Annotated in this window: 161 protein-coding genes, 1 tRNA gene, 1 pseudogene and 1 riboswitch; of the genes and pseudogenes, 96 read left to right on the top strand and 67 right to left on the bottom strand. The window is 54.8% G+C overall.

Features of this window, described 5'->3' with window-relative positions; translation table 11 throughout:
- The 3 genes from BEN30_RS07900 to BEN30_RS07890 all read right to left on the bottom strand — a co-directional run.
- A partial coding sequence (locus tag BEN30_RS07900) for a hypothetical protein (RefSeq protein WP_139134916.1) occupies positions 1-364 on the bottom strand: 364 nt, incomplete at its 3' end.
- A 49-nt stretch (positions 365-413) separates the two neighbouring features.
- Positions 414-743: a hypothetical protein gene (locus tag BEN30_RS07895; RefSeq protein WP_139134915.1), complete on the bottom strand. Its 330-nt coding sequence runs from the start codon at positions 741-743 to the stop codon at positions 414-416.
- Positions 744-868: 125 nt separating this feature from the next.
- Entirely contained in the window at positions 869-1,168 is a 300-nt protein-coding gene (locus BEN30_RS07890) for a DUF6626 family protein (RefSeq protein ID WP_069957781.1), read from the bottom strand.
- A gap of 80 nt (positions 1,169-1,248) precedes the next feature.
- On the opposite strand from BEN30_RS07890, the gene BEN30_RS07885 reads away from it, so the two are divergent.
- The 5 genes from BEN30_RS07885 to BEN30_RS18605 all read left to right on the top strand — a co-directional run bounded on the left by BEN30_RS07885 (position 1,249) and on the right by BEN30_RS18605 (position 6,541).
- Positions 1,249-3,702, top strand: coding sequence for a DEAD/DEAH box helicase (locus tag BEN30_RS07885; RefSeq protein WP_069957780.1), 2,454 nt, complete (start codon positions 1,249-1,251; stop codon positions 3,700-3,702).
- Between the two features lie 124 nt (positions 3,703-3,826).
- Complete coding sequence (locus tag BEN30_RS07880) at positions 3,827-4,102, top strand: HU family DNA-binding protein (protein WP_069957779.1); 276 nt, start codon at positions 3,827-3,829, stop codon at positions 4,100-4,102.
- 234 nt (positions 4,103-4,336) lie between these two features.
- Positions 4,337-4,990 carry a HEPN domain-containing protein gene (locus BEN30_RS07875; RefSeq protein ID WP_069957778.1) on the top strand — a complete coding sequence of 218 codons (654 nt, stop codon included), beginning with the start codon at positions 4,337-4,339 and terminating at the stop codon, positions 4,988-4,990.
- Between the two features lie 289 nt (positions 4,991-5,279).
- The gene (locus BEN30_RS07870; protein ID WP_069957777.1) at positions 5,280-6,209 is read left to right on the top strand and encodes a hypothetical protein; all 930 of its coding nucleotides are present in this window, start codon (positions 5,280-5,282) and stop codon (positions 6,207-6,209) included.
- Positions 6,209-6,541, top strand: coding sequence for a hypothetical protein (locus BEN30_RS18605; RefSeq protein WP_069957776.1), 333 nt, complete (start codon positions 6,209-6,211; stop codon positions 6,539-6,541). The genes BEN30_RS07870 and BEN30_RS18605 overlap by 1 nt, the downstream gene beginning before the upstream one ends.
- Positions 6,542-6,700: 159 nt before the next feature.
- Here the strand turns inward: BEN30_RS18605 and BEN30_RS18300 are convergent, their stop codons facing one another.
- From BEN30_RS18300 to BEN30_RS19200, 3 genes are all read right to left on the bottom strand, one after another.
- Positions 6,701-7,138, bottom strand: coding sequence for a hypothetical protein (locus BEN30_RS18300; RefSeq protein ID WP_139134913.1), 438 nt, complete (start codon positions 7,136-7,138; stop codon positions 6,701-6,703).
- 352 nt (positions 7,139-7,490) lie between these two features.
- Complete coding sequence (locus BEN30_RS07850) at positions 7,491-7,694, bottom strand: hypothetical protein (RefSeq protein ID WP_069957773.1); 204 nt, start codon at positions 7,692-7,694, stop codon at positions 7,491-7,493.
- Between the two features lie 273 nt (positions 7,695-7,967).
- Positions 7,968-8,276: a recombinase family protein gene (locus BEN30_RS19200; protein ID WP_407655966.1), complete on the bottom strand. Its 309-nt coding sequence runs from the start codon at positions 8,274-8,276 to the stop codon at positions 7,968-7,970.
- A 70-nt stretch (positions 8,277-8,346) separates the two neighbouring features.
- On the opposite strand from BEN30_RS19200, the gene BEN30_RS07845 reads away from it, so the two are divergent.
- Entirely contained in the window at positions 8,347-8,625 is a 279-nt protein-coding gene (locus tag BEN30_RS07845) for a GIY-YIG nuclease family protein (protein WP_069957772.1), read from the top strand.
- A gap of 160 nt (positions 8,626-8,785) precedes the next feature.
- Here the strand turns inward: BEN30_RS07845 and BEN30_RS07840 are convergent, their stop codons facing one another.
- Both BEN30_RS07840 and BEN30_RS07835 read right to left on the bottom strand, forming a co-directional pair.
- The gene (locus BEN30_RS07840) at positions 8,786-9,229 is read right to left on the bottom strand and encodes a c-type cytochrome (protein ID WP_069957771.1); all 444 of its coding nucleotides are present in this window, start codon (positions 9,227-9,229) and stop codon (positions 8,786-8,788) included.
- Between the two features lie 21 nt (positions 9,230-9,250).
- A complete protein-coding gene (locus BEN30_RS07835; RefSeq protein WP_069957770.1) occupies positions 9,251-10,696 on the bottom strand; it encodes a multicopper oxidase family protein in 1,446 nt (481 codons plus the stop codon).
- A gap of 147 nt (positions 10,697-10,843) precedes the next feature.
- Here BEN30_RS07835 and gabD point away from each other — a divergent pair, with 147 nt between their 5' ends.
- The 3 genes from gabD (at position 10,844) to BEN30_RS07820 (ending at position 15,263) form a co-directional block, all read left to right on the top strand.
- Positions 10,844-12,295: an NADP-dependent succinate-semialdehyde dehydrogenase gene (gabD, locus tag BEN30_RS07830; RefSeq protein ID WP_069957769.1), complete on the top strand. Its 1,452-nt coding sequence runs from the start codon at positions 10,844-10,846 to the stop codon at positions 12,293-12,295.
- Between the two features lie 59 nt (positions 12,296-12,354).
- Positions 12,355-13,722: a glutathione-disulfide reductase gene (gene gor, locus BEN30_RS07825; RefSeq protein ID WP_069957768.1), complete on the top strand. Its 1,368-nt coding sequence runs from the start codon at positions 12,355-12,357 to the stop codon at positions 13,720-13,722.
- A gap of 164 nt (positions 13,723-13,886) precedes the next feature.
- Positions 13,887-15,263 (top strand): class II 3-deoxy-7-phosphoheptulonate synthase, encoded by a 1,377-nt coding sequence (locus BEN30_RS07820; protein ID WP_069957767.1) that lies wholly within the window; start codon positions 13,887-13,889, stop codon positions 15,261-15,263.
- Positions 15,264-15,269: 6 nt separating this feature from the next.
- Here BEN30_RS07820 and BEN30_RS07815 read toward each other — a convergent pair whose 3' ends face one another.
- Both BEN30_RS07815 and BEN30_RS07810 read right to left on the bottom strand, forming a co-directional pair.
- The gene (locus BEN30_RS07815) at positions 15,270-16,070 is read right to left on the bottom strand and encodes a hypothetical protein (protein ID WP_069957766.1); all 801 of its coding nucleotides are present in this window, start codon (positions 16,068-16,070) and stop codon (positions 15,270-15,272) included.
- A gap of 132 nt (positions 16,071-16,202) precedes the next feature.
- A complete protein-coding gene (locus tag BEN30_RS07810) occupies positions 16,203-17,039 on the bottom strand; it encodes a hypothetical protein (protein WP_139134912.1) in 837 nt (278 codons plus the stop codon).
- A gap of 233 nt (positions 17,040-17,272) precedes the next feature.
- Here BEN30_RS07810 and BEN30_RS07805 point away from each other — a divergent pair, with 233 nt between their 5' ends.
- From BEN30_RS07805 to BEN30_RS07790, 4 genes are all read left to right on the top strand, one after another.
- Positions 17,273-18,928, top strand: a complete 1,656-nt coding sequence (locus tag BEN30_RS07805) for an NAD+ synthase (protein WP_069957764.1) — start codon at positions 17,273-17,275, stop codon at positions 18,926-18,928.
- Between the two features lie 5 nt (positions 18,929-18,933).
- Positions 18,934-20,253, top strand: coding sequence for a glutamate--tRNA ligase (gene gltX / locus BEN30_RS07800; protein ID WP_069957763.1), 1,320 nt, complete (start codon positions 18,934-18,936; stop codon positions 20,251-20,253).
- Positions 20,254-20,257: 4 nt separating this feature from the next.
- Positions 20,258-21,643, top strand: a complete 1,386-nt coding sequence (gene cysS / locus BEN30_RS07795; RefSeq protein WP_069957762.1) for a cysteine--tRNA ligase — start codon at positions 20,258-20,260, stop codon at positions 21,641-21,643.
- Positions 21,644-21,897: 254 nt separating this feature from the next.
- A complete protein-coding gene (locus BEN30_RS07790) occupies positions 21,898-24,267 on the top strand; it encodes an EAL domain-containing protein (protein ID WP_069957761.1) in 2,370 nt (789 codons plus the stop codon).
- A gap of 49 nt (positions 24,268-24,316) precedes the next feature.
- Here BEN30_RS07790 and BEN30_RS07785 read toward each other — a convergent pair whose 3' ends face one another.
- Positions 24,317-24,889, bottom strand: coding sequence for a hypothetical protein (locus BEN30_RS07785; protein ID WP_069957760.1), 573 nt, complete (start codon positions 24,887-24,889; stop codon positions 24,317-24,319).
- 258 nt (positions 24,890-25,147) lie between these two features.
- Between BEN30_RS07785 and cimA the strand changes: the two genes are divergently transcribed.
- Together cimA and BEN30_RS07775 are read left to right on the top strand one after the other, a co-directional pair.
- The gene (gene cimA / locus BEN30_RS07780) at positions 25,148-26,767 is read left to right on the top strand and encodes a citramalate synthase (RefSeq protein ID WP_069957759.1); all 1,620 of its coding nucleotides are present in this window, start codon (positions 25,148-25,150) and stop codon (positions 26,765-26,767) included.
- A 3-nt stretch (positions 26,768-26,770) separates the two neighbouring features.
- Positions 26,771-27,568: an RNA methyltransferase gene (locus BEN30_RS07775; RefSeq protein WP_084005223.1), complete on the top strand. Its 798-nt coding sequence runs from the start codon at positions 26,771-26,773 to the stop codon at positions 27,566-27,568.
- A gap of 55 nt (positions 27,569-27,623) precedes the next feature.
- On the opposite strand, the gene BEN30_RS07770 is transcribed toward BEN30_RS07775, so the two are convergent.
- The 5 genes from BEN30_RS07770 to BEN30_RS07750 form a co-directional block, all read right to left on the bottom strand.
- Positions 27,624-27,992: a glutaredoxin family protein gene (locus BEN30_RS07770; RefSeq protein WP_069957758.1), complete on the bottom strand. Its 369-nt coding sequence runs from the start codon at positions 27,990-27,992 to the stop codon at positions 27,624-27,626.
- 94 nt (positions 27,993-28,086) lie between these two features.
- Entirely contained in the window at positions 28,087-29,247 is a 1,161-nt protein-coding gene (locus tag BEN30_RS07765) for an alpha-D-ribose 1-methylphosphonate 5-triphosphate diphosphatase (RefSeq protein ID WP_211563330.1), read from the bottom strand.
- A 132-nt stretch (positions 29,248-29,379) separates the two neighbouring features.
- Entirely contained in the window at positions 29,380-29,955 is a 576-nt protein-coding gene (locus tag BEN30_RS07760; protein ID WP_084005221.1) for a demethoxyubiquinone hydroxylase family protein, read from the bottom strand.
- The gene (locus BEN30_RS07755) at positions 29,952-30,443 is read right to left on the bottom strand and encodes a disulfide bond formation protein B (RefSeq protein WP_069957757.1); all 492 of its coding nucleotides are present in this window, start codon (positions 30,441-30,443) and stop codon (positions 29,952-29,954) included. Before BEN30_RS07755 ends, BEN30_RS07760 begins: the two co-directional genes overlap by 4 nt.
- Positions 30,444-30,453: 10 nt before the next feature.
- Entirely contained in the window at positions 30,454-31,008 is a 555-nt protein-coding gene (locus BEN30_RS07750) for a YqaA family protein (RefSeq protein ID WP_245649016.1), read from the bottom strand.
- Positions 31,009-31,260: 252 nt separating this feature from the next.
- Here BEN30_RS07750 and BEN30_RS07745 point away from each other — a divergent pair.
- Positions 31,261-31,347 (top strand) — tRNA-Leu (locus BEN30_RS07745).
- Positions 31,348-31,473: 126 nt separating this feature from the next.
- On the opposite strand, the gene BEN30_RS07740 is transcribed toward BEN30_RS07745, so the two are convergent.
- On the bottom strand, positions 31,474-31,875 hold the full coding sequence (locus tag BEN30_RS07740) for a bacteriohemerythrin (protein ID WP_069957755.1): 402 nt from the start codon (positions 31,873-31,875) through the stop codon (positions 31,474-31,476).
- Between the two features lie 468 nt (positions 31,876-32,343).
- On the opposite strand from BEN30_RS07740, the gene napF reads away from it, so the two are divergent.
- The 10 genes from napF to hypF all read left to right on the top strand — a co-directional run bounded on the left by napF (position 32,344) and on the right by hypF (position 42,224).
- Entirely contained in the window at positions 32,344-32,892 is a 549-nt protein-coding gene (napF, locus tag BEN30_RS07735) for a ferredoxin-type protein NapF (RefSeq protein WP_211563328.1), read from the top strand.
- On the top strand, positions 32,889-33,146 hold the full coding sequence (locus BEN30_RS07730; RefSeq protein ID WP_170826993.1) for a chaperone NapD: 258 nt from the start codon (positions 32,889-32,891) through the stop codon (positions 33,144-33,146). The genes napF and BEN30_RS07730 overlap by 4 nt, the downstream gene beginning before the upstream one ends.
- The gene (gene napA / locus BEN30_RS07725; RefSeq protein WP_069957753.1) at positions 33,143-35,653 is read left to right on the top strand and encodes a nitrate reductase catalytic subunit NapA; all 2,511 of its coding nucleotides are present in this window, start codon (positions 33,143-33,145) and stop codon (positions 35,651-35,653) included. Before BEN30_RS07730 ends, napA begins: the two co-directional genes overlap by 4 nt.
- Positions 35,654-35,699: 46 nt before the next feature.
- Positions 35,700-36,497, top strand: a complete 798-nt coding sequence (gene napG, locus BEN30_RS07720; protein ID WP_069957752.1) for a ferredoxin-type protein NapG — start codon at positions 35,700-35,702, stop codon at positions 36,495-36,497.
- Positions 36,494-37,423, top strand: coding sequence for a quinol dehydrogenase ferredoxin subunit NapH (gene napH / locus BEN30_RS07715; protein WP_069957751.1), 930 nt, complete (start codon positions 36,494-36,496; stop codon positions 37,421-37,423). Before napG ends, napH begins: the two co-directional genes overlap by 4 nt.
- A 49-nt stretch (positions 37,424-37,472) precedes the next feature.
- Positions 37,473-37,928 (top strand): nitrate reductase cytochrome c-type subunit, encoded by a 456-nt coding sequence (locus BEN30_RS07710; RefSeq protein ID WP_069957750.1) that lies wholly within the window; start codon positions 37,473-37,475, stop codon positions 37,926-37,928.
- 74 nt (positions 37,929-38,002) lie between these two features.
- Positions 38,003-38,653: a NapC/NirT family cytochrome c gene (locus BEN30_RS07705; RefSeq protein ID WP_084005219.1), complete on the top strand. Its 651-nt coding sequence runs from the start codon at positions 38,003-38,005 to the stop codon at positions 38,651-38,653.
- 123 nt (positions 38,654-38,776) lie between these two features.
- Positions 38,777-39,550: a glycerophosphoryl diester phosphodiesterase gene (locus tag BEN30_RS07700; protein ID WP_069957748.1), complete on the top strand. Its 774-nt coding sequence runs from the start codon at positions 38,777-38,779 to the stop codon at positions 39,548-39,550.
- Positions 39,540-39,914: a hypothetical protein gene (locus BEN30_RS07695; protein WP_069957747.1), complete on the top strand. Its 375-nt coding sequence runs from the start codon at positions 39,540-39,542 to the stop codon at positions 39,912-39,914. Before BEN30_RS07700 ends, BEN30_RS07695 begins: the two co-directional genes overlap by 11 nt.
- A 24-nt stretch (positions 39,915-39,938) precedes the next feature.
- A complete protein-coding gene (gene hypF / locus BEN30_RS07690) occupies positions 39,939-42,224 on the top strand; it encodes a carbamoyltransferase HypF (protein ID WP_069957746.1) in 2,286 nt (761 codons plus the stop codon).
- A gap of 9 nt (positions 42,225-42,233) precedes the next feature.
- Here the strand turns inward: hypF and BEN30_RS07685 are convergent, their stop codons facing one another.
- Positions 42,234-43,853, bottom strand: a complete 1,620-nt coding sequence (locus BEN30_RS07685; RefSeq protein WP_069957745.1) for a helix-turn-helix domain-containing protein — start codon at positions 43,851-43,853, stop codon at positions 42,234-42,236.
- Positions 43,854-44,117: 264 nt separating this feature from the next.
- Between BEN30_RS07685 and BEN30_RS07680 the strand changes: the two genes are divergently transcribed.
- From BEN30_RS07680 to BEN30_RS07645, 8 genes are all read left to right on the top strand, one after another.
- Positions 44,118-45,479: a substrate-binding protein gene (locus BEN30_RS07680; protein ID WP_170826992.1), complete on the top strand. Its 1,362-nt coding sequence runs from the start codon at positions 44,118-44,120 to the stop codon at positions 45,477-45,479.
- Positions 45,480-45,611: 132 nt separating this feature from the next.
- Entirely contained in the window at positions 45,612-46,628 is a 1,017-nt protein-coding gene (locus BEN30_RS07675) for a branched-chain amino acid ABC transporter permease (protein WP_069957743.1), read from the top strand.
- A 4-nt stretch (positions 46,629-46,632) separates the two neighbouring features.
- The gene (locus BEN30_RS07670) at positions 46,633-47,781 is read left to right on the top strand and encodes a branched-chain amino acid ABC transporter permease (protein WP_069957742.1); all 1,149 of its coding nucleotides are present in this window, start codon (positions 46,633-46,635) and stop codon (positions 47,779-47,781) included.
- 4 nt (positions 47,782-47,785) lie between these two features.
- Entirely contained in the window at positions 47,786-48,556 is a 771-nt protein-coding gene (locus tag BEN30_RS07665) for an ABC transporter ATP-binding protein (RefSeq protein WP_069957741.1), read from the top strand.
- A complete protein-coding gene (locus tag BEN30_RS07660) occupies positions 48,553-49,341 on the top strand; it encodes an ABC transporter ATP-binding protein (RefSeq protein ID WP_084005217.1) in 789 nt (262 codons plus the stop codon). Before BEN30_RS07665 ends, BEN30_RS07660 begins: the two co-directional genes overlap by 4 nt.
- Before the next feature lie 238 nt (positions 49,342-49,579).
- Positions 49,580-49,987: a response regulator transcription factor gene (locus BEN30_RS07655; protein ID WP_069957740.1), complete on the top strand. Its 408-nt coding sequence runs from the start codon at positions 49,580-49,582 to the stop codon at positions 49,985-49,987.
- Positions 49,988-50,046: 59 nt separating this feature from the next.
- Positions 50,047-50,388, top strand: a complete 342-nt coding sequence (locus tag BEN30_RS07650) for a hypothetical protein (RefSeq protein ID WP_069957739.1) — start codon at positions 50,047-50,049, stop codon at positions 50,386-50,388.
- 3 nt (positions 50,389-50,391) lie between these two features.
- The gene (locus tag BEN30_RS07645) at positions 50,392-53,178 is read left to right on the top strand and encodes a sensor histidine kinase (protein WP_069957738.1); all 2,787 of its coding nucleotides are present in this window, start codon (positions 50,392-50,394) and stop codon (positions 53,176-53,178) included.
- A gap of 6 nt (positions 53,179-53,184) precedes the next feature.
- Here the strand turns inward: BEN30_RS07645 and BEN30_RS07640 are convergent, their stop codons facing one another.
- Complete coding sequence (locus BEN30_RS07640) at positions 53,185-54,222, bottom strand: hypothetical protein (protein WP_069957737.1); 1,038 nt, start codon at positions 54,220-54,222, stop codon at positions 53,185-53,187.
- A gap of 146 nt (positions 54,223-54,368) precedes the next feature.
- Between BEN30_RS07640 and BEN30_RS07635 the strand changes: the two genes are divergently transcribed.
- A complete protein-coding gene (locus tag BEN30_RS07635; RefSeq protein WP_069957802.1) occupies positions 54,369-55,337 on the top strand; it encodes an SPFH domain-containing protein in 969 nt (322 codons plus the stop codon).
- The gene (locus tag BEN30_RS07630) at positions 55,318-55,839 is read left to right on the top strand and encodes an NfeD family protein (protein ID WP_211563322.1); all 522 of its coding nucleotides are present in this window, start codon (positions 55,318-55,320) and stop codon (positions 55,837-55,839) included. Before BEN30_RS07635 ends, BEN30_RS07630 begins: the two co-directional genes overlap by 20 nt.
- A gap of 1 nt (position 55,840) precedes the next feature.
- Here the strand turns inward: BEN30_RS07630 and BEN30_RS07625 are convergent, their stop codons facing one another.
- Positions 55,841-57,451 carry an MBL fold metallo-hydrolase gene (locus BEN30_RS07625; RefSeq protein ID WP_069957736.1) on the bottom strand — a complete coding sequence of 537 codons (1,611 nt, stop codon included), beginning with the start codon at positions 57,449-57,451 and terminating at the stop codon, positions 55,841-55,843.
- A gap of 649 nt (positions 57,452-58,100) precedes the next feature.
- On the opposite strand from BEN30_RS07625, the gene sat reads away from it, so the two are divergent.
- The gene (gene sat, locus BEN30_RS07620; RefSeq protein ID WP_069957735.1) at positions 58,101-59,282 is read left to right on the top strand and encodes a sulfate adenylyltransferase; all 1,182 of its coding nucleotides are present in this window, start codon (positions 58,101-58,103) and stop codon (positions 59,280-59,282) included.
- Between the two features lie 65 nt (positions 59,283-59,347).
- Here the strand turns inward: sat and BEN30_RS07615 are convergent, their stop codons facing one another.
- Entirely contained in the window at positions 59,348-59,704 is a 357-nt protein-coding gene (locus BEN30_RS07615) for a nucleotide pyrophosphohydrolase (RefSeq protein ID WP_069957734.1), read from the bottom strand.
- A gap of 333 nt (positions 59,705-60,037) precedes the next feature.
- Between BEN30_RS07615 and BEN30_RS07610 the strand changes: the two genes are divergently transcribed.
- Together BEN30_RS07610 and BEN30_RS07605 are read left to right on the top strand one after the other, a co-directional pair.
- Positions 60,038-60,838 (top strand): metallophosphoesterase, encoded by an 801-nt coding sequence (locus BEN30_RS07610; protein ID WP_069957733.1) that lies wholly within the window; start codon positions 60,038-60,040, stop codon positions 60,836-60,838.
- Between the two features lie 105 nt (positions 60,839-60,943).
- On the top strand, positions 60,944-61,573 hold the full coding sequence (locus tag BEN30_RS07605; protein ID WP_084005213.1) for a transglutaminase-like domain-containing protein: 630 nt from the start codon (positions 60,944-60,946) through the stop codon (positions 61,571-61,573).
- 26 nt (positions 61,574-61,599) lie between these two features.
- On the opposite strand, the gene BEN30_RS07600 is transcribed toward BEN30_RS07605, so the two are convergent.
- Together BEN30_RS07600 and BEN30_RS07595 are read right to left on the bottom strand one after the other, a co-directional pair.
- Entirely contained in the window at positions 61,600-62,241 is a 642-nt protein-coding gene (locus tag BEN30_RS07600) for a phosphoadenosine phosphosulfate reductase domain-containing protein (protein ID WP_069957732.1), read from the bottom strand.
- Between the two features lie 293 nt (positions 62,242-62,534).
- Complete coding sequence (locus BEN30_RS07595) at positions 62,535-62,987, bottom strand: hypothetical protein (protein WP_069957731.1); 453 nt, start codon at positions 62,985-62,987, stop codon at positions 62,535-62,537.
- A 241-nt stretch (positions 62,988-63,228) separates the two neighbouring features.
- On the opposite strand from BEN30_RS07595, the gene BEN30_RS07590 reads away from it, so the two are divergent.
- From BEN30_RS07590 to BEN30_RS07550, 9 genes and pseudogenes are all read left to right on the top strand, one after another.
- Entirely contained in the window at positions 63,229-64,479 is a 1,251-nt protein-coding gene (locus BEN30_RS07590) for an ATP-binding protein (RefSeq protein ID WP_084005211.1), read from the top strand.
- A 180-nt stretch (positions 64,480-64,659) separates the two neighbouring features.
- Positions 64,660-65,703, top strand: a complete 1,044-nt coding sequence (locus BEN30_RS07585; protein WP_069957730.1) for a PstS family phosphate ABC transporter substrate-binding protein — start codon at positions 64,660-64,662, stop codon at positions 65,701-65,703.
- A 142-nt stretch (positions 65,704-65,845) separates the two neighbouring features.
- Positions 65,846-66,775: pseudogene (pstC, locus tag BEN30_RS07580) on the top strand (phosphate ABC transporter permease subunit PstC); the annotation flags it as partial.
- Complete coding sequence (gene pstA / locus BEN30_RS07575; RefSeq protein ID WP_069957728.1) at positions 66,768-68,021, top strand: phosphate ABC transporter permease PstA; 1,254 nt, start codon at positions 66,768-66,770, stop codon at positions 68,019-68,021. The pseudogene pstC and the gene pstA, both read left to right, overlap by 8 nt.
- A 13-nt stretch (positions 68,022-68,034) precedes the next feature.
- Entirely contained in the window at positions 68,035-68,859 is an 825-nt protein-coding gene (gene pstB / locus BEN30_RS07570; protein WP_084005209.1) for a phosphate ABC transporter ATP-binding protein PstB, read from the top strand.
- 16 nt (positions 68,860-68,875) lie between these two features.
- Positions 68,876-69,583, top strand: a complete 708-nt coding sequence (phoU, locus tag BEN30_RS07565) for a phosphate signaling complex protein PhoU (protein WP_069957797.1) — start codon at positions 68,876-68,878, stop codon at positions 69,581-69,583.
- A gap of 16 nt (positions 69,584-69,599) precedes the next feature.
- Positions 69,600-70,295, top strand: a complete 696-nt coding sequence (phoB, locus tag BEN30_RS07560; RefSeq protein WP_069957727.1) for a phosphate regulon transcriptional regulator PhoB — start codon at positions 69,600-69,602, stop codon at positions 70,293-70,295.
- Between the two features lie 256 nt (positions 70,296-70,551).
- Positions 70,552-70,812: a hypothetical protein gene (locus BEN30_RS07555; protein WP_069957726.1), complete on the top strand. Its 261-nt coding sequence runs from the start codon at positions 70,552-70,554 to the stop codon at positions 70,810-70,812.
- A 238-nt stretch (positions 70,813-71,050) separates the two neighbouring features.
- The gene (locus BEN30_RS07550; RefSeq protein ID WP_069957725.1) at positions 71,051-74,482 is read left to right on the top strand and encodes an acyl-[ACP]--phospholipid O-acyltransferase; all 3,432 of its coding nucleotides are present in this window, start codon (positions 71,051-71,053) and stop codon (positions 74,480-74,482) included.
- A gap of 27 nt (positions 74,483-74,509) precedes the next feature.
- Here BEN30_RS07550 and ccoS read toward each other — a convergent pair whose 3' ends face one another.
- From ccoS to ccoN, 8 genes are all read right to left on the bottom strand, one after another.
- Positions 74,510-74,704, bottom strand: a complete 195-nt coding sequence (gene ccoS / locus BEN30_RS07545) for a cbb3-type cytochrome oxidase assembly protein CcoS (protein ID WP_069957724.1) — start codon at positions 74,702-74,704, stop codon at positions 74,510-74,512.
- A gap of 26 nt (positions 74,705-74,730) precedes the next feature.
- A complete protein-coding gene (locus BEN30_RS07540; RefSeq protein ID WP_245649015.1) occupies positions 74,731-77,181 on the bottom strand; it encodes a heavy metal translocating P-type ATPase in 2,451 nt (816 codons plus the stop codon).
- Between the two features lie 11 nt (positions 77,182-77,192).
- Positions 77,193-77,690 carry a FixH family protein gene (locus tag BEN30_RS07535; protein ID WP_170826991.1) on the bottom strand — a complete coding sequence of 166 codons (498 nt, stop codon included), beginning with the start codon at positions 77,688-77,690 and terminating at the stop codon, positions 77,193-77,195.
- A 15-nt stretch (positions 77,691-77,705) separates the two neighbouring features.
- The gene (gene ccoG / locus BEN30_RS07530; RefSeq protein ID WP_069957721.1) at positions 77,706-79,142 is read right to left on the bottom strand and encodes a cytochrome c oxidase accessory protein CcoG; all 1,437 of its coding nucleotides are present in this window, start codon (positions 79,140-79,142) and stop codon (positions 77,706-77,708) included.
- 141 nt (positions 79,143-79,283) lie between these two features.
- Positions 79,284-80,153 carry a cytochrome-c oxidase, cbb3-type subunit III gene (ccoP, locus tag BEN30_RS07525; protein ID WP_069957720.1) on the bottom strand — a complete coding sequence of 290 codons (870 nt, stop codon included), beginning with the start codon at positions 80,151-80,153 and terminating at the stop codon, positions 79,284-79,286.
- Complete coding sequence (locus BEN30_RS07520; protein WP_069957719.1) at positions 80,146-80,325, bottom strand: cbb3-type cytochrome oxidase subunit 3; 180 nt, start codon at positions 80,323-80,325, stop codon at positions 80,146-80,148. Before BEN30_RS07520 ends, ccoP begins: the two co-directional genes overlap by 8 nt.
- Positions 80,326-80,327: 2 nt before the next feature.
- Positions 80,328-81,047, bottom strand: coding sequence for a cytochrome-c oxidase, cbb3-type subunit II (gene ccoO, locus BEN30_RS07515; protein WP_211563320.1), 720 nt, complete (start codon positions 81,045-81,047; stop codon positions 80,328-80,330).
- A gap of 15 nt (positions 81,048-81,062) precedes the next feature.
- Positions 81,063-82,547 (bottom strand): cytochrome-c oxidase, cbb3-type subunit I, encoded by a 1,485-nt coding sequence (ccoN, locus tag BEN30_RS07510; protein ID WP_069957717.1) that lies wholly within the window; start codon positions 82,545-82,547, stop codon positions 81,063-81,065.
- Between the two features lie 313 nt (positions 82,548-82,860).
- Here ccoN and BEN30_RS07505 point away from each other — a divergent pair, with 313 nt between their 5' ends.
- The 8 genes from BEN30_RS07505 to BEN30_RS18295 all read left to right on the top strand — a co-directional run bounded on the left by BEN30_RS07505 (position 82,861) and on the right by BEN30_RS18295 (position 90,364).
- Complete coding sequence (locus tag BEN30_RS07505; protein WP_069957716.1) at positions 82,861-83,643, top strand: sulfite exporter TauE/SafE family protein; 783 nt, start codon at positions 82,861-82,863, stop codon at positions 83,641-83,643.
- Positions 83,644-83,674: 31 nt separating this feature from the next.
- The gene (locus BEN30_RS07500) at positions 83,675-84,088 is read left to right on the top strand and encodes a hypothetical protein (protein WP_139134911.1); all 414 of its coding nucleotides are present in this window, start codon (positions 83,675-83,677) and stop codon (positions 84,086-84,088) included.
- A gap of 165 nt (positions 84,089-84,253) precedes the next feature.
- Entirely contained in the window at positions 84,254-84,715 is a 462-nt protein-coding gene (locus BEN30_RS07495; RefSeq protein ID WP_069957796.1) for a MaoC family dehydratase, read from the top strand.
- Positions 84,716-84,794: 79 nt separating this feature from the next.
- The gene (locus BEN30_RS07490) at positions 84,795-85,763 is read left to right on the top strand and encodes a bifunctional riboflavin kinase/FAD synthetase (RefSeq protein ID WP_322091069.1); all 969 of its coding nucleotides are present in this window, start codon (positions 84,795-84,797) and stop codon (positions 85,761-85,763) included.
- Positions 85,764-85,814: 51 nt separating this feature from the next.
- A complete protein-coding gene (gene ileS / locus BEN30_RS07485; protein WP_069957714.1) occupies positions 85,815-88,667 on the top strand; it encodes an isoleucine--tRNA ligase in 2,853 nt (950 codons plus the stop codon).
- Positions 88,664-89,227 carry a signal peptidase II gene (gene lspA / locus BEN30_RS07480; RefSeq protein ID WP_069957713.1) on the top strand — a complete coding sequence of 188 codons (564 nt, stop codon included), beginning with the start codon at positions 88,664-88,666 and terminating at the stop codon, positions 89,225-89,227. Before ileS ends, lspA begins: the two co-directional genes overlap by 4 nt.
- Complete coding sequence (locus BEN30_RS07475) at positions 89,220-89,798, top strand: DUF3035 domain-containing protein (protein WP_069957794.1); 579 nt, start codon at positions 89,220-89,222, stop codon at positions 89,796-89,798. Before lspA ends, BEN30_RS07475 begins: the two co-directional genes overlap by 8 nt.
- 101 nt (positions 89,799-89,899) lie before the next feature.
- On the top strand, positions 89,900-90,364 hold the full coding sequence (locus BEN30_RS18295) for a hypothetical protein (RefSeq protein ID WP_139134910.1): 465 nt from the start codon (positions 89,900-89,902) through the stop codon (positions 90,362-90,364).
- Here the strand turns inward: BEN30_RS18295 and BEN30_RS07470 are convergent.
- Positions 90,257-91,945 (bottom strand): glycoside hydrolase family 17 protein, encoded by a 1,689-nt coding sequence (locus BEN30_RS07470; protein ID WP_069957712.1) that lies wholly within the window; start codon positions 91,943-91,945, stop codon positions 90,257-90,259. The two genes, BEN30_RS18295 and BEN30_RS07470, sit on opposite strands and share 108 nt — an antisense overlap.
- Positions 91,946-92,122: 177 nt before the next feature.
- Here BEN30_RS07470 and BEN30_RS07460 point away from each other — a divergent pair, with 177 nt between their 5' ends.
- Genes BEN30_RS07460 through mutL form a run of 3 tightly spaced genes read left to right on the top strand, consistent with a single transcriptional unit; the run spans position 92,123 to position 96,698 of the window.
- The gene (locus BEN30_RS07460; RefSeq protein WP_170826990.1) at positions 92,123-93,478 is read left to right on the top strand and encodes a M16 family metallopeptidase; all 1,356 of its coding nucleotides are present in this window, start codon (positions 92,123-92,125) and stop codon (positions 93,476-93,478) included.
- Positions 93,475-94,812, top strand: a complete 1,338-nt coding sequence (locus BEN30_RS07455) for a M16 family metallopeptidase (protein WP_084005203.1) — start codon at positions 93,475-93,477, stop codon at positions 94,810-94,812. Before BEN30_RS07460 ends, BEN30_RS07455 begins: the two co-directional genes overlap by 4 nt.
- A gap of 59 nt (positions 94,813-94,871) precedes the next feature.
- Positions 94,872-96,698 carry a DNA mismatch repair endonuclease MutL gene (gene mutL / locus BEN30_RS07450; protein ID WP_069957709.1) on the top strand — a complete coding sequence of 609 codons (1,827 nt, stop codon included), beginning with the start codon at positions 94,872-94,874 and terminating at the stop codon, positions 96,696-96,698.
- 33 nt (positions 96,699-96,731) lie between these two features.
- On the opposite strand, the gene BEN30_RS07445 is transcribed toward mutL, so the two are convergent.
- From BEN30_RS07445 to BEN30_RS07410, 8 genes are all read right to left on the bottom strand, one after another.
- Positions 96,732-99,314 (bottom strand): glycosyltransferase, encoded by a 2,583-nt coding sequence (locus BEN30_RS07445; RefSeq protein ID WP_170826989.1) that lies wholly within the window; start codon positions 99,312-99,314, stop codon positions 96,732-96,734.
- A 211-nt stretch (positions 99,315-99,525) separates the two neighbouring features.
- Positions 99,526-100,047, bottom strand: a complete 522-nt coding sequence (locus tag BEN30_RS07440) for a hypothetical protein (RefSeq protein ID WP_069957707.1) — start codon at positions 100,045-100,047, stop codon at positions 99,526-99,528.
- Positions 100,048-100,060: 13 nt separating this feature from the next.
- The gene (locus BEN30_RS07435; protein WP_069957706.1) at positions 100,061-101,200 is read right to left on the bottom strand and encodes an NAD(P)/FAD-dependent oxidoreductase; all 1,140 of its coding nucleotides are present in this window, start codon (positions 101,198-101,200) and stop codon (positions 100,061-100,063) included.
- Between the two features lie 63 nt (positions 101,201-101,263).
- Complete coding sequence (locus tag BEN30_RS07430; RefSeq protein WP_069957705.1) at positions 101,264-101,494, bottom strand: sulfurtransferase TusA family protein; 231 nt, start codon at positions 101,492-101,494, stop codon at positions 101,264-101,266.
- Positions 101,495-101,576: 82 nt separating this feature from the next.
- On the bottom strand, positions 101,577-101,975 hold the full coding sequence (locus BEN30_RS07425; protein WP_069957704.1) for a DsrE family protein: 399 nt from the start codon (positions 101,973-101,975) through the stop codon (positions 101,577-101,579).
- A gap of 161 nt (positions 101,976-102,136) precedes the next feature.
- Entirely contained in the window at positions 102,137-102,691 is a 555-nt protein-coding gene (rsmD, locus tag BEN30_RS07420; RefSeq protein ID WP_069957703.1) for a 16S rRNA (guanine(966)-N(2))-methyltransferase RsmD, read from the bottom strand.
- 7 nt (positions 102,692-102,698) lie between these two features.
- Positions 102,699-103,721 (bottom strand): pseudouridine synthase, encoded by a 1,023-nt coding sequence (locus BEN30_RS07415; RefSeq protein WP_084005197.1) that lies wholly within the window; start codon positions 103,719-103,721, stop codon positions 102,699-102,701.
- Positions 103,714-104,487, bottom strand: coding sequence for a gamma-glutamyl-gamma-aminobutyrate hydrolase family protein (locus BEN30_RS07410; protein WP_069957702.1), 774 nt, complete (start codon positions 104,485-104,487; stop codon positions 103,714-103,716). Before BEN30_RS07410 ends, BEN30_RS07415 begins: the two co-directional genes overlap by 8 nt.
- Before the next feature lie 77 nt (positions 104,488-104,564).
- Between BEN30_RS07410 and BEN30_RS07405 the strand changes: the two genes are divergently transcribed.
- On the top strand, positions 104,565-105,023 hold the full coding sequence (locus tag BEN30_RS07405) for a nucleoside deaminase (protein ID WP_069957701.1): 459 nt from the start codon (positions 104,565-104,567) through the stop codon (positions 105,021-105,023).
- A 336-nt stretch (positions 105,024-105,359) separates the two neighbouring features.
- Here BEN30_RS07405 and BEN30_RS07395 read toward each other — a convergent pair whose 3' ends face one another.
- Both BEN30_RS07395 and purD read right to left on the bottom strand, forming a co-directional pair.
- A complete protein-coding gene (locus BEN30_RS07395) occupies positions 105,360-105,677 on the bottom strand; it encodes a DUF1244 domain-containing protein (protein WP_069957699.1) in 318 nt (105 codons plus the stop codon).
- 8 nt (positions 105,678-105,685) lie between these two features.
- Positions 105,686-106,960 carry a phosphoribosylamine--glycine ligase gene (gene purD, locus BEN30_RS07390; RefSeq protein WP_069957698.1) on the bottom strand — a complete coding sequence of 425 codons (1,275 nt, stop codon included), beginning with the start codon at positions 106,958-106,960 and terminating at the stop codon, positions 105,686-105,688.
- A gap of 137 nt (positions 106,961-107,097) precedes the next feature.
- On the opposite strand from purD, the gene xseA reads away from it, so the two are divergent.
- Both xseA and BEN30_RS07380 read left to right on the top strand, forming a co-directional pair.
- Positions 107,098-108,516, top strand: a complete 1,419-nt coding sequence (gene xseA / locus BEN30_RS07385) for an exodeoxyribonuclease VII large subunit (protein WP_245649014.1) — start codon at positions 107,098-107,100, stop codon at positions 108,514-108,516.
- A complete protein-coding gene (locus tag BEN30_RS07380; RefSeq protein WP_069957696.1) occupies positions 108,513-109,319 on the top strand; it encodes a M23 family metallopeptidase in 807 nt (268 codons plus the stop codon). Before xseA ends, BEN30_RS07380 begins: the two co-directional genes overlap by 4 nt.
- Before the next feature lie 21 nt (positions 109,320-109,340).
- Here the strand turns inward: BEN30_RS07380 and BEN30_RS07375 are convergent, their stop codons facing one another.
- The 7 genes from BEN30_RS07375 to metZ all read right to left on the bottom strand — a co-directional run bounded on the left by BEN30_RS07375 (position 109,341) and on the right by metZ (position 117,273).
- Complete coding sequence (locus tag BEN30_RS07375; protein ID WP_069957695.1) at positions 109,341-110,459, bottom strand: OmpA family protein; 1,119 nt, start codon at positions 110,457-110,459, stop codon at positions 109,341-109,343.
- Between the two features lie 133 nt (positions 110,460-110,592).
- A complete protein-coding gene (locus tag BEN30_RS07370; RefSeq protein WP_069957694.1) occupies positions 110,593-111,492 on the bottom strand; it encodes a lysophospholipid acyltransferase family protein in 900 nt (299 codons plus the stop codon).
- Positions 111,485-112,519, bottom strand: coding sequence for a tetraacyldisaccharide 4'-kinase (gene lpxK, locus BEN30_RS07365; RefSeq protein WP_069957693.1), 1,035 nt, complete (start codon positions 112,517-112,519; stop codon positions 111,485-111,487). The genes BEN30_RS07370 and lpxK overlap by 8 nt, the downstream gene beginning before the upstream one ends.
- Entirely contained in the window at positions 112,506-113,852 is a 1,347-nt protein-coding gene (locus tag BEN30_RS07360) for a 3-deoxy-D-manno-octulosonic acid transferase (RefSeq protein WP_245649013.1), read from the bottom strand. Before BEN30_RS07360 ends, lpxK begins: the two co-directional genes overlap by 14 nt.
- Positions 113,849-114,595 (bottom strand): lysophospholipid acyltransferase family protein, encoded by a 747-nt coding sequence (locus BEN30_RS07355; RefSeq protein WP_069957692.1) that lies wholly within the window; start codon positions 114,593-114,595, stop codon positions 113,849-113,851. The genes BEN30_RS07360 and BEN30_RS07355 overlap by 4 nt, the downstream gene beginning before the upstream one ends.
- 56 nt (positions 114,596-114,651) lie before the next feature.
- On the bottom strand, positions 114,652-115,998 hold the full coding sequence (locus BEN30_RS07350) for a TldD/PmbA family protein (RefSeq protein WP_069957691.1): 1,347 nt from the start codon (positions 115,996-115,998) through the stop codon (positions 114,652-114,654).
- An 81-nt stretch (positions 115,999-116,079) separates the two neighbouring features.
- Complete coding sequence (metZ, locus tag BEN30_RS07345; protein WP_069957690.1) at positions 116,080-117,273, bottom strand: O-succinylhomoserine sulfhydrylase; 1,194 nt, start codon at positions 117,271-117,273, stop codon at positions 116,080-116,082.
- A gap of 77 nt (positions 117,274-117,350) precedes the next feature.
- Positions 117,351-117,428: riboswitch (SAM riboswitch) on the bottom strand.
- A 192-nt stretch (positions 117,429-117,620) separates the two neighbouring features.
- On the opposite strand from metZ, the gene tldD reads away from it, so the two are divergent.
- Entirely contained in the window at positions 117,621-119,051 is a 1,431-nt protein-coding gene (tldD, locus tag BEN30_RS07340; RefSeq protein ID WP_069957689.1) for a metalloprotease TldD, read from the top strand.
- 24 nt (positions 119,052-119,075) lie between these two features.
- On the opposite strand, the gene BEN30_RS07335 is transcribed toward tldD, so the two are convergent.
- The 3 genes from BEN30_RS07335 to BEN30_RS07325 all read right to left on the bottom strand — a co-directional run bounded on the left by BEN30_RS07335 (position 119,076) and on the right by BEN30_RS07325 (position 122,539).
- Positions 119,076-120,299, bottom strand: coding sequence for an EAL domain-containing protein (locus tag BEN30_RS07335; RefSeq protein WP_139134907.1), 1,224 nt, complete (start codon positions 120,297-120,299; stop codon positions 119,076-119,078).
- Between the two features lie 111 nt (positions 120,300-120,410).
- Positions 120,411-121,784 (bottom strand): glutamate--cysteine ligase, encoded by a 1,374-nt coding sequence (locus tag BEN30_RS07330; protein ID WP_069957687.1) that lies wholly within the window; start codon positions 121,782-121,784, stop codon positions 120,411-120,413.
- Between the two features lie 26 nt (positions 121,785-121,810).
- A complete protein-coding gene (locus BEN30_RS07325; RefSeq protein ID WP_069957686.1) occupies positions 121,811-122,539 on the bottom strand; it encodes a 16S rRNA (uracil(1498)-N(3))-methyltransferase in 729 nt (242 codons plus the stop codon).
- A 56-nt stretch (positions 122,540-122,595) separates the two neighbouring features.
- Here BEN30_RS07325 and ubiA point away from each other — a divergent pair, with 56 nt between their 5' ends.
- Positions 122,596-123,540, top strand: coding sequence for a 4-hydroxybenzoate octaprenyltransferase (gene ubiA / locus BEN30_RS07320; protein WP_170826988.1), 945 nt, complete (start codon positions 122,596-122,598; stop codon positions 123,538-123,540).
- 2 nt (positions 123,541-123,542) lie between these two features.
- Here ubiA and BEN30_RS07315 read toward each other — a convergent pair whose 3' ends face one another.
- Both BEN30_RS07315 and BEN30_RS07310 read right to left on the bottom strand, forming a co-directional pair.
- Positions 123,543-124,277 (bottom strand): hypothetical protein, encoded by a 735-nt coding sequence (locus tag BEN30_RS07315; RefSeq protein ID WP_139134906.1) that lies wholly within the window; start codon positions 124,275-124,277, stop codon positions 123,543-123,545.
- A gap of 48 nt (positions 124,278-124,325) precedes the next feature.
- Positions 124,326-126,167 (bottom strand): HD family phosphohydrolase, encoded by a 1,842-nt coding sequence (locus BEN30_RS07310; protein WP_069957789.1) that lies wholly within the window; start codon positions 126,165-126,167, stop codon positions 124,326-124,328.
- A 171-nt stretch (positions 126,168-126,338) separates the two neighbouring features.
- On the opposite strand from BEN30_RS07310, the gene BEN30_RS07305 reads away from it, so the two are divergent.
- Positions 126,339-127,853: a UbiD family decarboxylase gene (locus BEN30_RS07305; RefSeq protein ID WP_069957788.1), complete on the top strand. Its 1,515-nt coding sequence runs from the start codon at positions 126,339-126,341 to the stop codon at positions 127,851-127,853.
- 8 nt (positions 127,854-127,861) lie between these two features.
- Here the strand turns inward: BEN30_RS07305 and BEN30_RS07300 are convergent, their stop codons facing one another.
- Positions 127,862-128,299: a rhodanese-like domain-containing protein gene (locus BEN30_RS07300; RefSeq protein WP_069957684.1), complete on the bottom strand. Its 438-nt coding sequence runs from the start codon at positions 128,297-128,299 to the stop codon at positions 127,862-127,864.
- 180 nt (positions 128,300-128,479) lie between these two features.
- Here BEN30_RS07300 and BEN30_RS07295 point away from each other — a divergent pair, with 180 nt between their 5' ends.
- Positions 128,480-131,965, top strand: a complete 3,486-nt coding sequence (locus tag BEN30_RS07295; protein WP_069957683.1) for an FAD-dependent oxidoreductase — start codon at positions 128,480-128,482, stop codon at positions 131,963-131,965.
- A gap of 64 nt (positions 131,966-132,029) precedes the next feature.
- Complete coding sequence (locus BEN30_RS07290) at positions 132,030-133,640, top strand: lysine--tRNA ligase (RefSeq protein WP_069957787.1); 1,611 nt, start codon at positions 132,030-132,032, stop codon at positions 133,638-133,640.
- A gap of 46 nt (positions 133,641-133,686) precedes the next feature.
- On the opposite strand, the gene BEN30_RS07285 is transcribed toward BEN30_RS07290, so the two are convergent.
- Entirely contained in the window at positions 133,687-134,316 is a 630-nt protein-coding gene (locus BEN30_RS07285; RefSeq protein ID WP_069957682.1) for a S24 family peptidase, read from the bottom strand.
- Between the two features lie 136 nt (positions 134,317-134,452).
- Between BEN30_RS07285 and BEN30_RS07280 the strand changes: the two genes are divergently transcribed.
- The 3 genes from BEN30_RS07280 (at position 134,453) to BEN30_RS07270 (ending at position 135,630) form a co-directional block, all read left to right on the top strand.
- Entirely contained in the window at positions 134,453-134,860 is a 408-nt protein-coding gene (locus BEN30_RS07280) for a hypothetical protein (RefSeq protein WP_069957681.1), read from the top strand.
- Positions 134,847-135,272 (top strand): hypothetical protein, encoded by a 426-nt coding sequence (locus BEN30_RS07275; RefSeq protein ID WP_245649012.1) that lies wholly within the window; start codon positions 134,847-134,849, stop codon positions 135,270-135,272. Before BEN30_RS07280 ends, BEN30_RS07275 begins: the two co-directional genes overlap by 14 nt.
- Positions 135,273-135,417: 145 nt before the next feature.
- Positions 135,418-135,630 carry a hypothetical protein gene (locus BEN30_RS07270; protein WP_069957679.1) on the top strand — a complete coding sequence of 71 codons (213 nt, stop codon included), beginning with the start codon at positions 135,418-135,420 and terminating at the stop codon, positions 135,628-135,630.
- 398 nt (positions 135,631-136,028) lie between these two features.
- Here BEN30_RS07270 and scpA read toward each other — a convergent pair whose 3' ends face one another.
- Positions 136,029-138,173, bottom strand: coding sequence for a methylmalonyl-CoA mutase (gene scpA, locus BEN30_RS07260; RefSeq protein WP_069957677.1), 2,145 nt, complete (start codon positions 138,171-138,173; stop codon positions 136,029-136,031).
- A 335-nt stretch (positions 138,174-138,508) separates the two neighbouring features.
- Between scpA and BEN30_RS07255 the strand changes: the two genes are divergently transcribed.
- Positions 138,509-138,991 carry a GcrA family cell cycle regulator gene (locus BEN30_RS07255; protein ID WP_069957676.1) on the top strand — a complete coding sequence of 161 codons (483 nt, stop codon included), beginning with the start codon at positions 138,509-138,511 and terminating at the stop codon, positions 138,989-138,991.
- A gap of 135 nt (positions 138,992-139,126) precedes the next feature.
- Here the strand turns inward: BEN30_RS07255 and BEN30_RS07250 are convergent, their stop codons facing one another.
- The 5 genes from BEN30_RS07250 to gluQRS form a co-directional block, all read right to left on the bottom strand.
- Positions 139,127-139,582 (bottom strand): FliG C-terminal domain-containing protein, encoded by a 456-nt coding sequence (locus BEN30_RS07250; RefSeq protein WP_069957675.1) that lies wholly within the window; start codon positions 139,580-139,582, stop codon positions 139,127-139,129.
- A gap of 146 nt (positions 139,583-139,728) precedes the next feature.
- On the bottom strand, positions 139,729-140,658 hold the full coding sequence (locus BEN30_RS07245) for a DHH family phosphoesterase (protein WP_069957674.1): 930 nt from the start codon (positions 140,656-140,658) through the stop codon (positions 139,729-139,731).
- Between the two features lie 66 nt (positions 140,659-140,724).
- Positions 140,725-141,534, bottom strand: a complete 810-nt coding sequence (locus tag BEN30_RS07240) for a CheR family methyltransferase (RefSeq protein WP_069957673.1) — start codon at positions 141,532-141,534, stop codon at positions 140,725-140,727.
- Positions 141,535-141,572: 38 nt separating this feature from the next.
- The gene (locus BEN30_RS07235) at positions 141,573-141,938 is read right to left on the bottom strand and encodes a response regulator (RefSeq protein WP_069957672.1); all 366 of its coding nucleotides are present in this window, start codon (positions 141,936-141,938) and stop codon (positions 141,573-141,575) included.
- Positions 141,939-142,147: 209 nt separating this feature from the next.
- Complete coding sequence (gluQRS, locus tag BEN30_RS07230) at positions 142,148-143,032, bottom strand: tRNA glutamyl-Q(34) synthetase GluQRS (RefSeq protein WP_069957786.1); 885 nt, start codon at positions 143,030-143,032, stop codon at positions 142,148-142,150.
- Between the two features lie 201 nt (positions 143,033-143,233).
- Here gluQRS and BEN30_RS07225 point away from each other — a divergent pair, with 201 nt between their 5' ends.
- On the top strand, positions 143,234-143,773 hold the full coding sequence (locus tag BEN30_RS07225; protein WP_170826987.1) for an HPP family protein: 540 nt from the start codon (positions 143,234-143,236) through the stop codon (positions 143,771-143,773).
- 63 nt (positions 143,774-143,836) lie between these two features.
- Here the strand turns inward: BEN30_RS07225 and BEN30_RS19105 are convergent, their stop codons facing one another.
- Entirely contained in the window at positions 143,837-143,965 is a 129-nt protein-coding gene (locus BEN30_RS19105) for a hypothetical protein (RefSeq protein WP_281201830.1), read from the bottom strand.
- A 121-nt stretch (positions 143,966-144,086) separates the two neighbouring features.
- Between BEN30_RS19105 and BEN30_RS07220 the strand changes: the two genes are divergently transcribed.
- The 7 genes from BEN30_RS07220 (at position 144,087) to BEN30_RS07185 (ending at position 149,172) form a co-directional block, all read left to right on the top strand.
- Positions 144,087-144,635 carry an HNH endonuclease gene (locus tag BEN30_RS07220; RefSeq protein ID WP_069957671.1) on the top strand — a complete coding sequence of 183 codons (549 nt, stop codon included), beginning with the start codon at positions 144,087-144,089 and terminating at the stop codon, positions 144,633-144,635.
- A gap of 221 nt (positions 144,636-144,856) precedes the next feature.
- Positions 144,857-145,471: a 30S ribosomal protein S4 gene (gene rpsD / locus BEN30_RS07215; protein WP_069957670.1), complete on the top strand. Its 615-nt coding sequence runs from the start codon at positions 144,857-144,859 to the stop codon at positions 145,469-145,471.
- Positions 145,472-146,057: 586 nt separating this feature from the next.
- Positions 146,058-147,128, top strand: coding sequence for a tyrosine-type recombinase/integrase (locus BEN30_RS07205; protein ID WP_245649011.1), 1,071 nt, complete (start codon positions 146,058-146,060; stop codon positions 147,126-147,128).
- A gap of 168 nt (positions 147,129-147,296) precedes the next feature.
- The gene (locus BEN30_RS07200) at positions 147,297-147,653 is read left to right on the top strand and encodes a hypothetical protein (RefSeq protein WP_069957667.1); all 357 of its coding nucleotides are present in this window, start codon (positions 147,297-147,299) and stop codon (positions 147,651-147,653) included.
- Between the two features lie 57 nt (positions 147,654-147,710).
- Complete coding sequence (locus BEN30_RS19305) at positions 147,711-148,169, top strand: rolling circle replication-associated protein (RefSeq protein ID WP_069957666.1); 459 nt, start codon at positions 147,711-147,713, stop codon at positions 148,167-148,169.
- Between the two features lie 176 nt (positions 148,170-148,345).
- On the top strand, positions 148,346-148,654 hold the full coding sequence (locus BEN30_RS07190; protein ID WP_069957665.1) for a DUF6626 family protein: 309 nt from the start codon (positions 148,346-148,348) through the stop codon (positions 148,652-148,654).
- A 74-nt stretch (positions 148,655-148,728) separates the two neighbouring features.
- Positions 148,729-149,172: a hypothetical protein gene (locus BEN30_RS07185; protein ID WP_069957664.1), complete on the top strand. Its 444-nt coding sequence runs from the start codon at positions 148,729-148,731 to the stop codon at positions 149,170-149,172.
- Between the two features lie 231 nt (positions 149,173-149,403).
- On the opposite strand, the gene BEN30_RS07180 is transcribed toward BEN30_RS07185, so the two are convergent.
- Positions 149,404-149,754 (bottom strand): DUF1476 domain-containing protein, encoded by a 351-nt coding sequence (locus BEN30_RS07180; RefSeq protein WP_069957663.1) that lies wholly within the window; start codon positions 149,752-149,754, stop codon positions 149,404-149,406.
- 222 nt (positions 149,755-149,976) lie between these two features.
- Between BEN30_RS07180 and BEN30_RS07175 the strand changes: the two genes are divergently transcribed.
- From BEN30_RS07175 to greB, 11 genes are all read left to right on the top strand, one after another.
- Positions 149,977-150,732 (top strand): NRDE family protein, encoded by a 756-nt coding sequence (locus BEN30_RS07175; protein ID WP_069957662.1) that lies wholly within the window; start codon positions 149,977-149,979, stop codon positions 150,730-150,732.
- 189 nt (positions 150,733-150,921) lie between these two features.
- A complete protein-coding gene (gene purC / locus BEN30_RS07170; RefSeq protein ID WP_069957661.1) occupies positions 150,922-151,686 on the top strand; it encodes a phosphoribosylaminoimidazolesuccinocarboxamide synthase in 765 nt (254 codons plus the stop codon).
- Positions 151,687-151,767: 81 nt separating this feature from the next.
- Entirely contained in the window at positions 151,768-152,010 is a 243-nt protein-coding gene (purS, locus tag BEN30_RS07165; RefSeq protein ID WP_069957660.1) for a phosphoribosylformylglycinamidine synthase subunit PurS, read from the top strand.
- A 5-nt stretch (positions 152,011-152,015) separates the two neighbouring features.
- Positions 152,016-152,681: a phosphoribosylformylglycinamidine synthase subunit PurQ gene (gene purQ, locus BEN30_RS07160; protein WP_069957659.1), complete on the top strand. Its 666-nt coding sequence runs from the start codon at positions 152,016-152,018 to the stop codon at positions 152,679-152,681.
- 13 nt (positions 152,682-152,694) lie between these two features.
- Positions 152,695-154,905 carry a phosphoribosylformylglycinamidine synthase subunit PurL gene (gene purL / locus BEN30_RS07155; protein ID WP_069957658.1) on the top strand — a complete coding sequence of 737 codons (2,211 nt, stop codon included), beginning with the start codon at positions 152,695-152,697 and terminating at the stop codon, positions 154,903-154,905.
- 28 nt (positions 154,906-154,933) lie between these two features.
- Positions 154,934-155,173, top strand: a complete 240-nt coding sequence (locus tag BEN30_RS07150) for a BolA family protein (protein WP_069957657.1) — start codon at positions 154,934-154,936, stop codon at positions 155,171-155,173.
- Positions 155,174-155,197: 24 nt separating this feature from the next.
- A complete protein-coding gene (grxD, locus tag BEN30_RS07145) occupies positions 155,198-155,536 on the top strand; it encodes a Grx4 family monothiol glutaredoxin (protein WP_069957656.1) in 339 nt (112 codons plus the stop codon).
- A 179-nt stretch (positions 155,537-155,715) separates the two neighbouring features.
- Positions 155,716-157,203, top strand: a complete 1,488-nt coding sequence (locus BEN30_RS07140; protein WP_069957655.1) for an FAD-linked oxidase C-terminal domain-containing protein — start codon at positions 155,716-155,718, stop codon at positions 157,201-157,203.
- 7 nt (positions 157,204-157,210) lie between these two features.
- A complete protein-coding gene (locus BEN30_RS07135; protein WP_069957654.1) occupies positions 157,211-158,362 on the top strand; it encodes an FAD-binding protein in 1,152 nt (383 codons plus the stop codon).
- 11 nt (positions 158,363-158,373) lie between these two features.
- Entirely contained in the window at positions 158,374-159,645 is a 1,272-nt protein-coding gene (glcF, locus tag BEN30_RS07130; RefSeq protein ID WP_069957653.1) for a glycolate oxidase subunit GlcF, read from the top strand.
- Positions 159,646-159,650: 5 nt separating this feature from the next.
- The gene (gene greB / locus BEN30_RS07125; protein ID WP_084005191.1) at positions 159,651-160,148 is read left to right on the top strand and encodes a transcription elongation factor GreB; all 498 of its coding nucleotides are present in this window, start codon (positions 159,651-159,653) and stop codon (positions 160,146-160,148) included.
- A gap of 164 nt (positions 160,149-160,312) precedes the next feature.
- Here greB and BEN30_RS07120 read toward each other — a convergent pair whose 3' ends face one another.
- Positions 160,313-161,560 (bottom strand): TIGR03862 family flavoprotein, encoded by a 1,248-nt coding sequence (locus tag BEN30_RS07120; RefSeq protein WP_069957652.1) that lies wholly within the window; start codon positions 161,558-161,560, stop codon positions 160,313-160,315.
- 62 nt (positions 161,561-161,622) lie between these two features.
- Here BEN30_RS07120 and BEN30_RS07115 point away from each other — a divergent pair, with 62 nt between their 5' ends.
- Both BEN30_RS07115 and BEN30_RS07110 read left to right on the top strand, forming a co-directional pair.
- Positions 161,623-163,827 (top strand): YgiQ family radical SAM protein, encoded by a 2,205-nt coding sequence (locus tag BEN30_RS07115; RefSeq protein ID WP_245649010.1) that lies wholly within the window; start codon positions 161,623-161,625, stop codon positions 163,825-163,827.
- Positions 163,828-163,910: 83 nt separating this feature from the next.
- Positions 163,911-164,432: a hypothetical protein gene (locus tag BEN30_RS07110; RefSeq protein ID WP_139134905.1), complete on the top strand. Its 522-nt coding sequence runs from the start codon at positions 163,911-163,913 to the stop codon at positions 164,430-164,432.
- Between the two features lie 21 nt (positions 164,433-164,453).
- Here the strand turns inward: BEN30_RS07110 and ggt are convergent, their stop codons facing one another.
- A complete protein-coding gene (ggt, locus tag BEN30_RS07105) occupies positions 164,454-166,187 on the bottom strand; it encodes a gamma-glutamyltransferase (RefSeq protein WP_069957783.1) in 1,734 nt (577 codons plus the stop codon).
- Between the two features lie 137 nt (positions 166,188-166,324).
- Here ggt and BEN30_RS07100 point away from each other — a divergent pair, with 137 nt between their 5' ends.
- Positions 166,325-167,245 carry an MBL fold metallo-hydrolase gene (locus BEN30_RS07100; RefSeq protein WP_069957650.1) on the top strand — a complete coding sequence of 307 codons (921 nt, stop codon included), beginning with the start codon at positions 166,325-166,327 and terminating at the stop codon, positions 167,243-167,245.
- Positions 167,246-167,306: 61 nt separating this feature from the next.
- The gene (gene arsJ / locus BEN30_RS07095) at positions 167,307-168,521 is read left to right on the top strand and encodes an organoarsenical effux MFS transporter ArsJ (protein ID WP_069957649.1); all 1,215 of its coding nucleotides are present in this window, start codon (positions 167,307-167,309) and stop codon (positions 168,519-168,521) included.
- On the opposite strand, the gene BEN30_RS07090 is transcribed toward arsJ, so the two are convergent.
- Positions 168,518-169,708, bottom strand: coding sequence for a BaiN/RdsA family NAD(P)/FAD-dependent oxidoreductase (locus BEN30_RS07090; protein ID WP_069957648.1), 1,191 nt, complete (start codon positions 169,706-169,708; stop codon positions 168,518-168,520). The genes arsJ and BEN30_RS07090 overlap by 4 nt on opposite strands.
- 91 nt (positions 169,709-169,799) lie before the next feature.
- On the opposite strand from BEN30_RS07090, the gene BEN30_RS07085 reads away from it, so the two are divergent.
- On the top strand, positions 169,800-173,237 hold the full coding sequence (locus BEN30_RS07085) for a hybrid sensor histidine kinase/response regulator (RefSeq protein ID WP_069957647.1): 3,438 nt from the start codon (positions 169,800-169,802) through the stop codon (positions 173,235-173,237).
- 140 nt (positions 173,238-173,377) lie between these two features.
- Positions 173,378-178,131 (top strand): tandem-95 repeat protein (locus tag BEN30_RS07080; protein WP_139134904.1); only part of this gene is annotated, 4,754 nt, incomplete at its 3' end.

Here is a 178,131-nt window from a genome sequence, read left to right as displayed (position 1 = left end):
TCCATTCATAAAATCTCTTCACTGGACCTTCCACTGGAAACACAATCACTTGGTCCCACAAAAACAATACGCGGTGTCTATCTGTGAAATTACCACTTCCTTGTTTGATATGTGGTTCAAATATTTCTGAATAACGCAGCCGCATCATGGTGAGCCATGCATCTATGTGCTTTCCATCATCCAAACCTTTCCATACAAGATATGGTAACTCAGGGTCATCTTGCTTAATGAGGGAAATGCAAATCCCTTTGTCCATAAACATATCGTCTACACAAACGAGTTCATCTAGATCATCAGAATCGTAAAGTGTGACCAGACAACTTCCAAGCTTTAGGTGCTGAACCTTCCATCTCCCAATATGCATGTACAGTCTCCAAAGCAATATCTCCCGCACGGATGATAATTTTAGATCATCATGCATTCTGGCACCGCTCTTCAATTTCTCCCCAAAGTAATTCTGTGATGTTTTTAAGATCTGCAGCAGCGACAAGATAGCTTTCAGCATCTTCTTGATCTGCTACAGAAATTGCATATTCTTTCGTATCGAACAGGATATCCGAAATATTCACATACAAATGTGTCAACGCATCAATCGATGGATTTCTATTTCTTGCCAGCGTAGAACTGGTCCAGCTTAGTTGCTTTCCTGCGAGCGATGATAGCTCGGACTGGGTTGAGATGATGCTCAATTCGATAAGAGTTTCAGCAAGCCCTCTCAGGTCGATGTTTGGTTTGTGTTTCATCAACGTATTTATCATCGATAGCTTCACGAGCAGTTTTATCACTTAAAAATGAAAGTTTTTTGAGTACGCCACGATATATACAGTCCCGCAGGGCTGACTTGTAAATTAGCTCCTCACACGTGGGATCAGGATGCCGTTTCATTCTTGTTTAGCCGTTTGTCGATTTCGTAAATAAATTTCTCAATTTCTGATTTAGTCTCTTCCTGATATGGACCAGCAATAATTTCCTCCAATTTCCATTTGAGGTTTCTGTATGCCTTTCTGGATGGCTCCGCGTTGGTGTTTAGCAAGACATTTAGGTAGCCCCGACTCATGTCCATATAGTCGGTGCTATAAATGGCACCATTTTTAACAATCCCATTTCCTCTTAAGAACTCAAACACCCTTCTGTGCAATAACTCATTCGTAATTTCGTATAATCTCATCTAATTACTCCAATTATTCAATGTTACATGTTTATTTATCATTAAATAATGACAAACGCTAAATACATATGTCAATTTTAATGAAACATATATTGGAGATATTCATGATATTTAATTGTAGTGCCTTGGCAGGGGCAGGAAAAACATATTCGGCGGCAAGATGGGCAATTACCAAGTCGATCAATGAAGGGATGAAAATTGCATTCATTCAATCCAGCAAACGCCTTATTGACCAAACTTTTGAGGACATCGACGGCGTGATGGGAAAAGATGGTGCCTATGTCCCCGTTCGGCGTTTTTATGGTCGTGACGGTATTGGGATCGGTCAAAGCGTCCGTAAGGAAATAATGAAACATCTCAACGACACACACGATGATGGTGAAATTATTTTAATGACGCATGCTGCATTTTTGGGATTACCATATTGGCACAAACAGCAGTTGTGGACCTTGGTGATCGACGAAATACCTCAAGTCGATAAAATGTGGGACTTCAAACTTTCTCAGACACACTATTTGATAACCGACCATGTTGCGGTTAATGAATTTGACCCCATACATTATCAAGTCTCTCCCCTGTCTGAGAAGGTATTAACCGATTACCGACGCAATCTGCACAATGATGAAATTTATGAAAAGTTCAAAGACCTTTCGGCCTGTTTATTATCACCGCATTGGTCAGTGCATGTGCGGAAAGAGCAGTGGCATCGTCATATTAATGGTGAAACAGAGCATGGCCGCCATACTCTTTCTTTTTTCTCAATGTTGGAACCAACGATTTTTGAAGGTTATAGAGATGTTATTGTGATGGGGGCGATGTTCGAGGATTCACTTATGAATTTGTACTGGAGTAACCAGGGGGTGAAATTTCTTACACACAAGGAAATATCGTCAGGTGTTCGCTATCAACAGCATGACAACGGTGAATTGGTTTCGTTCATATATCTACTTGAAGATGATTGGTCCAAGCGTGTCAGAAACCTAGAATTAGACGGCAAGAGTTTATTCGACTGGTCGGTCGAGGCGATTAAACGAGAGCTACGGGACAAGCCTTTCCTGTGGGTCGCAAATAATGACATTACCGATAATGAGCTATTTGGATCTAATCAGCGTCTACCGGGTGTTCCGAACGGGCTGAATGAATATCAGCATATTGACCATATGGTATTTTTGTCCGCGTTAAACCGCAACCCTGCTCACATCGCCTATCTTGAAGCCAAGGGGCTTGACCCAGAACAAGTGAAATTTGCCACAGGCTGTCAGACCGCATACCAAGCGTTCATGCGTGGCTCGATCCGAGATCCCGGAAATCAAAAAGCAAAGACCTGTATTGTCCCTGATCAACGAACGGCAGAATATCTCGCACGTCATTTCCGTGGTGCGAAGATTGGCCCATTAAGTGGGAATATGAAGGTAACGAAGAAACAGCCAGGGCGAAAGCCAAAGGCTGACGCCCTCACTAATGCCCAAAAACAAGCACGTAAGCGAGCCAACAAAACGAGCGAGATATTAGGTAAATTACTTCATATGAAAGAGCGGCAAAAAAGCGACACCAAAAATACTATAGATATAGGGAATTCAGGGTTTGTTTTTAACCCTACTCAGTTACGTCATTCATGGAATAGCTATGTCGTAAATTTATTTGATTCGATATACTCAGCGGTGCCATCTTTTCGTATGCGGATGACTAATGAAGAAGTCATAGCAGAGATCAAGGCGACGCACAAAACATGTACCGATAAGAAGACCAATAATTTGCTCCTCAGTGCGGCTGATTTTAATCCTGATAAGTCACCGGAGACGAAACGGGGGATGGCAAATATCGAGTATGTGAACGGCATCTGGTTGGATAATGATGGTGGTGATCTAACACCTGATGAATTCCATAGATTTTTTCCCGACCTCCGCATGGTCGCATTTAATACCTACTCAGGAGGCAACAGGTGGCGTGGGTTTATCCCTTGCACCCAAATAATGACCGTAGAGGCACACCAGATCATCATACGGTCATTGGAACGGGTGGTAAATCAGCGAGGTTATTGGTCCGACCGGCAAGCCGACGAAGCTAACAGGCAAGGACGAACCTTGCTCAGACATGGCTTTGACACATCAAAATTTGTTCCTAGCAGTCTGTTCTATCTGCCCGTGCAGGCTAAAGATGGGGATAGTTTTCTCCGTGAGTGGTCGGGTCGTGAGATTGATCCAATTCTGTGGGTCGAGCGATCAATTATCCATGAGAAATCAGAAGAGGCTCAGACATTAGAATTCGAAGACGATGAAACAACCACCAAAGAGGTCAACTCTTTTGATTTAGATACGGTGTTGGGGCAAATCTCTGTGAAAGGGCGACCGATATATCAAGATTGGATCCGGATCACTTGGGCTGCGATCAAAGTCGCTGGTAAAAATGATGGAATTGCAGCAATGGAGAAAAATTTCCCTCAAGAGAAAGGCCGTGAATACCCGGTACTGGCATCTGGGTGGCAGGAACACAAAAGTCCCGGCAAGGATTTCCTTATTAATATGGCGAGTTAACTCCTCAACACCCACTCCGAAAATGGCAGGTATGGACAAGATAAATATGAATAACAAAACTATCGATCTTTCTTTAAAAACAGGTACAGTGCCGTCGATATTGAAACACCATTAGGAGAATAAAATGAATAAATCAGAACTCGTAGCTGCTGTCGCAACAGCAACCAACATTTCAAAATCTGATGCCGCCAATGCGGTTGATGCCGTTTTTGAAGCAATCACCAACACGTTAATTGATGGCGATGTCATTCAGGTAACAGGTTTTGGCAGCTTCAGTGTTACGGATCGTGCCGCCCGTGAGGGGCGTAACCCCGCAACAGGAGAAACCATTCAGATCGCAGCTTCCAAGCAACCAAAATTCAAGGCTGGAAAATCGTTAAAGGATTCGGTTAACCGTTGAAGGGGGTGATATTGCTGAATTTTAATGCATTGCTCGAAGAGGCTGAACTTGACCACAAAAAGGTCAAGATGGCTCGCCATAAAGACAATCGATATAAGGTTATAGGTGACAACCTTATATGTAGTGCCTGCCCGTCTTAACCGGACAAGAATGAATCATTCTTAGTGACTTTTGGTTGTGCTGGGTGTTCTATACTATCCTTTCAGGACACTTCATCGGCTGGGGGGTAATTTGATGGAACACGAACGTCTCAAAGCCTTTTACGAAGACCATAAAGAGGATATGCCCGAGAATGAGAGGTTGCGTATACATCGTGCTTTAAGCTGGTACGGTCGGGCTGAACGTTCAGAGGATGACAAAGATGCCGCCATTCTCTTTTTTTGGATCGCTTTCAATTCTGCATATGGTTTTGAGCAAGATTTTGGTGGAAAGTCGGGTGAAAAGGCTGTTTTCAATGAGTTCTTTGAAAAGATCATTGGCTACGACCGCAGTGACATTATCTACAATGCCATTTGGGATAAATTTTCAGATTCCATCCGAATGTTGATGCGGAATAAGTACATTTTCCAGCCATTTTGGCATTTTCATAATGGCATAGTAGGCTTTGAAAACTGGGAAGAACGTTTCCAAAAAGATATTGCACGTGCAAACCAATATTTGGTCTCAAAGAATGCCAAAAAGATATTGTCACTGTTATTTGACCGACTTTATGTGCTTCGAAATCAGTTAGTTCATGGCGGAGCTACGTGGAATAGTTCTGTGAATCGGCAGCAAATAAATGATGGGCATAAGATACTGTCCTTTATGTTGCCAAAATTCGTCGAAATCATCATTTTGAATCCTAATGAAGATTGGGGAAAGCCAATTTTTCCGGTGGTGAAAGACTGAGTTCAACTGGCTCGGAGAGAGTTTAGGTTTCTCCGCTCCTGCCAGTGTTACTCTAAAAATTGTTTATTATGAGGAACATCAACCCTCAGTCATAAGAATCCCATTCTCATTCCATTTGGCTATTTTTTGAATATCGGGTGTTCTTAAAAAATAAACTGTAAAGATTCCGCAGACTTTAGGATGATATCCAAATATGACCAATTTGGGCATAACAAGATGCAATCATAATCACGCCCTGATTTGCTTTATGGCAATTGTTTAGAATTTTCAGCTTCGATGAAGAGATAGCATGACATCACCATCAAACCATTTCAGCCTTCTACTTGTCCCAGATGCTTCCGCAGGGCGACGTACACGTACGATTATTGCGGAACGAAAATTGGGACTCGGAGTGAAGGTTGTCACTTGGATTGAACTTATTGAAGAGGCACGATTAGCCTACCTGCTGTCTCCGCTTGTAGATAACTGGAATGATTCCGTTAAGCTGGCCATTGAAGAGACAGAAGAGGGATACTGGCGACGGAGTTTCAACGTTGACCCCAGCGGCACAGCAACGGCTGTAGCAGTAGCTTTAGACGAAGCAATCCGGTACGGAACTAGTGAAAATTGGTCTGCACCATTGCTCTCAAAGCGTACCAATTCCACTCTTTCTGATCTATGGCGACTTTGGGAGCATATGGATTTTATGCTCCCACCTGAACTGATGCTCATAGATGAAGTGCGGAGTGGCTCTGAACGAGCAATCTCTAAATTTTCCGTTCACAAAATTGATGGCTGGCCCCGACTGGACCGCTTTCAATCTGAACTTCTAGACCTATTGAGCGAACGAGGGGCAGAACCCAACCAGAATTTACTGGGCATTCTTCAGGAAATTTACTCCCTTCCAACACCATCTGCGACCACTTCCGCACCCCAGAAACTTGCCCACCTTTGCTTCACCGGGAGCAAGGGTGAAATACCAGTTTCTGACGATATCGGCTTTTTGGTAGCTCGTGATCCTTTGCAGGAAGTCGAATGTGCAACGGGCATAATCCAATCTTTAACTGATAAAGGTGTTTTGCCTGAGGAAATAGGTGTCTTACTGCCAGATGCACCCTATTACGCTCAAGCCTTCGCCGATGCTCTAACCGTGATAGGGCAACCAATAGCAGGGCTAACAATTAAAATTCCTTTGCGGGACTTACCCTTGATAAAAATTGGCGAACACAGCCGTCGTTGATGCCATTCATTAACGCAGTAGGTGGTGCGTTGTTTGGTGATGGGTATGCAGAACTTACGGCACAATCCGATCCCGGCTTTCAAGTCCCGCTGGAGGTGCTAGAGCAGCCCAAACCCCCTCAGGGTGGCGTTTTAAGGAAAACTCAGACATCCCGAATGGCCGAACGAATTAAGTCTTTGCTGGATGATCCCCATGATGTAATCAAACAGATCATCACCACAGCGTTCTTCGATTGTAAAATAGACGTAGGGGAGGCGTTGCCGATCAAGCACCTCGACGAGCGATTCTGTAACATCCCAAAGGGCTTCGAACGCATCTGGTCGCCCCATTGAGGTGGCTGTGTGCATAAAATGAATTTCTCGTGTAAAATTTTGCATCATATTTCCTTTTCTTATTATTTTCAGTGAGGAGGTATCTGGGTGACCATGATCTGATTATTTCCGGTGTGATTGCTGACCATTGATGCTCAAGCATCATGGCTTGATTCAATGTCATCGAACAAATCGGTCCCCGGCTGGAAAAACCAAATCGCATTTTTCTCGGAGAAAACTGACAAATTTCACATGTTGGTCCATAGCCACCACCGGGTGAGGTGGACAGGGATAAAACTGTTTTTCCATTTCTTCAAAGATTGATGGATCATCGAGCAACCGACTGTCAGGTCCGCAGACGCTACGCACATGATCACTAAACCGTCGCAGGAACACATCCAGTTCAATTCGAGAGCATTCGAAAACAAGATTTGTATGCCAGCAGGAATCATAAGTGGCTTGTATCTCGCCAAATGCCCATACATGACCATTACCTACTTTCCCATCTTCCCAAGGGTTGTAGATGAGCATCTCCGGGGGGATGAGTGATTTCAAATCAACGTCATCAATCCATCCCATTTCTACGCTTACTAACCATCTTCGTGTTATGTTATTCATCTAGAACGTCATCCTTAAATCGCAGGAAACCCCCATCTTCCAGCGTGTTTTGTAAATTTAAAAAGGGGGGTGAGACGAAGGCAATAGCCCCCCCTCTGGGTGACCAAGTTAATGCAACGGTCCCGTTTTCATCCCGGCACGCAAATTTTTCCATTTCTTCTTTGCACGGTTGATGGCGTTCAGCCGACACTGTGTCCACGTCATCACAAACTGACCCCGACCCTCATACCATCTGCGAGCTTGTCTAATTTCTGCTGCTTCGAATTTCTCGTAAGCAGTTTTTCGGGGCGTGTAATGACGGCTTTTGAACCATTTTCTTTTGCCCGAGTGCGGGTCAGTGAGATAACTCATCTCACGATCTCACCCCAAAAGCATTTTGCTCTTTGATGAGATCAATCATGTGAGCCAGATATCCATCAATAATAATATCTGCATGTTGATCGAGAAAATCTTGGCACCGTTGATCAGACCAATTCGGGCTAACCATTTTTACTTCATCGCGGTTGATTACAATCTGACCGATCTGACTAATAACGGCGGGGGTGGTGTGTTTCATTTTCAAATCCTCTTCTCTGTAATAGGTTATGTCGCCCCCCAGGCTGCTCCCCTCGACGTAACCAACATCTCAGAGTCGATTCTTTTTCGTCATTATTTTTCTTCACCTTAAGTGCGTGAAAACCCAATTATTTTTACTACCCTTTATAATTCAACGATTTAGCTCGCCCTCATTGGGTGATGCAATAAATTGTGCCGTTTACTATTGAGGGAAGTTGGGGATTCGCAGAGGGGCTGAGATTCGTAAAAGCCGCACCCGAGAGGTTATTTGGGATCATCCGTGATCGTAGTGGAGGTCAATATTCATGACATCAACAACTGGATCATGGCCTACGCGGTCTGCATGAATGAGGCCTTTCTTCAAGATTGACCACACATGACGATCACTAAACCGTTTACCACGAGGGGTAAGATGGTTGCGTTCTATCAACCAGTCTGAAATACCTTTATATGTCCAGCCCTGCTCTCGCCGGTCAGTGATCGTCTGAAATAAGAATTGTTGGTACCTACTATAAGGAGGAGACCAAAAAGATGTGCTCGTTGCTTCAGCGTCGTATTCGAGGTGAACTTGGGTCGGCTGCAATTCCAGCCCATCCCCCCGTTGGTCGCCTCGCGACGACGGTTGAATAACGCTTGGGCGTTAAGCTCACCCGATGAGCAGCTTTGTCTACATCCTGGGAAGTCAGGGGGAGGGCGGTCCACGCACGTATGTGGGCTGGACCACCGACTTGGACGCCCGCCTTCAAACCCACAATTCGGGCAAAGGCGCAAAATCCACCCGCGGCCGTGCCTGGGTGTTGCTTTACGCCGAACGCTATAAATTGCGCGGCGAAGCCATGAGCCGCGAATGGCACTTGAAGCGAGACCGCAAGCTGCGCAAGGCGCTCTTGGGGGTGTTGGATCATGAATTGACGGGTTCAGGGGGCAACTGAAAAAAAAGACGCGTCGGATCACCGACGCGTCGAAGTTTGCAAGGGGGGCAAGGTCCTATCAGGGGCCTTGCCGATGAACCTTTGGAAAAAAGCTCAAGAATAAGTTTACGGGTTCCAGCAGGGGGAGGGTCAAGGCTTCTTCCCCTTGTTTTGGTGCGATTTATGGCTGTTTGTTCAGTTGAGCTTGGCGGGCTTGGGCTTGGGGGCTCCAGCGGCTTTTGATGTAGCTGAGCACGGCCCAGATATCTGAGTCCGACAGGTCTGCACCAAAGGCCGGCATGGCGCTTTTGAAGCTTGGCGGGGCAATCCCAGCCCCCCCCAGTTTGGTGTATTTGAACAGCAATTGATCATCGTGATGCCAGGTGTGGCCACTGTCGTCGTGGGGTGGTGCAGGCAAGGTGCCGTCTTCTTTGAGAGAGCGCCATTCGGGCTGGCCTTCAAGATTTTTGCCATGGCATTCGGCACACTTTGCGGCGTAGAGCTTTTCGCCCAGTGCCACGGCCTTGGCATTGTTAGCATCGGCAGAATTCAAGCTGTCACCACAAGCGCTGAGAACGCTTACCATCGCGAAGGTTATGAAAAGTGGACGGACGGTGAATTTCATCGAGGATTCCTTTTCTGCGGCTTATGCGACGCGAATGACGGATGTCATGCCGCCTTGAACGTGGGCCAGCACGTGGCAATGAAACAACCAGTCGCCAAGATTGTCCGCGACCAGGGCGATTTGGGCCGTGCCATGCCCACCCAACAATACGGTGTCGGCCCAAGGTGTGTGCAAAACGGGTTCATCGTCGATGGTGAGAATGCGAAACGAATGGCCGTGCAAATGCATGGGATGGGGAAACATGCTTTCGTTTTTGATGGTCACGATGTGGCTTTTGTTTTTGGCGAAGGTGAGCATGGGGAGCATCGCGGCGGTGTGGGCAGCAACACCGTTCAGCGCCCAGATGCGCATGTCTTTGACCAGTTCGCCAATGGGGCGGTATTCGCCTTTGTAGACGGCCCCTTGCATGCGGCTCATGGCGCCGCCGCTGATGATGATTTCATGATTTTCGGCGGTGTCTAAGTCCGGTTCCGCCAAGCCGTTGGGGGCGAGGCTGGGTACCGGGCCGGGCGGTGACGCGTGCAGGGGGGCACCGGCTTCGTAGATCAGCTCGTTAAACACCGTGGTATCGTTTTCATACACGATGTCGAGAATGCGGTGTGTGGAACCGGCATCTTGGGTGCAATCCAAAATCACATCGGCGCGCTGACCCGGCGCTAACAAGACCATGTCGTATTTTGGGCGGTGGGGGGGGACGGGCTGACCGTCCAGGGCAAGGATGTGAACGTCGTGGTTTTCAAAGTTCAGTCCGAACAAGCGGGCATTGGCGACGTTGATCAAGCGTAGGCGAATGCGTTCGTTTTTACGCACCTTTAAGGGCTCGGACGCACGGCCGTTCAGGGTCACAAAATTTCCGGTACGTCCGCCGTGGCTGATGTCCATACCGCGTGTGAAGTCGTCGCTGATGGTGCCGTCTTGGGTCAAGCGCCAATCGTCCAATACCCACACCAAATCGCGGTCGACCTGGGGCGGATTGTGTTCTTCGACAATCAATGCGCCGTGTAGGCCCCGGCCAATTTGTTCGGAACTGTTGACATGAGGGTGATACCAAAAGGTGCCCGCGTCGGGAACTTTGAAATCGTACAGGAACGTCTCGCCGGGTTGCACCGGGGCTTGGGTGACATCCGGTACGCCGTCCATGGCGTGGGGAATGCGCAAGCCATGCCAGTGCACGGTGGTCGGCTGGTCCAATTCGTTTTGCAGCAACACCTGCAAACGTTCCCCTTGTTTGACCCGCAGCACAGGCACCGGGTGGGTGTCGGCATATGACCAAATCGGCGTCTTGGGCCAGTCTGACGGCAAAATCTGCGCATCCAGATTTTGCGCTTTGAGAACGTGCTTAGGGATGGCCGCAGCTGAGCCAAAACGGGGAGCGATCCCTGATAGCGCAAGCGCACCTGCAAGCGTACTGGCCCCCATCAGCAGCTGACGGCGCGAAAGGCGATTGGGGGCGATTTGTGTGTTCATAGGAAAAAGCCTATACGTTCCAGTGACGGGAAGCTCAAGTGGCTTTGACGTGAATTGTCGAGGAGCAGTTAACACAGCCCTTGCGCCCGGCTATACTGCGCCCAAATCTAGGATTCCATATGAACGCCGCAGCCCGGAGATGCCCCCATGGATTTAAACGACGCCAGCCTTTTTCGCCAGCAAGCCTACATCGGGGGTGCCTGGGTCGATGCGGACAACGCCAAGACCTTTAATGTCACCAACCCTGCCACGGGGGCTCAACTGGGCACGGTGCCGCAAATGGGGAGGGGGGAAACCGCCCGCGCCATCCAAGCGGCGAACGAAGCCTTGCCCGCGTGGCGCGCCAAAACGGCCAAGGAACGCTGTGCGATTTTAAAGCGCTGGTTTGATTTGGTGATGGCCAATCAAAAGGACTTGGCCGCTTTGATGACGGCAGAACAAGGCAAGCCGCTGACGGAGGCCATGGGGGAAATCGTCTACGGGGCTTCGTTCATCGAATGGTTTGCCGAAGAAGGCAAACGCTTGTACGGCGAAACCATTCCCACCAATGCACCGGACCGTCGCATTCAGGTGATCAAACAGCCCATCGGCGTGGTGGCGTCGATCACGCCGTGGAATTTCCCCAACGCCATGATCACGCGCAAATGCGCCCCGGCGCTGGCGGCGGGGTGCACGGTTGTCGCCAAGCCTGCCGAAGACACGCCCTATTCAGCCCTGGCGCTGGCGGAGCTGGCGGAACGGGCGGGCATTCCCAAAGGCGTGTTCAATGTGGTTACGGGCATTGCCCAAGAAATCGGCGCGGAAATCACCTCCAACCCCACCGTGCGAAAAGTGTCGTTCACGGGCTCGACGGCGGTGGGCAAGTTGCTGATGAAGCAATGTGCCGACACGGTGAAAAAGGTCTCGTTAGAACTGGGCGGCAACGCGCCGTTTATCGTTTTTGATGACGCCGATTTGGACGCGGCGATCCTGGGCGTGATGGCGTCCAAATATCGCAACGCCGGACAAACCTGCGTGTGTGCCAACCGCATCTATGTGCAAGACGGCGTTTATGAGGCTTTTGCGGCCAAGATGGCGGTGGCCGTGGGTGCGTTGAAAGTCGGCGACGGCAGCGAAGGTGGCGTCTCCCAAGGTCCGTTGATCAACCAAGCCGCCATCGACAAGGTCGAACGCCTGGTTGCCGACGCGGTGGCGAAGGGGGCCAAGGTGGTCGTCGGCGGCACCCGTCACGAACTGGGCGGCACGTTCTACACCCCCACCATCTTGACCGATGTCACCAGCGACATGGCGTGTTCCAGCGAAGAAATTTTTGGCCCGGTGGCGCCGTTGTATCGGTTCAGCGACGAAGCCGACGTGATCCAAAAAGCCAACGACACGCCCTTTGGCCTGGCGGCGTATTTTTACGCCCGCGATGTGGGACGCGTTTTCCGTGTCGCCGAAGCCCTGGAATACGGCATCGTCGGCATCAACGAAGGCATCATTTCCACCGAAGTCGCGCCCTTTGGCGGGGTCAAGGAATCCGGCCTCGGCCGCGAAGGCGGCAAGTACGGCATCGAAGAATTTGTCGAAGTGAAGTACCTGTGTTTGGGCGGGATTTAACCCTATATATCGCCTCAGCATAACCATTTGAGCCAAGCTTTTAGAGAACGAGAATTTACATGTCTCAATATGATTACAATTTGATCACCATCGGCGCCGGGTCCGGCGGTGTGCGCGCCTCGCGGATGGCGGCGCGTACCGGGGCGCGTGTTGCCATTGTGGAAGAAAGCCGTGTCGGCGGCACCTGTGTGATGCGCGGCTGTGTTCCAAAAAAGCTGCTGGTGTTCGGCTCAAACTTCGCCACCAGTTTTGCCGACGCGCGGGGCTACGGCTGGGACGTGGGCGAGCCGACCTTTGATTGGGGCATATTGATCAATAACAAAAACACCGAGCTCAACCGCTTGGAAGGCATCTATCAACGCATCTTGCGCGAAAACAATGTCACCCTGCTGGACGGGCGCGGCACCGTCACGGGACCACATTCGGTGGAAGTGGCAGGCAAAACCTACACCGCTGAGCGGATTTTGATTTCCACCGGCGGATGGCCGCACTTGCCCGACGTACCGGGGATTGAGCACGCCATCACGTCTAACGAAGCGTTGGACTTGGCGGAGTTTCCCAAGCGCATCGTCATCGTCGGCGGCGGCTACATCGCAGTTGAGTTTGCGGGCCTGTTCAATGCTCTGGGCGCGGACGTCAGCCTCGTCATTCGCGCGGGCAACATTTTGCGCGGCTTTGACGAAGACATTCGCACCACCTTGGCCGATGAAATGGAAAAGCAAGGCATCACCATTCATCGCGAGTGCGTGGTACGTTCCATCGAAAAAGAGGATGACGGCTATTCGGTGCGTTTGCACGGCACCGAAACCATTTCTTCCGACCAAGTTTTTTATGCCACCGGGCGCACCCCCAACACCAAAGGCTTGGGCCTTGAAGAGGTGGGGGTGGAGCTGACTGACAACGGTTCGGTCAAAGTGGATGAGTATTTCCAGACCGCCGTGCCGTCGATTTTTGCCCTTGGTGATGTTATATCGCGTATCGAACTGACGCCGGTCGCCATCAACGAAGGCATGGCGTTTGTCGCCACCCAGTTCCAAGGCCGCCCGACACCGATGAACTACGAAAACGTCCCTGCTGCCGTATTCAGTCAGCCCCCCGTCGGCACCGTGGGTTTGATGGAAGCCCAAGCCCGCGAACGCGGCCCGGTGGACATCTATATGTCGCGCTTTCGCCCCATGAAGCACACCCTGACCGGGCGCGACGCCCACGCCATGATGAAGCTGATTGTCAAACGCGACAGCCAGCGCGTGGTGGGCTGTCACATGGTTGGGGACGATGCGCCGGAAATCATCCAGGGTTTTGCCGTGGCGCTGAAATGCGGGGCGACCAAAGCCCAATTCGACGCCACGGTGGGCATCCATCCGACCGCGGCGGAAGAGTTTGTGACCATGCGCGACAAGCTGCCCGATCACGATCAAGATGCATGAGGCTTATAATTTTAAGGGCAAACGATTATTTTGTGCGTCCTTGTACCGGAAAAAGCCTGGAAAAAGAGCGTGATTCAGCGTATCACGCTGACCCTAAGCCTTAGGATCTCCCCGGTTCATCTAAGGCACACGCTGAGAGATGAACGAACATAAGGAATTTTGCCATGTCCGAACCCTGGACACCTGCGAGCTGGAGAAGCAAAAAAGCCATCCAGATGCCGACTTACCCCGATCAAGCGGTGTTGGACGACGCTGAGGCGCGTATTGCGAAATATCCGCCGTTGGTCTTTGCCGGCGAAGCGCGCAATTTGAAAGCCAAGCTGGCTGAAGTCGCCAAGGGCGAAGCCTTTTTGCTGCAAGGCGGCGACTGCGCCGAAAGCTTTGCCGAATTCCACGCCGACAACATTCGCGACACCTTTCGGGTGCTGTTGCAGATGGCGATTGTGCTGACGTTCGGTGCGGCGTGCCCGGTGGTGAAAGTTGGTCGTATGGCGGGGCAATTCGCCAAACCGCGCTCCGAAGACATGGAAACCATCAATGGCGTGAGCTTGCCGTCTTACCGTGGCGACATGGTCAACGGCATGGAATTCACACCAGAAGCGCGTATTCCCGACCCGCAACGCCTGATCCAGGCCTACAACCAGTCGGCCTCGACGTTGAACTTGTTGCGCGCCTTTGCCCAGGGTGGTTTTGCTGATTTGCATAAGGTGCAGCGCTGGAACTTAAGCTTTGTGGAAGACAGCCCCTTGGGCGAGCGCTATCGCGATATGTCGGTGCGCATTCAAGAAGCCTTGGATTTCATGGCCGCGTGTGGAATGACGTCCAAAACCACCGCACAAATTCGTGAAACCTCGTTCTTCACGTCGCACGAAGCGTTGTTACTGAACTACGAACAATCCATGACCCGGGTCGATTCCTTGACCGGCAATTGGTACGACACATCTGCGCACATGCTATGGATTGGCGAACGCACCCGTCAGTTGGACGGCGCACACATTGAATATCTGAAAGGTGTCGGCAACCCGGTCGGCTGTAAAGTCGGACCGAGCATCGAACCCGATGAACTGATCCGCTTGATTGATGCGCTGAACCCCAAAAATGAAGCTGGGCGTTTGACCCTGATCACACGTATGGGGGCGGAAAAAATCGGCAACGTGTTGCCCGGTTTGATCCGCGCCGTCGAACGCGAAGGCCGCAAAGTGGTGTGGTCGTGCGATCCGATGCATTCCAATACGGTGAAAAGTTCGGTAGGTATTAAAACCCGTCACGTCGATGCGATTTTGGCGGAGGTGAAAGCGTTCTTCCAAGTGCACAAGGCCGAAGGCAGTCATGCTGGCGGGGTGCACTTTGAAATGACCGGACAAGACGTGACCGAATGCGTTGGCGGTGGCCAAGATATTGGGGAATCGAACCTCTCAGAGCGCTATCATACCCATTGCGACCCGCGTCTCAACGCCACCCAGGCCTTGGAATTGGCGTTTTTGTTGGCTGAACAGCTCAAAGAAGAGCGCTTGGCCGATCAAGCCAACGGGTCGGATTAAGAGGATCTAGTCGAACCGTTCCAAGATGACGGCGATGCTGGTGCGATCCGCTTCGGGATGGCGATCTTTGAAATGACGCCACGCCAAGTCATCTGAGACGGCTTTGTGCAGATCGCTCATGAGGCCGTTCAGCAACATGTGCAGGGCTCGGTGCGAGAGCTCCCAATTGGCGTCCGCAGCATGGTCGTGGGTTGGTGGAGCCAGATGTGAATTGACAATCTGGGTGAACCAGGTGCTGCGCCGGGCGGTGTCTTCAAAATGCACGGCGATGGCGTATTGTGCATCCAAAATGATTTCAAGGATCTCGGCGTCTTTGTCCACAAAATCCCAATCTACGGGCAATTTCCCTTTCATGATGCGATCAACGGCAAGATCGCAGCGGTTGTGAAATTTACGAAGATCATCTGGTCCCAGCATCATATTGAGAGCCAAGAAGAACCCGGGCAGCAAACGTCGCGATACGGAGCCATGGGGGATGCCGTCCGCACCGCGGTGTACGAACAGGTGCTCAAAACGCTTCACAATCAGGCGGTCGAAGGCGGGGCGCTTGATTGCGCTCCATTTCAGCTCTTCTTGCTCGCGGGCAGCGTCTTGAAAGGCTTGTTCGAAAACATTCGTCAACTGATCAGCTTTGGCCTGAAATTCAATGTCGAGCTGTTTGATGTGGGCTTGCGACAGATAGCCACCTTGTTTAACGGCTTCTTCTTGCAAACGTTCCGTGAAGGCGGAAACCACCGCCTGGGCCATCGCGCTGGAACGTTTGCGCCGGAGTTGCAGGGCAATCTCTTTGGCCGAAATGCGCGTCATGTATCCAGTGATCCTTCCCTGGTTAATCGGTACGGTAAACCATGATAAGCCATGGGCAAAGCTTACGGGGGAAAGGTACCGACAAGCGGCGCGCAAATCCATCTGAAATTATGTGAGGAACCGAATTAAACTTTAAACTTCAGTGTAATTCTCAGTGTGATCCAACTCGTTGATCAACGCCAGAAGAGCGTGGGCCGCGGGCATGCCATACTTTGTGGCGACTTTTTTGGCCAGCTCGGGGATGGTCATTTGGTGTTTTAAATGGCGAAACAAGTGGCGCAAGATTTCGATCATGCCGTCTTCATCCAATACCCAATCTTGGAATGTGGCGCCTTCAAAATAATACTCTTTTGGGCTGGCCAAATCGGCATTGATGATACGGACCATCCACGTTACGCGTTTCATTGGATCGCTAAAATGCGGTACCAGAGCCATTAACAGGTCATCGACAGCGTCTTGAGCTTGCTCACTTGTGTAGAGGTCTTCCCACAAAAAGAACTGATCACGACGCTTTAATTCTTCCGCAAGGTCGGTGCATATGCGATCGCCATCGGAGAAAAAGTCCCCGCCAACCATTTTTTCCAGGGCTGCAAACAGTCCAGGCAGCATCCGTCGGGAAACAGATCCGCCTTTTTTGTCTGCTTCGGGGGAGGTTGGAAACAAGTCGGCAATACGCGCCGAAATGACTCGTTTGAACGGTTCTCGACGGGTGGCGGGGTCAAAAACTTCTTGCTCGCAACGGGTTAAGCATTGCTGGTACTGAGATCGGATGACGGGGTTGAGGGTGTCTGTGTGGCTGGTCTTATAGGATTTTAAAAAAGTACGGATGTCGTTGACCTGAACCACTTGCTCAGCGTTTTCAATCATCTCAATTAATTTTTCGGTGTAGTCGTCCAAAAAATCCTGTGCAACACCCGAGCAAGGTACTGCTTTGGTTGAACCTGCATCGGGAGGTTTCTGATTATTCATATTGTTTCCTGACTCTTATGCTTCTTCCTCATACGATTCTAAGGAGAACAGCCCACATTTGTTCACAAGAGTGGGTGAATAATAGAACAAATTACGTATACGGGCGACAAAAAAGGTTCAATTTTGCAGAGTTTGCTGCGTTGACAGGGGGTAGGACGGGGCCTACCCTCCGCCCAACCGGATGCCATATTGAATGGATATCTCCACCCTTAAAAAAATATTGAACGAAATTTATGATTGAAAAATTCACCATCGCCCTTGCTCAGGTCAATCCCACGGTGGGCGATATCGCCGCCAATGTTAAATTGGTGCGCCGCATGCGCGCCCAAGCGCAGGAACTGGGGTGCGACTTGCTGATGACCGGTGAGTTGGTGATCTCGGGCTATCCGCCAGAAGATTTGGTGCTGAAAAGCAGCTTTCAAAACACCGTTAAACAGGCCGTTTTGGCGCTGGCGAAGCTGACCACCGACGGTGGGCCGGGATTGTTGATCAGCGCCCCTTGGGTGGATGACGCGCACCTCTACAATGCGGCTTTGTTGCTCGACGGCGGCATGATTAAGGCTGTGGTGCCCAAACATGCCTTGCCCAATTATGGCGTATTTGATGAAAAACGTTTGTTTACGCCCGGTGGAAAACCCGGTGCTGTGACCTTTCGCGGCATCAAGTTGGGCTTGATGACGTGTGAGGATATGTGGGTTCCGGACGTTGCCAACAATTTGATGAAAGATGGCGCGGAAGTTCTTTTGGTGTTGAACGGCTCCCCGTTTGAGATGGACAAACCTCATATTCGCCTTGATCTGGCGCGCGAACGGGTGCGGGAAAATGGTTTGGCGCTGGTTTATGTCAATCAGGTCGGCGGCCAGGATGAGCTGGTGTTTGATGGTTCATCGTTTGTCTTGGATGCGTCGGGTGACGTTAAGATTCAACTGCCTGCGTTTGAAAGCTGTATCGAAGCGGTGACGTTCCGTTGGGACAACGACACCTTGACCCCGGCTGTGGGTTTGAATGTCGGTGCGCTGGACGAAAATGAAGCCATCTACAAGGCCCTGGTTTTGGGGCTCAAGGATTATGTCGGCAAAAACAACTTTCCGGGCGTTATGATCGGCCTGTCGGGTGGTGTCGACAGCGCCATAACTGCCGCCGTGGCGGTTGATGCGTTGGGGCCGGAACGCGTGCATTGCGTGATAATGCCGTCTCCCTATACCTCGCCAGAAAGCCTGGAAGATGCTCAGGATGTCGCCAAGCTGCTGGGCGTGCGGCTCGATACCATTCCCATCCAACCGGCGATGGAGGTGTTCGATGCGTTGCTCAAAGACCAATTTGCCGCCCACGGCACGGATACCACGGAAGAAAATATCCAAGCTCGGTCCCGCGGCATGATCTTGATGGCAATGTCCAACAAGTTTGGCTACATGGTGGTTTCGACCGGCAACAAGTCCGAAATGTCTGTGGGCTACGCAACTTTGTACGGGGACATGTGCGGTGGTTATAACGTCTTGAAAGACGTCTATAAAACCCGTGTTTACCAGCTGTGTGCATGGCGTAATGCAAACCATGCGATCGGCTTGCTGGGGCCGCAAGGCCTGGCGGTGCCGGATCGCATTCTCACCAAGGCCCCCAGTGCGGAGCTGAAACCCAACCAAACAGACCAAGACACCTTGCCGCCTTATGACGCCTTGGATGATATTTTGTACTGCTTGATTGAAAAAGAAATGTCGGTGCAAGACATCGCCCATCGGGGGCATAATGTAAAAATCGTCGAAAAAGTCTGGCGTATGCTGGACCGGGCGGAGTACAAACGCCGTCAGGCACCACCCGGCGTCAAGATTTCCTCGCGGGCTTTTGGCCGCGACCGACGCTACCCGCTCACCAACGGCTATACGGCTTAAATTTCATGACCACATTTCGTTTTGCTCCCAGTCCTACGGGTTATCTCCATGTCGGCAATGCTCGTTTGGCGTTGATCAACTGGCTCGCCGCCAAGCACACGGGCGGACGCTTGATCTTGCGCCTGGACGACACCGATGAAGAGCGTTCAAAGCCCGAATTTGCTGACGCCATTCGCGAAGACTTGACGTGGCTTGGGGTCAGTTGGGACGCGGAAGAAAAGCAATCAGATCGTTTGGCGGCTTATGAAGCTGCCTTTGCGCAATTGCAAAGCGAAGGCAGGGTGTACCCGTGTTATGAAACCCCCGAAGAGCTGGATTTCATGCGCAAGCGCTTGCGCAGCCGGGGCTTGCCGCCGATTTACACGCCGCCCACAGCGGAAAAATTACAAAAATATATCGCCGAAGACCGCCCTGTGCATTGGCGATTTAAGCTGATGCCCGGGGTCATTGAGTTTGACGACTTGGTGCGCGGCCCGGTTCATTTTGAAGCGGATAAGCTGTCCGATCCGGTGGTTCGCCGCCATGATGGAAGCTGGCTGTATATGCTGCCCAGCGCCGTGGATGATCGCGATATGGGCATGAGCCACATTATCCGCGGCGAAGACCATGTCGCCAACACGGCCCTTCAAGTGCAAATGTTTGAAGCCATGAATGCGCCCGTTCCGGCGTTTGCCCATTTGCCGCTGATGACCGATATCGAAGGCGGGGGATTGTCCAAGCGGTTGGGTTCCTTGGCCTTGCGCGATTTGCGCGATGATGGGGTGGAGGCGCTGGCGTTGGCCAGCTACCTGGCGCACTTGGGCACATCCGACGATATCAAAGCGGAAGACAGCCTGGAGAAACTTGTTGGGCTGTTTGATTTCAACCACTTTTCCCGCGCGTCGCCCAAGTTCGATCCGGCCCAGCTGTCGCGGGTTAACGCCCAAGTGCTGCACGGTACCGCCTATGGGGACGTGATGGATCGTCTGCCTTTGGGCGTTGACGAGCCGCTGTGGAACGCCGTCAGGGCCAACCTGGAACGGGTGGCGGACGTGCACATCTGGCAAAAAATCGCCACGGCGGAGATCGATCCCGTTGTTGGTGACGAAGATGCTGATTTTCTCAAACAAGCCGCCGACTTCCTGCCTCAAGAACCGTGGGACGAAACCACCTGGGGAACCTGGACGGCAGCGATCAAAACCGCCACCGGGCGCAAGGGCAAAGATTTGTTCATGCCGCTCCGCCAAGCCTTGACCGGGCTGGACCATGGGCCGGAGCTGAAGGTGTTTTTGCCTCTGATCGGTTTCGCCCGCGCCGAAGCCAGACTCAAGGGTCAAAGAGGGTAAGTTCGTGACCATCCAGCTTTTCAATACGCTCAAACGCACCAAAGAAGACTTCGTTCCCATCGATGCTAAGCGCGTGCGCATGTACGTGTGTGGGCCAACGGTTTACGATTACGCTCACATCGGCAACGCCCGCCCGGTGGTGGTGTTTGACGTCTTGTATCGGTTGCTGCGCGAGATTTATGGTGAAGACCACGTCATCTATGCGCGCAACATTACCGACGTTGATGACAAGATCATCAAGCGCGCCTTAGATAGCGGGGAAAGCATTTCGGACATCACCAAACGTACCGAACAGGCGTTTTTGGATGACATGAGCGCGCTGGGGGCCTTGCGTCCCGATGTCCAGCCGCGCGCCACGGAACACATCGCCAACATGATTACGATGATCGGAAAGCTGGTCGCCGCAGGTCATGCCTATGTGGTCGAGGGGCACGTGCTGTTTGGGGTGTCCAGCTATAAAGATTATGGTCATCTGTCTGGGCGCAACAGAGATGAAATGATTGCCGGTTCGCGCGTTGAAGTGGCGCCGTACAAAAAAGACCCGGCTGATTTTGTGTTGTGGAAACCCAGCACGGATGATCAACCCGGTTGGGAAAGCCCGTGGGGGCGGGGGCGTCCCGGCTGGCACATCGAATGTTCGGCCATGAGCGAAAAACACTTAGGCCCCACCTTCGATATCCACGGCGGCGGCCAAGATTTGATCTTTCCCCACCATGAAAACGAAATTGCGCAGTCTACATGTGCCCATGGCGGTTCTAAATTCGTCAATTATTGGATGCACAACGGGTATTTGATGGCTGAGGGGGAAAAGATGTCCAAATCCTTGGGCAATTTTTACACCGTTCATGATTTGCGCGATGAATTCCCCGGCGAAGCTGTGCGCCTGACCTTGCTCAAAACCCACTACCGCCAACCCCTTGATTTTCGTAAAGACGGCATCCGTGAAGCGAAGAAGGAATTGGATGATTTTTATCTGGCGTTGCGCAATGCCGGCGTGAAGGCCGACGTGCCGGATACCGTCGCCGGGCCCGTGATGGCGGCGTTGGGCGATGATCTCAACACGCCAAAAGCCATTGCCCATTTGTTTGAACTTAAAACCAAGTTGAATGCAGCTACGGACGCGTCCCAAAAGGCGCGCTTGAAAGGGGAGCTATTGTTGGCCGGGGATCTTGTCGGTCTGCTGGGTCAAGACCCCGAAACGTGGCTGCGTGGAGATGACAAGTCCGCAAGCGGGCTATCGGACAGTGACATCGACGCCATGATCGAAAAGCGCAAACAAGCTCGGGCAAATAAAGATTTTGCGACCTCTGACCGGGTTCGCGATGAGCTGGCTGAGCAGGGTATTCTTCTCGAAGACGGCGCGACGGGGACAACCTGGCGGCGGCAATAAATCACCTCACATTTATTTGTTTTGCGAATTTGCTCAGTTTTTTTCATATAAAAACGAAGACATATGCCCCTATAGACGAACAACTTTGGTAGTCTAATTATATTATTCTTTCGTTTGTTTGGATGATTGTGTGTAAAATGGCCTTTACGCCTTTTGTTCTGTGGAAATATGGGGCAGACTTAATGTTCGGTTTGTCGATTGGGCAAACTTTGCAATGGTAGAGATTAAGTCATTTTTGGATATATGCTGAGGCTATGAGCCAAGATAAAGACAAGAGCTCAAATGCGGTTGCCGCCCCGTTCGGTGATGCAGATGCGCAAGAAGGCCGCGGCATTCTGCGCACCCTTTCGCATGAAATGCGCACACCACTGAACAACATTATCGGCTTTGCCGAAATGATGAGCGGCGAAATGCTCGGCCCCATGTCGCCTCCTCAGTATCGAGAATATGCCGAAGATATCCGCAAATCCGGGCAAAGCGTGCTCGATCTGTTGAACGAATTGTTGGAAGATCGACGCTACGAAACGTTGGCCAGAAGCGATGACCATCATGCCAGCTTGATTGACTTGGCCCCCGATCTGATCGCCATCTGTTCCGCTGATGGCGCTATTCAAGTGCTCAATCCGGCCGGTTGCGCCTTGTTGTCGGTGGATCAAGAAAAGGCCCAGTTGCACGCTCTGAATGATTTTATTCATCCCGATTTCGCCAGTCTTTTGGACAATCACTTCGCGGATATCCTTAAAGAAAAACGCCGCACCACCATGAAGATGATGGCTGACGACGGGCGTGAAGTGGATGTGGAACTTGCGGCGTCGGTTTATGAAGAAGTCGATGGTGCAATCCGCCGGGTCATGTTGGTGGCCCGTGACGTCACCGAGAAAAATCGCCGCCTTCGGGAAATCATGGAGCGTGAAGAATATTTGCGCACCATTATGGAAACGACCGTTGACGGTTTGATCACCCTGAATGAAATGGGCATCATTGAAACAGCCAACCCGGCGGCAGAAGCGATCTTCGGTTTTGATCTTGGCGGTTTGACAGGGGTGGGCATTACAAACCTCATTCCCGATACCCGTGGTCGCCGTCAGGCGGATGCGGCAACGGTGCTGAAAACCCTGCAAATGGATTTATCCGATTCCAAAAGCGGGCGGGAAGTATCCGGTGTACGCAGTGACGGTGCCGGGTTCCCGTTGGAAGTCAGCCTCAGCGATTTTAATTTACGTGGACGACGCCACTATATCGCGGTTGTGCGTGACATCACGGAACGTAAAAAAGCGGAAGACAAGCTGATGTTCTTGGCGACGCGCGATCCGCTGACTCACCTGCCCAATCGCTATTTGTTTACTGAACGTTTGAGCGAAAGCACCGTCAATGCCGATCAATCCGGGTTGAAGACGGCCTTGTTGTTTATCGATCTGGATAACTTCAAACACATCAATGACGCTATGGGGCATGCTGCGGGCGACGTGGTGTTGCAATTGGCAGGCAAGCGCCTTGAATCGTGCGTTCGCGGTCAAGACACGGTGGCGCGCCTTTCCGGCGATGAGTTTACGGTTATCTTGGAAAGTGTTTGTGAAAACCAAGAGGTTGAAGCCGTCGCGACGCGTATGCTCCGCGCCCTCAGCCAGCCATTCCATGTGGACGGAAAAGAACTCTATAGCTCTGGGTCCATCGGTATCGTGATCTATCCCGACAGCTGCGATAATGTCGATGATTTGCTGAAAAACGTGTACACCGCGTCCCATCATGCCAAAAAACAAGGGCGCAACAATTACCAGTTTTATTCGTCAACGCTCAGCGCCAATGCGTTGCGCCGCATGGCTGTTGAACACGGCTTGCGCCATGCCCTGGAAAATGACGAATTCCAAATCGCCTACCAAGCAAAGGTCAATTTGAGCACCGGGCGCATTGTCGGGGCGGAAGCTTTGGCGCGTTGGACCAACCCCGACCTGGGCTCGGTTTCGCCGGTGGAATTTGTGCCGGTCAGTGAAGAAACCGGGTTGATCGTGCCTATAGGCGACTGGATTTTGGTCAATTCCTGCCGTCAGGCCAAAGAATGGATGGACCGGGGGCTCGACAATGTCAGCGTGTCGGTGAATTTATCGGTTCGCCAATTCCGTCAGGGAAATCTGGCCCAGCGGGTGCAAGAAGTTCTCGAAGAAACGGGATTGCCGAGCGAGATGCTTGATCTTGAATTGACCGAAAGCATGTTGGTCGAAAACGCCGAAGAAACCGTACGTGTCCTTGAAGAGCTTAAGGCGCTGGGCGTGTCGCTCAGTATTGATGATTTCGGCACTGGGTATTCGTCGCTCAGCTATCTGACCAAATTCCCTCTGGATTCCTTGAAGGTTGACCGTTCATTTGTGACCGGTCTGCCCGACAACCCGGACGCCGTCACAATGGCCAAGGCCATCATCAACATGGCGCAAAACTTAGGCCTTAAGATTATTGCAGAAGGTGTGGAGACGGAACGCCAAAGCACGTTCTTGCATGCGCTGGGCAGTGATATTGGCCAGGGATATTTGTTCAGCCGCCCGATCCCGTTTGAAGATTTTATCCGTCTTGCGGGTGGAAATGTCACGCCGTTCCCCATTGATCAAGCGCGCAAGCCGTATGTCGTGTGAGAATTTGGGAAGCCGGTTTTAAGCGCCCCTCTGGCTTGAATCGAAAACACTAATCGAAAAGCGCGTCGATATCGGCCTGAGCACTCGCTTGGTCGTCTTTTGCGCCATCATCGTGGGGGCTGGAGCCGATGATGTTGTCGATTTCCGATTGATCCATGGTGGTTTCAGAGCCGTGAATGTTGGCGCTGCACATATCCATCAGGCGCTGGATCACTTGGCTTAACGCTTTGGCGTTGAGACGCACCAATTCCATCTCGCCCGATTGAATGTCGGAGCTGAGTCGTTCAACGGATGTGGTGATCAGGTGGTTGATCTTGTTGATGTTTTGTTCAAACGGTACTTTGAACTTCGGCGGAGCGTGGTCATAGGCTTCGACGGCCAGCTCTTTGTCGGCAATGGTGCTGTCACGGAAGTGATCTTTGTAGTCTTTGGGCTGCCACATCTGCGCTTCTTCAAGAAGTTCCGGCATGTCGGCCAGCATTTCCAATGTCATGACGACTTCGTTGAAGTGGTTTAGGTAGTCTGTAGCCAGCAAAGTCTGCTCGTTGACGTTGGTCCCCATGCACCGTTCGCGATACGCCGGGTATTCGTCATCATGCTCGAAGTCAAATTCGCCAGTCATAAAATGTACTCGAAGCCTTTGCTGTTGTGCCGATTCCTCAGGCGGGCCCGGACATAAAACCTTTGGCAGGGGCGAATCATTACACTTAAAGAATATACGCTAGCTCATTTATAGCCAAGCTCAGCGTTATTTTGCAAGGAATGGCTCCTGATCTAAATCACCTAAGGCGCAGAAATTCTTGTGTGCAGGCGCGAAATTGGGCATGCTCCGCACTTCATCTGACCTCCAAGGCCCAAATTCAAAGGATACGCCCACTCCATGAGCGCCCCCCGCGTCTACATCTATGACACCACGCTCCGCGACGGCGCACAGACCTCTGGCGTTGATTTCGGTCCCGCAGACAAAGACGCCATCGCGCGCGAGCTGGACGCGTTGGGCGTTGATTACATCGAAGGCGGTTGGCCTGGAGCAAATCCGACGGACGACAGCTTTTTCGACAATCTGCCGCCGGTGAGCCGGGCGCGCATCACGGCCTTTGGCATGACCCGGCGTGCCGGGCGCAGCGCCGACAACGATCCGGGCCTGAATGCGTTGTTGTCCACGGATGCGCGGGTGGTGTGCATGGTGGGCAAAACCTGGGATTACCATGTGGACGTGGCGCTGGGGATTGAACGCACGGAAAACATCGCCATGATCAAAGACAGCATCGCCTATGCCGTCACCCGTGTGGATGAAGTTCTGTTTGACGCCGAACACTTTTTTGATGGTTACAAAGCCAATCCAGAATTCGCCATGAGCTGTCTAAAGGCCGCCATCGATGGGGGCGCGCGGTGGGTGGTGTTGTGCGATACCAACGGCGGCACCATGCCGTTTGAGATTGATGACATCGTCACCCAAGTTTGCAAAACCATACCCGGTGATAAAATCGGCATTCACTGCCATGACGACACCGGCAATGCGGTGGCCAATTCCCTGTCGGCGGTCCGCGCCGGGGCACGCATGGTGCAGGGCACCATCAATGGCCTGGGCGAACGTTGCGGCAACGCCAATTTGGTCAGCGTCATTCCCAGTTTGATGCTCAAAATGGGCTATGACACCAATGTGGGTGAGGCTGGTTTGAAGCGCTTGCGCCATGTCTCCAACGGTTTGGATGAGCGGCTCAATCGCGCCCCTGATCGCCACCGCCCTTATGTCGGTGAATCGGCCTTTGCCCATAAGGGTGGATTGCACGTCTCGGCGGTGGAAAAAGACCCCCGATGTTATGAACATGTCCCTCCCGCAAGCGTCGGCAATCATCGCCAAATTCTGATTTCCGATCAGGCCGGACGGTCCAACATCTTGGCGCGGTTTCGCGAAATCGGGATTGATATTGATGACAAAGACCCACGCATCATGACGCTGTTGGACAAGGTCAAAGAAAAGGAAAAGCAGGGCTTTTCCTATGACGGTGCGGGAGCCAGTTTTGAGCTGTTGGCGCGCCGCATCTTGGGCGATGTGCCGGACTATTTTCACTGTTCCAGTTTCCGCGTCATCGATGAACGGCGCTGGAATGCCAAAGATGAGCGGGTGACCCTGTCGGAAGCCACCGTCAAGCTGGCTTTGCACGGTGATGCCGCCAATGCCAAGGATGGCGCTCAGCGCATGGCCGTGGCGGAAGGCAACGGCCCGGTTAACGCCTTGGACGCGGCCATGCGCAAGGTGTTGCTGCCGCTTTATCCCACCCTAAAAGACTTGCGTTTGGTGGATTATAAGGTGCGTATTCTCACTCCCGGCGACGCCACCGCGGCGGTGACCCGGGTGATGATTGAAAGCACCGATGCCAGTGGCCGGACCTGGGCCACGGTGGGCGTGTCGGCCAACGTCATCGATGCGTCTTACAATGCGTTGCGCGATTCCATCGTGTTCAAGTTGCTTCAAGACGGCGTTGCGGCGGCTTAATTGATGAAGAGCGCGCCGTCATCGACCAAACATCGTCGTCCCGCCAAGCAAACCGCGTCTGCCGCCGCAGCGGGTGGGCCCGCCGTGATTTTGGTGCAGCCGCAACTGGGGGAAAACATCGGCATGGTGGCGCGCGCCATGCTCAATTGTGCGCTGTTGGATTTGCGTCTGGTGGCCCCGCGGGACGGCTGGCCCAACCCGCTGGCCTATAAAACCGCATCCGGTGCCGACGTGGTGTTGGAAAACGCCCGGGTGTTTGACACCACCGCCGAAGCCATCGCTGATTTAGGCCACGTCTTCGCCACCACGGCGCGCGCCCGCGATATGTCCAAGGACGTGCTGACGCCGCGCGGGGCGGCTAAAGAAATGCGCGATTTGCGCGCCCAGGACGTGCAGTGCGGGGTGTTGTTTGGCCGCGAGGCCGTAGGCCTGCACAATGACGACATCGCGCTCGCCGACAGCATCTTGATGGTGCCGCTGAACCCCGGCTTCACGTCGTTGAACTTGGCCCAGGCGGTGTTGCTGATGGGCTACGAATGGTTTCAAGTCGCCGCCGACCAACCGGACGAAATTTTTGAGGTGCGTTTGGATACCCGGCGCGCCACCAAAGAAGAACTGGTGGCCATGTTCGAACACTTGGAAACGGAACTCACCGACTGCGGTTTTTTGGGCGTCGCCGCCAAAAAACCCGGCATGATTCGTAATCTCCGCAACCTCTTCCAACGCGCCCGCATGACCGAACAAGAAGTCCGCACCATGCGCGGCGTGATTTCGGGATTGGTGAAAAAGCGCAAAAGCTGAAAACGCCCTGATGATATGCGTGCGATAGCCTAAGTCCGGAGCCTAAGCCCTGGGCCTAAGTTAGGCCGAGTTCGGTGTGCAAATAGGTGATGATGTCTTTTGATTCATAGAGCCATTTGACGTTTTTCTGCTCGTCTTCGATGCGCAGGCAGGGCACTTGGTGTTTGCCGCCTTTTTGCGTCAGCTCATCTTTAAAGACGGCGTTGTTTTTGGCATCTCTCACTTCGATGTTGAGGGCTTGGCGTTTGAAATGGCGTCTCACCTTGACGCAAAAAGGGCAAGCTTCAAATTGGTAGAGAGACATCTTGGCCGTTTTGGCATCAATGGCCTTTTGGGTGCCCGGGTCACGCTCAACGGCGCGCGGCGGGGTAAGGAAATTAATCGTCAGAATCAGACGACCTAAGAACCAGCGTATAAATTTCATATGACGTTTCACTTTTTTCTTGGTGTTGTTGTGAGCAGTCTAGAGTCTTTCCAGATAAATAGATAGCCAGACAAAATCGCAATAATCTTGCCCCTCAAGCGCACATGCGATAGCCCGCATCAAACATGTAGACCGGCTTGCCTGCGACAAAGGTGGCGATCACGCGCACGCAATTGGGATTGGAATCATCGATCACGACGATATCCGCGCGTTGACCCTTGCTGAGGGTGCCGCGGTCTTCAAGACCGGCAGCATGTGCGGGGTTTTTTGAAACCATGTGCCACGCCGTTGCGAAGTCGGTCACGCCGTCCGCAGCCAATTTGAACGGTGCGCGTAGCAAGGCCGGATAATAATAGTCCGAGGTCAAGATGGAGCAGAGACCTTCACGCGCCGCCGTTGCTGCGCACAAACGATTGCAGTGACTGCCGCCGCGCAGCACGTTGGGAGCGCCCATGATAACCGGATCGCCGTTGGCGATGGAAAAACGGGCCGTTTCTGCGTTGACCGGGAACTCACAAATCGAGACGCCAAGTTTGTGATACTGCCCGCGCATTTCCGGGGATTCGTCGTCGTGAGACGCACACGGAATATCGTAGCGCTCGGCAATTTTGGCCAGACGCGCCGTGTGGGCATCGACCTCGTTTTTGCGGGCGGCAACATCGCCGACCAATTGGATGAAGGCATCCGTGGACAGCCCCGAACGGCTGGCATATTTGGCGAGTTTCTGCGGGTTGGTCAGGGCATTTTGGATCATGTCCAAGTGATCGTTGAACGCCAACAAATCGATGCGTCCGGTTTCTATCCACTCCGCAACATCATCCGCGCCGGGGGTGTTGTAGGTTTCCCAGCGCAAGTGAACACGGGTGTCGCAGACCAAGTGGGGGCGGATGGTGTCGAGCGCATCCAACAGTTCAACCGCTGTGTCGCGTCCGCGCAAGCCCGGTTCCCATGAATATGTGATGCCATAAAATGCTGTGGAAATGCCGTTGGAGATCATTTGACTGTCGGTTTCTTGCAAAGCAAGATCAAGGGGGAAGTGGACCCCGGGACGCGGCATGATTTGGCGTTCAAACGCATCCCCGTGCAGGTCAATGACAGCAGGCAGCACCAGATAACCGCGCACGTTCCATGCGGATTTCCCATTTGAACGGGTGTCGTCAATGCCGCTGATCAGCCCCCCTTCGATGTGAATGTCAGTTTCGCCTATTGTTCCGTCTTCAAGCAGCACGCGGCCACCAACGAGGGAGAGCATCATCACTCAATCCATTTCATGTCAATTTTGAAACGGAGATCATATGGGGCAGGGGATGATTTGTGTGTGACGCTACGGTAACGCGTATATGACAATGTGGTGTTGTTTTTGGATTGGTAAAGTTTGGAGGCGAATTCAGATTTTTTCCGACAAATTGATCGCCAGTTTGGTGCCGAATTTGATGGCGCGGCTGAGCAGCGGATAGGCGACGGCGTTTTTGGCGCCGTTGGCGTAGCCGATGTCGCGGTGCTCCAGTTCTTCGTCGCGGAATTTTGCGCAGGTCTCGCGCAGGTCTTTTTCGTCATCGCCCAGTTTTGCGATCTGCGCTTGATAATGTTCGTCGATGGTTTCTTCGACCGCCACCGTGCACGCCATGGCGGCTTTTTCGCCCAGCAGTGCGGTGCCTGCACCCAGGGCAAACCCGGCTAGGTGCCAGAGCGGCATCAGCGCCGTGGGGCGCACGCGGCGCTCGGATACCATCTTGCTGAAGGTCTCTAAGTGCACGTCTTCTTGGGCTTTCATGTGGCGGATCATGTCGCCTTTGGGGCCTTTGCCCAAAACCGCCAATTGCCCGGCATAAATGCGCACCGCACCATATTCCCCGGCTTGATCGACGCGGATGATGCGTTCGATCAGTTCATCCTTGGTGGGATCGCCGGGCATGCGCCCGCCCACGGGGGTGCTTGAAAGGGGTGCCGATTTTGAGCTCATGATGGGGTCTCCCACTTGCGGGTGCGCAACACATATAGGGACGCGGCCGCCAGTGCGCCAGAGAATACGATATTCCACCCGGCTATGGAAATGCCGAACATCGTCCAGTCCACGGTATCGCACGATTTTGCCGGTTTGGTGCTGAGGCTGGCCATCAAGTCTTGGGCGGACACCTGGGTCACCAATTTGCCGCCACACCCCACCGCCGACGCCCACCAATGCTGCTCAACGCCGACATGGTAAACCGCGACGCCCGCATTGGCCGCAAAGATGATCGTCGCCAGGGTGAAAACGCCCACCAGCCAGGCGGGTCGCCACAAACCGACCAAGCCCAACACAATCGACAAGGCAAACGGCACACGCTGATACAGGCACAGAATGCACGGCTCCAATCCAAAACCGAACTGCGCGGTGTAGGCCGTGGCCAAAGCCGACACGCCGACCAAAATCAGCAGGGCAGGATAGAGGCGGGTGGGGCTTAGGGGCATGGTTAAACTCTTATACCAAATACTTGAGGGCAATAAAGCCGCCCAGCAGGACGATAAACCCTCCGGTGACGAGGATGCCGAGATACTTTTCGATAAACTCGCGGATGGGGTCGCCAAAATACCACAAAAGCCAGGCTTCTATGAAAAAACGTGCACCCCTGGACAGCACCGAAGCGATCACGAAGGTGCCGATGTTCAGCGCCGTCACCCCACTGGCAATGGTGATGACCTTATAGGGAAACGGTGTTAAGCCAGCCATACCCACGACCCAGGCCCCCCAGGCGTTGTACATTTCCTGGAATTCAGCGAATTTATCGGCTTTGCCGTAAAATTCCAGCAGCGGTCGGCCCACTTGTTCAAACAAGAAGTAGCCGATGCCGTAACCCGCCATGCCGCCCAACACACTGCCGATGGTACACACGGCGGCAATTTTCCAGGCCTTTTCGCGGTTGGCGAGGATCATGGGGATCAGCAAAATATCAGGGGGAATCGGGAAAACCGAACTTTCGATGAAAGAAATCACGAACAGCGCCCACATGGCGTTGTGATGGGCGGAAAAAGTCATGGTCCAATCATAGGCGCGACGCAACAAACCGGAAACTCCCCCAACGGACGAGATAAAAACAAGTGACGTTCATCGGCGCGCGCAGACGCAGGTGTTTGTGTGGGCGCAGACCAAGGCTAGGCATAGGTCATAGCAGTCCCGAAGCCATTGAGCAATCGGGCGAATTTAAGGAAATGCAAATGTTTATCTATATGTGTTGACCGCGCGAATTTGCTGAGTATTATGACGCCCGTTCACCTCAATACCCACAGTGCCCCTGTGGCGGAACTGGTAGACGCGCGGGATTCAAAATCCCGTTCTCGCAAGGGAGTGCCGGTTCGATTCCGGCTGGGGGCACCATTTCTTTAAAATCACGGCGTTGACATGAGTTTGGCCAAACGCTTTCGGGGCCTTGGGCGTGGTATTGCCGCGCGTCGCCTTGACGTTTTGCGTTGAACGGCCGCTCAAATAAAGGGGCGATTGGCCCTAGCAGCCCTTTATTTTTTCTAAATACACCTTAAAACTCATGTCTGACTTGATGAACAAGCCCAGCATCAGCCCTGCGATATCGCGAAGCAACGTTTCAAAGTCGTGTTCGTCGAGGTGGCGCTCAACCAAATCATCCAAGCACGCTAAGGCATTGAGGTGTTCCGCTTTTTCACACTCTAGATCCGTAAACCCATGCCGACTCATAATGACTTCTTCATTGGTGATGTGCTCGGAGAGTTTGGTGCGAAAATCGTCCAAGACATCCCACACGGCCTCGACTTGTGGGGATGTTGCCAACAGATCCAAGCCGTGGTTTAGCACATCCACCAATGCCTGATGTTCCGCGTCGATTTGTTCATGACCGATCAGCATGGATTCGCATAACTGAAAATGATCCATTTCTCATCTCGCCCTTTGCCCGTAGACCATTGAGAAACTGTTGCCATCATATTGAGATGGGGCTCATTTATGCGCTTTTCGACAAAAAACTATGACGCAGAAGTCATTTTTTCGCTCAACTCGGGGTTTTTCCCCGGAGAAGTCACCTAGATCGCGCTTGTGAGAATTTTTGCAATCCATCTCACAAAACTTCAGGGGCGTCATTTGATAACTTCTAGATATTGCGCGCTGCTTTTGGGAAAGCGGTGCACGATCTTGCAACTTGGTATTAGGGCGTGAAGTCTCTGATAACATACGCTCTAATAGTGAAGAAAACTAGTCAGGTATTTGATTTTATTGCCTTATTTCGCATGGCTTGACGCTGGTCAAGGCCCGATGCGAATTGGACTAGCAAAATGCGTACAATTCACACGAACCATTTGGCTCGCATAAGGGAGCTACGTTCCGGGGGGGACGAGGTTCGAGTGAATGGAACTGGGAAAACATTTTATGCAGGTGTCCTTATCACGGCGGGCGTTTTTTTCTGGGCGAGGTGCGCAACCTGTTGTTGCACCGTTTAGACCGCCCTGGTCCCGAGCTGAGCAGCACTTTGTCGATTTGTGCACACACTGTAATGAGTGCCGCGACGTTTGTGCCGAGCAGATCATTGTGCTCGGCGGTGGTGGATATCCCGAAGTTGACTTTCAAAATGGTGAATGCAGCTTCTGTGGTGATTGCGCCCAGGTGTGCGAGCCCGGCGCGATTGTCGCCGCCCATGTCTTTGAAGCTCTACCGTGGAATTTGGGCGTTGAACTCAGCGCCAATTGCCTGTCGCAAAACGGGGTGATGTGCCGGGTATGTGGGGAGCGCTGCGATGCGCGCGCAATCCGGTTTCAGCTGGCCGTCGGCGGAAATGCCTTGCCCGTTATCGATCAATCTTCGTGCACCGGGTGTGGGGCGTGTATCGCACCGTGCCCGGTTGGCGCGCTTGAAATTAAACGTTTTGAAAATGAAGATCAATTGGAGGAACTGTCGTGAGTATTACGGGTTTGATTATCCATACCGCGCCGAAAAATGCGGCCTCTGTCCAGCAAGCCGTAGAAGCGCTGGAAGGTACTGAGGTGCACAAAGTGACGCACGACGGTCGCATGATCGTCACCGTCGATAACGAAGACGACGGCAAAGCCACCCAAACTTTTGATGCCTTTAGATCCATCGCAGGGGTGCTCAGCACCTCTCTTGTTTACACCCATTTCGAAGACGACTACGGCGTAGGGGAGCACCAATCATGAGCATTTCCAGACGGGACTTTATCAAGACCCAAGCCGCCATTGCTGCAGCGACTGCGGCGGGCACCACCCTTTCAGGGGCGAAAATCGCCGAAGCGCAAGCGCACGATGACACCATCCGCTGGGACAAAGGCGCGTGCCGTTTTTGTGGCACCGGTTGCGGTGTTTTGGTTGGCACCAAACAGGGCCGTATCGTCGCGACCCAAGGTGATCCCGACGCACCGGTCAACAAAGGCCTCAACTGTATCAAGGGCTATTTCCTGTCGAAGATTATGTACGGCAAAGATCGCCTGACCAAGCCTTTGTTGCGCAAAACCAAGGGTGTATACGACAAAGAAGGTCAGTTCGAGGAAGTGTCCTGGGATGAAGCCTTTGATGTCATGGCTGACAAATGGAAAGAAGCCATCAAGAAAAAAGGTCCGACCTCAGTCGGCATGTTCGGTTCCGGTCAGTGGACCATTTGGGAAGGCTATGCTGCATCTAAGTTCATGAAGGGCGGGATGCGGTCCAACAACATCGATCCCAACGCGCGTCATTGCATGGCGTCCGCCGTTGGTGCGTTCATGCGTGCGTTCGGTATCGATGAACCGATGGGCTGTTATGATGATCTTGAGCACGCCGATGTGTTCGTTCTGTGGGGCGCCAATATGGCGGAAATGCACCCCATTTTGTGGTCGCGTTTGACCGACACGCGTCTGACCAGAGAGGGCTGCGAAGTTCACGTCATGTCGACGTTTGAGCACAGGTCTTTTGAGCTGGCCGACAACGGTATGGTGTTTACGCCGCAAACCGATTTGGCGATTGCCAACTACATCGCCAACTACATCATTCAAAACAAAGCCTATAACCAAGACTTCATCGACAAGCACGTGAACTTCAACGCCACCACAACCGATATCGGTTATGGCTTGCGTCCGGAACATCCGTTGCAAAAAGCCGCAAAAAACCCGGACAAGGGCAAATTCGACAAAGTCACGTTTGACGAATACGCCGCGATGGTCGCTGAATATACGTTGGAAAAAACCAGCGAAATGTCCGGCGTTCCTGCGGAACAATTGGAACGTCTGGCTAAAGCCTACGCGGACCCGAACAAAAAGGTCACGTCGTTTTGGACCATGGGCTTCAACCAGCACACCCGCGGTGTGTGGGTCAACGGCTTGGTCTACAACATCCATTTGTTGATGGGCAAAATTTCCGAGCCGGGCAACAGCCCATTCTCGCTCACCGGTCAGCCGTCTGCGTGCGGCACCGCGCGTGAAGTCGGTACCTTTGCACACCGCTTGCCGGCCGACTTGGTGGTGATGAACGAAAAGCATCGCGACTTTGCGGAAAAAGTCTGGGAACTGCCCAAAGGCACCATTCCCGAGAAACCGGGTTATCACGCCGTCTTGCAAAACCGCATGCTGAAAGACGGCAAATTGAATGCGTACTGGGTTCAGTGCAACAACAACATGCAAGCCGCCGCCAACATGAACGAAGAAACCTATCCCGGTTATCGCAACCCGGAAAACTTCATCACGGTTTCCGATCCTTATCCGACCGTCACCGCCATGGCTGCCGATTTGATTTTGCCCACCGCCATGTGGATGGAAAAAGAAGGTGCTTACGGCAATGCGGAACGTCGCACTCAATTTTGGCGTCAGCAAGTCGATGCGCCAGGCGAAGCAAAGTCCGACATGTGGCAAGTGATTGAATTTTCCAAGCGCTTCAAAGTCGAAGAGGTATGGCCTGCTGACCTGATCGCGCTGAAGCCGGAACTGAGTGGCAAGACGCTGTACGAAGTTCTGTTCAGGAACGGTCACACGGATAAGTTTCCACTGCAAGAGATCACCGATAATGCGGGTAACGTCTACAACAACTCGGAATCCAAAGACTTCGGCTTCTATGTGCAAAAAGGCATCTTTGAAGAATATCGGGAGTTCCAGTGGAATGGACCGAAAAAGGGCCACGAAATGGCGCCGTTCGAAGCTTATCACAACGCCCGCGGTTTGCGCTGGCCGGTGTTGGATGGTCAAGAGACCTTGTGGCGTTTCCGCGAAGGCTACGACAAACACGTTAAGTCAGGCGAAGGTATTAACTTCTATGGCAAACCTGATGGCCGTGCGGCGATTATCTTTGCACCGTTTGAGCCTGCTGCCGAAAGCCCGGATAAAGAATTTGATCTGTGGTTGAGCACGGGGCGTGTGCTGGAACATTGGCATTCCGGCTCCATGACGCGTCGCGTTCCGGAACTGTATCGCGCCTATCCTGATGCGAAGATTTATATGCACCCGGAAGACGCCAAGGAACGGAAACTCAAACGCGGTCAGGAAGTTAAAATTCAGACACGTCGTGGTGAAGTGACCTCCCGTGTTGAAACGCGCGGGCGTAACAAGCCGCCTCGGGGTTTGGTGTTCATGCCGTGGTTTGATGCCGGGCAGTTGGTCAACAAGTTGACCTTGGACGCGACCGATCCGCTTTCCAAAGAAACGGATTACAAAAAGTGTGCGTGCCGCGTGGTGCGGGCTTAACGGTCGCTTGATGGTAAGCGGATAGAAAAGGGTCAGGAACGTCACGATGGGCGAACCGTCTACATCCCCTGCAAGTGCGCAATCGCGCCGTCGGTTCCTGGCCAATATGGCCAGGGCTGCCGGTGGGGTTGGTGCGCTGAGCTTGGTGGTGGGGCTGTTTGCCCGTCAGGCGCAATCCCTTCCGGCGCAAGCGTTGCGTCCACCAGGCGCGGGGCCTGAGGCTGATTTTCTGGCGTCGTGCATACGGTGCGGGTTGTGCGTGCGGGACTGCCCTTATCCGACCTTGAGTCTTGCCGACATCGGTCAAGACGTTCCGGTGGGGACACCTTATTTTGTCGCCCGTCGTGCGCCGTGCGAAATGTGCGACGATATTCCGTGCGTCAAAGCCTGTCCGACGGGGGCGCTTGATCCGAACTTGACCAAAATCGACGACGCCGATATGGGCTTGGCGGTTTTGGTGGATGAAGAAACGTGTCTCAATTTATTAGGGTTGCGGTGTGACGTTTGCTATCGCGTGTGCCCGGTGATTGACGAAGCCATCACGCTGGAACGCCATCACAATGAACGCACCGGCAAACATGCCATGTTCATTCCCACGGTGCATTCTGACAAATGCACAGGGTGTGGAAAGTGTGAACGCTCTTGCGTTTTGGAAACCGCCGCCATTCGGGTGTTCCCGCGTCACTTGGCCAAGGGGCGCATCGGTGAACACTATCGTTTGGGCTGGGTGGAAAAAGAAAACAATGGACAATCCCTGATTCAGGGCATTGTCGATCTTCCCGATAGAATGCCGCAAAATTTACCCTTCAATCCAGGGGCGACTTTAGGGGGGAAAGGTAAATGAGCGCAAAAACCTATCCCGGATTTGATGCCGTGAAAGCCCGTGGTTGGCTGGCGGCCCACAAGTGGCTGTTGGTGCGCCGTGCCGTGCAATTGAGCATCTTGGCGTTGTTTTTGGCCAGTCCGCTGTTGGTCCCTTATACGGGCGCATGGATTTTGAAGGGCAACCTGACATCCAGTTTGATTTTGGGCACCGTGCCCTTGTCCGATCCGTTCATCGTCTTGCAAAGTTTGCTGGCGGGGCACTTGGCGGCGGGAACGGCCCTGATCGGTGCGGCCATCGTCTTGGTGTTTTATGCACTGGTGGGCGGTCGTGCGTATTGTTCGTTTGTCTGCCCGATGAACATCGTTACCGACGCGTCTTTGTGGTTGGTCAGACGGTTCGATTTATCCAAAGGTTGGCAGCCTGGGCGTGAAACACGGTTGTGGATTTTAGCTTCGGTTATGGTGACGGCGTTGATCACCGGCATAATGGCGTGGGAGCTTTTGAACCCGGTCACGATTTTGCATCGGGGATTGGTCTACGGCGTTGGCTATGTCTGGACGGTGGCGCTGGCGGTATTCTTGTATGATTTGGTGGTCAGTCGGCGTGGCTGGTGCGGGCATTTGTGTCCCATGGGCGCGTTTTACGGACTGCTCGGTAAGGTGAGTTTGGTGCGTGTTTCCGCCGCCAAGCGTCAAGCCTGTAACGACTGCATGGACTGTTACGCCATATGTCCTGAGCCCCACGTGATCACGCCCGCGTTGCGCGGTGCAGACGGGGGGGTAGGTCCTATTATTCTGTCGGGCGATTGCACCAACTGTGGGCGTTGCATCGATGTGTGTTCCAAAGATGTTTTTGCCTTTGATGTTCGGTTCAACAATGCATCAACGGATGACAAGTTTAACGATAAAGACAAAATGATTTCAACGGATCGGCACGCGGCCTGAGCGCTGCGTAGATGGTTATGCCCATCAGGGCTAGAAAGGGAGACTGGTCATGAAGACTTGGATCAAGATAACGACCTTAACAGTGGTCGTTTGGGCATTTGCGGCGTTCGTGAACGTAAGCGGTGCATATGCGGGGGAAACTGTGCTGTCGTTACGCGGTGTTGCGGCTATTGATGAAGATGTGGCTGCGGCCGATCTCAATCGGCAAGATACCGGTAAGCGGTTTACCCGCAACTACCGTCAGCAACCGCCGTTAATTCCGCACAATATCGATAAATACGAAATCGATCTGAAAGCAAATCAGTGCCTAGGCTGCCACGATTGGCCGCAGAACGTAGAGGCGAATGCGCCTAAAATCAGTGAAACGCATTACGTCAGTCCTACCGGTGTGCGCCTGAACAAAGTGTCTGGCAGTCGTTGGTTCTGTAATCAGTGTCACGTTCCGCAGGCCCAAGCTCAAGCGCTTGTGCCCAACACGTTCACTTCGTCGAATGAGATGAAGTGATGTCGATCGTGTCCCAAATAGAGACGACTCCCTCAGATGGGGTCAGCACACACATGCGAGAGGGGGGATAAGCTATGAGCGCCTCGAACGAAGACAGCAATTCATTCCTGGGCCGGATGTGGAAAGGGTTTCGTCGCCCCACCGCGCGTTACGCCATGGGGACACTTCTGGTGGTTGGATTTTTTAGCGGCATCCTGTTTTGGGGTGGCTTCAACTGGTCCTTGGAAATGACCAATACGGAATCATTCTGTATTACGTGTCATGAAATGGAAACCAACGTTTACCGCGAATACAAGCAAACGGTTCACTATTCAAACCGCACCGGGGTGCGCGCAACGTGTCCGGATTGCCACGTGCCAAAAACCTGGGTGCATAAAATGGCCCGTAAAATTCAGGCGTCGAACGAATTGTTGCATCATTTCCTGGGCACCATCGACACCCGCGAAAAATATGAGGGCAAACGCCTGGAACTGGCGAAGAATGTCTGGAAAGTGATGAAAGAAACGGATTCACGTGAATGCCGTAACTGCCATAACTTTGAATTCATGGATTTTGTCGTGCAGGAAAAACGCTCCCGCGGCCGTCATGAAGAAGCCATTGATAATGGCATGACCTGTATCGACTGCCATAAAGGCATCGCGCATGAATTGCCCGCTGGGATCCAGAACGTTGAGGGTATCCCCAACGTTGGAAGTTCCAACGTCGGAAAACCGAATAGTCAATAAACGGCAACGTTGTCATAACCATCTCCTGACCCCGCCGGGTGCACATGCATCCGGCGGGGTTGTTTTTTGGAGTGCTTGTCCGTCATACTCCAGAAACGTCAACCGTTTGCCTTGAGGCTTTAAATGTCGGTCTGTTCACCAAGTTATGCGCCCAACAGAGGATGTCTGGGTAAAATCATCGCCCATCGCGGTGCCAGTGGTTTGGCCCCGGAAAACACCTTGGCGGCCTTCGAAAAGGCTTTTGCTTTGGGTGCGCGGGCGGTTGAATTTGACGTCACCGTCAGTTCGGATGGGGTCGCTGTGTTGATGCACGATGATGATCTTGCCCGGTGCAGCGACGGCGTCGGCCCGGTGATCTTAAAATCTTTGACCCAGCTGCAAGCCCTCGACGTTGGCAGTTGGTTTGGTCCTGAATTTGCGGGGGAGCGCATCCCGACCCTCAGCGCGGTGCTGGATTGGGCGCTGGAGCAGGGCGTCAAGGTGAACCTGGAAATCAAACCCACGGCGGGTTGGGAACAGCCGACGGTGGCGGCCATCGTTGACGTTTTGCAAAACAAAACCCCTAGTATCGATGCCCTGGTGGTGACGTCCTTCAATGCCTTGGCCATGGATCTATTCGCCGGACGGATGCCAGATGTGGCAAAAGGATATCTCACCGATGCGGTGCCCACCGATTGGCGGCAGCGCATGGCACAGTGGGGTTGCGTTGCGTTGCATTGTCACGATCCGTTTGTGAGCTCCCAATTGGTCCAAAGTGTTCATGACGCGGGCCACCGTGTGCACGTCTTCACCGTCAACGATCCCGCTCGGGCAAAGATGCTGTTTTCGTGGGGAGTGGATGGTGTGTTTACCGACCGACCGGATGTGCTGTTAAAGGAATGCGCCGATGATCTTTAAGAGCTTTGTCCCATTTATGACGGCCCTGATGATTTTGGCCTCTTTAGCGCATGCGGGGCAAGCAGACGTGATGAATGTTGACGTCCAGATTTCCGCCGATGGAACCTATCGTTTCGACGTCACCGTTCAACATGCAGATACGGGCTGGGATCATTATGCCGATGCTTTTGAAATTGTGAGTCCGAAGGGTGATGTACTGGGCACCCGCGTGTTGCTCCATCCTCATGAAACCGAGCAGCCCTTTACCCGTTCGCTGAGTGGTGTGAACATCCCCGAAGACGTGAAGGATGTTGATGTGCGCGCCCATGACAAGGTTCATGGTGTGGGTGGAAAAGTGGTTCGGGTCGGCCTTCCCGGACGCTAAAGCAAGATTTGGAAATCGATAGAGATGACTTCACCCAAGCTTCAAAGACGTGTTCATGTGCGGGTGCGCGGCATCGTTCAAGGGGTCGGCTTTCGCCCCTTTGTCAACGGCTTGGCGACCCGCTTTATGCTGGGGGGGTGGGTGCTGAACGACGGCGACGGCGTGTTGCTGGAGGTCGAGGGCAACCCCGCCAGCGTGGCCTCGTTTTTGAAAGCGTTGGGCGAAGAGGCTCCGCCGCTGGCGCACATCGACGACGTCTTGGTTGAGGATGTGGACGTTGTTGGCAAAAACGGTTTTGAAATTCGCCACAGCCAAAAGGGTCTGGTGGGGACATCTGTGCCACCCGACGCCACCGTGTGCGATGCCTGCCTTGAGGAATTGTTCGACCCCAACGATCGCCATTATGGCTATCCCTTTATCAACTGTACCCACTGTGGCCCGCGTTTTACCATCACCCGTCGGTTGCCCTATGACCGGCCCTCGACGTCCATGGCCGCTTTTGAGATGTGTGCCGCGTGTGCCGCTGAATACTCAGATCCAAATGATCGCCGTTTTCATGCCCAGCCGGTGGCCTGTCCGCTGTGTGGGCCAATATTATCCATGGAACCTGCCGAGATTGTACGGCGCCTAAAAGCCGGTGAAATTCTCGCCATTAAGGGACTGGGCGGTTTTCACATTGTCTGTGATGCGCACAATGAAGACGTCGTGGTGCGCCTGCGCGAACGTAAGAACCGCGAAGAAAAGCCGTTCGCGATCATGGCGGTGAACAGCGCGTCGCTGCAAAAATACGCCAAACTGGATGTGGTGGCCGAAGCGCAGTTGTGTTCAACCGCACGCCCCATCGTGATCGTGCCCAAATGCCATTCTTCAGATTTGGCACCGTCCATCGCGCCGGGTCTGGCTGAGATTGGCGTGATGCTGCCCTATACGCCCATTCATTATTTGTTGTTTCATGCCTACGCCGGGCAGCCGCCGGGGACGGCGTGGTTGGATGATCTCCAAGACTTTGCCTTGGTGATGACCAGTGCAAATCCGGGCGGTGAGCCTTTGGTGATCGGCAATGAAGAAGCCGAGCGGCGTTTGGACGGTATTGTCGACGCCATTGTGTCGCATGACCGTGATATTTTGCTGCGTACCGATGACAGCGTGGTGCGCATGATCGGGGCCGCGCCGACGTTTATCCGCCGCGCCCGGGGCTATGTGCCAATGGCGCTGAAACTGCCCCACTCGGTGCCGTCGGGGCTGGCCTTAGGCGGTCATCTGAAATCCACCATTTGCGTGACCCGGGGCGATCAGGCTTTTGTTTCTCAGCACATCGGCGATTTGGACACCCCCCAAGGGCTGATTTTTTTTGAAGAAACCGTCCACCATATGCTGTCGATCACCGAGGTGCGGCCCCAGTGGCTGGCGCATGACCTGCATCCCGATTTTTACGCGACCCGCTTTGCCCAAGGGCTCGGCGATGAGCTGTCCATCCCGGCCCTTGGCGTGCAACACCACCACGCCCACGTGGCGGCGGTGGTGGCGGAGCATGGTCTTGAAGGTCCCGTGTTGGGGCTGGCGTTGGATGGGTTTGGTTTGGGTGAGGGCGGGGGCGAGGGGGAAGGTCCGCTCAATTGGGGCGGTGAAGCCTTGTTGGTGAACGGTGCCGAGTACACGCGCCTCGGCCATTTGGCTCCGTTGCCGCTGCCGGGGGGCGAAAGCGCCTTCCGTGCGCCGTGGCGCATTGGCGCGGCCGTTTTGTATCAACTGGGGCGCGGTGATGAAATCGAAGCGCGCTATGGTCATTTGGGCGATATGGGCGCTAGCGGGCTGCTCAAGCAAATGCTGGAGCGCAACGTTAATGTTGTGCCGTCGACCAGTTGTGGGCGCTTGTTTGATGCGGCGGCGGGGCTCTTGAACGTGCAGCCCATCGCCAGTTTTGACGGCCAAGCACCGATGAAATTGGAAGCCTTGGTGACGGAGGTTCAAGTACTGAAAAACGGCTGGCAGATCAACGGCACAACATTGGACCTGTCACCGTTGTTGGCCGTTCTTGCGGATTTAGACCCCATTGTTGGGGCCAACCTTTTTCATGGCACGCTGATTGAAGCACTCGCGGATTGGGCCGCACGTTTGGCGGAAACCTCAGGGGTGAAGCAAATTGCCTTGTCCGGCGGGTGCCTACAAAACAGGGTCTTGGCCGAAGGGTTGGAACGGCGCCTGTTGAGCAAAGGGCTGTCCGTTCGCAAGCCCCAAGCCTTGCCGCCGGGCGATGGCGGGCTGAGCTTTGGCCAAGCGTGGGTGGCGTGTTGTTCCGTGTTGTCTTAAAGGGCCGTCTTAACTTTCGCCAATGCCCGGTGAAATGTTTCGTCCTCGCCGGGTTTGCGACGCTATGGCTTGCGGCGGCGGCGGTGCAGCGCGCTGGGCGCAGTCTAGGCGATCACACAGGCGACAGGCGACCCCCACCAACACAGGCGTTTTGGCGTGGTCTAAATCAAGACCGTCGGAATAAATCATCCGCCTGGCATCGTTAATTTCACAGCCAATCGATACCGCGTAATGGCTTTGCGGCTGGCGGTAATTGAGCACGGGTTTACTGACGGTGCGCGCAACATTGAAATAGCGTGAACCGTCGGACATACGGTCCATCTGGGTGCAAATGCGCCCCGGCGTCATGAAGGCATGGTGTACAACCCAACGCGGACAGGCGCTGCCGTATTTGGGGATGCGCAAGCCCGATGCGCTGAAGCGCTTGGAAATATTGCCCGCCACGTCAACCCGGATCAAATGCAAGGGAATGCCCGAAGCGCTTGGATTGCGCAGTGTGGTGAGGCGGTGACAAACCTGTTCAAAGGTGACGGAAAAGTGCTGACGCAATTGGCCGATGTCATATCGCGTTTCTTCTGCGGCGCTGAGCATGTCGGCGTAGGGCATTAAGCAGGCCCCGGCAAAATAGTTCGCCAGCGCCGCGATGCCGCGTTTGCGGGCGGCCTCGTTGGGAAGCTCCGGAACATTGACGAGACGTTCCAGCTGTGGACCATACGACAGCTTTCCGGCAAAGAGGGCCAAGTGAAAATTAACGCTGGGTTGGGGCAGTGCGCGCGATATGATCAGCAGCCGATTTTCTTCATCATACACCGTGGCGGCGGTTTCGTGCTGTTCAGGGCCAGCGGTTTCGACGCGGACGCCGTGGCGTTCTTGCAAAAATCCAGCAAGGCGCAGGTACGGGGCACGGCCATCCAAGCCGGCTTGTTGGCGCAATTCCGTTGCGGCCTCTTCCAACTCCAGAAAGTGATTGTTGTTGGCTTGCATAAAGTCCGTGACCGCTTCGGTGGGCGACAGTCCGCCCGCAACGTTCATCAGCCCATCACCAGTAATGAGGCCTAACATGTCGGTGACAGCTTCGGAAAGGTTCTCCGTTTCGTTCATGACAATTTTGGAAAAATCTTGGCGTTCGTTGTCGCTCAAATCATCGGTGTCGTGGAGAATTTCCGAAAACGACAAGATCGACGTCAACAACATGCGCAAGCGATACCCGGCGTTGGAAATCACAGGATCTTGGGCCAGGCGCTCACTGACCATTTGTAAATCGTCATGGGCTTTGCGGTAGGCCCCATAGGCTTTTTGCACGGCCTGGCACAATTGCGGCGTATCTGCGACCAGGGCGCCGATATCTACGTCACTTAAATGTAAATCGGCAAACATTGGGTCGTGCAGCGTTTCCACAACCTGCGCGCTGAGGATGTTTTCTTGCTGGGGGGAGAAAACCTGGGGATCAACTTCGAGAATTTGGCTGAGGCGCAGCAACAGCGGCACGGTGAGCGTTCGCCGATTGTGCTCGATAAGATTGAGGTAACTGGCGGAAATACCAAGCTGATCTGCGAGTTTAACTTGTGAAAGGCCACGATCGTTGCGCAATCGGCGCAAACGGGTGCCCAACATGATATTTTTTACCATCTACACAAACCTTGAAAATTTACACCGTTTACACATTTACAACATTGTTGTTTTCAAAGTTAACATGAAAACGTAAGAAAAAGCAAAATGTTGTCGACTTAGGCGCGTGAATCGTGAAAATTGTTGACTGTCACTGTGAACGAGGGATTACAGGCAAAAAATAATAAACGCGGACCTCCCCAAGGCCTCCCCTCTTAAGAACACAGCCGTATTCCCCGGATTGAGCCGGGGGGCGGGGACTTATAACAATCAGGGAGTTAAAACATGTCTGATATTTCTCGGGGTAAATCCGGAGGCGTTTCGCGTCGTAGTGTTTTGAAGGCGGGCGCTGCGTCCGGCTTGGTTCTTGCTACACCGACCATTTTCTCCAGCAAAGCACATGCTGCTGGTTTCCGTAACGATCCAGGTGCCGCAAAAAGCGTAACCTTCGGTTTCAACGTGCCGCAGACCGGCGCGTATGCGGACGAAGGCGCTGACGAACTGCGTGCCTACAAGCTTGCCGTCAAGCACATCAACGGTGAAGGTGACGGCGGCATGCTGAACACCATGAAGCCGCTGTCTTTGAAGGGCAATGGCGTTCTGGGCAAAAAAGTCGAATACGTGACGGGCGATACGCAGACCAAGTCTGACGCTGCACGTGCATCTGCCAAGCGCATGATTGAAAAAGACGGCGCATTGATGATCACCGGCGGTTCTTCTTCCGGTGTTGCTGTTGCCGTTCAGGGCCTGTGCCAAGAAATGGGCACGATCTTCATGGCTGGTCTCACCCACTCCAACGACACCACGGGTAAAGACAAAAAGCGTTATGGCTTCCGTCATTTCTTCAACGCTTACATGTCCGGCGCTGCGCTTGGCCCAGTGTTGGAAAAAGAGTACGGCAAAGAACGTCGCGCTTATCACCTGACCGCCGATTACACCTGGGGCTGGACTCAGGAAGAATCGATCAAAAACACCACCGAAGCTTTGGGTTGGCAGACGGTCAACACCGTGCGCACCCCGGTTGGTGCCGGTGACTTCTCTCAGTACATCACCCCGGTTTTGAACTCCGGCGCTGACGTTCTGATCTTGAACCACTACGGTAAAGACATGATCAACTCGTTGACCCAGGCTGTTCAGTTTGGTCTGCGTGACAAGCAAGTCAACGGCAAACAGTTTGAGATCGTTGTTCCGTTGTTCTCCCGTCTGATGGCGCAGGGCGCTGGTCCCAACATTAAAGGCATCTTGGGCACCACAAACTGGAACTGGTCTTTGACCGATGCCGGTTCTCAGGCTTTTGTTAAGTCGTTCGGTGCTGAATACGGCTTCCCGCCGTCAATGGCCGCACACACCTGCTACGTTCAGGCGCTGCTGTATGCCAACGCATGCGAAATGGCTGGCACGTTCAATCCCATTCCTGTCATCAAAGCTCTGGAAGGCTTTAAGTTTGACGGCATGGGCAACGGCGCAACCGAATATCGCGCTTCTGATCACCAGTGCTTCAAGAGCGTCTTGGTCGTGCGCGGTAACGAAAACCCGACGTCCCAGTTCGATCTTCTGGACGTGGTGCAGGAAGTGCCGCGTTCACAGGTTGAGTACGATCCGGCGATCTTCGGCGGTGAGCTTGGCCCGTACGAAGTCGCAATGTAGTCTGCATTAGGCCTCGCGTGACATCGGCCCTTAGGGGTCGGTGTCACAGCCTAATCCAAGGAAATACTGCCCCCAATACAGACGCAAGCGCTGGCTTGCGATCAATGAACGCTGAAAAGGCGGTTGGTCATCATGGACGCTATCGTTATTCAAATTTTGAACGGTCTAGATAAAGGCGGAGCATATGCGCTGATCGCCCTAGGCCTGACACTTGCCTTTGGCACACTCGGAATTGTGAACTTTGCGCATGGTGCATTGTTCATGATGGGTGCATTTTGCGCGGTAACTGTGCAAAAACTTCTCACAATTTCGGCCCGCGTCCGCGATATGAGCGTGACCTTCTTTGAGGCCTACAAGGAAACCCCCTATCTCGAATTGTGGTGGGGTGACACGGGCACAACGATTATTGAATATTCGGTGCCCTTGTCGATCTTGATCGCCATACCGGTTATGGCACTTGTGGGTGTTGTGATGGAACGCGGTCTGATCCGGTTCTTTTACAAGCGCACCCACGCTGAACAAATTCTCGTGACCTTTGGCTTGGCCATCGTCATTCAAGAAATTATCCGCCATTTCTTCGGCGCCAATCCCATTCCGCAAGCTATTCCGGAAATCGTGTCGGGCAGCGCCAATGTCGGCACCATGCTGGGGCTCAGCGACACGCTGGTTTACCCGTGGTGGCGTCTGATCTACTTCTGTTTTGCAACGGTGGTGATTGGTGGCGTGTTTGCTTTCTTGCAGTACACCACCTACGGCATGGTGGTGCGCGCCGGCATGGCGGATCGCGATACGGTGGGTTTGCTGGGCATTAACATTCAGCGCCGTTTCACCATTGTGTTCGCCCTGGCCGCAGTGGTCGCTGGTTTGGCCGGTGTGATGTACACGCCAGTGTTGCCTCCGGATTATCACATGGGCATGGACTTCTTGGTCCTGTCGTTTGTGGTGGTCGTCGTTGGCGGCATGGGCTCGCTGCCCGGCGCCGTGGCTGCAGGCTTCTTGCTCGGCATCTTGCAATCGTTTGCATCGATGAACGAGATCAAACAATTCCTTCCTGGCATCGATCAGATCATCATCTATCTGGTTGCCGTGGTTATCATCTTGGTCCGTCCGCGTGGTTTGATGGGTCGCAAGGGTGTGATGGAGAGCTAAGAACATGAGCATTCAAAGCACACGCAAAGACCTGCTGATTATGGCCGTCTTTACACTCGCCGTGTTGACCATGCCGATTTGGCTGGACCCGATTGGCGCTGCATACCCCGATCTTTTGCAGAAATTTGCAATTTTCGGCATCTTTGCCATTGGCTTTAACATTCTGTTTGGGCTGACAGGCTATCTGTCGTTCGGTCACGCCGTGTTTTTGGGCGTTGGCTCCTATTCAGCGGTTTGGTCGTTTAAACTTCTCACCATGAACGTCATTCCGGCGGTCATTGCGGGCACGTTGATTGCGGGCGTGTTTGCCGTCGTCATCGGGTTTTTGTGCCTGCGCCGTTCGGGGATCTATTTCTCGATCTTGACGTTGGCGTTTGCGCAAATGTCTTACAACATGGCTTACTCGGTGCTGACGCCGATCACCAACGGTGAAACGGGCTTGCAGTTGACCCAGAACGATCCGCGCATTTTTGATGCCGCGGCTGAAACAACGGGGCTGCCCATTACCGAATTGTTTGGGATGAAGCTCAGCGGTTATCCGGGCTTTTACTTCTGCGCGGTTTTGCTGATCATTTCGTTCTTCATCTCGTTGCGCATTTTCCGCTCGCCGTTCGGTTTGAAGTTGCGGGCGATCAAATCCAACCAAGTGCGTATGAATTACACCGGTTTCAACACTCGTCCTTATCTGTTGGCGGCGTTTGTTATCTCGGGCATGTACGCCGGTTTGGCGGGGTCTTTGATGGCAGTTACCGATCCGCTTGCGGGTGCGGAACGCATGCAATGGACGGCATCCGGTGAAGTGGTCTTGATGACCATTTTGGGCGGCGTCGGTACGTTGATCGGTCCTTTGCTCGGTGCGGGTTTGATCAAGTACTTCGAAAACATCTTCTCGTCCTACAACGAACAAGTCTTGCACGAGATCTTCTCGTTCCTGCCTGATTTATTTGAAAACATCATGGTCTTTGTGGTCAACCCGTTTGTGGGTGAAGGCTGGCATCTGACCTTGGGCGCGTTGTTCATGGTTATCGTGATCTTCTTGCCCGGTGGCATCATGGAAGGTTGGACACGGTTAATTGGACTGTTCACGAAGGATCGTTCAAAACCTGACAATAACACTCCGGCTTCGGCCAAAGCACAGACAAGTGAGGGTTAAGGCGATGGAAGAGCAGAAAAAGATCGTCCTCAGCGTCACTGGCGTGCAAAAAACCTTTGGCGGTCTGCAGGCACTGAGCAACATTAATCTCGAAATCGAAGAAGGCAAAACCCATGCCATCATCGGTCCCAACGGTGCGGGGAAGTCAACGTTGTTGAACGTGTGTGTTGGACGCCTGGCGCCCGACAGCGGGACGGTGATGTTTGGTGACACCGTTCTCACGGGTAAGACCCCTTACGAGATCAACCAAATCGGCGTTGCGCGAGTGTTTCAGACACCGGAAATTTTCCCGGCCCTGACACTGTTGCAAAACGTGATCATTCCGGCTCTGGCAAAACGCGATGGCGAGTTCAGGTTCAATGTCTTTAATTCTCTTTCGGGGGAAAAGGAGCTCGTTGCAGAAGCCGAGAGTGTTTTGGAAGATTTGGGCCTTGAAGACCAGATGCATGACCTTTCAGCCAGCATGTCACGTGGCGACAAACGCCGCTTGGAATTGGCCATGTGTTTGATTCAGCATCCTAAACTCTTGCTGTTGGATGAACCGACAGCCGGTATGGCGCGTCATGACACCAACCGCACCATTGAAATTCTCAAACGCATCAAGAGCCGCGGTATGACCAAGGTCATCATTGAACATGACATGCACGTTGTGTTCAGCCTTGCCGATCACATCAGTGTCTTGGCTCAAGGTGCAATCATCGCCGACGGCACCCCGGACGACGTCCGCGGCAACCCGAAGGTTCAAGAAGCCTATCTTGGTGGAGCGCACCTATGAACGACGCATCTCTTGGTATCGACCTCACGTCTACGGGGACCAAGCCGACGGCGGAAAAACCCGTCAACGAAGGCGCGGCCACCGCGTTCTTCTCGGCTTGGGATCTTCATTCCTATTACGGCGAAAGCTATATTGTTCAAGGTGTCAACTTTGACATCCATGAAGGCGAAATTGTCGCGCTTTTGGGCCGAAATGGGGCGGGCAAAACGTCGACGTTGCGCACCATCGCCCGCATGGACGACCCGCAATTGCGTCATGGTGAAATCTGGTTGGATCACCAGCCTTTGCACACCATGCAGTCCTGGCAGGCAGCACGTTTAGGCGTTGGTCTGGTTCCTGAAGACCGCAGCATCATTCCCGGTCTGACGGTGGAAGAAAACTTGACCTTGTCGCAGATCGCACCGCCGATCGGATGGTCGATTGAACGCATTTACGAACACTTCCCGCGTTTGGCTGAGCGGCGCATGCAAGAAGGCGTGACCTTGTCCGGTGGCGAGCAGCAAATGCTCGCCGTTGCTCGCGCCTTAGCCCGTGACATTAAATTGTTGTTGCTGGACGAGCCTTATGAAGGTCTGGCACCGGTTATTGTGCACGAAATCGAAAGCATTCTCGAAGGTGTTAAAAAGCTTGGCATCACGACCATTATCGTTGAGCAAAACGCCATTGCTGCGCTGCACTTGTCTGACCGCGCCATCATCTTGGACATGGGTGAGGTCGTGTTTAACGGCAGTGCCCAAGAGGTCTTGGATAACAAAGAATTGAGAGACGAATATCTGGCGATCTGATGTTCACTACCGCGGTTGCGGGAACTGGACGCTCATCACTCCTACCCCCTTGCTCGTCAGATAGCACAAGGCCCCGGTGTTTCCGGGGCCTTGTTGCGTTTGGGAGGGATTTGTCCGGTCACACGACAAAGATGACAATGGGCAGATGAATGGCTAGGATAAGGGAAATATTGATTTGCCAGCGTTCTTTAGGGAGGGCGTGATCGGCAAGTGGGAGTGTAGGGGAGCATATAGCGCCATGACGTACTCGGTGCTGGTGGTGGAAGACGAGCCCAACATCGTCCTATCGCTGCAGTTTATTATGAAACGCTCAGGCCATGAGGTTCGCATCGCTGGCGATGGCGAAGCGGCGCTTGATGCTATGGCGGCCAAAACGCCAGATGTCGTGTTGTTGGATATCATGCTGCCCAAACGCGATGGGCTGTCCGTGTGCGAAGCCATTCGCGCCAATCCGGACTGGTCAGCCGTGAAAATATTGGTGTTAAGCGCCAAAAGCCGAGAATCCGACAAAGAAAAAGCACTTTCGTTGGGGGCTGACGATTACATCACCAAACCCTATTCCACGCGTGAAGTCTGTGAACGGGTGAATGCCATGTTGGGCATTGAGGGCTGTCCACAGCCTTCTGAAGCCTCCCAGCCTTCATAGGCACCCTGCCGTTTGAGGGGGGTGTTGAGTATCTTTGACTAAGGTAAGGCTTCAAGTCGATGAAACGCACTGGGCGCAAGCAAGAATGGTCGCTGACGATGTTCGCATTTGGTACGGTGGTGTTTTTTCCGCCCATCATCAGCTTGTTCGACAAGCCCATGCTCGTTTTTGGCCTGCCGTTGACATTCATGGTTGCCTTTGGGGTATGGGTGATTTTGATCGTGAGCATCTGGATGGGAGCGCGTCCGTCGCGGTTGCGGGGGGCTCTTGTGACGCCGGTGCCGGAAGAACGTCTCGAGCCGACGTTGGAGCAAGCGGGAATTTCCCTTGGTTCCGTCCAAAGTGGGCCTGACGTGCTCACGCAAAAGAGCCAAACCACAACTCCCCAGAAAGAGGGCTAGGCGATGGATGGTAGCCTCGTCGCCTTTACCTCAATTGCCTATTTGTGCACCTTGTTTGCGATTGCATATTTTGGCGATAAGCGTGCCGAACAAGGGCGTAGCCTGACGCAAAACCCCTATATTTACACACTTTCCATCGCGGTGTTTTGCACCTCGTGGACGTTTTACGGTTCGGTCGGCTTGGCGGCGCGCTCAGGCCTCGATTTTTTGCCGATTTATATCGGACCGACCTTGGTGTTTGTGCTGTGGTCGGTGGTGTGGGTCAAGATTGTCCGCATTTGTAAAGTCAACCGCATCACTTCAATCGCGGATTTTATTTCGTCTCGGTATGGGAAAAGCTCACGGCTTGGTGGCTTGGTGGCTTTGGTTGCGGTGATCGGCACCACGCCGTACATTTCGCTGCAACTGAAATCCATCGCCACCAGTTTCGAAATCATCACCAATTATTCCGGCGCTGACGGAGATCAAAATCCAGTGTTTGGCGCCTTGGGGCTCGATTCAACATTTTTGATTGCGTTGACCTTGGCGATTTTCTCCATTTTGTTCGGCACCCGCCATATTGACGCCAGCGAACATCATGAAGGCATCGTCACGGCAATTGCCTTTGAATCCATCGTCAAGCTGTTCGCTTTTTTAGCGGTGGGGCTTTTTGTGACGTTTGGGGTCTACAATGGATTTACCGACTTGTTCCAAAAAGCCGAACAGATGGATTTGCAAAGGCTGTTTACGGTCAATCCAGAAGGCGGCTACGCCACTTGGGTGTCGATGATTATTTTGTCGATGTTGGCCATTATTTGTCTGCCCCGTCAGTTTTATATCACCGCCGTTGAAAACACCGATGAAAACCATTTGCGCACGGCGGTGTGGCTGTTCCCGACCTATTTGTTGGTGCTCAATATTTTTGTTTTGCCCATCGCCATCAGCGGGCGCATGGCGTTTGCTCAAGGTGGCGTCGATGTAGACATGTTTGTGCTGACGGTGCCGATTTTTTACGGACAAACCGGACTGGCGCTGCTGGCGTTTATCGGCGGACTATCCGCAGCGACCTCGATGGTGATCGTCGCGGCCATCGCGCTTAGCACCATGGTGTGCAACAACATCGTGGTGCCGGTGCTGGTCAACTGGCGCTGGGTGGATTTGGAAAAGCGCGGGGATTTGACCGGTTTGCTGCTGTTGACGCGGCGCGCTTCGATCATTGGCATCTTGATTCTGGGTTACGGTTATTTTCGCATCGCATCGGGTTCGTATTCGTTGGTGACCATTGGTTTGGTGTCGTTTACGGCGGCAGCCCAATTTGCACCGGCCATTTTGGGCGGCATGTTTTGGAAGGGGGCCTCGCTGAAAGGGGCGATGACGGGGCTGGCGCTGGGCATCTTGGTTTGGTCCTACACGTTGTTGATGCCTTCATTTGCCCAGTCGGGCTGGTTGCCCATCAGCTTTATCGATTACGGGCCTTTCGGTTTGACGTTGCTCAAACCCTATGCGCTGTTTGGCATGACGGGGTTCGATACGATTTCCCACGCCTTGTTTTGGAGCATGTTCGCCAACCTGGGCGCTTATATCGTGGTGTCTTTGCTGACCAGTCAAACCACCATTGAACGCATTCAAGGCACCATGTTTGTGGACGTGTTTTTGTACACCGAAGGCCTCAAGGATTCGCGGTTTCTGCAAGGTTCTGCCTCTATCGGCGATTTGCGCGATTTGGTTGGCCGTTTTGTGGGTGAAGATCGAGCCACTCAGGCCTTTGAGACATTTGCGTCAGAGCAAGGCGTGACCGTTCGCCCGAGTCAAGTGGCGGACACAGCGTGGTTGGATCGCGCGGAAAAAATGCTTGCCGGGGCCGTGGGCTCAGCCACAGCGCGGGTGATGATTGGTTCCGTCGTTAAGGGCGGTATTGTCAGCCTCGACGAAATGTACAAAATTTTGGATGAAACCTCACAGGCCATCCAATACTCCCGCATGTTGGAAACGAAATCGCGGGAATTGGAAGAAACCACCTTTAAGCTGCAATCGGCGAACGAACGGCTGAAGGAACTGGACTCGTTGAAGGATGATTTTCTCAACACCATTTCCCATGAATTGCGCACCCCGCTGACGTCCATTCGCGCCTTTTCAGAAATCTTGTCGGAAACACCGGACATTTCCGAAGAAGAAACGTCCAGGTTCTTGATGGTGATTCGCAAAGAAAGCGAGCGCCTGACCCGCTTGATCGATCAAATCTTGGATTTGGCCAAGATGGAATCCGGACAGATGGACTGGTCACTGGCCAACGTCGATTCACGCCCCATCATTGAACAAGCCGTCGCGGGGATGAGCGGCTTGATGCAAGAACGAAAAGTAAAACTGAAAGTCGATTTGCCCGCGGGCATGCCGATGATCAAAGCCGATCACGATCAGCTGGTGCAGGTGTTGATCAATTTATTGTCCAACGCCGTGAAATTTTGCCGTCATTCAGGCGGATACGTGCGGGTGTCGGCAAAGGTGAAGGGCGGCAAGCTGTGGGTCAGCGTCAGTGACAACGGTGACGGCATTCCCGATAACAAAAAGGCCGAAGTCTTTGTGAAATTTCACCAATTCAATCAGGGTAACGACCGGATGCCGCGCGGAACGGGTCTGGGCCTGGCCATCTGCCGAGAGATCATCACGTTCCTGGGTGGACATATTTGGGTGGAAGACAACGACACCGGCCCAGGCGCGTGTTTCACCTTCACCGTACCGCTGTCGCGGGTCGACGGGTATCTCAGAACGGCCGATGAGCCTGTCACAAACACTGAGGTTGTCGCCATTTAGAATGCGTTATTGAGCCTTGTCGGGGGACGTGCAGTAGGGCGGTTTGGTGGCGGTCTTGAAGCGCGGATCGCCATAGCGCAGCACATCCACCTGGCTTACCAGCGGCGCTTTAAAAATTTGATTGAGAATGTTGGGGAGAATGCGCTGCAGTTCGACCAACTCTGCGTCTTGAGCATTGCGGTCTTGGGGTAGCACGCGGTCAAAGGCCTGGTACAGTCTGTCCATAACATTGGGGACCCAGCGACAAACTTCGACCTTATCATCCCAATTGGCGACATTGATCACGACGGCATAATATTGCGCGCGCTTGGTTGCGCTCTGCGACGACAACGGCCAGCGCATGGTCTTGAGCAAAATCCGAACGGGTTTTACAGGTGGCGGTGGGGTAATTGTCGGGGGGCCCTCGGGGGAGGCCGCGTCCGGCTGTGCCGAAGGGGGCTGCGACGCGGATTGTGATGGGGGCGTTGCCTCCGGGGGTGTTTTTGAGGCTGTTTCTGCACTTGCCTCTGGTGTCGCTTCTGGGGTTACGGCTGGGGCTTCTGCAACGGGGGCAGGGCGTACATAGCCCCCCATTGTGGATTGCAGCAAGGCGTAGACCAAACCGGAAATGAACAAGATGAAGACCAGACCTAAGGGCAGCAGCACTTTGGGTTTGAGCAGAACATCGATTTTCCACAGCCACCCTGAGCGCCGATCAATGGCAGCGCCGGAACGCTTGCGTTCAATATAGACACGCGCTTTTTCAATACGGGTTTCTTTGATTTGGCGCAGTAACCCACTGACGCCGGTCTGCATAACCGAGATTTCGCTGGGAATGCCGAGAATGAGTTCGAGTTCGTTTTTAAGCCGCGCGACCTCAACTTCATCACCGCGACGCGTGAACAGTTTATCGATGACAACGGTGGCGGTTAGGCGCAACGTGTCGGCAGAGGGCGATTGGGCAACCAACTGAATGAAGCCCGATTGCGGGTCTTCAAACACAACTTCCCAATCTGTCGTGCCGTCAGGTGTTTGCGGCCATGCGGGCTTGCCGGTGTTTGCCATAAAGCGATAAATCCAAATCGGGAAACGTGGTCAATTTAGCTTGCGGTTATGCATGTTTGGCAATGACATAAGAAAGTCTTGCGTCATTTTCAACATATCCGTCATAGTCTATACATCAATGGTTGATAAGTCGTTAGGGGATGATCATGGAACTCGTTGGATTTGCAGGATTTGCTGGCGCGCTTGTGCTGTTTGCGCTGGCTATGGTGTTCATGGGTGTAAAGGTCGTTCCCCAGGGCATGGAATACACGGTTGAACGTTTTGGCCGCTACACAAAGACCCTAACGCCGGGTCTGCATTTGATCATGCCGATGGTGGACCGCATTGGGGCACAACTGAATATGATGGAACAGGTCTTGGATGTGCCCAGCCAAGAGGTCATCACCAAGGACAATGCCATGGTTACGGCGGACGGGGTGGTGTTTTATCAGGTGCTGGATGCGGCATCCGCTGCCTATGAGGTGAGCGAACTGCAACGCGCGATTTTAAATCTCACCATGACCAACGTGCGCACCGTGATGGGCTCTATGGATTTGGATGAATTGCTGTCTCAACGCGACAACATCAATGCCAAACTGCTTCATGTGGTCGATGCTGCGACCTCGCCTTGGGGGGTGAAGGTGACGCGCATTGAAATCAAAGATATCTCTCCGCCCCGCGATCTGGTGGATTCCATGGGTCGCCAAATGAAAGCGGAACGTGAAAAGCGTGCGCAGATTTTGGAAGCTGAAGGTTCCCGCCAATCTGCAATTCTGCGCGCCGAAGGGGAAAAACAGTCGGCTATTTTGCAAGCTGAAGGCCGTCGTGAAGCCGCTTACCGCGATGCTGAAGCCCGCGAACGAGAGGCCGAAGCCGAAGCCAAGGCCACCACCATGGTCTCAGATGCTATTTCCAGCGGCAACGTCCAGGCGATCAACTATTTTGTCGCGCAAAAATATGTCGAGGCATTGAAGGACATCGCGTCTGCACGCAATCAAAAGGTCTTGTTCATGCCCATGGAAGCCACCGGCATTCTCAGTTCTCTGGCGGGTATCGCCGAACTGGGCAAGGGGGCGTTCTCGGACGTCAAGGATGGCACAGACCAGGGAGGCAGCCGTGTTCCTACCACTCGTTAGCCTTGTTGTTGTGGCAACCCCTCTTCCAGGTGAAAGTCACCTTTCGACGAGCACGCCCTTTTTTGACGAAATCACCTTTTGGCATTGGTTGATTGCCGGGGTGATTTTGGCCGCGTTTGAAATCTTGGCGCCCGGCGTGGTGTTCATGTGGCTGGGCATCGCGTCCCTGATCACCGGGGGCATCGCGTGGGCTGTGCCGGATATGAGCCTAGAATGGCAGTTGGTGGTGTTTTCTCTGCTGTCGGTTCTGTCGGTGATGGTGGGGCGCATGTACATGAAGCGCAATCCAAAACCAACCGATCATCCAACCTTAAGCCGCCGCGGCGAACAATACATCGGTCGCCGCTTCATCTTGTCGGAAGCCATCAGTGGCGGATTTGGCAAAATCAAGGTCGACGACAGCGTCTGGAAAGTCTCCGGCGACGATATGGCCGAAGGCACCAAGGTCGAAGTGGTTGCGGTCGAGGGGGCGGTGTTTAAGGTCGTTGCCATCAGAGACTGAGTTAGGCATTTCCCAGGCGCTGCAACTCATCGCGTAATTTGTTGAGTGTTTTGTGGCGCGCGTGGTCGCTGTCTTGGGTGCGCAGCGTGTCGGACAGATGGACCAGGAATGATGCATATTCATTGTGCCAATCGCGTTCATACATTTCCTCTTGATCAATGCGCGCTTTGACCAAGCTGTGATGCACTTTTCCAGACAAGCTCAGCACATACGTTTCATCCAAACGGGGAATGAAGATGTGCCCCGGTTCACAGCCGTGGGCGGTCAGGTGATCGCGTAACGTTGCGCGGGCCGGGTCGTCGCCGTGGGTGAGGAAGATGCCGCGCTTCACCGGCATGCGCGCGCACGCCCACTCCACCAATTCGTTTTGATCGGCGTGGGCGGAATAACTGTCGATGCGGCGAATGCGCGCGCGCACGGCGACCTCTTGGCCGTGAATGCGCACGGTCTCTTTGTTGGCCAGCAGCATTGCGCCCATGCTGCCGGGAACCTGATAGCCGACGAACAAAACGGTAGCCTGGGGGCGCCATAAGTTGGATCTCAAGTGATAGCGAATGCGGCCCGCATCGCACATGCCGCTGGCGGCGATGATGATGGCACCCGACGTGATGCGGTCCAAGGCTTTTGAATCTTCGGCGCGATTGACGAAATGAAAGTGCGGATTGCGAAACACCCCGCCGCGCCCTTCAATGTCGTTTAAGTCCCCTTCGTGTTCTTCAAACACTTCTGTGGCGCGAATGGCCAGGGGCGAATCCAGATAGACGGAAACCGGCGGAAGGTCCTTGTCTTTCAACAGCAAACCGATGTCGTAGAGCAGCTCTTGGGTGCGTTCCACCGCGAAGGCTGGAATCAACACATTGCCGCCCGCGTTCAACCCGTCCATGATTTCGCGCTTTAACAAATCGCGGCGTTCTTGCAGCGTTAAATCCTCGCGATCGCGATCGCCATAGGTGCTTTCGACAAACAGGTAGTCGATGCCGGTGGGGCTTTCGGGCACCTCTTGAAATGATTTTTCCTGGGGGCCGATGTCGCCGGAAAACAGCAACCTGAGCTGTCCTTCGTCGGCTTCAACGGTGATCTCAACAGATGCAGAACCGAGAATATGCCCGGCATTCCACAGCCGCAGCTGAACCCCTTGGGTGGCCTCAAACCATTCGTCATAGGGGCGAACAACCACGCTATCTAACGAGGCTTCGGCTTGGTTTTTGGTGTAAATCGGCTCGACGATGGGATCGCCGCGCCGCACATTGCGCCGATTGAGGCGCTTGACCTCGGTCTCATGAATATAGCCGCTGTCGGGCAGCATGTAGGTGAGCAAGTCCCGTGATCCTTGGGTGGTGTAAACCGGACCGCGAAAGCCCGCTTTCACCAATTTCGGTATCAGCCCCGAATGGTCCACATGGGCGTGGGTGAGCACGACAAATTCGATCGAATTGGGATCAAACGGGAACGGTGCGTAGTTTAACGACCGCAACGTTTTGGAGCCTTGAAACAACCCGCAATCGACCAAAAACTTGCCGCCCGGATGGCTCACCATATAACACGACCCGGTCACGGTCCCCGCCGCGCCCAAGAACTTCACTTCAACATTTTTGGTGAGTTGTTTGTTCATGACCGTTCTCCCTAGCACCTTATAATTGTACGCTTATTTCCAGCTCGCCGCCAAGGGAAAGCGGAGGGCGTGCGGCCTTCTCGTCTCTTTCAAACGGTATTGCGAGCGCCCAAAGGGCCGTGGCGATCCAGAATATGCCCGTTCAGCTCCGCTTTTTGAGCTAAATGGCCTTATCGGCCCTATTTTTGATCGCAAACGTCTTTGTGATGGGGGGGGGACTCTCAGTCCTGAAAAAGGTTTGACGCACAATTTCCCGGTTTTGGCGTGCGACAGGGGCGTTTTGCGATGCCTTTGCGCATATCAGTATTTCGATATATTCACTTTTTGTAATTTTCGATAGCCGATATCGCTAATATTTTGCTAAAAAGCTTTTAGACGCAATTTTGTGGCTTTGACCTATTCTAGACAAAGGGGGATAGGGGATGTCGAACGCACACGTGTTGAGCGGATGCCTACAGTCCTTGCCTCATAAATCAGGGCAGACACAAAATCACGACGTTTACACAGTTTACCAACGGTGTTGTCTGCGCCGTTAGATCAAACACGCCATACAAAACAGGGATTTTGCTTAAAAAATTAAGGTAAAGGCGCGTGAAACATAAATCGGTCTGGGAACACCCGGCCCGAAATAGAGATAAAAGGAAAACAAATGTCTCATTTGGTTGAGCCCCATGGGGGGGTAGGATTGAAGCCTTTGCTGGCACCGGCAACAGAGCGCGCAGCGGAAATTGCACGCGCCAAGAACCTGAAACAGGTTCCCATGTCCAGCAAAGAAACCTCTGACGTTTTGATGCTGTCGATGGGCGCTTATACGCCGCTCGACGGCTTTATGGGCCGCGACGATTGGCACGGCACCTGCGCAGACATGAAGCTGAAAAGCGGTCTGTTTTGGCCGATCCCCGTCACCTTGACGGCGGACCAAGCCCTGGCCGACAGCATTGGCGACGGCGAAGAAGTGGCGTTGGTTGACGGCGAAAGCGGCACGGTCATGGCCATCATGACCGTCACCGAAAAATTTGCTATGACGGCGGAAGACAAGGCTTTTGAAGCCCAGCATGTCTACACCACCAAAGACCCAGAGCACCCCGGCGTGCAGAAGGTCAACGAGCAAAAAGACGTTTGCTTGGGCGGTTCGGTCAAAGTGATCGACGAAGGTGAATTCCCCAGCTTGTTTGGCGATCTCTATCAGCGTCCGGCCGAAGCCCGCGCCGAGTTCGCGTCCAAAGGCTGGTCCAAGGTCGCGGCGTTCCAAACCCGCAACCCGATGCACCGCAGCCACGAACATCTGGCGAAAATTGCGGTCGAAGTCACCGATGGCGTTTACATTCACCAGGTGCTCGGCAAATTGAAAGCTGGCGACATTCCTGCTGAAACCCGCACCAAAGCCATTCAGGCGATGATCGACAACTATTTCGTTCCGGGCACCGTCATTCAGGCGGGTTATCCCATCGAAATGCGTTATGCCGGTCCGCGTGAAGCGCTTTTCCATGCCCTGATCCGTCAGAACTATGGCTGCTCGCACCTGATCGTTGGTCGTGACCATGCCGGTGTTGGCGATTATTACGGTCCGTTTGATGCACAGCACATCTTTGACAAGCTGTGGGACGGCGCGTTGGAAACCCAGCCGCTGAAGATCGACATCACGTTCTATTGTTCCAAGTGCATGGGCATGGCGACCGCCAAAACCTGTCCGCATGACAAGTCGAACCATGTCAGCATTTCCGGCACCAAACAGCGTGAAATGCTCAGCGCGGGCCAAGACATCCCGCCTGAATTCTCACGCCCCGAAGTGGTCAAGGTTCTGCAAGCTTATTATGCAACCTTGAAATAAGCCCACTGAGGTTTTGATCTGCGAAGGGGAGGGACGCAAGTTCCTCCCCTTTGTTTTGCGGGCCCTTAAAGCTCGGTATACTTTTTGGCGTTGCCGCGCGCCTTTTCGACCGGATATTTGGCGTCGTTGTGATCGATTTTGCGGTGCGCCTCTTCGACCAAATCCAACCCCGCGCGTTCCGCCACCAGCAGCAAATACAAAAACACATCCGAAATTTCCTCGCCCAAACGGGTGCGGAAGTCAGGGTCCGTTATGGCGTCTTCAATGGCCTGGGTGTCTTTCCATTGGACCAGTTCCAGAAGTTCCCCCGATTCGATGCCGACAGAGATGATCAAGTCCTTGAGACTGTGAAATTGGCGCCATTCGCGGGCGTCACGAAACTGGGTCAGGCGGTGGGTTAAATTTTGAATGGTATCGGTCATATGACAGCTTTCTTAACAGGGGAAAGGGCTAAAATCTTGGCTTTGAAGGGCTCACCCAGCATCATAAAACATGTCCAGTTTAAAGCCCTTCTTAAATTATAAAAACCTAATGAAGGCGTTTGACTTACATTATGGGCCGTACTAAGACTGACAGGAAAGCATAATAATATGCGGGGAAACACCCCGGAAAGCCCACGTATTGCTGCGGTTGGGCTTTAAGTGGATGAAGAATGTGATGGTCCGAGAGCCCACATTGTCCAAGTAAAAACACGACGTTTAGGACGCTGTGGCTTCAGCCCGCAGCACATTGGACGCGATGTAGGACCAAGCCAGATGTTGATTGCACAAATATCCGATACCCATATTTCCAGCCCCGATCCAGCTGAACCCATCATGCAGGTCCGCATTCAGGCGTTGGAAACTTTTGTCGCGCACATCAATGCGTTGGACGAAAAACCCGATTGTGTCATTCACACCGGCGACGTCACCCAAGGGGGGGAGCCCGCATACTACGCCATCATCAACTCGATTATGGGTCAGTTGCCGATGCCTGTGTTTTTTGCGCTTGGCAACCGCGATAAAGGTCAAAATCTTGTCGATGGGCTCAAAAATTTGGGCACCGCAAGCCTAGAGGAAGGCTTTGTCATTTATAGTGTCGAAGATTTCCCCGTGCGTCTGATCGCCATGGACACCCAGCACAGAGACAGCAACATCGGCACCGCTTGCTCGGTACGTTTGGCGGTGTTGGACAAAATGTTGAAAGCCTACCCGCACACGCCCACGGCGCTGTTCATGCATCACCCGCCCTTTGAAGTCACGACTTCTAAGTATCCGTTCCAATTTGACGACCAGGGGTTGGCAGATGCGTTTTTAGCGTTGGTGGCCGAACACAAGCAAGTGGTGCACATGTTCTGCGGTCATGCTCATCGTGACTTTAGTGTGGGCTTGGGAACGTGCGTCGCCTCGGTTTCGCCCAGCCTGCCGCCGGACAACCGTCTCGGTGAATTTGGGCCGGGCCTGGACGATCAGCCGCTGTATCAATTGCACCGCTGGAACCCAGAAACGCTGCGCTTTGAAACCAGCCTGCATGCGGCCGTTTTGGACCTTAAAGGCCGCGCTGCCCAAACAAATTAAAAGAGAGGACTTCTGCAACAGCCCGTGTTCATCTGTTTGTCATGAAACAGTGGTTGGTATTGTGCGCACGTCCCAACTTCTTACAGAACACGGCAGATTTGAAATATGCAGACCTTCGTCCACACCGCTCCCAAGCCCGCCCCCAAGCCCATCGACGTCGCCAAGTACGACCCGTTTCTCGCGGCTTGTCCCGTCATCGATTGCGATCATCCGGCCATTCAAGACCGCGCCCAGCTGTTGAGCAATGGCTTTGATAACGACTTTGACATCACCAAAGCCTGTTATGAGTGGGTGCGCGATGAAATTCAGCACAGTTCCGATTTTGAACGCGGCCCGGTGACGTGCAAGGCGTCCGACGTTTTGGCCCATGGCACGGGATTTTGCTTTGCCAAAAGCCATCTTCTGGCGGCGTTGTTGCGGGCCAATGGGGTGCCGACGGGGCTGTGTTATCAACGCCTGCGCAGCGGCCATAAAGCCTATGTGTTGCACGGTTTGAATGTTGTGCATCTGCCCCGGATTGGCTGGTACCGCCTGGATGCGCGAGGCAACAAGCCCGGCGTCGAGGCTCAGTTTACGCCGCCCAAAGAACGTCTGGCGTACACCGGTCAGGGCAGCGGAGAAATGAACTTTGAAAAAGTCTGGGCGACGCCCATGACGGACATCGTCACGTTCTTGCAAGGCTGTGCCACGTGGCAAGACGTGTTGGATAATCTGCCCGATATGGTGGATATGTAGGGGCTGATGGCGATTTTTGGCTTAATTTAGAAGGCAAACGTCATGACGTCGGTGCCGTCGCCGTGTTTTTTGTCCATATCCACGGGCACTTTGGCCAGCTTGTGATAGGGCAGGTCGAATTCTTCCATAAAGTTTTGCACCCGTTCCGCATCCCAATCCAAGATCGGGTTGACGCGCACCAGCAAGCCTTCCCGTTCGACCCGCGAGCGTGCCGCGCTGTCTTGGTCATAGTGGTAGACGGCGCTGATCCAGCACGAATAGGGCTTGAGCGTATTGTTCAGATGCAGGGCTTCCTGGGTGGCGCCGGAATTGCGGTCGTATTGCGCCTTGACCCATTCAATGTGGTCGCGGTCGCCGGGGCGAATGGCGATTTCGTCTGAACCAATGGGGGCGAGAACATTGGTGAAGCCAAACCGGGCAATCATTTCACGCTTGTACTCTTCGCTTTCGGGGAACACCTTGCCCGCGTTGCAATAGATAATCGGAACGTCAGGGGCAACTTCGGACAGCAATTTTTGAACGATGATGGAGCGCGCCCGCAAAGATGCCGTAACCGCGACTTTGCCCGGAAATTTCTCTTTGATGAGGAATTCGAGAAGTTCCGTACAGCCCATTTTCTCACAGGCTTCCTTGATTTCCCCACATTCGAGTGCGGCGCATTCAGTCATAGGTAAATTTCCCACTGCGATCCCCGGTTTTTTTGGGGTTTCAGGTTTTTGGCGTTGGCGGTTTAAGCGTTGGAATTCAATTTGCTCATGGTCAGTTTAAAAATATTAGAACAAAAGCCCAAGCGCATTCAAAACAAAGTTTACCTTTGGCGGCTCAGAAGTAGTACTCGGTTATTAAAGTATTGATAATGCGCGTTCTTATTATCAAGCGGCGACGACGGTTTTGATCTTGATTTGCGTCTCATTTGCAAGCGGCCAGAGCGTATTTACCCGTTGTGCTTTGGATCAAGCGTTTAGAGGCCGGTACACAGTTGGATGCGTTGTTCTTGCGCGGTCGTTGCCGGGAGCCAGGTTTTTAAGGTGACGCCGCTCAGCAGATTGGCAAAATCGGCGCAAAAATAATCCGCCAGCATCTCGAATTTGTCTGTAAATCGATAGCCTTCCCAAACGACCGTGTTCTGCTCGTTGCGTTTGCGCACGGCGATTTCATAGACATGGCGGCGGCCAAACATTTTTTTAGGGCCTTGAAATTTTGCCGCCCGTACGTCCCAAATGCAGTTTGGAATGGAAGGGTCTTCAATATCAACATGCAGGGCAAAGTTGTCCGCAACACCATCTCCGGTGGGCATTTCGCGAATCAGCAGCGGTGCACCGACGCCGCGGATGCTGGCGACCAAATTTTCTGCGGGTTTAAGGTCCGCATGGGAGAAGGGGACGCGAACATAAGGACCTGTGCAGGTGGACATCTAAGTTAACCCATTTAGGTGCCGATGGCTTCAATCCGCACAACGGCCTGGACGAGACGTTGCTGAAGTCTACATGAGAACTTTGTGAAGGACTACATCTAACCCGTGCTATCCCTTGCTTACAGTCGGTCATTGCTTACTGCTGACGAGACGTTTCTGGTATAGGCTTTGGTGAGGCCGTATGCTGGGGCTTAAGCTTGTTTTCTAATCTGTGTGTTTCATTTAGTGAGTTTATGGATCTATGCGCCGCTTTCTCCCCGCTGATTTTTCCTTTGCCCCCCTGATGGCCCTGGTGCCAGGCTTTATGGTGTTGGCGGCTTTTGCGGCGGACAAGACCGTGAGCGTGACCGAAGCCCTATTAAGTGCCGGGGTGATCGCGTTGGGTGCCGGTTGGGCTGGGTTTAAGCAATCGCGGGCCTTTCCCGAAACGGTGACCAAAGTGGATACGACGTTGGCTTCCGTCATTTTGGATGCGCTGCCCGACCCTGTGGTGCTGTTGGATGGTCGTCGACGGGTGTTGGCGGCAAATCGTGCGGCGGATGAGTTGTTGGGGGCGGGGATGCAGGGACGCGATATCAGCTTGATCTTGCGCCAACCCGAAGCGCAAGAGGCTTTGAAAAAAACCGTATCCGGGGAATTGCCCCGTGCCGATACGGACTTGGTTTTTGAAACGCCCGTGCGCCGGGCTTATCAGTTGCAAGTCATGGGGGTGGCGCGCAGCGAAGCCCTTTCGGTGCGTGCCGTGGCGGCGTTGCACGAAGTCACGGCGTTGAAAAACACCGAAACCATGCGCGCCGATTTTGTCGCCAATGTCAGCCATGAACTGCGCTCCCCGTTGTCGGCGCTCAGCGGATTTATCGAAACCCTGCAAACGTCGGCCCAAGATGACCCCGAAGCTCAAGAGCGTTTTTTGGGCATTATGAGCGGTGAAGCCGCGCGGATGGCGCGCTTGATTGACGACTTGCTGTCTCTGTCGCAAATCGAAGTCAATGAACACATTCGCCCGACTTTACCGGTCGCATTGGGAGATCTCCTTCATGAGGTGGTCGATTCGGTCCAGGTGCATGTGGATCAAAAAGGCATGTCGATTGTCACCGATTTCCCCGCCGATATGCCAGACGTTCCCGGAAACAAAGACCAACTGCGTGAAGTGTTTCAAAACTTGGTCGATAACGCTGTCAAATACGGAACCCCCAAGTCGACTGTCACCATTAAGGTCAAAGCGGTTGAGACCTTGGTAGAGGTGGGAACTCCCGGCATTGAAATCACCGTTTCCGACCAAAGCGACGGCATCGCGCCGGAACACTTGCCGCGATTGACCGAACGCTTTTACCGTATCGACAAGGGCCGTTCACGCCTCATGGGGGGCACCGGGCTGGGCCTGGCCATCGTCAAACATATTGTGAACCGCCACCGCGGTCGCTTGATTGTGACAAGCGTAATGGGCCAAGGATCGCAATTTCGGGTGCTGCTGCCCTGTTTCGACAAATAAAAATCCTACAAATCTGCAATTTGTCGATCGTCACAAACCTGTAACACAAAGTTCATAAAAGGGACTCCACGGAACACTAAGTTTCGCGCAAGACGACACCTTGGGGACGTTCCCAAATCAGGCCCACAAGGGTATGTCGTCTCCGTATTTTTTTGTGTTTCTAGATGGAGATTGGACAAGATGTTCAAAAAGACCCTTACCGTAGCCGCCCTCGCGGGTATCGTTGTTGCTGGTGGCGCTGCTGCCGCCGACATGTCTCGCGACCAGATCCGTATCGTCGGTTCCTCGACGGTGTTTCCATTCTCGACAGTCGTTGCCGAACAGTTTGGTAAAACGAGCAGCTTTAAGACCCCGGTGGTCGAATCGACCGGCTCCGGCGGCGGTTTGAAACTGTTTTGCTCTGGCGTCGGTGACGAACATCCCGACATCACCAATGCTTCGCGTCGCATCAAAAAGAGCGAAGTCGAAAAATGCGCCAGCAACGGCGTGACCTCCATCACTGAAGTCAAAATCGGTTATGACGGCATCGTTTTTGCCAACGCTAATGCTGCTCCGGCTGTCAACCTGACACGCAAGGAAATTTGGTTGGCTTTGGCCAAGGACGTTCCTGCCGGTGAAGGCAAGACCCAGCCGAACCCTTACAAGACCTGGAAAGACGTGCGTTCCGATCTGCCTGCCGTCAAAATCGAAGTGATGGGCCCGCCGCCCACCTCCGGTACCCGTGACGCATTTGTTGAACTGGTTATGGACGAAGGTTGCGAATCCTATCCGTGGATCAAAGCGATGAAAAAGACCGACAAAAAAGCCTTTAAGGCCCTTTGCCAGTCCATTCGTGAAGATGGCGGTTATGTTGAAGCCGGCGAAAACGACAACTTGATCGTGCAAAAACTCGATGCCAACAAAGACGCCTTCGGTATCTTCGGTTACAGCTTCTTGGATCAAAATGCCGACAAGATCAAAGGCAACAAGGTCGAAGGCGTAGAGCCGACGTTCGAAAATATCGCTTCCGGTGCTTATTCCGTGTCGCGCCCGCTGTTCTTCTACGTGAAGAACGCGCACGCAGGCAAAGTCCCGGGCATCAAAGAGTATGTTGCTGAGTTTGCATCCGAAAAAGCTTGGGGCACCGAAGGCTACTTGGCCGACAAAGGCTTGATCCCGATGCCGAAGGAAGAACGCGCCAAGTTCGCTCATGATGCAACGGCCCTTGCCAACCTCTCCATGTAAGAGACGCAGGAACATCAAATAAGCCGGCGGCGGCACTCATATTTTTAGCCGCCGCCGGAATTTGTTTGGAGAATAAGACGTGACCACGTCAACATCATATACAAAACGCGCACCTAGGGCTGGTGGAGGCCGGATGTACGTCACGCCAGCCCGGCGCGCGCAGAAGGCCGTGGAGGCGGTAATCAAGGGTATCTTGATCGCCAGTTCCACGGTCGCTATTTTAACCACGGTCGGCATTGTCGCTTCGTTATTATTCGAATCGCTGCGCTTTTTTGGTGAAGTTCCGCTGACCGATTTTCTGTTTGGTTTGGAATGGAGCCCACAGACCGCGATGCGCGCCGATCAGGTCGGCTCATCGGGGTCGTTTGGTGCCATCCCTCTGTTTGCCGGTACCCTTTTGATCAGCGCCATTGCTTTGATCATCGCAACGCCCATTGGACTGTTTGCTGCCATTTATTTGGCCGAATACGCCCATGTTAGTGTGCGCAACTGGGTTAAGCCGATATTGGAAATCCTTGCCGGTATTCCCACCGTTGTGTACGGCTTTTTCGCCGCCTTGGTGGTGGCGCCGTGGTTGCGCGGCGGCGGTGAGTCCATCGGCTTGGATGTTTCGTCGGAAAGCGCGTTGGCCGCAGGCTTGGTGATGGGGGTGATGATCATTCCGTTGATTTCCAGCTTGTCGGATGATGTCATCAACGCCGTGCCGCAAACCATGCGCGATGGATCGTTTGGCCTGGGTGCCACAAAATCTGAGACCATTCGCAACGTGGTGCTGCCCGCGGCCCTTCCCGGGATTATGGGCGGTTTGCTGTTGGCGGCTTCGCGCGCCATTGGCGAAACCATGATTGTGGTTATGGCGGCAGGTCTGGCGTCCAACTTGACGGCCAATCCTTTACAGGCCGTGACCACCGTAACGGTTCAAATCGTGACCCTTTTGACTGGCGATCAGGAATTCGACAGTGCCAAAACGCTGGCCGCTTTTGCCCTGGGCCTGATGCTGTTCTTCACCACTTTGGTTTTGAACGTCGTCGCCCTTCATATCGTTAAGAAATACCGTGAGCAATATGAGTGATACATTGACCCATTCCGAACGCATCGAAGCCGGGCTTACCAAACGCTATCGTGCGGAAAAGCGGTTCCGCCTGTATGGCATTGCCGCCATTGCCGTAGCGATGGCCTTCCTGGTGATCATGCTGGCGGCGATTGGTATCCGCGGCATTGGCGCCTTTCAACAAACCGAAGTTGCGTTGACGGTTGTGTTTGATGAAACCCACATCAAAGACAACAACTGGCAGGCCATCGTTAAAGAAAGCATGCGCAAAAAATTCCCGGAGGTCACATCGCGGAGTGACAAAAGGCTGCTCACGCAATTGATGAGTTCAGGGGCCGGGTTTAATTTACAAAACATGTACCGGGCCGATCCATCCCTTGTGGGGGAAACCCGTACGGTGTGGCTGACCGCATCGGATGATGTGGATATGCTGATGAAGGGAGCCATTGATCGGGCTTCCCCGCAAAGCGAACGCCGCGTGAGCGATAAAGAAATTGTCTGGATTGACAGCTTAATTGCCGATGGTGCCCTTGAGTTAAAATTCAACACCCACTTTTTCACCGGGGGTGATTCACGCGAACCGGAACTCGCGGGCATATTTGGGGCGTTTATGGGGTCCATCTTTAGCCTTGCGGTGTGCTTTTTGTTGTCGTTCCCGTTGGGCGTCATGACGGCCATTTATTTGGAAGAGTTCGCCCCGAAAAACAGGTGGACGGATGTTATCGAAGTGAACATCAATAACTTGGCCGCCGTACCGTCGATTGTTTTTGGTTTGCTTGGTTTGGCGGTGTTTTTGAATTTCTTCATGCTGCCGCGCTCCGCACCGCTGGTGGGCGGGATGGTGCTGGCGCTGATGACGTTGCCGACCATTATCATTGCTTCGCGTGCAGCGTTGCGCGCCGTGCCGCCCTCCATTCGCGAAGCCGCGTGGGGTATGGGGGCCAGCTCGGTGCAAACGGTGTTGCATCATGTCTTGCCGCTGGCCATGCCGGGCATGCTGACCGGCACCATCATCGGTATGGCGCAGGCCTTGGGCGAAAGCGCCCCATTGTTGATGATCGGTATGGTGGCTTTCATCGTCGATATTCCGGGATCTTTTACCGATCCGGCAACAGCGTTGCCCGTGCAGATTTTTTTGTGGGCTGACAGTCCTGAGCGGGCGTTCACAGAACGTACCGCGGCAGCGATTATCGTCCTTCTTGTTTTTTTGGTTACGATGAACTTGATTGCGGTTGTGTTGCGCAAAAAGTTTGAACGTCGTTGGTAAGGAAGTGAACGCAATGGAACTCGCCATCCACACAGATGTCTCAGCGAATGCGCGCGTTAATGCGCAGGGGCTTAACAGCAAACCGCATAAGGTTACGGCCGAAGGCGTGAATGTCTTTTACGGCAACAAACAGGCGCTTAATCAGGTCAACCTGGATATTCCGTCCAATATGGTGACGGCTTTGATCGGACCTTCAGGGTGCGGTAAGTCGACTTTCTTGCGCTGTTTAAACCGCATGAACGATGTGGTGGATGGTTGTCGCGTTGAAGGTGAAATCTGCCTCGATGGGGAAAATATTTATGCCCGGGGTGTTGATGTGGTGCATCTGCGCGCCCGCGTTGGAATGGTCTTTCAAAAGCCAAATCCGTTTCCCAAATCCATTTATGATAACGTCGCCTATGGTCCGCGCATTCACGGTCTGGCCAAAAGCCGTACCGATATGGATGAGATCGTGATGACCAGTTTGGAAAAGGCGGGGCTCCTGGATGAGGTGCGCGATCGTTTGGACGCGCCGGGCACGGGGCTGTCCGGTGGACAGCAGCAGCGTTTGTGCATCGCGCGGGCCATTGCCGTAGAACCGGAAGTGATCTTGATGGATGAGCCGTGCTCGGCCCTTGATCCCATCGCCACGGCTAAGATTGAAGAATTGATTGACGAGCTCAAGGAAAACTACACCATAATCATGGTGACGCATTCCATGCAGCAAGCGGCGCGTGTTTCGCAAAAAACCGCGTTCTTCCATTTGGGGGAACTGGTTGAGCAGGGCGACACGACGGACATTTTCACCAAACCCGTTGATGAGCGCACCAAAGCGTATGTCACGGGTCGTATCGGTTAAGGGGAACAAAGGTCAAATGGAACACGAACATATCGTTTCATCCTTTGATGAAGATCTGGGGCGTTTGGACAGCATCATCGCCGAGATGGGTGGTTTGGCTGAACGTCAATTGGCCGATGCCGTTGATGCATTGAGCCGTCGTGATGTGGCGTTGGCGAAAAAAGTCATCGAGTCTGACAAGCAAATCGATTTGCTGGAAGAAGAGATCGACAATTTCACCATTCGCGTTTTGGCGTTGCGCCAGCCCATGGCCGAAGATTTGCGGGCCGTTGTGGTGGCGCTGAAAATGGCCTCCAATCTGGAACGTATCGGTGATTATGCCAAAAACGTCGCCAAGCGCACGTTGACGCTGTCCGCCATGGAACCGGTTGGCAATGCCACCCAAACCATTCAGCGTATGGCGCGCCAAGTTCAAAGCATGATCAAGAACGTGCTCGACGCCTATGGTGCACACGATTTGGCTAAGGCCGATGATGTGCGCATGCGCGATGAAGAAGTCGATTTGATGCACACCAGCCTGTTTCGGGAACTCTTGACATATATGCTGGAAGACCCGCGTAATATTACGGCGTGTACGCATTTGCTGTTTGTGGCGAAGAACGTGGAACGCATTGGTGATCACGTCACGTCTATCGCGGAGAATGTACATTTTTTGGTGTCTGGCGATAAGCCTGCGGATGAGCGTCCAAAAAACGATTTGTCCAGCCAAACCATTGTCGAATAATTTTTAAGGAACTGACTTGGAACATTTGGTTCTCATTGTCGAAGACGAACCGCCGCAAGCGGAGTTGCTTTCGTACAATCTTCAAAAAGAAGGCTTTCGCGTTCTGCTCGCCCAGGATGGGGAAGAAGGCCTGTTGATGGCCCAGGAAAATGCGCCCGATGCCATCGTTTTGGATTGGATGTTGCCGGGCCTCAGCGGCATTGAAGTTTGCCGTCAATTGCGTGGCTCCAGCGAAACGCGGGAAATCCCCATCTTGATGTTGACGGCGCGTGGAGAAGAAGAAGACCGCGTGCGTGGCATTGAAACCGGTGCGGATGATTATGTGGTGAAGCCGTATAGCCCCCGCGAAGTGGTGGCACGCCTCAAAGCTTTGTTGCGTCGCGCCAATCCTTCCCTGTCCAGCGAAGCGTTGCAGTATGCCGATATCGCCATGGACCTGGCGCAGCACAAAGTGAACCGGGGCGGTCAAGCCATTCACTTGGGGCCGACCGAGTTTCGCTTGCTCAAAACCTTGATGGAACGCCCAAGCCGGGTGTTTTCGCGCGAACGGTTGCTTGATTTGGTGTGGGGTCGCGATGTCTACGTTGAAGACCGCACCGTCGATGTGCACATCCGCCGGTTGCGCAAAGCCCTCAATGACGGTGGTGGCGAAGACGTCATCCGCACCGTGCGCGGTGAAGGCTATGCCATCGACTTGGACAAAGGCAATTGACCTAGCACCGCTTTTCACAAACGTGACTTTAGACCATAGCGCCGCCCCGTTCATCGGAGCGGCGCTTTTGTGATTGGGCAACACTTTGAAAAAATGAAAAAGAGAACTGTGATGGTCGTCATCGCGTTTTTGTCTGCCCGGCATCATGATCTTATCCAATCCATCTGGTGAGTCGGTATTTGACATTTGCCAGCACCGGGGATAATGTAAGTGATCGATTGTTTACATAGGCAATCAGCAGCAGGATTAAGGTGCTATGAATAAGACCATGAAGAATGCGGAGTTTGGTCGAAGGGACTCGGGTGAGCACGCCGTCAGCTTTGCCCAAATGTTGCTCAGTGGCAAACCGTTGGCGCGTCCGGCGTCGGCGATGGAGCTCTCAGTGCCTTACATGAAAGCCAAACGCAAAGCCCAGTTTGGACGAAACAACGATGTACCATTTGAAGGCGCGTCTAACGGTCAGGCGGATCAGTCCTCACATGGGACGCCTCCTTGGTGGCAGATTTGGCGCCGGTGATATGATTCTCCTCGTTCGCCGGGCTTTGCTTTGAAGGCGCAATCCGTGCCTGTGCACGACTTTCCACGATTAAGTGTATCATTTGCCATAGTGGCGGGAACCTGTGCGCCGTTATCATGGGGATCAGTGGTCTAAATGATGGCATAGTGGGTGACGAAAAAACAAAACGGTCGGGCATCAGAGCAGCTCGACGTGCGTGCCGTTGATTTGAAAACGGTCAATCTTGAGGAAACCAAACATGAGTTCCGGCAGTCTTCATCTGTTTAAAACGCGCCGTTTTGTGCCCTTGTTTGTGACCCAGTTTTTAGGGGCGCTGAATGACAATCTGTTCAAAAGCGCGTTGGTGATGCTGATCACCTATCAATTGGCGGACGGTGCCAATGTTGACGGTCCCTTGATGGTGACGGCTGCGGCGGGGGTATTTATCTTGCCGTTCTTTTTGTTCAGCGCAACCGCAGGGCAATTGGCGGATCGCTTCGATAAAGCCCAGCTGTCGCGTTATGTAAAGGCCGCGGAAGTCATTATCATGACCGGCGCGGGTGCCGCGTTTCTCAGCCAAAACATTTGGGCATTGATGGTGGTGCTGTTTGCCATGGGAACGCAGTCATCGTTGTTTGGCCCAGTGAAATATGCCATTTTGCCGCAGCATTTACATAAAGATGAGCTGATTGCCGGAAACGCCATGGTCGAGGCGGGGACATTTCTGGCCATCTTGTTGGGCACCATCGCGGGGGGGTTGCTGATCCTCACCAGCGGCGGCGTGCTGTTGGTCTCTCTTTTGATCGTCGCTATCGCGTTGCTGGGTTACAGCGCCAGTATTTTGATACCCACCGCCCCGGCCATGGACCCCAAGCTTCGCATCAACCTGAATTTCTTGGCTGCGACGGGAAACATGATTCGTCATGCCGCATCTAAGCGCGACGTGTTTTTGTCTATCCTGGGCATATCTTGGTTTTGGCTTGTGGGGGCGACTTTTCTCAGTCAGTTCCCGACCTTTGCGAAAGAGGTTCTGGGCGGCGACGAGAGCGTGGTCACGGCATTGTTGTCGATCTTTTCCATCGGCATCGCCATCGGTTCAGCGCTGTGTGCAAAGCTTTTGAAGGGGGAAGTGACGCCCAAATACGTGCCGTTTGCGGCCCTCTTGATGACAGCGTTTATGGTCGATCTCTATTTTGCCAGTACCCACATGACGACCATGTTGGGTGCAACAGGTGAGTTGGCCGGGGTTGAGACCTTTTTAAGCCAATTTAGCGGGGTGCGCGTTACGATGGATTTGCTGCTGATCGCCATCAGTGGCGGTCTATACATCGTGCCGTTGTATGCGATTTTGCAAACCCGCGGCGAAGGCAGCCACCGTTCGCGCGATATTGCCGCCAACAACATCATCAACGCCTTGTTTATGGTAGCATCTGCGCTGATCATCACGGCGTTGTTGGCGGGCGGTATGTCTGTGCCCGGCATATTTTTGACGGTCGCCATCGCCAACGCGGGTGTGGCGCTCTACATCTGTAAATTGCTGCCTGACGAATTGGTCAAAGCGGCCTTGGTGTGGCTGTTTAAACTGGCGTTCCGGGTCGAGGTAAAGGGCCTCGATCATTGGCAAGCGGTGGGCGACCGAGCCGTAATCGTCGTCAACCACGTGTCGTTCCTGGATGGTATCTTGCTGGCGGCCTTTTTGCCCGAAAAGCCGATGTTCGCCATCAACACGCTTATGGCGGAGAAGTGGTGGGTGAAGCCGTTCCTCGCTCTGGTGGAAGCCTTTCCCATGGACCCGGCAAAACCGTTCAGCACCAAAGCGCTGATCCATGAAGTGGCGAAAGGGAAAAAGTGTGTGATCTTCCCCGAAGGCCGCATCACGGTCACGGGCGGCCTTATGAAAGTCTACGAAGGTCCTGCCATGATCGCCGACAAGGCTGATGCGGATGTTTTGCCGGTGCGCATCGATGGGGCGCAATTTTCCATGTTTTCACGTCTCAAAGGCACCGTGCGTCGGCGCTGGTTCCCCAAAATCACGCTGACCATTTTGCCGTCCCGCCGGCTCACCGTGAATGAAGATCTAAAAGGGTCCCGGCGACGCCTCCAGGCGGGGTTGGAACTGTATGACGTGATGAGCGACTTGATGTTTGAATCCCGCCGCACCCATCAGACGCTGTTTGACGCCTTGCTGGATGCCCGCACCATTTATGGGTCGCGCTCCCCCATCTTGGAAGACATCGGACGCACGCCACTGAGCTATGGACAGTTGGTGACGGGTTCGATTGGCTTGGGTCGCAAGCTGGCGGCTTTGACGGGCAAAGGGGCGAACGTGGGCGTGTTGTTACCCAATTCGATCGGTACTGCGGTGACGTTTTATGCCCTGCAAGCGGTGGGTCGGATTCCTGCAATGGTGAATTTTTCGGCAGGCGTGGGCAATATGACGTCCGCGTTGCAGCTTTGCCAGGCCGATGTGTTGGTGACGTCGCGCCAATTTGTCGAAGCCGCAGACCTTCAAGGCACCATTGATAAGCTGGCCCAACAGTGCAAGGTGGTGTGGCTGGAAGACGTCAAGCAGAACATAGGAATTTGGGACAAGCTGGGGGCGATGCTGTTTTCAACCTTTGCTGCGCGGGCATGGCATAGGGGCTTTGTGAAAGACCCGGAGCGTCCGGCTGCCGTGTTGTTTACATCCGGATCGGAAGGCACGCCCAAGGGGGTTGTTCTCAGCCACGACAACCTGCTGGCGAATCGTTACCAGTTGACGGCGCGCATCGAATTCAACCCTACCGATACAGTCTTCAATGCTCTTCCGGTGTTTCACAGCTTTGGCCTGATAAGCGGTTTGCTGCTTCCGGTCTTGGCCGGCGTGCGGACGTTTTTGTATCCGTCGCCTTTGCATTACCGGGTGGTTCCAGAACTGGTATACGACACCCAGGCGACCATCATCTTCGGCACCGATACCTTCCTGGGCGGCTATGCGCGGGCCGCCAACGCCTATGACTTTTTCAAAATCCGCTACGTCTGTGCGGGCGCGGAAAAGGTCAAAGACGAAACCCGACGTCTGTTTGTGGATAAGTTCGGCCTGCGCATCTTGGAAGGCTATGGGGCCACCGAAACGGCCCCGGTGTTGTCGTTTAACACGCCGATGCACTTTAAGTTGGGCACCGTGGGACGGTTGTTGCCGGGCATTGAGCACAAACTTGAAGCCTTGCCGGGGATTGAAACGGGCGGCAAGTTGATCGTGCGCGGCCCCAACGTGATGAAGGGCTACCTGATGGCCGACAACCCCGGCGTTTTGAAGCCGCCGGTTGACGGTTGGTACGACACCGGCGATATCGTGTCGATTGATGAACACGGCTTTGTGACGATCCAAGGGCGCGCCAAACGCTTTGCCAAAATAGGCGGTGAAATGGTGTCCTTGGGTGCGGTGGAAGACTTGGCTGTGCGCACGTGGCCGGACATGGGGCACGCGGCGATCGTGCAGCCCGATGACAAAAAGGGCGAACAGGTGGTGTTGGTCAGCGAATACGAACATGCCACCCGTGATGATTTGCTCAAAACCGCGCGCGCCGAGGGCATTGCGGAAATCATGGTGCCAAAATCAGTCTTGGCGACATCGGGGCTGCCGTTGTTGGGCAGTGGAAAGATCGATTATCCGGGGGTTGCAGCCTGGGTTCAAAACCAGAGTGAATAAGTGGTGAAGTTGGGGCTGCTTGGGACGTCAATCTTGAACGTCGTCGTCATGAGACTTCTGAGCAGGAGGCTTGACCTGCATGTCTTCATCGTCAAACAAAATGCGGTTGGCAGCGCCTTCCATGTCTTCGAATTGTCCTGATTTCAACGACCACATAAAGGCAAATAGCGCCACAAGACCCAGCACCAGGGCAACGGGAATCAGATAAATCAGGACGTCCATAATGAGACTTCTTTCGAAAAGGCGGTCTATAAGGCAGGGGGCACTGGTTTGGTGCTCGCAGGGGCCTCCGTTTGGGGGAGGCTCTTTTTAAGTCCCAAGCGCAAGGAATTGCTGATCACGACCAGCGATGAGGTTGACATGGCGATGGCGGCAAACAGCGGTGTCACCATGCCCGCAAGGGCCAACGGTATGGTTGCTCCATTGTAGAGAAAAGACAAGACGAAGTTTTGTTTAATCAGCCTGTCGGCCATTTTGGCAACGTGCAAAGCTTCCAGAACCGGAGCCAGTTTATCGCCTTGGAAAACCACGTCCGCAACCGTTTGACTGACGTCGGCGGCGCTGGACGGCGACAGCGACACGTGTGCCGCCGCCAGCGCGGGGGCGTCGTTGAGACCATCGCCGACCATCATCACGTGCTTGCCCTGTGCGGCCAAGTCATGCAAGCGGGCGACCTTGTCAGCGGGCTTAAGTCCCGCGTGCCAATCGTCAATGCCTGAACTTTGCGCGGCGATTTTGACCGCGGCGACGCGGTCTCCGGACAACAGCATCACGGCAATGCCTTGGGCCTTGAGCGCCGCAACCGTCTGGGCCGCATCGGAGCGGATTTGGTCGCTGAAGGCAAAGCGCACGGGCGGGGTGCCTGGGCGCGCCAACCACAGTTCGGCCTCGGCATTTTCAGAGGTCTCTTCGACCCCACACCAACTGCGTCGGCCCAAGCGAATTTCTCCGTCCGGTGAGTTGAGTTTGAGACCCGATCCGGGTACTTCCTCAACGCCGTCGGGGGATGCGATATCTGTCATGTCACGGCTGAGAGCACGCGACAGGGGATGGTTGCTCAGCGCCGCGATGGAGGCGGCCAAGCGGGCATCGTCTTCACTTATGGCATCGGCATTGATCCATTGCGGTGTGCCCCGCGTCAAGGTTCCGGTTTTATCGAACACGGCGACATCAACGGTAGCCAAGCGTTCCAGCGCGGTGCCGGATTTTAACAAAATACCACGTTGCAGCAATCGGCCACCGGCAACCACTTGCACGGCGGGAACGGCCAAGCCCAGCGCACACGGACAGGTGATAATCAGCACCGCGATGGCGATCATCAAGGAATCTTGCCAGACCATTCCGCCGACAAGCCACCAGCCCAAAAAAGCCCCCCCGGCCAAGATGTGCACAACGGGTGCATAATACCGGGCCACCCGGTCGGCCAAGGCGACGTACTTGGCGCGGGCGTCCTCGGCCGCTTCCATCAGGCGGACAATTTCGCTGAGCAAAGTGTCTTCACCCGTTTTGGTCACTTCGATGGTGATCGGGCCGCTGAGGTTCAGGGTGCCGGCGAACACTTGGGCACCGATTTTGGCTTGTACCGGAACGCTTTCACCATTGATGAGAGAGGTGTCGATATCGCTTTCACCGCTGAGCACTTGACCGTCGGCGGCGATGCGTTCCCCCGCTGAGGTGATAAATTTCATACCCGGTTTAAGGCGTTCCGGCGGGGCGATTTCACGGCTGCCGTCATCACGCAAAATGGTCACGGCGCGGGCCTTCAGGCCCATCAAGTTTTCCCCGGCGGCGCGCGCGCGCCCCCGTGCCCGGCTGTCCAAATAACGACCAATCAACAGGAAAAACACCAAGGAAATGGCGCTGTCGAAATAGACGTGCTCACTCAAGCGGATGGTTTCCACCAAACTCATGACGCTGGACAAAAGGACGGCCAGGGAGATCGGCACGTCCATATTGGTGCGCCCAGCTTTCAGGGCCGTGTAGGCGCTGTAAAAAAATGGTCGGGCCGAATAGGCAATGGCGGGTAGCGCCACCAGGGCGGAAAGCCAATACATCATGCCGCGGGTGAACATGCCCATGTCTTGCCCGGCCCAAACCGATACGGAAAAGAGCATCACGTTGCCCGCCGCAAAGCCCGCAACCACCAGAGCGCGCAGCAATTGTTTTTCATGCTGTTGGGTTTCGGCACTGATCAATGTGGGATCATAAGGGGCCAAGCGATAGCCAAGATGGGTGACCACCAAAACCAACTGATCGGCATCGGTTTGGGCAGCGTTCCATTTCAACACCAAACGTCGGGTGGTCATGTTAATACGCGCGTGCAGCACGCCGGGTTGCTTGCGCAGTACCGTTTCGATCAGCCAAACGCAGGCCGCACATTGCAGTCCTTCGACCATCAAATGCAAGGTGCTGACACCATCCGTGTCGGTTGCCGTAAAGGTGCGAAAGTCAAAGCGGGTGTTTTCGTCTTCGGGGCGCAAGGTCGGCTGATCAGGGTCCAGGCAACGGCGCTGGTAATAACTGTCCAGGCCTAAGCCTTGGATCATCTGATAAGCTGCCCGGCACCCCGAACAACAAAATGGTCCGTCTGCGGCGGGTTCTCCCCGTGCATGGCTTGCACCGGGTGCGCTGCCCAAAACGGGTTCGCCGCAATGAACGCAGACGGCACCTTGGGGTGAAGAGGCCTGAGGTGTGTTCAAGGGCTCCGCCATTAACGGATTTGGACCCTCTGACGCATTTTAAACAGCTGATCTTTCCGTTTGGCCGTGTAGCGCAACTCCCACAGGCCCGGCAGTGGTAACGTTACATTGGCGGCGTAGAGGCCTTTACCACGATATGTGAAGATCAGTTCTTGATCGAAGCCTTCTTGGATGGGGCGAACGGCTAAGGCGTTGATGTACAGGCCTTCGATGGCGCGTCCGTCTTTGTCCGTGAAGTGAAGGCGGAGCTGTCCCGCACGCGCATCGTTTGCCACAGGAATGTTTTCGTAGCTCAGCGTTGACGTCCAGCCCAATTCAGCTTGTTGGCTGCGTTGATGCAGGGTGTCGTTATAGCCGATGCCTTCTTTGTAGTAATCCTTGGTTTCCAAGCCACTCCAGGTGCTCACGGCAAAATACGCCATGGTGCCGTTGACGGCGAAGATGATGGCAAATGCTCCAACAAAAATCCAAGGATACCACCACCCATCGGGGCGTTCTGATTTGTTCATGGCGGTCATTTTGCCTTACCTGACTGGTCCTGCGAAACGGGAATCATAACGAACGACTTCTCCGGTTTCTGAGTTGGTGAGAATAAACTCCATATCTTCAAACTGACTGCGCATCGTTTCAATGGGTGCGCGGACAAAAACGCGATATGTGGCGACGGTGTCCCCCTCGACGTCCAAGGTGACCGTGTCGACCGGGTCTTTGCCCAAACCAATAACGGAAAGTTTCGCTCCCTCCAGCCCTGAAATCGCCAAGGTGTAGGTTTGAGGCACGTTGATCATATTGAGAATTTTGAACGTATAGCCATTGCGGATGTCACCGTCCGACAATTGCACAAACAGCGGTGAGCGGTCACGTTGAACGTTGATTTCCAACTCTGAGCGATTGAGCAAGCCATATGCCATCAGCACGACAACGGCCGACAACAAGATGGAATATGCAATTGTGCGCTTGCGGATCAAACGTTTCTTTGGCTCATCTCCACGTTCGCGGGCCATTTGGTTGGATACGGAATCATAAGTGATCAAGTTGAGCGGACGGCCCAGCTTGGTCATGATCGAGTTGCAAGCATCCACGCAGAGCGCGCAGCCGATGCACTGGAACTGATCGCCTTCGCGGATATCTACGCCGGTGGGGCAGACGTTCACACACAGGTTACAGTCAACACAATCACCTATATTTTGCGCCTTGGATTTGCCGCGCGGTTCCCCGCGCCAAGCTTCGTAGGTGACGATCAAGCTGTGTTCGTCAAACATGGCGCCTTGAAAGCGTGGCCACGGGCACATGTAGATACACACTTGTTCGCGAGCGAACCCGGCCAGAACATAGGTGGTGGCGGAAAACAAGAAGGTGAAGCCATATTCTTCATACGTGCCTTGACCGGTGAGCATGTTCATGGCGGTGGAGGGGGCATCGTTAAAGAAAAAGATCCAGCCAGCACCAGTGAGTAGCGAAAAGACGATCCAAATGAACTGCTTGAGGCTTTTGCGCCAAATTTTGTCAAGGTTCCACGAACCTTGGTCGAATCGAATGCGTTTGTTGCGATCGCCTTCGATTTTACGTTCAACCCAGACAAACAGGTCAGTCCATACCGTTTGCCAACAGGTGAAACCGCACCATACCCGTCCGGCCATGGCCGTCGCCAAAAACAAACCGACAGCAGCTAGCACCAAAATGCCGGTCAGGTAATAAATTTCTTGAGGCCAGATTTCGATGTTGAAGAAGTACAAACGGCGCAAGGACATGGACGCCAAAATGGCTTGATCCGGCTCTCCTTCGCCACGATCCCAGCGAATCCAAGGCGTGATAAAGTAAAACGCCATGATTGCCGCGGTTACTTTCCATTTTAAGGTGCGGAAAGCGCCTGTAATCGCTTGCGGGTAAACCTTCTTGTGCTTTGCGTACAAAGACGGCGATTCGGGGATGTGGTGATTTTCTGTCAGGTTTTCGGTCATGACGTCCTCGTTCTCTCGACTTCTGGCGTTCGGTTAGAGCAATTCTTAATTTTTGTATATTTGAAAAGAAAGGGGGAGGCCCGGTTGGCCGGATCTCCCCCAATCAATTTTACCCAGTGCGGTTAAACCCGCGCAAGGGCGTTATTCACCACCACCCAGTGAGTGGACATAAACAGCCACTTCCTTGATGGCGACATCGTCAAGACGACCCTGCCACGTCGGCATAACGCCGTGCTTTGGCTTGGTGACCTGAGCGATAATGGCTTCACGGCTATCGCCATGCAACCAGATGCCATCGCTGAGTTTTGGAGCACCGAAGTCGCGACCGCCTTCGGCTTTTTCACCGTGACACGCAGCGCAATCGCCAGCAAAGACTTCTGCACCACGCATGGCGGCGGAGCTGTCTTTGGACTTGTTGGTCAGCGAAAGCACATATTCAGTGACGTCGGCGATCTGAGTTTTGCTCAGATAGTCCGTGCCAAATACGGGCATTTCACTGACGCGCGTGTCGTCGTGGGTGGAACGGATGCCATAGCGTATGGTGGTTTCGATCGCTTCGAGCGAGCCACCCCACAACCAGTCATCATCTGCCAACACCGGATAGCCCGGTGCGCCAGAACCCTGCGAACCGTGACACGGTGCGCAGTTGTCAGCAAAGATAACGCGTCCACCAGCTGCAGCAAATTCACGAAGATCTTTGTCTTCGCTGATTGCAGCAATCGGCATGGATGCGATTTTCTTTACGCGTGCAGCTCGTTGGGGTTCGTTGTCGCGAGCCGTAAGGTCATTGGCCAAGTCAACGCGTGACGAATATGCCAGCGTGCCTTTCCAATACGTGTTTAAGGTCGGCCAGGACGGGTACAAAACCCACCAAACGACAGCAAACAAGATGCTGGCATAGAAGGTCCACAGCCACCAACGCGGCAGCGGAGTGTTCAGCTCTTTAATGCCGTCCCACTCGTGACCGGTGGTATCGGTACCGCTGACTTCATCCCTTTCGATGTTAGCCATGAGCTTGACCTCCATTTTCACCATTGTCGTTCCTAAAGATGATCATGGCATCCTCTTCGAAGCGTTTCTTGTTGCTGGGACGAAATGCCCAGTACAAGACGGCTAAGAACAGCAGCACAAGCCAAACGACCCATGCTGAACGTGCCATTTCCGTGATGGTCATCAAATCCATGACTACCTCCCATCAGGGCTGGTCTGGTAAGACGTGGTGTCCACCAAGGTGCCCATAAGTTGGAGATATGACACCAAAGCGTCCATCTCGGTGATCACTGCGGGGTTGCCGTCGAAGTCACCCATGGTAGCCTTTGGATAACGAGCTGCCATAGCGTCGGCGTCACCCATTTCTGGGTTGGCCTGTGCCTTCAAGTCGGCCTGTGCGTTCTCGATTTGGTCGTCCGTATAGGGAACACCAACAACACTCAGCGTCTTCATGTCACCGGCAATTTTGTCGGCAGACAATGGACGTGTAGCCAAGAACGGATAGCCCGGCATGACCGATTCCGGCACAACTGCGCGCGGATTGATCAAGTGAGCCACGTGCCAGGTGTTGGAATACTTGCCGCCAACGCGAGCAAGATCCGGACCTGTACGCTTAGAACCCCACTGGAACGGGTGATCGTACATGCTTTCGGCCGCCAAAGAGTAGTGACCATAGCGTTCGACTTCGTCACGGAAAGGACGAATCATCTGCGAATGGCAAAGGTAGCAACCTTCACGAATGTAGATGTTCCGGCCCGCCAGTTCCAAAGGCGAGTACGGGCGCATGCCGTCCACTTTTTCGATGGTTGTTTCCATCGTGTAAAGCGGAACCAACTGCACCAAAGCACCGATGGAAATCGTGATCAGGGTCGCGATCCCAAGAAGGATAACGTTTTTTTCAAGCATTGCTTGCATGATATCTATCCTCCCTTATTCGGCTGCTGCAGCGGCTTGTGAATCAAGACCAATCGGGGCCTCATTTCGCAAATCACCACGGGCAGTACGCCACAGGTTGTAGATCATCAACACGGCGCCCAAAACGAACAGGAGCCCGCCGGTTGCGCGGATGATGTAGTACGGGTGCATAGCTTCAACCGTTTCGATGAACGAATACTGCAAGAAGCCAAGCTGATCGTACGTGCGCCACATGAGACCCTGCATGATGCCGGAAACCCACATGGAAGAGATGTACAGCACAATCCCGATCGTCGAGATCCAGAAGTGTGTGTTCACCAGACGCAAGGAGTACAAACGTTCCCGGTTCCACAGTTTCGGTACCAAGAAGTACAGAACGCCGAAGGAAACCAGGGCATTCCAACCCAAAGCACCCGCATGCACGTGACCGATGGTCCAGTCGGTATAGTGGCTGAGAGAGTTCACAGCCTTAATCGACATCAACGGACCTTCGAAGGTGCTCATACCATAGAAGCCAACAGAGGCGACCATGAAGCGCAGGACCGGATCTGTACGCAGCTTGTGCCACGCGCCAGACAAGGTCATCACGCCGTTAATCATGCCACCCCAAGACGGCATCCACAGCATGACCGAGAAGGTCATACCCAACGTCTGCACCCAATCGGGCAGAGCCGTGTAATGCAAATGGTGCGGACCAGCCCAGATATAGAGGAAGGTTAGCGCCCAAAAGTGGATAACCGAAAGACGGTATGAGTAAACCGGACGTTCAGCTTGCTTCGGCACGAAGTAGTACATCATGCCCAAGAAACCAGCAGTCAGGAAGAAGCCAACGGCATTGTGGCCGTACCACCACTGAGTCATAGCGTCTTGTACGCCAGCCCAGACGATGTAGCTTTTGGTCATTTCGCCACCAAACAATACCGTGGGAACCGAGGCGTTGTTGCCCAAGTGCAGCACGGCGATGGTGATGATGAATGCCAAGTAAAACCAGTTGGCAACATAGATATGCGGTTCTTTACGTCTGACGATTGTGCCGCCAAACGCGATCAAGTAGGCCACCCAAACAACGGTGATCCACAAATCGACGTACCATTCCGGTTCCGCATATTCTTTACCCTGGGTGATACCCAAGAGATAACCGGTCGCTGCCAGGACGATGAACAGCTGGTAGCCCCAAAAAATGAAGCTGCCGAGACCATTGCCGCCAAACAACGACGCGCGGCAAGTCCGCTGCACGACATAGAAAGACGAACCGAGTAGGATATTACCGCCGAAGGCGAAGATCACCGCCGACGTATGAAGCGGACGCAAACGTCCGAATGTGGTCCATTCCAGGTCCATATTAAGAACCGGGAAGGCAAGCTGCCAAGCGATCAAATCGCCTGCCAGGAAACCAGCTAAGCCCCAAAACGCTGATGCAATTACGAATTTCTTGATTAGATCATCGTAATATTCAGGCGTACCGGAACTCGCCGTATTTGCGAGGGATGCTGAAGACATCTCTGGCTCCCAACCTTGTTTTCGTAAACCGAGAGATGAGCTATCGTACTGGTATTAAGAGTAAAATGCCCACCGACTCAGGGGTGAAACGGGCTCCCTAAAGCCAAGGGGACCAAAACGGGGGTCCCCGAACGCGGAGATTTAAACACTTATATTGTGTTTAATGCAACGTTAAATTAGTCCAGTCTAACTTTGGAGGTGGATAAAGTGAGCCTTCCCGGTCCAAAATGTTGGGCGTATAACGCACTGAATTCTTTAGAATAATTTTTGATCGTAATAAAAACACATATAGAACAACGAGGTATCTAGGCTTATGGATCAAGGTGCTTATTTGGATAGTCTTTTGGTTGCGGGGGTCGCGCATTGTAGTGCGGCCATCGACGGCTCACAGGGATTGTTATTTGCCCTTTTTATGGCCGGATTCGCCGGTGGGGCGACGCACTGCCTGGGCATGTGCGGGCCTTTTGTCATTTCTCAAGTCCAAGCGCGCCTGGAAACCGTGTCCCTCTCGAATATGAGTGAGCTCAAACGTGTAACGGGGGGGGCATTGGTGCCCTATCATTTGGGGCGTGGCACGACGTATATGGTGCTGGGAGGTGTCGCGGCGCTGGCGTCTCAGCAATTGACGCAAATTCCGGGACTCCATTGGATCGCGGCCGCACTGTTGTTCTTTGCGGCGTTGTTTTTTCTCGGTTATGCCTTTCGCGGTTTAGGGGTCAAAATGCCCGGATTCGGGGCATCGCAAGACGCAAGTGAGACTCAGAGTGCTTTGGCCAGGGCCTGGGGCAAAACCATCAAGCCCTTGTTTGCCCATCCTGTAGGCCTGCGCGGCTACGCGCTGGGCTGTGCATTGGGGTTTATTCCGTGTGGGTTGGTTTATGGCGCGTTGGCGGCTTCGGCAGCCAGCGGGAACTGGCTGACCGGGGTGTTCGCCATGCTGGCGTTTTGGTTGGGTACGGTACCGGCCTTGTTGGGGCTGGGTTTGGCCGGTGGGGCGTTGTTGGGCCGCTGGCCGGACATCGCGCGTCAGGCGGCACCTGTGCTTTTGTTGATCAACGGCGGTTTTTTGCTTTATCTGGCGACACAGTTGCTGTGAGGCGACAAACGGAGCCTCCACTGGAGCGTTAATGGCGACACGGACAAAAACCTGGGCGGATTTTAAACGCTGGTGTGAGGGCCGTAAATTGAAGGCCTTGCCCGCCCATCCGTGGACCATTGCGGCGTATTTGCGCTGGGTGGAACGGTGCAAAGACGCAAATGACGTGCGCGACATCCTCGGCGTGATTGTGCACGAACACATGCTGAAATCAGCCCGCGTGCCCAGTCGCCATCCGACCGTTCAACGTACGTTGGACTTGATTGAGCGGCGTGCCGAAACGCGGGGCTTGCGCTCAAATTTATTTGAAGATGATGTGTTTGAAGCGGACCCAAATGGTCCTCAGGGGAAGGCCAAAAAGCAGCCTGCAAAGCCACCCCAAATGCCAAAACGGCGTGTTTTAGCGACGCAACCGCGCCTCAAAGTGCGGCGACCCGCCCCCTGAAGTTTGTGAAGCGCTGCGGTTGGGGCGTTAAAACCGCGAAATCGGTGATTTGTGAACTTGCTGTACATCCCTCAAGGCGATAAGGTCGTAATGTTGCAATGCAGCATAGGGGCTGGGTATGCCTCTGATCGGATCAACAAAAAAAATTATATGGGAGCGCAGGACATGAGCGGTGACGCAATCACCCAGGCAGCCGGATCGGCACCAGGCAATGCTTATTATTTTGACGAATTGAAGGTTGGCCAAGTCGCCCAGTACGTCCGCGAAGTCACCGACGCTGACATCAAAGCTTTTGCAGAGGTATCGGGCGATCACAACCCCGTGCACTTAGACGAAGCCTTTGCTGCCGAGCACACGCCGTTTGGCGGTTGCATCGCGCACGGTTTGCTGTCGGCCAGCTATATTTCCACGGTCGTGGGCACGATTTTGCCGGGACCGGGTTCCATATACATCAATCAAAGCCTCAAATTTCGCGCGCCTGTGCGCGTCGGCGATGTCGTCACCACCGAAGCTGAGGTGATGGAATTGATCGAAAAACGGGGATTTGTACAGTTTGCGACCCGTTGTTTGGTCAATGGCAAGGTGGTTCTGGAAGGCGAAGCCACCTTGATGCCGCCCAAGCGCTGAGCCGTTTTGTGCCGTCTTCGTCTGCTTGAGATTTGGTAATCCGCATTTTGTGTGTGATTTCCCTTGACCCCAGGCGGGCGTGACGGCACTTTTCGCCACCATGCGCATCTTTCGCCACTACACCGACCTGCCCGAGGACGCCCGCGGATCCGTTGTCGCGATTGGCAACTTTGATGGCATTCACAAAGGCCACCAAGTTGTCATCAACGAGGCGGGCTTCATTGCGCGCGCCCTGAACAAACCGTGGGCGGTGATGACGTTCGAACCCCATCCCGACGCTTTGTTTAAGCCGGACGGAGAACCATTTCGTCTCACCACCATGCGCACCAAGGCCCAAATGATCGAACAGTTGGGCGTGGATGAACTTTTGATCCAACATTTTGACTTTGCGTTTGCCGGCCTGACAGCCGCCCAATTTGTTGAAGAGGTTCTGGTGAAGGGCTTAGGGGCCAGCCACGTGGTGGCGGGCTACGATTTTCAATTTGGGCAAAAGCGTCAAGGCGACTGCGACACCTTGTTGCATATGGGCCGGGCCAATGGCTTTGGCTTTACCGCCGTGCCCAAAGTTGCCGACGAGCAGGGCATTGTGTATTCGTCCACCCGGGTGCGGGATTACCTCAAAGCGGGCGATGCCCACGGGGCTGCGCACGTGCTGGAGCGTCCCTTTGAAGTTGAAGGCCGCGTTGAGCATGGCGACGCTCGAGGGCGTCAACTGGGCTTTCCCACCGCCAATGTGCTGTTGGGCGACTTTTTGCGCCCCGCATTGGGGGTCTATGCGATCCGCGCGGGCGTGGTCGAAGATGGTGAGGTGACGTGGATCAACGGCGTGTGCAATGTTGGCAAACGCCCCACTTTCGACAAGGGCGAATACGTCATTTTGGAAGCCCATTTGTTTGATTTTGAAGGCGATTTGTACGGAAAACACCTGCGTGTCCAGCTGCTGGAACGTCTGCGCCCAGAGCAGAAATTCGACGGCTTGGATGCGCTGAAAGCGCAAATTGTCCTCGATTGTGAGAAAGCTAGAGAAATCCTCGCAAAAGAAGGCTAAAAAGGCCCTTCGTTTGCCCCTAAACAGACTCCAGACTCAAAGCTGAAACTTATGACCACGGACTACAAAAACACAGTGTTCCTGCCCCAGACCGATTTCCCCATGCGCGCGGGCCTTCCCCAGCGCGAACCGGAAACCCTGGCCAGGTGGAAAGCCATGGATCTTTATGCGCTGAGCCGCAAAGCGGGCGAAGGTCGTGAAAAGTTCGTGCTGCACGATGGCCCCCCCTATGCAAACGGGCATCTGCACATCGGACATGCGCTGAACAAAATCTTGAAGGACGTGATCGTTCGCTCCCAGCAAATGATGGGCAAGGATTCCAATTACGTCCCCGGCTGGGACTGCCACGGTCTGCCCATCGAATGGAAAATCGAAGAAAAGTACCGTGCTGCGGGCAAGGACAAAGATCAAATCCCGGTGGTCGAATTTCGCAAGGAATGCCGTGAATTCGCCACCCATTGGTTGGACGTGCAGCGTGAAGAGTTTCAGCGTCTGGGGCTCGTGGGCGATTGGGACCACCCCTACGCCACCATGAATTTTGAAGCCGAGGCCCTGATCGCCGCCGAGCTGGGCAAGTTCTTGATGAACGGCTCGCTGTACAAAGGCGCCAAGCCGGTGATGTGGTCGGTGGTGGAAAAAACTGCCTTGGCCGAAGCCGAAGTCGAATACCACGACCATTCTTCGCAGACCATCCATGTGCGCTTTCCCGTTACCGAAGCTCCTATTGCTGAAATGCAGGGCGCTTGTGTGGTGATTTGGACCACGACGCCGTGGACCATCCCCGGCAACCGCGCTGTGGCCTATGGCGCTTTTGATTACGGCGTTTTTGAAGTGAAAGCCGTATCTGATGACAGCATGGCCCGCGTGGGGGAAAGACTCATCGTCGCCGAAGGCTTGGCCGAACAATTTGTGACGGATGCCGGTATTGTCGAGTGGACCAAACTGGCCAGCCACAAGGGCTTGGATGGCGTGGTGTGTAAACACCCCTTCGCAGGCTTTGGTTATGAATTCGACGTGCGCGCGCTGAAAGGCGATTTTGTGACGCTGGACACCGGTACCGGGATCGTGCACATCGCGCCGGGGCATGGCGCAGATGACTGGGTGCTGGGCATGGAGCACGGCGTGCCTGTGCCCGATACCGTCAACGGCGACGGCACCTACACTGCCCAAGTGCCCATGTTCGAAGGCCTGCCGGTTCTCATTTTCGACGACAAAAAGAAAAAAACCCGTTTTCCCGCCAACAAGGCGGTGGCGGACAAGCTGGCCGAATTGGGCATGCTGTTGTCCACCGGGCGCATCGAGCACAGCTATCCCCATTCGTGGCGCTCCAAGGCTCCGGTGATTTTCCGCAACACGCCCCAGTGGTTCATTTCCATGGAAAAGAACGACCTGCGCGACACCGCCCTGAAGGCCATCGAAGACACCCGCTTTGTGCCTTCCATCGGCAAGAACCGTCTGCGTTCGATGATTGCCGAACGGCCCGACTGGTGCGTTTCGCGCCAGCGCGCCTGGGGCGTGCCGATTGCCGTGTTTGTGAACAAAAATACCGGCGAGCCGTTGCGCGATCAGGCGGTGCTGGACCGCATCATTGCAGCCTTCAAAGAAGAAGGTGCCGATGCCTGGTACACCCACGATGCCCAATATTTCTTAGGTGCCGATCACAAAGCCGAAGATTTTGACCAAGTCACCGACATTTTGGACGTGTGGTTTGATTCCGGCTGTACCCACAGCTTCGTTTTGGAACAACGCCCCAACTTGAAGTGGCCCGCGGATTTGTACCTTGAAGGCTCTGACCAGCATCGCGGCTGGTTCCATTCGTCGCTGTTGGAAAGCTGCGGCACCCGGGGCCGTGCGCCTTATGACGCGGTGTTGACCCATGGCTTCATCTTGGACCAGCGCGGCGATAAAATGTCGAAATCGGTGGGCAACACCATCACGCCTAAAGACGTTGAAGACCAATACGGCGTGGACATCTTGCGTTTGTGGGTGGTGAGCTCGGACTACACCAACGACCTGCCGTTCGGCGATGACATTTTGAAGCAAAACGCCGACGTGTATCGTCGTCTGCGCAACACACTCCGCTATCTGCTGGGCAACTTGGACGGTTTTCAAGAAAGCGAACGTTTGCCTTTTGCTCAAATGCCGGAATTGGAACGGTGGGTCTTGCATCGTTTGCGGGAATTGGACGGTAAAGTGCGCAAGGCGTGCGATGATTTCCATTTCCACCCGTTGTTTACCGAACTGCACAACTTCTGCACCGTCGAGCTGAGCGCGTTCTATTTCGACGTGCGCAAAGACACGCTGTATTGCGAACGCACCGATTCCACCCTGCGCCGGGCCTGTCGCACGGTGTTGGACGAAGTGTTCAATTGTCTCACCGCATGGTTGGCTCCGTTTATCTGCTTCACCGCCGAAGAAGCGTGGTTGGCGCGCAATCCGGGCGAGGGCGAAAGCGTGCACCTGCGCTTGTTCCCCGATGTCCCTGCTGAATGGTTGGACGACGCACTGGCCGCCAAGTGGTCCAAAGTGCGTGAACTGCGCCGCGTGGTGACGGGCGCGTTGGAAATTGAGCGGGCGGAAAAACGCATCGGTTCAAGTTTGCAGGCGGCGCCTAAGGTTTATGCCACGGCGGATTATGTGGCGGTGATGAACAGCGTCGATTTGGCTGAAATCGCGATCACGTCCATGGCAGAACTCATCGAAGGTGAGGCCCCTGCGGGAGCCTTTACCATAGACGACGTTCCCGGCGTCGGTGTTGTTCCGACGGTCGCGGTTGGCGACAAGTGCGAACGATGCTGGAAAGTCACCGAAGATGTGGGCTCAAACCCCCAGCACCCCACCGTGTGTGGACGATGTGCAGATGCCGTCGAGTCCACCAAAGGTTCTGGCGGGGCTGCTGAATGAGCGGTGCCAAAACGCCAAAAGGAAACGGAAGTGCTCAGGGGTGGGGCCTTGCGGTGCTGATTTTGATCGCCGATCAGGTTTCAAAGTGGTGGGTGTTGGGGTTGTTTTCGGACGCCGGGACGTCGTACTTCGAACTCACCCCCTTTTTCAACTTGGTGTTGGCGTGGAACGAAGGCATCAGTTTTGGCATGTTCGGCGATGCCGGGGTTTACGGTCCGCGCATTCTCATCGGATTGACCTTGTTGATCGCCTTGGGGCTGTCGGTGTGGATGATGCGCGTCGAAACCCGCTGGTCTGCAGCGAGTTTAGGGCTTATCATAGGGGGTGCCATCGGCAATGTGATTGACCGTTTTCGCTTTGGTGCGGTGACGGACTTCCTCGACGTACATGTTTTGGGGTATCATTGGCCGGCATTCAATGTCGCCGACAGCGCAATCGTTATCGGTGCCGGGGCGTTGATGTGGGAATCTTTGTTTGCTGGGGCGGACAATTCGTCTTCAAAGGATGTCTCGGATGAACATCGTAAAAATGCGCAAGGAACAGATGAAACACATGACTAAAACTTCTCCTTCCAGTGCGGTGATGGCCATTGCGGTGATGGTGGTCGCGGTTGCTTTGACCGGGTGTGATGGTGCCCGCCAGGCATTGACCCAGACCAAAGCTGCTCCGGATGAGTTTTCCGTATACACCCGTGCACCGCTGACCATGCCCCCCGATTATGGCTTACGTCCGCCATCGGAAGCCGAGGCCGCAGCCCGCAAAACGGACGACCCGCAAGTGGTTGCCAAGCGCGTGATGCTGAGCGGTCGCGATATTCAGCTCCAACCCGTTCAAGCCGCTACCCCTGGCACGTCGGCTTTATTGATGCAGGCGGGTGTGCAGAACGCTGAACCCGGCATTCGCCAGACGGTCAACCGCGAAACCTCAGCGTTTGCCGAAGAAGATCAGAACTTTATGGAAGCTCTGATGTTTGATCCCAATCCCGGCGTCGTCGTTTCACCACAAAAAGAATTGCAGCGCCTGCAAGAAAATCAAGCGCTGGGCAAGCCCGTCAACGCCGGCGAGACGCCCATTATCGAAACCAAATCCAAGGCGCCTTTGGAAGGGTTATTCGACGGCTGGTTTAACTGACGCACGGATTTCATTGACATAAAAGGGGCGTGCTTTCACGCCCCTTTTTTTTGTTCCGCCCCGTTCTTTTCGCCTCCCTCTCTTTTTGATGGTCAGTCTTCGTGGAAAAGATTAAGAGACGGCGTATGAAACATTTGCTCTTCGCGCCGTTGCGTCATCCTGTTCTGGCTGTGCTGCTCATCGCCGTTGTTGCGGCGCTGGCCGCGTCGGTGCTGCGCGATCAATTGATCGAACCGGAAATGATGGGGGCAGTGTGCCGCTCCGGAACGCCGCCCTGGTGGTGCGGGGGGCGCAGCGCCATCATCACCATCAACGGAGCGGGCGTTTACGGGTATGCTGCGCTGGCCTTGGCGCTCGTGTCGCTGGTTCTCAAAGGGCGTTGGCAGCGTTGGGGGGTGGTGGCGGTGATCACAGCGGCCGGGTTCGGCGGTGCGGGCTTGTTTCTCTACAATGCGTATTTATCGGCCTCCGGGTTGCTGGTGGCGGTGTTGAGTGCCACTCGTCATGAACAGACGACGCAGCTCGAACCGGACCTCGCCCAGCCACGGCAGCGCGAACAGGACTAACGTCGCCATCCACGCCATCGCCTCGACATTGTTCGGTCCGTTCCACGCCAGCGCCCCGCAAACCAGGAAGATGATGGCCAGCCAGGCTTCTTCCCGTCGCTCACCCAGATGAGAAACTTGGTCCTTGCCCTTGCGGTCTTGCCACCACCGCAGCGCTTGAACACAAGCAATCGGCACCAAGATCGCCAGGGGAAAATCGCGGTGGCGGCCGTCAAAGGCATGCAAAATCGCCAGCTGTCCGGTCCACAGCAAGGGAACGGCGAACACCAGGCCGAGGCCGATTTCAGTGCTCCAGCGCATCCGGGCGGGACGGCGCAGCCAAGCGGCCACCGCTGCAATCGAAGCGGCGCGCAGGGGCTGCGTTCTGCCAACACTTATCGGTCCAAGCGTTAAAACACATAACAGTCCAAAGCCAAGCATGGTGCTGTTCAATACCCACACTGGCCAACCGAAGCTGGTGTCGACGATAAACCGAATGCCCAGCACGGTCATAATACCCATCGCCTGACCAAGGCCTGCCAATTTTAACCCATGCGCAAACGTCGCGGGAGCCTGACCAAAGACGCCAAATCCACCCAACATGATCGCCGTCACTGCGCCCAAGCTGGACAGAGCTGCCGCCAGCGGCCAGCGCGGCCATTCCGACACCGGACCGATGAGGGGAAACTTTTCCCGCCGCTGGTTGTCGAGAATGCCCCAATGACCACCGACCGTGCCTTCGGGCCAGATTTTCCAATCTTGGTCAATGGCCTCGACGATGTTGTAATCCACGCCGATGGCGTCGGCCTGAGCGACGAATTCGCGCACAAAACGGGCCTCGTTGACCAAGTTCGGAATCACCCCGCCACGGGTACGCCCCGCGCTCGGCCAGCCGATTTCACCGATGGCGACCGGGTGGTTGGGGTAAAGGGACTGCATTTCTTTCACCAGCGCGCGCGCATGGGCCTGAACCTCGTCCATGGTCATGGGCAACGGGTCGTCCCAATAGGGCAGAATGTGGATGGTGACAACGTCGGCGGCGTCGCCCAGCACCGGGTTGCGGCGCCAAAACTCCGGCACGTCGGCATATGTGACGGGAATGCCCGGCGCTAAGGCTTTGACCCGTTGGAGAAGGACCGCCAGTTCTTCGCCCAGAAGTTCTCGGCGCAGCAACACCTCGTTGCCGACCACAAACCGTTGGATCGTGCCGGGATAGGCCTTGGCGAGGGCGGCTGCGGCATTGATTTCGGCGTCGTTTTCGTCTTCGCGGGCACCGATCCACAAACCCTGCCAAACCGTCAGTCCCAGTTCGGCGGCGATGGGCACCACCTTGGATGCGGGGTCCAGCGCCGAATAGGTGCGGATGCAATTGGTGACCTTTTGCACCGCTTCCAGGTCAGCTCGGATACCTTCCGTTGAGGCCTTGAAATCCTTGCCGTCGAGCGGCGAAGAACTGCCGTCATAAGGGGTATAGGACAAGCACGCCAAGCGTCCGCCGGGCACGTCAACCAAGTCCACAGATCGTCCCAGTCCCGCCCAAAAGGTGGCGCTGGCAGCGATCACAATCAGCAAGGACACAAGCGCATTCAACAGGCGGGGCATGGATGAAACTCCAAAAATCTTTCAGGCGCAGGAGAAAGCCAGTAAGGCCCTGTCAAAGTCAAGGATAATGCAAGGGGAGCGGCGAAAAGGTTTTCCTTTTTTCGCCGCAATTGTCCCTTACAAACCCTACATGCCACGTTGTAAAAGAAGTGGCCTTAAGTTCTGGATGGGATGGTTATGACAAAAACTCTGTTGCGCATCTGTGTTGTCGGCGCCTTGGCGCTGGGGTTGTGGAGCGGTCAAGCCATGGCCGGGGTGTTCAATCCCGAGACTTTTACCTTGAAAAACGGCATGGACGTTGTGGTGCTGCCCAATCACCGGGCTCCGGTGGTGCTGCACATGGTGTGGTACAAGGCCGGCGCTGCCGATGAGCCCAAGGGCAAATCGGGGGTGGCACACCTTTTGGAACATTTGATGTTCAAGGGCACGCCCAAGCATCCCGACGGCGAATTTTCAAAGTTGATCGCCCAGCACGGCGGCGAGGAAAACGCCTTCACCAGCTTGGACTATACCGGCTACCACCAAACCGTCGCCAGCGATCAGCTGGAAATGGTGATGGAACTGGAAGCCGACCGCATGACCCATTTGGTCTTAAGCGCTGAAGATGTTGCCACCGAATTGGCGGTGGTTTTGGAAGAACGCAATCAACGTCTGGAAGGCAAACCCGCTGCGCGTTTATCTGAACAGGCCATGCAAAAGCTCTTCCCCAAAGGCCATCCTTACGGTCGCCCCATCATCGGCTGGCGGGCGGAAACGGAGGCCTTGAGCCGTGAAGACGCGCTCAGCTTTTATAAAGACCACTACGCGCCTGACAACGCCATTTTGGTGGTGGCGGGCGATGTCGACGTTGCTGAAGTTAAGCGTTTGGCCGAAAAATATTACGCCCCCATTCCCCCGCGCGGATTGCCCAAGCGCGCCCCTTTGACCACTGACGCCCCCATCATCGGCGGGGAAACGGTGTTGCGCGACGACCGGGTGAAGCAGGCCAGTTGGTCTGAGCACATCATCCAACCGTCCTTAACCAACGGCGAAACCCGTCGGGTCGCGGCGTTGGAAGTGCTGTCGGAACTGCTGGGCAGTGGCGGCACGTCGCGCCTGTATAAGGCCTTGGTTATTGAACGCCCCCTGGCGGTCTCGGTGGGGACGGATTACATGGCTTCGGCACGCGGTGACGGCCAATTTGTCTTTTATGCATCACCCCGTCCGGGTGTGAGCTTGGATGAAATTTCAAAAGCTGTGCGCCTTGAAACCCAGCGCCTGGTCGATGAAGGTCTGGCAGATGGTGAGTTGGCACGGATCAAAAAACGCATGCTGGCGGACGCGATCTTTTCCCGCGATGCCATGAAAGCCGGTGCCTATGCCATCGGTGGCGCGCTGGCTTCGGGTCACAAGCTTGAATCGGTTGAGGACTGGCCGGAGCACATTGGGGCCGTTGGCGAACAAGATGTCTTGGATGCACTGAATGCTGTTTTGGCAGAGCCGCGCCGCATCACCACCAAGCTGTTGGCGAACGGCAAAGGAGACGGGGCATGAATTGGCGCATGAAAAAGCTTTATGTGATTTTGCTGGCGGTTGCCCTGCCCTTGAGCTTGCTGTCGTTTCAAGCGGCGGCGGTGGAGGTTGAGCGGGTTGTCAGTCCCCAGGGAATTGAGGCTTGGTTGGTGCAAGACCATTCCAACCCGGTGGTGTCGGTGCGCTTGGCGTTTCGCGGCGGCGCTGAAATGGACCCGGCAGATAAGGCCGGATTGGCCAATTTGGCGGCCAGCACCATGGACGAAGGAGCTGGTGAGTTCGACAGTCAGACGTTCCAGCAAATTCTCGCCGATCAATCCATCACGCTGCGGTTCAGTGCCAGTAATGACCGTTTTGGCGGTGAAGTCACCACGCTCACCGAAAACTTGGACCAATCCATGGACTTGCTGCGGTTGGCGTTGACCCAGCCCCGGTTCGACGACGAGCCGGTGGCGCGTCTCAAAAGCCAACTGATCGCGGGTATTCAAAGCGATTCTCAACGCCCCGGCAAGCTGGCCTACAATGCGTTCTTTAAAGCGATGTTTCCCGATCACGGCTACGGCCGCGATTCTGACGGCACGGTTGAAAGCGTCACGGGGCTGACCCAGGCCGACTTAAAAGCGTTTGTGCACACCCGACTGGCGCGCGGCAATTTGGTTGTCGGCGTGGTCGGTGACGTGACGCCTGAGCGTTTGGGCGCGCTCTTGGACAAGACCTTTGGCACCTTGCCGGCCCAACCCACCACACCGCGTGCCGCAGATGTCGTTCCCAACGCCACCGGGCGCGTGCAGGTGATCGAACTGGACGTTCCGCAAAGCACCATCGTGTTTGGTCAAGCGGGACTGAAACGCGACGATCCCGATTTTTATACGGTTTTGGTGATGAACCACATCTTGGGCGGAGGCTCGTTTACGTCGCGGTTGTATGAAGAAATTCGCGAAAAGCGGGGCTTGGCATATTCGGTGGGCTCTGATCTTTATCCGCTTGATCACGCAGGCCTGATTCTCGGCAGCGTCGGCACCGAAAATGCCCGCGTGGCCGAGACTTTGGACGTGCTGCGGAGCGAATGGACGCGCATGGCGACGGGCGATGTCAGCGCGCAAGAGCTGAATAACGCCAAGACTTACATCACCGGATCGTTCCCGTTGACGTTTACCTCCACCGGGGCCATCGCGCGGGTTTTGGTGTCCATGCAGATCAATGGCTTGGGGATTGATTATTTGGACCACCGCAAGGCCTATATCGGGGCCGTGGATCTGGCTGGGGTTAAGCGGGTGGCGGCCGAGTACCTGCACGTGGACAAACTCGACATTGTGGTGGTCGGCAAGCCTGCGGGCATTGTTCCCAGCCCCTAACGTGGTAGTCTTTACGCACCGATTCTTCCTTTTTGCCGTGTTAAGGATGAGCCAAACCCATGGCGCTTTCTCCGCTTATTCGTCGTTTGCCGGAAACCCTGGTCAACCAAATCGCCGCTGGTGAAGTGGTTGAGCGTCCAGCGTCGGCGTTGAAAGAATTGGTGGAAAACGCTTTGGATGCAGGGGCAGCCAACATCGACATCCAGTTGCGCGACGGCGGGCGCACCTTGATCAGTGTCAGCGATGACGGCTGCGGCATGACGGCCGACGAAATCGTTTTGGCGATTGAGCGTCACGCGACGTCAAAATTGCCCGATGATGATTTGGTGCACATCAAGTCGTTGGGCTTTCGCGGCGAAGCGTTGCCGTCCATTGGCGCGGTGGCGCGGTTGTCGATCACGTCGCGGGTTAAAGATGGTGACAGCGCGTGGACGCTGAGTGTCGAAGGCGGCCACGTGGGTCAAGTGCAGCCCGCGGCTCATCCCCAAGGCACGCGGGTCGAAGTGCGTGATTTGTTTTTTGCCACGCCGGCACGCTTGAAGTTTCTCAAAGCGGCGCGCACCGAGCTCAGTCACGCCCAAGAAATCATCCACCGTCTCGCCATGGCCCATCCGGGGGTGGGCTTTACACTGTCTGACGGCACCCGCACATCCATCCGCTTGGCTCCCGCCCAGGGTGAATTGTTCACCCAGCGTTTGGACCGCCTGGGCGCGATTATGGGCCGGGACTTTTTTGACAACGCCTTGCAGGTCGAAGCCGAACGCGAAGGCGTGCGCTTGACCGGGCACATTGGGCTGCCGACGCTCAATCGCGGCAACGCCCAGCATCAGTACATGTTCGTCAATGGCCGTCCGGTGAAAGACAAGCTGTTTTTTGGCGCCGTGCGGGGGGCGTATCGTGATTTTTTGGCCCATGACCGCTATCCGTACATTGCGCTTTATTTGGAAATCCCTCCCGATCAAGTGGACGTCAACGTCCACCCGGCGAAAACCGAGGTGCGCTTTCGCGATGCCGGTTTGGTGCGTGGCCTGATCGTCAGTGCGCTCAAGCATGCCTTGGCCGACGCCGGACACCGGGCTTCCACCACCGTCGCCGGGGCGGCGCTGGGATCTCTGCGGCCGCAGGATGTGTCTGGAGCTTTGGCGCAGTTCCAGTCGCGACCCTATGCCCAAGGGGGCGGATACGCGGGGACGGCTGGACTATCTGATCGGGCGGCGGCGTTTCAAGCCCCGTTGCATAATTTTGCTATGGCCCCGACGGCGCGTTCTGACTCTGTACCCGATGGCTTTGAAACCGAGCCCAATGATTACCCCTTGGGGGTGGCCCGCGCCCAGGTGCACGAAACCTATATTGTCGCCCAGACGGCGGACGGCATCGTTGTCGTCGATCAACACGCGGCCCACGAACGCATCGTTTATGAACGCATGAAACAGGCTTTGGATGCAGGCGGCATCAAACGTCAAGGTTTGCTGTTGCCCGAAGTGGTGGAGCTGGACGAAGCGTCCGCCGCCCGCTTGATCAAGCGCCTGGACGAACTGCAAGAGCTCGGTCTGGTGATTGAACCGTTTGGCGAGGGCGCGGTGGTGGTGCGGGAAGTGCCCGCCATGTTGGGGCAAACCGACGTGCAAAAGCTGATCAAGGACTTGGCTGACGATTTGGCCGAATGGGGCGAAATGCTGTCGCTGCACGAAAAACTCGCCGACGTCGCCGCGACCATGGCATGCCACGGTTCGGTGCGCGCTGGTCGGCGGCTCAATGGCAACGAAATGAACGCGCTTTTGCGGGAAATGGAAGCCACCCCTCATTCCGGCCAATGCAACCACGGTCGTCCGACCTATGTGGAATTGAAACTCAGCGATATCGAAAAGCTGTTCGGACGGCGCTGATCAGCTTTTTCAGGCCCTTAGCTTTTTTAGGCCCTAGCTTTTTTCCGGGTTGACCGGGACCGGGCCCAAAAGTTCGATCGTGTGCATCAGGGTGGCGGCGAGCAGGGGGATGGACTGGATGGCCAAGGTCGCGGCAAAAAAGGACACCTCCATGACTTCTTGCTCGTTGGTCAAGTGAAGGGTCAGCGCGGAAGCGGCCAAGGCCAGTCCGAGCAAGGTTTCACGCAGCGCTTGGAAGGTTGCGCCCGGGCGTTTTTTCTTTCCAGCACCCTTTTCGGTGCGGGCAAAGGCCAGACTTTCCTTGATCAGACCATCAAAGACGGCCTTGGCGACGGTCCATTGCAAACTCATGGCCGCAATGCCGGCGGACAAGGTGTCGATAAAGCGCGCCTTCACGCGAATGCGGTACAGCAGTTGGTTGTGCAAAATGTTGACGCAAAAGGCGGTCAAAATCGGCACCGTCATGGCGACTGTTGGGACCATCATATCCAGCCCCAAAACCAACGGCACCCAAATCAAATTGAGCAAGGCGATCAAGATGCCCAAAGCATCCGACAGCCAGAAGAACCACCCCGTGGTGAAATGAAACTTTTGCTCGCGAGTCAGGGTTTTGCCACCCGGCAACATGGCCCGGCCATGCTTTTTGATGATTTGCAGCGCCCCATAGGCCCACCGATGACGCTGGCTTTTATAGGCCTTGAAGGTGTCGGGCAAAAGCCCCCAGCCATAGCGGCGATTGGTGTAATGCGCGCTGAAGCCCGCTTGATAAAGGCGAAGCCCCAGTTCGGTGTCTTCCACGATTGTATCGACTTGCCAGCCGCCCACCGCTTCAAAGGCGCTGCGACGGATCAACAGCATGGTACCGTGGGTGATGATGGCGTTGTCTTCGTTACGCTGAACCATGCCGATGTCGAAAAAGCCCGCAAACTCCCATTGCATCATGCGGTGGAAGGCTGAATCGGATGCGTTACGATGATCTTGGGGGGCTTGCATGATGGCCACTTGGGGGTCTTCGAAGACCGGTGTCAGGTCCTTCAGCCAATTGGGATCGACCACATAATCGGCATCAATCAGGGCCAGAACTTCCGTCCGTGGGTCGACTTCTTTCATGGCGCGGTTAAGCGCACCGGCCTTGAAACCATCAATGGCCGGATAATTGAGGAATTTAAAGCGCGCGCCCAAAGCCTGGCAGTGGCTTTCAACCGGTCGCCACAAGTCCTCATCTGGAGTGTTGTTGATGATGACCAACACTTCGTAGTTGGGGTAATCGAGTACGGCCAAGGCGTCCAGCGTCTCAATCAACATCTCGGGCGGTTCCCGGTAAGCCGGGACTTGGATCGACACCAGGGGCAGGGCGGCGGCGGCGGACGTGGGTGTGGTTCCGGGGATAAACAACCGCCTCGGCTTGTGCCCCAGCACCACTTCGGAAATTTCGTGGATGCGCGCCAAAGTAATCGCCGCCAAGGGTAAGATGGCCGCCACACCGACACTCCACATGACCCAAGTGCCGGGTGACATATAGGCCTCAAACGGCCACCATGCGGCGGCGATGATGCCCAGGCCCATACCATTGGCAGCCAAGGCATAAAGCAGTGCGTGGCCAAAGGTCGGACGCCGCCGGGCCAACCCGATGACCGTCAAGAACGCGCCCATGAGCAAGCTGGCGATCATTTTCGGGCGACGTTCGGGCTCGATGACCAGACCTTGCAAGGCGAATTTGGGCTGACGCTGGGCGTTGAATAGACCCCAATAGGCACCGACCATGCCTTCGGCGACTTTCCAGGGCTGGTCGAAGGCCTCGATGATGTTGTAATCGATCCCGCGACGGTTCGCTTCGGTGATGAATTCACGCAAAACCCGCGCCTGGGTTACCGGGGCCGCATCGGCGGCGCGTTGATTGTAGCCGCGTGACGGCCAGCCAAATTCTCCGATCACAATAGGTTTGTTCGGAAAAGTGGCCTTCAACAGGTCATATTTGTCAAAGGTATAGGCAACGGCCTCCTCTTCGGGGATGCCTTCCCAGAAGGGCAAGATGTGAGCGTTGATGTAATCAACGTTTTCGGCCAGCTCGGGGTGTTTGATCCACATATCCCAGGTTTCACTGGTGGTGATCAGCGTGTTTTTTTTCACCTTGTGACGCAGGTCTTGCAAGATGCCGATCAATTCTTCGAGGGTTTTGTCTTCACGCAGTAAGGTTTCGTTACCCACTGCAAGCGCCACGACGCTTTTGTTGTTGTTGGCCAGCCAGATGCCGTTATCGATCTCAAGGGCGTCGCGGGTGTCGTCTTGAGACAACCAAATGCCTTGAACAACCCGAAAGCCTTTTTTCTTAACCGTCTCCAGAGGAACGGATTCCAGCCCCTGGGTTGCCGAATAAGTTCGGATCGCGCCGGTGATCGGTGTGACGATCGCCAAGTCCTTGTCAATTTGCGCCAAGGTGACGGAGGCATCAACGGTGGGGTTCTGATGGCGGGTGAAGGGCGAAAAGGACATCGACTGAATGGCGCGAACATCGGGTGCATCGCCGCGCTCAATCAACCACTGCCACATGAAAAACTGCGCCGCACCCGCAAGGATGACGGCAACGACGAGAGCCAGGAAAGAGCGCATTGTCATGATCGTATTGTGTGGTCCATCGGGGTAGTGTTCATGGGGCAATCTATTTTGAAGGTATTTGGGGATTGTACAAGGTGCGCACATTGCGCCGGTCACGGTTTAACTTCAAGTGTTTGATCAAATCCGGGCGTAAAATCATTTGCACAAAATAAAGCTCGCCGTGGCACCAGGGGAGCCACGGCGAGCAATAAGAAGATAGCGAACGGAGGACTTACTCGTTCGTTAAACCTTGAGAATCGGAGACGTTTTTCTGCATTTTGCAGGCGAAGTTCATCATAAACTTGATGGCTTGCTGGGTTTCCGGTTTGCTGAGCATGGAGATGGTCGAGATCAGACCACCGCTGGATTTGTGCGCCGCTGTTTCCACGGCAGCTTCGTGCATGGCGTCAACGGTTTCCCCGGCAAATTCGGCCAGATGTTCGTTGGCGACGTTGTTGATCATGGTTTCCGCCCAAATTACCAGACGTTCGACCATGGAATCCGTCATTGCCGAGCGCAGTCCATGCATCAAGATCACGACGTCGAACAAGGTGTCGAGCGCGCCTGAACGTTGCAGTTCGGTCAGGCGGTCGATGGTGTTCATAATCGCGTCTTTGGTATCGTCGTCGTTGAGACGATCCAAAACTTCCAACGCATTGCCGCCGGTTGTGGCGAAGCGTTCGACCATGCCGTCGGTCATGGCATCGGTCGCGGCCTGAACTAGGCGCAGCGTACTTTCTTGAGTCTCGCTCATGATATCTGCTCCCTTACAGTAAGCCGCGTGCGGACAGCCAATACAGTCGGTTATAGGCCAGCTTGAACCAGTGGATCATCTGTGACGGGGCGCCGGGGTTCGGCGGGGTGGTGTAGTTGAACCACACGTAGGTCCCCGTTTTCAAACCGGTTTCGACAAAGCAGAAGACTTTGCCATCGTAATCGCGCGCCCAGCGCCCTTCGGTCAGCAAGGACGCCAAGTTGTCGATGATGGTGTCGGCTTCGAAGTGCGCGGTGGAACCGGCTTTGGAAATCGGAATGTTGGTGGTGTCGCCACACACAAACACGTCCGTTGAACCTTCGCGCAGCAATTTGGTTTTGTTGGTCGGCACCCAGCCGCCATCGCCCAAACCGGAATCGGTGATGACTTCGGCACCAGCGTGCGGCGGAATGGTGACCAGAAGGTCGTAAGGCAGCGTAACGCCTTCTTCCGACGAAATGGTCTTGGCCTTGGGATCGACTTCTTTGGTGTTGAAGAAGGTTTCGTACTTGATGCCAACGGCATCCATTGCGGGTTTGGCCCATTCGGCAACGGGTTCCAGCGCGTGCAAACGACCGATGGGATAGGTGTAGGTGATCTCGGTCTTGTCCCACAGGCCTTTGCCTTCCATGTATTCTTTCAACATGAAGGTGATTTCCAGCGGAGCAACCGGGCATTTGTGCGGTGCGTTGACGTTGACGACGATTTTGCCGCCTTCGAACTTGTCCAGTGCATCGCGCATCTTGCGCGCGCCTTCAAGGTCGTAGAGCCAATGTGCGCCTTCGACCATGCCCGGAATATTTTGCGGCATCAAACGCGAACCGGTGGCGATGACCAGATAGTCGTATTCGTGCACAGCGCCGGATTTACACGTGACCTTTTTGTTGTCGACGTCGATGTTGGTCGCAGGGTCGATGTGGAAGATGATGCGCTTGTCCAAAACCTTGCGCTGCGGGCGGAACAATTCGCGTTCACGAATTTTGCCGAATGGAACGTACAACAGGCCCGGTTGATACATGTGGGTGTCGGTGTTTCCCAACATGGTGATAGACACATCGCCTTTGCGGATTTCTGTGCTGATATGACGGCACAGTCCGTTGGCAATGATGGTGCCGGCCAAACCGCCACCAACGATAAGAATCTTCTTTGACATGGAATACCTCCCTTAGTGTGTTAACGCGACGGCTCCCCAAAGCCGCAGCGGATCGATAGATGATTATTTTGCTTTGCGCACAACCACATACCAGTGGCCGTCTTTCTCGCCAGATTCAACCGTTTCATGGCCGACTTTGGCACACCATTCAGGTACGTCTTTGGCCGTACCTTGATCGGTGGACAGAATTTCAACTTCCTGACCGATTTCCATCAGCTTCAGCGACGCGATGAGTTCCATCAGCGGGCCGGGGCAAAAAGAACCACGGGCATCAATTAGTTTACGTTCACTCATATGGTTTGGACTCCTGGGCTTGTGTGCACCCCGGGGGCGATGGGATGCCTTTTGGTGTTAGCGTGAAGAGAAATGGTTTGCCTTACATGGACAGCAATTGACCTTCTTCGGCGTCGGACAAGAATTTGGTGAGACCCATTTGACCATCAAATAAATCATCAACCAAGTCGCTTTCATCCCAGCCCAATACGTCAAGCACCATGGAACAGGCCCACACCTTCATATCGCCGAGCATTTTGCCCTGGCCGAACATATCGATGGGGTCTGGGGCATTTTTCTCACACAGTTCAGCATTGAAAGCGCTGTCACCGTAGCGGTCATTGCCGCTGGCGGTTTTGGCGAAGACCTTAATGGCACCCATGGACACAAAAACGTGAACAGGGCGTTCAGACACAGCCGCGACGGACGCGATCATGGAAGCGAGTTGCAGTTTGTCACGATCAACTGAGCTGAGCATGATGAAAAGCGGCGGTGTTGCCATGGGGGGAAACCTCCTAGAATGGTGAGCATCTTGTTTTGAGATATGTGTTGTAACCATATTCCAGAACAAAATCCACACAAAAATAGTGCAATTAATTACGTCTCGAAAATAGATGATAGAACACTAATACTACTGGGGTGTGTTAAATAGAATTTCTCATACTATCGGAAAAATCGTAGAAATACAGCGCGAGCCGCACCATAGGTTTTTTCTTTGAGTAAGGAAAATTGGGGTGGTGGTGTTAAGCTCTCAGATTGGGCAACTTCGACCAAGATGATCGCACCTTCGTTCAACCAGCCCAGCGTCGCCAAAACGTGCAAGGTCGGTTCTGTTAAGTTTTTGGCGTAAGGGGCATCTAGGAAGGCGTAGTCAACGGCTGCATTGGGCATGCCCAAGGACGCAGCTTTGATGGGCAGGATGGAGGTGTTTGCACCTTCGCCCAATGTTTGAATATTGGCTTTGAGCACGTCGAGGGCGGCTCTGTTGTTTTCGACAAAAACGACATGGGCGGCACCGCGGGACAAAGCCTCCAACCCCAACGCACCGGTGCCTGCGAACACGTCGATGACCCGTGCACCGGACAGGGCGGGGCTGTCGGGCAAATGTTCAAGAACGTTAAACATCGCCTCGCGGGCGCGATCCGAGGTTGGCCGGGTATCGCGACCTTTGGGGGCTGCTAGCGGGCGACCTTTGTGTTTGCCGCTGACGATGCGCATGGGCCGCTCACGCGCTCGACGACGTGCGGGGCTTGCGTTGCGGGCCTTTGGACTTAACCGGCCCCTTGCCCGCAGGTTTTGTGTCCCAAGGTTTTGTGCCCTGAGGTTTTGAGCTAAGGGGTTTTGAGCCCTGGGGTTTTGGCCGTGGCTTCGATTTCGGCTTGGCATTGGATTTGGGTTTGGCTTTGGCCCAACCCGTTTTGGTCATTTTGATCGGTATGCCGGAGCCATCAAGCTTGCCGCCCAACTGATCAATCATCTGGCGGCGCGGAATCATTTGCAGGTCGCCGCGTTGCAGGTTGTCGAGACGAAACGGTCCGTAACTGGTGCGGATCAAGCGGTTCACCTGGAGTTCCAGGTATTCCATGACGCGGCGAATTTCGCGGTTTTTGCCTTCCGTCAGCGACACGATCAGCCACGCATTGCGCCCGGTTTTCTTTTCAATGCGCGCATTGATGGACCCATAGGTCACGCCGTCATGGGTGATGCCCGCCTTCAATGCGGCCAGCTTTTCGTCATCGACAAAACCAAACACCCGCACCCGGTAGGTGCGCACCCAGTCGTTGGATGGCAGTTCCAATTCGCGCGCCAGCCCGCCGTCGTTGGTCAGCAGCAACAGACCCTCGGAATTGAGATCGAGGCGTCCCACCGAGACCAGCCGTCCGGCTTCGCGGGGTAATTTATCAAACACCGTCTCGCGGCCTTGATCGTCCTTGTGCGTTGTGACCAGTCCAGGCGGTTTGTGATAACGCCACAATTGGGGTTCAACGGGGGCGGCCAAAGGTTTGCCGTCGACAACGACGGTGGTCGGGTCGCTGACAAAGGTGGCGGGGCTGTCGATGAGTTTGCCGTTGACCTTGACGCGTCGCTCTTCGATCAGGCGTTCCGCGTCGCGCCTGGAACACAGTCCCGCGCGGGCGATCACTTTGGCAATGCGTTCGCCTTTGTCAGCCTCATCTGAGGCTGCGTTGTTAACGTCGTCTTCGGTGGGGTCCTCGGGAGCGTCTTGGATGTCGTCTTGATCAGTCATAGCTGTTGTCCCGATCGATGGCGTAAACGCGTGCGGCTTCAACAAAAGCGGCCATGATGCGCGAGTCCGCGGGGGTGATTTCAAATTCTGGATGCCATTGCACGCCCAGACAAAAGCTCATGTTGATGGCCTCACAGCCTTCAATGACGCCGTCGGGCGCGCGGGCGTTGATGCGCACGCCAGCAGGTTCATCACGGGCCGCTTGGTGGTGCGCGCTGTTCACCTGGATGTGGGGCTGGCCAATGATCTGATCGAGCAAGGTGCCTTTGGTGATCTCGACGTTGTGACTGACCTGGTCGCGGGGATTGGGCTGTTCGTGCGCTAAACACCCCGGAAATTCGTCGGGGATATGCTGCACCAAGGTGCCGCCCAGCGCCACATGGATCAGCTGTTGACCCCCGCAAATGCCCAAGATCGGCACATCGAGTTTCAGCGCCCCTTGCAGCATGCCCATTTCAAACGAGGTGCGATCGTCTTTGGTGGTGACGCTATCGTGGACGATGGTTTGGCCGTAAAGGGCGGGATCGACATCAAAATTGCCGCCGGTGATGAGCAACCCGTCGATGTCGTCGAGATAGATGTCGAGCAAGCTGGGTTCGTGGGGCAGCAACAATGGCAGCCCTCCGGCCTTCACCACCGCCGAAATATAGTTGTGGCGCAACGCATACCAAGGAAACTTGGAATACTGATCCGCGCCACCGGTGTCGCTGTCGAGCGGAATGCCGATGACGGGGGTGATCAAATCTGTGTGTGAATCATGTGTCATAGGGGGGAATGTACGGGGCCAAAGGGTTTGGAGCAAGAAGACTTGACGTAGAAGTCGTGCAATTGCACCTTGAGACCATGAACAATCGCAGCGAAACCTATATGGAAATGGCCCTGTTGGAAGCTCAAAACGCGTTTGAACGCGGTGAGGTCCCGGTCGGCTGTGTGATTGTCGATCCTGAAACCGAAACGGTTTTGGCCCGCGAAGGCAACCGCACCGAAGAATTGAGCGACCCCACCGCCCATGCCGAACTGTTGGCAATTCGCGCTGCCGCCAGCAAAATCGGCTCGGCGCGGTTGAACGGCATGGATCTCTACGTCACTTTGGAGCCCTGCGCCATGTGCGCCACGGCCATTTCGTTCGCCCGCATTCGCCGCGTTTATTTCGGTGCTTATGATGCCAAAATGGGCGGTGTCGAACACGGCCCGGCGATGTTCCAACAACCAACCTGCCACCACGCCCCCGAAGTCTATGGCGGCCTCAACGAAGCGGCGGCGGCAGAGTTGTTGAAAACCTTTTTTCGCGAAAAACGCTAAGCGTCTTTCTGACCTCAAACGTCATCCCCGGCCATGACGGTGGGTCTGATGGATCAACCGGTATTACAGTCTGGGCAACAGTTCGCGCAGCCATCAGCCGTGGGAAAAATCGTTTTGGCTTTTGCCACAGCCCCATGACAGCTGGTGTGCGATCCGAGCGGGATTCGATTGTCTAAATCGGGCAACGTGGTGCACGTTTCCGTGTGCACTTCGTGTTGGCCGTTGTCTTGAGCGTTGCGGTTGACGATATAACAAGCCATGTGAGCACCTTTTTTGTCTAACTGTGTCGAAGAATTAGCCTTCGATACAGGACGGTGCCGGGTTGGCGTTGTGAACCTATTTATGCCCGCTGATTTCCGAATGCAGCGGTTTGGTGTCTTCAAACAATTTCAACTGCTCTTCAGACGCCTTGGTCTGGTGGTTGGCTTTCCACTCGGCAATGCTCATGCCGTAGACGGCTTGGATGGCGTCGTCTTTGCTGAGTGGCACCCCTTGTTCCTCGGCCGCCGCCAGCAGCCACTTGTACAGGCAGTTGCGGCAAAAGCCGGACAGGTTCATCAAGTCGATGTTTTGCACATCGGTGCGCTTTTGCAGGTGACCGACAAAGCTTCGCCATGCGGCGGCTTCTAGGTTGGTGCGGGTTTGCTCATCCATGGGAAGTCCTATTCGCGTTCCAGCGCCCGCCAGCCAATATCGCGACGACAAAAACCTTCCGGCCATTTGATCGCATCGACGGCTTGGTAAGCCTTGTCCTGAGCGTCTTTGACGGTTTTGCCCGTGGACGTTACGCCCAAAACGCGACCACCGTCGGAGATCACCTTTTTGCCTTTGAACTTGGTTCCGGCGTGGAAGATTTCCACCCCCTTAATCGCCCGGGCATCGCCCAAATTGTTGATTTCGGAGCCCGTCGCGTAGTGACCCGGATAACCGTCTGCGGCCATCACCACCACCAGGGCGGTGTCTTTTTTCCACGTGATGGAGGTTTTGGCCAGGGTGCCGTTTGCACATGCCAACAGCGCTTCGAGCACATCGGATTTCATCCGCGCCATCAGCACTTGGCATTCCGGATCGCCAAAACGGACGTTGTATTCCAGAACTTTGGGCTCACCGTTGGCGATCATCAAACCCGCGAACAGCACGCCCTTGTAAGGACAGCCTTCAGCGGCCATGGCGTCGATGGTGGGTTGGATGATGGTTTCCATAATTTTTTTGTGCAGCGCTTTGTCCACCACGGGCGTGGGGGAATAAGCCCCCATGCCGCCGGTGTTGGGGCCGACATCGCCTTCGTGCACGGCTTTGTGGTCTTGGGCGGATGCCATGGCGACGGCCGAGTTGCCGTCCACCAGGGCAAAGAAGCTGACTTCTTCGCCGGGCATGAATTCTTCAACCAGCACTTCGTCGCCAGCATCGCCAAAGGCGCGTTCGATCATGATATGATCAATGGCAGCGTAGGCTTCATTTTTGTTGTGACAGACAATGACGCCCTTGCCAGCCGCCAGTCCGTCGGCTTTGACAACCACGGGGCAGTCCATTTTCATGATGAATTCTTTGGCCGCGTCGGGCTCATCGAATACGCCGTATGCGGCGGTGGGGATGTTGTATTTCGCCAGCAAATCTTTCATGAAGGCTTTGGAGCCTTCCAATTGGGCCGCTTTTTTAGACGGGCCAAAGGCTTTTATGCCGACGCTTTCCAGCTTATCGACCAGACCCGCCACCAGGGGCGCTTCCGGTCCGACGACGACAAAGTCGATTTTTTCTGCCTTGGCGAATTTTAAGATGCCGTCCACGTCATCGGATTTGATTTTGACGCATTCGGCAACATCCGCAATTCCGGCATTGCCCGGTGCAGCATAAAGCTTGTCGCATTTAGGAGATTTCGAAATCGCCCAACACAGCGCATGTTCGCGCCCACCCGAACCAACCACCAAAACCTTCATCGGCAAAAGCCTCCCCGACTCAATTGAATTCTTCCAAGAATTTACATTTTTGCTCACGACTTTTTTTGCCGTGCGTGAATGTATCATACATACTGTCGAGCGCGAGTGAATAGCTAACCGGACGTATGAAGTACGAAATGACAGAAAATGGCTTAAATGCACCGATTTTTTCGGTATCGGAAGTTTCGACCCACTTAAAACGGGTTGTCGAAGATTCGTTTTCGTTCGTTCGCGTGCGTGGGGAGATCTCCGGATTCAAGCGCGCGGGCTCGGGTCACCTCTATTTTCGCCTCAAAGACGACGAGGCCGTTTTGGACGGGGTGTGCTGGCGCGGCTCGGCGGCGCGCTTGTCTGTTGAGCCCGAAGACGGCCTGGAAGTCATCGCCACGGGGCGACTCACCACTTATCCGGGGCGTTCAAATTATCAGATTGTCGTCGAATCCATGGAAGTCGCCGGTGAAGGCGCGCTGCTGAAATTGCTGCAAGACCGCCGCCTCAAGCTGGCCGCCGAGGGTCTTTTTGACGCCGATCAAAAACAACCCATCCCCATGTTGCCCGAGGTCATCGGGGTGGTGACGTCGCCCACCGGGGCGGTGATACGCGATATTTTGCACCGCTTGAACGACCGTTTCCCGCGCCGCGTGCTGGTGTGGCCGGTGTTGGTTCAAGGCGACGGCGCCGCCCAGCAGATTGTCAACGCCATCGCTGGCTTTAACCGCCTGAAACCGGATGGTCCGATTCCTCGGCCCGATGTGTTGATCGTTGCGCGGGGCGGCGGCTCGTTGGAAGATTTGTGGGCCTTTAATGAAGAAATCGTGGTTCGCGCCGCATTTGAAAGCGCAATTCCGCTGATCAGCGCGGTGGGTCATGAAACCGACACCACCTTGATCGATTTCGCCTCGGATTTGCGTGCGCCGACGCCCACGGCGGCTGCGGAAATGGCGGTTCCGGTGCGTTCAGAACTGGTGGCGCAAGTGCAAGACGACAGCGCCCGGTTGATCCGTGCCGTCGGGCGTTTGGTGGCGGATTACAGGTCGCACCTGCAAGGCTTGTCGCGGGGCTTGCCCGATTTGAACACCTTGATGGCCAACCAGCGCCAGCGCTTGGACGATTGGGGCGATCGCTTGGGCACCAGCTTGCAATCGGGGGTGAACCGAAGGCACCGCCGCTTGGCCGAGGTGGCCGGCGCACTCAGTTCCCCACGCGCGCGCATCGCTTATGGGTTTGAACGCTTGAGCAGCCGGGGCGATGGCTTGCTGCGTGCGGCCAGACGAATCGGCGAAGCGCGCCGACGCCATTTGGAGCAGACGGCGCGTTTGCTCGATGGGTTGTCGTATGAACGGGTTTTGGACCGGGGCTTTGCCTTGGTGACCGACGCCAAAGGCAAGGCCGTCACCGATGCCAAGTCCCTGGCCCCCGGCGATGATATCTTGGTTAAGATGAAGGGCGGCGATATCGCGGCGCGGGTGACCGGAGAGGCTCCGGCAAAACCCAAAAAAGCCCAAAAACCCCAGCCGTCTGCCAAAGATGACACCCGTCAAGGAAGTTTGCTGTGAGATTTTTTCTGGTTCTGTGTACGTTTTTTGCACTGCCTTTTGCGGCCCAGGCTGTGGAGCTGAACGGCACCTTGGCGCAGGGCGGCTTGGTGGTGGGGCAAGTTCAACCGGGCAGTGTTGTGACGTTGGACGGCCAAACTGTGGCCGTGGCCGCCAATGGGGCGTTTGTCATGGGCTTTTCCCGCGATGCCGAGCCTAGGGCTCGGCTCAAAGTTTTAGGGCCAGGGGGCTCCGTCGAAGAGCAAACCCTGTCCATCGCCAAGCAAACCTATCAAGTTCAGCGTATCGACGGCTTGCCGACGCGAAAAGTGACGCCAAATCCCGCTGATGTCGCCCACATCAAAGCCGATAACGCCAAAATCGGCGCGGTGCGGAGTTCCATGAGCACCGATCCACGCTTTTTGTCGGGTTTTCACTGGCCCGTCAGCGGTCCGATATCGGGCGTGTTTGGATCGCAACGCATCTTGAACGGCACCCCCAAAAGCCCGCATAACGGCGTCGACGTCGCCGCCCCCCGGGGCTCGATCATTCAAGCCCCCGCCGACGGCGTGGTGGCGCTGGTGGCGGATGACATGTTTTACACCGGCAAGACGATGATGATTGACCACGGCTTGGGCCTGACCTCCGTCTACGCCCACATGGACGATATCTTTGTCATTGAAGGCCAAGTTCTGAGCCAGGGCGATGCCTTGGGTACGGTGGGCCAAACAGGTCGCGCCACCGGACCGCACCTGCATTGGGGGCTGACGTGGAAAGCGGTCCACGTGGATCCTCAATTGGCGGCCGGACCTATGATGAAGTGATCCGCGAATATCAGAATGTGGTTAAGGCAGAACGATTTCGACGCGACGATTCTTCGGCTGGTAGGCATTATCCGGCGTCGCGATCAAGGGTTCGGCTTCGCCCATGGCTTTGATGAAAATTTCCGAAGCTTGAAAGCCTAAGGCGACAAACGCGGTCTTAACGGTTTCTGCCCGGCGTTTGGACAGGGCCAAGTTATAGTTTGCATCGCCCGCGCTGTCCGTGTGGCCGCTTAAGTCGATGCGAATCAACTGCATGGCCTTTGCCTTGGCCGCCACGTCTTCGATGACCGCCACCGCTTCGGGCGACATATCGGCTTTGTTCAAGGCGAAGTGAACCACGTAGGTTTCGGTGGCGCTGTACGCTGGCGCTGCGGACGCAATTTCTTGATCCTTTTCAGTCTTTGAGGACTCTCCAGCGGAAGGCTCGGCCTGATTGGCGGCAAGGCTTGAGGTCTCGGCCTGCAGGGAGGTGTCCGCTTTGTTTGCAACGAGGGCATGGGGTGTGGAGGCCCCGCCAAATGAGAACTTAACGCCAATCATGGCGCTGTGGGCCGAATAATCCATCGACGTTTTGGCGCCATTTTGGGTGGAAAAGTCTGCTTTGGCCGTGGTGAAATAGCGGTAATCCGTAAAAAGATCGATTTGATCGTTGAGAGCATAGCTGATGCCGACAATAGCTTGCACCGCCCCAACCGTATCGGAAGTGTTGAGTGTGGAACCGCCAAAGGGCGTTGCGTTGTCCATTTCAACGGAGCTGACGCCCGCGCCGACACCAACATAAGGCTTGGCTGCAAAATCGAGATCGAGATCAAGATCGTAAATCGCGTTGACCATCAAGCTGGTTACCAAGGTTTCGCCACTGGCTGCCGTGCCTGCAACTGTATTGAGGCCGGCAGCGCGCCGGGAAAGTTCGCCTTCGATGTGCCAGTTGTTGGCGAAATCATAACCAACAAAGGCTGCGCCAACGGTGGAATTGTCAAACTGAACGGTGCCCCCGCTGGTGCCAGACGCTTTGGTGTCGGGACTGCTGGATAATCCGAGAGCGGCACCGCCATAAAATGTGTCGGCGGCCTGAGCAGGGGTGACGGTCGTCAGACTGGTGCAAACGACGATGGCAATTGACGCTATTGGACTGCGCATTCAGCTCTCACATTTCAGATGACTACAATTTAGAATCATCCAGAATATGCGGCGATTGCCTAAAAAATCCGTTAAGACGGATGTGTTCATACTCTATGTTGTGGTTGTGAGGGGTGTTGAGGGAACGGGGGGGTTAGACGGGCCAGCGTTTGTGCAGCCACAGCCAGTCGCCGGGGTGCTGGGCGATCCAGCGTTCCAAGGTCGCGTTGACGTCCGTCATGATGGTGCGCACATCGGCTTTTTTGTCGCCCGTGGGGGTGACTTTCAGGGCCGGATGGTAAATCACTTTAAAGCGTGCACCGGGCAGACGGATGCATTGAATGGGCACCATCGGAGCATCGAAGCGGAGCGCGAATTCGGCCAAGGCGGTCCCGGTCATGGCGTCGCGGCCAAAAAACGGCACGGCAATGCCGTCGTTGAGCTTTTGGTCGACCAAGATGCCTAAGTTTTCGCCCCGCTTGAGCAACGTAAAGGCACGCTTGGCGCCGGGTGCACCCTTGGGGATCAATTCACCAGGAGAGGAGCGCCGCGTGAACACGTCTTGCAACAACGGATTGTTGGGGGCGCGATAAAACACATGGACGCCAAAACCAAGGATGCCCGCCGAAACCGGCAACAGTTCCCAGTTGCCCAAGTGGGCGCTGAAAAAAAGCACAGGCTTTCCCGACCCAAGGGCCGCGTCAAGATTGTCTTGACCTTCGATATAGACCCTTTTCTTGCCGGTGTCGCTCAGCAGATGGTCCATTTGGGCGAACTCAAAGGCGGTGCGGCCCATATTTTCCCACACTTGGCGTAAAATTTGTTCGATCTCCGCCTCGCCTTTATCGGGAAACGCCAAAGACAAATTTATCCGTGCGGCTTTGGAGGGTTTGAGCAATGGTCCAAAGGTTGACGCCAACACGCCACCGATAGCCGAGGCCAAGGCGAACGGCAACAACCGCAAGACAAACACCCCGCCGCGCGCAACCCCCGCGCCGATGAAATCGACAAAGGTGGGTTTGCGGGTGTTGAGCGGCGAAACGGGTTTAGGCATTCGGGCTCGATTCAACGTTGACCTGAGCTGGCGTGTCCGACAGCGCGCTTTCCACCAACGGGGCCAGCATGGCATCGACCTCACCTGTGATTTTCCAGGTGAGTTGAATGTTGATGGCGCGGATGCGCTTTTGGTGTTTGGGGCTGAGGCGCACATGGTCTTTGGCGGTGGTCAGCACCGGCAACTCCACGGCGTTGGCGAGGATCGAGAGAATTTCCGCCTCGGAATAGGGGTGATGGTCGTCGAATGCATGACAATCGGCCAGCTTGCAGCCCAGACCCTCCAACGTTTTGAAAAACTTTTTAGGCTGCCCGATACCCGCAAAAGCGACGATCTTTTGACCCTTCAGGTCGGCGTAATTGCCAACGGGTTCGAGCTTTGCGCGCAGGACCGACATGTCTTTAAAGCCCAGACTGCGCACGCGCCACCAGACGTCGGCTTCATCCGCGCCCAGTAACACCACGGCATCGGTGCGCGCCAAGCCGCTTTCAATGGTTTCGCGCAGCGGCCCGGCAGGCATCACCCGGCCATTGCCAAAACCGTAACTGCCATCCACTACCAAGATGGAAAAATCTTTTTCAACGCTGGGGTTTTGAAAGCCGTCGTCCATGATGATGATCTGGGCCCCCGCTTGAACGGCGGCTTCAATGGCAATGCGGCGCTCGCGGGCAACCCAGGTGGGGGCGATGCGCGCCAACAACAAGGGCTCATCACCAACCTCTAAGCTGGTGTGAGTGCTGACGTCCACGCGCACCGGGCCAAGTTCGGAGCCGCCATAACCGCGCGAGACGATATGCGCGTCAACACCCTGTTTTTTGAGGCGTGTCACAATGTCGATCACGACCGGAGTTTTACCGGCCCCGCCGACCACCAAGTTGCCAATGCAGATCACCGGAACCGGAGCGCGCCAAGGAGTTGCGGCCTTGCGTCGCAGGGTGCCGATACCCGCCGCAATGCAGCCTAGGGGGCGCAAAAAGGTGGGCAGTAAGCCGTCGGTCGTGCGATCCCAAAAATCAGGCGCGCGCATGGGAGGAGCCTCCTTGTTTATCACCGTCTTGCTGTGGTGTTGGCGGTGTTCTTGTGAAAAAAGGGGCAAGGGCCATTATGATCCGATCTAAAACGTCGGCTTCGGATCTGGCGGTCGTTAAGGCCGCAGTTGCGGCTTGTTGACAAAGGTGTGGGTCGTTCATGAAGGTCTCAACTGCAGCGGCGAGTTCTGATTCATCAGCGACCCAACGGGCCGCACCTGCTTTGGCCAAAGTGCATGATATATCTTCGAAGTTGCTCATGTCTTTGCCGAAAATCAGGGCGCTTGATAACATTGCGGGCTCAATGGGATTTTGCCCACCCCCCGCTATTTTGCCGTCCGCACTGACGATGGACAAGGTTTTGCCTATAAATACGATTTCGCACAAGCGATAAAACAAACCCAGCTCACCCATGGTGTCGGCGATGTAAATATCGGTCGTATCGTCAATCGGTTCGTTGAGGCTGCGGCGTCGGACGCAGAGGCCTTGATCCGTCAGTTCTGCGGCCACGATTGCGCCGCGATCGGGGTGGCGCGGCACGATGATGCTCAGCACTTGGGGCCATTTTGCCTTCAGCGCCTGATGGACCCGACCGCACACGGCTTCTTCACCCGCGTGGGTGGAGGCCGCCAGCCATCTTGGTCGCTCACCGATGGAGGTGGAGAGCTCTGCGAGGGCCGATTCGTCAGCAGGCAGGGGCAGCGAGGCAAATTTGAGATTGCCCGGCACCTGGACGGCCTTTGCGCCCAAACCTTCAAACCGGGCACCATCCGTATCGCTTTGCGCCAGCACCAGTTTAAACGCCGCTAAGATGCGTCCGATCATGGCGCGGCGTTTTTGCCAGCCGCTGTAGGAGCTTTTCGACATGCGCCCGTTGACCACCACCATGGGCACAGCGCGGGCACGGGTTTCAATGACCAAGTTGGGCCAAAATTCGCTTTCCACCCAGAGCGCCAAATCGGGTCGCCAATGTTCCAAAAAACGGCGCACATAACGGCTGGTATCTGCGGGCACATATTGGTGGATGGCGGGGGCGGGCAGGCGTTCCGCCATGATACGTGCCGATGTCACGGTGCCGGTGGTGATCAATACGGACCAGTCGGGAAATGCCTTAAAGATCCGCTCCACCAGGGGCAAAACCGACAAAGCTTCCCCCACACTGGCGGCGTGCATCCACACCACTTGGCCGTTCGGACGGGGGATCGATGTGATGCCCAGACGTTCGTTAAAGCGCAGCGGATCTTCTTTGCCGTGTTTGAGGCGACGGTTTAAGTACAAGCGAATCAGCGGTCCGCCCAGGGTTGTCGCCATGCGGTAAAAGGACAGCTTCACGGCGCGTGCTCCCCGTCAACGGGGCGCTCAGCAGGCAACGCGGTGGGCAATGGGGCAGGTTCTGGCGTTTGCAAGCCGAACTCGGCATCTAAGTCCTGGGTCATGGTGTTGAGCCGCTCTTCAAACGAATGGCGCAGGGCTTCATAGTCTTCTGCGCTGGCCTTGCGCGGCACATCGATGGGCGGGGCGATTGAGATCACGCCGCGGCTAAACGGAGTGGGGATTTGCAGCCGATCCCAGGTGCCGAGAATTTTGCTGGACGATGAAGCGGCGGTGACGGGCACCAGCTTGGCCCCGCTCATGCGCGCGATGTTGATTGCGCTGAGTTGCATGCGTTGGCGCGGCCCCTTGGGGCCGTCGGGGGTGATGGCGATCACTTCACCGGCTTTGAGGGCGCGGATCATGGCGCGGGCTGCCTCAGCACCGCCCTTTTTGGTCGACCCCCAAATGGTTTTGATGCCCAGGCGATTGTAGGTCATGGCGGCGATTTTTCCGTCACGATGGGGGGTGCTGAGCATGCTCAGTTGGACCGTGTTCTGCCAGCCAAAGGTCGCCATGATCATGCGCGCGTGCCAAAAGCACACGATGATGGGCTGTTCGGCGTCGTATTGGCTTTGAATGATGTCCCAACCGCGCACTTCCCAGCGGCTGGTGGCGTGAGCAAAACGCAGGTAGCGGGCAATGAGAAACGACACCAGAGACTGGGCCCAGGTCTTTTCTAAGATGCGCTTGTGCAGTTTCACTTAAGGGGTCCTCTTTGCCCGTTGCCCGTTGCCCGTTGCCCGTTGCCCGTTGCCCGTTACGCACCGGCCAGGGTCATGCCCTCAATGCGGACCGTTGGCGCGTCAACTCCATAGAGGAATTTGAGATCGTTTGCCGGGGTCATGCTCATAAACATATCTTTCAAATGCCCGGCGACGGTGACTTCGGACACCGCATGGGCGATTTCGCCGTCTTCAATCCAAAAGCCGCTGGCGCCACGGGAATAATCCCCCGTGACGGTGCTCACGCCCATGCCGATCAGTTCGGTGACCAAAAAGCCCGCTTTGATGTCTTTGATCAAGTCCGCCACCGATAGCTCGCCCGCTTGTAAGTAGAGGTTCGATGCTCCCGGCGACGGCGGGCTGGACACGCCACGTCCGGCATGGCCGGTTGAGTGCAAGCCCAGTTGACGGGCCGAGCGCAGATCCAGGAGCCAGGTGGTGAGCTTGCCTTGATCGATGATGTTGCGCCTTTGCGTGGCAATGCCTTCGTCGTCAAATGCTGCCGAGCGCAAGCCGCGCATGCGGTGCGGGTCGTCCACAATGGTGATGGAGGGGGCAAAAATATCAGCGCCCATTTTGTCTTTGAGAAACGACGTGCCGCGCGCAATCGAAGACCCATTGATGGCGCTGGACAGGTGTCCGACCAGAGAGCGGGCGGCGCGGTGGTCAAATACCACCGGAACTTGCTGGGTCTTGGCTTTTTTCGGATTGAGACGACGCACTGCGCGTTCCCCCGCCGAGCGGCCAATGGCGGCTGCCCCTTGCAGGTCTTCGGCCCACACCGCGCCGGTGTAGTCGTAATCGCGCTCCATCCCGGTGCCTTCGCCCGCCAACATGGACGCACTTAAGGAATGGCGGGAGCGCTGATAGGTGTGGGCAAAGCCGTTGGAGGCGGCAAACGCGATGGACGATTGGCTAAAGCCCGCACTGGCCCCTTCGGAGTTGCTGACGCCGGAAACTTCCAAACCCGCTTCTTCCGCCACCCGCGCGCTTTCCGTGAGCTCTTCGGCGCTGGGTTGGGACGGGTCGAACATGTCGAAGTCCAAGAATTCGGTGGCCAGCTGATCGGGATCGGCAAGGCCCGCGTAGGGGTCTGCGGGGACCATTTTGGCCATCGCCACGGCGCGCTCAACCAATTCGTCCAAAGCGGTTTTGCCGATATCGGACGACGACACGATGGCTTGCGATTTGCCGACGAACACACGCAGGCCCAAATCTTGGCCTTCTGAACGTTCCAGTTGCTCAACTTCGCCTTTGCGCCACGATAACGACAGCGATGTGCCTTGGGCGAACACGGCGTCGGCCGCATCGGCCCCTTGGGCCTGGGCGCGCTTGATCAGGTCTTGCAGCAAGTTGAGCTTATCTTGAATGGTATCGGGCATAAGGGTTCCCACTTCAGGTTTTGGTCCTGAGTGTATGTAAGGGAATTAACCGCCTACGCCAAGGCCTCGCGGATAAAAGAATTAAGTGCTCGCTTGGCTTAAATCATCAATCAAGTCGCGCACGTCTTCAATTCCCACCGACAAACGAATGGTGCCGGAGCGAATCCCTGCATCCAGTTGCTCGGCCGGGGTCATTTTTTGATGGGTGGTGGTGGCGGGATGGGTGATGAGGCTTTTGACGTCTCCCAAATTGTTGGAGATGTCGATAATCTGCAACCCGTTCATGATCTTAAACGCCCCCTCTTTGCCGCCTTTGACGTTAAACGCAATGATGGTGCCGCCCTTGCCAGACATTTGCTTCATCGCCAAATGGTGCTGAGGATGGCTTTCAAGGCCGGGGTAGATGACCTCTTCGATGGCGTCTTGGGTGCTGAGGAACTGAGCAATTTGCAGCGCGTTGTCGCATTGGCGCTGGACGCGCAGTTCAATCGTTTCCAGGCCTTTAAGCAAAATCCACGCGTTGTAGGGGCTGAGCGCCGGGCCGGTTTGGCGCAAAAAGGGCGCGACGGTGTTTTCCAGGTATTCTTCATTGTTGGACAAAATGGCCCCGCCCAATGACCGCCCTTGGCCGTCGATGTGCTTGGTGGCGCTGTAGGTGACGACGTCGGCACCCAGTTCCAAGGGGTGCTGCAACACCGTGGACGCAAAAGCGTTGTCGACAATGACCAAGGCCCCGGCTTTGTGTGCAAGGGCGGACACGGCAGCCAAATCAATGATCGACAGAGCCGGATTGGATGGCGTTTCCAAAAACACCGCTTGAGCAGGGGTGCTCAACGCTTTGGCCCAGGCATCTAAATCGGTGCCGTCGACAAATTCGGCTTGAATACCCCAGCGCGGTAAAATGGCATGAATGACGTGGTAACACGCGCCGAACAAAGCCTTCGCCGCGACGACGCGATCCCCAGTTTTGAGGTGCGCTGCCAGGGCCGCAAACACCGCCGCCATGCCGCTGGCGGTGCCTTTGCAGTACTTGGCCCCTTCGACCGCGGCCAGACGGTTTTCAAAAATGCTCAGCGTCGGGTTGGCGTAGCGCGAATAGACGTAGTGGTCTTCTTCGCCGGTAAACGCGCGTTCGGCCTGTTCGGCACTGTCGTAAACAAAGCCCGACGTCATGAACAACGCTTCGCTGGTTTCGCCAAAGGCGGTGCGTTCCAGGCCAGCGCGCACTTGACGTGTGGCGGAACGCCAGGATTTGGTTTGATCAGTGTCGGTCATGTCGTTTTTCCCTTAAAGCAAACAAAAAAAGCCCGGACCGAAGGCCAGGGCGAGATGTTGTCGGCCCTTTTGGGCGCTTTCGCTGTGCTTCGGCCTTTTAGCGGATTGTTTTACGTGGCCGCAAGCCGACCGGCCAAATCACCACGTTTATGGCGTTTAAAATGTCCGACGAAATGCACGCCGTCAAGTCGGGAATTGATTTTTAGGACAGGTTTTGCTTGGAGTATGAGCTTGTGGTGGCAAAGTGCGGCTAATCGTCCCATATATGTGGGGCTGCCCTTGCGGTGGTGAAAGCCCTCTGTCATAGAGGGGGCTGCTGTTCAAAGTTGAAATATCGGAGACCGCCCATGTCCTTCACCGCAACCACCAACAGGCTCTTTTTTGAAAACACCGGGATGAATCGTGATCGCATCACACATGTCGTTGAAGACGCCTTGAACGGTGCTGACGACGGCGAGCTGTTTTTGGAATATCGCCAATCGGAAAGTTTGTTGTTTGACGATGGACAGTTGAAGGCGGCGAATTTCGACACCGCGCAAGGCTTTGGTCTGCGCGCGGTGGCGGGGGAAACGGCGGGCTACGCGCACGCCACGGAATTGTCCGAAGAGGCCATCAAACGGGCCGGGCAAACGGTGCAATCGGTTTGTCGCGGTCAAGGCGGCGTGTTGGCCGAACCGCCCAAGGGCACCAACGTTAAATTGTACGGCGAAGAAAACCCCCTGCAAGGCATGGCGTTTGAATCCAAGGTCAAGCTGCTGGGCGATATTGATGCCTACGTGCGCGCCAAAGACCCGCGGGTGAAACAAGTCTCGGTGTCGTTGGCTGGCAATTGGCAAGCGATTGAAGTCCTGCGTTCCGGCAGTTCAGCCGCCGACATTCGCCCGCTGGTGCGGATCAACGTATCCGTGGTGGTCGAACAAGACGGGCGCATGGAAAACGGATCGTTTGGTGCCGGCGGACGGGCGGAATACCAGCATTGGATTTCCCCCGATAACTGGCGCAATATCGCCGATGAAGCTTTGCGCCAAGCCATCGTCAACTTAGACAGCGTGCCCGCCCCTGCGGGTGAAATGACCGTTGTGCTGGGCCCCGGCTGGCCCGGTGTGTTGCTGCACGAAGCGGTCGGGCACGGCCTGGAAGGCGATTTTAACCGCAAGAAAACCTCGGCATTTGCGGGCCTGTTGGGCGAACGCGTGGCGGCCAAGGGCGTGACGGTGGTTGACGATGGTACGATGAATGAACGTCGTGGGTCTCTGACCATTGACGACGAAGGCACGCCGACGTCCAACACCGTGCTGATTGAAGACGGCATCTTGAAAGGCTTTATGCAAGACCGCATGAATGCGCGCCTGATGGGTATGGACGTCACCGGCAACGGGCGGCGTCAAAGCTATGCTCACGCCCCGGTACCGCGTATGACCAATACCTATATGCTGGGCGGTGATCTGGACCCCCAGGAAATCATCCAGTCGGTGAAAAAGGGTCTCTATGCGGTGAACTTTGGCGGTGGACAGGTGGACATCACGTCTGGCAAGTACGTGTTCAGCTGCACCGAAGCCTATAAGATCGAAGATGGCAAAGTCACCGCTCCGGTGAAGGGGGCGACCTTGATCGGCAGCGGTCCCGAAGACTTAAAACGCGTCACCATGATCGGCAACGACATGAAGCTGGATACGGGTGTGGGCATGTGCGGCAAAGACGGACAAAGTGTGCCTGTCGGTGTTGGTCAGCCCACCATGCGCATCGAAAACCTGACGGTTGGCGGCACCGCGTCGTAAAGGTCCGCCGGAAGCTGAATGTGTTTATTCGGCGCTGAGACGCGCGGAGGTGTTTGGGTTCTTGGCGTTGCGTTCGCGCAAGCCTTCTGCGAACGAAAGCGCGACAATGCGCGAGACTTCTCTATCGACTTGTTCGGAAAAGCGCAAAAAGTCGTTGGTGGCTTCGATGATGGCGTCGGAGTCCTGAGTGCTTTTGACGGTTTTCACCAACACATCGCCCGCGGCATGCATTTCGCGATGCATGTCTTCAAGGTTTTTGTAGGCCGTTTCTGAAAACCCGGCACGTTTCATGTCGCGATACCACTGACCCAGGCGGCAATATGCGGGGTTGTGATGCAGATCCAACAGCGGCATGGTTCCCTGCTCGTTCAGGCTGGTCATTGTGATAGTGTAGACGGTGTCCAAGACCTTGCGGCGATACGACAAGTGGTTGTCCCAGGCGTTGTACAGAAATCCCAGTTCTGATGACGGCCAAACAGGGTCGTCTTTCACAATTTGGATGAATTTTTCGATGGGCAGCGGTCGGCTCATCCAAAAGCCTTGGGCTTCTGTGCATCCGGACGCCAACAAGAATGTATAGGCACTCTCGGTCTCCACCCCTTCGGCGATGGTTTTGATCGACATATCACGCGCCATCAAAAGGCTGGATCGCACGATGTGGGTGTTCTTTGAATCTTCCGACATGCGCCCGACCACGCCCTGATCCAACTTGAGTGCGGAAAACGGCAATTGGCTGAGCGCGTCCAGGGACGAATATCCGGTACCAAAATCGTCCATGACGATTTCAATGCCCAATGCCACCAAATCCAACAGCGTATTATGAATGCGGCCCGACACATCAACGATTGCGGTTTCGGTGATTTCGATTTGCAAGTTGCCGGGACTGATGATGCGATTGCCGATATAGCTGCGCAGCATTTTCACCAGATACGGCGAGCGCAAATCCAGGGCGGAAACGTTGAAGGCAATTTGAATGTCGGGTTTGAGGGTGCGCAGACGGGCAATGTCTTCGACCAGTTCCGTTAACATCACGGCCGTGATGTCGGTGATGAAGCCACTTGCTTCGGCTTGGGGCAGAAAAAGGCCCGGCGGAATTTGCGTGCCGTCGGGCTTATTCCAGCGCAACAATGCTTCGCCACCGACGATACGGCCGGTTTTAAACGATATTTTAGGCTGGAAATGGAAACAGAATTCGCCGTTGTGCAGCGCCTGTTCAATCTCAGCAAGGGCAATCTTGCCGCCGCTCATAAATGCATCGTCCTCGTTGTTTTTTCGTTTTTTATAATCTGCTTGGCACCATGGTAACACGCTCAGAAAACAACGGGCAATAATCAAACATTTTTATGGGGTTTCTGTAGCTCAATACGCGTATTCGCGGAAAATTGGGTCAACGCAGCCCTTCCACCGTCGTTCATAGGCAAACAGCAAATCTTCAGCCGGGGTGAGGCCGGATTCTGCAATTTGGAACAAAGGCTTAAGGAAACGGCTTTCGTCCAGACCGACGCCGTCCAAACGCTTGCGCCGCACCAAGCCTTCGTGTGCGCATTCCAAGACGTCCAGGGCGATATCGCCTACGGTGGTGCTGCGAAATGGCGTGTTCAGCGCGTGCTCGGGCACATTGGCGCGGAGCTGGTTGTGTTCTTCCAGGGTCCAATCCTTCACAAGGTCCCACGCGTGGTCGAGGGCGCCACCGTCATAAAGTAGCCCGACCCAAAGTGCGGGCAAGGCGCACAAGCGGCTCCAGGGGCCGCCATCGGCACCGCGCATTTCGAGGAACTTTTTCAAGCGCACTTCGGGGAACGCCGTGGTCAGGTGGTCTTCCCAATCTTTTAAGGTCGGCAGCTCACCGGGCAGGGCGGGCAGCTTGCCGTTCATAAAGTCGCGAAACGACTGCCCCGTTGCGTTGATGTAGGTGCCATTGCGATAGACGAAGTACATGGGCACGTCGAGCATGTAGTCCACATACCGCTCAAAGCCGAAGCCGTCTTCAAACACGAACGGCAAATTGCCGGTCCGGTCCGGGTCGGTGTCGGTCCAGATGTGGCTGCGATAGCTGAGATAACCGGACGGCTTGCCTTCCTTGAATGGAGAGTTGGCGAACAGCGCCGTGGCGATGGGCTGCAACGCCAACGAGACGCGAAACATCTTGACCATGGTGGCTTCTGAATCGAAATCCAGGTTGACCTGAACGGTGCAGGTGGACTGCATCATATCGAGCCCCAAGCCGCCGCGGGTCGGCATGTATTTTTGCATGATGGCGTAACGGTTTTTGGGCATCCACGGCATTTCGGTGCGCGGCCATTTGGGCTGATAGCCGACGCCCAAAAAACCGATGCCCATTTCGGCGGCGACGCTTTTGACCTGTTGCAGATGGGTGCCGACTTCTTTGCAGGTTTCGTGAATGGTGCCCAGCGGTGCGCCCGACAGTTCCAACTGACCTGCCGGTTCCAAGGTGATGGACGAGCCATCCTTTTGCACCAAGGCGATGACGTGACCGTCTTCCGCCACCGGTGTCCAGCCGAACCGGGTCAGCTTATCCAGCATCATCTGAACGCCTTGGTCGCCTTCGTACGTCAAAGGTCGCAGGTCGGAAAGGCGATAGGCGAATTTTTCGTGTTCGGTGCCGATCAGCCATTTTTCAGGCGGTTTGCAGCCGCTGGCCAAGTATTCGATCAGGTCGCGTTTGCTGGTGACGGTGGGGGATGGTTTGGTGGACATAGAGGGCGCGCTCATGTTTTGGCCAGTTCGTTGGGGGCGGTTTATTCGCCGTTTAGAGCTTGCATTACGGCCAAGGCGGCAATGGCCGCCGTTTCGGCGCGCAGAATTCGGGGTCCGAGGTTCACAAAAACAGAAATGGGTAAATTTTCTAGTCCGTCAAGCTCTTGTGCTTCAAATCCACCTTCCGGCCCGACGAGAAGCCCCATGGGGCCGGTGAGGGAAGGCAGCTTTTCGGCCAGTGGGGTGCAATCGCGGCGCTCTGCTGCCACCAACAAAACGCGGCCTTGGGGCCACACTTGGGCGAGTTTTTCCAGAGGTATGGGCTCAGACAGGGTCGGTACGGTGAGGCGTTCGCATTGCTCTGCCCCATCAAGAATTTGTTGGAGCAGGCGATCCATTTTGAGGCGGCGGTTTTCGGTGCGCGCGGTCAAAACCGGAATCATACGTTCGACGCCCAGTTCGACGGCTTTTTCCACCACCATATCCAAACGGTCTTTTTTCAACGGTGCAAAGGCTAGCCAGGGGCCGGGTTCAGCCAGTTGGGCGCGGGTTTGGTCTTGGCATTCGGCGGAGGCTTTGGTTTTACCCAGGTCGGTTAAGGTGGCGCGCCATTCGCCGTCACGGCCATTAAACAGCAAAACCTCATCCCCCACTCGGGCGCGCAACACGGCGCGCAGCTTGTGCGCCGGGCCGGGACCCAAAGCGACGGTGAGACCCTGTGACAGGTCCGCATCGCAGTAAAGGCGGGTGATGGTTTTCGATTCGCTCATGCCCTGATCATAAGCATGTTTGCATATGGGTACAGCAATGTCGTAAGAATGGGGGCATGAGCACCATAACCCCACCACCCGAAATGTCGGCTGATAGCGATGCCAGCGACATCCGTTCCGAAGGTATGATTGTCCAGCTGACGCCGCCAATCTTGCGTCCGTATGTGTATTTGATGCGTTTGGACCGACCTTATGGAGCGTGGCTGCTGCTGTTGCCGTGCTGGTGGTCGATTGCCTTGGCGAGCCAAGGGACTTGGCCGAATGTGTGGTTTCTGGTCCTGTTCGGCCTCGGCGCGTTTATTATGCGCGGGGCGGGTTGTGTCATGAACGACATCGCCGATCGCGATTTTGACGGCCGGGTGGCGCGCACCGCAAACCGACCCATTCCCAGTGGACAGGTGACGATCAAGCGCGCGTTGGCTTTTTTGATATTCCTGGGGCTGTTGGGGTGCGCCATCTTGGTGCAGTTCAACACCTTCGCCATCGGTGTTGGCGTGCTGTCGTTGGTGACCGTGGTCATCTACCCGTATATGAAACGTTTCACCTATTGGCCGCAGGTGTTTTTGGGCTTGTCGTTCAATTGGGGGGCGCTGTTGGGTTGGGCGGCGGTGCAGGGCAGTTTGGGGGCTGCGCCGGGAACGCTTTATGCGGCGGGCATCCTGTGGACGTTGGGATACGACACCATCTATGCCCACCAGGACAAAGAAGATGATATCTTGATCGGCATTAAGTCCACGGCGCTGCGCCTGGGCAATGCGACGCGCGGTTGGTTGGTGTTTTTTTACGGGGGGTGTCTCGCCCTGATTGCGCTCAGCGGCGGACTTGCGGGTTTGAGCTGGGCGTTTTATCCGGCCCTGATCCCCGCAGCCCTGCAGTTGGCATGGCAAGTCGCCAGCGTCGACATCCACAACCCCAAAAGCTGCTTATTGCGTTTTAAATCCAACCGGGATTTTGGCCTGCTGGTGTTTGCGGCCATGGTTGTGGGGCAAGTTTTGGGCTGAGTTTAGCTGAGAAAAATCAGGGTCTGCCAGCCGTGGGGCAGGGCGGATTTGGTCAGTTCGTTGGTGCGTTTGGCGCGCAGCGCGGGGCTGTCGATGCCCGCTTTGATGAAGTCGTCTTTGGCTTCACCGGGGGCTATGAGGGAGCGGGCGTAGTTGAGCACTTCGCATTGGCTCATGGCGGTCCACTGGCGACCGTCGGTTTGGCACGAAGATAGCGGCACCGGACGTCCTTCGCGGCTTAAACATCCGCGACGCGACAGGTAGGCGTGTACCGCGTTTAAGATGGTGCCGTCTTCGATCGCCAAGTGAATGTCGTGCAGATGGGCAAAATCGTAATTCGTGCCGACGGCTTCGGTTTCATGCACGCGGTCCAATTGCGCGTCCGTCAGCCAAGTGACGAACACGTTGGCTTGGGCTCCCGGGGCGTGCGCCAAGGTCGCTGGAATTGATCCGTAATGAGAAAAGTGCGCACTGTAAACGGCATCGAATTCATGCAAAGTGGCGCGGGTGACGTAGACGGGCTGATCCAGCAAGTGATCGTAGTCTTTAAATTTTTGCCCAAGATGATCGGGCGCGGCGTTAGAGCCGGACGCGATCACCGCGTGACGTCGGGTGGTTTCATGCCCGCCGACGGGCAGGGCACGCCAACCGTCCCGGTCCAGCACATAAGAGCCTTCGGGGATGTCAAACGGATAGGACTTTGCGTGTTCTATTGGGCATTTGGGCGAGCTTGTCATGGCCCTTGGAATATGCAGCATTTCAGCGCGCGCGTCTAGGTCCTGCGTTTAGGCCCCAAGGTATTTTGAGATATCAACCTCATCGATTTGCTCGGGCTTGAGGAAGCGTTCGGCGTAGTCTTTGTAGATACCGCTTTCCAATAGCAGGCGGAACAAATCCGGATCGATGTGTTGGTCTTTGACCATGAACGACAAAATTTTGATGCTGTCACTCAAGGTTTTGGGTTTTTTGTAGGGACGATCGGCGGCAGTCAGGGCCTCGAACACGTCCGCCAGCGCCATGATGCGGGCCGGCACCGACATGTCTTTTTTGGACAGCTTGCGGGGATACCCGGTGCCGATCAGTGTTTCGTGATGGGCACCCGCGTATTCGGGGATTTTGCGCAGATGTTTAGGGAACGGCAATTGTCCCAACATAACGATGGTCTGCACGATATGATTTTGGATGATGTAGCGATCTTCGTTGGTCAGCGTGCCACGCGCGATGCTTAGATTGTAAATCTCACCGCGATTGAAGAGGTGCTCGGGCACAGCCATGTCAAAGCCGAACTGTTCCGAATTGGGGGCCTCAAAGGTGCCGTCGCGGTGGAACAAGTGTTCGGCCCGGTCAGCCAACAGGAATTCTTGTGCCGGAATCGCCTTGGCGGGTTTGACTTCCTTGCGGCGCAGTTCTTCGTGTGAAATGCCGATGCGATCGTCCAAGGTGCGGGTCCAGGTGCCCTGCGCGATTTGTTTGAGCCGCTCAACCTTTTCGGGAGCCATGAATTCTCCACCAACGTTGCATTCGGCGACGAAGGCATAGTCGTCATCAATCTGGTCCAGCTTGGCATCCAGCTCGACCTTCAAGGCATCGCGGTCACCACCGTCAGCCACTTGTTTCCAGTAGGCGATTTCCAGCTCACGCTTTTGAATTTCGAACCGCATGCGCACTTCGTGAATGCGGTCGTTAATGGTTTCCAGCTTGGTGGCTTTGTCGACCACGTATTCGGGCGTGACCACTTTGCCACAATCGTGCAGCCAGCTTGCCAGATGCAGTTCGCGAAATCCGGCTTCGTCCAAGGTGAAGTCGGACAGCTCGCCATGGTCGGCATTTACGGCGGCGGTGGCGAGCATTTGGGCCAGTTCCGGCACGCGCGCGCAGTGGCCCCCCGTATAAGGAGACTTGGCGTCAATGGCGCCCGCAATCAATTGGATGAAGCTGTCCATCAAGCGGGCTTGGGCTTCAATCAGCATTTGGTTGTCGACCGCGACCGCCGCCTGAGAAGCCAACGCTTCGATCAAGGGCACGATTTGGGCCGAAAACGGGATGGACTCACCATTTTTCCCTTGGGCGTTCAGCAATTGCAAAACGCCGATGATTTCGCCGGAATGGTTTTTCAGCGGCACGTTCAAAAAGGATTTGGACCGATAGCCAGTGCTTTCATCAAATTTCCGCGGTCCGGTGAAATCAAATTCAGTCGCTTCGTAAACATCGGGGATGTTGACTGTTTTCCCCGATACCGCAACGTGCGAAGCAACGTTTTTATGATTGGCCTCACCCGTTTCGACGTCATAGACCGAAATGGGCGGAAAGGGGATGTCTTCGCCCGTGGTGCCGCCTTTGGCAATGCCAAGGCTGTCGGTGCGCATGATTTCGAACTTGAGGAATTTGCCGTCGGCTTCGGCTTCAAAGACGTCTTCACCTTCGTGCTCAACCATATGGCCGCACAGATACAGGGTGCCGCCATCGGCGTTGCACAGGGTTTTGGCTTCCAACAAAATATTTTCGAGCAAGCGATGGTGATCACGCTCCGCCGATAACGCGATGCCGATTTCAATCAGCTTCGCATAATCCGCTGTGTTCACACCCTGATCGTCCGGAGCTTTGTCCGGTGCAGTACTTTCTGGCATCAAACCGCCCATTGCTAACGCTCGCGCATCAGCCCCCTGAAGCTCTTGTCTGCGATTTCGTACGATTAAACCATCATTTTGCAATGATTAAAATGATCTAATAAAAATAAAATGAGACTTGCGATGGTGTTTTTCCATTGAAAATGAATGCAAAGCTGTGATCTTTGTCACATGGCATATACATCACTTAGAGATTTCATCGATGAATTGGAGCGTGCGGGCGAGCTTGTGCGTGTTTCCAAGCCCGTGTCTCCCCACTTGGAGATGACCGAAATTCAGACCCGACTGCTGGCTGAAAAGGGCCCAGCCGTGCTGTTTGAGAACCCGGTTGATGGGGATGGCAAGCCCTATGGGGCACCGGTTTTGGTCAATTTGTTTGGCACCGTCGAGCGAGTCGCCCGCGGCATGGGGCGCAAGCCCCATGAACTGAAAGGTGTGGGTGAAACGCTGGCATTTTTGCGCCAGCCCGAACCGCCGGGTGGGTGGCGCGAAGCGTTGGAGATGGCACCGCTGTTGAAAACCGTCATGTCGATGAAGCCCAAAACGGTCAAATCGGCCCCCTGCCAAGAGGTTGTGATTCTCGGTGACGACGTGGATTTGGCCACATTGCCGATCCAGACCTGCTGGCCGGGTGAGCCGGCTCCGCTGATCACCTGGCCTTTGGTGGTGACTGCCGGACCAGATCCAAAAAACGACAAGCGCGATGTGCCCAATTTGGGCATCTATCGCATGCAGGTGACGGGCAAAAACACCACCTTGATGCGCTGGCTGCATCACCGCGGCGGCGCCCAACACTTTTTACGGTGGAAAGAAAAGCGCAGCGATCCCATGCCGTTGGCGGTGGCCATCGGAGCCGATCCGGGCACCATTTTGGCCGCTGTGACGCCTGTCCCCGATACTTTGTCGGAATATCAGTTTGCCGGCTTGCTGCGCGGTAAAAAGGTCGAGTTGGTGGATTGCAAAACGGTGCCGTTGCAGGTTCCCGCCACCGCTGAAATTATTTTGGAAGGCCACGTCAGTCTCTCAGAGGTGGGTGACGAAGGCCCTTATGGCGATCACACGGGCTATTACAACAATGTCGAACCGTTCCCGGTGTTCACCGTTTCAGCCATCACGCACCGCAAAAACCCGATTTATCTGAGCACCTATACCGGACGCCCGCCCGATGAGCCGAGTGTGTTGGGCGAAGCCCTGAACGATGTGTTCGTGCCGCTTTTTACTCAGCAGTTCCCTGAAGTGCGTGATTTCTGGTTGCCGCCGGAAGCATGCTCTTACCGGGTTGCGGTGGTGAGTATGAAAAAGGCCTATCCCGGTCACGCCAAGCGCATCATGCTCGGCGTGTGGTCGTATCTGCGCCAATTCACTTACACCAAATTCGTGATTATCGTCGATGAAGACATTGACGCGCGCGATTGGAACGATGTGATGTGGGCGTTGTCGACCAACGTTGACCCGGCACGCGACACCACTTTGATCGAAAATACCCCCATCGATTACCTTGATTTTGCCTCACCCGACAGCGGCTTGGGGTCCAAAATGGGCATCGACGCCACCACCAAAATCGGCCCCGAAACCAAACGCGAATGGGGGGCGAAAATTCGCATGGAGCAAGGGGTGGTGGATAAGGTTTCCGCCATGTGGGATGAACTGGGATTACCGGGATCGGGCAAACCGATTTGGAAGTAGAGCCTTGATCAGCTTTGCACCCAGGGCAATCCGGAGATTTTCCAACCGTTGATCGTGCCGCGGCGTTTTTGACTGTCAAGATCGCCTTCAAACCCGAAAGCAACGTTGTAGCAGTTGCTGTAGCCCATTTCCGTCAAGGCATGTGCGGCGAAGGCCGAACGATAACCGGATCGGCATATAAACAAGATGGTGGTGTCATTGGATCTGGGCTTGGCGGTTTTTAAGACTTGGGCGACAAAGTCTTTGTTGATGGCCATGGTGGGATAAGACAGCCAAGGCACAAACATACAGGCACGTCCCAGCGATGTGATGTCAGGCACGCCGACATAGGCCCATTCTTCAGGCGTGCGCACATCAATGAGGACCGCAGATGGGTCATCTTGCAGACGTTCCCAAGTTTCTTTTGGCGTTAAATTTCCGGCATATATCAGTTGATTGGGGTTCATAAGGGAGGTCCACAGGATCATTAAAAAAAAGCGAAACAGATTTATGTTAAATCTGGTTTTGCACTTTGCCCTGTGCACCATGGCGCACTATATAATCAGACACCGTCTGATTTTATCCCCCCAAACAAAAGCAGACTTATTATTTAAGCCGTGCGATCACAATTGCAATAGGATTGCTGAATGACGTTAAAACTCGCCTTCAACTTATCGTTTTCAGATCTATATGACGCCCCATCATTGGTGCGCGTGGACGATGCGTTTTTGGGCGCATTGCATGCACTTGATGGGGATTTATCCGCACGTTTGCTGGCCGCTCGCCAAGCCCCGGACCAACTGGATGACAAGGCCGAATCTGATTTGCTGTTGGAACTGGCGCCGCATCTTGATGCGTTCATCGCTCAGCTTTTTGGCATTGAGAACGAATTGGCTGCATTGGCGGGGCGTCATACGGCCCTTGAACCTTTGTATACGTGCAAACGCTTGTTTGTGCAGCGCCGGGCCTTGAAGGGCAAAACCCTTGAAGACGCTGAGGCCTTGGACGGTTCCGTGTTGGCCCAAAAATTGGCTCCTTTTATGGGGGGTGCGCTGACCCAATTCAGTTTTGCCGAAACCGTGATGGCTTGGTTGGAAGACGAAGCGGCCCATGAAGATGAAATCCAAACTGCCTTGGATTATGCCGTATGGGCAACGCTGACCCAGGCCGGACGTACGCGGCACGCGACGGATGTTTTGTTTCGTCAACCGTCCAAGCTGGATTATGGCCATTTGGTCCACACCGACACGGTTGAGGTCGCGGGCCTTACGGCTGCGGAATTCGCCCCTCAACGCCATGTGCATCGGGATGGCTTTAAACTCACAGATCCAGGTTGCGATTTGGTGGGGGCACTGGATGAAGCCCACTACTGCGTGCTGTGCCATGACCGGGGCAAGGACAGTTGCCGACGGGGGATGAAGGACAAAAAGACCGGCGGTTTTGCCCACAATGCGTTGGACGTCGAAATTGCGGGCTGTCCGCTGGATGAAAAAATTTCCGAAATGCACGCGGCCAAAATCAATGGGCACGCGGTTGCTGCGCTGGCGTTGATCACCGTGGACAATCCCTTGTGCGCCAGCACCGGACACCGCATATGCAACGACTGCATGAAAGCGTGCATCTATCAAAAGCAAGATCCGGTGAACATTCCCCAGGTCGAAACCCGCGCCCTGAAAGACGTTTTGGAACTGCCCTGGGGGTTTGAAATCTACAGTCTGCTGACGCGCTGGAATCCCTTGAACATTCACCGCCCGCTGCCAAAAACGGGCAGCGGCTACGCCGTGTTGGTGGTGGGGTTGGGTCCGGCTGGGGCGGCGCTCAGTCATCAGTTGATGAACGAAGGCCATAGTGTGGTGGCCATTGATGGGGCGAAAATTGAACCCTTGGACTCAAGTTTAAGCGGCATTTCGCCCTTGGGCGAACGCACCGCGTTCGACCCGGTGTTCGACATAAACGACATTCGCGAAGACCTGGACGACCGGATCATGGCCGGTTTTGGCGGCGTGGCCGAATACGGCATTACGGTGCGGTGGGACAAAAACTTTTTGAAAATCACCCGCCTGCTGGTGGAACGTCGAGCCCGGTTTCGCATGTACGGTGGAGTGCGCTTTGGCGCGCAGATCACCAAGGACCAAGCCTTTGAGATGGGTTTCGACCACATCGCGTTATGCATGGGGGCGGGTAAACCGACGGTTTTGGACATCCCCAACAATTTGGCGCGGGGCGTGCGCCAGGCGTCCGATTTTTTGATGGCCTTGCAACTGACCGGGGCGGCCAAGGCCGACAGCTTGGCCAATTTGCAGCTGCGTCTGCCGGTCGCCATAGTCGGCGGCGGTCTCACCGCCATCGACACGGCGACCGAAGCCTTGGCGTATTATGTGGAGCAGGTGGATAAGTTTTTGGCCCGCTATGACGTCTTGGAAGCCCACTTGGGGCGCACCAAACTGCGTGAACGGTGGACCTTGGAAGACAGCGAAATCGCCGATGTGTTTTTGGAGCATGGCCGCGCCATCCGCTATGAACGCGCCAAAGCCAAAGCGGAACATCGCGCCCCCGAGCTGGTCAAATTGCTCAACGCCTGGGGCGGGGCGACCATCGCCTATCGCCGCCGCCTGGTGGATGCGCCCAGCTACACCTTGAACCACGAAGAAATTGAAAAGGCGTTGGAGCAAGGCATTCGTTTTGTCGAATTGGTATCGCCCAGCGCCGTTGAAGTCGATGAGCACGGCTGGGCTTCGGCTCTTAAGCTGGAGGTTCAAGAGATGGGCGAAGATGGTCGCCTTCTGAGCAGCGGCAAAATCGTTCGCTTGCCCGCACGGGCGGTTCTGATTGCCGCGGGCACCCAGCCCAATACGGTGTTGAGTCGCGAACACCCGGACTTTGCGGCGTTGGACGGCAAGTACTTTCAGGCCGTGAACAGTTCTGGACAAGCGGTTCAGCCCCAACGATCCGGCAAGCCCGAAGGGGTGAACATTTTGATGAGTGCGACGGCCGGGCGCTCCATGAGTTTCTTCGGTGATCTGCACCCCAGCTTTGCCGGAAACGTGGTGAAGGCTATGGGCAGCGCCAAACAGGGCTATCCGTTTGTGGACGCGGCCTTGCATCAAGCCCCGCCCAGCACCGTGGCATTTGCGGATCTGGTTGGCGAGATGGACCGGGGCCTGATCGCCACCGTCGTTAAGGTGGACCGCTTAACCTCCAACATCGTCGAAGTCATCATCAAGGCGCGCTTTGCCGCCCAGGCGTTTCAGCCGGGACAGTTTTTCCGGCTGCAAAACTTTGAGGCCTTGGCTGACCGGAAACGCGGCACCCGCATGGCCATGGAAGGTTTGGCCCTGACCGGGGCATGGGTCGATGAGGCGCAAGGGCTGGTGTCCTTGATCGTGTTGGAAATGGGTGGGTCTAGCAATCTGTGTGCGGACCTGCGCACGGATGAGCCGGTGATTTTGATGGGCCCGACCGGACAGCCGACCGAAACGCCGGGCGGTGAAACGGTGGTTTTGGCGGGCGGCGGACTGGGCAACGCGGTGCTGTTTTCCATTGGCCAAGCGTTTCGCCGGGCAGGCTCCAAAGTGCTTTATTTTGCGGCCTACAAGGGCATCAATGATCGCTACCATGTGGAAAACATCGAAAAGGCCGCCGACACCATTGTGTGGTGCTGCGACCACGCGCCGGGGTTTGCGCCGGGACGCAAAGGCGATTTCAGCTTTACGGGCAACATTGTTGAAGCCATGCAGGCCTATGCATCCGGCGAATTGGGCGCCACGCCCATTGCCTTGTCGGCAGCGGACCGCATCGTCGCCATCGGATCTGACATGATGATGAAGGCCGTCAAAGAGGCTCGCCATGGGGTGTTGAAAGACTGGCTCAAACCCGGCCACATTGGGCTGGGGTCCATCAATTCACCGATGCAATGCATGATGAAGGAAATCTGCGGCCAGTGCCTGCAGCGCCATGTGGACCCGGAAACGGGCCAGCAAAGCGTCGTGTTCAGCTGCTTCAACCAAGACCAGCCGTTGGATTTGGTGGATTTCGTCAGCCTCAATGCCCGCTTGCGGCAAAATGGGGTGTCGGAAAAGCTCACCGCGAAATGGATTGAATATTGTCACGCTTCCCCAAAATGCGGTGGTTGACGGTGAAGGCCTGGAGACGTACCTTTCGGCCTCTTTATCTTTAACCCTGAATGCGGTGAAAACCATGCCTTTCCAACCTGAACTCGAGCGCTCACTTGCCCATGAACTCGCAGGGCATGCAAATGCGTGGCCCTTTGTCGAAGCGCGTGCGTTGGAAAAACATTTGGGCGGGAAACTGCCCGAAAAAGGTTATGTTTTGTTTGAAACCGGATACGGTCCGTCGGGCTTGCCGCACATCGGCACGTTTGGCGAAGTGGCGCGCACCACCATGGTGCGCCGGGCGTTTGAACTGCTGACGGGCATGCCGACGCGCCTGTTCGCCTATTCCGACGACATGGATGGCCTGCGCAAGGTGCCCGACAACATCCCCAACAAGGACATCATCCGTCCCCATCTGGGCAAGCCGCTGACGCAAATTCCCGATCCCTTCGGCACCCATGAAAGCTTCGGTCATCACAACAATGCTCGGTTGCGCGCGTTTTTGGACAGCTTTGGCTTTGAGTATGAATTCAAATCCGCCACGCAAGAATACAAAGCCGGACACCTGGACAAAACTTTGCTGAAGGTGTTGCAGCACTACGATAAGGTGATGGAAATCATGCTGCCGACCTTGGGCGAAGAACGTCGTGCGACCTATTCGCCGTTCCTGCCCGTGTGTCCTGAAACGAACGAAGTGTTGCAGGTTCCGGTGGTCGAACTGAAGCCGAATGAGGGCACCATCGTTTACAAGCGCGAAGACGGCAAGCTGGTGGAAACCTTGGTGACGGGCGGCCTGTGCAAGTTGCAATGGAAAGCCGATTGGGGCGGACGTTGGGACGCTCTGGACGTGGATTATGAAATGTCGGGCAAGGATTTGATCGACAGCGTCAAGCTGGCGACGCGCATTTGTCGCACCCTTGGCGGCAAGCCGCCTTTGAACCTGACGTATGAATTGTTCTTGGACGAAAAAGGGCAAAAGATTTCCAAGTCCAAGGGCAACGGCTTGTCCATGGAAGACTGGCTGCGCTACGCCACCCCGGAAAGCTTGAGCCTGTTCATGTATCAAAAGCCCAAGACCGCGAAGAAGTTGTTTTTCGACGTCATCCCCAAAACCGTGGATGAATATCTGGCGCACTTGGCCAGCTTTGGCGACCAAGAAGAAAAAGACCAAATCAACAATCCGGTGTGGCACATCCATGGCGGCAAGCCGCCGATGCCCGAAGCGCATGGTCTGGGCTTCAACATTTTGCTGAACTTGGCCAGCGTGTGCGGATCGGACGACAAAGCGGTGCTGTGGCAATACATCAGCCGCTACCGTGCCGACGCAACGCCGGAAAACTCGCCGATCTTGGATCAGTTGGTGGGCTATGCCATCAACTATTACACGGACTTTGTGAAGCCCAACAAAAACTATCGCGTGCCCACCGATCAAGAACGCGCCGCGCTGGTGGATTTGGCCGCAAAGCTGGGCACCAAGGCCGCAGACACGTCTGCCGAAGACATCCAAACGGAGGTCTACGAAATCGGCAAGACCCATGGTTTTGATAATCTGCGCGACTGGTTCAAGGCTTGCTACGAAGTGCTTCTGGGCCAAGAACAAGGCCCCCGCATGGGCAGCTTCATCGCGCTTTATGGGGTCAGCGAAACCGTGGCGTTGATTGAAAAGGCGCTGGCGGGCGAAGACCTTTCGGCTTAACCCTATAATCTGACCTTAACCCCTAAAGCGCGTTACGAAAGGCGCGTTACTGGGCTGCCCAGATGATGCGCGCGATCCATTCGATGTCCGAAAGGGGGAATTCGCGGTCTTCGTGGGCGGGGTTGAACGAGCTGAGCTCGATGCGTTGTGCCGATTGGCGTTTGAGTACCTTCGCCATCACTTCGCCGTCGCGGGTTTTGACCACCACCCGGTCGCCGCGGCGCACGCCGCCTTCGGGTGAGACCACCACAATGTCGCCGTCACGAAAGACCGGCTCCATACTGTCGCCGGCAATTTCCAGCGCAAAGGCGTGCGGGTCGGTGGAGCCGGGGAACGAAATCTCATCCCAACCGCCCCCGGTGGGATAACCCGCATCATCGAAATAGCCCTGCTTGCCCGCTTGGGCAAAGCCGATCAGCGGCACGTTGCGCGGCGCAGGGTTTGTGCCGTTTTCAACGTACGAGATAAATTCCTGCAAGTTCGCGTTGGTGGCTTTGAGAATCTTGGAAATGCTTTCCGTCGACGGCCAGCGCAGCTTGCCTTCGCTGGTGACGCGTTTGGACTTGTTGAACGTGGTGGGGTCTAGGCCGGCCTTGCGCGCAAGACCAGATGCCGACAGCCCATAAGCCGCCGCCAATTTATCCACCGCTCTCCAAACATCACCATGATTTAGCATGGGAACATTGTCTCATTGAGGCGACCGGCTGTCATTAGGAATAAATGAACTAAATGTATTGACATAGGAAAATAAGTTCACATAAATAGAACATAACAAGAACAATTTTCCGGTTATAAATTTAGGAGTGTAGCCATTGGCCAGATTACGTCTTATTCCCAAACCCATTTCGGTCAAAAATGTGATTCCCTTCAAAGACGCAGCCGAGGCGTGGTTTTGGTATGTACGCGCAGAACGGTTGCGCCGCGAAGGAGTGCGTTTCAGCGATACGGACTCCGGATATACGCGCCCCTGTTTGCCCGATGACATCTATTGCGCGGTTATGCGTCTGCGGGCGCGGCGGCTCATTGGTGCACAGCATCTTAAAGTTTTGGCGGAATTCGGATGGCGTGAAAGTCCACCGGATTCCCGCGTGTCTGGTGAAGAAGGAAGCGTCATTTTGTGGAATGACGCGCTGGACAGGTTGACAACGCCATTGAAGGAAAAAGGTATCGTGAGTCGGGAAGATGAGCAGGGGGTGCACATTTGCCATGAATTATACTGATATAAATCAATGTGATAATATTCGTGTGGATGATGCCCAAGGTCTTGCGCAAACGCCTCGGCGGGCGCTGGTGGTGTTTAGTGGAGCTTCTGACCTGAAGTGGTTGCGCTGGCTCAAGCCTGGATACCGTCATTGTTTTGCCTTGGTGCAAAGCAACGGCTATTGGGTCATGTACAATCCGCTGTCCATCGGCACCGAGGTCGAGGTGTGGCCGTGCGATTACGAAGTCTATTTGCGCACATGGCTGGCGGAGCAAGGCTACCTGGTCATTGAACAAACCGTGCGGCCTTTGTATCCCAAGCCCCTGCCGTGGGCACCTTATAGTTGTGTTGAGGCGGTGAAAAGAGTGCTGGGTTTGCGCGCGCCGGGCGTGCTGACGCCATGGCAACTGTATCGATACATAAAAAAATAACATAAAAGGAAAATAATCCTTGACTTATGCATCATGAAGGGATATAAATCCTCTTAACGACAGGGACCAGTGTGTCCGGAGCCAGCCCAGGGTGAAATCCCTGGGCTTTTTGTTTGAACAATTCAGGAAAAGAAGGAGACCGATAATGGGTGGATTAATGGGGGGCTCTCCGGCTCCCGCACCGATTTCGACCCCGGCCCCGTTTGTGGATACCCAGGCGGCCACTGAGGCGCAGCAGCGTCTCGACGCGATGGAGCGCAATCGTCGCGGACGCAACGGAACCATTCAGACGTCTGAACGGGGCTTGGTGCAACTGAACGCCAGCGCGCCGAAAAAGAAAAACTTACTGGGAGAATGACCATGGCGGACCTGACACCGCTCTCTGTGATCCAGAGTTATCAACGCGCCAAAGACAGGCGTCGAACTTGGGAATCGCATTGGCAAGCCTGGTGGTCATGGCGGCTGCTTACCGTTTGTTTTTAGATGATCCAGTACATGTGCATCCTGTGTTTTCCAGCTCGCTTGTTTGGCTTAACGGTTCTCCTCATCGTTCAGGTGATTTATCATCTGATCAGACGTGATGGGTCAAAGTTTCGAAAGCATATCTTCGTTTTGATGGGCGCCTTAGCCGCTTTGGCTGCTTGTGCCGTTGTTGATGCGCCAACGTTGCTGTACGCCACGTGAAGAGAAGGCGAGCGGAACAAAAAACGACGCTTCGATGTGAAGCGCCGTTTTTGTGTGGGAGGTCTTGAAGCCTTAGACCGATTTCCGCGTCGCCTTGATGTGTGCCAGCACTTCGCGGGCGGCGGTGGGGATGTGGGTTCCGGGTTCAAACACGGCGGCGGCGCCGGCTTGTTTGAGGAACGGGTGGTCGCGTTCGGGGACCACGCCGCCGACGATGATGACGATGTCGTTGGCATCGCGTTTTTTCAGTTCCGCAATCAGTTCCGGCACCAAGGTTTTGTGCCCGCCCGCCTGGGTGGACACGCCGATCACATGAACATCGTTTTCAACCGCTTCCTGGGCGGCCTCGGCAGGGGTTTGGAACAGCGAGCCCACATCGACCTCAAAGCCCAAATCGGCAAACGCGGTGGAGATCACCTTGGCGCCGCGGTCATGACCGTCTTGGCCCATCTTCACCACCAGCATGCGCGGGCGACGACCGCGCTCGGCGGCAAACGCTTCGATTTCTCCATGGGCCAGAACATAGGATTCATCGCCTTTGAGGGCCGCACCATAGACACCGGTGATGGTGCGTGTGGTGGCCTGATAGCGGGTGTAAACGGATTCCAAAGCGTCGGAAATTTCCCCCACCGTGGCGCGCACGCGGGTGGCTTTGATGGCCAAGTCCAGCAAGTTGCCGTCGCCCGATTTGGCCGCGTCTGTGAGCGCGTTCAAGGTGGCGTCGACGGCGCTTTGATCGCGGCTGGCGCGGATGTCTTTTAAGCGTTTGATCTGGGATTCACGCACCGCTGAGTTATCGACTTCCAGCAAATCGATGGGGTCTTCTTTGTCCAGGGTGTATTTGTTGACCCCGACCACGACTTCTTCCAGGCTGTCGATGCGCGCTTGCTTGCGTGCTGCGGCTTCTTCAATGCGCATTTTGGGCAGGCCGGTTTGCACAGCTTTGGTCATGCCGCCGACGGCTTCGACTTCGGCAATCAACTTGCGCGCTTCATTGGCTACTGAGTTTGTCAAGCTTTCTACGTAAAAGCTGCCCGCCAGCGGATCGACGACTTTGGTGATGCCGGTTTCTTCTTGCAGCACCAATTGGGTGTTGCGCGCGATGCGGGCCGAAAAGGGGGTCGGCAAGGCCAGCGCTTCATCCAAGGAATTGGTGTGCAGGCTCTGGGTTCCGCCCAACACCGCCGCCATGGCTTCGACCGTGGTGCGGATGACGTTGTTGTAGGGATCTTTCGCCGTCAGCGACACGCCCGAGGTTTGGCAGTGTGTGCGCAGCATTTTGGACCGCACGTCTTTGGGCGAAAACTGTTCCATCAATTCCGACCACAGCAAGCGCGCGGCGCGCAGCTTGGCGACTTCCATGAAGAAGTTCATGCCAATGGCGAAGAAGAACGACAGCCTGGGCGCAAAGCTATCCACATCCATGCCTGACGCGATGGCGGTGCGCACGTACTCGATGCCGTCGGCGATGGTGTAGGCGAGTTCTTGCACGCACGTCGAACCGGCCTCTTGCATGTGATAGCCGGAAATGGAAATCGAGTTGTAGCGCGGCATGTGTTCGGACGTATAACCGATGATATCTGAAACGATGCGCATGCTGGGTTCGGGCGGATAGATATAGGTGTTGCGCACCATGAACTCTTTGAGGATGTCGTTTTGAATGGTGCCGGACAGTTTGGATTGATCAACGCCTTGTTCTTCGGCGGCGACGATGTAGCCCGCCAGCACAGGCAAAACGGCACCGTTCATGGTCATGGACACGCTCATCTCATCCAACGGAATGCCGTCGAACAAAATTTTCATGTCTTCGACGCTGTCGATGGCCACACCGGCTTTGCCGACGTCGCCGGTCACGCGCGGGTGGTCGGAATCATAACCCCGGTGGGTGGCCAGATCAAAAGCGACGGACAGACCTTTTTGACCGGCTTTGAGGTTGTTGCGATAAAATTTGTTGGACTCTTCGGCGGTGGAAAACCCGGCGTATTGACGAATGGTCCACGGCCGTCCAGCGTACATGGTGGCGCGCGGTCCGCGCAGGAAGGGCTCCATGCCGGGCAGCGAATTGACCTGCTCAATGCCTTCTAGGTCTTCCGCCGTGTAAAGCGGCTTGACGGCGATGCCTTCGGGCGTGTTCCACACCAGATCCTCAGCGGTTTTGCCACGGAGTTCTTTGCTGGCCAGTTCGTTCCACTTTTGGAGGGTCGGCTTGTCGCTCATATCCCAGATCCCCAAATCCTATATACGCGTTTATCCATGCCGCATTCACCCCCATGAACGGCCCCGAAGGTGTGAGTATACCTGTGCCTTGGTGCAGTGCGAATAAAAATTTTGCACCTGCGAAGTTCGATATATGGCCAACGGACGGCGACAAACTTATCCACAAGATATTGTGTCTATGGTGGTGCAATTTTCCGAAATGTTGATATTATGCCTCCAGCGGCACATACAAGTTGTCGTGCATATTCGGATATATTCACAAGGGGTTTAGGTTCATATTGCGCCGTTGAGATCAAAACTCGGGCGTTTTGGGCCAAAGATAAGCGGAGAAGACGATGAGTGACGCCACCAGTGCCGTTGAATGGACGCCAGATCGCATCAAGGTTTTGATCGCTCTTTGGGAAGAGGGATTGCCGACCAGTGAGATTGGCCGCCGCTTGGGCGTAACCAAGAATTCTGTGGTGGGCAAAGTACACCGTTTGGGATTGAAAAAGCGCCAGTCGCCCATTCGTCAAACGTCTGTGACGACGGCTCAGCCGAAGAAAGTTAAGAAGGCCCCCACGCCTTCACCGACGGCGGCGACGCTGCCATCGGGCGATGTGGTGCGCTTGGAAGAGCTGACCAATGCCATGTGTTGCTGGCCGGAAGGCGAGCCGGGCACGCCGGAGTTTCATTTTTGCGGAAAAGCTTCCGTACCCGACAAGCCCTACTGTGACGCCCATTGCGCCCGGGCTTATGTCAAAGTTTCAAAAGACAAAAAACGTATTGTTTCCGGTTCTGTTGCGCCAAAGGTGAGCAACGACACCGAAGCGGCCTAAGTCTTTAAGGCCACACGTCTTTCTCCTTGTGCTTTTGGATGATGCGCTTTGCGCCTTGTCTGGGGTACAGCCTCAAAAGGCCCTCAAAATGGCCCGGTGTTCCGGTCGATTTTGGGGGCTTTGGCTTTTTTCCGTTTATGCAGAAAGTTCGAGCACGCCGTCGCTTTGCAATTGGTTGGTGACCTCGATCAAGCGGATCACGGCATCCCCCAGGCGGTCTTCGTCAATACCGTCAACAAACCGGAATTCCAAATCTTCGGACATCATCTTGTGTTTGCGTTGGCTCATGTTGTCGAACATTTTGGCGTGCAGTTGGGTGTCGTTTTCTGTGCTTTTGAGAAAGATCAAAAGATCGTCGTCTGCGACACTCAAGATCAGTTTTTGCAGTCCGGGATCGTTTGCCGTTTTGAGACGCTCTGCCAAATCGTGGGCTTCTTCAGCGGGGGGGACGGTTGAAATGGCGCCAGGGGTGAGGGCTCGGACGGCCTGCATCAGCAACACTTTGACATCTTGCGTGGTCAAAGTGTGTGTGGTCTCGTCAAGAGAGACGGCGTAGACCCCATTTTGTGCTTTTTTTACGCTGATTTTCATACCTGGATGAAACACCCCTTATGTCTGTTCCCAAAGCTTCTCATAGCCTTGCAAGTTTAACAAGAGGTTGGGTTTGTGATTTGAGGCAAAAAAAGCGGAGCCTTAAGGCTCCGCTTTTGATGTTTTTTGCGCAGTGGTGAGGCTTCTCAGCCCGCATTCAGACGTTTCACCAAATCGGCCAAAACGGCATCCGTGCGCTCATTTTCAATTTGGCAGGTACCCGCATTGGCATGACCGCCGCCGCCGTATTCCAGCATGACAGAGCCAATGTTAACGGTGTTGGTCCGATTGAGGATGGACTTGCCAACCGCGAGGATGGATTTTTTGCCGTTCGCTGTTTTGGTTATCTGAATAGAAACGTTGCATTCTGGATAGATGGCGTAAACGGTGAAGCGGTTGCCGGCATAAATGATGTCTTCGCCGCGCAGGTCCAAAACCACGACATTGCCGTCGACTTTGGCGCAGTTGCGCATTTGAAGTTCAAATTTTTCTTCATGCTCAAGATAAAGATGCGTGCGTTCTTCAACATCGGGAATGTCGAGGATTTCTTCCACCGGATGATGACGGACGTAGACCATCATATCTTTCATCAGCTGTTCATGGCTGATTTCGAAATCTTCAAAACGCGACAGACCCGTGCGGGGGTCCAAGATGTAGTTCAGCAGCGTCCAGGGTTCCGGTGCCAAAATGTCTTCTTCGGTGAACTGCGCACTGTCGGCGCGATCCACGGCTTCCATCAGTTCATCAGGGATGTTCGGAAACGTGTCTTTGCCACCAAAGTAATTGTAAACCACGCGCGCAGCAGAAGGCGCGTTCGGGTCGATGATGTGGTTTTCATGCGGACCAACGCGCTCGGTTTCGCTGACGTGGTGGTCGAAGCACAGGTGCACGCCGTCCACGTAGGGCAGGTTGGTGGTGATGTCGTTTGAGGTGATTTTCACCAACCCATCTTGCATGGCTTTGGGTTCAGCGAAGGTTACGTCTTCGATGAGGCCCATTTCGATCATCAAGCCACCGGCAACGACTCCATCGAAGTCGGCGCGGGTCACAAGGCGGTACTTTTTATCGTCTGGCATGGTGATGATTCTCTATATATCCGCTTTATATACGCTTTGTCACACTTCGACCTAAGTTCAAGGGACTTAAGTTAAGGTGTAGACACCCCTCTGTCCTGGGACAGGCTTAAACTTGTCTGTTACGCCCAAGACGGTTTCTGCACCGCCAAGGAAGAGCATTCCATCCTTCGGCATCAACTTTGCGATGTTATCGAGGACTTTTCCTTTGGTTTCGGCGTCAAAGTAGATCAGAACGTTACGGCAAAAGACGATGTCGTACGCGCCCAGCATTTTAAGGTCATCGAGGAGATTCCAGTACTTGTACTGGACCATCGATTTGATCTCGGGTTTGATTTCCCAAGTTTCATCCTTTTTGTCGAAGTATTTCAGCAGCAATTGGATCGGCATGCCGCGTTGGACTTCGAATTGAGAATACATCCCCGCGCTGGCTTTTTTGAGGATGTCGTGAGAAATGTCGGTGCCCACGATATCGAGCTTCCAGCCCGATAGTTTTGCACTCAGTTCCTTGAGCACAATGGCGATCGAATAGGGTTCTTGGCCCGATGATGCGGCCGCGCACCAGATGCGCAGGTGTTTTTTGGCTTGGCGGTCGGCAATGAGTGGCGGCAACACTTCGTCGCGCAGCAGATCAAACGGTTTGATGTCGCGGAAAAAGAACGATTCGTTGGTGGTCATCGCTTCGGTGACTTCAACGATCAGCGCTTCTTCGCGCCGCGTGCGCATTTGAGCAATCAGCTCTTCAAGACCTTTTAGCCCCCGCTGTCGCGCGACAGGCATCAGTCGGCTTTCCAGCAGATAAGCCTTATCAGGTGTCAACACCAGCCCGGACCGACCTTTGATCAGCTTGCTGATAAATTCAAAATCTTCGGGGCTCAAGTCTGATACTCCGTGACAGGCAAAAAGATCATGGGCCGTTAAATGAGGCCCACTTGTTGGAACTTGGCCTGAATGATGTCCGAATCGAACGGCTTCATGATGTATTCGTTCGCTCCAGCGATCATAGCTTCTTGGATATGATCTAAATCATTTTCCGTGGTGCAAAAGACCACGACAGGTTTGTCCCCACCAGGTGTCTGGCGTAGAGCTCTGAGAAATTCAATGCCATCCATGACCGGCATGTTCCAATCCAGCAGAACGGCTTCCGGCATTTTGGCCAGACAAGCGTTGAGGGCTTCTTGGCCGTCGGCGGCTTCTTCGGTCGCAAATTCGAGTTCCTGCAAAATTTTGCGGGCGACCATGCGAATGACCTTGGAATCGTCAACAATGAGACAAGTTTTCATTGCGAATAAATCTTCTTTCCAGGAGTTCCCTAGGAGCAAAAAAAGTATTGAAAGTTGGGTCGTATCTTTCAAACCACGAAGTGTATGTCTTCTTAGAGAAGAACGTATAAGAAATAGCCTTGGCAACAATAAAGGGCAAAGCCCCTGAATTCGCAAGCCGAATCTGCATACAATTCACAATCTTTTGCATTAGATGCATTCGATTGGCGTTAGACGTACCCGCACATATGCAAAATATCTAATGTTTTTAGCCCGCTTTTGCGCAGTTCGCAAAGCGTTTGAGCTTTGTCACGCTTTGCCAAGCGTCGCCCATCGTCGCCTAAGAGCAATCCGTGATGATGATAAGCCGGGGTGTTCAGATCTAAGAGCTTTTGCAGCAGCCTGTGGATATGTGTGGCGGCAAAAAGGTCCTCACCGCGTGTGACCAAGGTGATGTTTTGCCGATGATCATCCACGCTAACGGCCAAGTGATAGCTGGTGGGGGTGTCTTTTCGGGCCAACACCACGTCGCCAAAAATTTCCGGACGTGCCTTGATTTCCCCCTTGCCCAGGTCCGTCCAGGTCAAGGGACCAGCCATTTTCAAGGCCTTGTCCATATTGAGGCGCAGGGCATAGGGGGTGCCCGATTCGATCCGTTGTTGTTGCTCCGCGCCCGTTAGATGACGACATAGACCTGGGTAAATGGGGCCGTCCGGTCCCGTTGGAATCAGGTGCGGCGCACCGTTGGCAGCTTCGATTTCAGCCCGAATGTCGGCGCGGGTGCAAAAGCACGGATAGAGCAAGTCTTGACGTTTAAGGACCTCCAACGCGGCGGTAAAGTCGGCCAAACCTTCCGATTGCCGGCGCACAGGGGATTCCCAGTCCAATCCCAGCCACGCTAGGTCTTCATAGAGCGCTTCTTCAAATTCCGGGCGGCAGCGCCCTTGGTCGATATCTTCGATGCGCAACAAAAAACGTCCGCCCGCCGATTTGGCGGCGCGATGCGCAAACAACGCCGCATAGGCGTGACCCAAGTGCAAAAATCCGGTCGGACTGGGCGCAAACCGGGTGACGACGAGGCCTGGGGAGGGGGCGGGGTTGAGGTCGGGGTTCAAACCGAGTCCAAGATTGGAGGGAAAAGGTGATTTTGTCATGCCTCTAAGATGAAAGCAAAGCGCGCCTTCCGCAAGGAAAATGCCGACCTTTTTCGACCTCCGCGCCGCAAAGCAAACGGCAATTGGCGACGGTCAAGGCCGTAGCCATCTTCGCAATTTACGTCTATCAATGCATTGGGAATGAGATGTAAAGGCTTCGAAATGGTGAGACGATTTCTTTATCGCCATCAAAGCCGTAACGACGTCATAAGCTTGTTGAAGGCAGGCTTTGGTGCGGCGTTGGCTATGGGCGTTATTGGTTTTTTTGGGCAGTTGAGTGATTTACCGTTTTTGATCGCCCCCTTTGGGGCGTCTTGCGTGTTGTTGTTTTCGGTCCCCAGCAGTCCTCTTTCGCAACCCATGAACGTGATCGGCGGACACATGGTCGCCAGCGCGCTTGCGCTTGCGCTCAGGACGGTATTGCCCCCCGAATGGTGGGCAATTTCTTTGGTCGTGGGCTTGGCGATTGCGGTGATGGCGTTGTTGCGGATCACCCATCCGCCTGCAGGCGCGGACCCCGTGGTGGTGTTTTTGGCCGATCCGGGGTGGAGTTTCCTGTTCGTGCCGATTCTCGCGGGTTGCATGGTGATGATCGGCATCGCCACGCTGGTGCACATGATCCCCAAGCGCACCATTTACCCGTTGGTCCTTCAAGATGTTTTGCAGGAGAACAGCCAAGACCCAAAAAAGCCTGAACGGTAATATTCGGTGTAAAGTTTTGGTAACGATCACCATATATAGTCAACTTAAGGAAACAGACTGGGGTTATTTGGAGATATTTTGTGATGCAGGTCCATCGCTTGTCTCAAACTGTTGAACGTCCGCAAGCGCTTCGGTGTCCATCGACGGCGTTGCGGATGGCAGGTCGGTTTTCCCCAGGGGGCTTGAGGGCATCGATGAGGTCATCCTCGTCCACCCTCACGTCTATTCCCTCTGGTTCTGTCCAAGCTCGCGTTTTCGCGGGCTTTTTTGATGGCCGCAGACCTCAGGGCTTATATGGACAAGGAGGGCGCGCATGAGCGGTCTGCAAACCCTGGTGCTCAACGCTGACTATCGGCCCCTGTCTTACCATCCGTTGTCCCTGTGGTCGTGGAAGGATGCGATTTCGGCGCTTTTGTTGGACCGGGTCAATTTGGTCGAAACCTATGACAAGGTGGTGCATTCCCCCAGTCTTGAGATTCGGGTGCCGTCGGTGGTGGCGCTCAAACGCTATGTCAGCTTCAACGGTCGGCCGGCGTTTACCCGCTATAACATCTATTTGCGCGACAATTTTAGCTGCCAGTACTGCAACACGACCTTTTCTGCGCGCGAATTGACGTTTGATCACGTCATGCCCAAGTCCCGTGGCGGCATGACGGAATGGTCCAACGTGGTGGCGGCGTGTTCGCCGTGTAATTTGAAAAAGGCCAACCGCACCCCTGAAGAAGCCGAAATGCCTTTGATTCAAGAAGCCTTGGAGCCGTCGGTGCGCAGACTCAACCAGGTGGCGCAGCGTCTGCCCACCTCTGACGTGCACCACAGTTGGCTCGATTATCTGTATTGGGACAGCGAACTGGAACGATGATCTCAACGCGGTCATTTGGTGCCGCTTTCAGCCCGCTTCAATTTCCTCAAAACCCCTTGCGTCCGGCGCTTTTATGCGTATAGTGCGCGCTTCGAACTCTTCCCGGGAATGTGGATGGTGCCCTTCGTTGGCAGTCTTCCCGCCCTCCGGCCCTACAATTGGGGAGCGGATGGGACTACTGGGACAACAAATAACGTACTGAAAAGTAAGGTAGAATTATCATGTCGAAGCGCATTCGCTCGAAATACAAAATTAACCGCCGTTTGGGCGTGAACCTTTGGGGTCGCCCGAAATCTCCGGTCAACACCCGTGAATATGGCCCAGGCCAGCACGGTCGTCGTCGTTCCAAGCCCACCGATTACGGTACCCAGTTGATGGCCAAACAGAAGCTCAAGGGCTACTATGGCAACATCTCTGAAAAACAGTTCCGCAAATATTATGCCGAAGCTGTGCGTCGTAAGGGCGATACGTCGGAAAACTTGATCGGTATTTTGGAAAGCCGTTTGGACGCCGTGGTCTACCGCATGAAGTTCGTGCCGACCGTGTTCTCGTCCCGCCAGTTCGTCAACCACGGCCACGTCCGGGTTAACGGCCAGCGCGTCAACATTCCGTCGTTCATGGTCAAAGAAGGCGATGTGGTCGAGATCAAAACCGGCTCCGAAGTGATCCCGATGGTCATCGAAGCGCTGAACTCTGCCGAACGCGAAATTCCTGACTACATGGACGTCGACGTGAAAAAGGGCAAGGGCACCTTCGTGCGCATCCCGAAATTGGAAGACGTGCCGTATCCGGTTCAGATGGAACCGAACCTGGTTATCGAATTCTATTCGCGCTAACACACATAACCAATTCAGCAGCTTCACGCTGCGACACGGTTACGAGAAAACTGCTCAGCACACGGTGTTGGGCAGCTTTTTTTGTTGGTGGGCAGGATGGCAAATGACACGAAACATAATTATATTGCGATAGCGAATGAGTTGCTTAGCACTGTAAGGGAGCGACTTTGTATCCCGTGTGCTGAGGGTGGAGAAAATTTAAAGAAAGTGGATTTGGAAAATCCATTACAGTGCGATTGCGTATGCGAAAAGGTTGAGGTGATGCTGACTGCGGCTAAGGGCATTATTGCCGACAGTGACAATGATTAACGCTTTAATGAGCGTTATAAAGCGTGGATACAGCGTGACTTAATATAAGGGCGCTGTATTTTTTTAATCGTGAACACAACTATAAGGCAATAATATTACACATAGCACACACATTAAGGGATTGAGTGTTATGGGCGCTGGACAACGAGAATACGAACTGCGTGGTGGCAGAATTATTTTACACACACGAGCAAGCGATAGGCACGGCACGTGGCAGTGTAGGTTGCGGCTTGGCACAGGGCGAACGTTGATACGACGCAGCACACGAACGACAGATTTGGCTGAGGCGAAAAGAACTGCTGAAGAGCTATATGACGAACTGAGTTACAAGCAGAAAAATAATGAGCTGTTGAGGGATAGGACGTTTAAGCAGCTTGCGGATGAATATTTAAGGAAAGCGGAACGTGAAACGATTGAAGGACGATTAAGCAAAGGTAGGTTGGGGCTGGTTGCGGGAACGTTGCGAAGATATTTAGTTCCGTTTTTTGGCAAACGATTATTGAACGAGATAACGGCAGCTGATTTTAACGAATACGATGATTGGCGTTTGGATTATTGGACACGAGGTTACGGGGCGGAAAAACGTGTCGCTACGTGCGCCAAAACGCCCAGTGCGAAAACGCTATTGATGGAACAGGGAATATTGAGGCAGGTGCTGAAATACGGACTTGAGCTTGGGCTATTAAAGCATATGCCGTTTATGCGCACGAAAACGGCAAAGACGAACAGGCGAAGTGCGTTTGACGTGGGAGAGTATGCGAAGCTGATAAGGGCAGCACACAGACGTGCTGAGCTTGAGCAGCATTCACGTGTTAAGCGAGACAGAAAGCTGTTGGAATTATATTTACGTTTGATGGTTGGCACGGGCTTGCGAGTTGGTGAGGCACGAGGGCTGAAATGGAGCGACGTTGAATTTATTAATACGGGAAACAGGAAACAGACGGAGACGCTGCGTTTATGGGTGGATGGCAAAACAGGACGAAGAGCTGTTATTGGCACACGAGCTGCGAAACAGACGATAAAGAAGCTGCTTGGATTTTACGAATTTGAAAATATTGACGCAGCACGACTGACGGGAACTGCGTTGTTTACGAAGGTGAGCGGGAAAGCACGACATACGTTTGAGCTGGGGTTTAAGGCGTTGTTGGATGAGACGGGGTTGACGTGGGACAGATATAGCAAGCGACGGACGCTTTATAGTTTAAGACACACGTATGCGACGTTTAGGCTGCTTTATGGTGGAACGGACATTTATTTATTGTCACGAAATATGGGCACAAGCGTTGAGATGATTGAAAAGCATTACGGACAGGTGCGAACGACATTGGCTGCGGCTGCGTTGATTTAAGCGATATATTTTAAATCGACATTTTGAGAGACGATGCTATGCTATTACAATGGAAATCTGTCTTGAAAAACAGTAACTGACGATTATTTACAATTATTATATATAATTTACTTCATATTTTATGGTATAATACATAATAGTAAATTATTTTATACTATAAATATTGATATGAGACTGAGCGAATTTATAAATGGCGGTGCTGGCTGCGGCATATTGAAGAGACTTGAAGCTGGGCAGGCTGAAGCTGACGCACACGCAGTGCGGCTTAAGCAGATACAGAAAAACATTAAGAGCGATGAGGCTGCGATGCTGAAGATGGCGACGCAGGATGAGAGTTACGTTGGCGGCGTGAAAAATGACTATGCGCTTGCGGATAAATTGAAGCGGCTACAGAAGCAGAACTTGGCGCAGGTGGTATGGCGGCACAAGCGTTTGGTGGCAACGGATGAGCAGCTGGAGAATTTATACAGACGCTTGAAACGAAAACAGCACGAGCGATTGATGAAGCACAAAATTAGACGCTGAAAATTTTTTGGATAAATAAATTAGAAAACTAAACGCATTTAAGGGCATTGAAATTTTATGGGACAGACATTTACACGCAGCGAAACGCAAAAGGCATTGGTTGACTGGTTGGGTGAGCACGATTGGGATATGGCTGGAACATTTACGTTTAGGCAAAACGTGAGTGAGCAGCAGGCACGAAAATTATTTAGACATTTTTGGAATAGGGTGGATAGGGCTGTTTATGGCAAAGCGGCGCAGCGACACGGCAAGCGTTGCGAGCGGGTATGCTTTATAGAAGGCACGGATACGGGAAATATACACTGGCATATAATTGCGAAGGCGAACGAGCGCAGAGACTATAGGTGGCTGCGACAGATTATGCTGATGACGTGGGAAGACATAAATTTTACGGGCACACAAAACGAGATTAGACGCACATACGATAATGAAGGTTGGGCGAGCTATATAAGCAAGCGAATTAAGACGTTTGACGCAGATGCGTGGGACGTAGGGACAACGCATATTACTGGTTAATAATCGAATATGTAGGCGCTTGTTAGGGTGTTTGGCGATAATACGCTGGACGCTTTAGTGTATAGTATTGTTAAATTCATAATAACATTCACATTAAATAATAACTACTTACAACGGTGTTAAATAATACATAACCAATTAAATTACTAAAGAATACATTTATTAGGAGGTGTTTGATGATGGCGATTTTAGATGAGGTTTATAATGACTTGTTGATTGAGGACGCATATTTAACGGAGAAAAAATTTAGCAGGGACTACTTGGGGAAATGCGACACGTATTACGCATACTTGAAAAGCAGCGGAGCGACAGCGAGCGCAGGGGCATTGATTAATTTATGGCGACGACTGAATTGCGACAAATTGGCTTGCGAACGACGATTGGCAACGACGGAAAACAGCTACTTGCGAAATTTAACGGCAGATTGGCTTGAGCGTTTTGACAAGCTGGAGCGCAGAGTTAAGGATGCTATTTTATTAGGTTGAGGATTTAGATTATTAGGTTGCGAAATTGAAAGACGGCATTACGCTTGTTTTACAGAGACTTAAGGAGAGTTGAAATGAGCGTGATGCGAAAACTGAAACTGACTGCTGAAAAGCGTGGGGAAAATACAGAGACGGCTGAGCAGCAGATGCGGCGTAGGCTTGTTGAACACTTGGACGAACAGCTTGAGTTGGCTGCGGCTGAGTTGCGTGGGGAAAAGCTGGTGAAGACACGGCAGATTTACGTGACAGCTGAAAATGGCGAACGGGTGACGCAGAGAATAGAGCAACGCTTGCGAAAATGGTATTGGCGCAACGTTGATGGCAACTGGTTTACGGAAGTGCGGTATGGAAATAGGGCGCTGAAATTAAGCGGCGAAAATACGGCGATTGAAGTTGGCGAGAAGGAAAAGCTGGCTGAGGTTATTGGGATGCTGAAAGACGCTGTTATGGCTGGGGAACTGGACAAAGCACTGGCTATGGCGAAGAAAGAACGGATGGCGACGTTGCGAAAAGGCTGATACGGAAAAACGACTATTTACGGCGCACGTTATGGGTATACACTGGTGGGGTGCTTACAGCTTTTAGGTGCTGAAAAAGCTATATGGAACATAACATTATCCGTTTTATATATGCTATTCGCGCTAATTCGCGCCGAAATCAGACGACACGAAACCAGCATACAATACAAAAGGCCGCTCCCGAGGGAGCGGCCTTTTTTGTCATTGTCAGGAGGGAATTGGTCAGAGCGGTTAGTTGTGATCCGAACCCAACGGATCGAAATCGCTTTTGACTTCTTCTATGGCGATCCCCATCAGGCGTTCCAGTTCTGTGCGCAGACTGGCTTCGCTGACAGTGACGTTGTGGGTCTTGAAATCGCCCATGACCTTACGGATCACATCTTCGTCACCGACTTCTTCTAAATCAGAAATCACAACGGTTCTTGCGTAAGCCGCGGCATCCGTGTCGGTCATGCCCATTTTTTCGGCGGCCCAAAGGCCTAAATACTTGTTCCGACGCGCCTGCGCCTTAAACAGCATTTCACCTTCGAGTTTGAATTTGGCTTCGAAGCTTTTTTCGCGGTCTTGAAAGCTATCAGACATGTAATGTCCTTTTGAGTCGTGTGTCGTAACTTACGTATTAAGACGCCAAACTTGTGTGTGCCCAAAAGCAGAGGCAGTCTTAAAGGTGAGGAGGTCCTTTAGAGTATATATGTGGGGCCGCACCCAGGCACAACGACCCCTTAATTCGCGCGGGCAATGTGCCAGCTTGCAAGACAAAGGGAAAGGTTTTTTTCGGGGCAAAGCCACGATACACTAAGCCTTATGTGCACAGTTGTCGTATTGCGTCGTCCAAACCATCCTTGGCCTTTGATTTTGGGGGCAAACCGCGATGAAAACGCGGGCCGCGCGTGGCTGCCTCCGGCCCGCCACTGGCCCGATCGCGACCATTTAGTGGCCGGTTTGGATCAGTTGGCCGGGGGCACGTGGCTGGGCGTGAACGATTACGGGGTTATGGCGTGTGTGCTCAATCGTCCGGGAACCCTGGGGCCGATGGCGAACAAACGCTCACGAGGCGAATTGCCGCTGGAAGCCCTAGAGCACGCCGAGGCCTCGGTCGCCGCGGAAGCCTTGGCCTTTTTGGACCCAGATGCCTATCGCCCGTTCAACATGGTGGTGGCCGATGTGCGCGATGCCTACTGGATTGCGTCCTTTGAGGGGGCGCGGAAAATTCATGTCGAACCCCTTTTGGACGGGGTGTCCATGTTGACGGCGCACGATTTGAACGATGAGGAGCACTCGTCCCGCCAGCGCTTTTATCGCCCTCAATTCGAAGCCGCAACGCCGCCCGATCCCGAATCGGGCAATTGGCAAGATTGGCAGCGGCTGTTCGAAAGCCCCAAAACGGAGCCGGGTGGGGGGCCAGAAAGTGCGATGCTGATTCAGTTGGAAAACGGTTTTGCAACGTCTTCGAGTTCTCTGATCGCCATTCCAAAGCCTGGGAATCCTGAGGTTTCGGCCATTTGGCGCTTTCGCGGCGGCCCGGTGGGTGGGGCTGTGTGGGAAAATGTGACCTTTTGATCCCCGCAAACGTGTGAAAAGCCGTTTGAGAACGTTGTTTTGCCGTCGTCCAAGTGGTATATCAGCCCCTTCTTTACGACGTCCCACTCCGTGGCATACGGGGAAAGGGCATCCGGGCCTCGCGTTTTGAGGGCCCTTCGTATCCTTGGCGCGTCATCCTTGGCGCACCATCATTGGAAAGCAGATATTATGGCCAAACGCAGGCAGCTTTACGAAGGCAAGGCAAAAGTGATCTTTGAAGGTCCTGAGCCGGGAACCGTGGTCCAGTACTTCAAGGACGACGCCACCGCCTTCAACAACAAAAAGAAGGGCACCATTACGGGCAAAGGTGTGCTGAACAACCGCATTTCTGAGTATCTGATGCTCAAATTGGCGGATATCGGCATTCCCACGCACTTTGTGCGCCGCCTCAACATGCGCGAACAATTGGTGCGGGAAGTCGAAATCATTCCCATCGAGGTCGTGGTGCGCAACATCATCGCGGGTTCGCTGGCGAAGCGTTTCGATATGCCCGAAGGCACGCCGTTGCCGCGCTCCATCGTCGAGTATTATTATAAAGCCGACGAACTGGACGATCCGATGGTGTCTGAAGAACACATCACCGCGTTTGGCTGGGCGACTCCGCCCGATCTGGACGAAATCATGTCCATGTCTCTGCGCATCAACGATTTCCTGACCGGGCTGTTCCTCGGCATCGGCATTCGTCTGATCGATTTTAAGCTGGAATTTGGCCGCGTTTGGGAAGAAGAGCAAATGCGCATCATCCTGGCGGACGAAATCAGCCCCGACAACTGCCGTCTGTGGGATATGAATACCAACGAGAAGATGGACAAAGACCGCTTCCGTCGCGACTTGGGCGGTGTGGAAGAGGCTTATCAAGAAGTCGCCCGTCGCCTCGGTATTTTACCCGAATCGGGTCCCGGCGATATGCCCGGCTCCGACACGATGCAGTAACCTCCCTCACATCAGGCCGGGTCCCCGAAGAGGAGGCCCGGCCTGAAACGTTTAAAGCTCAACTTGCAAACGAGAGAACCCATGAAAGCCAAAGTTCACGTCACCTTAAAAAACGGCGTCCTCGACCCCCAAGGCAAAGCCATCGAGCACACCTTGGGCTCACTGGGTTTTAAGGGGGTCAAGCAGGCCCGCCAAGGCAAGTTCATCGAACTGGATCTGGCCGAGACCGATGCCGACAAAGCCCGCGCCCAGGTGGATGAGATGTGCAAAAAGCTGCTCGCCAACACGGTGATTGAGAACTACACCATCGACATCGAAGGCTGAGTGTCATGAAAGCCTGCGTCATCGTATTTCCCGCTTCCAACTGCGACCGCGATATGAAGGTTGCCTTGGAACGTTCCTTAGGCAGCCCTGTCGACATGGTCTGGCACCGCGAGACTGATTTGAGCGGCTATGACTTGGTCACCATTCCGGGGGGCTTTTCTTACGGCGATTATTTGCGCTGTGGCGCCATGGCTGCGCGTTCGCCGATTATGGCCGAAGTGGTCAAGCACGCCCAGCGCGGTGCGCCCGTGCTGGGCATTTGCAACGGCTTTCAGGTGTTGTGCGAAAGTGGCCTGTTGCCGGGCGTGTTGATGCGCAATGCGCACCTGAAATTCATCTGCAAAGACGTGTCGCTCAAGGTTGAAAATGCAAACACCATCTTCACCAGCGGCTACAGCTCAGGCGAAGTGGTCACCTATCCGGTGGCCCATCACGATGGCAATTATTTCACCGATGCCGAGACCCTCAAGGCCATTGAAGGAAACGGCCAAGTGGCGTTTCGCTATGTGAACAATCCCAACGGTTCCATCAACGACATTGCGGGCGTGCTCAACAAAGCGGGCAACGTGCTGGGCATGATGCCGCACCCCGAACGCTTGGTTGACCCGCTGCTGGGTGGCATCGACGGCAAGCCCATGTTCGACGGCCTTGTCAAAAGCTTAGCTGCGTAAGGGGAGAAATATCATGAGTGCAATCACCCCTGAAATCGTTGCCGAACACGGTCTGTCCGAAGACGAATACAAAATGGTCCTGGAAATCATGGGCCGCGAGCCGAACATCAACGAGTTGGGCATCTTTTCCGTCATGTGGTCGGAACATTGTTCCTACAAGTCGTCGAAAAAGTGGCTCAAGACCTTGCCGACCAAGGCGCCCTGGGTCATCTGCGGCCCTGGTGAAAACGCCGGCATTATCGACATCGGCGATGACGACGCGATTATTTTTAAGATGGAAAGCCACAACCACCCCAGTTACATCGAGCCTTATCAAGGCGCGGCCACGGGTGTGGGCGGCATCATGCGCGACGTGTTCACCATGGGTGCGCGTCCCATCGCCAACTTAAATGCCTTGCGTTTTGGTGTGCCTGAGCATCCCAAGACCCGTCACTTGGTCCACGGTGTGGTCGAAGGCATCGGCGGTTACGGCAACTGCATGGGCGTGCCCACGGTGGGCGGCGAAGTCGAATTTGACGCCAGCTATGACGGCAACATTTTGGTCAACGCCATGTGCGTAGGTCTTGCAGATGCCAAGAACATCTTTTATTGCGCCGCTGCGGGCATCGGCAATCCGGTGGTCTATGTGGGGTCCAAAACGGGCCGCGACGGCATTCACGGCGCCACCATGGCGTCGACCGAATTCACCGCCGACACCGAAGAAAAACGCCCCACCGTTCAAGTGGGTGATCCGTTCACCGAAAAGCTGTTGCTGGAAGCGTGTCTGGAACTGATGCAGACCGACGCCATTGTCGCCATCCAGGACATGGGCGCTGCGGGCTTGACGTCGTCTTCGTTTGAAATGGCGTCGAGCGGCGGTGTCGGTATCGACATGAACTTGGACAACGTGCCGCAGCGCGAAGAAAACATGACGCCCTATGAGATGATGTTGTCGGAATCCCAAGAACGCATGCTGATGGTGTTGAAGCCCGGCAAAGAAGAGATGGCGAAGGCCATCTTTGAAAAGTGGGAACTGGATTTTTCCATCATCGGCACGATCACCAACACGGGTCGCATGCGGCTGTTTCACGGCGGTGAAGTGGTTGCGGACTTGCCCATCAATCCGTTGGCCCAAGCGTCTCCCGAATACGACCGTCCTTATGTGCCGACGCCCAAACGCGCGCCGCTGGCACCCGGCGACGTCAAAGCGCCCGCCGATTGTATGGCGACCATCAAGGCTTTGGTGTCCAGCCCCAACGGCTGTTCCAAACGCTGGGTTTGGGAACAGTATGACCACATGGTCATGGGCGACACGACAGGTCTTGGCCGTCCTGGCGGCGACGCGGCGATGGTGCGTATCCATGGTTCGCAAAAAGCCATTGCCATGTCGTCCGACGTGACGCCGCGTTACGTTTTTGCCGACCCGGTCGAAGGCGGCCGTCAAGCGGTGGCGGAAACCTATCGCAACATTTCAGCCACCGGTGCATTGCCGATGGCGATCACCGATAATATGAACTTCGGCAACCCCCAACGTCCCGAAATCATGGGTCAGTTTGTGGGCGCGGTTCAGGGCATCGGCGAAGCGTGCATCGCGCTGGATTACCCGGTCGTGTCGGGCAACGTGTCTTTGTACAACGAAACCAACGGTCAAGGCATTCTGCCCACCCCCACCATCGGCGGCGTGGGCGTGATCCAAGACGTGTCCAAGGCCGTCGGCATGGGCTTTGTGGCCCAAGGCGAGGCCATTGTGCTGATCGGCGCGACGGCGGGTCACTTGGGTTGCAGCCAGTATTTGGCCGAAATCGAAGGCCGCAAGGATGGTCCGGCCCCGCATGTGGATTTGGTCGCAGAGCGCAAAAACGGTGATTTTGTGCGTGGTCAAATTTTGGCGGGTGCCATTACGGCCTGTCACGATTTGTCCAGCGGCGGGCTGGGTGTCGGCTTGGCGGAAATGGCCATGAAGTCAGGTCTGGGTGCTGACGTCGAAGATCAAAGTGGTGAATTGCCGCTGCATGCGTGGCTGTTTGGAGAAGACCAGGCGCGTTATCTGGCCACCACCAAAGACGCCGGGGCGTTGCTGGCCGCCGCCAAGGCCGCCGGAGTTGTTGCCTCACAAATTGGGATCGTTGACGGTAAGGACTTGACCATTGCAGGTGCCGGGACCATATCCGTTTCCAAGCTGTCAGATGCACACGAAAAATGGATGCCCGATTATATGGCGCACCCGGATTTTGAAGTGGGTTGATTTTAAGACTTTACAGGAGACACCATCCATGGCGATGCAAGCCGCAGAAATTGAACGCCTCATCAAAGAAGGCCTACCGGACGCCGAAGTCCACATCGAAGACTTGCGGGGCGATGGCGATCACTACGCCGCCCATGTGGTGTCCAGGTCTTTTGTCGGCAAATCGCGCGTGCAGCAGCACCAAATGGTTTACGCCGCACTTAAGGGTTCCATGGATAAAGAGCTGCACGCCCTGGGCCTGCAGACGTCTATCCCCGAAGACGCATAATTTCCCAGAACAAAGGTAGAGACAATGAGCAAAGAAGCCGTATTTAAAAAAATTCAAGATGAACTGGATGGCAATGAAGTCGTCTTGTTCATGAAGGGCAATCCGATGTTTCCCCAGTGTGGGTTTTCCGCTGCTGTCGTCGGCGTGTTGAGCCACATGCAGGTGAAGTTCAAGGGCATCGATGTGCTTCAAGATCCGCAAATTCGCGAAGGCATTAAAGAATTCTCCAGCTGGCCGACCATCCCTCAGCTTTACGTCAAAAGCGAATTCGTCGGTGGCTGCGATATCATCAAAGAAATGTATGAAGCCGGCGAGCTGCAAAAGCTGTTGACGGATAAAGGCATCGCCTTTGAGGCCGCATAAGCGCTCTTGGTGGTTCTTAAATGCAAAAAAGCTGCGTCATTGGGCGCAGCTTTTTTTTGTGCCTGCATTCCCGTTTCCCCCTGCCAAGCGTCCGCATCATGGAAACGGTCTCTATTTCCGTTGTTTTTGTTCGCATTAGGCCCCAAGTTTGTCGGTACTGAATCGCAAAGGCCTATCTGATGAAAATGCCCATACCTGACGCAAAGACCATAGCCCGGCGCGCTGAAATCATTGATCGTTTACGCGCCATTGTGCCCGGTGAGGGCGTGATTGTCGACGAAAGCGAACTGCGCACTTTTGAATGCGATGGCTTGATGGCGTATCGCCAATTGCCGATGGTGGTGGTTTTGCCCAGCACCACCGCACAAGTCTCTGGCATTTTAAAAGCTTGCCATGAGCTGGGGGTGAAGATCGTTCCGCGCGGTGCCGGAACCGGGCTTTCGGGTGGCGCATTGCCCTTGGCCGATGCCGTTACGGTGGGTCTGGGCAAGTTTAAGGCCGTTTTGGACATTGATTATGAAAATCGCTGTGCCGTGGTCCAGCCCGGCGTGACCAACAAGGCGATCACCGAAGCGGTGCAGGACCAGGGCTATTATTACGCCCCCGATCCGTCCTCAAAAATCGCCTGCACCATCGGCGGCAACGTTGCGGAAAATGCCGGCGGCATGCATTGCTTGAAATACGGCCTCACCACCAACAACGTGTTGGGGCTGGAAATGGTGCTGATGGACGGTGAAGTGATCCGTCTGGGCGGCAAGCATATGGATGCGGGCGGTTTGGATTTGTTAGGCGCGGTGACGGGATCGGAAGGTCTGCTCGGCATCATCACCGAAGTTACCGTGCGCATTCTGAAACAACCCGACACCGCCAAAGCCTTGCTGGTTGGCTTTCCCAGTGTTGAAGCTGGCGGTGCGTGTGTGGCCAACATTATTGGTGCCGGGATCATTCCCGGTGCCATGGAAATGATGGACAAGATGGCCATCGGCGCGATGCAGCAGTTTGTCGATTCCGGCTACCCGTTGGATGTGCAATCGCTGTTGGTGGTGGAACTGGACGGACCCGAGGCGGAAGTGACGTATCTGACGGAGCGCGTGCGCACGATTGCCGAAGGGGTTGGCTCAACCTTTTTGCGCGTCAGCGAGACGGAGCAAGAACGCCAGCAGTTTTGGCTGGGGCGCATGTCTGCGTTTCCCTCAGTCGGGCGGATTTCACCCGATTACATGACCATGGATGGGACCATTCCGCGCCATCAGTTGACCAACGTGTTGGCGCGCATGAACGGGCTGGCCACCAAGTACGGGTTGCGCGTCGCCAATGTGTTTCATGCGGGCGACGGGAACCTGCATCCTTTGATTTTGTACGATGCCAACCAACCGGGCGAATTGGACAAGGCCGAAGCCTTTGGTCATGACATTTTGCGCCTGTGTGTGGAAGTCGGCGGGGTGCTGTCGGGCGAACACGGCATCGGCGTGGAAAAACGCGATTTGATGGGTGAAATGTTCACCGAAGATGATTTGCTGCACCAGCAACGTTTAAAATGCGCGTTTGACGCCAACGGCTTGTTGAACCCCGGCAAAGTCTTTCCGACCTTGAATCGCTGCGCCGAGATGGGCCGCATGCACATCAAAGACGGCAAGTTGCCGTTCCCCGACATCCCCCGGTTTTGAGGCTGATATGCGTGAATTGATCAAAGCCCATACCTCTGATGATGTGCTCGACGCCGTGCAATGGGCTCTTTCCGATACCCCCAAAACCTTGGAAGTGACAGGTCTGGGCAGTAAGCAAGGCTTGGGAACACGGAGCCAAACGGATGGCGTGTTGGACCTGTCCGGGCTCAGCGGCATCCAATTGTATGAACCTGAAGAACTGGTGATGAGTGCGCGGGCCGGAACGCCTGTTGGTGAAATTCAGGCCGCCTTGGATGAAGCCAACCAAATGATGGCCTTTGAACCGTGGGCGCCACAGGGGCTGTACGGCACCAATGACGGCACCATCGGCGGACTGTTTGCCGCAGCCCAAGCAGGACCGCGTCGTCCTCTGGCCGGGGCGGCCCGCGATCATTTGCTGGGTTTTCACGCGGTGAGTGGTCGCGGTGAAGCGTTTAAGTCCGGCGGTCGGGTGGTGAAAAACGTCACCGGATTTGATCTCAGCAAATTGATGGCGGGGTCCATGGGCACCTTGGCGGTGCTCACGGACGTGGCCTTTAAAGTGCTGCCCAAAGCGGAAAAAAGCCGCACGATATTGCTGTTGGGGGCAGTGGATTTCGGTCAAGCCATGCGCACCGCGCAAAATAGCCCTTATGAGGTTTCGGGCGTGGCGCATTTGCCGTTCGCGATTGCCCAGAGATCCGAAGTTTCTTACGTCAGCAGGGCGGGCACCAGTGTGACCGCGGTGCGGGTCGAAGGCCCAGGGCCGTCGGTCGAAGCGCGCTGCCAAGCGCTCAAAACTTTGCTGTCGCCCTTTGGCGCTGTTGAAGAACTGCACACCACCAACACGGAGACCTTGTGGCGCGAAATTCGCGATGTGCATTTTTTCGCAGGCGATCAACCGTTGTGGCGCTTGTCGGTTCCCCCCACCTCTGGCCCGGACATCGCCAAATCTTTGAGTGGGGAACATTTCTTCGATTGGGCAGGTGGGCTGATTTGGCTGGCCTCAGACACCCAACAAGACGTGCGCCAAAGACTGGATGGCGGTCACGCAACCTTGATGAGGGGCAGCCAAGATGTGCCCGTTTTTCAACCCCCGGCGGACGGCGTTGCGGCCTTGATGGGGCGGGTGAAAGACGCTTTTGATCCGCACGCCATTCTCAACCCCAATAGATTGTGAGGGGATGAAAAATGGAAACCCGCTTTAGTCCTACGCAGCTCCACGAAGCGCCCATCAAAATATCCAACGATATTTTGCGCACCTGTGTGCATTGCGGATTTTGCACCGCGACGTGCCCGACCTATGTGGTTTTGGGGGACGAACTGGACAGTCCCCGCGGGCGCATCTACCTGATCAAAGACATGCTGGAATCTCAACAGCCTGTTCCGGCCAGCACCGTCAAACACATTGATCGCTGCCTCAGTTGCTTGTCGTGTATGACCACCTGTCCGTCAGGGGTGGATTACATGCACTTGGTTGATTATGCCCGTGTGCACATTGAAAAAACCCACAAACGTCCCCTAGCGGAAACGATGTTGCGGACTGTTTTGGCGTTTGTTTTGCCCAAGCCCACCGTGTTCAGGTGGTCGCTGGTGGGCGCGCGGTTTATGAAACCTTTGGCCTTTTTGTTGCCGGGGCGCTTAAAGGGCATGATTGCCATGTCGCCGCCGCGTCTCCCCAAAGCCGACCCGGTCACGTTGGTGCAGGCGAGGGCGGAAGGCAAAGCCCGCTTGCGGGTTGCCTTGCTGGCGGGGTGTGCCCAACAGGTCTTGGCGCCGCGCATCAACCGTGCGGCGGCGGGTGTATTGTCGCGTTTGGGCTGTGATGTGTTTGAGGCCGATGGGGTCGGATGCTGCGGCGCGCTCACCCACCACATGGGCAAAGAACATGCGGCCTTGGAGCAAGCGCGCCTCAACATTCAAGCCTGGGAACACGCCCAGCCTGACGTCATTGCCATCACCGCATCGGGGTGTGGCTCAACCGTCAAAGACTATGGTTTCATGCTGAAAGACGATCCCGTCTGGGCGGACCGCGCGGCGAAGATTTCCGCCTTGGCGCGTGACGTCAGCGAAGTGGTGGCCGAATTGGGGCTTAGCGGCGTTCAGGACTTTAGCAAGCCTCGCGTCGCCTACCATGCACCGTGCTCATTGCAGCATGGGCAAAAGAATTTGGCGGGTCCAAGTGATTTGTTGAGGGCGGCGGGTTTTGAGGTGTTCACGCCCAAAGACGCTCATCTGTGCTGTGGCTCTGCGGGCACCTATAACCTCATGCAGCCAGAGCTTGCCACCGAGTTGGGGACCCGCAAGGCTGACAGTTTGGAGGCTTTAAATGCGGACGTCATTGCCACGGGAAACATCGGTTGTCTGATCCAAATCGGTTCATACGCGGGCACAAAAGTGGTACACACGGTCGAGCTTTTGGACTGGGCCCTGGGCGGGCCGTCGCCGTTGGAGACGAAATAATTAAAATGACCACCGACAAGGTCGAAAAACAATGCATCACCCCGGCGGGCTTTGCCGCCTTGAACGCTGAGCTCACCCAGCTGTGGGAAGTCGAGCGTCCTGAAGTGGTGCGCACGGTGCATTGGGCGGCCAGCAATGGCGACCGATCTGAAAATGGCGATTATATTTATGGCAAAAAACGTCTGCGCCAAATCGATGGGCGGGTACGGTTTTTGCGCAAGCGCTTGGAAATTCTGAATGTCGTCAATCCGTGTTACCAGCAAGACCAAGGCACGGTGCACTTTGGTGCGACGGTGCGCTATGAGCGCGAAAACGGCACGGTGCAAACCATCACCATCGTCGGCAGCGACGAAACCGTGCCCAGCCAAGGGCGCATCAGCGTCGACTCCCCCATCGGTCGGGCGTTGATGGACAAGACCGTCGGGGCGTTGGTCAGCGTGCAGACGCCGGGCGGCGAAGATGAGCTGGAAGTGCTGAGCATTTCCTATCCGCTTCGCCCTTAAAACGAGCCGTTATCCCTTCCGACGTCATTGCGAGCCCCAGAGGGGCGTGGCAATCCAGGCAACGGCAGCGGAACGCACCTCAAGATGGATTGCTTCGTCGCTGCGCTTCTCGCAATGACACCCTTTTCTTCTTTACCTCCGTAAAGGCAGGGGGGAGACCGTCTTTAATCTTGTCCCTGAAATGTGAGCCACTTTGCCACGGCGGCGCCCGCTGTTCGTCCAGTGGCGAAGCATGCACTCAACAAATAGCCGCCTGTGGGGGCTTCCCAATCCATCATTTCGCCAGCGCAAAACACACCGGGCAAGGCTTTGATCATGAAGCCGTCATCCAGGGCGTCAAACTTCACGCCGCCCGCCGTGCTGATGGCTTCTGCAAGCGGGCGGGGGCGTTCCAAGCGTACCGGCAAGGCCTTGATGGCGTGGGCCAGTTTGTTTGGGTCTGTAAAGTCTTCGGCGGACACCAGGTCGCGCAGCAATGCAGCCTTAACGCCAAAAATCCGCACGGTGCGCTTCAGATGGGTCGCCATGGTTTTTTTGCCACGTGGACGGCTGAGCGCTTCGGTGAGTTCGCGCACAGAGCGACCGGGCGACAAATCGATGCTGAGGAGGGCGGAGCCGTCTTGTTCAATCGCGTCCCGCAGAGCTGCCGACAAGGTGTAGACCGGGCCGCTTTCCAAACCAAAATGCGAAAGGGTGACATCGCCGCTGGCGTGCTGGTCTTGAAACGACAGCTTGACGGTTTTCAACGCTTCGCCGGCAAAATTTTTGATCAGATAATCGCTCCATGTCACCTCGAAGCCACAATTGGCAGGGCGCAACGGGGCGACTTCGATGCCTTGATTTTGCAACGGACCTACCCACGCGCCATCCGATCCCAGTGTGGGCCAGCTGCCGCCGCCGAGCGCCAGAAGGGTCGCTTGGGCGGTGACAGAAACGTCGCCGTTTGGGGTTTTAAAACGCAGCGCGCCGTCTGCCGACCAGCCTATCCACTTGTGCCGCACATGGATGGTGACGCCTTTGGCGCGCAGCTGGCGCAACCACGCGCGCAACAATGGGGCGGCTTTGAAGTCTTTGGGAAAAATACGTCCTGAACTGCCGACGAAGGTCTCAACCCCCAGGTCTTTGGCCCAGTCTTGAATGTCGCCGGGGGTAAAGTCGCTGAGCGCCGGGAGCAGGCGGTCATTGGCGTCGCCAAAGCGGGTGAAGAATTTATCCAAGCCTTCACTGTGGGTTAAGTTCAGTCCACTTTTGCCCGCCATCAGGAACTTGCGCCCTAAAGAAGGCATGGCATCAAAGATGTGAACGTCTATGCCTTGGGTGGCGAGAACGTCTGCGGCCATCAGACCAGCGGGACCGCCACCGATGATGGCGACTTGAAGAAGAGGTATTTGAGGGAGGAGGGATGTTTTCATGGGCAGTGGTGTAACACGCATTTGAATGGACGCAAATGGGTAGGGCGCGTAAAGTCCGCTCCATGATGAGCAAAGCCCAGAAAAAATCGCAAAATAAAACGAGTAACGCCCTGTTTTCCCATCGTCCCTATTGGGCGGCGCGGTTTGGCACGGCCCCGTTCCTGCCCATGTCGCGCGCCGAAATGGAAGAATTGGGCTGGGACAGTTGCGACATCATCATCGTCACAGGCGATGCCTACATCGATCACCCCAGTTTTGGTATGGCCATTATTGGCCGTTTGTTGGAAGCCCAAGGCTTTCGTGTCGGCATCATCTCGCAACCCGATTGGTCCAGCGCCGATGCATTCAAAGCCTTAGGCCCGCCCAATTTGTTTTGGGGCGTGACCGCGGGCAACATGGACAGCATGGTCAACCGCTATACGGCGGACAAAAAAATTCGCCACAACGACAGCTACACGCCGAACGACGAAGGCGGCAAACGCCCCGACCGTTCGGTGGTTGTTTATGCCCAACGGTGTCGGGAAGCGTACTCCGACGTTCCGGTGGTCATCGGCGGTATCGAAGCGTCGCTGCGCCGCATCGCGCATTATGATTATTGGTCGGACAAGGTGCGCCGTTCGGTTCTGCCCGACAGCAAGGCCGACATCTTGGTCTACGGTAACGCCGAACGCGCCATCGTCGACATCGCCCACCGGACGGCGGCGGGGGAGCGCCCCAAAGACATGCATGACATTCGCGGCACCGCTCATATGCGCGACGGCGTGCCGGAAGGTTTTACAGCCATCGATATGTCGGAACTGGATTTAGACCATCCCCACGTTCATACTGATATGGACAAGACCGTTGTGCGTATGCCCAGTTATGAGGCCGTTGGGGCCGATCCGGTTTTGTATGCGCAGGCATCGCGGGTTTTGCATCAAGAAAGCAATGCGGGCAACGCGCGGGCTTTGATACAACGGCATGGCAATCGCGATGTGTGGCTGACCCCGCCGCCCATTCCGCTCACCACACCTGAAATGGATGGCGTGTACGGCTTGCCCTACGCCCGCGCCCCGCATCCCAGCTATGGGGATGCGCGCATTCCGGCGTGGGAAATGATCCGCTTTTCCATCAACATCATGCGCGGCTGCTTTGGCGGCTGTTCGTTTTGTTCCATCACCGAACACGAGGGCCGGGTTGTTCAAAACCGCTCCGAGCAATCGATCTTGCAAGAAATCGAAGACATCCGCGACAAGGTTGCGGGCTTCACCGGGCACATTTCCGACTTGGGTGGGCCGACGGCGAATATGTATCGGTTGGCATGCAAGGACGATGAGATTCAAAAGGTCTGCCGCCGTCCTTCATGTGTGTATCCCGACATCTGCAAAAACTTGGGCACCGACCATAGTCCACTGATTGAACTCTATCAAAAAGCCCGTGCCATTAAGGGCGTGAAAAAAATTCACATCGCGTCGGGGCTGCGTTACGACTTGGCGGTGAAAAGTCCCAAGTACGTCAAGGAACTGGTGACCCATCATGTCGGCGGGTATTTGAAAATTGCCCCCGAACACACCGAAGACGGACCGCTGTCCAAAATGATGAAGCCGGGCATCGGAACCTATGACCGCTTCAAGCAAATGTTTGACCAAGCGGCCCAACAGGCGGGTAAAAAATATTATCTGATTCCGTATTTCATCGCCGCACATCCCGGTACGTCCGACGAAGACATGATGAACTTGGCCATTTGGCTGAAGAAAAACAACTTGCGCGCCGATCAGGTGCAGACCTTCTTGCCGTCGCCCATGTCGCTGTCGGCGGCCATGTACTATTCTGAACGCAACCCCATTAAACCCATTCACAGAAATAGTGGTGAAGTGGTGCACACCGCCAAGGGGCTGCGCCAGAGGCGTTTGCACAAAGCCTTTTTGCGCTACCACGATGCGGAAAATTGGCCGCTGATCCGCGAGGCTCTCAAACGCTTGGGCCGGGAAGATTTGATCGGACCCAGTAAAAAACATTTGGTGCCCACGTGGCAGCCCAAAGGCACCGGCGGTCGGGCTGGCGGCGCGGGCGGGACTGGATTTAGCGGAGAAGGTGCACGCACGGGCCGCAAAAAAGGCCCCCAGACGTTCTTCACCCAACAAGCGGGCGAAGGCCGACGCAAACCTTTGTCTCAGGAACCGAAAGTCAAAGGTCCTGGAGCGAAGCCGGGCGCGAAATCAGGCGTCAAATCAGGCCCTAAATTTGGCACTAAGCCGGGTTCTCAATCACGGCAAAAACCACGCTGAACAGTTGGCATAAAGTTTGCTTTAAATACCATGGATTGTTTTCTGGCGAACCGGGAAGGTGACGCCTTGGTGAGGAAAATCACATGGATATGAGCATTCGAAATACCTCAATGTATGGTGGCTATCCAAGTCCCGGTGCGGCGACTGGGCTGCAGGCGACGTCCAAGGCCAGCCAGGAGGAGACACAGCCAGTTGTTTCCGCTGAGGAAGAGAAAAAGACGCTCGTAGAAGAAATCCGGGAGAAGGGATTCCAGGCCTACGCCGAAGAACTTAAAGAAAAGAAAAAGGAAGAACTGCGCGCTAAAATCCTGGGGGAAATGGGATTGAGCGAGGAAGACTTGCAAAGTATGTCGCCCGAGATGCGCGGACAAATTGAAAAAATGATTGCCAACGAAATTGTCAAACGCATGACCGCCGAAGGTGAGCTGAAACGCCAAGAAAACGGCATGCAGGGTCTTCAAAAAGGCACCAAGCCGCAAACCGGGCAGCCTACAATGGCCCTCATCGATAACGCGGGCGTCGGCTTAGGGCCGTTGTTGGCGTTGCAAGAAATTGACGCGGCAAAGAACGGTGAAAAACCTCAGACGGAAAAAAATACCGGGTAATATTTGCCCATTAGGGTGCCGTCAGTCCCCCAGGACGATTCCTTCGCGGCGCGGGTCGGCCCCGCCCACCCACGAACTTTTTCCCTGTGCGTTTTCCTTACGAACGACGGCGTGAAGGCCACTGTTTAAGTCCCCGACTTTCACAGAGTGGCCCAGCTCTTGAAGGGCTTGTGCCCAATCTTCCGCCGTGGTTTCCACATCCAAGGTGTTAAATCGAGCGACAACATGGGGCAGGTTGAGGGCGTCTTGCACGTCCATGTTCCAGTCCAGGACGGCGATGATCGCTTGGGTGACGTAGCCGATGATGCGTGAGCCGCCGGGTGAACCCACCACCATTTTGAGCTTTCCGTTATCTTCAAAAACCATGCTCGGTGCCATGGAAGAGCGGGGCCGCTTGCCCGGTTCCACGCGATTGGCGACGGGCTTGCCGTCAAGTTCTGGCACAAATGAAAAATCGGTGAGTTCATTGTTCAACAAAAATCCCCGCACCATGACGCGAGAGCCAAATCCATTTTCGATGGTGGTGGTGAGCGACACCGCGTTGCCCGCCCCGTCGACGATGGACATGTGAGAGGTGGAGGGAAATTCGATGGCGTTGTCAGGCGCGCGGGCTTCGGACATCTTCCATGGCGGCGTGCCGGCCTGAACCTCGGATGCTGCGTGATCCGGATCAATCAACGCTGCGCGGGATTTTAAATAAGCCGGGTCGAGCAACCCTTCGGGCAGGGCAACAAAATCGCTGTCAGCCATGTACAAACCCCGGTCCGCAAACGCCAAGCGGCTGGCTTCGGCGATCAAATGAAAGCTTTGCGGTGAGGGTGAGGGCAGGGTGAAGGTATCCAGCATGCCCAAAATTTGCCCCACCGTGAGCGCCCCTGATGAGGGCGGCCCCATGCCGCAAACGTTAAAGCTGCGATACGGCGCACAGACCGGGGCGCGTTCGATGACCCGATATGCGGCTAAGTCCTGGGCACTTAAAAGGCCGGGGTTTTGTGCGCTCTGCACAGCGGCGACAATGTCTTGCGCGATGTCGCCAGAGTAAAAGACATCCGTGCCGTGGGTGGCGATTTGGCGCAAGGTTTCCCCGTAGAGCGGGTTTTTAAGGCGCGTTCCCGCCTTAAGCGGTGCGCCCGTTTGATCAAAAAAATAAGCCCGCGCCGAGGCCGAGGTGAGGAGACGCTTTTGATCGTTTTCAATCAGTTGGGCCAGACGCGGGGAGACGGCAAAACCGTGGTCGGCCAAGTTGATGGCGGGCTTGAGCAGTCGCGCCCAGGGTAATTTCCCGAAACGTTCATGGGCGTCGAACATCAGCTTTAAGGTGCCCGGCGTACCCACGGAACGCCCCCCGACAACGGCCTCGAAAAATTTCAAAGGTGTCCCGTCGGGTTTAAGAAATAAATCGGGTGTCGCCGCCAAGGGGGCGGTTTCCCGTCCGTCCAAGGCGGTGAGCTTGTCGTTTGTGGCGTCGAAGTAGACCAAAAATGCGCCACCACCAAGGCCGCTGCTTTGCGGTTCCACCAGACCCAGCACCATCTGTGCCGCGATCATGGCGTCGACGGCACTGCCGCCATCTTTCAGCACATTATAGCCCGCTTGGGCGGCATGTGGATTGGCCGCGCTGATGATAAAGTGCTGGGCCGTGACACTGGTTTTTGCTGTGTGCCCGGTGGCGGCTTCAGGGGGCAGCTCTTCTGCCCATGCGGGAGAAGCCATCCACGTGAGCGCGGTAAGGATGAGTGTGAATGCGCGGCGCATGGTCATCTCCCATTTTGGTTTGTCTTTACAATTAAGGTGTTCAAGGCCATTGGACAACCGTTGTAACCTTTTGAGTTGCACAGAAGTGAAATTGATATAGAGCTAGAAAATGATATTTTTTTTGAGGGGAGCGTGTTGTGTTGAAATTTAGGGCGTTATTGGTACTTGTCTTTTGCGCCGTTGGCGTTTCGGCCCAAGCTGCAGACTTAAAGGTGCAACAGGTGACGGACGGCATCTATGCCCTGGTCGGTCCCCATGAGCAGCGCAATGCTACCAATTTTGCCAACAACGCGACTTTTGGTGTGGTGGTGACGGATGAGGGTGTGTTGCTGGTCGATCCCGGCGGCAGTTATCTGGGCGCAGCACAAATTGATGCAGCGATCAAAACCATCACCGACAAGCCGGTCAAAATTGTCATCAATTCCGGTGGACAAGATCACCGCTGGCTGGGCAACGGCTATTTCAAGGCCAAAGGGGCGCACATCATAGCCTCAGCCGACGCCGTCAAAGATCACAAAGCGCGCCTCAACGATTATTTTTTCATGCTCACCAATTTAATGGGCAAAGAGGCTTTGAAGGGCACGGATGCGGTTTATGCGGATGAGACTTTCGATAAGGAATTAGATCTTAATTTTGGCGGTCATCGCTTTGAAATCCGTCATGTGGGTTCCGCGCACACGCTGGGGGATTCGTTTATTTGGATGCCGGATACGGGCGTTATGTTTACCGGCGACATCGTCTATGTGGAGCGGATGCTCGGCACCGGACCGGCGGGCAACACCGCCAACTGGATTGACGTGTTTGAAACGATGGCCGATTACAACCCTAAATTCATCGTTCCCGGTCACGGTCCGGTGACGGACGTGAGACGTGCCACCCTGGAAACCTATGATTACTTGGTGTATCTGCGCACCATGATCGGGCGCATCATCGAAAACGGCGGCCCTATCGCAGAAGCCGTTGCCATTGATCAATCCCCGTTCAAACATTTAGAAGTGTTCGATGAAATCAGCAAACGCAACGCGCAAGCGGTTTTTATGCAAATGGAGTTCGAGTAACCGTCATAGAGATGTCACAAGGACGGCTTAAAAGCTGGAACCTTGCATTTGGGACGATCACATGAGCACGGATATCCGCAACTACACCCTTGTCACCGCCGCCTATTGGGGTTTTACCCTGACCGATGGCGCGCTCAGGATGTTGGTGTTGTTGCATTTTTATACGCTCGGCTACAGCCCCTTTGAAATTGCCTTACTGTTTTTGCTGTATGAATTTTTTGGCATCCTCACCAATCTGGTGGGCGGATGGATTGCCAGCCGGTTGGGGTTGAAGGTCACGCTGTTTGCAGGCTTGGCACTGCAAGTGGTAGCATTATCGGCCTTGTCGCAGTTCGATCCCGGCTGGTCAATAGGGGTGGGGGTTGCGTTTGTGATGGGCACGCAGGCGCTCTCCGGCATCGCCAAAGACTTGACCAAAATGAGCTCCAAAAGCGCCGTCAAATTGTTGCTGCCCGAAGGCGCAGACAGTGCCTTGTTCAAATGGGTGGCGATCTTGACGGGGTCCAAAAATGCGCTGAAGGGTGTGGGCTTTTTTATGGGTGGGGTGCTGCTGACTTGGCTGGGCTTTGACGGCGCGCTGTTGGCGATGGCGGCGGGCTTGGTTTTGGTTTTGGCGGCGTCTTTCTTGCTGTTGCCGGGGTCAATTGGTCAGGCCAAGGTCAAGGTCAAATTCACGCAGATTTTGTCCAAAAGTCGCACCATGAATTATCTGTCGGCGGCGCGCCTGTTTCTGTTTGGCTCTCGCGATGTGTGGTTTGTGGTGGGGTTGCCGTTGTTTTTGGCCGCCAGCTTAGGCTGGGATCACGCCCAAGTGGGTGGCTACATGGCCGCGTGGGTGATCGCTTATGGCTTTGTCCAAGCGGCGGCCCCTAAGCTATTGAAGACGGCGGTGGGAGCGCCCGGGGGGCGCACCACGCGGTATTGGATCGTAATTTTGCTGGTGGTGACGATGGCCATTGCGGTAGCGGTGTGGGCGGATTTTGCACCGGGCTTGACGGTGGTGTTGGGACTGGCTGTGTTCGGCTTTGTGTTTGCCATCAATTCCGCTGTGCATTCGTATTTGGTTCTGGCGTATTCAGAGGCTGACCACGTTGCGCTGAATGTGGGGTTTTATTACATGGCCAATGCGGGCGGGCGGTTGCTGGGAACGGTGCTGTCGGGGCTGGCTTACCAAAGCGGCGGCTTGGTCCTGTGCCTCGGCGTTTCAGGGGCTTTTTTGGCGTTGGCTTGGCTGCTAAGTTTGGCGTTGCCTGAGCAAAAGGGCCTGAGCGCCTAAACGTATTGCCCGGCGGCAAAGCCTGATGACCAGGCCCACTGAAAGTTAAACCCGCCCAACTCACCCGTCACATCCACCACTTCGCCGATGAAATACAGCCCCGGTACGGTTTTGGTTTCCAAGGTTTTGGACGATAAATCACGAGTGTCGACACCCCCCACGGTGACTTCGGCGGTGCGGTAGCCTTCCGATCCCGATGGCGTCACCCGCCAGTCGTTGATGATGTCCGCCACCCGCTTGAGCGTTTTATCCCCGGTTTCGCAAAGCCGCCCCGGACCACCCGCTTCGTCCACCAAAAGCTTCGCCAAACGCTTGGGCAGCAGCGTCGCAACGGCGGTCGCGACGTCTTGTTTGGGGGTGGCGTGCTTGGCGGTTATCAACACGTCAAAGGCATCTTGGCCGGGCGCCAAGTCGATGCGCAGCGTGTCGCCTTCGTTCCAATAGGATGAAATTTGCAAGATCGCGGGACCGCTCAGGCCTCTGTGGGTGAACAGCAAGGCTTCGGTGAAATCGGCTTTGTTGCTGCGGATGCGCGCTTCTACGGCGATGCCGGACAGATCCTTGATGCGGTTGAGCAATTCGCCTTCGAACGTCAACGGCGTCAGCCCGGCGCGGGTCGGCACCACCCGTAAACCAAAGCGTTTGGCCAGCGCGTGACCAAAACCCGTGGCGCCAATTTTCGGAATGGAATAGCCCCCCGTGGCGATGACCAAAGAGGTGCCTGCAAAAATCCCTCGATCGGTTTCAACGCGAAAGCCAGAGTCGAGCTTTTCGACGCCGGTGATGGCGGTGTGCAATTGCAGGTGAGCGCCGCTGGTCGTGCATCGTTTCACCAGCATATCGATGATGTCGGTGGCACTGTTGTCGCAAAACAACTGACCGTGTTCGCGCTCATGATAGGCAATGCCAGCGTCTTGAACCATTTTGATAAAATCGTGCTGGGTGAAGCGGTTCAGCGCCGAAATGCAAAACCGTGGGTTTTGCGACACGAAGTTTTCCGGCTTGGCGAACAGGTTGGTGAAGTTGCACCGCCCACCCCCGGATATGCGGATTTTTTCGCCGACGTTTTGCGCATGGTCCAAAACCAGAACACGCCGCCCCCGCATTGCGGCGACGCCCGCACACATCAAGCCCGCGGCCCCTGCGCCGATGATAATGGTGTCGAAAACTTGAGGTTGTAACGTCATGGTTTTAAGTCAATTTGTTCAGGAATAGTGCAATGGGACTAAGTGCTCAGGAGCAATGACACGGGTCGCACGAAGGTGTTAATGTTGGGTTATGATGTGGCAGAAACTTGGTTTTAGAGGCAAAGCGGCGACCGTGCTGCTTGCCGGATTGATACTCAGCATCGCGTTGATCTGGTATGGGGTCAGAGCGGTAAATCTTGTTGTCGAAGCCAAACACGTGTGGTCGGACTATAACCGCACCGCAACCGCCACGTCCCAGCAAATGAACCGCATCCATAAATATTTGGGGTACGGCGGGTTTATCCATCATTTTAAAAATTATGTTTTGCGTGCCGACGCACAATATCTCGATCGATTGAATGCGGACAAGATCGAAATTCTGGCCGCCATTCAGAAGTATCAAACGCTCAATATCTCAGATGAAGAGCGTCAAGCCCTGCTGTATTTACGGCAAGTTGTTGACGAGTACGTCCGAAACAGTGAGCGTGCTCGTCTCGCATTTTCCGAGGGCGTGCGCCCCACGTCCGTGGACAAGTTGGTGCGGGTTGACGACACTCCGGCAGTGAAAGCGCTGGCAGAGTTGTCGCGCGCCGCTTTGGTGCGCAGCGAACAAAGAGAACTTGAAACGGATCAGTGGCTCACCAGCACCGTGGCGTTTTTGTCGTGGGGGCTTTTTATCGTTCCGCTGGTGCTGCTTTCCGCCGCCATAATGGTACGTTTTTTGTGGCTGTCGTTGCGTGCAAACGAAGTCGCGGAACGGGCTCAAGAAGAACTGGAAGCGCTGTTGCAAACGGCCCCAGACGCGATGCTCACCATTAACGAAGATGGCTTGATCGTGCGGGCCAACCAACAGGCTGAAAACTTGTTTGGATATTCAATCGCACACCTGAAGACCATGTGCGTGGAAGACCTGATCCCACAAACACAGCGTTTGGGACATGTTTCGGCACGCCAGAGCTACTTCTCAGCCCCCAGTGCCCGTAAAATGGATGGTGGAGCGGCGTTGATGGGCCTGACCAAAGACGGGCGACTTGTTCCGTTGGAAATCAGCCTGTCTAGCCTCAAGCAAGGACAGGGCGTTTTCGCCACGGCAACCGTGCGTGATGTGTCGGAACGCTTGGCCGCTGAACGCACCGTGCGTGAAAGTGAAGAACGCTTGTTGTTGTCTCAATCCATTGCCAACGTCGGCACGTGGGATTGGGATGTCGAAACGGGCGGTCTCATCTGGTCACCACAGATCTATGAAATTTTTGGCGTTTCCCCGGATCAGTTCGAAGCTTCATATGAAAACTTTATCAAGTTTGTTCACCCCGAAGATCGTGAAAAAGTCCAAACCGGGGTGCAAAAGGCCTTGGATTTCGACGTCCTCTATGATGTCGATCATCGTATTGTCTTGCTTGATGGCGAGGAACGATTTGTCCATGAACGTGGCCGTGTGTACCGGAACGAAGATGGCAAAGCTGTGCGCATGGTCGGGGTGGTGTTGGACATCACTGAACGTCAAGCCATTCTTACGGCGCTGGAAGAAACCAAAGTCGAAGCGGATCGCGCCAATCAAGCCAAGAGTGAGTTTTTGGCCAATATGTCGCACGAAATCCGCACCCCCATGAATGCCATTTTGGGCATGAGCTTTTTGGCACAAAAGACCAATCTCAACCGTCAGCAAAGCGATTATGTGAACAAAATCACATCGTCAGCGCGTTCGTTGCTGCGCATCATCAACGATATCCTCGATTTCACAAAAATCGAAGCCGGCAAGTTGGACATGGAAACGGTGGCGTTTTCTTTGGCCGATGTTTTGAAAAATGTTGCCAATGTGGTGGGGGGCTCTGTTGGTGAAAAGAAGCTTGAAATCTTGTTCGCCACCGATGCCGCAGTCCCGTGTGCCCTGTTGGGCGATTCACTGCGCCTTGAGCAAGTGTTGATCAATCTGGCGGGCAATGCGGTTAAATTCACCGATAGTGGTGAAGTGGTGGTCCGGGTGCAGTTGGAAAATGTCGCTCCAAACGGAGACGTCGTCCTGAGATTCTTGGTTCGAGATAGCGGTATCGGGCTGAGCAAGCAAGACACCATGAAGTTATTTGCGGCGTTTAGCCAGGGCGATACCTCCACCACACGGCGGTTTGGCGGCACAGGTCTGGGGCTGAGCATCTCGTCGCGCCTGGTCGAGATGATGGGCGGTAAAATGGGTGTTGAGAGTGAAAAAGGCCAGGGCAGTACATTCTCGTTTACGGCCAAGTTTGGGGTTCAAGCTGAGGATATAGCGCGTCCAAGTGTTCCAGAGGTTTTGAAAAACACCCCGGTTCTGGTTGTGGATGACAATCCCAGCGCCCGGGAAATATTGTGCGAAATCATGGAAACCTTTGGCTTTAAGGCTACGGCGGTCGCCTCTGGTGAGGCCGCGCTCGCAGAATTGCACCGCGTCGCCGCATCGGGTGAGCCGTTTTATAAAGTGATTTTGATGGATTGGCTTATGGATGGCATGGACGGGTTGCAGGCCACAAAAGCCGTTCGTGCCGATACCTCTTTGCCCACGGCGCCGATGATCATCATGGTCACCGCATATGGACGCGATATGGTTATGCAGCAGTCGGAAAATGCCGAATTAGACGGTTTTTTGCTCAAACCCGTAACGCCGTCTCTTCTGTTCGACACCCTTATGAACGTGTTGCGACCGCATGAGACCTTGGCAGGTTCTGCATCCGTTTCCCACCCGCGTCTGGTCGCGCCGAAAGTCCTTTTTGGGGCGCACATTTTGGTGGTGGAAGACAATCTGATCAATCAACAAGTCGCCGAAGAAATTCTCAAAGATGCGGGCGCAAGCGTTGAAATCGCCAACGATGGGGGGGACGCTTACCGTCGAATATGCCTGGAAAAAGCCCAGTTTGATGCGGTTTTGATGGATTTGCATATGCCGGAGATGGACGGCTATGAGGCGACAAAATTAATCCGTGAAACCTTTGCGCCAAACGACTTGCCGATCCTGGCCATGACCGCCAATGCCCTGCGCGAAGAGCGCCAAAAGTGCCTGGATGCGGGAATGAACGATTACATCACCAAACCCGTAGACGTTGAAGCGCTGTATGCCATGTTGTTGAAGTGGATTGCGCCGAGACGTTTGAAAGCGCCACCCGTCGAACCGAAAAGAACGGCGGTCCTGGATATCAATGTCGAAGGCATGGTTCTGCCCGATACCCTTGACGGATTTGATTTGTCAGACGGCTTGGATCGCATGCTGGGTCGGCCAGATCTTTATCTCAAATTCCTCCTCAAGCTGGTGGATGGACACGCGAACGACGCCCAATTGGTGCGCACCGCTTTGGCCCAAGATGATCGTAAAACGGCTCACCGCCTGGCCCATTCCGTGAAGGGGGTGTCGGGGAACCTTTCGGCGGTTGACCTTTATGCCGCCGCCGCAGGGCTCAGCGATGCGATCGAGTCGGGTGAGCAAAACCTTGAGCCGCCCTTATCGGCGTTCGAAGCCCAGCTTGAGCGTGCGATTGCATCCGTGCGAACGCTGACGGCCTGAAGGCCCTAAGCCCTTTTTCGTATTTTGCAGTAACGCATTGATCTTAATTTTGCCTGCTTTACTTTGTGTTTTAGAATTGATCAGGGGAAATGCTAGATTATCAACTGGTACGCAGAATGCAGAACCAGAGGGATGGTGCCGTGGAAGGTTCCTTTTCATTTTATGCCGGGCAAGAAGAGCTGACCGGGCAGGTTTCGACCACCATCCGTGTTGTTGCGGGTGAGGATCGTGTTGATCTGCCAAAGGGCGCGTTTTTAAGCGCCGACTTTGCCCGCACAGGGTTCGATCTCTTGCTCGATGCCGGTTCCGACGGCAGCGTCGTTATTCCCGATTATTTTTTGCGTTTGTCTCCGCCGGATTTGGTTTCGGCGGACGGCGCGGTTTTGCCCCATCACATTGTACGGGCCCTGGCAGGCCCCATGAACCCCGGCCAAGTGGCCCAGGCGTTTCCCTTGGGGGGCAACCCGGGGGCTTCGTTGGGATTGGGCGAACCCATCGGTTCGGTAAGCGAGTCCCAAGGCGCGGTTTCCGTGCTGCATCCCGACGGCACCCAAGTGATGCTGGAAACGGGCGATGCGATTTTCCAAGGCGACGTCATTGAAACCGGCTCAGATGGTTCGGTGAACGTCATTTTCGTCGATGACACGGTGTTTTCGCTGGATGTCAACGGGCGCATGGTCATGGATGAGATGGTCTATGATCCGGGCACCGAGACTGGTTCGTTTAACACCATGGTGGTGCAGGGCGTTTTTTCCTTCGTCAGTGGTAAAGTCGCAAAAACCTCGCCAGACGGCATGGTCGTCAACACCCCCACCGCGACCATCGGCATTCGCGGCTCCACCGTTTTGGGCAACGCGGCGGCCGAAGGGGCGGAAAATAAAATCACCCTGGTGCGCGATGTGGACGGCAATGTCGGTGAAATCGTCATTTCCAATGCGGCGGGCTCGTTGGTGTTGAACCAATCCGGGGCCTCGACCACGGTGTTCAGCGCCAGCGCAAATCCGAGCCCGATCCAGATTTTGTCGCAATCCCAAATTCAACAAAGCTTTGGCGGCAGTTTGACCAAATTGGTGAAAACCGTTGCAAAACAGGCCGAGCAAAAGGCCGCTGCCGCCCAAACCGCTGCTGCCGATGCCAAAGATGCGGCGGCAACGGCAAAAGCCGACGCTGACGCCGCGAAGGCCGATGCCGACACGCAGAAAGCCGAAGCCGATCAAGCGGCAGAAGACGCGGTTGCCGAGCTGGAGGCTGCAAAAGAATCGGGTGATCCCGAAGCCATCGCCAAGGCTGAGGCCGCCGCCGCTGCCGCCGCCGAAGCCCAGGCCAAGGCCGCCGCCGCCGCTGAAGTCGCTGCCCAAGCCGAAGCTGCCGCCGCCGCCGCCGCCGCCGCCGCCGCCCAAGCCGCCACCCAAGCTGATCAAGCAGCCGCGTTCAGTTCCTTGGCCTCGACAGCCGTTGATGTTCAGGTTTCTGCCGAAACCGCCGCAGCACAAGATAATGCAGCTGAGCAAAGTCAAACAAGTACGACCAGCACGTCCGGCACCGCAGGTACAGCGAACACCTCAGATACTGCCGACACGGCGACGGAGGGCGATGCGCCCGTCGGCGATACGACGCCCGTTGGGGACACGACAGTCACCCAAAACGAGTTTGATGAGTTGGATCAGTTCCTTTGGGAAGACCAGCCAATAGAGGATCTGCTTCTTGGCGCACAGGATGGCGTCGGTACAAATGATGGCTTCAATTTCATCCCTGGCACAGCAGGAGACGACACGTTCCTGCCGGGGGATGACACCGATGATACCCCAATCCAAACGCCCGTGAGTACGGTCAATACCCCGCCCACCATTATTGGAGTCGAAGGGGACCGTTCAGGCCTGCAATTTGACGGCGTAGACGACTATGTCGAAATTTCGGATGTTAATTATAACAACCTCAGCGCCGGGACTGTGGAGGTTTGGCTTTATGTGCCTGATTTCAGCAGTTCCAATATCGTGTTGGCCAAGCAAAAGGACGGTAACGATACCATGGGCGTGTTGGGTCTGGGCGGTCCGGGGGGCGGGTCTGCGGGCAGTACCACCGATGGTGCCCTTACATGGCACGGCAACAATACTGGCGGCACTGCGGTCAGCACGGGAACCCTAACGGCGGGTACGTGGCAGCATGTAGCGGTGGTCTTTTCGAACACCCAGGTGCAGTTTTTTATCAACGGGGTGCTCGACAGTACGGTCAACGGGGACTTCTCCGTTCCAAATGATACCAGCGCCGCTGTTCGCACAACCTTTGGGACCTTACTTGAAACGGGGACGCCTACGGAATCATTTGGCGGCATGATGACCGAATTGCGCATTTGGAATGTTGAACGTACGGCCACGGAAATTTCCAACAATTATTCCAGCCCCCTAGCGTCCCCGGATGCGGAGAACAACTTAATCGGCTATTGGCCGCTGGACACGGTGGCAACGGGTGTGGCCGATGATTTCAGCGATAATGCTGATGCGGGTCTGCTGGGGGATGGAACGCCGGGCAATGCGTCTGAGCCCACGGAAGTCTTGTCCGATGCCAACATCGCCTTAAATGAAAATACAAGTTTCAACGGCACTATTGTCGCGTTTGATGCCAATAACGACCCCATCACATACGGGGTAGAAACCGACCCTGCCAACGGCACCGTGACGGTGAATGCGGATGGCACCTTCACCTATACCCCCACGGCTGATTTCAACGGAACCGATAGCTTTGTTGTCAGCGCCAGTGACGGAACGGATACGACGACTTCAACCGTGACCGTTAACGTCGCCGCCGTGAATGATGCCCCGGTTCTTAGCGATGTGACCGTAGCGGGCACAGAAGATCAGGTGGTCAATGGTGCGGTGACCGGTACCGATGCGGATGGTGACACCATCACGTACGCGCAAGGGACCGGCCCAACCAATGGGACCTCAACCGTGACCGTTAACGTCGCTGCCGTGAATGATGCCCCGGTTCTTAGCGATGTGACCGTAGCGGGCACAGAAGATCAGGTGGTCAATGGTGCGGTGACCGGTACCGATGCGGATGGTGACACCATCACGTACGCGCAAGGGACCGGCCCAACCAATGGGAGCGTAACCGTGAATACGGATGGCACCTTTGCCTATACACCCACAGCCAACTTCAATGGTGCGGACAGCTTTACGGTCACGGGCAGCGATAGCAACGGCGGCACCGCCACCTCAACCGTGACCGTTAACGTCGCCGCCGTGGATGACACACCCGTAGCGGGTGGAACATTCAGCGAGAGTGTGTTTAAAGGCGGGACGATTATTTTCGCCAATACGCACCTCAATGCAACGGATATTGATACCACTAACTCGTCTCTCACCTATACCTTAACCGCGGTTCCAGCCAGCGGAACCGTTAAACTTAACGGGGCCAGCCTTGGCGTATCTGGAACCTTTACCCAGGCCGACGTGGATGCGGGAAATGTCAGCTATATTCACAATAACGATGCAGCAACGAACGACAGCTTCACCTTTACGGTCACAGATGGGACAACGACCACTTCGGTTCAAACGGTCAATCTGACGATCAATTCTTCTTACACCATCACTGGCTCGGCCAATGACGAAATCATTTTTGGCGATACGGGCAACGACACCCTCGCGAGCGGCGGCGGCAACGACACCATCATTGGCGGCGCCGGCGCGGACAGCATTACCTTAAGTGGGACGGGTTCAGAAACGGTTGTTTATTCAGCCGCCACGGACGGCGCGACGGTGACAAACTCGCTTGCCGGACGCGATGTCATTTATGGCTATACGCTAGGAACGGATAAGATCGGTATTTCCGGCAGCCTGGCGACGGCGCTGGACGATGTTGGCGCGGCGGATGGAAGCCTCACCTGGGCAACGGGGGCGGCGAACTTCACCGGCACCCACGAGGCCATGTACGTGGCTGATGGCACAAACGATTTTGCGAGCCAGATGTCGCAAAGCGGGGTTGTAACGCTTCTTGCCAACCTGATGAATACGGCTGGCGTGACCTCGGGTGCGGGTGATGACGCCTTGATCGCTTACAGCGCCAACGGGGCTAACACGGGTTATGGCGGTGGGCTTTTCTATTTTCAAGAAAACGGGACGACCGTGAACAACGTCACGGCGGATGAGTTGACGTATATTGCGACAATCGATTCAACGGCTCTCAATTCGAACCTCACCCTCGACGTGTCAATCGTTGCTGACAATTCGGTCGTGCGTGGCACTGCTGGCAATGACACCATCACCGGTTCTGCCAATAACGAAACCATTTTGGCCGGTGCGGGCGACGACACCATCGATAGCGGCGGCGGTAACGACATAATTGTTGGCGGTGCCGGTGCGGACAGCATTACCTTAAATACGGCGGGTCCCGAACTTGTTGTATATTCAGCCACCACAGACGGCGCGGCGGTGACGGGCTCGCTGAGCGGACGCGATGTCATTTATGGCTATACGCTAGGAACGGATAAGATCGGCATTTCCGGCAGCCTGGCGACGGCGCTGGACGATGTTGGCGCGGCGGATGGAAGCCTCACCTGGGCAACAGGGGCGGCGAACTTCACCGGCACCCACGAGGCCATGTACGTGGCTGATGGCACAAACGATTTTGCGAGCCAGATGTCGCAAAGCGGGGTTGTGACGCTTCTTGCCAACCTGATGAATACGGCCGGTGTGACCTCGGGTGCGGGTGATGACGCCTTGATCGCTTACAGCGCCAACGGGGCTAACACGGGTTATGGCGGTGGGCTTTTCTATTTTCAAGAAAACGGGACGACCGTGAACAACGTCACGGCGGATGAGTTGACGTATATTGCGACAATCGATTCAACGGCTCTCAATTCGAACCTCACCCTCGACGTGTCAATCGTTGCTGA

The organism is Magnetovibrio blakemorei, from assembly GCF_001746755.1.
GTDB lineage: Bacteria > Pseudomonadota > Alphaproteobacteria > Rhodospirillales > Magnetovibrionaceae > Magnetovibrio > Magnetovibrio blakemorei.
This window is presented reverse-complemented; position numbering and strand designations above follow the sequence as displayed.

Bases quoted from the DNA above. Each gene is read 5' to 3' on its own strand.
- purC (WP_069957661.1), top strand. From the start codon at position 150,922: ATGGCCAAACGCAGGCAGCTTTACGAAGGCAAGGCAAAAGTGATCTTT.
- pstB (WP_084005209.1), top strand. From the start codon at position 68,035: ATGGAACTCGCCATCCACACAGATGTCTCAGCGAATGCGCGCGTTAAT.
- BEN30_RS07835 (WP_069957770.1), bottom strand. From the start codon at position 10,696: ATGAACACACAAATCGCCCCCAATCGCCTTTCGCGCCGTCAGCTGCTG.
- mutL (WP_069957709.1), top strand. From the start codon at position 94,872: ATGGCGCTTTCTCCGCTTATTCGTCGTTTGCCGGAAACCCTGGTCAAC.
- BEN30_RS07710 (WP_069957750.1), top strand. From the start codon at position 37,473: ATGAAGACTTGGATCAAGATAACGACCTTAACAGTGGTCGTTTGGGCA.
- napA (WP_069957753.1), top strand. From the start codon at position 33,143: ATGAGCATTTCCAGACGGGACTTTATCAAGACCCAAGCCGCCATTGCT.
- ggt (WP_069957783.1), bottom strand. From the start codon at position 166,187: ATGCGCCGCGCATTCACACTCATCCTTACCGCGCTCACGTGGATGGCT.
- BEN30_RS07815 (WP_069957766.1), bottom strand. From the start codon at position 16,070: ATGACGCGCATTTCGGCCAAAGAGATTGCCCTGCAACTCCGGCGCAAA.
- BEN30_RS07640 (WP_069957737.1), bottom strand. From the start codon at position 54,222: ATGGCAAACACCGGCAAGCCCGCATGGCCGCAAACACCTGACGGCACG.
- BEN30_RS07590 (WP_084005211.1), top strand. From the start codon at position 63,229: ATGCGCCGCTTTCTCCCCGCTGATTTTTCCTTTGCCCCCCTGATGGCC.
- xseA (WP_245649014.1), top strand. From the start codon at position 107,098: ATGACAGAAAATGGCTTAAATGCACCGATTTTTTCGGTATCGGAAGTT.
- BEN30_RS07300 (WP_069957684.1), bottom strand. From the start codon at position 128,299: ATGAACCCCAATCAACTGATATATGCCGGAAATTTAACGCCAAAAGAA.
- BEN30_RS07775 (WP_084005223.1), top strand. From the start codon at position 26,771: ATGAAGAGCGCGCCGTCATCGACCAAACATCGTCGTCCCGCCAAGCAA.
- BEN30_RS07460 (WP_170826990.1), top strand. From the start codon at position 92,123: ATGACAAAAACTCTGTTGCGCATCTGTGTTGTCGGCGCCTTGGCGCTG.
- ccoO (WP_211563320.1), bottom strand. From the start codon at position 81,047: ATGCAAGCAATGCTTGAAAAAAACGTTATCCTTCTTGGGATCGCGACC.
- purS (WP_069957660.1), top strand. From the start codon at position 151,768: ATGAAAGCCAAAGTTCACGTCACCTTAAAAAACGGCGTCCTCGACCCC.
- BEN30_RS07850 (WP_069957773.1), bottom strand. From the start codon at position 7,694: ATGAAACACACCACCCCCGCCGTTATTAGTCAGATCGGTCAGATTGTA.
- BEN30_RS07810 (WP_139134912.1), bottom strand. From the start codon at position 17,039: ATGAATAATCAGAAACCTCCCGATGCAGGTTCAACCAAAGCAGTACCT.
- BEN30_RS07880 (WP_069957779.1), top strand. From the start codon at position 3,827: ATGAATAAATCAGAACTCGTAGCTGCTGTCGCAACAGCAACCAACATT.
- BEN30_RS07350 (WP_069957691.1), bottom strand. From the start codon at position 115,998: ATGCCCGATACCATTCAAGATAAGCTCAACTTGCTGCAAGACCTGATC.
- BEN30_RS07150 (WP_069957657.1), top strand. From the start codon at position 154,934: ATGGCGATGCAAGCCGCAGAAATTGAACGCCTCATCAAAGAAGGCCTA.
- BEN30_RS07425 (WP_069957704.1), bottom strand. From the start codon at position 101,975: ATGGCAACACCGCCGCTTTTCATCATGCTCAGCTCAGTTGATCGTGAC.
- BEN30_RS07770 (WP_069957758.1), bottom strand. From the start codon at position 27,992: ATGAAATTTATACGCTGGTTCTTAGGTCGTCTGATTCTGACGATTAAT.
- BEN30_RS07680 (WP_170826992.1), top strand. From the start codon at position 44,118: ATGTCTGATATTTCTCGGGGTAAATCCGGAGGCGTTTCGCGTCGTAGT.
- BEN30_RS07370 (WP_069957694.1), bottom strand. From the start codon at position 111,492: ATGCCTAAACCCGTTTCGCCGCTCAACACCCGCAAACCCACCTTTGTC.
- BEN30_RS07645 (WP_069957738.1), top strand. From the start codon at position 50,392: ATGGATGGTAGCCTCGTCGCCTTTACCTCAATTGCCTATTTGTGCACC.
- BEN30_RS07625 (WP_069957736.1), bottom strand. From the start codon at position 57,451: ATGAACAAACAACTCACCAAAAATGTTGAAGTGAAGTTCTTGGGCGCG.
- BEN30_RS07220 (WP_069957671.1), top strand. From the start codon at position 144,087: ATGAGCGGTCTGCAAACCCTGGTGCTCAACGCTGACTATCGGCCCCTG.
- BEN30_RS19305 (WP_069957666.1), top strand. From the start codon at position 147,711: ATGGGACAGACATTTACACGCAGCGAAACGCAAAAGGCATTGGTTGAC.
- BEN30_RS18300 (WP_139134913.1), bottom strand. From the start codon at position 7,138: ATGAATAACATAACACGAAGATGGTTAGTAAGCGTAGAAATGGGATGG.
- BEN30_RS07675 (WP_069957743.1), top strand. From the start codon at position 45,612: ATGGACGCTATCGTTATTCAAATTTTGAACGGTCTAGATAAAGGCGGA.
- napF (WP_211563328.1), top strand. From the start codon at position 32,344: ATGGAACTGGGAAAACATTTTATGCAGGTGTCCTTATCACGGCGGGCG.
- ccoN (WP_069957717.1), bottom strand. From the start codon at position 82,547: ATGTCTTCAGCATCCCTCGCAAATACGGCGAGTTCCGGTACGCCTGAA.
- BEN30_RS07805 (WP_069957764.1), top strand. From the start codon at position 17,273: ATGATTGAAAAATTCACCATCGCCCTTGCTCAGGTCAATCCCACGGTG.
- BEN30_RS07120 (WP_069957652.1), bottom strand. From the start codon at position 161,560: ATGAAAACATCCCTCCTCCCTCAAATACCTCTTCTTCAAGTCGCCATC.
- purL (WP_069957658.1), top strand. From the start codon at position 152,695: ATGAGTGCAATCACCCCTGAAATCGTTGCCGAACACGGTCTGTCCGAA.
- BEN30_RS07135 (WP_069957654.1), top strand. From the start codon at position 157,211: ATGCGTGAATTGATCAAAGCCCATACCTCTGATGATGTGCTCGACGCC.
- BEN30_RS07695 (WP_069957747.1), top strand. From the start codon at position 39,540: ATGATCTTTAAGAGCTTTGTCCCATTTATGACGGCCCTGATGATTTTG.
- BEN30_RS07500 (WP_139134911.1), top strand. From the start codon at position 83,675: ATGGCGACACGGACAAAAACCTGGGCGGATTTTAAACGCTGGTGTGAG.
- BEN30_RS07225 (WP_170826987.1), top strand. From the start codon at position 143,234: ATGGTGAGACGATTTCTTTATCGCCATCAAAGCCGTAACGACGTCATA.
- BEN30_RS07405 (WP_069957701.1), top strand. From the start codon at position 104,565: ATGAACAATCGCAGCGAAACCTATATGGAAATGGCCCTGTTGGAAGCT.
- BEN30_RS07085 (WP_069957647.1), top strand. From the start codon at position 169,800: ATGATGTGGCAGAAACTTGGTTTTAGAGGCAAAGCGGCGACCGTGCTG.
- BEN30_RS07845 (WP_069957772.1), top strand. From the start codon at position 8,347: ATGAGCAGCTTTGTCTACATCCTGGGAAGTCAGGGGGAGGGCGGTCCA.
- BEN30_RS07750 (WP_245649016.1), bottom strand. From the start codon at position 31,008: ATGACTTTTTCCGCCCATCACAACGCCATGTGGGCGCTGTTCGTGATT.
- BEN30_RS07285 (WP_069957682.1), bottom strand. From the start codon at position 134,316: ATGCTAAATCATGGTGATGTTTGGAGAGCGGTGGATAAATTGGCGGCG.
- pstA (WP_069957728.1), top strand. From the start codon at position 66,768: ATGAGTGATACATTGACCCATTCCGAACGCATCGAAGCCGGGCTTACC.
- BEN30_RS07650 (WP_069957739.1), top strand. From the start codon at position 50,047: ATGAAACGCACTGGGCGCAAGCAAGAATGGTCGCTGACGATGTTCGCA.
- BEN30_RS07305 (WP_069957788.1), top strand. From the start codon at position 126,339: ATGGCATATACATCACTTAGAGATTTCATCGATGAATTGGAGCGTGCG.
- BEN30_RS07175 (WP_069957662.1), top strand. From the start codon at position 149,977: ATGTGCACAGTTGTCGTATTGCGTCGTCCAAACCATCCTTGGCCTTTG.
- BEN30_RS07470 (WP_069957712.1), bottom strand. From the start codon at position 91,945: ATGCCCCGCCTGTTGAATGCGCTTGTGTCCTTGCTGATTGTGATCGCT.
- BEN30_RS07245 (WP_069957674.1), bottom strand. From the start codon at position 140,658: ATGCCAGACGATAAAAAGTACCGCCTTGTGACCCGCGCCGACTTCGAT.
- BEN30_RS07535 (WP_170826991.1), bottom strand. From the start codon at position 77,690: ATGAACAAATCAGAACGCCCCGATGGGTGGTGGTATCCTTGGATTTTT.
- ccoG (WP_069957721.1), bottom strand. From the start codon at position 79,142: ATGACCGAAAACCTGACAGAAAATCACCACATCCCCGAATCGCCGTCT.
- metZ (WP_069957690.1), bottom strand. From the start codon at position 117,273: ATGACCGACACTGATCAAACCAAATCCTGGCGTTCCGCCACACGTCAA.
- BEN30_RS07740 (WP_069957755.1), bottom strand. From the start codon at position 31,875: ATGGATCATTTTCAGTTATGCGAATCCATGCTGATCGGTCATGAACAA.
- BEN30_RS07615 (WP_069957734.1), bottom strand. From the start codon at position 59,704: ATGACCGATACCATTCAAAATTTAACCCACCGCCTGACCCAGTTTCGT.
- BEN30_RS07585 (WP_069957730.1), top strand. From the start codon at position 64,660: ATGTTCAAAAAGACCCTTACCGTAGCCGCCCTCGCGGGTATCGTTGTT.
- BEN30_RS07685 (WP_069957745.1), bottom strand. From the start codon at position 43,853: ATGGTAAAAAATATCATGTTGGGCACCCGTTTGCGCCGATTGCGCAAC.
- BEN30_RS07430 (WP_069957705.1), bottom strand. From the start codon at position 101,494: ATGAGTGAACGTAAACTAATTGATGCCCGTGGTTCTTTTTGCCCCGGC.
- BEN30_RS07820 (WP_069957767.1), top strand. From the start codon at position 13,887: ATGTCCGAACCCTGGACACCTGCGAGCTGGAGAAGCAAAAAAGCCATC.
- rpsD (WP_069957670.1), top strand. From the start codon at position 144,857: ATGTCGAAGCGCATTCGCTCGAAATACAAAATTAACCGCCGTTTGGGC.
- tldD (WP_069957689.1), top strand. From the start codon at position 117,621: ATGTCCTTCACCGCAACCACCAACAGGCTCTTTTTTGAAAACACCGGG.
- BEN30_RS07375 (WP_069957695.1), bottom strand. From the start codon at position 110,459: ATGCGCAGTCCAATAGCGTCAATTGCCATCGTCGTTTGCACCAGTCTG.
- BEN30_RS07520 (WP_069957719.1), bottom strand. From the start codon at position 80,325: ATGGATTTGATGACCATCACGGAAATGGCACGTTCAGCATGGGTCGTT.
- BEN30_RS07180 (WP_069957663.1), bottom strand. From the start codon at position 149,754: ATGTCTGATAGCTTTCAAGACCGCGAAAAAAGCTTCGAAGCCAAATTC.
- BEN30_RS07555 (WP_069957726.1), top strand. From the start codon at position 70,552: ATGAATAAGACCATGAAGAATGCGGAGTTTGGTCGAAGGGACTCGGGT.
- rsmD (WP_069957703.1), bottom strand. From the start codon at position 102,691: ATGCGCATCGTCAGCGGCAAACACAAAGGTCGCCCGCTAGCAGCCCCC.
- BEN30_RS07870 (WP_069957777.1), top strand. From the start codon at position 5,280: ATGACATCACCATCAAACCATTTCAGCCTTCTACTTGTCCCAGATGCT.
- gabD (WP_069957769.1), top strand. From the start codon at position 10,844: ATGGATTTAAACGACGCCAGCCTTTTTCGCCAGCAAGCCTACATCGGG.
- BEN30_RS07755 (WP_069957757.1), bottom strand. From the start codon at position 30,443: ATGCCCCTAAGCCCCACCCGCCTCTATCCTGCCCTGCTGATTTTGGTC.
- BEN30_RS07140 (WP_069957655.1), top strand. From the start codon at position 155,716: ATGAAAATGCCCATACCTGACGCAAAGACCATAGCCCGGCGCGCTGAA.
- BEN30_RS07875 (WP_069957778.1), top strand. From the start codon at position 4,337: ATGGAACACGAACGTCTCAAAGCCTTTTACGAAGACCATAAAGAGGAT.
- BEN30_RS07250 (WP_069957675.1), bottom strand. From the start codon at position 139,582: ATGAAAATCAGCGTAAAAAAAGCACAAAATGGGGTCTACGCCGTCTCT.
- BEN30_RS07415 (WP_084005197.1), bottom strand. From the start codon at position 103,721: ATGACTGATCAAGACGACATCCAAGACGCTCCCGAGGACCCCACCGAA.
- BEN30_RS07455 (WP_084005203.1), top strand. From the start codon at position 93,475: ATGAATTGGCGCATGAAAAAGCTTTATGTGATTTTGCTGGCGGTTGCC.
- grxD (WP_069957656.1), top strand. From the start codon at position 155,198: ATGAGCAAAGAAGCCGTATTTAAAAAAATTCAAGATGAACTGGATGGC.
- BEN30_RS07610 (WP_069957733.1), top strand. From the start codon at position 60,038: ATGTTGATTGCACAAATATCCGATACCCATATTTCCAGCCCCGATCCA.
- BEN30_RS07200 (WP_069957667.1), top strand. From the start codon at position 147,297: ATGAGACTGAGCGAATTTATAAATGGCGGTGCTGGCTGCGGCATATTG.
- greB (WP_084005191.1), top strand. From the start codon at position 159,651: ATGACCACCGACAAGGTCGAAAAACAATGCATCACCCCGGCGGGCTTT.
- BEN30_RS07635 (WP_069957802.1), top strand. From the start codon at position 54,369: ATGGAACTCGTTGGATTTGCAGGATTTGCTGGCGCGCTTGTGCTGTTT.
- BEN30_RS07885 (WP_069957780.1), top strand. From the start codon at position 1,249: ATGAAACATATATTGGAGATATTCATGATATTTAATTGTAGTGCCTTG.
- BEN30_RS07335 (WP_139134907.1), bottom strand. From the start codon at position 120,299: ATGAGCGGCGGCAAGATTGCCCTTGCTGAGATTGAACAGGCGCTGCAC.
- arsJ (WP_069957649.1), top strand. From the start codon at position 167,307: ATGAGCACGGATATCCGCAACTACACCCTTGTCACCGCCGCCTATTGG.
- BEN30_RS07765 (WP_211563330.1), bottom strand. From the start codon at position 29,247: ATGATGCTCTCCCTCGTTGGTGGCCGCGTGCTGCTTGAAGACGGAACA.
- BEN30_RS07840 (WP_069957771.1), bottom strand. From the start codon at position 9,229: ATGAAATTCACCGTCCGTCCACTTTTCATAACCTTCGCGATGGTAAGC.
- napH (WP_069957751.1), top strand. From the start codon at position 36,494: ATGAGCGCAAAAACCTATCCCGGATTTGATGCCGTGAAAGCCCGTGGT.
- hypF (WP_069957746.1), top strand. From the start codon at position 39,939: ATGACTTCACCCAAGCTTCAAAGACGTGTTCATGTGCGGGTGCGCGGC.
- BEN30_RS07275 (WP_245649012.1), top strand. From the start codon at position 134,847: ATGAATTATACTGATATAAATCAATGTGATAATATTCGTGTGGATGAT.
- BEN30_RS07705 (WP_084005219.1), top strand. From the start codon at position 38,003: ATGAGCGCCTCGAACGAAGACAGCAATTCATTCCTGGGCCGGATGTGG.
- BEN30_RS07435 (WP_069957706.1), bottom strand. From the start codon at position 101,200: ATGTCAAAGAAGATTCTTATCGTTGGTGGCGGTTTGGCCGGCACCATC.
- glcF (WP_069957653.1), top strand. From the start codon at position 158,374: ATGGAAACCCGCTTTAGTCCTACGCAGCTCCACGAAGCGCCCATCAAA.
- BEN30_RS07190 (WP_069957665.1), top strand. From the start codon at position 148,346: ATGATGGCGATTTTAGATGAGGTTTATAATGACTTGTTGATTGAGGAC.
- BEN30_RS07115 (WP_245649010.1), top strand. From the start codon at position 161,623: ATGATGAGCAAAGCCCAGAAAAAATCGCAAAATAAAACGAGTAACGCC.
- phoU (WP_069957797.1), top strand. From the start codon at position 68,876: ATGGAACACGAACATATCGTTTCATCCTTTGATGAAGATCTGGGGCGT.
- ubiA (WP_170826988.1), top strand. From the start codon at position 122,596: ATGAGCACCATAACCCCACCACCCGAAATGTCGGCTGATAGCGATGCC.
- lpxK (WP_069957693.1), bottom strand. From the start codon at position 112,519: ATGCGCGCGCCTGATTTTTGGGATCGCACGACCGACGGCTTACTGCCC.
- BEN30_RS07310 (WP_069957789.1), bottom strand. From the start codon at position 126,167: ATGCCAGAAAGTACTGCACCGGACAAAGCTCCGGACGATCAGGGTGTG.
- gltX (WP_069957763.1), top strand. From the start codon at position 18,934: ATGACCACATTTCGTTTTGCTCCCAGTCCTACGGGTTATCTCCATGTC.
- purD (WP_069957698.1), bottom strand. From the start codon at position 106,960: ATGAAGGTTTTGGTGGTTGGTTCGGGTGGGCGCGAACATGCGCTGTGT.
- ccoS (WP_069957724.1), bottom strand. From the start codon at position 74,704: ATGGACGTCCTGATTTATCTGATTCCCGTTGCCCTGGTGCTGGGTCTT.
- BEN30_RS07110 (WP_139134905.1), top strand. From the start codon at position 163,911: ATGGATATGAGCATTCGAAATACCTCAATGTATGGTGGCTATCCAAGT.
- BEN30_RS07395 (WP_069957699.1), bottom strand. From the start codon at position 105,677: ATGGATGAGCAAACCCGCACCAACCTAGAAGCCGCCGCATGGCGAAGC.
- BEN30_RS07295 (WP_069957683.1), top strand. From the start codon at position 128,480: ATGACGTTAAAACTCGCCTTCAACTTATCGTTTTCAGATCTATATGAC.
- BEN30_RS07440 (WP_069957707.1), bottom strand. From the start codon at position 100,047: ATGAGCGAGACTCAAGAAAGTACGCTGCGCCTAGTTCAGGCCGCGACC.
- BEN30_RS07475 (WP_069957794.1), top strand. From the start codon at position 89,220: ATGACTAAAACTTCTCCTTCCAGTGCGGTGATGGCCATTGCGGTGATG.
- BEN30_RS07895 (WP_139134915.1), bottom strand. From the start codon at position 743: ATGAAACACAAACCAAACATCGACCTGAGAGGGCTTGCTGAAACTCTT.
- BEN30_RS07600 (WP_069957732.1), bottom strand. From the start codon at position 62,241: ATGACTGAATGCGCCGCACTCGAATGTGGGGAAATCAAGGAAGCCTGT.
- BEN30_RS07235 (WP_069957672.1), bottom strand. From the start codon at position 141,938: ATGAAAACTTGTCTCATTGTTGACGATTCCAAGGTCATTCGCATGGTC.
- BEN30_RS07760 (WP_084005221.1), bottom strand. From the start codon at position 29,955: ATGAGCTCAAAATCGGCACCCCTTTCAAGCACCCCCGTGGGCGGGCGC.
- BEN30_RS07660 (WP_084005217.1), top strand. From the start codon at position 48,553: ATGAACGACGCATCTCTTGGTATCGACCTCACGTCTACGGGGACCAAG.
- BEN30_RS18605 (WP_069957776.1), top strand. From the start codon at position 6,209: ATGCCATTCATTAACGCAGTAGGTGGTGCGTTGTTTGGTGATGGGTAT.
- BEN30_RS07655 (WP_069957740.1), top strand. From the start codon at position 49,580: ATGACGTACTCGGTGCTGGTGGTGGAAGACGAGCCCAACATCGTCCTA.
- BEN30_RS07185 (WP_069957664.1), top strand. From the start codon at position 148,729: ATGAGCGTGATGCGAAAACTGAAACTGACTGCTGAAAAGCGTGGGGAA.
- BEN30_RS07255 (WP_069957676.1), top strand. From the start codon at position 138,509: ATGAGTGACGCCACCAGTGCCGTTGAATGGACGCCAGATCGCATCAAG.
- BEN30_RS07290 (WP_069957787.1), top strand. From the start codon at position 132,030: ATGCCTTTCCAACCTGAACTCGAGCGCTCACTTGCCCATGAACTCGCA.
- BEN30_RS07665 (WP_069957741.1), top strand. From the start codon at position 47,786: ATGGAAGAGCAGAAAAAGATCGTCCTCAGCGTCACTGGCGTGCAAAAA.
- sat (WP_069957735.1), top strand. From the start codon at position 58,101: ATGTCTCATTTGGTTGAGCCCCATGGGGGGGTAGGATTGAAGCCTTTG.
- BEN30_RS07505 (WP_069957716.1), top strand. From the start codon at position 82,861: ATGGATCAAGGTGCTTATTTGGATAGTCTTTTGGTTGCGGGGGTCGCG.
- BEN30_RS07605 (WP_084005213.1), top strand. From the start codon at position 60,944: ATGCAGACCTTCGTCCACACCGCTCCCAAGCCCGCCCCCAAGCCCATC.
- ileS (WP_069957714.1), top strand. From the start codon at position 85,815: ATGACCACGGACTACAAAAACACAGTGTTCCTGCCCCAGACCGATTTC.
- cimA (WP_069957759.1), top strand. From the start codon at position 25,148: ATGAGCGCCCCCCGCGTCTACATCTATGACACCACGCTCCGCGACGGC.
- BEN30_RS07090 (WP_069957648.1), bottom strand. From the start codon at position 169,708: ATGACGTTACAACCTCAAGTTTTCGACACCATTATCATCGGCGCAGGG.
- BEN30_RS19105 (WP_281201830.1), bottom strand. From the start codon at position 143,965: ATGCCCTCAAGCCCCCTGGGGAAAACCGACCTGCCATCCGCAACGCCG.
- BEN30_RS07550 (WP_069957725.1), top strand. From the start codon at position 71,051: ATGAGTTCCGGCAGTCTTCATCTGTTTAAAACGCGCCGTTTTGTGCCC.
- lspA (WP_069957713.1), top strand. From the start codon at position 88,664: ATGAGCGGTGCCAAAACGCCAAAAGGAAACGGAAGTGCTCAGGGGTGG.
- gor (WP_069957768.1), top strand. From the start codon at position 12,355: ATGTCTCAATATGATTACAATTTGATCACCATCGGCGCCGGGTCCGGC.
- BEN30_RS07270 (WP_069957679.1), top strand. From the start codon at position 135,418: ATGGGTGGATTAATGGGGGGCTCTCCGGCTCCCGCACCGATTTCGACC.
- ccoP (WP_069957720.1), bottom strand. From the start codon at position 80,153: ATGGCTAACATCGAAAGGGATGAAGTCAGCGGTACCGATACCACCGGT.
- BEN30_RS07700 (WP_069957748.1), top strand. From the start codon at position 38,777: ATGTCGGTCTGTTCACCAAGTTATGCGCCCAACAGAGGATGTCTGGGT.
- purQ (WP_069957659.1), top strand. From the start codon at position 152,016: ATGAAAGCCTGCGTCATCGTATTTCCCGCTTCCAACTGCGACCGCGAT.
- BEN30_RS07495 (WP_069957796.1), top strand. From the start codon at position 84,254: ATGAGCGGTGACGCAATCACCCAGGCAGCCGGATCGGCACCAGGCAAT.
- BEN30_RS07315 (WP_139134906.1), bottom strand. From the start codon at position 124,277: ATGACAAGCTCGCCCAAATGCCCAATAGAACACGCAAAGTCCTATCCG.
- napG (WP_069957752.1), top strand. From the start codon at position 35,700: ATGGGCGAACCGTCTACATCCCCTGCAAGTGCGCAATCGCGCCGTCGG.
- BEN30_RS07785 (WP_069957760.1), bottom strand. From the start codon at position 24,889: ATGACTGGCGAATTTGACTTCGAGCATGATGACGAATACCCGGCGTAT.
- scpA (WP_069957677.1), bottom strand. From the start codon at position 138,173: ATGAGCGACAAGCCGACCCTCCAAAAGTGGAACGAACTGGCCAGCAAA.
- BEN30_RS07325 (WP_069957686.1), bottom strand. From the start codon at position 122,539: ATGAGCGAATCGAAAACCATCACCCGCCTTTACTGCGATGCGGACCTG.
- BEN30_RS07890 (WP_069957781.1), bottom strand. From the start codon at position 1,168: ATGAGATTATACGAAATTACGAATGAGTTATTGCACAGAAGGGTGTTT.
- BEN30_RS07410 (WP_069957702.1), bottom strand. From the start codon at position 104,487: ATGACACATGATTCACACACAGATTTGATCACCCCCGTCATCGGCATT.
- BEN30_RS07445 (WP_170826989.1), bottom strand. From the start codon at position 99,314: ATGACAATGCGCTCTTTCCTGGCTCTCGTCGTTGCCGTCATCCTTGCG.
- BEN30_RS07670 (WP_069957742.1), top strand. From the start codon at position 46,633: ATGAGCATTCAAAGCACACGCAAAGACCTGCTGATTATGGCCGTCTTT.
- BEN30_RS07595 (WP_069957731.1), bottom strand. From the start codon at position 62,987: ATGTCCACCTGCACAGGTCCTTATGTTCGCGTCCCCTTCTCCCATGCG.
- BEN30_RS07330 (WP_069957687.1), bottom strand. From the start codon at position 121,784: ATGAGCGCGCCCTCTATGTCCACCAAACCATCCCCCACCGTCACCAGC.
- BEN30_RS07790 (WP_069957761.1), top strand. From the start codon at position 21,898: ATGAGCCAAGATAAAGACAAGAGCTCAAATGCGGTTGCCGCCCCGTTC.